The following is a 230,686-nucleotide window of genomic DNA, read 5'->3' as shown; positions in this document are numbered from 1 at the left end:
TTTCCATGCGGCGCGGCAATATGGCCTCGATCGCAACCAGTTCGGGACGCCGCTGGCTGGGCGGCAGCTGTACCAGAAGAAGCTGGCGGACATGGAGACCGAGATCGCGCTGGGGCTGCAGGCGAGCTTGCGCGTCGGGCGGCTGATGGACGAGGGCCGGTTCGCGCCGGAGATGGTCTCGATCGTGAAGCGCAACAATGTCGGCAAGGCGCTCGATATCGCGCGGATGTCTCGCGACATGCACGGTGGCAACGGGATTTCGGGGGAGTATCAGGTGATGCGCCACATGATGAACCTGGAGACGGTGAACACGTATGAGGGTGCGCATGATGTGCATGCGTTGATTCTGGGGCGCGCGATCACGGGTATCGCTGCGTTTTGAAGGCTGCGCGCCGATCGTTGCACCACCCCGGCGAAGGCCGGGGCCCAAGTGGGGGACGCGTATTGGCTGAGGCGGCGCTTCGTCACTCTAACCTTTCCAATTGGGCCCCGGCCTTCGCCGGGGTGGTGCTGTGATCGTGGGGGGCAAACCTTCCCCCCTCACCGGCCTGAAGGTCGTCGAACTTGCGCGGATCCTCGCCGGGCCTTGGGCGGGACAAGTGCTGGCCGATCTTGGCGCCGATGTCGTCAAGGTCGAGAGTCCCGCGGGCGACGACACGCGCACCTGGGGACCGCCGTTCATCGACAACCCTGACGGCACGCGCGATGCTGCGTATTTCCACGCCGCCAACCGGGGCAAGCGGTCAGTCGTCGTCGACTTCACCACGCCCGAAGGACAGGCGACCGTCCGCGACCTGATTGCCGATGCGGACGTCGTGATCGAGAATTTCAAGGTCGGCGGGCTCGCGAAATACGGGCTCAACTATGCGACGCTGTCCGCGATCAACCCACGGCTGGTCTATTGCTCGATCACCGGGTTCGGGCAGGACGGACCCTATGCGCCGCGTGCGGGCTACGACTTTATCGTCCAGGGCATGAGCGGGATCATGGACCTGACCGGCGAACCGGACGGCGCGCCGCAGAAAATCGGCGTCGCGTTCGCCGATATCATGACCGGGCTGTATTCCGTGATCGCGATCCAGGCGGCGTTGGCGATGCGCGAGCACACGGGCAAGGGTCAGCAGATCGACATGGCGCTGCTCGATACGATGACCGGGGTGCTGGCGAACCAGGCGATGAACTGGTTCGCGAGCGGCGTGTCGCCGACGCGGGTCGGGAACGCGCATATGAACGTGTGCCCCTATGCGGTGTTTCCGTGTGCCGATGGGTGGTTCATCCTGGCGGTCGGGAATGACGGGCAGTTCCGGCGGTTCTGCGACGCGATGGCATTGCCCGAGATGCGCGACGATCCCCGGTTCGCGACCAATGCCGGGCGGCTGGCGTTCAAGGATGTGCTGTTCGCGGGGGTCGAGGCGGCGACGTCGCTGGTGCCCAAGCTCGAACTGCTTGCGCGGCTGGAGGCGGTGGGCGTGCCGGCCGGACCGATCAACACGGTGGCGCAGGCGTTCGACGATCCGCAGGTTGTTGCGCGGGGGATGGCGATCGAGGTGGCGCGACCGGATGGGTCGATGGTGCCCGGGCTGCGCACGCCGATCCGGTTTTCCGATGCCGATCTCGCGACCGGGCGGGCGGCGCCGATGCTGCCCCGTCCGTCATCCTGACGAAAGTCAGGATCCAGAGCCACTTGCGTTGACATTCGTGGCTCTGGATCCTGGGTCGAGCCCAGGATGACGGATGGGGCTTAGGCTGGGACCTCCGCCACCGGCTTCCGGGCGTACAGGCCGTATGCGAGGATCAGCGCGTAGCAGATCGCCGGGAGCAGCAGCGCGAAGTGCAGGCTGCCCGACTTGTCCGCCAGCATCCCCGTCAGATACGGGATGATCGCGCCGCCGACGATCGCCGTGGCGATCACGCCCGAGCCTTCCGCCGCACGCTTGCCGAGACCTTCCGAGGCCAACGAGAAGATCGTCGGGAACATCACCGCGTTCATTAGGCCAATCGCCAGCAACGCCCAGCCCGACACTGCGCCCTCGGTATTCGCCGAGATCAGGATCAGCGCAAGAGTACCCGCCGCGACGCCCGCGAGGACCTTGCCCGGCGACACCTTGTTCAGCACGTACGCGCCGATGAAACGCCCGATCAACGCGCCGCCCCAATAGAACGGTACGTGCTGGCCCGCCGCGACGTCGCTCAGGCCCATCACGCTCGGCTGCATCAGGTAATTGACGATCAGCGAGCCGACCGCGACTTCGGCGCCAACGTAAAGGAAGATGCAGGCCGTCCCCATCGCGAAGCGCGGGCGCTTCAGCAACGTGAACGCGTGGAAGATGCTGCCGGTCTGGTCCTGCTCCTCGTTGAGCCGGTTGCGACGGGTCCAGACGACCGCGGCGACGATCAGCAGCGCGATCGCGAGGCCGATATAGGTGTGCACGACGGTCCGCGACGACTCGGTGCGGTACGCGTCGAGCGCGGCGCCGGTGAGCGTCGAGGAATCGACCGTCGCCAGCCCGCCGAGGATCAGCGCGGAGCCGACATACGGGAAGATGGTGGTGCCGAGCGAGTTGAACGCCTGCGCGAAGGTCAGCCGGCTCGAGGCGGACTTGGGATGGCCGAGCGCCGAGATCAGCGGGTTGGCGACGACCTGGACCACGGTGATGCCGGCGCCGAGCACGAACAGCGCGAACAGGAACATGCCGAAGCTCGCCTGGCCTGCGGCGGGGATGAACAACAGGCAGCCTGCGGTCATCGTGACGAGGCCGATCGACGCGGTCCGCATGTAGCCGGCCTTGCGCACGATCGCCGCGGCGGGGATCGAGAACAGCGCATAGGCGAGGAAGAACGCCGACTGGACCAGCATCGCGGTCGCGTGGTCGAGCGTGAAGAGCTCCTTCATCTTGGGGATGATGATGTCGTTCAGCGAGGTGATGCCGCCGAAGATGAAGAACAGCGCGAACACGAACACGCGCAGGTCGGGCGCATCGTAGCCGTGGCTGGCATCGCCGCCTGCCGCTGTTGTGGATTTGGTATCGACGTGCATCGTGTTTGCGCCCTCTCGCGGTATTTCCGCGCGACATAAGCCGGGGCCCCGCTGCGTGGCAATGCTGCGTGACAATGCCGCGGGAAGCAATGCCGCGTGGTGCGAGCCCGTTCGGCGGGCTAGGACGGCGGCCATGAGCCGCTTCACCGTCAACACCGCGCCGATCGAATACAAGCTCGACCCCGATACGCCGTTGCTGTGGGCGCTGCGCGATGCGTCGAACCTGACGGGTACCAAATATGGCTGCGGCACGGGGCATTGCGGCGCGTGCACGGTGGATATCGACGGGCGCGCGGTGCGCAGTTGCCGCGTGCCGATCGGATCGATCGAGGGCGCGTACGTGACCACGATCGAAGGGCTGTCGCGCGAGCGCAACCATCCGGTGCAGTTGGCCTTCATTGCCGCAGCGGTGCCGCAATGCGGGTTCTGCATCCCCGGCATGATCATGGCGGCGGCGGCTTTGCTGAAGCGCAATGCGGACCCGAGCGAGGCGCTAATCCGCGAGCAGATCACGAACCTGTGCCGGTGCGGGGTGTATCCGCGCGTGGTCGAAGCAATCCAGCGCGCGGGTCGCGCGACGCGCGGGGAAGAGGTTATTCCGGCGGGGCCGCGGCCTGGGATCGATCCGGCGGACTCGGCGCGGCTGGTTCCTGCGCTGGTGCCGCCGCCGGCGCGGTAGGCGTTTGTTCGAACCGAAAAGCTGTTCTTCCGCCACCTTGTTCTCCCGCGAAGGCGGGAGTCCAGTCTGGGCTCCCGCCTTCGCGGGAGAACATGGAGTGGCGGAGACGGGCGTGACGGCGAACCCGTTGAGACTGGCATGGCCATTACGCCCGCCATCACCCCCCTTCTTCACCTCCCCGGCGGAGGCCGGGGCCCAGTTGGAACGTCCAGAGTGATGCATCGCGGCACTCAGTTACCGACCGTCCCCAACTGGGCCCCGGCCTTCGCCGGGGTGGCGGTTATTTTCGGCGGGGTGGCGGTTATTGGTGAGGTTAGTCTTCATGCGTCGGGCACGATAACTGGTCGGCAGGACCGATCACCCCCCGCTAAACCTGTCTAATCGCTGACGAACGCATTCAGCCTGCCCACACGCCGCACGGCCTAGACACGACCCATCACAGGAGCCGGCTCGTGCGCCGGCAGTCGAGGACGACGGCGATGACGGGCAGGTTTCTGAAACTCTTGATGGCGGCGTCGGCGTTGATACCGGCGACGACGATGGCGACGGCCGCGACCGCACAGCAGGTCGACCAGAACCGCGGTGACCGCGGTGACCGCGGCAACGACGGACCGCGCCAGGATCGTGGCCAGCGCCCTGATCGCGGCGATCGTGGTCCGCGCGATGGACAGGCCTTCCAGCAACAGCGCCCGGACCGCCCGGCAACGCCGGACCAAGTCCAGCGCCCGCAGCGCGCCGACCTTGGCACGCAGGCGCAGGTCCGTGGCGATCGCGCCGATGGTCGGGCACGTCCTGACTGGAACGTACAGCGTGGCAATGGTCAGGGCTGGAACGGACAGCCGCGTCCGGACCAGCAAGCCGGGCAGATTCGCCCCGACTGGAATCATGGCCAGGGTCGTCTCGGCTTCGATCGCGGCAACCCGCAGGCCGATCGCAGTCAATTCGATCGAGGTCAGTTCGATCGCAACGGGCGCGGCAACGACGGTCGCGGCGATTGGCGCAACGACGGGCGGAACGACTGGCGCGGCGACCGCAACGGTGGCTACCGTCAGCCCAACCGAGCCTATGGCAACGTCCAGGGTTATGACCGCGGCGGTTACAACCAGGGTCGCTTCAATCAGGGCGGCGCGTGGAACCGGGGCTGGCGCAACGACAACCGCTATGCCTGGAGCAACTATCGTGCGTCGAACCGCGGCGCCTACCGCCTGCCGCGCTATTATGCGCCGAGCGGCTGGGGGTCGGGCTATCGTCGCTTCAACGTCGGCTTCTCGCTGAACCGGATCCTCTACAACCAGAATTACTGGATCCAGGACCCGTACACCTATCGCCTGCCCGACGCGTACGGTCCGTATCGCTGGGTGCGCTATTACAACGACGCGTTGCTGGTCGATCTCGACAGCGGCCGCGTGGTCGACACGGTGTACGACATCTTCTGGTAAGCTCCGGCTTGCCGGCACGAGGTAACAGGGGAGAGCCCCGCGGTGATTTTGGTCGCCGCGGGGCTCTTGCGTTTCGGCACCAGTTCGCCAAATCCTCGCGCGTGGGTATCTTTTCAAAAGCCAAGAAGCTCGATCCGGCCATGGCGCTCCGCCAGGTGGCCGGATCGCAGGTCGCCGCGCGCCTGGACGCCAATCCCGCGGTGCAGCGCATCGCGATGGACACGGTGCAATTCTATTACCAGCCCGACTTCCTCGATTCCGCAACCTGCAAGCGGCTGATCGCGATGATCGATTCGAAGCGGCGGCCGTCGACGCTGCTGTCGGATCGACCAAACAGCAATTTCCGGACGAGCGAGAGCTGCGACATGGATCGCTGGTCCCCCGACGTGCAGCCGAACGACGAGGCGATCGCGACGCTGCTCGGGATCGACCTGCTCCACGGCGAGACGATGCAGGGCCAGCGCTACGCCCCCGGCCAGCAATTCCGCGCGCACCATGATTATTTCCACGAGTCCGAGAGCTATTGGGCGAAGATGCAGGAGCAGGGCGGCCAGCGCACCTGGACCGCGATGGTGTTCCTCAACGACGTGCCCGAGGGCGGCGCGACGTGGTTTCCGCAGGCGGGGATCAAGATCGCCCCGAAGCGCGGCATGCTGCTGGCGTGGAACAACATGAACCCGGACGGGACTCCCAACGGGCTGACCTTGCACGAGGGCATGCCGGTGATGGAGGGCGTGAAGTATATCGTGACGAAGTGGTTTCGCGAGCGACCCTGGATCAAGTGAGGGACGCGGCGGGCCTGGGGGGACAAGCCTCGCCGCTCGACAATCCCCCCGCAGCCACTACGTCCGGGCCATGACAGTTCTCGGCGTAACCTCTTCGATCCTCGGCCAGCCCTGGCGCTGGCGTGCCCTCGCCGCGGACGGTCGGGACGGCTTTGGCGTCAGCGGTTCGGGCGACGACCTCGTCACCCAGCTCCTCCTCGCGCGCGGCTGCCCGCGCGATGCGCTCGACGCGCACCGCACGCCGTCGATCCGCGCGTTCATGCCTGATCCGTCGATCTTCCGCGACATGGACCGCGCCGCCGAGCGCCTCGCCGACGCGGTGCAGGCGCAGGAACAGGTCGCGATCTTCGGCGATTACGACGTCGATGGCGCTACCTCCGCCGCGCTGATGGTGCTGGTGCTGCGCGATCTCGGCATCGAAGCGCGACCGTACATCCCCGACCGCCTGCTCGAAGGGTACGGCCCGTCCGGCGAAGCGCTTGTCCGCCTCGCGGGCGAAGGCGCCTCGCTGATCGTCACGGTCGACTGCGGGGCGCAGGCGTTCGACGCGCTCGACGCCGCGCGCGACGCGAAGGTCGACGTGATCGTCATCGACCACCACAAATGCTCGACCGCGCTGCCGCATGCGCTGGCGCTGGTAAACCCCAACCGCCTGGACGAGACCGAGGGCGCCGCGCATGGCCACCTCGCCGCGGTCGGCATGTGCTTCCTTGCCGCCGCCGCGCTCGTCCGAACCTTGCGCACCCGCGGCTTCTTCAAGGACTGCGCCGAGCCGAAACTGATCGACCTGCTCGACATCGTCGCGCTCGGCACCGTCGCCGACGTGGCGCAGCTCCGCGGCCTCAACCGCGCGTTCGTATCGCAGGGCCTGAAGGTGATGGGCGCGCGCAAGAACATCGGCGTCGCGGCGTTGATCGAGGCGTCGCGCCTGACCCGCAACCCGACGTGCACCGACCTGGGCTTCGCGCTGGGCCCGCGGATCAACGCCGGCGGCCGCGTCGGTCGCGCCGATCTCGGCGTCCGCCTGCTCACCACTCGGGACCCCGACGAAGCCCGCGAGATCGCCACCGAACTCGACCGCCTCAACGAGGAACGCCGCGCGATCGAAACGACGGTGCAGGAGGCCGCCGACCTGCTCTCGAGCCGCGACCGCGCGGTCGCCGTCGTCTCGGGCCAGAACTGGCACCCCGGCGTGATCGGCATCGTCGCCGGCCGCCTGAAGGAAAAGCTCGGCCGCCCCGCGATCGTCATCGCGATCGACGAGAACGGTATCGGCAAGGGCTCGGGCCGCTCGATCCCCGGCGTGGACCTCGGCGCGGCGGTGATGGCCGCCCGCGAACACGGCCTGCTCGTGGCAGGCGGCGGCCATGCGATGGCGGCCGGCCTGACGATCGCCGAAGCCGCGATTCCCGCCTTTACCGACTTCCTCGAAGAGCGCTTGGCCGCCGCGGTCGAACGCGCGAACGGCGACCGCGCGCTCCTGCTCGATGCGGTGCTGGCGGCGGGCGGCGTCAACCCCGGCTTGGTCGAATCCATGGAGGCCGGCGGCCCCTACGGAATGGGCTGGCCCGCACCGCGCGTCGCGATGGGCCCGGTCCGCGTGATCAAGGCGGACATCGTCGGCAACGGCCATGTCCGCACGATCGTCGCCGGCGACGACGGTCGCAGCATCAAGGCGATGGCCTTCCGCGCCGCCGAGAGCGCGCTTGGCCAGGCGTTGCTCGGCGCCGCCCCCCACCGCAAACTCTGGCTCGCCGGCCGCGCGAAGATCGACGACTGGTCTTCGCGCCCATCCGCGGAATTACACGTCGAGGACGCGGCCTGGGCGGATTGAGGGGTTGACGCCGTAGCGGCTTCCCCTTAGGCGCCTCCAACCACGCAGGCCCCTTCGTCTAGCGGTTAGGACGCGGCCCTTTCACGGCTGAAGCACGGGTTCGATTCCCGTAGGGGTCACCAACCGCAGAAAACTGCGGTTTGGTGGATGAGTGCTTGAACGTTTTGCCCCCGATAAAATACTCGGTTTGCCCCCCACTCCTGACATACGATGGCGTAACCGATTCCTTATGGTTCTGGTTTAGTAAATTGTCCTGGTCGAGAGGGATCAGTGCGCTATAGGGCAGAAATGCAGAAACCAGCCTTCGTCGATCTGTTTGCAGGGTGTGGCGGCATGTCCTTGGGCATGCAGAAAGCCGGCTGGGAGCTTCGCCTCGCGGTCGAGACACATGCAGATGCATTTTCCACCCTGCGCCACAATTTAATCGATCGAGTAGGCTCGGCCGCCGCTTGGCCGCCTTCTATACCGTGCGCAGCGCATGACATACGCTCTCTTTTAACAAATTACGCCGAACAGCTACGAGATCTTTCGGACAATATCGATCTCGTAGTGGGCGGCCCGCCATGCCAAGGCTTTTCCACGAACGGCAAACGTCAGCCCGACGACCCAAGAAATAGCTTAGTAACGAGCTACATTGCCGCGATCAGCATTTTGAGGCCGAAATTACTATTGATCGAGAATGTCCGTGGCTTCACATCAATGTCCCACAAGGACGGCGGAACATACGCAACGTATGTTACCACTCAATTAGAATCCATCGGATATGATGTTTGGAGTGACGTCGTAACCGCAGCCGAATGGGGCATCCCGCAACGGCGCCCTCGATTCCTGCTTATTGCCGCACGACGAGGATCGCTCGGTACCGCCTCCCCTTTCACGCGACTGAGAACCGCGCGTCGACGATTCCTAATGGAACGCGGCTTGACCGGCGCGGCCACTTCGGCCCGCGAAGCCCTCGGCGATTTAGAAACGGTGCATGACGAGTTAGTGGCGGACACGGAATGCTCAAGAGGTAAATTTGAGCGGATTAACCACCGATACCCCGACAGCCCATCAGCCTACCAACGATTAATGCAGGATGGATATACCGGGGTTCCACAAGACTTGCGCCTTCCACGTCACACCGAAAAAGTTCGCAGCCGCTTCAGCGAGATTCTTGAAACGTGCCCTAAAGGAAGATCGGTTTCCATGTCCGACCGCCTCAGGTTGGGCATGAAGAAGCGTGCCACTACTCCGATGTCGCCAGATCTACCCTCGCCGACCGTCACGACGTTGCCGGACGATATTCTTCACTACTCAGAAGCGAGGATTCTAACGGTTCGCGAGCTCGCGCGACTGCAATCGTTTCCCGACTGGTTCGCATTTAGGGGACCGTACACCAGCGGCGGGGCTGCTCGAAGAGAAGCATGCCCCCGATACACGCAGGTCGGCAACGCAGTCCCCCCTCTCCTTGCGGAAGCGTTAGGCGAGATACTGCTTGGACTGCTAGCCGCGCACGCCGAGAATGGGGCCGATCTCTCGGATTGTCTCCAAATGGGTAGCAAGATTAACGCGTAACTCGGCGAAGTTAGCTTTTGTAATGGGCGGGTTGGCTGCTGAATGAACAGTCCAGCCCTTTTCGTCCCGTCTCTCCGTCGCGTGAGCCAGACGATTACGCGGGTCTAGCACCTCGTCGTTATAATTAGCGATGCGCGCGAGCTGCCCGGCGCAATCCTTGTTATTACCCAAAAAAGATCTGACGAGGGTCCAAAGATGAAAGCTGGTGACCGCGCGGCTTTCCAGCTTCTGATGAAAATTAGTTTTCTTATCATACTGCTTCCGCGCCGCATCCAGGCCATTCTCGACGACTTCATCGAGCTTGCTTTCCATATGCTTCTGCCAGTCCGGTTTCGCCGTCTCGAAAAGGTGCCTGATGATACTGGAAAACTCATCGTCGCACTTGCCAACTACTCCCATAGACAATCCTCTCATCGCCTCAAGACGGGAAAGCCGTTTGACGACCTCGTCTATATGCAATGCCAGCTTCTCGGTTAAATCTGGCCGGTTAAAGCAATAGACGCCGTCAATACCTTTCTTGCAGACAAGGTCACGCAAATCGCCGGGGCGCTTGCCACTATAAAATATTATATCTGTGAACCCGAAGTGTCGCCTCACATGTTCAGCAACCCAATCTCCCTGACGAACATCGTCACCGAGATCATAATCAACGACTACCAGATCAAAGTCGTCAAAGGCCTCCTGTTGCCGCCCGAGAGCTTCCACATTTGACCCATCGATTTCCATATGCACATGGGGTATGAATCCTACCGACTGCAGATACTCCTCAATGTCGTCAATCTGTGTCCGAACATCTTTAGGTTGATTCTCAAACCAGAGGATCTTAAAATCCAACCTCATTTGGACTTACCTTCTTTGGGCAGCCGAATAATAAATGAAGCAGCTCCGGGGTGGCGATCGGGATCCAATCCGATCCCTCCCCCTAACTCCTCCAATACTTGTTTAACATGGTAAAGGCCTAGGCCTGACCCACGCGGGGAGCCGCTATAGCCAACTTCGAATATCTTTGAGATATCAACCCTCGCCTCATCTATCCCTCGACCATTATCGGTCACTACTATCTCGACAGCGCCGCCAGTGGTGCCCTTTCTTGCCACGAAATCCATCTCATACGCATCAGCTTTTCCAGCATTGCTGAAGAGGTTATCAATAACGATTGCAATATCTATGGGGCTAAACCGCGTTTTAAGAGACAATCCTGCCGTGTCAAAATTCGCTCGCCTTATATCCCCATACAATGCGGCAACCTTAGTAACGTACTCCGACATATATTGAATGAGATCGGCATCCACTTTATCTGCTTGTAGTTTGAAGTTGGCCTGTGTCGCCACACGCGCAACTGCCAATATTCGACTGTTCTGCCAGCTTATTTGCTCTAGATCTTGCCGGATAGACTCTATCGGTGGTTTTACTTCCTGAGCCCGACGAAGACTGCGACGGACTAGAGCCTGCACCTCGCTTGCGTAGATGATTACCTGATGATGCAGAAGGGTGAGCTCATCGTCCTCCCGTTCCTGAGCGTGACGAAGCAGCTGAACCTGCTTCTCAACGCGCTCGAGATGGCTTTTCGAAACCTCAGCCTTGAACTCAGCAGCCCTAACCCGGTCTTCGGCCTCGCGTCGCGCTGCTATCTCACGGTCCGCACGAGCCTTGGCCTCGATGGTCGCCTGCTTTTGCTCTTCATAGCGCTGGCGCGAACGTTCTACGCGACGAAGTAATTCCTCATTGCCGGACTCTTGGGCAACTAAGACCAAACCCGCCATTGACTCTTCAAAATCAGACGACCGCTCGTTTACAACGTCGATTAGCTCCTGATCATAGTCGAGCAGCCTAATCGTCTTAGAGCCGGCCATTGCCTGAACGATACGAATGATCCTAGCACGTGCCGTGTCTGATCGAAGGCCGCTGGAGTCTTCAAGTTGCTGATCAAGCGCATCAGCCCAGTTTACTGTCACGACATAACGTTCAAGCCTTTGGACGAGGTGTCGCATGACAAATGTGTTTAACGCTATAGCGGCTCTGGTCTCGATGAGGCCGGCGTCCCGACTCGAAGCTTCGACGTAATCCTCTGGTCGGCCGCTGACGTCGATCTTGCCAAGCACATCTCGCTGACCAAGATACCTATTTGTACCCTGCTGCTTTCTACGGCCAATACCAAATGTGTCGTCGGTAGGCTCGCCTACGGGAAATATCCTAAAACCATTAACAAAGAGAAATATGCTGCCGAATGATACCGGCTGCACCCCCATTCTCGTAGTAAAGGTCTGCTTTGCGCTGCGGTTAAGAAAAAATAGAGAGGCTGACAATCGAGTATTGGCTAGGTCGATAAATTCCTTCGATAGCCGTTCCTCAATCTTATAAATAAGCACCCCACGGTCACTGAGCGAGCTAGTGATGATGTCATCTTTGAGAGAAACTTCTAGCTTCGCGGTTTTTTCATTCAGCAAATCTATAATGTCGTTACCGACTGGCCCATTCAGCGCTGGGTCGTTTAATTCGACCACTTTCGTTGATATTGTGGCCCCTTCTGCAGGCTGAAAAGGATCAATCAGCTTCGCCAAATAAGACCGTAGGGAAGAGATTTTTTGCGCATCCCAAGGCGAGCGAAGTCCCGTGATTCGCAGCATCGTACCATTGACGCGAGGCGCTTTAATTTTAATTGGCTGGGGAAAGAAGTCCACCTCCTCCACCATGACATCAATAGCTTCAAATTGTGCACGCGCATCGTTCTCAAAATCAAGCCAATCAACCGAAAGATGCGTGATCTTTTTACTTATTATGCTTCTGGAATACATTTCGAGTCCGGAACCCAGGCGATCGCAGGAGAAGCGACCAATTCCTTTGTTTCCGGCATAGCCACGCCGAATCGATATTTCGTCCCTGTAATCCCTCGGTAACTTATCGTCTTCTTCGCCAAGCTTTTTTGCTGAATATGCTACGAATAGCCACTTATCCAACATTTCATCTTCGGACATACCCTTGCCATCGTCGACGATCGTTATCATGTTTTCATCGAACTCGATTTGAACATGTTCGGCGTGCGCATCAAATGCGTTCTTTACGAGTTCGAAAATCGCTACTGCGTCATTAGTGATCAAGTCTCGCCCAATGATATCCTTGAGGGCGGAGCTGACTTTAAAATTTTGTGTGGTTGCCATAGGGCCGATACTAGCGGCGCCAACAGCCAAGTCGAGACGCCGTACAGAAAAACGGAGCCGGCGCTCTAACGCGTAGTCAGATGCTGAATTTCAGCTTGTTGCCTACGAACTGACCTGAGTACGGGTGATGATCTTGCCGGTCGTCATACGGCTGGCGGCTCCCCGCGCAACCATCAGCGCTCGTGCTCGCTTGCTGTAGTGACGCACCATCTCAGGCGACATGCCGAGGATCTCCCCAATCTCGCTGTCGTTGATGCCGCACTCGACCAGGTAGCAGCACGCGTTCTTGCGCAGGCCGTGGAACGTGAAGCTGGCATCTTCGAGGATCATCTCGCGCGCAATTAGATCCGCGATCACCTCCTGCACTGCCGGCTCCGACATCAGCTTTCGCAGCCGCTCCTGAATGGCGGCCGTCGTCTTGAACGGCGCTCCCGAGCGCTCGTAGAGCAAGGTCACAGAGCGGCGCGGCAGCTTGGCAAGCTCCTCCAGCCAGAAGGGGTGCATCGGCACGGCAACGTCCTTCGTCACGCCGCCCTTGCGTTTCTTCACCTGAGTAAATTCCATGATGCCGGCGGTGATCCAGCCGTACTGCATCCTGACGCAGTCGCTCACGCGCTGCCCGGAACATAGCCCGGTGACGATCGCGAGGCGCGTCATGGGCGTGGCCTCGGCGAGGCACACCGCCAACAGGTCGGCCGGCCACGGCTCGTGCTCGCCGATCGCGAGGATCGGGATCTTGTCGCATGGATTATCGTCGCGCAGCCCCAGCTTGATCGCGTGGCGCATCAGCGAACCGAACGCGCTCAGCCATACGTTCGCCTTGCCGGGAGTGTCGGCATAGGCGTCACGCATCTTGAACAGGCTGACCGGCCGGACGCCTGCAACGGTCCGGTGGCCGTGCACGGTGGCGATCAGCTGAAGATAGCGGCCTTGGTTCTCGCGCGTCTTTAGGCCCTTCGCCTTCCACTCCGGACTGGCACGATAATCGGCGACCAGCCATCCGAGCGTACCACGCGCAGGGCCTACGACGACTGCTTCGGGCTTCGACAGCCGGGCATACTCTTCGGCGAAGTCGGGACTATCGACGGCCGGCAGGCGGATGTACGTGTCCTTCCCGGCGATCTTGCGCCGGAAGTACAGCAGCCCTTTGCGTTCGGTGACGTTCTTCACCGCAAGTCGTCCCACGAGGTATCTCCGCCAGCGTTGCCGGCAGGCTGGGGGATCGCAAACTGCTTGGCAATGATCCTGTCCAGCTGCACGCGCGCCCACAGGACGTTCGCGCCCTCTTTCACGCCGATCGCGCCGAAGCGCGTGGCGAAGGTCGACTTTGATATGCCCATATAGATCGAAGCGACGTCGGCCGTCATGCGAGCCGGCCAGTCGGGCAGCTTTTCGAGGCGCGCCAGATTCATGCGGCTGCCTTCTCGTGCGGAAAGTATCCCATCTTTCGAAGCTCGATGTTCGCGAAGGTGATCGCGCGGCGGTTGCAGTACGGCGCGCGCTGCTGCCACCAGAGCATGGCCTCCAGAGCGGACGCGTAACTCTCCCAGTGGAGATACGGCAGGACGCGGGCCGTCGTCGTGTCATGCATGTCGACGAGCGCCCATAGCTCCGCCATCGATCGGACAAAGAACCGCTCGCCGTATTCGCTGACGATCGCCTGCCGCGCATGATCGCGCCGCTTCGTCGCGCCGGCCAGCACCGTCGTCAGGTCCGCGATCTTCTCCCCGTCGGTCGCACCCTTAATTGGTGGTAGCTCGATGCGCGCATAGTGCGACCAGTCGACGGCGATCGCCGTCGAGATCCGCAGACGCGTGGCGGCGTCCTCGGCGGATAGCTTGCCGGCTGCGACCAAGGAGGGATCGCCCTCCGCGCGGTTCTTCCGAACGTCCTCGGCGACGATCGCCATCTCGACGTCGGCGTAGAGGAAGCGGGGGCGTTCGGTCATTGCATCCGTCCGAGCCCCGGTCCGTAACCCCACGCCTGACGGGGCTCGTCTAAATCGGTCGCAAGGTCGACACGGGTTGCGAGGTAGTCGACCAAGGCGCGGCCGCAGGCAGGATGGAAACTCATCACCATCTGGGTCGTCCGGACGCTGCTATCCGGCGTCTCGTGAAGGCGCATGCGCGGTGTGCCTGGTGTCAGGCGGGCGTTGCACCATCCGCAGGTTATAGGCCCGCGGTTCATGCCGCCACCGTTTGACGGAGCGGGTAAACAGATCGGATCCCCGAAGCAGGCCTACTATTGTTGTCAGCCGAGGCCGCCGCTAGTTCGAGACACGCGTGCAGACGTTTTCCAGCGTTCAATGAAGGGCGGCATCTATGAAGTTCAATCGTGAAGGCGCAAGTTACATCACTCGATACCCGATGGCCGGTGCATGGCGGGTATCGATCCCCTGGTCTGTTGCGATCGACGCCCTCTACCGTGAGACCCGTCGGATGGAGTCCGGCGAAGCTGAGTTGAAGACGTGGATGTCCGAGCACGAAACGGACTTCACGGGGATCGTATTCGCGCGCGTTGGTATTGGCGGCAGGCCGTCGTGGGATGATCCGCGGATAACGTACGAACAGATCGAGGCCGCTGAACCCGACGATGACGACGAATGACGCCGTACCGTCAGCCCGGTTGACGGCACGACCAAGCGCTCGCTCGATGCCGGTCGACGCGCTGGCATCACCAGCGAAGTTGTCGATGATCAGCGGCGCCATCAGATGACGCCCTTCCACCATGCGCTGAACAACCCTGCGAGAACCATGATCAAGATCATCGCCGGGGTGAGCACGAACAAAACGTTGAACCGTCGGTCGTCGGCAGTTTGGTCGGGATGCGCGCGCAGCGGCAGATCCTCGCGCGCCATATCGATGCCGCGCCACCGCTCGACGCGCTTGGACAGGTCGAACGACGCGGGACGCTCCGCCATCAGGACGGTGCCGAAGTCACCGAACTGTCGCGCGCCGACGTGGGAACGAAGCGTCCGGGGCGTGCCGGCGAACGCTGGGGCTGAATTATTGAGGGCGGAAAGGAAGGTTTCGAACGAGCATGCCGGCTCGGTCGGACGGGGCTTGGTGTCGGCGCGCATTCGCAACTCCCATCGGGCGGCATGCCCTGATGCGAGTAAAACACCATAATGGTGTCACCGAGTCAACACCATTATGGTGCTGGCTCGGTAGCGGTTTATCCGAGGAGATCGCCCAACGTCATGACGCGGTCTACGCGGACGATGTCTGCTGTCTCGATTTTGAATATCAGCGCTGGCGAGAACTGTTGCAACTCGATCCATGTGCCACTTCGGCGAACAAGCCGCTTGACCAGCACGGCGCGCGACCGGAGACCATCATCTTCGTTGTGATCGTCGGGACGCAGATAAACGACGACATCATCGCCGATTCGAGGTGGCCTCTTGGTCTCGGCGACAATGGTCGCGCCTTCGCAGAATACAGGATCCATCGAAGATCCCTGCACGTACAGACCGTAGACGTCGCCACGCCCATTGAGCATCGTCGGACGCTTCAGGTAGCCAACCGTATCGCCGCTATTCAGCATCGTTTGCTCGACGGCGTCTCCATCGAACAACCGCTCGGTCCCGATCGCCGTCCCGTAGATAGGCAAGTTCTCTGCCATCCTCTGGTTCGAGGCGCCCTCGTACTTGAAGGGTGTGGCGTTGGGTGCGCCGGCTACGACGGCGGTTAAATCCGCATCCGCCACCAGTGTTGCAACGTCTGTCTCAAGAGCTGCTGCAGCTCGCTGTAGCCAATCCATCGTCAATCGACGCTGGCCCTTCTCCAGGCGCTCCAACTGCTGTGGGGTGGTCGCCATTCGACGCGCAAGTTCGGGGCGGCTCCAGCCCCGCTGTCCGCGCAATTCAGCTATTCTTTCGCCTGCTTCCATAGCCGGAGACGTGCACCAAATTGGTGGCGCGATACCACCCGCCAAAATGGTGTTGACATCAAACCTCATGCGACACCATTATGGTGTTGCAACCGGAGTTTTCGATGACCCTCAAAGATTGGCTGATCGAGCAGAACGTGGAGCCAAGTGCGTTTGCCGAGCGCATTGGCAGAACCACCGAGGCCGTGCGTCGCTACGTGAACGGCGCCCGCATCCCTGATCGTGCAACCATGCCGCTGATCGTCAGCGAGACGCGCGGAACGGTGACCGCCAACGACTTCTTCGGGATTGATACGGTGCAAAACGCTGATCATGCCGATGATGATACTGGCGCTACCGAGATGACGTCAGCGGGAAAGACCGATCTTTCTTCCCAGGTGCCGGCGTGAGTGTGATTGCATCAGACGCGGTCAAGGGCCGCATGCTGAAGATCAAGTTCGGCGAACTGGTCGGGCGGATCGGCGGCCTTGAGGCCGCGGCGTCGTTCTGTCGCGTCGGCAAGAGCACGCTCGCTCGGTACGCCTCGACCGTCCAGGCCGATGCCGAGTGCTTCGCGCCGATCGACGTGGTCCGCGATCTCGAAGCGCTGGCCGGCGACCCGATCATCACCACGACGCTCTGCGCCATGGCGGATGGCGTGTTCGTCGCGGTCCCGGACGCTCCGGCTGGTAGCGGTGACCTGCTGGCGATGATGGCCATGCTGTCTGGCGAGTTCAACGACACGACCGGCGCGATCTGCACCGGCTTGGCTGACGGCAATTTCTCGGCGCTCGACGCCGAGAGGCTGGAACGCGAACTCGACGACGTGATTCGCGTCGCGGTCGGCATGCGGGCGCTCGCCCGCTCTATTCATGGAGGTGAACGATGAAGACGCTACGCCTGCGCCTCGGCGTCCGTGTGCCGAACGAAGGCGCTCGCCGCCTGGCGCAATGGATCATGCGCGAACCCGTCGGCACGCTGGACAAGCTGCTGCGCAAGATCGGCATGGGTCAGATCGACATGGAGCGGATGATGGCCGGTGAGCTTACGCCCGGCGCGTTCGTCGGCCACCAGATCTTCGCGTTCACGCGCTGCGGAGTGACGATCAACGATTGGTATCGGCCCGCCGCTGCCGGCTGGTTCGAGGTCGTTCCCGCCGAGACCCTGCGGAGGGCTGCATGACCACTTCAGTTTCCAAGTTCACGAGCTGCCGTTCCCCGGCGGTTGCTCGTGCCGGCGAGGCAGCCCCTCTGTCTTCGGACAGCGCCTCGCCGGGTTCGTTCTCCGAAGCCAAGCGCGTCATCGCGTCGATCGACCAGATCGAGACGTGGCTCGCCATCGCGAAGGCGGGCGACCGTTTCCTGTACGCCACGCGGCCGTTCCTGCCGGCCGGATCACAGGGCGCGTTGCGCATGCGGACCCTTGCCGAGCAAGGCGTCGTCTATCTGGTGAAGAAGCGCAGCGACCTGCTGCGCGGCGAATGGTGCTATTATGCCGAGCGGTCGACCAAGTCGGCGCGCGACATCCGGCCTCTACGCGAGCCGCGGCATGACGTGCGTACGACACCGGACGACGTCTCCGCCATTAACGTCCTGCTGCCGATCCTGAAGAAGGCGGCGCGGTTCGGGCGTCCCTGCCCGACCGACGTCCAGCTTGCCGAGCGCGCGAAGCTACCGCGCGAAGTCATCCAACCGACGATCGACGCGATGCGGACGATGAACATCATTCGGGTGCTGCCTGCGAAGGCCCCCACGCTGCGGTTCGTCGAGATCGTCGAGACCGGTCACAAGACGGGATTGATCGCATGAAGATCGAGATCGAACGCGACGCGCTGCTCGGCGCGTTGGAGCAGGTCGCGGGCGTCGTCGAGCGGCGCAACACAATCGCGGTACTGTCGAACCTGCTGCTGGTGGTCGACGACGGCACGTTGTCCGTCACGGCAACGGATCTCGATATCGAGGCAACGGCTTCGGTCGCTGCTTCCGGCGAACTGCGGACGACAGTGCCGAGCGACAAGATCATGGCCGCGGTGAAGTCGTTCAAGGCCGGCAAGCTGACGATCGCGCCGGTCGAAGGCCGGTCGGCGCTCACCGTCAAACAGGGGCGCGGCGTTCGTACGCTGTCGACGCTGCCCGCCGATGACTTCCCCAAGCGGGCGGCGATGGGCAGCGCGGTGTCGTTTTCGATCCCGAGCGACGCGCTGGCCCGGATCTTCTCCAAGTGCGCCGTTGCCCAGTCCAGCGAGGAAACGCGCTACTACCTCTGCGGCGTGTTCCTGCACACGGTCGGCGACAAGCTCCGTGGTGCAGCGACTGACGGTCACCGATTGATCCGTGCCGAGGTCGACCTCCCGCCGGGTGCGAAGGAGATGGCGGACATCATTGTCCCGAAGAAAGCAGTCGCGCAGGTGCTTGGCCTGCTCCGCAATGCGGCTGGCGAGGTCGCGATCGAGACGAACGGCACGGCGATCTCGTTCCGGATCGGTGACGGCAGCATCATCAGCAAGCTGATCGACGGTACATTCCCCGATTACAGCCGCGTAATTCCCGATCCGGCGAAGAACGAAATCAGTGTCGCGCGTGACGTTCTGATCGCAACGGCCGCGGCCGTTTCATCAGTCGTCAATGCCGAGGGCGACAAAACGAAGGTCCGGGCGGTGGCGCTCGATTTCGACACCGGCGACGGTGCTTACGAGATGACGGCCAAGGACCAGATGGGCACCAGCGCGAGCGAGCCGATCGAAGCCAGCTACAAGGGGGCAGCGCTGCGGTTCGGCCTCAACAGTCAGTACCTGCGCGACGTCGCGGGCATATTCGCCGAGGGCGCCGCTCTCACCATCACGCTGCATGATGCCGCAGCGCCCCTTCGCATCGTCTCGGACAAAGATCTCGACCTCGTCGGGGTCGTCATGCCGATGCGCGTTTGAGGAGCACTTACCATGCCACGAAGCTCTTCCGTTCGGTGTCACTTACAGTTGCATGATGCCATCGACGTTCTTCGCGAAAACGGTGTCATCACGTCGTCGATGGCAAACGACTTCTTCGACGCCAACGAAAACCGGACCATCCGTTTCATGGCCGAAGTCGAGGTGGACGACGTTCTCGACGATGCGACTACGCTCGCGCTGCAATCTGAACTCTCGACCCGCGCCGATTACGAGCCGTTCCCCCAATTCGACGTACGCGATCTCGCGGATGGGGTGCGCTACGCCGTTAAGGCAGAGCCGACGCTGGCCGAAGCGATGTTTGCGCGTGCGATGCCGGAGCAGGACATCACGGCGATCTCCGCGGTCCTGCGCGCGTCATGAAGCAGAAGCTCGACACGCAGGTTGCCGCGGCGGTCGGTGCCATGCTCGTCGGGCGCGACGAGATCACTTTGGAAGAGGTCGCAGACCAGTTGCCGGGGCATATCCGTGCAGCTGGCCCGTCGTTGAAGTCGATGACGAAAGCGCTCGCGGGTGCCGGGTGGATTGCCGACCGGCGGGGTGGCGGCAGCGTCGTCTACGTCCCGCCCCGCCCTGAGGGCGAGGAGTCGCCCGACCCGCGCCATAACGGCTTCGAGGGTGGCGCCGTCGCCGCGGACGAAGTCCGGCTTCTGATCGAGCGGGCCGAACGCCTGATCGAAGAGAAGAAGGGCATCGCGGACGACATCAAGGACGTCATGGCAGAGGCCAAGGGCCGTGGTTACGACCCTAGCGCCCTCCAAGACATCATCAAATTGCGGGCGAAGAAGCCCGACGAACAGCACGAGCGACAGGCGATCCTTGAGGTCTACCTCCGCGCATTGGGAATGATGTCATGAGCAGCGTGAACAAGGTTATCCTCGTCGGCCACCTCGGCAAGGAACCGGAAGCGCGCAGCTTCCAGAACGGTGGCGAGATCGTGAACATGAGCCTCGCGACGTCCGAGCGCTGGAAGGACCGCGTGTCTGGTGAGCAGAAGGAACGGACAGAGTGGCATAACATCGTCATTATGAACGAAGGCCTCGTGAAGGTCGCCAAGCAGTATCTGCGCAAGGGCTCGAAGGTCTACATCGAGGGCGCGCTGCGAACCCGCAAATGGCAGGACAATACCGGTAACGACCGCTGGTCGACCGAGATCGTGCTGGGCGCGTTCAACTCGGCGCTGGTGTTGCTCGATCGCCGCGAGGCGGATCCCGGTCGCACCGACTATTCCAGCTATGGCGACACCCGTGGCGGTGCTTCCGGTGGGTCTGCCGGCTCCGGTGCTGGCGGTTCACGTGGCACCTTCACCGACGATCTGGACGACGACGTGCCGTTCTAACGATTGAGCCGTCGCGCCGCTGGCAGACCGGTATGGTCGTCTGCCGCTAATTTTGCCGGGGGCATGATCTGTGAGCGTTTCCACCTCGTTGCCGTCTCAGCTTGAGGCGGCGCTGTCTTTCGCGCGTCGTGGCTGGCCGGTGTTCCCGTGCTCAGTCACGAACAAGCGCCCGCTCGTGCCGCAGGACCGTGACGCGGCAGGCAAGCCGATCAAGGGGTCGGGCGGCGTTTCGAAGGCGACGTGTGACGAGGATCAGATCCTCGCCTGGTGGCGCAAGTGGCCCAAGGCCATGATCGGCGTGTCGGTCGGCAAAGCGAATCTGATCGTGGTCGATTTCGATCCGCGCATCGACCAGTCCACCGGCGAAGAATGGACGCTGGAGCAGCTAAAGGCCGATCTTGAAAAACAGATCGGCTGCGCGCTGCCGACCAGTCTTGCCGTGCGTACGCCCTCGGGCGGCGTGCACGTCTATTTCCAGATGCCCGAAGGCGACCCGATCGGGAACCGCGGCAACCTGCCCGATCATATCGATGTGCGCGGTCTGGGCGGCTACACGATCGTACCGCCCAGCCATTGCGAGGGCGATGCCAAGAACGCCACCGGTACGTATCGCTGGCTGCGTGGCGACGCAGACGCCGAGATCGTCGCGATGCCGGCCGAGCTGGTCGCCGTGCTGCGGTCACCGACCGGCAAGCGCAAGACCGATCAGGCCGATGTCGCCGCATCAGCGTACGTCCCGCGCGACGTCTTCCCGGTCGACGTCGACGCGCGTCATAAGCGGTACGCGCAGATCGCGCTTCAGGAAGAGATGGACGAGCTCGCTGCGACGCCAATGGGCGGTGGCCGATGGGGCGGACGCAACGCCGGCATCTATCACGCGGCGATGAAGATGGGCGGGCTCGTCATGGCGGGCGCGATCGCCGAGGGCTTCGTGCGGGCCGGCCTCGAATCGGTCGTACGCGCTATGCCGCAGAACGACGACCTGGCGGGCGCACTGAAGGCGATCGACAACGGCTTCGCCAACGCAAAGCCCCGCGATCTCGGCGCCGTAGGCGCGCAGACGGCGCGCGGCCGCGATAGCGGCCGGTCCGCCTCCTCTTCGTCGTACGCGCCGGAGGTTCCGCCGCTCGATGCCTATTCCGAGGATGTCGGCCGGTTCGAACCCGCACCCGGCGGAGATGGATTTTCCGAGCCCTTCCAAAACGGAACCATCAGCCCCGCGGCACAGGCTGGGGGGTCAGGGGGGCGCATTGCGCCGGCCAAGGATGAAGCGCTGGATCGCCAATGCGCGGTGTTGGCGACCACGGACCTCGGCAACGCGGAACGTTTCCGGGCGCGGCATGCGTGGCGTTTCCGCTTCTGTAACGAGCTTGGTTGGTTCGTATGGGACGGTCAGCGCTGGGAGTTGCTATCCGAGGAAAAGGACAAAATCCCCGGCAAGGTCAGTCTGGCCGTGTTCGATACCGTGCGGTCGATCCTTCACGAAGCAAACCTCGTCGCGGCAAGCGGCCTGAAAGAGGAACTTCCTGAGGACGCGACGGACGAGCAGCGCGCTTCTACGCTGGACTATATCGACCGATGGAAGGGCAGCGGCGATAACAAGGTGCCGATCTACTACAGCGACGTGCTGCGTGCCCACGCGAAGTCTAGTGAGGGATCGCAACGGCTGGGGTGCATCGCTGGTTTGGTAAAGTCGTTCATCGACGTCTCGATCCGCGCCGATGCGATGGATGCCGACCGGATGGCTGTGAACCTGCTCAACGGTACGCTGCGATTGACGCAGGAAGGCAAGCGGTGGGCGATGGTCGACGGTGTCTTCAAGCCGATCACGATGGGCGATCGGTGGGGCATGCGGCTTGACGCGCACCGGCCCGAGGATCTGATCAGCAAGATCGCCAACGTCGTGTTCGACCCGAAGGCGACCAGCCCGGAATACGACAAGTTTCTAGCGGTCGTGCAGCCGGACGAGAAGATGCGTCGCTTCCTGCACCAGTGGGGTGGCTTGAGCATGACCGGCGACATCAGCGAACAAAAACTGGCGTTCTTCCATGGCAAGGGCCGCAACGGGAAATCGACGCTGGTGGATGCCTGGAGCTACATTGCCGGGGACTATGGCGGATCGGTGGGGATCGAGACGTTCCTCGACCAGGGCCGTGGTCGCAAGGGCGGCGAGGCAACGCCTGATCTTGCCCGCCTGCCCGGTATCCGGTTCCTGCGCACGTCGGAGCCCGAGAAAGGTGCGAAGCTGGCGGAGGCGCTGATCAAGCTGATCACGGGCGGCGAGCTCATCGACGCGCGTCATCTGAACAAGGGCTTCTTCTCGTTCCTGCCATCGTTCAAGGTGACGATCTCGGGCAACCACAAGCCTAAGATCACCGGTCACGACGACGGGATATGGCGGCGTGTCATGCTGGTGCCGTGGGACGTCCAGATCGCCAAGGAGGCGGTCGACAAGGCGCTGCCGGAGAAGCTGAAGAAGGAATCGTCCGGCATCTTCAACCGGCTGATGGAGGGCCTTCTCGACTGGCGGGAGCACGGTCTCGTCGAGCCCGACAGCGTGATCGCGGCGACGGCCAAATACCGCGAGCAGAGCGATCAGCTAGGCCGGTTCCTAGACGAGTGCACCAAGGCGGTCGCTGGGGCGCGATCGAAGTCTTCGGCGCTGTTCGACCTGTTCAAGGCGTGGTCGAAGGCCAGCGGCTCCGCGGAGTGGCAGACGCAGGGTTTCTCGAAGGCGATGGAGGATCGAGGCTTCGAGAAGAAGCCGTCGAACGGCATCCAGTGGCTCGACATCGAGATGACGAAGTCGGTCGCCGACTATGTCGACGCCGATGCTGGCCGCTCCGGATACGGCGGTGATCCCGGACCCTACCCCGATGACGAGCCGCTGTAGGCTGAATTTGGAAGGGGTTTACCTTCCGGCTGGAACCACGATTGGAAGGACGAAAATGGCGGATTTGTGCGGGCTTGGAAGGGGTGGAAGGGCTTTGCTTGGTCCTCCCGCCATGTGCGCGTGTGGGCGCGCATGCGCACACGAAAGACCCTGAATTATCATTCCATCCCTTCCAATCTCTTCGATCGAACAGATCGAAACAAACAGAAACGGCGGAAACCCGCCAATTATGCGAACCCAAAGGACCAATAGAATGGAAGGACTACCCGCCAACGTCTCCTCTCCGATGGAAGGACAGCCCCTTCCACGCGATTTCTGGACGTTTGACATGGTGCAGGAGCGCTTGGTCGAGGCGATGATCACATGCTGGCGCCATCCCGACCGCGAACGCGGGTGGCAGCGGGTGCGGTCGGCGTGGCCCGACATCCTACGCGAGGTGTCGGCTGGCGACTATGATGCCCGCGGTGCTGACCTCGCCAGTTCGGACGTGGAGATCCGCCCGGCCTCGCTGACCCGTATCGAGGTGGGCGAGATGGAAGAGGCATTCGCCTGGACGGACATGCTGGCGTTGGAGGATCGCAAGCTGGTGGGCATGGTGATCACGGAACTGGCTAAGGGGCAGCGCGAGGTGAAGTGGCGGCGTCTGCTGCTTCGTATGGGTCTGCAACGCGGTGCCGAGGGCCTGCGTAAGCGATATGGCCGCGCTATCAATATGATCTGCATCGCCAAGAATGGCGGAAATGCACGGGGTTGATGTGTCAAGTGAGACGATTTGCACGAATGATAATTTTCTATGTCCGCCTATCGGGCGATTTGGGTCTATAAGTGATCACGCTGGGTTGGGCCTTCGGGTTCGACGCATCCTCTTCCCCACCTCGAAGGGCGGCGCGACTTCGGTCTCGCCGCCCTTCGCCGTTTAGGCTCACGCGCATGGGACGACTGAAGAGTCTGCCCTCACGCCTGTCCGCGCCTGCATCCCGGCTCACCTACCTGCCCGGTGATCGTCAGGCGTTCGATCGGGATCGGGATCAGCAGGGCTGGCGCAAATGGTACAAGACGGCACGGTGGCAAAAGCTGCGCATGTCGGTGCTCGTCCGCGACCTGTTCACTTGCCAGATGGCAGGATGCGGCAGGATCGAGGGCGACACGTCGCAGCTGGTCGCCGACCACCGTCGCCCGCACCGCGGCGACGAACGGCTGTTCTGGGACGAGCGCAACCTCCAGTGCCTGTGCAAGCCGTGCCACGACAGCACGAAGCAGCGGCAGGAACGACGCGGCCTCGGGTGACCGGGGGGGGGTCGAAACCTCACAAGGGCGCCGGGCCCTAGACCGCTAACGTTCTCATCGGGAGATTTTTTTTGGCCGTAGCGGAGTTTTCGGGGGTCGACCTGTTCGGCGACCCGGTCACGCCCCGCAAGGAAGGGCGCGGCAGGCCCGAACATTCGTGGTCTATTGAAAACTCAAACAAGGTCCTGTTGGCGTTCGTGCGTGGTCTGACGGTCAAACAGGCGGCAACGGCGATCGGGGTGTCGGTCCCCACGCTGCGGAAGCATTATTCTTCCGAGCTTGCTCAGCGGGAGGCCGCGGGCATTCGGTTCGAGATGGTCCAGTTCAGCCGGCTCAATGAGCTAGCCAAGGCAGGTAGCGTGCCCGCCGAGAAGGAACTGGCACGGCGACTTGAGAAAGCGCGGCTCGACGATCTGTCCGATCGCGTCTCGAACCATGCACGTCCGCCACGACCTGCCCCGCTCGGCAAGAAGGAAGTGGCGCTTCAGGACGCGCAGGACGTCCGCGGGCTGTATGAGACGCCCGGCCCGCCGCCCGGTCTGCTCAATTGAGCATCATGACAGCGCCCGCGCCGGTGTGGACGACCGCGTGTCCCGATTGGGAACGCCGGATCGTCGAGCGGGAATCGTTGGTTCCGTTCGCTCCGCTGTTCCCCGCCGAGGCGGAAGCGGCCTTGGATATCTTCAAGTCGCTTCGCATGGTCGACGTCGCTGGCCAGCCGACATTCGGTGAAGCCTGCGAGCAGTTCGTGTTCGACCTGGTCGGCGCAATCTTCGGCGCATACGACGCCAACGCGGGGCAGCGGCTGATCGAGGAGTATCTCCTCCTCATCAGCAAGAAAAACGGCAAGTCGACGATCGCGGCGGGCATTATGCTTACCGCGCTGATCCGTAACTGGCGGCACGACGCGGCGCTGAGCATCCTTGCTCCGACGCAGAAGGTCGCCGGCAACAGCTTCGGCCCAGCCGCGGCGATGGTGCGGATCGACCCGAAGCTGAAGAAGCTGCTGCACGTCGTCGACAACCAGCGGATGATCAAGCACCGGGTCACCGGGGCCGAACTTCGCGTCATCGCCGCGGACACAGGCACTGTGGGCGGAAGCAAGGCCGGCTTCGTGCTTGTCGACGAGCTATGGATCTTCGGTAAACAGAACAACGCCGAGTCGATGCTTGAGGAAGGCACCGGCGGACTGGCGTCGCGTCCCGAAGGCTTCGTCATCTACCTGACGACGCATAGCGACGAGCGCCCACGCGGCGTGTTCAAGGACAAGCTCGACTATTTCCGCGGGGTCCGCGACGGCACGATCGACGATCCGCGCAGCTTCGGGATGCTCTACGAGTGGCCTGAGGCGATGCGCGACGACGAGGCGTATCTCGACCCCGCCAATTTCTACGTCACCAACCCCAACCTTGGCCGGTCGCAGTCCGTCAGCTTCATCCAGCGCAAGCTGCAACAGGTGAAGGAAGGCAAGGGCGAGGAAGGCGATACGTCGCTCCAGATCGTTCTGGCGAAGTATCTCAACGTCGAGATCGGCCAGAGGCTCGCGCGGGATCGATGGACCGGCGCGTCATTCTGGCCACGATGTGCCATTCCCGTGCTTTCGCTCGATGATCTGATAGCGCGCAGCGAGGTGATCGTCGGCGGTGTCGACGGTGGCGGCCTCGACGATCTTCTAGGCCTCTGCTTGATCGGTCGCGAGAAGGGCAGCAAGCGCTGGCTGATCTGGGCGCATGCCTGGGCGTGGTCGATCGTCTGGAAGCGTCGGCAGGATATCGTGACGCATCTGAACGAGTTCATCGCAGAGGGCACGCTCACGAGGTGTGAGATGCCCGACGACGATGGCGAGTTGGTTGCGATCGGCGAAGGCGACGATGGCGAAGGCGATCAGGAAGACCTGACCGAGGACGTCCTTGGCGTTGTCGACGTGTTCAAGCGCGTTCGGGACGCGGGGAAGCTACCGGCGAAGGATGCCATCGGGCTCGATCCTGCGGGCGTCGCCGCGATCGTCGACGAGCTCGCGCGCGAAGGCTTCGGAGACGAGCAGCTGAGGGCCATCCCGCAAGGCTGGCGCCTAAGCAGCGTCATCAAAGGGCTGGCGCGCAAATGCGCTGCCCGCACGGTCCGCCATGCCGGGACGCTGCTGATGTCGTGGTGCATCGGCAACGTGAAACAGGAGCCGCGCGGCGCAAGCGGCGTGGCGATCACGAAGCAGTCGCCCAGTGCGAAAATCGATCCCGTCGCTGCGATGTTCTCCGCGGCGACATTGATGACTTTGAGCCCAGAGGCCGCTGAAGGCTTCGTCTACGAAGAAAGGGGCATGTTGATACTATGATACCCCTTTTGGACGAGCATGCCTCCGGACTTGTGGGCTCTGATCCTGCCCAAGCTACATGGCTATGGGCTCCGCAACCGGGCGCCCTGCCCCGTCGAACGTGACGGACGGCCGGTTCTTCGGTGATGACACGTGGACGTCGTTGGTCGCGGCCATGCCGATGGAGGCGAACACAGCCGAAACGGCCGCGCGGGTCGCGGCCGTGTTCTTCTGCGTGTCGATCATCGCCGAGGCGGTCGGTAGCCTCGCTCTGGAGTTCAAGGACGACGACGGCATTCGCGACGATTTCCCGCTCGCGAACGTCCTCGCCTACGAGCCAAACCATCTCCAGACAGGTGCCGAGTTCTGGGCGGCAATGGCCTTCACCTGCGTCCTGCGCGGCGAGGCCTTCGCCGAACCAACCGTCGGCGTCGACGGGCTGGAGATCTGGCCGCTGTCGCCGCTGCGCACGACGGCGAACTGGGGCGAGCGCAGCATGTCGGTCGACTATGCGTCCGAGACCGGCATGCGCCAGCTGCTGCCGCAGGAACTGTTCTGGTTCACCGGACTAGCGGACGGTGGTTTGCGGCCGCTCGTGCCGTGGAAGCAGGCCAAGGGCGCGATCGATTTCCAGCTTGCGCTGGAAGTCGGCTCGCGCGCGTTCTTCCGTAACGACCGCCGTCCCTCGGGTATCGTCACGACCGAGCAAAAGCTCACCGACGAGTCCGCCGGACGATTGGCAACGGGCGTCGCTGCCTGGAAGAAGGGCGGCACGCCCGTATTCGAGCAGGGTGTCAAGTATACGGCGGTCGGCAGCAACAATACCGATGCGCAGCTGCACGAGCTGTTCGCGCAACGCACGCTTGAGATGGGTCGGTACTGGCGCATCCCGCGATCGATGATCGGCGATGAGGGCGGGAACGCCGGCAACAACGAGCAGGACACGCGGTCTTTCGTGAACTGGGCGCTTCGCCCGCTCACTCGCCGGATGGAGCAGGCGATCACGGTGAGGATGATCCCGCCGGAACTTCGACTGCAAAAGGTTCGGGCCAAGTTCAACCTCGACAGCATGCTGCGCGGCGACTCCGCGACGCAGTGGAAAAACGCGGTGCTGGCACGAACCGCCGGCATCCTCAGCGTCAACACGATCGGCACGCAGTGGTTCGGCCAGCCCAAGATCAAAGAGGCATGGGCCGACGATCCGCGGGCCGCCCTCAACAGCAACCGGGCTGCCGATACCCTCACGGGCGGCGAGACTTCGCCGCAAGACAAGGTGGAATAGACGATGGATCATCTCATGGCGTCGTCGGCCCTTTGGGCGATGCACCCGACTTTTCTCGCCGCGGCGCTCAAGCAGAGCGGCGTCGAGGCCCTGCTGCCTGACGCGCTGCGGGTGTTCGCCGGATCGCTCAGCGGTCAACAGGCTGCGAAGCCTGCCGATCCGATCCGCGAGGGCTCGACGTTCATCATGCCTATCACCGGCATGCTGGCACCGCGCGGCCTGGGCGGGTCGACCTATTACGACACGATCGCCGACCGCGTGCGCGAGGCTGCCGCAGACAGCAAGATCGGCGCGATCGTCCTCGCGTTCCGATCGCCGGGCGGTTACGTCTGGGGCTGCTCGGAGGCAGGCGACGCGATTTTCGAAGCACGCGATGCCAAGCCCATCATTGCCGTTGCCGATCCGTATTGCTTCTCCGCTGCCTACTGGCTCGCAACACAGTGCAGCGCGTTCCACTGCACGCCTTCAGGCGAGGTCGGCTCTGTCGGCGTGCGGTCGGGCCATGTCGACATGTCCGGGTTCGAAGACAAGATTGGCATGAAGACCACGCTGATCGGCTCGCATCCCGACAAAATCGCGGGTCATAGCCATGCGCCACTCGATGATGACCACCGTGCGGACCTTGAAGCGGGGGTCGAGGAATCGAACGTTGCCTTCGCCGCGGCCATCGCGCGCGGTCGCGGCATGAAGCCAAGCGACGTCGCTGCCGTCCACGGCACCGGCAAGACGTTCTCGGCGCCGCGCGCGCTGGCGAACGGCGCGATCGACGGGATCAGCACGCTTCGCGATGTCGTCGCCAAATACAACACCGGCCGCGCCCGGCTGTCGCTGATGCGACGGCAGGCAGCGGCCATGGATCTCGCGCGAGCGATTTGAAGATCCCCTTTTGGGGTTGAGCAGGGCGGCGCCAATCGGCGTCGCCCGTCGTGGGCGTGCGCGCCCGACACAGGGCCTGCGGGCCAGAGGATGACAGATATGCGGAAGTTCATGCTTCTGGCGGCCGGTTCCACGGTCGCCTCCCTTGGTGCCATGACGGCTACGGAACGCCGTCACGGCCGCTATATGCGAGACCCGAACGGACACCCGACGGGCGGCGGTGCGGTTAACATTGCCGTCCTGCGAACCGAAGCCCAGCGAATCTCCGGCGGCATTCAGACCCGTCTGAGCACGGCTGAAGGCGAGAACCGCGACCTTACCGCCGAAGAGCAGACCGCGCATGACACGGAAATGGCTCAGCTGGCCGGTCTGACGAAGCGTATCGAGCGTGCCCAGACGGCGATCACCGCAGCATCGGCGATCGGCGGTGTCCCGACCGGGAACACCGGGGCGACAGGTGGTGGCGGGCAGCAGGAACAGCGTCAATCGCGCATTACGTTCACGGCCACGCCGGAGAACGCCGGTTTCGCCAATCTCGCTGAATTCGCCCATGCCGTACGCTGCGCCAACCCTGCAGCCGGCCAGAGCTTCCGCATGGATGATCGCTTGGCCGCGCCGGGCAACGTCCACATGGAGCAGGGCGATGCGGCGGGTAGCTACCTCGTGCCGGCGGAGTTCCGTCAGCAGATCGTCAACCTCGTCTTCGACCAGGGTAACGATCCGATCATGGATCTCATCGATCCCGATCCGACCGCCTCGAACCGCGTCGTCGGCCTGGGCGACGAGACGACCCCGTGGGGCAATTCCGGGATTGTCGCGTCGTGGCGCTCCGAAGGCGAGCAGATGCAGCCGAGCCGTATGTCGCTCGTGCCGCGCGAGACGAAGCTCAACGAGCTTTACGCATTCGTGCTGGCGACCGAAGAGTTGCTTGAGGATGCGCCTCGCATCGCCACGCTGCTGACCAACCACGCAGCGGCTGCAATCCGGTGGAAGGCCGCCGACGCCTTCATGTTCGGCGACGGCATTGAAAAGCCGCTCGGCTGGATGAACTCGCCCGCTACGATCGCGGTTGCGAAGGATCAGGGCCAGACCGCGGCCACGATCAGCGCATCGAACGTCGCGCGTATGTGGGCGCGCATGATCATGCCCAGTCAGGCCAGCTGGCTCGTGAACAGCGACGTCATGCCGACGTTGATGGACATGAAGAACAGCGCCGGCCTGCCGCTGTGGTTCGGCAACTATCAGGAAAGCCCCGGCGGTGTCCTGCTTGGCCGTCCCGTCGTGTTCAACGAGCATAGCCGCTCGGTCGGGCAGTATGGCGATATCCAGTTCGTGAACCCGAACGGATACGAGGCCTTCCGCAAGCAGAACGGCGTCAGCTTCGCGGACTCGATCCACCTCTACTTCGATTACAACATCCGCGCATTCCGCTGGGTGTTCCGCATCGGCGGTCAGCCGGTGCTGTCGAAGCCCGTGCAGCCCGCGAACGGCGGCAACAGCAAGTCGCACTTCGTGGCGCTCGCCGAGCGCGCCTGATTCTCGACACCGGACCCGCGCCCGGCGCGGGACCGGTCGGATCGTCCGGCCGGTAGCTTTGGAGACTGAAAATGCAGGGCAACCTGGACCCATCCGCCCGCGTCGCTGTCGCGGGCGTTATCCCCGCGCAGCAGGCCGCGCCGGGCGTCGTCACGTCGAACTTCGTCGACATGCGCAGCTTCTACGCGCTGCTCGCCTCGCTCAACATCGGTGTCATCGGCGCGGCCGGCACGGTGGATGCGAGGATCGAGCAGGCAACCGATGCGAATGGCGCGAACGTCAAAGCCGTTACCGGCCTCGCCATCGTGCAGATCGCCAAGGCGGGCGGTGACAATCGACAGGCGAGCATCAACGTCCGGCAGGAGGACCTCGACAAGAACGGGAGCTTCCGGTTCGTCCGCGTGTCCGTGACGGTCGGCGGTGCCGCGACCTTCCTGTCCGCCTCGCTGACCGGCTTTGACGCGCGCTACGGCGCCGGCAGCGCCAACCAGCTTGGCACCACCGCAACCGCGATCAGCTGAGGAGCGAAACAATGATCGAGTTCATTCAGGACTATGTGACGAAGGCGCTCCCGCCTGAGTCGTTCAAGGACGGCGACAAGGTCGAGCGTTCTACCGAAAGCGAACTGTACTTCGTTCGCCTCGGCGTCGCCGGCTTCGTCCATGACGGTAAAATCGTCGACCAGGACTACCAGCCGATCGAGCGCAAGGCCGTCGTCATCGTCACGACCGACCGCCGCTTCTCCGACACTGGTCGTGGCGGCGAGGTCATTGGTCTCGATGCGCCGCAGCGTGCAACGAGTGGCCCCGGTAACGAGGCGTTGCTCTCCGGTCAGCCGGAAAGCACGACGCTCGGCGGTGTCGAGTTCGAGCAGTTGCGCGGCGATCTCGCGTCGTCGCGCGGTGAGTTTGAAGAATACCGGGCCGGCAGCACAACCGAGATCGAGCGGCTGAAGGGCCTAATCGAGGCTGGAAACGACGCTTTCCATGCGGCGGATACCGCGTTCACCGAGGAGCGGGCCAAGCTCACCGAGGAGCGTGACCAGGCGCTGTCGGATCTGAAGGAAGCGCGTAGCCAGCATGACGGGCTCGTCCTCGAATATCAGGCGACTCGCGAGCAGCTGGACACGGGCGCCGCGCGGATCGTCGAACTGGAGGGCCTGCTCGCGGCCGCTACCAAGCCGGCCGGGGACGGTGCGACGACGACCAAGACGTCGAAGGCCAAGTAAGGAGGCGGGGCGGTGGTCACGATCAAGCCTGCCGCCCCTCTCAATGGGCCGGCGCTTCTCCCGGACGCGCTGGTCGACCAGTACGTCAAGCCGGGTGCCGATCAGATGCTGTTGCTCGCTGCGTTCCGGCTAACGGCATTGGGCTGGGTGGAGGGCCACACAGCCCACTCGCTTATGCGGCGTCGATGGGTAGCGACCTTCGACGGGTTCGAGGACGTCATGCGGCTGCCCCGCGATCCCGTGCGCAGCGTCGTATCGCTGGCCTATTTCGATCAGGCCGACGCTCTCACTAGCGGCGATGGCCTGTGGCGTGTCGTAGGCACGCAGCTGTTGCCCGCGGTCGGGGCGACATGGCCGGTAACGGCTGATCGCGGCAGCGCGGTGCAGGTGACGTTTGAGGCGGGATACGACGACGTCGCGACGGAAGCCCCTGCCCTTCAGATTGCGGCTCTGCTGCTGATGAAGCACTTGTTCGACGGCGGGTCGATCGATGACGTGCCCGCCACCGTAACGCTACTGCTCGACGCGCAGTATCGCACACCGGTGATCGGCTGATGAAGCTCGATGCACGCAAGCTGGATCGCCGAGTATTGATCCAGCGTCCAGTTCCTGACGATTCGTTTGATGGTGCCGGTTCTGGACAATGGGTCGATGTCGCTACGGTCTGGGCGAACGTAGAGGATGCGTTACCAAGCCGCGGCGAGCGATTGGCGGACGGCATCAACGTCGCCTCTCGCCCCTCGCGCGTCCGCATGCGGTATCGTTCCGATGTCACGTCCAGCATGCGTTTCGTCGTTGCGAACCGGATCATGCAGATCGTCGCCGGACCTGCCGAACTAGGCCGTCGTGATGGGCTTGAGTTCATGGTCGAGGAGTACAGTCCCGCCGGTAACGGCGCTTAGATGCCCGTCCTAAAGGGACGTGAAGCCGAGCAGCGGCGTCGCGAGCAGGTGCCGGAAAAGATCAGGAAGATCCTGCGCGGCGCCGCCCGTGCCGGCGCTAACGTGATCGCAACGGACGCCAAGGAGCGGGTCGCATCTGATGCCGTCCGCGAGGGAGTCGTGGTTGGCCGGACCAAGGAGCAGGACGACAGGATCACGGTCCGGATCACGGTCAAGGAAGGTTGGCCGCGTGCTCTGGGCACTTGGCTGGAATACGGCACAAGCGCCCATTTCATCAGCGTCGATCCCAACTTTGCTGAGGGCCGTACCGCTGCCCGCATCAACCGGCTCGATGAAAGCGCTGCGAAGAACGGGCAGTCGGGTCCGGGGAGCACGCTCGTCATCAACGGTAAGCCGGTCGGCACGACCGTTTATCACCCCGGCGCACGCGAACAGCCTTGGTTGCGGCCGGCGCGGGACATCAAGGGTCGCGACGCCATCGCGGCTGCCCAGGACCACATCAATGCTCGCGTGCGTCGCTCCGGGCCAGTCACAGACGGGAATGACGAATGAGCGGAGGCGAGATGCTCGGCAAGTTGCTCCGCGACAACGCCGCGCTGACTAAGGAAGTTGTGCCATCCGCGATCAAGGGCAGCCGTCTAGCCGATGATGAAGCGCTGCCTGTTCTGCTGGTCCGGTCGCTCAGCATCGTCGATCGGCAGTCGCTAGCGCTGGAAGCTATGGTTCGAACAACCGAGCGGATCTCGGTCACGGTGCGGGCCGCCAGTTACCGGGATCGCAAGACGATCATGGCGCTGCTGCGCTCCGCCGGTCGCGCTGGGCTTGTGATCGAAGCCATGGACGATGCGCGCAACATATCCGTGCTGACTGCTGGCGCAGGCCCCGAACTGAATGGCCCCGGCAACAGCTTCGAACGGAACCAAGATTTCTACGTCACTTACGACGCCCCCGCCTGAAGGAGAACGATCATGGCGAACAAGACCGACACTAAGAAGCCCTTCTACGCCACCCGCGATTTTAAGGATGCGGGCACCACCCGTTTCTTCGAGCGTGGCAACGAGATCATTGATGCGACCGATGGCGAGATCGTCAACTACGTCGCTGGCGGCCTTGCCTCGACGGAGAAGCCCGCATCGCCCGCTGAAGCCGAAAAGGCCGCGCTCGACGCGACCCTCGGTTAATCCTCTTTCCTGCCCGCGACAGGACTGACCCGCCGGCAATGCCGGCACGCTGATTGGAGAATACCATCATGAGTTCCACGACTGCGGCGGGTTCGAAACTCGCCATTTCCGCGGGCACCCCCGCCGCCCAGACCACCGCGGCCTTCAAGGCACTGACCTACACGACCGTCGGCGGGATCGAAACGATCGGCGGCTTTGGCGCGGCGACCGAGGTCGTCACGTTCACGCCGCTCGATGGTCCGGTCGAGAAGTATAAGGGTCCGACCAACTACGGTCAGCTGAGCCCGACCATGAAGGTCGATGACGCCGATGCCGGTCAGGCCCTCATCCAGACTTTCTCTGCGCCAAAGAACACCGACCAGTGCGCAGTCCGCGTCACCAAGCCGGACGGCTCCCTACGGTTCTTCCAGGCCCGCGTGTTCGGCTTCCCGGAGACAATCGGCGCTGCCAACTCGATCATCACGGCCGCGCCCGCGATCGAGATCAACACGGAGGTGTTCAAGGAACCCGCGCCGGCCTGATCCACAGTTCCGGCGCCCGCGACGCTGGCTTTCCTACGCACCAACCTGCTCTCGCTGTCGCGGGTGCGGGGTAGGTTGGTGCACCCATCATACCCGCGAGGTAATACACCATGGACATTCTCACGCAGGCAATCGCCGACACCGCACCGCTTCATCTCAAGGATGCAAGTGGCGTTCTCATGTATAGCGGCACCGGTCCTGATAGGCGGCCAGTTCGCGCCATTCTGCACAGCCCTGGCAGCGAGGCCTATGCGCAGATCGAAACCAAGCAAACGCAGCGCGTCCTAAAGCGGCTCGACGACAACGATGGCAAGCGGACCGCGATGACCGCGGAAGAGCGTCTCGCGCAGACGGCGGAAGACCTCGCCGATGCTACCGTCGAGTTCGAAAACCTGACCCTCGGCGACAAGACCGGCCGTGCCCTCTCCCTAGCGGTGTATGGCAACCGGAGCCTCGGGTTCATTGCCAACCAGGTGAGTAAGGCGCTGGCCGACTGGGGAAACTTCAAGGGCGCACCAGCCGCGCCCTAATCCTCTATGCGCAACGGCTGGCGTGGCTGAATGCCACGCCGCGCCCGCCGGCAGACTCCCCGCGCGCGAAGGGCTTTAATCCCGCAACCGCGCTATCACGGCTCGACACGCTGAAGCGGGATCGTGTCCCGACCCAGATGCCGCCACTGCCGTTGCCTCACCTGATAGAGCGCTGGACCGAGATCGGCATGGTCGGCTCGAACGGAATGTCAGCCACTCCCCTTAGTTGGACCGAGATTTCAGCGTGGCAGGCAAATACCTGCATCCGACTATCGCCCTGGGAGGCCCGTGTCATCCGGGCGCTTTCGCAGGCCTATGTCGGTCAGAGCAGGATCAGTGAAGAAGAAACCTGTCCGTCGCCATGGCGTGGGATGGTTACCGAAGCTGAGAAGGCAACTGAAGTCGCGATCCTTGATGCACTGTTGGGTTAGGGTCGTTCCCGACCCCAAATGTCGCGTTTCGGTGCCGGAGGAAGCTGCGAGCCACAGTGTTTGCACTTGGTAGCTTCTGTCCGCACCGTTTCGGCGCAGTACGGGCATCGTCGCATCAGACCTGACTGTAGTCCCGCTCGTGCCGCTTTGCTTTCGTCTCGTGAAAGCACGGCGATAATGATTAGTGCCAATGGGCCGAAGCCGAACCCCAACAGGGTCCAGAGAATAATCGATCGACCTTTGTTGGCGGCGATGACCGCGCACATCACGGCGAACGCGATCAGAAAAAGTATCAGTATTTCCACGCCGTCGCTCCCGCTGAGTGGCCACCGTAGCAAGCCGAAAGGAGGAACGCATCATGGAAGAAGACGACGGTATGCTTTCCGCGGGCTTCGCGATCGACACCCAAGGTGCCTTCAGCGAGCTCACGCGGTTCTACCAGTTCTTCGATGCTGGCACGATCAAGGTGCTGGACGAGATGCGCAAGGTCGAGGTCGCGACTGGCGGCATGATGAAACTGGGTGGCGCCACGCGGGAGGTTGCAGCGTTCAGCGCCGCGGCGAAAGGCGAGCTATCGTCCGTCAAGCAAACGGCGGAAACGGTCGCGTCGGGTGTCGGCGGCCTAGCTGCCGCTATCGGCGTAACCGGTGCTGCAGCCACGCGAGAGGCTCGTGCGCTTGCGCGTGAGAAGACGCTAACCGCTAATGCCGGTGAGGCATTGATCCGGACGCTTGAGCGTGAAGCCATGGCTCTGGGCAAAACCAAGGAAGAAATGCGCGCGGCCAAGATTGAGGCCATTGCACTCGCTGCGAACCAGCAAGGCAATACGGACGTCGCCGATCGTCTGCTCGCCGCTGCCCGCCAACGTAAATTCGCGGCAGACTCGGTTGCTGAAGCTGAAGAAGAGGCCGGCCGCAAGGTGGCCGCGTCGGCAGCGCAGCAGGAACAGGCTCTGCGGTCCGCGACGTTTGCGTATGACCAGTTCGAAGCGGCGGCGCGGCGCGGCACAGCGGCGATGCGTGAGCAGGACGCTGCTGCCGAAAAGGATGCGGCAACGCTCTCCCGCCTTCGTGCAATGATCGACCCGGCCGCAGCCGCGCAAGAGCGGCTGAACCGTGAATTGGCGGAAGCGCGCCGGGTGATGACCGCTGCGGGTGCCTCGGCCGAAGAACTGGCTCGCGCCGAAGGCATGCTCGCCGATCGCGCCGCGGTGACGACCCAGCGCCATGACGGGATGGCCGTGGCTGCACGGAAGAACAGCTTCGCGCTCCAGACAGTCGCGCTCCAGCTGCCCGATATCACCCAAGGCCTGCTCACCGGACAAAAGCCGATGACCGTCTTCATCCAACAGGGCTTCCAGATCGTCCAGGTGGGCATGATGGCCCAAGGTGGGTTGCGCGGTTTCGGTAAGGAGCTCGCAGGTCTCGCTCTTCGCTTCTCGCCGCTGTTGATCGGTCTCGCAGCCATCGGAGCAGGGTTCGCGCTCTTCAACCGGTGGGTCAACGAAGGCGTCAAGAATGAGCAGTTGACCGGCGGTCTAGGCAAGATCACCGGCGGCGCCAACGCTACTAAGGAAGAACTCTACAAGCTCAAGGACGCGACGATCACCTGGGCAGACACGTCCAGTGCGCTGTTCAGCGTCGTTGGCAAGGACATCGCTGCGTCGTTCGTTGGCGATATGAAGGCGATGGGCAAAGACGTCAAAGACGTCCTCGATGACATCACCTCTTACATGAGGATTAGCATGGCAGCGGCCTACGCAGGTGTTGCTGGCACGAAGGCGTATCTTGGGCAGGTTGAAAAGGGCGGCTTGCTCGGTATCGGCAAGATGCTGATCGGTCAGGGTGACCCGAAGCTGCTCGAAAAGACATTCGGCGCGCAATACGACATCGCGGACAAGTATCTGACGAAGCTGGGCGGTCGCGTGCAGACCGAAGCGATCAAGAACGCTCGGGAGCGCAACGCGAAGACGATCGGTTTCAACACTCCCCCCAAGCCCAAAACCGATCAGCACGCTGCATCGCTGGCACGTGAGGCAGAGGCGACCGAAGCGCAGATCCGCAACCTCTACAAGTTGGCGGACGCCTATGGTGTCTCCGGTGCCGCGGCGCTGATCGCCGAAGCGCGCGTAAAAGCGGAAAGCGCAGCGATCCGGAAGCGTGCTGACATCGAAGAGTATGTCGCGCGCCAGATTCGCCTCGCCATTGCCGAACGCGTGAAGACGGCTGCGCAGGGGGCCGCGGCCATGCGGGACGAGGCCATGCTTCAGGAGCAGGTCAACGCTGAGGTTGCGGCTGGCATCATCCCGGCTCAGCAAGCAGCCGACCTGATGCGCGACCGTATGGCCGACCTGCCACTCCTAGCAGCGCTGGAAGCCGCGCAGACGCTCAAGGGCAAGGAAGGCGCCTTCGCAGTCGGGGAGGCTACCAAGGCCCTGGACGGCCAGCGTGCCGCGCGCGAACGACTGACGGACGCACAGCGCAAGGCCCAGCTTCAGACTGCACAGGCGACCAGCAACGATCAGCTTGCATTGCTGCGCGAAGAATTGGGCCTGATCGGTGCCACTGACGCTGCGCGTACCCGCGCGTTGGCTACCAAGCAGGCCGAACAGGAAGCGGGCCGCAGCAACTGGACCGGCCCCGATGCTGCTGCCTGGGTCAAAACGCAGGCCGACATCGCCGATGGGCAGTTTCAGTTGAAGCTGCAAACCGACGCGCTGAACGATAGCCTGACCTATCAGGGCGATCTGCTCGATGTGATCGCTAACAACGTTTCGAACGCTGCGCGCGGAATGGCTGACGCCTTTGGCGAGGTCGGCCGCGCGCTTGGCGACACGGTCTCGTTATACGCATCATTCGCGGCGCAGCAGGAAAGGCTTGGTGCGGCGCACGAACAGACGCTGATCAAGCTGAAACAAAACACGAATGCCGAGCAACGTGACGCGTCCATCAAGCGCGAGAACGGTCTATTCGCTACCAAGAACGCGACCGCGCAGATCGGCCTATATGGCGACATGACCTCCGCTGCGAAGGGGTTCTTCAAGGAGGGGTCGAGCGGCTACAAGGCGCTCGCCACGGCAGAGAAGGTGTTCCGTGCTGTCGAGTTCGCCATGTCGGTGCGCTCGATCGCGCAAGATGCCATTGAGACGATCACCTCGATCACGAACAGCGGCGCGCGCGCGGCGGCTGCTGGCGCCGAAGGTGTCGCCAGCCAGTCGAAGCTCCCCTTCCCTGCCAACATCGCAGCCATGGCCGCCACGGCAGCCGCGTTGATCGGCGCGGGCGTGGCGGTTGCTGGCGGCTTCAGTGGCGGCAAGAACACCTTGCCGAAGGCGAACGAGGGCATGGGCACTGTCCTGGGCGACTCCGAAGCCAAGTCGGAAAGCATCAAGCGCGCGATCGACGATCTGAAGAACGTCGACACGCTCATGCTGACGTCATCGCGCGAGATGGCGGGCCTGCTGCGGTCGATCGACAGCCAGATTGGCGGCGTCGCGTCGCTGATCGTGCGCGCGGGCGACGTGAATGCGTCGGGCGGCGTAGGCGAAGGCTTCAAGACAAATGCGGTCGGGTCCGTGCTGAAGGCCATCGTCCCCGTGTTCGGCGGTGCGCTCGCGTCGCTGTTCGGCACCAAGACGAAGGTCGTCGGGAGTGGCCTGTCGGCCGGTCCGCAGTCGCTCGACTCCATCCTCAACGGTGGCTTCGACGCATCGTACTATTCGGACGTCGAGAAGAAGAAAAAGCTCTTCGGCATCACGACCAGCAAGAAGTATTCCACCCAATATTCGGGCGCGGATGCCGGGCTCGAGAACCAGTTCACGCTGATCCTGAAAAACTTCAACAGCGCCATTGCTGCGGCAGCCGGACCGCTCGGCGAGTCGACCACAGAGATCCAGCGCCGATTGAGCGGCTTCATCGTCGATATCGGCAAGATCGACCTTCAGGGCCTCACCGGCGAGGAGATTCAGGAGAAGCTGTCCGCTGTATTCGGTGCCGCGGCCGACAAGATGGCGCTCGCGGCCTTCCCCGGCTTCGAGCGGTTCCAGAAGGTCGGTGAAGGCGCGTTCGAGACCCTCGTGCGCGTCGCCTCGACGGTCGAGGCGGTAAGCGCCTCGCTCGACCTGCTGGGCGGCTCTGCACGGGGCCTGGGGCTCGATGCCAAGCTTGGACTGGCTGACCAGTTCGACAGCGTCAGCGACTTCAGCAGCGCGGCGGACGCCTATTTCCAGACCTTCTACTCGAAGGAAGAGCAGGCGGCGGCGAAGACGGCTCATTTCGCCGAGGTGTTCGACAGCCTCGGGATGGCGATGCCCGCCACCCTCGCCGGCTTCCGCCAGCTGGTCGAAGCACAGAACCTGACCACCGCGGCCGGACAATCGACCTACGCCACGCTGCTGCAACTCGCGCCCGCCTTCGCCGATCTGAAGACGGCGATGGATGGCGCGAAGAGCGCGGCCGACATTCTCGCCGAGCGGCAGGACCTGGAACGCAAGATGCTCGAACTCAACGGCGACACGGCAGCGATCCGGGCGCTGGACCTCGCGAAGATCGACGTCAGCAATCGCGCGCTTCAGCAACAGGTCTGGGCGATTCAGGATGCGCAGGCAGCGGCCGACGCGGCGAAGCAACTGAGTAATGCGTGGTCGAGCGTTGGCGACAGCCTCGATGCCGAGATCAAGCGTATCCGAGGAATCTCGGACGGCTCGGGCGGCACGAGCTTTGCTATGGCAATGAGCGAGTTCAATGCGGCCACAACCAAGGCGCGCAGCGGTGATCAGGATGCCGCCAAGTTGCTGCCTGGTCTCAGTCAGGCGCTTCTGAAAGTCGCGGGTGACAACGCCACCAGCCGGCAAGAACTTGATCGGGTTCAGACGCAGACGGCAGCAAGCCTTGAACAGACCAGTGCGGTGATTGCCGCGATTGCCAAGGGCAACCCGCTCGCCAGTGGCGGGACCGTCGCTGCAGCGGCAGTGTCGGCGAAGGCGACGGTTCCGGCCCCGACGGCTGCGAACGACGCCAGTGATCCGGTCGCGCAGCTGCGAGCGGAGATCGCCCAACTGCGTGCGGACAACAATGCGGGTCACGCCGCGACGGCAGGAAACACAGCACGCATGGCGAAGAAGCTAGACGACGTCACGTCGCAGAGCGGTGGTGATGCCATCTCTACAGTGGTGGCGGCATGAGGGTAGTTCTCGACAACGGCACATCGGTTGAACTCGGCGAGACCGAGGCGACCCCGACGATCGGCATCACGGACTTCAGCCGACGGGTGACCGACGACTATGGCGTGACGACGGTCGTCGAGCGCGGCTTTTCGCGTCGTCTGTCCGTAAAACTGGCCTTGCCGTTCGACAGCGTCAGCGCGGTCCAGCAACGGCTTGCGGACCTGCGGGCGACGTCGGCGCTGTGGGTGGCGAACGATCGCCTTGCGTGGCTGTCGGTTCGGGGCTTCTACAAGGACTTCGATCTCGACCATGCGGTTCCGCCGCTTAGCTATTGCACGCTGACGATCGAAGGCTTGGCGGAGACGAGCACCGCGGCGGACGACGGAAGCGATCCCGCGCCGATCGGCGCGACGTCGACGCTGCGGCTGGTCACGCCGGTCGACATCGACGACGCAACGTTCATAAACAGCAGCGTGCCCGAGAACGACTACCCGGAGTGGTCGATGGGCACGAATTATGCGGTCGGCGCTCGGGTCATCCAGGCCAGCACGCACCGGGTCTATGAGAGCACCGCTAGCCCGAACCTCGGCAACGATCCGGCGGGCGCGTCCGGGAAGTGGCTTGATGTCGGGGCGACGAACCGATGGGCGATGTTCGATCAAGCTCTTGGTTCGGCTACAACTGCTGCCAATACCATCCTTGCCAAGGTGAACGTGGCGAGCGTGAATGCTGTAGCGCTGCTCGATGTAATGGGTGCCACAGTGCGCGTAGAGGCGCCTGGATACGACCGCACCACCGATGTCACTGCCGGCGCCATCACGTTCCTCGACCTGCCGAACACTACTGGCCGCGTGATAGTCACGATCACCGGCCCTGATCAGGTATCGGTCGGCACGTTGCTCGTAGGCCGGCTACTGGATCTCGGCATCACCGAGGCTTCGCCGACGGCGGGCATCACCGACTATAGCCGCAAGGTGGTCGATGAGTTTGGTGATGTAACGGTTGTCGAACGGGCATGGTCGAAGCGGATGGCAGCCAAGGCGCTGATCCGCACCGATGCTATCGATGTCGTCGCCAACCGCATTGCCGCGGTCCGCGCGCGCCCGTCGTTGTGGATCGGTCAGCGCGGTATCGACAGCCTGACCATCTACGGGTTCTTCAAGGATTTCTCGATCGAGGTCGGCTTGCACGTCAGCAAGTTGTCGCTGTCTATCGAGGGGCTGAGCAAGGCGGTGCCTCTTGCTCCGATCGTGCCGGGTGACGCGGTCGCATGGCCTGACGTCACCGATCCGCTCGGGACCAAGCCGGCGGACAACGCCGACGTCACGGCTGATGCCTACAAGGCAGCCGCAGGGAAATCGATCAAGCAGACGATAGACATGCTTGACGCAATCGTGGCGGGTAACGGTCCGGACCAGGAGGCAGCGCAGGCAGCGCGTGATGCGGCGATCGCCGCGCGCGACGTTGCCAATGTTGCGGCGGAGAACGCGGAAACCGCCCGCGACGATTCACAGGCGGCGCGGGACGCTGCATCCCTCGCGCGCGATGCCGCGCTAGGTGCCTCTACCCAAGCTCAAACGGCGCGGGACCAGGCCGGGGCCGCGGGTGCCGCTGCAGCGGACGCCAGTACGCAGGCCAAGCAGTCTGCCGCGATCGCTGCCCAGCGCGTCAGCGATGCAACGGGCTTTGCGCAAACCGCATCCGGACAGGCGACGATCGCCACCCAGAAGGCAGATGCCGCTGGTAAGTCGGCCAGCACAGCATCGGCACAGGCCACGATCGCGACCACGCAGGCGGGAGACGCCAGCGCGTCAGCAGCGAGCGCCGCAACGAGCAGCAGCGATGCTTTGGGCTCGGCACAGAGTGCTACGACACAGGCTGGAGTGGCGGCGACGAGCGCGAAGGCTTCGGCTTTCAACGCCAACTTGCCGCTGACGTTCGCGCAGAAGGGCGCGCTCTACAGCAGCACTTCGACGTGGGGAACGACTACGCCGCTTCCCGATAGCGCGTTCGCGTCGGCGGCAACGGGCTGGGTCTATCGCAAGACGGGCAACTACTACCTGACGCTCAACCGCGCTGCTCCGTTGAAGGGGCGTCTGTATCGTCTTCAGACCCGCCTTCGCGTGCTTGACGCCAATGCCACATATTCGCTTGATTATGAGTGGAGCAACACGGGCACTAACGCCCTTGGGGGGTCGTACAGTGGGTTCACGACGATCACTCCAGCAATGGGGTGGATTACGCGTGACGATGTTGTTGATGCTACCGGCAGTTCGTTCGTTTATATCAATCCGCAGCTTCGCGGAACTGTAGCCACGGGCGGTACTCTGGAAGTCGACTACTTCCGCCTTCTGGATTTGACCGAAGTTAGCAAGGCCGAGGCCGCAGCAACGGCGTCGGCAAATAGCGCGTCGTCGGCTCAGACGTCGCAGACGGCTTCGGGTACGAGCGCCAGCGCGGCCAAGACCAGCGAGACGAATGCGGCCACTTCGGCGGGCAGCGCCAACACGTATGCGAACAACGCGTCTGCGTCGGCAACGACCGCACAGGGCTCGGCTAACACAGCGACCACGCAGGCTGGTGTCTCGACGCAGGCTAAGACCGACGCACAGACGGCCGCTACGTCGGCTTCTGGTTCGGCTTCGACCGCATCGAGCAAGGCCGACGCCGCGGGCGTGAGCGCCTCGGCAGCACAAGCCTCAGCAACGGCAGCGGGGACCAGTGCGGGGTCGGCCAACACGTCGGCCTCACAAGCTAGCACGTCCGCTCAGAATGCTGCTGGGTCCGCTAGCAGCGCCGTCACTCAGGCAGGGGTCGCGGCGACCTCCGCCAAGACGGCGCTCGACACAGCGATCTCGACGATCCCTTCAGCACTGCGTGACCGGAATATGTTCCGCGTAGCTTGGGCTGGTCTAGATACTCGTCCGCCTGATCTGGACAGCCGCTGGGCCTTCGATGGTGAGCAGCTAACGATCAGCACTAATGGCTCTAACGCCGCTGCCTATGACACATCGCACGCTGGTTCAATACAGCTTGTCGCTGGTCACAAGCATCGTCTGACGGCCATCTGGCGGGTGCCAAATGCGGGTGGCAAAACCAGCGTAGGCGGAACGCTGTTCTTCATCGGCATGGATGCCAACGGTGTTTCGAAAGTTACGCCGGGGCTGCCTATCGCGATCGCCAGCGGAGAACCGGGTTGGGGCACCAATACCGGTTACGAGACGATCGCGATCGATGTCGATAACAGCAGCCTCATGGCGAGCGGTGCGACTCGCCTTCGGGGTCTGATCCGTCTCGTTGCTAACGACGGCAACCCGATTTATCAGGTCAAGACGCTGGCGTTGGATGACATCACGTCAGAGTCCGCAGCCGCGCAGAGTGCGGCGGCAGCATCGACATCTGCGCAGTCGGCAGCGACCAAGGCTGACGCTGCGGGCGTGAGTGCCTCGTCAGCACAGACGAGTGCAACGAATGCCAGCACGTCGGCCGGTAGCGCGCAGGGCTATGCCGGACAGGCGTCGACGTCAGCCAGCGCGGCGAGCACCAGCGCATCGAGTGCCAGCGGCTCGGCGAATACCGCGTCGCAAAACGCTGGTCTCGCCACCCAGGCAAAATCGGACGCGGCCGGGTTCGCCACCGCATCTGCCGGCAGCGCGTCGGCCGCGTCGTCGAAGGCGAACGAAGCCGGGCAGAGCGCAACGGCAGCGAGCCAAGCCAAACTGGATGCCCAGGCGGCGCGCGATACCTCGGTATCTAGCGCCGGGCTCTCCCAGCAGCAGGCGGCACTCGCCACCGACAAGGCCGCGGCCGCGTTGGCGAGTGCGGAGATATCCGCCCGACGTGCAAGCGAAGCCGGCCTCGCCCTCGCCAGCATCAACGACGCGAGCGGAGCATTTGCCACTCAACTGAGCTCAACCTCTCAGCGCGTCACGACGCTGTCGGCGCAAATCCTCGATCGAAAGGGCAATCTGCTTCCGAACGGATCGGGCGAGGGAGGGATCAACAACGGCAAACCCGGATCGTGGCGCGCTGGCGGCGGGGTCTGGGTCTTCACTACTTCGCCGGTTTGGGGTCCTGAACTGGTCGTCTACAACACGACTGCGCCGGTCATCTCGGTCGACAGCCCGATAATCCCATGCAGCGCGGGAGCGTGGTATACCGCCAGCGCAGATCTCCTGATTTTCTCGGATGCGCCGAATCCGTATTGCTACGTCGACATCGCATTTGTCCGGGCGAACGGACAAATCATCTATGGCGGCGGCCGGGTGAGCCAAGGTCAGCGCGACTTCGGGTCGCCAGGCTTTCGAGATGCCACCTGGGCCAAATTGCAAGCGCCTGCTGACGCCGTGAGCATGTTCTTGCGAGGTGTATTCGCCCGGGATGACGGGGGGACGCACCGGGTGCTGGGCATTCGCGAGGCAAAGATCGAGTATGGGCAGGGCCCGTATTCACCGTATTCGCAAGAAGCTACGCAACAAATTAGCGGCGCGCAGCTGACGACGACGCAAGCCGCGGTCGCCGACGTTCAAGGACGCGCTGCGACCTATTGGCGAACTACCGCTGTCGCCGGCAACAATCGCGCGCAGGTTACAATCTACGCAGATGCTAATGGCGGCGCGGGCGTCGATTTTGTTGGCGACGTGTCGATCAGCGGCAACTTGCTCGTCGGTGGGTCGGTCGGCACCGGTGCAATCATGCCTGACGCATTTACCGGCGCGGTATCTGCGACGTTCGGCGATCAATACATCCAGACAAGCGGCGCGTCCGGTACGAGTACGACGTACGACACGGGCGTGCTGAACATCTTCTCGGCAGGCGGCCGCTTGCGGACCGACGTCTATGTGGACGCCTTCGCCGCTGCCGGCGGGCCCGGCAGGCAACTCTATGTCCAGCTGTACCGCCGGTTCAACGGCTACGATCAGCCCATTAGCCGCCTCGTCGGGATAACGACCCTCAACGGGCCGTGCGTGTTGTGGGCGCAGGAATCTCCCGGCGGTGGACTGGTTGGCTACTTCCTCCGCTTCACGCTGTCGATCAGCGGCCAAGGCACGGCCGCCTACACGCTCAGCCAACCCCAGATGCAGGTCATGGAGTTCAAACGGTGAATGAATATTGGATCGTCTACGACGTCGCCACTGGCGATGAACGCTGGCGCGGGTCGGGATCGATCGGCACGTCTCTCCATCAGCAGCTACCCGAGGGCTTCGCCCTCGTTCTCGTGCCAATGGCGGTCGTCGCCAATGCCGTGATCGATCTGGGCACTCTGCGTGCAGCTATGGCACAGCGCATCGATGTCGAAGCTGAGAGGGTTCGCATGAGCGTCCTCACCAGTGGGTCGGGGCAGGCGATGACCTATCAGCGCAAAGAGGCGGAGGCGCGGGCGTGGACGGATGACGCCACGACGCAGACGCCTTTCCTTTCCGCCGAGGCAGACGCGCGGGGCATGGCGATCGCCGACCTGGCAGCCGAGGTTATTCAGAACGCGGATGTGTGGACAACGATAGGCGCCGCGATCGAGGGCTTACGGATGGGCGCCAAGGCGGCCGTCGGCCGCGCGGTCAACCTTGGCGCGATCGTTGCCGCCAGCAAGGCCGACTGGTCTGTCTTAAACGCGTGAGCGCCCGTGGCATGGCCGGTGCCGCCATCATCTACAATCGGGCAGGCAATGCGGGTGCTGCCGGCTTCCTAAACGACCACGACCATTAATTCAGGAGGGGCAAGTGTCCGATATCATCCTCTACGTTTTCGGGGGCGTGGGCGCGTTGCTCTATGCCTTCCCGATGTTCCTTGCGGCGCGGAGGGCTAGCGATGCTGACGCGTTGCCCGTCTTCGTCCTGGCGCTCGCCGTCGGTGCCATCATCGCTGATCCGCTGGTCGCCGTTCTCGGCTCTCACTTCCCATGGATGGTGAAGCCGGATGGCCGCCCCCTCGCTTTCGCGATCGGTTTGCTGGTGAACCCGGTAGCCCAGCCGCTGGTCAAGACGATCGCCCCGCTGGTGGTCGACTATCTCTCCAACCTGTTCCGGGCACTCATCGGAGGTGTGAAATGACAATCTCGAACTCTCTCGTCGCTGGCGTGTGCTTGGTCCTCGCTGGCAACTGTGGACTGGTCCGCCACTTCCTGCTCGAACCGAAGGTGGCGAACTACCCTCAAGCGCCGCGCTGGCTCCTGACGGTGTTCTTTGGCTTCTCGACCGCGCTGATCTTCCTCGGTGCGCGCTTCCTACTCGCGTGGCATCTTGATGAACCGTCCCCGCCCGGCGCGACCGCAGCAGGCGCGTTCCTCGGCGTTGCACTGCTGATCTACAAGGGTGCGCTCCTCGCCAACGTGCTGCGCCAGCGTCTCCCGTCGGACGTCTGGACCCGCCTGAATCGCGTCACGAAGATGGCGCGGTGCGCGCCTCGCCGACGGTAAGATCGACTGACCCCAACCTGCAAGGATCTCTTGCAGGTTCACCCCATCGGAGAATGATAATGGCAGACAGCAAGCCGCCCCTCGCGGGCGCGGCATCGAAGACTCGCGTCACGACCGCAATCGAGGCGGCAGCGCTGGCGATCGTCGACAAGGATCTCGACACGGACGAGGGCGTAATTCCCTACGCCTATCCGGACAGTCTCGGTTTTCTGACGATCGGGCGCGGCATCCTGATCGACAAGCGGAAGGGCGGAAAGCTGCTCCCCGAAGAGATAGCGTTCATCAACCGCAACCGGCTGGGGATGCTGCTCGCGGGCGTAGTCGACGAGCCTTGGTACCCGGCCGTCGCGAACGACCCGGTTCGCCTGGCCGGCATCCTTAACATGCAGTTCCAGCTGGGCAGCGCCAGCGACGAGGCCTTCGTCAACTCGTTCCGCTTCATCGCCATGCGCGATTGGAAGTCGGCAGGATCGAACCTGCGCAAGTCCCTATGGGCGAAGCAGACGCCCGCCCGCGCCGCCCGCGTGATCGCCATGATAGAGACCGGTAAGCACGCCTGAGCTCAATCCAGGACGTCCATGCCGATCTGACGCTTTGCGACGTTCGTCGTGTCCTCGTCGTCGATGCTTGGCTCCGCTGACCAAAAGCACTCACCGCACTGTAATCCGTAAAGGAATATCAAATGATCAGCACCCCGGCACTTGTCGGCGCGCCGTCTGGCACAGCTCTAACCGTTTCGGCGAATATCGCTCGCGCAGCGACTGCCAGCATTGGCAGCAACAATTCTCGACCTGGGCCGACGAAGCCCGCCTACTACATTACCGATTGGGCCGACAGCCGGGGAGCGGCGGACTATCTGGATAGTGCCCAGCTTAACCGCGGTGCGCTCTCACCCTTGAATTGGGCAAACGACCAGTCCGGGGCGAACTATCTTATAGGGCAAAACTTCAGCGTTGCTGGGGATCGCACCGATCAGGGACTTGCCCGCGTTGCAGCCGTTGCCGCGGCGCCTATGGGTACGGTCCGAATTTACTTCGGCGTGAACAACTTCGCCCAGACCGGTGGCGCCTATACCTACATCCACGCCGTTTCGGGGGCGGTCATTGATTCGGGTCAGGTCGTCGCGCAGACGTTCGCGGACGTGAAGCAGGGGACCGAAGCGTTTCTGGCGGGCGGGGCGCAGGTGACGATCGAACTGGAGGTCGGCGCCAACAATTTTGACGCCACGCAGGCGCAGAACGTCCGGCTCTATAACGCTCTGATCGTCGCCTATGCCAACGCCACGCCGAACGTCTATTACCACGACATGCGCTCGATCGTGCTGGTCGACCCGGATGTGGCGTTGCCGCAGTTCAAGCCGAAGTACAGCGAAGACGGCGTGCACCTCAATGCGCGTGGTTCGTACCGACCCGGTAAGAGTCTCAAGACAAAGCTCGCTCAGATCATCCCTGCGCCATATTTCACGGTGCCGGCGCGCGATGCCGTCACTCTTCCGGCCGCGGGCCGGATGCAGCTGGCCAGCAATCCGATCTTCGCTGTTGGCAGCGGCGGTGTCGGGTCCACCGTTTCAGCGCCTGGAACGACCACTACCGCGGGCAGTGCGACGGTCGCGGTCACGCTGGCAGCGGGGCTACCGACCGGTGTGCCCGTCACCGGCGCAGGTATTCCGGCCAACACAACGATTGTATCGCGACCGGCAAACGGTGGGCCGGGCGACTATGTCCTGAGCAATGCTGCAACAGCATCCGCAACGATCACTATGGTCGGTACCACAGTTGCCGCGGGAAGCGTGGTGCCGGCGAACTGTACCGCGGTCACGTCAGGTGGCGCGACCGTAGCGGTCTCGGTCGTGGCGGACGCTACCGGCATCGGCAACAATGTCATTCTGACCCCGAATTTTCTGGCGACGAATGACGTCGTTCGCCTGGTCAGCGACATCGCGATCGGAAACTGGTCGCCGGGCGATATCGTCGAGGCATATGCCGAGATCGAGGTGATGGGGGCCATCAATCTCAAAGCTGTTCAGCTTGAGCTTTCGATCAGCGGCACGAATGCCAGCGGCGTTCAGGTCGGCCAGCCGACGCAAGACATGAACAACGGTTCGTCGACAGTTGGTCCGGATGAAGATTACATCCTGTTCGAGCGGACGCGCGTGATTCAGGTGTCGGCGGCGATGACTACGAAGGCGTTCATGTCAGTGGGACTTCGCGGGATCGCGGCGCAGGCCGCAGCGGCGGGAGCTACCTCGATCAGGATCAGGCGTCTCGTCGTCAACCGCTATACCGCGCTGCCGTACTGAGGTGTCCGGTGTACCGGCGTCTCTCACCAAGGCAGAGATGGCGCCGGTACGGGCAGACCATTAGTTCCGCGCCCGCGTTTTGTCAGCCATAGCTTTTGCCAACGCAGCGGAGAGATCCATGTCTTGCGACACGCCGACCTCTCGACAGATACCCGAAAACTGAGTGCCGGCCCACGTTGATCGGAAGCTTTCCTTGTGGGCCTGACCCCGTCCGATCAGCGTGCGCCATAACTCGTCGAACGGCTCGCGGTTCTTCGTGAGCGTGATCGAATACAGATAGGCCAGTGCCAAGCGCACGCCATGCTCTGGGGATTTCAGTGGCCCGCTGTACTGAAGCCTCCGGATCGCATCTTCGAGCACGACCAAAGCGATGAATGTCGTTCGGTTAGGTTTGGACACGGCGTCACGGCTCCGACTCGTCAGGGCAGCCACCTACAATGTTCTGAGTTTGTTCTCAAACACGTTAGCCGAAGGCCCGTCCAGCGGACGAGCCCCCGACCAGGGGGTGCGAGGATGGTGCAACCCCGTCGGGCCGCTCCACTTTTGTCAGCTCGATGACGACCAAATCTATTCTGGCCTTACGCCGCCGATTGAGCCGCGAGCGCAGCCCTTGCGGCGTCGGCGAGAAAGCGTGACCGATTGGCGGCGACCCTATCGATGCGAGCAAGCAGGCCTTCGTCCATCGAAACCTGCACGCGAACCGCCTTCCCGGGCCGATCGCCGCGCACGAGGATTCGTCCTACCTCGTCGGAGCCGTCCGTCGCAGAAATCATGTCGATGTTGCTAGGATCGGGCAGGCGGTCGCCAAACTCAGCACTGACCGACAGGTGCCCGTTGAGCGCTTCCTCGGCGCCGAGCGCCGCTTCCTGAACCGTGCGTCCTGCTGACACGCAGCCGGGCAGGTCGGGGAAATAGACACCGAAGCTGTCTACGCCTCGTTCGATGATTGCAGGATAATAGATGGTTGCCATGGCTTTTACTCGCTCTGTGGTAGAATGGAGGGGCGCCTAGAGCGGCACCCCTGTCTGCTTGCTGATACTCTTGATGGTCCCGATCGGTAGGTCAGCTTTTGGATGCGGGACCGTCGCCGTTCCGGGCTTGGTAGGATGCCGGAAGTGGCGGTGACTTCCGGTCTGGCGGACTTCGAACCATCCATCTGCCTCAATCCGCTTGATGACTTCCCGGCTTCGCATCGTCTTCTCCCTGTGTGTGTATTATCTACACAACTTTGATAGGGTAGGCAAGCGAAGATACATACTAAATACACAATTATAGCCGCGATGCGGTCACGCTCGGGCAACTGGCATTGAGTTAAAACGACTTAACGGCTCCACCGGCCAAAGCGTTGGATACAAAAGATCGCAGGAGCGAGGATTTTTTGGAAACGATCTGATACGTCACCCGTAACGGAATCTAACGGCATAGCTCGGAAGTGATGTGATGAATAAAAAAGCCTCATCGAGCGGCGACGCCCACTACGTTGATCTCAACAGCGTTGCGGACAAAATCGGAAGTCAAAAAAAGTACAAGAAATTGGTGGGCTGCATTGAGAATTACCATGCAGCATCCTCGGTTCTCATGGAGTTACGCAACGCTCGCGAATATCTTGATATCGGAATCGATTTGATGAGAGCTTGTACGCCGCAGCCGTTCACGGCGGCAGGGACTCAAGATCGCAACGCGGCGGCAATAGCCGGGTCAGTCGTCTCAAGAGCTATGCTCACCTATACCCGTAGCCTACATACGTCGAGCAGAGTGCGGAACCGGACCCCAATAAAGGACCGTTTACCTAACGAATTAAAGAAAGCTCATCAGAGGATTGTCGACATCCGAGATCATGCTGTCGGCCATCATGGCACAGCCAGTTGGGCAGTTCGCAAACCGTGGATAGACGAGAGAACCGTCCTGAAATTTGACGATCAGTTTCAGAGTCTTAGAATGGTCGTAACAACTACAAATTACATGGCGACGCAGGTTCAAGACTTAGACGACTTGATTAATGCAGCGATTCCTATCGCTAACCGATTACTAGACGAAAGAAACAAGGAGTTTTTCGAAGAGTTGGAGAACCATCCGGACGATCAGTTTTTAGGTAGAATCATCGCGGAAAGCCCTTTTAACGCCTACGTTTTTTATGATGGCCAGCAGGCGGCCGATGCGTTCTATTCCGAGACCGAAGGAAAGCTTCCCACCCTTTATGAGCCGGACCCCAATGCACTTGATATTGCCGTTCGTGACGCATGGGAGCGCCCCGATCTCAAAGGCAAGAGCTAGAACCACCAACCTACCTGGTCGCCCTCGATCGGCAGTGCATGGTATCGCGCTGGTATCGCAAACCACCCATACCGCCTCCCGTAAACCGCGTCATTGCTGGCCCCCTGCGCTCGTATTAGCGACAAAGGTACAGCATTGGAGCAATCGCACTGCAAAGCGCAGGGATCGTTTAGGGGGTGCGATGGCGCCGCGCGCGATGCCCCCGACGGTACAAGCCATTGATATCCCTTACACCGATATGCAGCCACATTCGGGCAACCAGCGTTGATAACAAAGGGTTTTACGGGTCCACGGCTGAAGCACGGGTTCGATTCCCGTAGGGGTCACCATTTGTGCGATTTCAAGCACTTAGCGGTGGGCGAGACAAGTTTGTCTCACAGTTTTATCTCACAACGACAACGACGCCAATTTCGGTGGGAAAGCCGACTGACTGCGACCACGATTCGTGCCGGAAGCGGGTTGGCTTCGGACCACCACCCGACTACGCTTACAAGGTAAGATTTGGGGGAGCGTCTATATGGGGTATTCGGTCTTTTCGACCGGTGGCCTCTCACAAGTTGTTAGGGCGGGCGATTCAAGACGGTTCAACATCGATCTTAAAAACGATCGCAATGACATTATTGCAGCGGCCTCCGCCAACGCGCTTGGCGGCGCAGTCCTTTTGGGAGAGTTCAACACCACAACCCTTCGTGGGAAACGATGCGTCTCATACAGCGACTATGACAAGGCGCTCGTCCTTCGATCCATCGCGCGCCACCTGAAAAGACGTCTTCGTGTCCAGATGCCGGACCGCAACAGAGCAGTCAGGGGCGTCATTACTTCCTTATTAGACTCTACGCCAATGTCGGTTGTAAGATGCGATATCAAGTCGTTTTACGAGTCCGTTTTTGTTCAAGACCTTAAGGAACGGCTACTGTACGATACAGCAAGCTCGTCACAGGTTAGAAAGTATTTTGAGAGCTACTTCGATGCTCATTGCCTTGGCAAAAGTCACGGATTGCCTCGGGGAGCGGGATTAAGTGCGGTATTAGCCGAGATTGCCATAATACCTTTTGACGATCACGTACGGTCTCTTCCCGGCGTCTATCGTTATTTTCGATATTCCGATGATATAATTGTCTTACGTTGGGCAATCCCAACACGGTGACGAGTTTGATGCGGGCTGCCCTGCCGAAAGGTATGCAATTTAACCGCGCAAAAACTGCTCCCTGCGATCTTACGGCCCCAAGTGTTGGCGAAAATGACCCCCCCCGCCCGTATAAAGCCTTCGACTATCTCGGATATCAGTTCAGCGTGGAGGACGAGAGCGGAAAAGGAAGGAGTCGGCGCGTTAAAATTTCGATAGCAGACTCAAAGATACGCCGCCTTAAAACAAGAATGCTTTTATCGTTTAAAAGCTATAAAATCGACCATGACAACGAGTTACTCATTGATAGAATAAGGTTCATCGCGAGCAACTACAAGGTCAAGAGGTCTGGACATACACATTCCAAGGGAAGTGCGCACATTAAATCTGGAATTTACTATAATTATGCCCTGTGTGGGAACTATAAGGTTGGAAAGAAGCTTGAGGCATCTCGTAGTTCACCTTCTCTTTCAGCACTAAAGTCGCTAGATGGAATGTTTCGAGGTCTTATGAAAGGCGGTAGCGCCTTTCGAGCCGATATCATGAATAATATGCCGCCCCCGCTTCGAGCGAAATTATCAAGCATCTCGTTCGCAAAGGGATGTGAGGACAAGATGCTCTTCCGGGTCACGCCACAGCGCGTATCGGTTATAAAGCGAGCATGGCGCAATGCTTGATAAAATTGAGCGACGCGCTGCGGCACGCGCACTGTTGACCGAGACGTTGCCTATGAAGTACCCGTCATATTTTCGAATGACAGATTATATTCTTCCCTTGTTTCTTCTGACACGTCACTAAGCCCTGCCGCAAATACTCTCGTTCGCCGTATACAACAAGCGGGAGCGCCCGTAACCAAACCTTAATAGCTATAGCATTGTTAAGGACGGACGCCGTTTTACTACACTTGGCATAATCCATCCCTCAACGCAAATTATCGCTTCTTACTTTTACGAAACCTTTTCGTCTTCCTTACTAGCCAGCTGCGCAAATGGGGAATTTTCGCTACGACGACCAATTAACCATACTCCGCTTTTTTCCGAAGCAGAATTAAACGGCGAAACAACTTTCAGACTCGGAATTCCGCATGTTGATCCTGTTGAAGGGGATTCTGATCTTTCCCACGTTGTTTCGTACTTTTCGTATGGGAAATATAATCTACTAGGCAAGTTCGTTGAGTCAGAGGAGTTCAAACGCTTAGAGAAGCGCTTTAGGTTTCTGAACATGAGCGACATATCGAGATGCTTTGCAAGCATCTACACTCATAGCGTCGCCTGGGCTGTCAAAGGCAAAGAATTTTCAAAGAAACATAAAGGTGCATTCTCATTCGAATCAAAATTCGATGAACTTATGCAATCGTCTAACTATGGTGAGACTAACGGAATAGTTATAGGCCCGGAGGTCTCTCGGATATTTGCAGGAGTTATACTACAGAACGTCGATAGTAAAGTTTCTGAACGCTTAAAGCCGCTATTTAACAATAAGGATTACGCCGTTCGACGCTATGTCGACGATTACTTTATATTTTCAAATTCGATTGATCTATCGGATAATATCTTATCTATTATTGGCGAAGAGCTTGAGGTTTATAAGCTTTTTCCCAATCTCGATAAGCTAAAGGCGTCAACCCGACCTTTCATATCCGGCATTTCACTTGCGAGGTCCGAGGTCGCAGAAGTAATTAATGACCTTTACTGTATTGCCGACGAAATATACGGTTTAACTGATGCAAGTATAATTTCGGGAAAGTCTCGGTCCTTAAAAGCCAAGGCCACCACATTACGGCAGGCCTGTGGGAAACACGGCGTGGAATTGCACGTCGTTAGCGGGTGGCTTCTAACAAATTTGAGAAACATACTTACCAAAATCGTTGCTTTGTCCCGGAACGCACCCGATGAGTTAAGCTCGTCCCTATACCTTTGCCTTGCTGCGATACTTGACTTGATATTCTACGTTTGCGCTGTCGATCTACGTGTTAGGACTACGTACGCGTTATGTCAGTGCCTTCATGTGGTGAACTCCCTCAAAAATGGAACGGCTGGCGATCTTGCCGACAGGGTCGACCACTTCGTATCGGAAGAAATGGGTATCCTAATAAGGAACGCGTTGGCACTTGGCCAAGATGCTGCAATGGGCGTCGAAATGGCAAACCTGTTAATAACCGGCCGTCATTATATTGGCTCCTCATTCCTAAAAACGGATGCTGCGGCGGAGGCGATTGATTTGATGGCTTACGCGCCGGGAATATCGTATTTCCGGTTCATAACAGTGAAGTTTTGTTGTCGGAATGACCCTTCCTTTACGTCTCACTTGGAAACGGTAAACCGAAAGGCTTCTGAATATTTAATTTCGGACAAAACGAAGATAACGGCGGAATCGCAGTCGTATTTAATATTTTGCGACTATCTAAGTTCACCAGACACGACGCTAAAGCAAAAGCGAGCGTTAATCAGAGAGACGATCGGCGGGAACCCACCGGACACTGTGCTGGAAGAGGTAGTCGGCGTCGTCGGCTTTGTCGATTGGGAGGGAACTGCCATCCAGCACACGTTGGAACGTAAAGCCTTGCGCCCCGTCTACACATGGTCGTAACGTTGGGTTGGGGTCACTCTCTTGCCGTAGCTATCGCCCTTCAATTTGAATGGGAATGATTACGCTTCCAAACGCTCCCCATGCATGGGGAGCAACGGTTAGCGGGTTGCCGTGGTCGCAATGACGTAGTCAAAGCATGCGGCAGCACACACAGAATGGTGTGAGTGATCCCACCCCCACGTTGGACGTGCCACACTGTTTGCGGCGGCGTTAGGGTCGCAGCAACGCGATCCCCAGGAAGCTTCGGCTACTTATGATCGAAAACGGTCGGTTTCGAGCCCCCGCTGGGGAACGTATCTAAAGTGCGCTTTACGTTTTTCGATACATCGGCTACTTACGATACACTGATTCGTTACAGGAGCCGTCTGATGCCGCGTACCTTTGCTTATTGCCGTGTCAGCACCGCCGACCAGACGACTGACAATCAGGTGCGCGAGATTGAAGGTGCGGGCTTCCACGTAGAACCCAAGCGTGTCGTAGCAGAAACTGTATCCGGGTCCGTTGCGGCTATGGAGCGTAAGGGCTTCGCTAAGCTGGTTGATCGGTTGGAAACCGGAGACGTCCTGATCGTCACCAAGCTTGATCGCTTAGGCCGCAACGCGATCGACCTTCGCAACACCGTAGATATGCTAGCAGCGCAGGGCATCCGGGTTCATTGTCTCGCGCTCGGGGGCGTTGACCTAACTAGCGCTGCCGGTCGTATGACGATGGGCGTCATCGCTGCTGTAGCGGAGTTTGAGCGCGATTTGCTGATCGAGCGGACACAGGCGGGTCTTAGCCGGGCAAAGGCTGCTGGTAAGGCTCTAGGGCGACCGCAGGCCCTTTCTAACGATCAACAGGAAGCGATACGGAGAGATCGCGCCGACGGGGTCTCGCTCGGTGTATTATCAAAGCAATACGCCGTATCGAGAGCGGCGATACAGCGCGTAGAAAAACGAGCTTTGTAAGTGCAGGGATATAAGTTCGTACAGCACGTCTAGAGGGTGAAGGCTACATTCCCGTATCCACCCGCCTGTCGCTATTGCAGCGTACGTAGCTGGTGCCTTATTTCGTGTTCTCGTCAGCCTTCCAGCCAGCAACCATCTTTGCGGCTTGCGCGTCTCTTGTCGCAACCTCGGCTTCACTGTTTACACAAACTGACGTTTCGTGATCGAACGCTTTGCGATCGTTCGATTCACTGTCGAAAGCATCCGTTCCGACAAGTGATAATGCTAGCTTGCCGTCTGATGTTCGGCCCAACCTCTTTCTGGCATCGTAGTAAAAGTCGACAGCACCGACGTATCCGCCAAACGAGTTTTTCGCGTTGACCTTACCGGTTACGCAGTGGTCATTCGAGTACAGTTCGGTAAATTGCGCTGAATCTGGATCGACAAGGCTATTCTTAATATAGGCAATGCCCGTAGCCTCGACAGTGGGACTGTCCAACCGCATCTGCTCCCCCATCAGGTTCGCCATACCGACTGCTCCCCCAACAACTGCAATCAGCGCCGCTACCCCTGCAACGGCATACCAAGGCTTGAACTGCATAGGAGTGTGCAACGGCTCGGTAGGCTGTTGAACGCTAAAGGTGGGATCGGTGGGGGTGCTGGCGCTGTCTACGCGATAGCCGCAGTGCTTGCAGACTTTCGCTGCTGCTTTGATCGTCTCTGCGCATTGCGGACAGGTCGTCTCGTCGTCGTTCATGCTTCCCCCTACCGGTCGCTGTTTTGATGCTCCGGCAACGTATCTCACACGCTTTCTGTGTTGTTGCCAACCCTTGGCAGGGGTGTCGGATGGCAACGGGTCCGACCTCGACAACCAAAGGATTTCAGGAGCCCCGCTACCGGGCGCTCGTTGGGATGCTTATCGATGCCCGTAAGGCATCAGGGGTAAGTCAGGAGGCGTTCGCAGCTAAGATCAATCGCCATCAACAATTCGTCTCGCGGTATGAAACCGGAGAGCGACGGCTGGACGTTGTTGAGTTCGTAGATATCTCTCGCGCTCTGCAATGCGATCCGGTCGAGTTAATCGAACGGGTGCCGCTCAAAGACAGCGAACGGTAGAGCCTAAGGCAATGCGAACCCCCTTCTGTTAAATACGAAGGGGCTATGTCCGGATTTGAGTAGCAAAGGTTGAAAGGACAGCTTGCAGTTTTTTTCGATGAAAAAATCCGGAATCCTCATACTAGTACGAACTGTATGGAATATTTGTAATATGATGACCTAATTGTATAAATCTTAAAAGCAATATGAATATATCTTCTAGATTCTATATTTAAGTTGTTTAGATATATTTACGCAAGTTTACGTTATGGATATATTATTATGTTTATAATTTACCGTTTTATTTGATTTGATAGATATTTTAACATTTCGGCTTCCCCGAAGGGGATAAGCCTTATATTTCAAGAGAAGAATATCCCCCTGCACCATATTGAGGCCATGATAAGAGTCATGACCCGAACATAGCGCAGGAGATACAACGTTTCCGTCGAAGTGGTGAAGGGTGCTAGCTGACTAAGCAGATCGGCGGAGTCCGTTTACCGATCCATTAAACCCCTTATCCGTCACCTTCCGGTGACACTCGGTTATCCATATTGGAAGCCTCCCGGATTGCTCGTACCATTTACGCCCCGGAAGAGGGAGTTGCTTCAAAGCAGCGCTCCCATCTTTTAGAAGTCCATTTGAGATTCACGCTAATACGTATCTCGGGCGACAACCGGGCGCTTTCGCCAGATCATTCCTTGCGCGCCCACTCGCTCATAGCGCCGGTCTAGAATTCCGGTATCGCCGTTCTTTTTACCAAAGGTGGGTATGATTACGGCAGGTCAGTGCCATTAAAGATAGTATAACTCGATCAACGTTGCATTAAAAGACAGTTATACTGCCATTTATACTCGACTATTCAACATCATCGAAGCAAAAAACATCATCGAGCGGCTTGAAGGGCCTATACGCCATTTCTAGAGAGCAATAGGTCCTAAATATCATATCCGCGAACCTATCGCTTCGTAAACCGCTTTTGTCTTCTGCCAACTCCATCATGAGATCACGAAAGTATTCCTTTACTTCTTCTAACGATTTGATTGCATCTTTTAAATTCATGGTACTCCTCTTTCCCGACGGTCATGCCGTCAAAGGACATTAGCAGACCGCATCCGTGACACAACGCCTTGTGTAAAAGGCATGACTTTACCTTTGTAATTCATATTTATAACTTTGGTATGATCAACCCGTTGTACCGAAGTCCCTTAACCTGCGGATATGTCTCTTCAATGGTTACCTCACCGATGTATCGGGCATCCAATTCACTCTTTGCGTGCCCGACGACCTCATGAACGACGTTTATAGGAAGGTTGTTCGTCGTCCCTATCATTGCCTTGAACGTGCCTCGCAGAGAGTGAAACGTAACCTCGCGCCTTGCGTCTATCGATAGCTTGTCAGCTAACGCCGAAGGGATAACCGTGCGATTGAACGCCCTGATGACTTTCGAATTTGACCACGCTGGAAACGCGTCCACCCCCGCCCCGGCGGGCTTGATCGCTGTCCAGTCGGGAAACAAACGCGTCGCCCCCGACCTGCGAATGCGATCAACGTAAGTGGGAAAACCTAATTCGATCAACGCATCCAAGATCGGCACACACCTGCTACGCCCATTCTTGGTTCCGCGATGTTCATTAGGCCGAATGAGAAAATGCGGCATATCATCTGTTAAGCGGACCTCTGATAAGCAAGACCACCCAACTCCGATGCCCTACAACCGGTCATCAAAGCGACAATTGGAACCCAAAACTCACTGCCCGATAGCCGGTGAGTTCCGGGCGTGTGCGTGTCTGTCGCAGACTTGCATCCTGTAAACCAAGGGTGCGCAAATATCGCGTTAAGCTTACTTATCTGTAAACGCCGCTTATCTGGCATCACCGATCGATCTTTAGGCGCTATGAGATTGTCGATCTTCAAACCAGCTAGGGGGTTATCTCCTACGAATTTATCGATATCGCGGGCGTGATAGATCGCAGAAGCCAAAATTCTCAATCTCTTCTTGATGCTCTGCCGGGATAACGGACGCACAATACTTCCCGGCGTCTTTCCACCAACCTGCACTTTCGCTAGATGCTGAACAAACTGTCGGGCGTCTGATCGGGTAATCGAAGCAAGAGACTTCCGACCGATAACCTCTTCGAACTGCCGCAACGCCAGTCGTGTTTCGGCAATCGTCTTCGGTGCGGGTTTGCGCGCGATCAAATAATCGTCAACCGCATCCGCTAGAGTGCCTCCTAGAGGGGTAGGAGGCACGTTCTGGTGACTCGGCAAAGCCGGAACTGCCGAACCATCAACGAGTGCTGAAATGCGCTTATAACCCCGCTCCATGCCCGCGCGTACAGCACCGATGATGGCAGCAAACTCCTCACTACCGTCGGCTGCCGCATAGCCCGCGTCCCTCGCCACCCAGCGCGCCTCATCGTCAGGCTTTAGGAATGCCGACGGACTATCGCTATGTCGCGTCCGTATAGCCTCTCGCGCCTCTTCCGCGTCACGCTCCAAATCATACACCATCCGGTCTAGCTCGGCCGCGGCATCGCGGTCGACATTGGCACGACGATATTGCCGTTCGAACGACTGCGCCGTCACGTCCGCTTGTCGTGCCGCAATTTCTTCAAGGTCGGTATCCGTTACGATGCGGGCTGGTTGAAGCTCGGCGCGCTTGACCATGCCGACGATCGACTTCGGGTCCGCTATTAGCCGTTCGAACTCGGAATGAGCGGCCGCATACGCAGCAAACATATCAACGGTTCGCTTCGTGCGTAGGGACCTGCGAAACAGCGGGCGCGATCCGAACGCCGCAGCAAACCTAGCTCCGTCCCTCTGTATGTGCGTCGGCACCCGCCGCTCGTACTGAAATACCCCGTCCCGAGTACGGACGAACTGAACAACCCCGGTCAAAATCTGTCTCCATCGCGGGCGTTGTCTCGCACCGCAGTCTCACAGACCGTGACAGATTCCCGTTTCAGCGCAACGGCTTGTCCTATATCAACTACTTACTCGCTCTTAGTTTGTCGTCCCGTAGGGGTCACCATCTCGCTGCCAGGCTGCGGAGATCAGCGGAATACCAGTTAAATCAATAGCTTGTTAGACTAGCTGCCATAGCTTCTTTCCGGCCGGCCGGCGATGTCACGGTTGCGGCCAGGCTTGCAAGGCGGTTGCGACGATCGCCAGCAGGTCCTCGCGCGTCGCGCCGTCGCGGGCCAGCACGGACATGCCCTGGGTGATTGCCATGATGAAGGTGGCAAGGGTGGCGGCATTGGCGGTAGGTTGGATCGCGCCGGTTGCGATGTCGCGCGCTATGCGGTCGCGCAGGTGGCCGACGATCGCCTGGCGGATGTCGGCGATGGCGCGTTGCACGTCGGAGGCCGCCGCCGAACCGCTGGCGGCGGCGCTGGCGAGCAGGCAGCCCCTGGGCGTGGTGTCGCCGGTGTAAGCGGTCGCGGCATCGGTGAGCAGTCGCCGGGCGGCCTCGTAAGAGCTCGGCGCCCCCGCGATGGCCCGCGCCATCGCGTCGGGGTCGCCCGCATAGCGGCGCGCGGCTTCGAGGAACAACTGCTTCTTGTCGCCGAACGCGGTGTAGAGGCTGGGCGCGGTGATCCCCATCGCCGTGGTCAGGTCGATGATCGAGGTCGTCTCATACCCGTGTTGCCAGAACGTCAGCATCGCATGTTCGAGGGCGGTTTCTCGATCGAACGACAGCGGGCGGCCGGTCTTGCGGCGCGATTTCGGGGCGGGGGACGGTTCATTCATAGCGATCACTTCGAAACATGTTGACGCATCCTGGTATGCGATCTATCCGTTTCATAACGGACGCTATGAAAGGCGTAAATATGTCGCTCACGGATTTTCGCACGCTCGGCCGGTCGGGCCTGGTCGTCAGCCCGCTCGCGCTGGGCACCATGACGTTCGGCCCCGGCGAATGGGGTGCGGACGCCGCGACCTCGCGCGCGATCTTCGACGCCTATCGCGCGGCTGGCGGCAATTTCATCGATACCGCCGACATTTACTCGGGTGGCCAAAGCGAGACGCTCGTCGGCACGTTCATCGCCGACAATGGGGCCCGCGACGATATCGTGCTCGCCACGAAGTTCGCGTTCAACGGTTCGACCAGCCCGCTCGCGGCGACTCAGTCCGGTGGCGGCAATCCGAATGCGGGCGGTGCGGGTGCCAAGAACATCCACCGCGCGCTGCATGCGTCGCTCAAGCGACTGCGCACAGACTATATCGATCTCTACTGGATGCATATCTGGGACGGCGTCACGCCGATCGAGGAGATCGTGCAGACGCTCGGCGATCTCGTCCGCGCCGGCAAGATCCGCTATTACGGCCTGTCGGATATGCCGGCGTGGCTGGCGATGAAGGCAGCGACGATCGCCGCGGAGCGGGGCGTTCCCGGACCGATCGCGATGCAACTCGAATACTCGCTGGTCGCGCGCGATGTCGAAAGCGAACATATTCCGGCGGCCCGCGAAGGCGGCATGGGCGTGATGCCGTGGAGCCCGTTGGCCGGCGGCTTCCTAACCGGCAAATATGTGCGGGACGATACCGCCCGCACCGGCCGGCTGAGCGGCGCCAATCCGTTTGGCGACAGCAAATTCACCGACCGCAACTGGGATATCCTCGAGGTGTTGAAGACGATCGCGGCCGAGCTCGACCGGTCGCCCGCGCAGGTCGCGCTGGCCTGGACGCTGGCGCGTCCCGGAATCGCCTCCACGCTGATCGGCGCGAGCAAGGTCTCGCAGCTTGAGGCCAACATCGCGGCGACCGAGATATCGTTGTCGCGCGATCAGATGCAGCGGCTCGACGACGCGAGTGCGCCGACGCCCGGCTTCACCGCGGCGCTGGCCCAACCGTTCATACGGCGCATGATCTTCGGCGGTCACGCGGTTGCGGGTTGGGACGATCGAACGCGGTAGAAGACACCGGCTGTGCGGCCGGGTCAGTCGTTCGCCGCAAAAACGCCGTAGCGTTCGCGCCAGGCGGCGACTTCGCCCCGGAGGTGGATCGGTGCGGGCTCGCCGGAGAGGACGTGGCGGGCGACGTCGTTCTCGGGATGCATCAGCATCTTCCTGTCGCCATCGCTGAACCAGACGGGGACCAAGCGATCGCACACGCTGTCGAGGATCGTGGCGGCAATGCCGTCCTCGATCGCGCGGCTGCCGGCGAGCACCCGGACGTTGATCGAGACCCCTTCGAACAGGTTCTGCGGCTGCTGGACGAAATTGAGCGACACCAGAAGCCCGGATCGGTCCGGTCGGGCTTCGTCGGGCATGCTACCTACCCGTCGCCACGCGCAGAACCATGTCCGGCAGATGCGCGGGCGTACCGCATGGATACCACAACCCGCGGCGGTAAGATGGACGCAGGGCGTGCCCGCGGGCTTCTTGAGTTCCGGCGTATCGACCGTGAGCACGGTGCAGCACGCCGTGCACTCGCCACAGCCGCGATCGGCCAGCACCGGCCCCAGCAGGATGGTTTCCAGGTCGGTATCGGTACGCACGACGGCGGGATTGCCTGCACGGGGTCCTGAAGACAAGAGCGCGGCGGCCGATCCGTATGGTTCAGGGCTAGTGCGGTTGGGTGGCTAACGCGGTTCGCGGCCGATGCGGTACGGCCCGGCGCGCGTGGGAAGCGACTGCCCCTTCCAGCTCAGTTGCACCTGACCCGTTGCCACCATCTGGTCGACGACCGCATGGACGGTGGGCATCAGGCTGCGCCAGTCGACCTCGCCGCCTTCCATGCCGGCGGCGAGTTTGCGGGCCACCTCACTCGGGCATATCGTTGCGTTTCGCAGCGCGGCTTGCCAAAAGGGCCAGCGTGGCGGCGTGCACGTCCACCCTGTTGTCCGTCCCCGCTCAACGCTGCCCGGCTGCGGCCTTTACTTGCCGAACCCGGTCGGCGCCGCCGATACCACGGTCGTCGTGCCGCCGCGGATCTCCTTCACTTCCAGCGCGCGCTCGGCGACGTTGTCGCGGCCGAAGCGGAAGGCGCCGTCGATGCCGGCGAACCCGTCGCCGTCGCGTAGGCGGTTTACCGGGAACGCCGTGCCCGGCTTCCAGTCGCGGGCGATGCGGACCGTCAGCAGGACCGAATCATAGCCGAGGCTCGACAGGCGGTACGGCCCTGCCCCGAAGCGCGCGCGGTATTTGGCGGCGTATTGGCGGTACAGCGTGTCCGAGACGCTGGCATACCACGCGCCGTTGAGCGCCGGCTTGGCCGCGATTCCCGCATCCGAATTCCACAATTCGGTGCCGAGAATCCGGGTCGCCGCGCCGCCGCCGCGCTTGATCAACGCCGCTGCCGAGGCCGCGCCGGCACCGCCGTCGGCGATCAGCACGGCATCATAGGGTGCCTTGGCCGCAAGCCGTGTCACCGCGGCGGCAACGCCGCCGGGGCCGCGGGCGTAGGTCTGCAGCGAGACGACCTGCCCGCCCGCACTTTCGACCGCCCGGAGAAACGCGGTCGACGCGCGCTCGCCGTACAGGCCGTTGGGAACGAGGCCCGCGAAATTGGTGACGCCGCGCTGCTTGGCGAAATCGACGACGCGCGCGACCGACTGGGTCGGCACATAGCCCATCAGATACGCGCCGTTGCCCGCCACGCCGAGATCGTTCGAGAAGCTCAGCACCGGGACGCCGGCCGCCTTGGCGATCGGTGCGACGGCACGGACGTCGTCGGCCAGCAGCGGCCCGAGGATCAGCTGCGCGCCTTCGGCGATCGCGCGCTGGGCGGCGGCGGCGGCACCGGTCGCGGTGTCGTAGTTGGTGATCCGGACGCGCTGGTTCTGCGTGTCGAGCAATGCGAGCATCGTCGCGTTGGCGATCGAGGTGCCGACACCGGCGTTGCTGCCCGACAACGGCACGAGCAGCGCGACGCGGTTACGCTCGGCATCGCGCGGGATGCCGGTCTCGACGCCGACCGCCGGGCGATCGACGGGGCGCGTGGTCGGACGCTGCTGCGACGGCTCGACGGGACCGCGCGGGACGATCGTCTGGCACGCGCCGAGCAGGCACGCCGCGACAAGCGTCGCCCATCGCCCTGCAGTACGTGCGGATTGCCCTATCGTCGTCGCGTCTGCCATGACCGTCCCCATGAACCCTGAAACTCTTCTCGATCCCGGCCTCTACATCGTCGCGACCCCGATCGGCAATCTTGGCGATCTGTCGCCGCGTGCCGCCGACATCCTCCGCCGCGCCGACGTGATCGCGGTAGAGGACAGCCGCGTGACGGCCGGGCTGCTGCGCCATATCGGCACCAAGACGCCGATGGTGCCGTATCACGATCACAGCGCGGAAGGGGTGCGGCCCGCGCTGATCGCGCGGATGGCGACTCAGGCGGTCGCGCTGGTATCGGACGCGGGAACGCCGCTGATTTCCGATCCCGGCTTCAAGCTGGTGCGCGATGCACGCGCGGCGGGGCATCTGGTGGTGACGATCCCGGGGCCATGCGCGGCGGTGGCGGCGCTGACGCTGGCGGGGCTGCCGACCGACCGCTTCCTGTTCGTGGGGTTCCTGCCGTCGAAGATGCACGCGCGAGCCGAGGCGATCGCGGAGGTGGCAACGATCCGCGCCACGCTGGTGATGTACGAATCGGGGCCGCGATTGGGGGCGTGCCTGGCCGCGCTGGCGGAAGGGCTCGGCGACCGCGAGGCGGCGGTGACGCGCGAGATCAGCAAGAAATTTGAGGAGGCGGTGACGGGACCGCTCTCGTCGCTCGCCGCGCGCTATGCGGATGCGCCGCCAAGGGGGGAGATCGTGATCGTCGTTGCACCGCCGGGCGAGGCGCTGCCGGCGAGCGCCGAGGACGGCGATGCGGCGCTGGTCGAGGCGTTGACGCGGTTGTCGACCGGGCAGGCCGCGAGCGAGGTCGCGAAGGCGTTGGGGCTGGACCGCAAGGCGCTGTATGCTCGGGCGCTGGAATTGAAGGCGGAGAAGGGATGACCGCACTTCTTCCGTTGCTGAACGGGAGGGCGACCGATCTTCCCCCCTCCCTGGAAGGGAGGGGCCGGGGGTGGGTCGGCTGCTTGGGATCGGCAGCGCCAGCCAACGGGCCAACCCACCCCCAACCCCTCCCTTTCAGGGATGGGAGCAGGAATGCGTGACCGCCGTTCCGCTGAGCTTGCCGGCCGGCGCGGCGAGCGGCTGGCGGGGTGGTGGCTTCGGCTGAAGGGGTGGAGCATCCTCGACCGCCGCGTGAGGACACCAGCCGGCGAGGTCGATCTCGTCGCACGCAAGGGCAACCTGATCGCGTTCGTCGAGGTAAAGACCCGTGCGACCGCCGCCGAACTCGACTTCGCGATCGACGAACGGCGGCTGTCCCGCGTCGCGGCGGCGGCGGAATATCTGATGCCGCGCTACGCCGGGCCGGGCGACGATATCCGCGTCGACGTCATCCTGCTCGCCCCCGGCACGCGGCCAAGGCATATCGAGAATGCGTGGATCGGGTGATGCCTCGACCATTCGTGGCGAAACCTCGCAAAGCTTTCGTCATCCTTACGAAAGTCAGGATCCAGAGCCATGAAGCGATGCCCTCGATTATCCTGGATCCTGACTTTCGTCAGGATGACGGGGTTGATTGAAGCGATGCCGCCCGGTGACTTCGCGTCCGCCCGCGCCTACATGCGCTCGACCGAACAGAAGGAAGTCGCATGAGCCTCACCGTCGCCGTCCAGATGGACCCGCTCGACAGCATCAACATCGCCGGCGATTCGACCTTCGCGCTGATGCTGTCGGCGCAGGATCGCGGGCACACGCTGTTCCACTACTCGGCCGAGGATTTGAACTACCGCGACGGCCGCGTGTGGGCGAAGGCGCATCCGGTGACGGTGCAGCGGGTCGTCGGCGATCATTTCTCGGTCGGCGAGTCGGTCAATCTCGACCTCGGCGACGACGCCGACGTCGTGTTGATGCGGCAGGATCCGCCGTTCGATCTCGGCTACATCACCGCGACGCATCTGCTCGAGCGGATCGCCGACAAGACGCTCGTCGTCAACGATCCGGCACAGGTGCGAAACGCGCCCGAGAAGGTGTTCGTGCTGGACTATCCGCAGTTCATGCCGCCGACCTTGGTGACGCGCTCGCTCGACGAAGCCCGGAAATTTCTCGCCGAGCACGGCGCGATCGTCATCAAGCCGCTGCACGGCAATGGCGGCAAGGCGATCTTCAAGGTCGAGTCGGACGGCGCGAACCTGTCGGCACTGATGGAGGTCTTCAACATGACGTGGCGTGAGCCGCACATGGTGCAGGCGTTCCTCCCCGACGTGGCGAAGGGCGACAAGCGGATCGTACTGATCGACGGCGAGGTCGCGGGCGCGATCAACCGGTTGCCAGGCGAAGGCGAGATCCGCTCGAACCTGGCGGTCGGCGGGTCGGCGGAGAAGTCGGAACTGACCGACAAGGAGCGCGAGATCTGCGCGGTGCTCGGGCCGGAACTGAAGAAGCGCGGGCTGTTGTTCGTCGGCATCGACGTGATCGGTGGCAAGTGGCTGACGGAGATCAACGTGACGTCGCCGACGGGGATCGTCGCGATCTCGAATTTCGATGGGACCGATCTGGCGGGCATGATCTGGGATGCGATCGAGGCGAAGGTCTCGGCGCGGTAAGCACCAAACACCACCCCGGCGAAGGCCGGGGCCCAATTGGAAAGGTCGCGGTAACGGAGCGCCGTGCTTCGTCATGACCGTCCCCCGATTGGGCCCCTGCCTTCGCCGGGGTGGTATGATGCGGCGGAACCCATCGGCGTCCCGGCAGTATCTCATACCCATGACCGAATTCATCCTCGATCTCATCGCCTGGGGCGGATATTTCGGTATCTTTCTGTTGATGGCGCTCGAGAATATCATCCCGCCGGTGCCGTCCGAAGTCATCATGGGGCTCGGCGGCATGGCGGTCGCGCGCGGCAATATGAGCGTCGTGCCGCTGATCGCATGGGGCACGGCTGGCTCGGTCGTCGGCAATTACTTCTGGTATTATATCGGCCGCAACATCGGCTACGAACGCTTCCGCCCGTTCATCGAGCGCAACGGGCGCTGGCTGACGATGGAATGGTCGGACGTCGAGACGATCCACCGGTTCTTCATGAAGCGCGGCGGCTGGGTGATCTTCGTGTTCCGGTTCATGCCGACCTTCCGCACCGTCATCTCGCTGCCCGCCGGGATGACCAAGATGCCGATCTGGCAGTTCGTCATCTGGACCGCGGCGGGCAGTGCGATCTGGAACACCGTGCTGACCTATGCCGGCATCCTGCTCGGCTCGCATTTCGCCGAACTCGACCGCTATGTTGGGCCGGTCGCGGTGGCGACGCTGGTCGTCATCGTCTTCGGCTATGGCTGGCGCGTCGTGACGTGGAAACCGAAAAGCTGATCACGCGCGCGCCGGTCAAGCACGCCCTAATCAAGCACGGGGATGCGCGTTGCGGTACACGTCCATCAGGTGCGCGGCATCGACCTGCGTGTAGACCTGCGTCGAGCTGAGGCTGGCATGGCCGAGCAGCTCCTGGAGCGCGCGCAGGTCCGCCCCCCGCCCCAGCAGATGGGTCGCGAAACTATGCCGTAGCGCGTGCGGCGTGGTCCGGTCGCCCAGCCCCAGCCGTGCCCGCGCCGCCTGCACCGCGCGCCGGATCATCACCGGCGACAGCGCGCCGCCCTTCGCGCCGCGGAACAGCGGCGTATCGCGCTCGATCGGCCACGGCGTCTGCGCCGCATACGCCTCGATCGCCGCGCGCACCTGCGGCAACAGCGGGACAACCCGGGTCTTCGCGCGCTTGCCGAGCACGCGCACCGTCTCGCCGAGCGGCAGGATGCCACCGGGCAGCGTCAGTGCCTCGCCGATCCGCAGCCCGGCGCCGTACAGTAGCATCAGCACCGCCCAGTCGCGCGCGGCGAGCCACGGCTCGGCGGCATCGTCGGCCACCTCCTCCGCCAGCGCGACCGCCTCGGCCGGCGAGATCGGCCGCGGCAGGGCCCTCTTCACGCGCGGCCCCCGGACCCGCGGTTGCGAGGCCTCCGCATTCGCCCAGGCCAGGAACCCGCGCACCGCCGACAATTCGCGCGCCGCCGACGCGTTGCCGAGGCCGGACTCGCGGCGTTGCGCCAGATACGCGCGCAGGTCCGTCGCCGTCACGCGAGCGAGCGCCGCACGGTCGACCCGTTCCCCCCAATGACCGATCAGGAACGCGGTCAGCCGTTCCGCGGACGCCTGATAGGCGCGCACGGTATGCACCGATCGCCGACGATCCCTGGTGAGATGATCCGCCCACAGCACCGACGGCGCAACCTGTTCGGACGATCCCATTCGCGACCGGTACCGCATTCTAAGCGCAAAGAAAATTAACCTCGACGCGGTATCGAGACAGCATGCCCTCAGCCAAGCTCGCCACGGACATATTTGCGGATGAAACCCGGCGGGTCGCGGCGCTGCACGCGCTGGCGTTGCTCGACACCGAACCCGAACGCGAATTCGACGCGCTGGTCGCGCTGGCCGCCGAAATGCTGGGGTGCCGGATAGCGCTGTTGACGTTCGTCGATAGCGATCGACTGTGGATCAAGGCCGCCGCCGGATGCGAGCGCGGCGAGATCCGTCGCGAGATCGGCATGTGCAACTACACGATCCGGCGCGGGGATCCGCTGGTCATCGACGACCTGATGCTGGATCGACGCTTCGAGCAGAACCCGCTCGTGGCATCCTCGGTCGGTGCGCGCTTCTATGCCGGAACGCCGGTCTATGCCATCGACGAGGACGGCACGCGCCAGGCCGTCGCTTCGCTGTGCGTCATCGATACCGCCCCGCGCACCCTGAACGATGCGGGCCGCGGCGCGCTTGCCCATCTCGCGACGTTGGCCGAGACCATCATCGCGGCACGCGGCGCGGCGAGCACCGCGATCGCGATCGCCACGACCGCGGATCGACAGACCGCGGCGCTGGCCCGGCAGGATCGCATCTTCCGGCAGGCGGAACGGATGGCGGCGATCGGATCGTGGCGGGTCTCGCTCGACGACGAGCAGCTCGAATGGTCCGATGGCGTCTATCGTATCTACGGCCTGCCGGTCGGCGAGATGCCCGACATGGTGTTCGCGATGGAACTGTATCCGGCGCATGCGCGTGAAACCGTCACCGCGGCGCTGGCGCAGACCTCCGAAACCGGCGTTCCGTTCGATATCGAAGTCGATTTCAAGACGATCCAAGGCGTCGCGCGCCGCGTACGCGTGCTCGGCGAGCGCGAAACGATCGACGGCAAACCGGTCGCGTTGGTCGGCGTGTTCCAGGATGTGACCGAGCGCCACGCCCTCGAAACCATCCTGCGACGCTCTGCCGATACCGATTCGCTGACGGGGATCGCCAACCGCGCGGCGTTCGACCGCGCGCTCGACGCGGCGATGACCCGGTCGCATAGCAACGGCACCCCCCTGCTGCTCGCGCTCATCGACCTCGATGGGTTCAAGGCGATCAACGACACGCTCGGCCACACCGCGGGTGACGACGTGTTGCGCGCGGTCGGGGCAGTATTGCAGGCACCATGGCTCAGGCAGAGCTTTGCCGCGCGCCTTGGCGGCGACGAGTTCGGCGTATTGATCGAAGATCCGATCCTGACCGCGACGCCGAGCGACGTCTGCGCCCGCCTGGAGGAAGCGCTGCGCTTTCCGATCGCGCTCAACGGCCTGGCGATGGTCAGCGCCGGGACGGTCGGGGTCATCGCGCTAGAGCCGGATTGCCATTCGATCCGCGACTTCATCCACCGCGGCGATACGATCCTTTACAAGGCCAAGCGCGCGCGGGTCGGTGAGCGGCGGCGTACGGACCGACGCACCGCTGCGTGACCGGTTAGTCGCGACGCTTGCGTAGACGGTTCACGTAAAGACGTTCCGGCCCCATATACGAACACGATGTCGTCCCGCGCCCGTGTCCTGATCCTCAACGCCGCCCTTGGGCCGCTCGACTACCGCGTGCCTGCCGGCATGACCGTCGAGCCGGGCTCGGTCGTCGTGGCGCCACTCGGGCCCAGGCAGTTGCTCGGGGTCGTATGGGAAGCGGAGCGGATGCCGTCGGATGCGGAGGTCGGCGACAACCGGTTGCGCAACCTGCTCGCGGTCGCCGACGTGCCACCGCTCGGAGCGCCGCTACGGCGGCTGGTCGAGTGGACCGCGGATTATTACCTCGCGCCGGCGGCGTCAGTGCTGAGGATGACGCTGGCGTCGACCTCGGCGCTGGAGGGCGCACGTACTGCCGTCGAGTATCGGTCAACCGGGGTCGTGCCCCCTCGCCTGACGCCGCAACGCGAGCAGGCACTGGAGAGGATCGGCGATCGCCAGGGCCTGATCCGCGAACTGGCGACGCTGGCCGAGGTCAGCGATGCGGTGATCCGCGGGCTGGTGAAGGTCGGTGCGATCGAGGCGGTCGAGGTGAGTATCGACAGCCCCTACCCCATGCCCGATCCGCTGCACCACGAGCCGACGCTGTCCGACGATCAGCGGGCGGCGGCCGATGTCCTGGTCGCCGGCGTGGCCGAGCATGCGTTCCACCCGACCCTGCTCGACGGTGTCACCGGGTCGGGCAAGACGGAGGTGTATTTCGAGGCGGTGGCGCAGGCGATCCGCGACGGGCGCCAGACTTTGGTCCTGCTGCCCGAGATCGCGCTGACCGAGCCGTTCCTGAAGCGCTTCCACGACCGGTTCGGCTGCGAGCCGGTCGCGTGGCATTCGGGGCTACGGTCGACGCAACGGCGGCGGGCGTGGCGGGCGATCGCGAGCGGCGAGGCGCTGGTGACGGTGGGGGCGCGGTCGGCGTTGTTCCTGCCGTACCGCGACCTCGGGCTGATCGTCGTCGACGAGGCGCACGAGACCAGTTTCAAGCAGGAAGAGGGCGTGCATTATCATGCGCGCGACGTCGCGGTTATGCGCGGCAAGTTCGAGGGGTGTCCGGTGATCCTCGCCTCCGCGACGCCGGCGATCGAGACGCGGCAACAGGTCGCGACCGGGCGCTATGCCGAACTGAAGCTGCCGGGCCGGTTCGGGGTGGCGGAGATGCCGACGATCGAGCCGATCGACCTGATCAAGGAACCGCCCGAGCGTGGTCGCTGGCTTGCACCGCGCCTCGTGAAGGCGATGCAGGCGACGTTGGAACGCGGCGAGCAGGCGTTGCTGTTCCTCAACCGGCGGGGGTACGCGCCGCTGACTTTATGCCGGACGTGTGGGCATCGGTTCCAATGCCCGAACTGCACCGCGTGGATGGTCGAGCACCGCCTGACGCGGCGGCTGGCGTGCCATCATTGCGGGCATGCCGAGCCGACGCCTCGCGTGTGCCCGGAGTGCAAGGGCGAGGACACGCTGGTTGCTTGCGGACCCGGCGTAGAGCGGATCGCCGACGAGGTGACGGCGCTGTTCCCCGAGGCGAAGACGGCGGTGGTTACGTCGGACACGATCTGGTCGCCGGCCAAGGCGGCGGAGTTCGTCGGGCGGATGGAGGCGGGCGACATCGACATCGTCGTCGGCACGCAGCTGGTGACCAAGGGGTATCATTTCCCCAATCTCACTTTGGTGGGTGTAGTCGATGCGGATTTGGGCCTCGATGGCGGCGACCTCCGCGCGGCCGAGCGGACGTTCCAGCAGATCCGGCAGGTATCAGGGCGCGCGGGGCGCGGCGAGAAGCCCGGGCACGTGTTCATCCAGACGCATAGTCCGGGCGCGCAGGTTATGCAGGCGCTGATCACCGGTGATGCGGATGCGTTCTATGCCGCGGAGACGGACGCGCGGAAGGATGCGGGGGCGCCGCCGTTCGGACGCTATGCGGCGATCGTAGTGTCGTCGGAGGACCAATCCTGCGCGCACGATACGGCCAAGCTGGTGGGGCGGAGCGCGCCCGAGGTCGATGGCATGCACGTGTATGGCCCCGCGCCGGCGCCGCTGGCGATGTTGCGGGGGCGGCATCGGTACCGGCTGCTGGTCCATGCGCGGCGGGCGCTGGATGTGCAGGATGTCATCCGGGCGTGGCTGGGGAAGCTGGACTGGCCGTCCAAGGCGCGCGTGACGGTGGACGTCGACCCGTATAATTTCTTGTAGCGTTGGCCGTTACGCCCCCCACCTTTCCGTCATCCTGACGAAAGTCAGGATTCAGGGTAACCGGGGGTGGCGTTGCTTGGCTCTGGATCCTGACTTTCGTCAGGATGACGGAGACAGCAGATGGCCCGTCTGGGTCCCGCCTTCGCGGGGAAACAGTCTTAGCTCAGTTGGCGAGCTTACTCGCCCGTGTGCTCGGCGAGGATGGTCAGGCCCTTGGCATTGACCTCGGCGAAACCGCCCTTGATCGCGATCACCTCGGGCGTACCGTTCTGCGTGCGGAAGATTTGCACGCCGCCGTCACGGACCGTCGACATGAAGGGCGCATGGCCTTCGAGGACGCCAAAATCGCCTTCGGTGCCCGGGACGACGACCATGTAGACCTCCTCCGAGCGGACGAGCTTTTCTGGCGTGACGAGTTCGAAATGCAGCATGTCTGGGTCTCACTCCCCTCCCGCATGCGGGAGGGGCCGGGGGTGGGCTCGCGCTAACAGCGTCGCGCGACGTGGAGAGCGGGTGCCCACCCCCCAGCCCCCTCCCGCTTGCGGGAGGGGGAGCAGTTAGAAGTTACGCTTCCGCGGCCATCTTCTCGGCCTTGGCGACGGCTTCGTCGATGCCGCCGACCATGTAGAACGCGGCCTCGGGGAGGTGATCATACTCGCCCTCGACCACCGCCTTGAACGACCGGACCGTGTCCTCCAACTGAACGAACTTGCCGCTGATGCCCGTGAAGACCTCGGCGACGTGGAACGGCTGGCTCAGGAACTTCTGGATCTTACGCGCACGCTGGACGGTGAGCTTATCCTCTTCGCTCAGCTCGTCCATGCCGAGAATCGCGATGATGTCCTGCAACGACTTGTACTTCTGCAGCGTCGACTGCACCGCACGCGCCGTATCGTAATGCTCCTGGCCGACGACGCGTGGCTCGAGCAGACGCGAGGTCGAATCCAGCGGATCGACCGCCGGGTAGATGCCCAGTTCCGAGATCGCACGGTTCAGGTTGGTCGTCGCATCGAGATGCGCGAACGACGTCGCCGGCGCCGGATCGGTGAGATCGTCGGCCGGCACGTACACCGCCTGCACCGAGGTGATCGAGCCCTTGTTGGTCGACGTGATGCGCTCCTGCAGCGCGCCCATGTCGGTCGACAGCGTCGGCTGATAGCCCACTGCCGACGGGATACGGCCGAGCAGTGCCGAAACCTCTGCGCCCGCCTGCGTGAAGCGGAAGATGTTGTCGACGAAGAACAGCACGTCCTGGCCTTCGACGTCGCGGAAATATTCGGCGATCGTCAGGCCCGACAGCGCGACGCGGGCACGTGCGCCTGGCGGCTCGTTCATCTGGCCGAACACCAGCGCGACCTTCGAACCCTCCGACTGCGGATTGCCGTCGGCGTCCTTGGCGATGACGCCTGCGTCGAGGAACTCGTGGTACAGATCGTTACCCTCGCGGGTACGCTCGCCGACGCCTGCGAACACCGAAGTGCCGCCATGGCCCTTGGCGATGTTGTTGATCAGCTCCTGGATCAGCACAGTCTTCCCGACGCCGGCGCCGCCGAACAGACCGATCTTGCCGCCCTTCGCGTATGGCGCGAGCAGATCGATGACCTTGATGCCGGTGACCAGGATCGCGCTCTCGGTCGACTGGTCGACGAACAAAGGCGCCGAGGCGTGGATCGGTGCGGTCGTCTCTGCGCCGACCGGGCCACGTTCGTCGATCGGCTCGCCGATGACGTTGAGGATGCGGCCGAGCGTCTTCGGGCCGACCGGCACGCGGATCTGCGAGCCGGTATCGGTGACGGTCTGGCCGCGGGTCAGACCCTCGGTAGCGTCCATCGCGATCGTGCGAACGGTGTTCTCGCCGAGATGCTGCGCGACTTCGAGGACGAGCCGGTTGCCGTTATTGTCGGTTTCCAGCGCCGACAGAATGGCGGGCAAATTGTCGGGGAAATGCACGTCGACGACCGCACCGATGACCTGCGAGATGCGGCCGGTGTTGTTGGTGGCCTTGGGGGCGAGCGTGGTTCCGAGGGTCTCTGGGGCGGTTGCCATTGTCTGCTTCCTTGGACTTACTTGAGCGCTTCGGCGCCCGAGATGATTTCGACCAGCTCGGTCGTGATCGCGGCTTGGCGGGTACGGTTATACTGGATCGAGAGGCGCGTGATCATGTCGCCGGCATTGCGCGTGGCGTTGTCCATCGCGTTCATGCGCGAGCCCTGCTCCGACGCCGCGTTTTCGAGCAGCGCGCGGAAAATCTGGATCGCGACGTTGCGCGGCAGGAGATCGGCGAGGATCGCTTCCTCGTCGGGCTCGTACTCGACGACAGCCTCGGCGGGCGCGTTGGGCTTGGCTTCCGCGCCGGGGATCGTCGACAGCGGGATCGGAACGATCTGGATGCCGGTCGGGATCTGCACCAGTGCCGACACGAACTTCGAATAGAACAGATGCGCAACGTCGAACTGGCCTTCGCCGAAGCGCTTGATCAGGTCCTCGGAGATCTCCTGCGCATCGCTGAACGCGAGCTTCTTGATCTGGCTCATCTCGTGGTCGGCGAGGATGTCGTTCGGGAAGAAGCGCTTGATCACGCGCCCCTTCTTGCCAGCGACGTAGAACTTCACGGTCTTGCCCGCCGCGATCAGCTCCTCGGCCTTGCGACGAGCCGCGCGGACGATGTTGGTGTTGAAGGCACCGGCCAGGCCACGCTCCGACGTCGCGATGACGATCAGGTGGACCTGGTCCTTGCCGGTGCCCGCGAGCAGCGGCGACGCGCCCGGTGCGATGCCGACGCGCCCCGCGAGGCTCGCCATCACCGCTTCGAGACGCTCAGCATACGGACGCCCGGCGACCGCCGCGTCCTGCGCACGGCGCAGCTTCGCAGCGGCGACCATCTTCATCGCCTTAGTGATCTTCTGCGTCGACTTCACCGAGCCGATGCGGATCTTGAGGGCCTTAAGTGATGCCATCTTCTCTTCCTGCTCCCTCGCCCCTCCGGGGAGAGGGTTGGGGTGAGGGGCTGCCACAGGAGCGGCACCTCGCGGTACTACCCCTCACCCCGACCCTCTCCCCAGCGGGGAGAGGGAGTTTTACTTATGCAAACGTCTTCGCGAACGCTTCGAGCGCTGCCTTCAGCTTGTCCTTCGCCTCGTTACCCAAATCGCGGGTATCGCGGATCAGCTTCAGCACGTCGGCGTGGTTCGCGCGCATGTCGGCCAGCAGCGCCTGCTCGTACCGGGTCACGTCGGCGACCGGCACCTTGTCGAGATAGCCGCTGGTGCCAGCGAAGATCGACACGGTCTGCTCCTCGAACGGCAGCGGCGAGAACTGGGCCTGCTTCAGCAGCTCGGTCAGACGCGCGCCGCGGTTGAGCAGCTTCTGCGTCGACGCATCGAGATCCGACCCGAACTGCGCGAACGCCGCCATCTCGCGGTACTGCGCCAGCTCGAGCTTGATCGAGCCCGACACCTTCTTCATCGCCTTGGTCTGTGCCGCCGAACCGACGCGCGACACCGACAGGCCGACGTTGATCGCCGGACGCACGCCCGAGAAGAACAGGTCGGTCTCGAGGAAGATCTGGCCGTCGGTGATCGAGATCACGTTGGTCGGGATGTACGCCGAAACGTCGCCCGCCTGCGTCTCGATGATCGGCAGCGCGGTCAGCGAGCCGCCGCCATTCGCGTCCGACATCTTCGCCGCACGCTCGAGCAGGCGGCTGTGCAGATAGAACACGTCGCCCGGATACGCTTCACGGCCCGGCGGACGACGCAGCAGCAGCGACATCTGGCGATACGCGACCGCCTGCTTCGAAAGATCGTCGTAGCAGATCAGTGCGTGCATGCCGCGATCGCGGAAATACTCGCCCATCGCGACGCCGGTGTAGGGCGCGAGATACTGGAGCGGTGCGGGGTCCGACGCGGTCGCGGCGATGACGATGGTGTATTCCATCGCGCCGTTCTCTTCGAGCGTCTTGACGAGCTGTGCGACGGTCGAGCGCTTCTGGCCGATCGCGACATAGACGCAATACAGCTTCTTCGACTCGTCGTCGCCGGCGTTGGCGATCTTCTGGTTGATGAACGCGTCGATCGCGACGGCGGACTTGCCGGTCTGGCGATCGCCGATGATCAGCTCGCGCTGGCCACGGCCGACGGGGACGAGTGCGTCGATCGCCTTCAGACCGGTCTGGACCGGCTCGCTGACCGACTGGCGCGGGATGATGCCCGGTGCCTTCACTTCGACGCGGCTGCGCTCGGTGGTGTGGATCGGCCCCTTGCCGTCGATCGGGTTGCCGAGGCCGTCGACCACGCGGCCGAGCAGTTCCTTGCCGATCGGCACGTCGACGATCGTGCCGGTGCGCTTGACGATGTCACCTTCCTTGATCTCGGAATCGCTCCCGAAGATCACGACGCCGACGTTATCGGCCTCGAGGTTGAGCGCCATGCCCTGCACGCCGTTCGAGAATTCGACCATCTCGCCGGCCTGGACGTTGTCGAGGCCGAAGATGCGCGCGATGCCGTCGCCGACGCTCAGCACTTGGCCGGTCTCGCTGACCTGGGCCTCGGTGCCGAAATTGACGATCTGATCCTTGATGATCTTCGAGATTTCTGCGGCGCGAATATCCATGGTCAGCCTTTCATCGCCTGCGCGAGCGTGTTCAAACGGGTCTTGATCGAGCTATCGATCATCTGGCTGCCGACGCGGACGACGAGTCCGCCCAGCAGCGATGGGTCGACGCTGAGGTCGACGGAAACGTCACGGCCGACGCGCTGGCGGAGCTGATGCTTCAGCTCGATCACCTGATCGTCGGACAAGGGATGCGCGGAGGTCACTTCGGCAGCGATCTCGCCGCGATGCTGCGCAGCAAGCGTGCGGAATGCCTTGATGATCTTCGGCAACGCGGCCAGCCGGTGGTTCTCGGCGAGGACGCCGAGGAAGCTCTTGGTGGTCGCATCGACGCCGAGTTCGTCGGCGACGGCGGAGACCGCCTTCACGGCCGCGCCACGCGACACCATCGGGCTGGACGTCAGCGTGCGGAAGTCCTCCGACTGCGCGAGCGCGTCGCGCACATGCGACAGGCTCGATTCGACCGCGTCGATCGTCTTCGCGTCACGCGCCAGTTCGAACAGGGCGAGCGCATAGCGCCCACCCAAGCTCGCCTGAATAGCGCCGCCGACGTTACCGGGAATTGTCTCCACGGACCTTTGAATCCTCGCTTGGAACCGAAATTAGTGCCGCCCCATGGGGGAAGAGGGCGCGAAAGCACCTCTCATGGGACGCGGCGCGGGTAGCATCGGGTTCATGTATTGGCAACCCGGCCGGATGGTCGGACGGACGGGTTTGTGACTGTTTTGTCATTGGCCTGAGGCCAAAAGGCTCCGATCCCCCCGTCATCCGCGCGGGAACCCATATCCTCCGGACCCAGCGTTTTCACCGCACGGCCTGCCACTATGGGTTCCCGCCTCCGCGGGAATGACGATAATGGCGGGCACGGGATCTTACGACGAGGATACGAGAATGAGCGGCACGATGGAAACGATGACCATGTCCGACGGCGCGACCGTCGCCGTCTATCACGCGCAACCGACCGGCGAGCGTCGCGGTGGCCTCGTGCTGGTGCAGGAGATCTTCGGCGTTACCGACCATATCCGCGATCTGTGCGACGAGTATGCGGCCGATGGATACGAGGTGCTGGCGCCTGCCCTGTTCGACCGCGAGCATCCCGGCTTCGAAGCGGACTATTCCGGCGACGGCCTTGCGCGCGGTGTCGAACTCGCACGGCAGCTCCACCCGTTCGACCTGTCGTTGAAGGACGTTCAGACCTGCATCGACACGCTGGCCCCCGCCGGGCCGGTGTTCGTGGTCGGCTATTGCTATGGCGGCTCGGTCGCGTGGTTCGCCTCGACCAAGCTCGCCGGCGTCGCGGCGGCGAGCGGCTATTACGGCAGCATGATCCCGGCCGCGGCGGACGAGGAACCCAAGGTGCCGGTGATCCTGCACTTCGGCCGCCACGACCACGGCATCCCGATGGAGGGCGTCGAGCAGGTCATCGCCAAGGATTGGCCGAACGCGACGGTGTATGTCTACGAGGCGGGCCACGGGTTCAATTCGGACCGGCGCAAGGATTACCACGAACCGAGTGCGGATCTGGCGAAGCAGCGCACGCTGGAGTTGTTCCGCGCGAATGGGGGCTGAGCCATCTTCTGCCCACTCCCTGATTTCTGCTCCCCTCCCTGAAAGGGAGGGGTCGGGGGTGGGTCGGGTTCCGCATTTCCGAGCGGTTGCGACCAAAGCCGGCCTACCCACCCCCAGCCCCTCCCTTCCAGGGAGGGGAGCAAGTAGCGCTAACCCCTCCCTAGAAGTAGGGAGCAAGTAGCGTTCACTCCGCGGGAAAATCCGCCCCGAGGCTATCCGCCTTGTGCGCCTCGATCTCCTTCAACCGCGCCGCCATCTTCTCCGCGACCGCATCATACCCCCAGGCCCCGAGCACCAGATGCCGCGGCGGGTTTGCGTTCTCGGTCAACGCGATCATCGCCTCGCCGGCGCGGACCGGATCGCCTGCCTGGGTCCCGCTGATATCCCGCGTGCTATCGAGCCGCTTGCCCGCTGTGTCCGCATACTCGGCGATCTTCACCGGCGTCTGCTTGAGGGAACGCCCGGCCCAGTCGGTCCGGAACGGCCCCGGCTCGACGCACGTCACATTGATCCCGAGCGGCTTGACCTCGGCGAGCAGCGAGTCGGACCAGCCCTCGACCGCATGCTTCGACGCAGCATAATAGCCCGAGCCCGGAAATCCGACCAACCCGGCGACCGACGTGATGTTGATCACATGCCCGCTCCCTTGCGCACGCATGATCGGCAGCACGGCGCGGGTGAGAGCGAACAGCCCGAACACGTTCGCATCGAACTGCGCGCGGATCTCGGCGTCCTCACCCTCCTCGATCGAGGCCTGATAGCCATAGCCAGCGTTGTTCACGAGCACGTCGATCCGCCCGAACTTCGCTTTCGCCTGCGCGACCGCGTCGTCGATCTGCGCCTGATCGGTCACGTCGAGCGACACCGCCAGGGCGCGATCCTCGGCACCGTCCGCCAGGTCCGCGACCCGTTCCGCATCGCGGGCAGTGACGACGGCCCGCCAACCGCGCGCGAGCACCAGCTTGGCGAGTTCGCGACCGAACCCGGTCGAGCAGCCGGAAATGAACCAGACGGGCGTGTCGGAGGCCATGAGACATCTTTCGTTATGGGGTATGCGCAAAGGAACGGCCGGGCCGGCGATTGGCTCCGCTTTGACCGCAAGCCACGGGATGCGCGCCCGCCGCGAGCGGCTATACCGACGCCATGACCACCGCTCCCGACAACGATGCAGCCTGGACCGCGTTCGAGCGCCGCGACCGCGCATTCGACGGGCGATTCGTCGTGGGCGTGAAGACCACCGGCATCTACTGCAAGCCAAGCTGCCCCGCGCGTCACCCCAAGCGCGAGAACGTCACCTTCCACCCAGACCCGCCGAGCGCCCGCGCCGCCGGGTTTCGCGCGTGCCTGCGCTGCACCCCGGATGAAGTCGGCCGCGACCGCATTGCCGTCGCGGCCGCCGTCGCCCTGCTCGAAGCCGCCGAGGACCGCCTGTCGCTGGACGAGGTCGCGGTCAAGGTCGGCTACGCACCCCACCATTTCCACCGGCTGTTCAAGCGCGCCACCGGCGTCACCCCCGCCGCCTATGCCCGCGCGCTCCGCACCGGCCGCGCGGCCAACGCCCTAACGGAGGACTCGACCGTGACCGAAGCGATCTACGGCGCCGGTTATTCCGCCCCCAGCCGCTTTTACGAAGCCGACGCGAAACGGCTCGGCATGGCCCCCAGCGCCTGGGCACGCGGCGGCGCAGGCGTCACGATCCGCTGGACGACCGCCGACACCAGCCTCGGCGTCCTGTTCGTCGCCGCGACCGACAAGGGCCTCTGCCGGGTATCGTTCGACGAGGATTCCGACGAACTCCGCCGCCGCTTCCCCAACGCGACGATCGAACCCGGCGACGAAACGCTCGCCACACTAGCCGCGCAAGTCGTCGCGGCCGTGGAATTCCCCGACCGCGACCAAGACCTCCCGCTCGACGTCCGCGGCACCGCCTTCCAGGAAGCGATCTGGCAAGCGCTGCGGCAAATCCCGATCGGCGAAACCCGAACCTACAGCGAACTCGCGGCCCTAGCCGGCCGCCCCGCCGCGGTCCGCGCCGCCGGCACCGCCTGCGGGCAGAATCCGGTGTCGATCGTCATCCCCTGCCACCGCGCGCAACGGATCGGCGGCACGCTCGGCGGCTATGCGTACGGCCTCGATCGCAAGCGCGCGCTGCTAGCTGCGGAAGCCGATCAGCGCGCCGACTTGCAGGAATAGACCAGCTTCTCGTTCGGCAGCGGCGGCAAGACCGCGCGGACCGCCGCCTGCTGGCCTGCCAGCCGACCCAACGCCGCGTCATCCATGTTGCAAACGTTCGGCACGACGCCCCGCGCGGTCCGCGCCGCGTCCATCCCCGCCGCCGACAACAGATAGCGGGTGTTAGAATAGACGCGCGTCGCCGGATCGAACGACAGCACGGAGACGGTCTGCTCGTCGTCGGGCACCAGCACGCGGTCCCAGCGACCATTCGCGCCGACATATTGCGTCTTGCCGTTCATGCAGCCCTTCGCGCCCCAGTCGATCGGCACGTCCTCGCTGGACGAGATCGTGATCCGGCTCCGCTCGGGGATCAGCGTGCACATCAGCTTGCCGAGCGCCGCATCGGGCGTCGAGATCCGCGTCTTCGCCAGCGCGGACTGCGGCACGTCGACCTCACCCGAGGGGCGCAGCACGAACACGATGATCGCGACGAGCACGCTCAGACCACCGATGCCCAGCGCCCATATCGCCTGCCGCCGCTGGCCCCGCGATTCGAGCAGGCCCGCGCTGCCGATCACCAGCGCCCCCGCGACCAGCAACAGTCCCGCGATCGCCATCACGTTTTCGCGCGCACGCCCCGCCTCGGTGCGCGCCTTCTCAAGCGCGACCTCGCGGGTCATAGCGTCCTGCGTGGCGGCGTCGCGCCTGGCCGACGCCGCATCGGCCGTCGCTCGCGCGTCGGCATCGGCATCCTGTCGCAGGCGATCCTCGATCGACGTACAGCCTGTCCCGATCGATGCATAAGGCTGTTTCGCATTGCGCAGGAAGCCGGCCAGCTCGGTATCCGCAATCGCGAAGCCGAACGTCGAATCTCCCTCCTCGCCGCGGGTGATCGCCGAATTCACGCCGATCACCCGGCCGCAGCGATCGAGCAGCGGCCCGCCCGAATTGCCCCGCGCGATGCTCGCGGTGTGGAGGAGAACCTCGACGCCGCTCAGCACGCGCCGGCCGGACAGCACGCCCTCCGACCGCACCGGCGTCATCGGCCGGATATAATCCGCCGCCGAGCGCGCCGTCGCAAGGTCGACATTGCCCGGAAAGCCGAGCGACACGACCGCATCGCCCTCGCTCATCGGCCCGGTATAGAGCGCGCTCGGCGGCAGATTCGCGCCGGTAAACTCGATCAGCGCCAGATCGCGCTGCGAATCATAGGCGATCACCTTGCCCTGGTACGACTTGCTGCCCTCGGTCGGGACGATGCCAACGACGACGTTGTCGGGATAGCGCTCGGCGAGGTCGACGACGTGGGCGTTGGTGACGATCCGGTTGGGCGCGATCGCGAAACCGCTGCCATGGCCGAAGCCGACCACCTGATCGTCGACCACCGCGATCGTGACGACGCGCACGACGCCGCGGCCGGCGGCGGCGATGTCGTCGGCCGATGCCGAGCTGGCCAGGCCAAAGGTCAGCGCGAGGAGGAGCAGCAGGCGGATCATGCACCAGCCTTCGGGGAGTTCGCAGCGGCGATCAACCCTCGACGCTTGCGGGCGACATCAGCCATTCCGGTTTGGTTAGCGAATTATCAAGCCTTGGCACCTAACCCGGTGGGTAATCATCCGGGGATTTGGGCATGAGCGCATTCGGGCGTCGTAGTGGCATGAGCGGGGGGCAGAACGGGACGCAAGGCGCGCGCCCCGCATTCGGCGTCGCCCGCCCTATGCAAGGGAGCCCCATGCAGGGGGGAACCGCCCTGCCGCGTGCCGAACTCGACGGTGGTACGCAGTTCCCGCCGATCGATTCGATGCCCATGCCCGGCGAAAGCGAAGGCTTCGGCCCCGGCACGATGCCCGGCATGCAGATGGACGCGATGCAGCGCCTGTCGGATCGCCAGAATGCGAGCGGCGAAGCCGGCAACAGCCGCGTCGAGGGGTTCGAACAGTCGATCCACAAGATCAAGGAGCAGGTCCTTCCGCGCCTGCTGGAACGCGTCGATCCGGAGGCGGCGGCGACGCTGAACAAGGACGAGCTGGCGGAGGAATTCCGCCCGATCATCGGCGAAGTGCTGGCCGAACTGAAGCTGACGCTGAACCGCCGCGAACAGTTCGCGCTGGAAAAGGTGCTGGTCGACGAGCTGCTCGGGCTCGGGCCGCTCGAAGAACTGCTGGCCGATCCGAACATCACCGACATCATGGTGAACGGCCCCGAGCAGACCTATGTCGAGCGCAAGGGCAAGCTCGAACTCGCGCCGATCCAGTTCCGCGACGAGGAGCATCTGTTCCAGATCGCGCAACGGATCGTGAACTCGGTCGGCCGCCGCGTCGACCAGACTTCGCCGCTCGCCGATGCGCGTCTGAAGGACGGCTCGCGCGTCAACGTGATCGTGCCGCCGCTGTCCTTGCGCGGCACCGCGATCTCGATCCGTAAGTTTTCCGCGAAGCCGATCACGCTCGATATGATGGCTGGGTTCGGGTCGATGTCGCCGAAGATGGCGACCGCGCTGAAGATCGCCGGTGCCTCGCGGTTCAACGTCGTCATCTCGGGCGGTACCGGTTCGGGCAAGACGACGATGCTCAACGCGCTGTCGAAGATGATCGACCCGGGCGAGCGCGTGCTGACGATCGAGGACGCCGCAGAGCTTCGCCTGCAACAGCCGCACTGGCTGCCGCTCGAAACGCGGCCTGCGAACCTTGAAGGCCAGGGCGAGATCTCCATCCGCGATCTCGTGAAGAACGCGTTGCGTATGCGGCCGGACCGGATCATCCTGGGCGAAATTCGTGGCTCCGAGTGTTTCGACATGCTCGCCGCGATGAACACCGGTCACGACGGCTCGATGTGCACGCTCCACGCCAACTCCCCGCGCGAGGCGCTCGCGCGTATGGAGAACATGGTGATGATGTCCGACATCAAGGTGCCGAAGGAAGCCATCTCGCGTCAAATCGCCGACTCGGTCGAGCTGATCATCCAGGTGAAGCGCCTGCGCGACGGCTCGCGCCGGGTGACCAACATCACCGAGGTGATCGGCATGGAGGGCCCGGTGATCGTCACGCAGGAGCTGTTTAAGTTCGAATACATGGACGAGTCGGCCGACGGTAAGATCCTGGGCGAATACCGCTCGATGGGACTGCGGCCCTATACGCTGGAGAAGGCCAAGCAGTTCGGGTTCGACCAGGCGTATCTGGAGGCGTGCCTGTAGTCCCGGAAGCGTGCCTGTAGACGAACATCGTCCCCCCCTGCCGCCACCCCGGCGAAGGCCGGGGCCCAATTGGAAAGGTGGCAGTAACGACATACTGCCCGCAGTCATCACCGTCCCCCAATTGGGCCCCGGCCTCCGCCGGGGTGGTGCATTTTCCAAGCCACGGCACCTTTGTCGGGCCGTATAGTGGGGAGAGTCGGCCGCCGGGTTTCAGCAAGCCCGCCCGTCTTCTACCGTTCCCTCGCTAAGGCGGGGGGCCAGGGGTCCCAATGCCGCCGCCCGTAACCCTGGGCTCGCGCCTTCGCAGGAGAACGAACTGAGGTGAGCGGGGTATCGAACGCGCCCGCCCCACGCCCCGCTTGTACCCCGCCCCCGAGCCGCTAGGGACGACGTCCCATGCGCCGCGCCCTTTTCGCCCTCGTTCCGCTGCTCGCGGTCGTCTTCGTCTCGGCACGCGAGCCGGCAAAACCCGCCGCCACCGAAACGTCCCCCGCAGCCCGCGACCGCGGCACCTACACGCTAGCCACCGATGCCGAAGCCCGCTGGATCCCGTTCGACCTCACCCCCGGCAACCAGATCCGCTTCGCGATGCGGCTTGACGGCCGCGACGTCACCGCGATCCTAGATACCGGCGTCAGCTACACATTGCTCGCCAAAGCCTCCCCCGCGGTCGACAAGACCAAACTGGTCGCAGGCGGCAGCGCCACCGCGATTGGCGGATCGGTGGCGCTCGGCTGGATGCCGACCCGCACCATGACGCTAGGCGGCCTCACGCGGACCGGCGGCGGCGTGACGGTCGCGGACCTGCCCGCGGTCGCCACCGGCAGCGCATCCGCGGTCGACCTGCTCGTCGGCGCCGACATGCTCGCCGGCTATGCGCTCGACATCGACTATGCCGCGCACCGTTTCCGCCTGCTCCGCTCGGGCCGGCTGCCGTTCAAGGGCGAAACAGCGCCCTTGCGGGTCTCCGCCGAACGCAGCGTCTACGAAAGTGCGATCACGCTCGGCAGCCGGCGACTGGCACCGCTCGTCGTCGATACCGGCGACGGCTCCGCGATCACCGTCACCGCGGCCGGATGGCAGGCCGCGAACCTGAAGGGGCTGCGGACCACCACCGCGATCGCGTTCGGCGTGGCGGGTCCCACGATCAGCGGGCTTGCGATCGTCCCCGACCTGCGCGTCGGCGCCTTGACGGCGTGCGCCACCGAAGTTCGCATCGAACCCGCGGGCGGCTTCTCGCAGGCGATCGGGACCGCCGGTCGGATAGGATCGGGCTTTCTGCAGAAATACCGCGTCCTGCTCGATCCCGGCGCGCGGCGCATGGTGTTGAGCCCCGGCCCGACCGCCGATCGGCCGCCGCTGCGCTCGACCAGCGGCCTGCTCGTCGGCATCGAGCAGGATAGACTGAAAATCCTCCACGTCATGCGCGGCGGTCCCGCCGCCGTCGCCGGCTGGAAGGACGGCGAGACGATCTGCACGATCGATGGCGTATCGGTTCCCCGCGATTACCCGACCAACCCGATCGCCGCCTGGTCGGCCGGCGCGCCCGGCCGCGTCGTCAGGCTCGGGCTATGCGATGGGACGACGCGCGCATTGACGCTCGCGAGCTTCTACTGATGCTGCGCAATCGGTGGGTGCAGGCGCTGATCCTGTTGCTGGTCGCGCTGACGGTCCGCGCCTGGGATTTCGGCAATCCGGTGATCGAGCCCGACCAGCAATATTATCTGCTGGTCGGCGATCGCCTGCTGCACGGCGCGGTGCCCTATATCGACATATGGGATCGCAAGCCGATCGGGCTGTTCCTGCTGTTCGCCGGCCTCCGGACGCTGCCTGGCGACGGCATCCTCGCCTATCAGCTGGTGGCGACCTTGTGCGCCTGGGCGACCGCGGTCGTCGTCGGGCGCGGCGCGAGCACGCTGGGGGCGACCGAACGCGGCGCGCTGGTCGCGGGCATGGCCTATCTGCTGTTCATCGCGCTGGTCGGCGGTGGCGGCGGGCAGGCCCCCGTCTTCTACAATCTGCCGATGGCGTTCGCCGCGCTGTTGACGCTTCGGCTCCCCGCCAGCGCTGCCGCCGGTCGGACCCGCGCGATCGTCGTCAGCGGCCTTGCGGCGTGCCTGCTTGCGGGCATCGCGATCCAGCTCAAATATACGCCGATGTTCGAAGGGGCGGCGTTCGGCCTGGCGCATGCCTGGTACCTGCGACGAGCCGGCGCGAGATGGCTGACCGTCCTGCTGGCGGCGACGGTCTGGGCAGTGTCGGGTCTGGCACCGACCTTGGCCACGATCGGCTGGTATCGCGCGCAGGGCCATATGGCCTTCGATGCGTTCTGGTTCGCCAATTTCACGTCGATCGCGTTGCGCAGGGGCTATGCCGCGAGCGATCTCGCGATGCGTTTGCTGGGCATCGGCGCGCAATTGTCGCCGCTGATCGTGGGTGCCGTCCTGACGTGGCGGGCACGACCGCGCGGCGGCGTGGCGGGCGAAACGATGCTGGTCGGCTATGCCTGGCTCGGCTTTGCGCTTGCCGGGTTCCTCGCGATCGGCACGTTCTTCGACCATTATGCGCTGCCGCTGGTCGCCCCCCTGGCGATCCTCGCGGCGCCGACCTTAGGGCGCTCGGTCCGCATGCTGATCCTCACATTAGGTACGGCGATGGCGATCCTGTTCGCCAAACGCCTGCTCCATCCGAGCGACGCCGCCGGGGCCTACCGGGTCGCGCATGTCGTCGCGGCGAACAGCCGCGGCGGATGCCCGTACGTCTTCGTCGGCGACACCGTCACCTATCATCTCGCCCATGCCTGCCTGCCGACCGCCTATGCCTTCCCCAATCTGCTCGCCTACGACACCGAGCAGGGCGCGACTGGAATCGACGAAGCCGCCGAGGTCCGGCGTATCCTCGCCGGGCGCCCGCCGGTCATCGTCACCTCCGACCGACGCCTGTCGATCTGGAATCGAGGGAGCCTGCGCGCCGTGAAGACCATATTGGCGCGCGATTATCGCCCGGTGTTCACGGTGCCGCGCAACCGCTGGCATACCGTCGTCTATCTCAGGGACGACCGCGCGCTCAGGTCTTGAGAGCCAGCCCCACCGTTACCGCGAGCGCGATCAGCGCCAGCATCTGCACGGTCGGCCAATCGACCCACCCGACCCAGTCCGGATCGCGGCGCCGTCGCCTGCGCCGCTCGCCGAGACCGGCGACGATAGCGAGCGCGGCCAGCCCGCCGCTGGCGCTCCAGAACATCGACGTCACCGATCAGCCGAGCTTCTCGACCTTTTCCTGCAACTTGGCGAGTTCGGTGCGCAGCGCGGCGATCTCGTCATCCTTGCTCGCCGCGGGCGCGGTCGACGGTTCCTGGCCACCGGCGGCACCGGGCTTGAACGCCTGGGCCGCGGCGTCGAACATCTCGAGATTGCGCTTGGCCAGATCGGCGAACGGCGAGTTCGCGAACGCGCCCTCGACCGCGGACTTGAACTGATCGTGGTTGCGACGGAAGCTGTCCATCGACGCCTCGAGATACCCCGGCACCATCGTCTGCATCGAATCGCCGTACATCGAGATCAGCTGACGCAGGAAGTTCACCGGCATCATCGTCTCGCCGCGGCTCTCCTCCTCCATGATGATCTGTGTTAGGACGTTGTGCGTGATGTCCTCGTCCGTCTTGGCGTCGACCACCTTGAAGTCGCGACCTTCACGGGTCATCGTCGCGAGATGATCGAGCGTGATGTACGATGAGGACTCGGTATTATAGAGACGCCGGTTGGCGTATTTCTTGATGATGACGATTCCGTCGGCAGCCCGTTGCTTCTTCATGGATCCCCCGTCTTATGTTTGAAACGGAGGCTACAGTCTTTGATGACGCACCGCAACAAGGTCCGAGGCCCTTACCCTTGTTCCTCGCCATGCTGCGCAGCGAGACTGCGACATCGCCCGAACGGATGGCCCGCGCCCTAGCCGGCTTGCGCGCCTATCAGGCCGCACCACGAGAGCGGCGGCGCGACCCGATGCCCGCGGTCCACCGCGTCGGCCGCGTGTCCCTGCGCGACTATGGCGGCAGTGGACGGCCTGTCGTGTTCGTCCCGTCGCTCATCAATCCCCCCGATATCCTCGACCATTCCGCCGAGACTTCGCTGTTGCGGTGGATCGCCACGCAGGGATTTCGTGTCTGGCTGGTCGACTGGGGATCGCCCGACAGCGCGGACCGCGACCTCGATCTGACCGCGCATGTCGCGCAGTTGTTGGTCCCGCTGCTCGGCGCACTTCCGGAGGCGCCCGTGCTGGTCGGCTATTGCCTCGGCGGCACGCTCGCATTTGGCGCTGCCGCGATCACGCCGGTAGCCGGGGTCGCGACGATCGCCGCACCCTGGCACTTTGCGGGCTACGGCGAAGGCCGTTCCACACTCGCTGCGACCTGGGCTGCGGTCCAGCCCGCCGCGGCGATGCTGGGCTTCCTCCCGATGGAGGTCCTGCAAGCCGGCTTCTGGCAGCTCGACCCGAGCCGTACGATCGCCAAATACGAGGCGTTCGCCGACCTCGCCCCCGACAGCGACGCGGCACATGCGTTCGTCCGGCTCGAGGACTGGGCGAACGCGGGCGCCCCCCTGCCCTACGCCGCCGCCGCGTCGTTGTTCGAGGACTGGATCGCCGACGACCTTCCCGGCAAAGGTCGATGGAGCATTGCCGGCACGGCGGTCGATCCGCTAGCCCTCGCCTGCCCGACCGTCGAGTTCGTCTCGCTGACCGACCGCATCGTCCCCGCCGCCACCGCGATCGGCCTCGCCGACCGCCGCGACCTAGGCGCAGGCCATGTCGGCATGATCGTCGGCCGCCGCGCCCGCGCGCAGCTATGGGAACCGCTCGCCAACTGGATCGCCGCGCTCGCCTGACCTACATGGGATCCAAACATAGAGGATCCCGACATGACCACCCGCCCTACCGCCCCCCGCCCCACCGACGTCGTCATTACCGCCGCCAAGCGCACCCCCGTCGGCAGCTTTCTCGGCGCATTCGCGACCACGCCAGCGCACGAACTCGGCCGCATCGCCATCGAAGCCGCACTCGAACAGGCGGGCGTCGCCGGCGCAGACGTTTCCGAAGTCATCCTCGGCCAGGTCCTCACCGCAGCACAGGGCCAGAACCCCGCGCGCCAGGCTTCGATGGCGGCCGGCGTGCCCAAGGAAGTGCCGGCATGGGGCGTCAACCAGGTCTGCGGCTCGGGCCTCCGCGCGGTAGCCCTCGCGGCACAGGCGATCCAGACCGGCGACGCGACCATCGTCGTCGCCGGCGGTCAGGAATCGATGTCGCTCTCCGCCCACGCGCAGTCGATCCGCGGCGGCCAGAAGATGGGCACCCTCAGCCTCGTCGACACGATGGTCAGCGACGGCCTGACCGACGTCTTCAACGGCTATCACATGGGCATCACCGCCGAAAATCTCGCCGAGCAATACCAGGTCACGCGCGGCGAACAGGACGCCTTCTCCGTCGCCTCACAGAACAAGGCCGAAGCGGCGCGCGGCGCGGGCCGTTTCAAGGACGAGATCGCACCGGTCACGATCAAGGGCCGCAAGGGCGACACCGTGGTCGCCGACGACGAGTACATCCGCGCGGGCGCGACGATCGAGAGCGTCTCCGGCGTGAAACCCGCTTTCAAGAAGGACGGCACGGTCACGGCAGCGAATGCAAGCGGCCTCAACGACGGCGCCGCCGCGCTCGTGATGATGCGCCGCGACGAAGCCGAACGCCGCGGCTCGACCATCCTGGCGACGATCAAGAGCTGGGCGTCGGCTGGCGTCGATCCGTCGGTCATGGGCATCGGCCCCGTCCCCGCCACCAGGCGCGCGCTTGAAAAGGCCGGCTGGACGCTCGCCGACCTCGACCTGATCGAAGCCAACGAAGCCTTCGCCGCACAGGCCCTGTCGGTCGGCAAGGAACTCGGCTGGGACGCGAGCAAGGTCAACGTCAACGGCGGCGCGATCGCGATCGGCCACCCCATCGGCGCGAGCGGCGCCCGCGTCCTGACGACGCTGATCTACGAAATGCAGAAGCGCGATGCGAAGCGCGGGCTGGCGACGCTGTGCATCGGCGGCGGCATGGGCATTGCTATGTGTTTGGAACGGTAAAACACACAAATGGCGTAATTTTGTATCGGTAGCGCTATCGGACGTGGCGCAATGTGACGATTTTGTCACAATGCGTTACAAACGCTTGTCGGTAATCCGCGGACCTGAACGTATGCTTGCCAGCAGCCGTAGTTAACGGCTGTATGACCCCCATACCGGCAAACTGGCCGATAACGGGGGACTGTAATTGTTTAGAGCACGCGACTTTCTATCCGCGACGATCCTAGCAACGGGCGCAGTGATGCTGCCGACATGGGCCTTGGCGCAGACCGCGCCCTCGGCCACGGACGGCGCGGTGATGGAAACCGGCACGCAAGCCGCAGCAGAAGCTGCAGAAGCGCCGGAGAATGACGCGATCGTGGTCACGGGGTCGCGCATTGCCCGCCCGAACCTCGACTCGCCGTCGCCGATCACGTCGCTCAGCATTCAGGAATTGACCCAGACGGGCGAAGTCTCGCTTGGCGATACGCTGAACAAGTTGCCATCGCTGCGGGCGACCTTTAGCGGGTCGAACTCGACGCGCTTCATCGGCACGGCTGGTATCAACGCACTCGATCTGCGCGGCCTGGGCACCAACCGGACGCTCGTCCTGGTCAACGGTCGCCGTCACGTGACCTCAACTCCCGGTGAAAACCGGGTGGACGTCAACACCATTCCGGTCGACCTGACCGAACGCGTCGACGTCGTGACCGGTGGCAACTCGGCAGTTTACGGTTCCGACGCCGTCGCAGGCGCCGTCAACTTCGTCCTCAAGCGCGACTACGAGGGCCTGCGCCTGCGTGGCCAGAGCGGTGTCACGTCGCGCGGCGATCGCCCCTCGTATTTCGGCAGCCTGACCGGCGGCAAGAACTTCGGAGAGGGTCGTGGCAACATTGCTGCATCGGTCGAATACAGTGAATCCGACGCGCTCTATTTTACCGATCGCAGCCGCTACAGCACGACCGGCCGTCGCCAGTTCAACCTGACCGAGAACGTACTCACCGAGCCGGGCGTCGGCAACGGCGTGCCCGACACGGCCTTCCTCACCAACGTCCGCAACATTGCGATCTCCGAAGGTGGAGCGATCACGTCGGCCTGCCCGACCGCAGTGGCCGGCAACGCTGCCGTCACCGCTCGCCGCGCCTTCAACTGCACCGGCGAGAACAGCAACACGGGCGCGGCGCTAGGTCGCGTGTTCGTGTTCGACAATTCGGGCAACCTCGTTCCGAACAACGTCGTGAAGGACTTCCGTCCGTTCGGTTCGGGCAATGCGATCGGTGGCCTCGGGTCCTCGCAGCGCCTGACTGGTCAGCTGCAGCCCGGCATCAAGCGCTATTCGGCGAACCTCCTGGCGCACTACGACGTCTCGGACGCGTTCCGTCCGTTCGTCGAGGCAAAATATGTCCGCGTCGACGCGGTTCAGGAAGGCCAGCCGACGTTCCTGCAGGGCACGCTGCCCGCAATCTACAACGTCAACAATCCATTCCTTAACGACCAGGCGCGCTCGGTACTCGCCCAGACGCTGGCGCCCGGCGCCACCACGTTCCAGGCCCAGCGCATCAACGTCGATTTCGGCGCGCGTGGCGAAAACCATCGTCGCGAGACCTACCGTATCGTTGCCGGCGTCGAGGGCACGTTCAACAGCGATTGGCGCTATGAGGTCGCGTTTAACTACGGCCATCTCGACACGTTCTATGCGACTCAGGGCAACGTAAACATCCAGAAGTTCAAGAACTCGCAGGATGCGGTCCGCAATGCTGGTGGCAACATCGTCTGCGGCATCAACGCCGATGCGAGCACGGCCAATGACGACGCGAGCTGCGTTCCCGTCAACCTGTTCGGCCAGGGTGCACCGAGCGCTTCGGCACTGAACTATTTCGTCGTGAACTCGACTCGCCGCCAGAAGGCCGACCAGTATGACGCAACCGCGTTCGTATCAGGTGACCTTTCGCAGCTGTTCGAACTGCCGGGGGGCCCGATCGCTTTCTCGATCGGTGGCGAATATCGCCGCGAGACGTCCTATTCCGCCTTCGACGAGGTTACGCGGAGCGGTGCGACCTTCCTGAACGCCATTCCGATCTTCGATCCGCCGGCGCAGGTCGTAAAGGAAGCATATGGCGAAATTCGTATTCCGCTGCTGAAGGACGTGCCGTTCTTCCAGGAACTGACAATCGACGGTGCAGGCCGCGTTTCGGACTATAACATCGGCGCGACCGGCACGGTGTATTCGTATAATGCCGGTCTGACGTGGTCGCCGGTCCGCGACATTCGCGTTCGCGGCAGCTATGCCCGCTCGGTCCGTGCTCCGACGCAGGGGGATCTGTTCTCGGCACCTAGCCAGACCTTCCTCAACGGCCTGAGCGATCCGTGCAGCCAGAGCAATATCCGCAACGGCGCGAACCGGGTCGCCAATTGCGCAGCGGCAGGCGTTCCCACGACCCAGACGTTCAACGGGATCACCGAGCCGTTCACCAACGTGCCAACGTCCGGCATCAGCGGCCTGAACGGCAGCAACCCGAACCTACGCGAAGAAACCGCCGACAGCTTCACAGGCGGTGTCATCCTCCAGCCGAGCATGATCCCGGGTCTTATCCTGTCGGTCGACTACTACAACATCAAGATCAACAATGTGATCTTCGCGCTCGCGCCGCAGACGATCATCAATCAGTGCTACGACAGCCCGAGCGGCATCAACAATCAGTATTGCGCGGCACTGACGCGTAATCCGAACGGTACGTTCGCCGGGCAGACCGGCGTCACCAATGGTGGTGCGCAGATCTCGTTCCCGGCAACCGGCCAGTCGTTCCTGTCGGGGCCGTTCAACTTCGCCAAGCAGAAAACGTCCGGCATCGATGCCGACCTGAGCTACAGCCACGACATCGGCGGCGCCAAGGTCACACTTCGTGGGATCGTCAGCTATCTGATCAACCGCGACAACTACACCGACATCAACCTGCCGGATTACATCGACCAGCAGAAGTTCGAGGTCGGCGATCCCGAATGGTCGGGTTCGTTCACTGCGAACTTCGACTTCGGGAAGTTCGACCTGAACTACAACATGCGTTACATCGGCAAGCAGACGGTCGCAGCCGAATATGAGACGCAAAATTCGGTTCAGGGCCGCCCGGCCCGCGATCCAGATGCGTTCCCATTCAGCTTCTACCCGGACGTGACCTATCACAATCTCCGTGTCGGCGCGGACGTCACGGACAAGTTCCGCTTCTATGCCGGCATGGACAACGTGTTCGATCGCCAGCCGCCCTACGACATCACCGGCACGACCGGGGCGCAGGGCATCTACGAGAATGTTGGCCGGTTCATGTACGCTGGCTTCGAAGCCAAGTTCTGATCCGCCGATAAAACTGGAAAGGCCGCTCCTGACGGGGCGGCCTTCTTTTTTTGAACCGATGTCGGTAATGGTAGCCGCCCGCGGCGCCTTACGGCCCGTTCGTCAGTTCCAAACGCGCGAATAGCGTCCGCCAAGACTGGTCAGCAGTTCATATTGCGACATTGCAGATAGCGCAGCGGCTTCGGGCAATGCGAAGTCCAGCGTGAGCCATTCTCCTTCGCCGGCCTCTGGCATCTTAGTCACGTCGATGGCGACCAGATCCATCGACACGCGGCCGATGACGGGCATCGTGATGCCGCCCGCCGACGCGGCACCAACATTCGAGAAGCCCCGGAAATACCCGTCGGCATAGCCGAGATTGAGGATCGCCACTTCGGTGTCGGTTGGCGCGGCCCAGGTCGCATTGTACCCTACTGTCTCGCCCGCGCGGACGCGGCGGCGTTGCAGGATCTGCGCCTCGGGGACGACGACCTGACGGATCGCATCGGCCAGATCGCCACGCGGGACGCCGCCATACAACGCCAGCCCAGGGCGCGTCAGGTCGAACGCGTAGCCTTCGAGCGCGATGCCGGCGGAGTTCGCCAGGCTCATGCGGCGCGCCGATGTCGCGCCTGCGAGCGCCGCAAACCGATCGCGCTGGCGTGCGTTCATCGGCAAGTCCTCGTCGGCGCACGCTAGATGGCTCATCAGCGTCTCGATGTAGAGGCCGTCGAGCAGGCCGCCTGCGATGTCGTCCGCCGACACGCCGAGGCGGTTCATGCCGGTGTCGACCATGACGTCGCAAGCGCCGCCGCCCGCGGCTTTCCAGTGCGCGACCTGGCCCGCGGTATTCAGGACCGGGCGGGCGAACCCGGCCGAGGCGGCCGCCATGTCCTCGTCGCGGATGCCGTGGAGGACGGACACATTCAGCCCGAGCGGTGCGAGGTCGGCTGCTTCCTGCCAGTTGGAGACGAAGAAATCGCGGCAACCAGCCGCAGCGAGGCGGCGTGCGACCTCGATCGCGCCGAGGCCGTATCCATTTGCCTTGATCGCGGCACCGCACGCGGCGCTCCCGCTCATATTGTCGAGCGTGCGCCAGTTCTGGACGAGCGCGTCGCCATCGAGGCGCAGACGGAGCGGGGCAGGAATATCGATCACCCGGCGCGGGATAGTGCGCCGAACCGGGCGCGTCGACCGTCTATGCCGGTTCGATGCGGCCGACCGGCACGAAGAGACGATTGCCCCCGTCGTCGAGCAGCGCGACCCGCACGCCGAAAACCTCCGCGAGCGAGCTAGGCGTGAGCACGTCGGCGACCGGACCGAACGCCACAACACGACCGTCGGCGATCAGGAGGGCGTCGTCAGCGGTGCGCTGGGCCTGGACGAGATCGTGGAGGACGATCGCCACGCCCGCCCCGCCCGCCGCATAGGTACGCAGGCGGGCGAGCAGGTCGATCTGGTGCGACGGATCGAGGCTGGCGAGCGGTTCGTCGGCCAGCAGCCAGCGCGGTTCCCCGGCCAGCACGCGCGCGAGCAGGACGCGGGCGCGCTCGCCGCCGGACAGCTCGGCGATCGGGCGATCCGCCAGATGCGTCGTCTCCGTATCGTGCAGCGCGCGCTCGATCGCCGCGTGATCGGCAAGCGACGCCCCGGCATGCGCGCCCCGGTGCGGCAGCCGGCCGAGCGCCAAGACGTCGCGCGCGACGATGTTCCAGTGCACCGTCGCATCCTGCGGCAGATAGCCGATCGCGCGCGCCCGCACCCTCGGGTCCATCGACCGCACGTCGTGCGTGTCGAGCCTGACGCTGCCCGACGCATACCCGACGAGCGCGGCCGCGGCCTTGACCAGGGTGCTCTTGCCGGCGCCATTAGGGCCGAGGATCGCGGTCACGCGACCGGGGCGCAGATGCGCGGATATGTCGTGCAGCACGGTGCGCTTGCCGAGCCTGACGCTCAGCCGATCGACGATCAGATCCACTCGCGCCCCCGTTCCCTGAACAGCAGCCCGAGGAAGAACGGCGCGCCGATCATCGCCATCGCAACGCCCAGCCGCACTTCGCCTGCCCCTGGCGCAAGCCGCACCAGGCTGTCGGCGGCAAGGACGAGCGCCGCGCCGCCCAGCGCCGACGGCAGCAGCAACGCGCCGGGTCGGTGCCCGAAAATCGGTCGCAGCATGTGCGGTACGACCAGGCCGACGAAACCGATGACGCCGGTCACGGCCACGCCCGCCCCGACGACGAGCCCGGTTCCCAGCACGACGAGCACGCGGATGCGGCCCATCCGCACGCCGAGCGACCGCGCCGCCACCTCGCCGAGCGACAGCGAATCGAGCGATCGGCCGGTCGTCAGCAGCAGGATCGTACCGAGCAGCATCGGCGGCAGCGCGGATTGCACGTCGGTCCAGCCTCGATCGGTCAGTGCGCCCATCAGCCAGTCCATGACCTCCGCCACCGCATAGGGGTTCGGCGCGATCGAGATCAGGAACGCGGTGAGCGCGCCGGCGAGGCTGGTCAGCACGGTCCCGGCGAGGATGAAGGTGATCGCGCTCGGCGATCGCCAGGTCAGTGCGGCGAGCAACGCGACCGCGCCACCCGCCCCCAGCATCGCCGCCACGAAGATGCCGGGTCCGGTACCGACCCCGAAGACGATCGCGGCCACCGCAGCGAGTGCAGCGACCGACGAGACGCCGACCACCGCCGGGTCCGCCAGCGGATTGCGCAGATACCCCTGCAGCACCGCGCCCGACAGACCGAGCGTCGCCCCGAGCGCGAGGCCGAGCACTGCGCGCGGCAGGCGCAGCTCGAGGATGATCCACCAGCGCGGATCGGCGGAGAACCAGGCGGCCGGCGGCACCCACACCTTGCCGCAGCCAAGCGACAGGCCGAACAGCGCGATCACGAGCGCGCCGAGCGCGAGCAGTTTGAGGGGGCGGGTCATTGTGTCTGGTCCGCAGATGGAGGCGCTCCACGCACGGCCGCCACCCCGGCGAAGGCCGGGGCCCAGTTGGGGGACGATCGTAACTGCGAGCAGCGCTCGATTATTCCGGCCTCTCCAACTGGGTCCCGGCCTCCGCCGGGGTGGTGTTTAGGGATAGCATCCCCAATGCGTCGTGCGTGCATCATACCCCCGCCCGGATCGCGGCGAGCCGCTCGAGTGCACGCGGGATGGTGGGGCCGCCGCAGTTGATGAGCACACGCGGAAACACCGCTTGCGGCGTGGTCGGCAAGAGCCGGTGCCGCAGCGCTGCGCCGCGCCCGACACGCTCGGAGGCGATGACAACATCGGGGGGCCGGGTGACGATCGTCTCCGCCGACAGCGTGCCGGTATGCGTCAGGCCGTAGCGCACCGCCGCGTTGCGCAACCCGACGCGGGTCATCATGTCGTTGAGCAACGTGCTGCCGCCGGTCGCCAGATCGCCGGTGATATACAGCAGGGCGCTGGGCGGATCGGCGGCGCGGCGGCTCCATTTGGCGACGGCGCGATCGATGTCGGCATTGATCCGCGCACCACTGGCCGGCGCGCCGACCGCATCGGCGATCTGCGTGACCTGCGCCTGGCTCTCCGCGATCGAGTCGGGGATGCCGAGCAGCAACGTCTTCAGCCCGGCCCGCGCATACGCCGCCTGCGTCGCCGCGGGCGTATAGGTGCTGGCGATGACGAGATCGGGGTGCAGCGCGATCACTTCCTCCGCGGTGCCGGCGGTCGCGCGAAACCGCCGCGCGACGTCGAGCGGGATCGAGGTGCCGCCCGGATCCTGCGAATGATGGCTGATCGCCGCGATCCGCGATGCGGGCACGATCCGCACCAGCACCGCATCGACGCACGGGTTAGTCGAGACGATCCCCCCGCCGCCGCGTCCGCCCGGCGGCACGGAGCAGCCTCCGAGCGTCAACGCGGCGAGCAACGTCAGGAGGATCGCCTCGCGGCTCACTTCAAGCGCAGCCGGACGCCGCCATAGGCCGCTCGACCATAGGTGCCGTAGCCCGCGATCGTCTGGTACGACGCGTCGGTGACGTTATCGACGCGGCCATAGACGGCGAACCGATCGCCGATCGGGAACTCCGCCCGGACGCCGCCGAGCGCATAGCCATCGAGCCGCACCGCATTGGCGGAGTCGTCGAAACTGTCGCCGACCATCGTAACCGTGCCGCCGATCGACAGCCCGAACGGGAACCGGTAATCGGCGTTGACGCTGGCGGTCTGGGTCGGCCGCCGCGCGAGGGTCTTGCCGAAATCGTCGCCGATCGAGCGGTTTTCGGTGCGGATATAGCTGTAGTTCGCGGTCAGCGTCAGCGCATCGACCGGGCGTAGTGCCAACGTGAACTCGGCACCGTCGGCCTCGGCGCGGGCAATGTTCGCATAGACGCCGAACGGGCGATCGACGCAGATCGAGCCGGTCGTCGCCTGCTCCGCGTCGCTGCACGCGCGGAAGTCGATCTGGTTGCGCGTGCGTCGGTTAAAATAGGTGACGCCGACGCGCGCACGGTTGCCGAGAAACGCCTGTTCCGCGCCGACATCGAAATTGCGCGCCGTTTCCGGATCGAGACCGCGGTTCCCGAAATCCGAGAACAGCTGATACAGGGTCGGTGCCTTGAAGCCTTCGCCATAGCTGGCGCGGAACGTCGTGCCGGTGCGCAACGCCAGCGCCGCGTTCGCGCCGAACGTCGTACGGCTGCCGAAATCGTCGTGATCGTCGTTGCGGACGCCGCCGGTCAGCGTGAGGATATCGACCGGCTTGACGATCAACTGGCCGTAGACGCTGGTGATGCCGGTGTCGGCAGACGCGAACCCGTCACTGTAGCGGCTGTTCTCGCGCTCGACGCCCGCGACGACGCGGACTTGGTCGAGTGGCCGGAAGTCGCCCTGATACTCATAGCGTTCGCTGCGGCCGCGCCCGATGAAGCTCGGGTCCGCGCCGAAGGTCGGATCGTAATTGTCGCGGTTGATGTCGGCGATCGTGAACGCCACGCGATTGTTGAACCGGCCGTCGGCGAAGTTGGCATGAAGACCGGCATAGCCATAGAGTTCCTGGGTCTTCGAATATTCGGGGTCGTCGGCGAGGGCAAAATCGGGTGCCGGGAACCCATCGATGTCGACCTTGCTGTCCGCATAATAGCCGCGCAGGTCGAGGCCGATGCCCGGCGCGAATTCGACGCCCAACCGCCCTGCCGCGCCATATTGGCGGTAGCCATCGCGCTCGGTGCCGCTTGCCGCCGACGAGATGCCGTCGGTCCGCAGATAGCCCCCGGTCAGCGAGCCGGATACCGGCCCCTTCGCGCCCGATACGCCTGCACTCGCGAACACGCCGTCGGCATAACCATATTCGGCGTTTGCGCGCGCCTGCACGCCTTCGGTCGGCGCCGCGGTGATGATGTTGACGACGCCACCGATCGCCTGGCTGCCCCACGGTACCGAGTTGGGCCCGCGCAACACCTCGATCCGCTCGACCGAGCTCGACAGGAGGTTGGCGAAGTTGAAGCCGCCACCGGTCGAGGACGGATCGTTGACGCGGACGCCGTCGATCACGACCAGGGTCTGGTCGGCTTCGGCGCCGCGGATCCGCACGCTAGTCAGCGCGCCGATCGAGCCGTTGCGGGTGACGGTGACGCCGGGCGTGGTCGCGAGCAGATCGGACACCACGGTCGTCTGGCGGCGCTCGATCTCGGCGCGGTCGATCACGGTCACCGCCTGGCCGACTTCGCTCGCGGGTTGCGCGACGCGCGCGGCGGTCACGACCAGTTCGGGCGTATCGGCGTCGGGAACGGCCTGTGCATATGCGGGCGATGCGATCGTCGCGGCGGTCAGGAAAAGAAAGAATTTCGTCATGGGCACGTCCTGAACAAGACCGCCTGCGACCATTCGCAGGGCGGCCAGACGTCTCTCGCGCGAGGATGCCCCGTCACGACGGAGCTACTCGTCCGCGCCGGAGCACCCGCCCGCGCAGTGGATCGACCGTGAGAGGCAGGTCTCCTGGCTTCCGGGTCGCCGCGTCCACCCCGCCTTCCCAGGTCTTCACCCAGTGGCGTATCGGGGTGGCCGCTATCCGGTCACAGTTGCGGGTACAGCGTCGGTCTTGCGGATCGGATCATGACGACCCTCCCGCGCACCGACTTCCCTTTTGATCCCGTCGCCGGGAGCCCTTCACGCGCCCGCCATTAGTCGCAGCCCAGACACGGGTCAACGCAAGCCATAGCGGAGCCCGACCCAGATCGTCCGCGGCGTCGCGCGCTCAACGATGTTGCCGCCGCTGATCCCCGCCTCGACCCGTTCGTTCAGCATGTTTTCGGCACGCAGTTCGGCGATCAGCGACCGCATGACGGGGAGTGCAGCATACGCGTCGAGCGTGGTCGCGGGCGCGAGCACCCGGCTGTTCTGGTCGTCGTCGAACTGCCGGCCGACATGCCGCACGGTCAGCGACAGCGCCGCTGCATCGTGCCGCCAGTCGATCGTCCCCGACACAGCGTCGCGCGGCGTCTGCGCAGGGCGCAGACCGTCAAGCGCCGCGGTGATCCCCGAACCTTCGACGGTCGAATTGGTGTGCGACCAGGATGCCTGCACGCCGAACGGGATAGTCCCCGAAGCCGGCCGATACGACGCATCGAGTTCGAACCCATGTGCGCGGATCGCATCGAGATTCTGACGGACGCGGTAGGTCGTCACGCCAGGAAGGACCTGCGCTGGGCTGGTCGTCGTGACGTTGGCGATCGCGTCCGTCACCCGGTTGTAGAAATAGGTCGCGGCAAGACTCACGCCCGATACAGGCGCCAGCGTGACGCCGCCCTCGACCCCGGTTAGCCGTTCGGGCGACAGCGACGCGTTCGCCGCAGTCGCATCGTTGCCGACGCGGAACGGCCGGTACAGTTCGTTGAGCGTCGGCAACCGCCAGCCGCGATACCCCGCGGCGCGCAGCGTGATCGCCTCGACGGGCTGGTAGGCGATACCCGCGCGGCCAGTCGTCTCGCTGCCGTCGCGGTTGGCATAGCGCTGGTCGGTGAGTGCCGCGCCCCCCGCCAGCGGCCGTTCGGACAAATAGCCGTCGTCGATCGTCCACCAGTCCAGCCGCCCGCCAAGGCTGAAGGTCACATCTCCAGCGACCAGGCTGCCATCGGCGAACAAGCCCGTCGTGGTCGTGCCGCCGCCCGCCTCGCGTCGCCGTGTCGGTACCGCCGCGACGAAGGTGTAGAGTTCCTGCGTCTTGCCGCTGACGTCGCGCAGGTCGGCGCCCAGCCGCAGCGTGATGCTCTTGCCCAGCGGCGGCAGGATCTCGATCCGCCCGCCCAGCCCGGTGGCCGGCGTATTATACTGGTCGAGCGACTGGATCGCGGTCGTTCGCGCGGCATTGATGCTGTTGAAGCTGCTCGCGAACGCGCGCGTCTGCAGATAGGCGAGCGCGGAATAGCCCCAGTCGCCGCGGCCGATCAGCCTGACGCTGGCGTCTGCGCCTTCGCTCTTGTTGTCGGTGAACTCGGACCCACGATCACGCCGGTCGGTGAAGGCGCTGGCGTTCACCTGCAACTCCGTCTTCGCGCCGATCCCGACGACGGTCCTGATCGCGCCCGACGCCTGCTCGTACGGCGCGGGCCGATCGACGATCCCGCGACTGTCGGCCACCGTCGGCGTGAAACCGTCGCCGCGCGCATACGCGCCGGACAGCGTCGCGAACCCGCCCTCGCGGACCAGCGCCGCCGAGCCCTGCGCATCGACCGAGTCGCGACTGCCATAGGCGATGCTGCCCTGGAACGGCGTCAGGTCGCCAGGCGTCGCGCTTTCGAGTTCGACCGTCCCGGCCAGCGCCCCCGGCCCCTGATAGCCACTGCCGCCGCCGCGCGTCACGCGGATGCGACCCAGCCGCCCCGTCGCATAGGCGGGAAACGCGACCCACCCGCCGAACGGGTCCGCCTGCGGTACGCCGTCGAGGATCAGCAGCGCGCGGCTCGACGCATTGCCGCCGATCCCGCGCAACGAAATCCCCTGGCTGGTCGGGTTGGCGCTGCGCGAATCCGACCGGCGGAACTGCTGCAAGCCGGCGACATCGGCGAGCACGCTCTCCAGCCGGTTGCTGGCATTGGCGTCGATCCGATCGCGCTCGATCGTGACGATGTCATAAGCGCGGTCACCCGGCGCCGGCGCCAGCCCGCGCCCGGTCACGACGATATCGGGTGCAGGTTCGGGGGTCGATTGCGCGACGGCAGCGCCGGACGACAGGAGGACGCAAACGAGTGCAGAGATCGGAAGGCGAATCATCGCCGGCGCATGGCAGCTTTACCCCGTCTCTGGAAAGCGGGCAGACCGGCCCGATCGTCGTTCAGCTATCGGTGCGCAGACGGTAGCCGACCCCGAGTTCATTGGCGATCACGCTGCCGACCGGATCCGGCGCCTCGAGTTTCTGGCGCAGGTTGCGGATCACGATGCGGAGATATTCGATCCGCGGATCCTCGTCGCCACCCCAGGCCGCGGCGATGATCCGGTCGTGCGTGACGACCCGCCCGCTATGCCGCGCCAGCACCGCGAGCACCTCATGCTCCTTGCGCGTCAGATGCAGTTCCTCGCCATCGCGCGTGACGAGGCGGCGATCGAGGTCGATCGTGACATTGCCGGTGTGAACAAGCTTCGGCGCGGTGTCGGCGGTGGCCTGATGCCGCAGCGCGACGCGCAACCGGGCGAGCAGTTCGTCGCTGTCGAACGGCTTGGTGACGAAATCGTCGGCGCCGAGATCGAGCGCAGCGACTTTCTCGTCGGTCGCGTCGCGCGCGGACACCACCAGGATCACCGCATCGCCGTCGCGCCGCAGCACCGGGATCAAGCTGAGACCATCGCGGTCGGGCAACCCCAGGTCGAGCAGGATCGCGCTGGGGTGTTCGGCCGCCGCGCGGGCGATCGCACTGCGCGCGTCGACCGCTTCGACCACCGCATAGCCGGCGCGTTCCAGCGTGTTGCGGAGCAGGCGACGGATCGAGATTTCGTCGTCGACGACCAGGATCTTCGCGGGCATCAGATCGCGCTTTCGGGTGCGACGTTGCGCACGATGAGAGGGGACGGGAACACCAGCGTGAACGCGGCGCCGGGTTCGTCGACGCGATTGCCGGCTTCGACCATCATTCCCATCGCCTCGGCGAAGGCCTTGACGATGGCAAGCCCCAACCCGGTCCCGACGATCTCGCGGTCCGATCCTTCGAGCCGCCGGAACGTCTCGAACACCTCGGCCTCGCGGCCCGGCGGCAGGCCCGCGCCGTGGTCGAGCACCGCCAGCCTGAGTTCGCCGTAGCGATGCCGCCCCTCGACGACGATCTCGGTACCCGGGTTGCCGTAGCGCCCGGCATTGTCGAGCAGGTTGAGCAAGCAATGATGCAGCAGCTGCGGATCGACCCGGACCAGCGGCAGGTCGGGCGGCACGTCGAGCCGGACCGCATGCCCCTCCAGCGCACGGCGCGCGTCGTGCGCGGCGCCGGCGACCGCATCGCTGAGATCGGTCGCCTCGATGTTGAGCTTGAGCGCCCCCGCCTCGACCCGCGCCATGTCGAGCAGGTTGGCGACGAACCGGTTGAGCCGCGCCGCCTCGGTCTTGATCGTCGCGATCAGGTCGGGGGTGGCACCGTGATCGAGTTCGTTCGCCGCGGCGATCACCGCGGTCAGCGGCGTGCGCAGATCGTGGCTGACCGACGACAGCAGTGCCGCACGCAGCCGATCGCGCGTCCGCACCGCGTCGACATCGCGCATCTCGGTCTCGAGCCGCAGCCGTTCGAGCACCAGCGCGGATTGATCGACCAGACTGGTGAGCAGCGGCAGTTGATCGGCGCGGACCGGATCGCCGCTGTTCTCGCGCGCGATGCCTAGCACCGCGAGCGTCCGCCCGCCCGCCTTGACCGGCTGGAACAGCCATTCGGACGCGGCCAGCGTCGCCGACCCCTTGCCCGCCGCCGCGCCGGCATCGAACGCCCAGTTCGCGGCGGCCAGATCCATCGTGTCGAGCCGGTAATCCGCGGTGCTCGCGGCCTGCACGGTCAACCCGGCGCCGGTCGTCGGGGCGAGCAGGACCGACTGCACGGCGAACACCTGCGCGACGTCGTCGCAGATCATCCGCGCCGCCACCGCGGGATCGTTGATCGCACTCAGTTGCCGCAGGAACCCCGCCAGCGTCGCGTTGGTCTGCGCGCTCGCCGCCGCGAGGTCGGCCTGCGCCCGCACCCGCGAGGTGAGTTGGCTGGTCGCGATCGCGACGCCGAGCAGGACGAAGATCGAGATCAGGTTCTCGGGATTGCTGATGCTCAGCGTGCCGACCGGCGGCAGGAAGAAGAAGTTATAGGCGAGGCTGGACGCGATCCCGGCGAACAGCCCGGTGCGCAACCCGAACAGGCTGGCCGCCACCATCACCGGCAGCAGGTACAGCAGCGCGACGTTGCCGAGATCGAGGATATGGAACAACGCGCTGGCGACCGTCGTGATCGCGGCGACCAGCGCCAGCGTGATGGCATAGCCGGTCGGCGAGCCCCAACCCGCCTTCGACCGCCGCCACGCCAGCGCGGAGGTCCTGGTTTCGGTTTCCATCGGCAGGACGTGGACGGTGACTCCGCTCGTACCGCGGATCAGCCGATCGACGATCGATCCGTGGATGAATTCAAACGCGCGCGAGCGGCGCGACTTGCCGACGACGAGCTGCGTCGCGCGCGCGTGGATCAGGAAGCCCTGGATACCCTCGACCACCGACGCGGCCGGCACCGTCGCGACCGCCGCCCCGAGTTGCGTCGCCAGCGTCATCGCTGCGGCGACGCGCTGATGCTGAACATCGGTGAAGTGCGCGGTGCGCGGCGTTTCGATGAACAGCGCCGTCCACGGGCCGTGCAACCCGTCGGCGACTCGCTTGGCCGCGCGCACCAGGCCGTCGACGCCGGGCAGTTCGTTGATCGCGACGACGATCCGGTCGGTGCCCGCCCATGTCCCGCCGATGCCGATCGCGCGGACATGATCGAGCATCTGCGCGTCGACCGCCTGCGCAGCCCGGCGCAGCGCGAGTTCGCGCAACGCCGACAGGTTGGATTTGGAGAAGAAATGACTGAGCGCGCGGGTCGCCTCGTGCGGCAGATAGACCTTGCCCGCCTTCAGCCGCTCGATCAGCTCGTCGGGCGGGATATCGACGACCTCGATCTCGGCGAGTTCGAGGATGCGGTCGGGAACGGTCTCGCGCACCCGGACACGCGTGAAACTGGCGACGATGTCGTTGAGGCTCTCGACGTGCTGGATGTTGATCGTCGAATAGACGTCGATTCCCGCCGCCAGCAGTTCCTCGACATCCTGATAGCGTTTGGGATGGCGGCTGCCGGGGGCGTTGGTATGCGCGAGTTCGTCGACGAGCGCGAGCCGGGGCGCGCGGGCGAGGATCGCGTCGATGTCCATTTCGGCCAGGACGCGCCCTTCATAGGCGACGTCGCGACGCGGGACGATTTCCTGTCCGCGCGTCAGCCGTTCGGTTTCGACCCGGCCATGCGTCTCGACGATGCCGATGACGACGTCGACACCGTCGCGCCGCCGTGCCGCGCCTTCGGACAGCATCTCGAAGGTCTTGCCGACCCCCGGTGCCGCGCCGAGGAAGATCTTGAGCTTCCCCCTCCCCTCCTGCTCGGCCTGACGCAGGAGGGCATCCGGATCCGGACGATTGTCGCTGTTGCCCGGATCGCTGACCGGCATCAGCGCGGCAGGGCGTCCAGCGCGCGGTTCATCGCCAGCACGTTGACGTGCGGTTCGCCCAGGATCGACGTCTCGGTCGCGGTGGCGACGATCGTCCTCACCCGGTCGACCGGAATGCCGCGGACCCGCGCGATGCGCGGTGCCTGGACGGCGGCGGCGGCCGGCGACAGATCGGGATCGAGCCCCGACCCGCTCGCGGTGACGAGGTCGGCGGGCAGCGGCCCGGTCACCCCTTCGGCGCGGCGCTTGGCGACGTCGGGCGTCACCCGGTCGACCAGCGCGTGCGAAGCCGGGCCGAAATTGGACCCCGACGACGCCAGCCCGTCATAGCCCTTGCCCGCGGCGGACGGGCGGGTCTGGAAATACCGGTCCCCGACGAACGCCTGACCGACCACCGTCGAGCCGACCACCTGACCGTTCTGCGTCACCAGACTGCCGTTCGCCTGCGACGGGAACACGGCCTGGCCGATCCCCGTCATAGCCAGCGGGTACGCCAGCCCGAGAAGTGCCGCGAACAGGATCGTCATGACGATCGCGGGTCGCAGTGCGGAGGTGAAGTCCTTACCCATGATATGTGTCCTTATGCGAGGCCGAGGCCACCGACCACAAGGTCGATGATCTTGATGCCGACGAACGGCGCGATCAGCCCGCCCAGTCCGTAGATTGCGAGGTTGCGCGCGAGCAGCGGGCCCGCCCCCATCGGCGTGTACTTCACGCCGCGAAGCGCGAGCGGCACGAGACAGGGGATGATCACCGCGTTGAAGATGATCGCCGACAGGATCGCGCTTTCGGGCGATCCCAGCCGCATCACGTTGAGCACGCCGAGCCCCGGATACAGCACGACGAACATCGCCGGGATGATGGCGAAGTATTTCGCCACGTCGTTGGCGACCGAGAAGGTCGTCAGCGCGCCGCGCGTCATCAGCAGCTGCTTGCCGAGGCCGACGACCTCGATCAGCTTGGTCGGATCGCTGTCGAGATCGACCATGTTGCCCGCTTCGCGTGCCGCCTGCGTACCGGTGTTCATCGCCACGCCGACATCGGCCTGCGCCAGCGCGGGCGCGTCGTTGGTGCCGTCGCCGCACATCGCGACGAGCTTGCCGCCCTGCTGTTCCTGGCGGATCAGCGCCAGCTTGTCCTCGGGCGAGGCCTGCGCGAGGAAGTCGTCGACCCCCGCCTCGGCCGCGATCGCCGCCGCGGTCAGCGGGTTGTCGCCGGTGATCATCACCGTACGGATGCCCATCGTCCGCAGCTCGCCGAAGCGTTCGCGGATGCCTGCCTTGACGACGTCCTTCAGGAAGATCGCGCCGAGCAGTCGGCCGTTCTTCGCGACCGCCAGCGGCGTGCCGCCGGCGCGCGCGATCTCGTCGGTGATGCGGCGCAGTTCGGTCGCCGCCGCAGTCTGGCCGACGCCGGGATTGGCCTTCAGGATCGAGTCGACCGCGCCCTTCTGGACCAGCATATCCGCGGTCCGCACGCCCGAGATCCGCGTCTGCGCGGTGAACGGGATCACTTCCGCGCCCTCGGGCAACACGCTCGTCGTAACGCCGAACCGCTCGCGCGCCAGCACGACGATCGACCGGCCCTCGGGCGTTTCGTCCGCCAGGCTGGCGATCAGCGCGGCTTCCGCCATCTCGGCATCGCTCGCGCCGCCGACCGCGCGGAACTCGCTCGCCTGGCGATCGCCGATCGTGATCGTGCCGGTCTTGTCGAGCAGCAGGACGTCGATGTCGCCCGCCGCCTCGACCGCACGACCCGACTTGGCGAGCACGTTGAACCGCACCAGACGGTCCATGCCCGCGATGCCGATCGCCGACAGCAGCGCGGCGATCGTCGTCGGGATCAGCGTGATCAGCAACGCCGCGAGCATCGCGACCGGGATCGAGCCACCCGCATAGCTGGTGAAGCCGGGGATCGTGCCGACCGCGATCAGGAAAATGATCGTCAGCCCGACCAGCAGCAGAGTCAGCGCGATCTCGTTCGGCGTCTTCTGCCGCTCGGCGCCCTCGACCAGCGCGATCATGCGGTCGAGAAAGCCCTTGCCCGGTTCGACCGTCACCTTGACGCGGATCTCGTCGGAGATGACGCGCGTCCCCGCGGTCACCGCCGAGCGATCGCCGCCCGCCTCGCGGATCACCGGCGCGCTCTCGCCGGTGATCGCCGCCTCGTTGACCGAGGCGACACCCGACACGACCTCGCCGTCGGATGGGATCAGGTCGTTGGTCTCTACCAGGACCACGTCGCCAACCTTCAGCGCGCTGGCCGGCACGCTCTCATGCTCGCGACCGTCGCCTTTCAGGCGCTTGGCGACGAGGTCCGCCTTGGTGGCGCGCAGCGAGGCGGCCTGCGCCTTGCCGCGCCCTTCGGCCAGCGCTTCGGCGAAGGTGCCGAACAGCACCGTCAGCCACAACCATATGACGAGCTGCAGCTTGAAGCCGATGCTCAGGCTGTCGTGGCCGACGACCAGCAGCACGGTCATCAGCGCGGCGACGACCGCGGTGACGAACATCACCGGGTTGCGGATCAGCTCCTTCGGGTTGAGTTTGACGAACGACGCCGTGATCGCCGGCACCACCAGGTCGGCGGTGAACAGGCTCTTGCTCTGCGAACGGCTTTGCGAATTCTGGGCCATGATGGCGCCCCCGTCAGGACAAAGTGCCGCGGATCATCGCGAGATGATCGGCGATGGGACCGAGCGCGAGGCTCGGCAGGAAGGTCAGGCCGCCCAGGATCAGCACGATGCCGACGAGCAGACCGACCCACAGGCCGCCGGTCGTCGGGAACGAGCCCGCGCTTTCCGGCGTGTATTTCTTCGCGGCCAGGCTGCCGGCGATCGCCAGCATGGGCACGATGATGAAGAACCGGCCGACCCACATCGCAACGCCCAGCAGGCCGTTGTAATAGGGCGTGTTGGCGCTCAGCCCGGCGAACGCCGACCCGTTGTTGCCGACCGCGCTGGTGAAGGCATAGAGGATCTCCGAGAAGCCGTGCGGCCCCTTGTTGAGCGGCCCCGCCAGCCCCTGCGCCAGCACCGACGACAGCGCGGTGAGACCGAGGATCATCAACGGCAACACCGCGATCGCCAGCACCGCGAGTTTGACCTCGCGGGACTCGATCTTCTTGCCGACATATTCGGGCGTGCGACCGACCATCAGCCCGGCGACGAACACCGCCAGGATCGCGAACAGCAGGAAGCCGTAGATGCCGGCGCCGACGCCGCCGATCACGACCTCGCCCAATTGGATGTTGAACAGCGGGATCATCCCGCCCAGCGCGGTGAAGCTGTCGTGCATCGAATTGACCGCGCCGCACGAGGCCGCGGTGGTGACGACCGAGAACAGCGCGGACGCGGCGATCCCGAAGCGGACCTCCTTGCCCTCCATGTTGCCGCCCGCGACGCCGAGATGATGCAGCACGGGGTTGCCGGCGGCTTCCTGCCAATAGGTCACGGTGACGCCGGCGAGGAACAGGATCACCATCGCCGACAGGATCGCCCAGCCCTGCTTGGTGTTGCCGACCGCCTTGCCGAACGTCCAGGTCAGGCCGAACCCGATCAGGAAGATCGACAGCATCTGGATCAGGTTGACCAGCGCGGTCGGGTTCTCGAACGGATGCGCCGAGTTCGCGTTGAAGAAGCCGCCACCATTGGTGCCGAGCATCTTGATCGCTTCCTGGCTGGCGACGGGCCCGATCGCGAGGACCTGCTTGACGCCTTCGAGCGTGGTCACGTTGACCGTCGCGGCCAGCGTCTGCGGCACGCCGCTGGCGATCAGGAACACCGTATAGACGATGCACAACGGCAGCAGCAGGTACAGCGTGATGCGCGTCACGTCGGCCCAGAAATTGCCTATCGCCTTCGACTCGCGTCGCGCGAACCCGCGGAACAGAGCGAATGCGAGCGCGATGCCGGTCGCCGCGCTCAGGAAATTGTGGATCGTCAAGCCGAGCATCTGGCTGAGGTTCGACATCGTCGACTCACCCGAATAGCTCTGCCAGTTGGTGTTGGTGGTGAAGCTGACCGCGGTGTTGAACGCGAGGTTCGGCGACAGCCCGGCGAGCCCCTGCGGGTTACCCGGCAGCACGCCTTGCAGACGCAGCACCGCATAGGTGAACGCCATCAGCGCGACGTTGAACAGCAGCATATGCAGCGCATAGCGCCGCCAGCCCTGCTCGGCCTGCGGATCGACCCCGGCGAGTTTGTAGAAACCGCGCTCGACGGGTCCGAGGACGACGTGCAGCGGGGTGCGGCGGCCTTCGTACAGTGCGAACAGCCTCAGGCCGACCGGTTTGGTCAGCGCGAGCAGGATCGCGACGAAGCCGAGGATCAGGAACCAGCCCTGGAATGTCATGGATCGCCTCCTTCAGAAGCGTTCGGGGCGGATCAGGACCGCCACCAGGTAGATGAGCAGGCCGAGTGCGGTCAGCGCCGCGAGCCAGAGATCGAGAGTCATCGCATCGCCCTCACGCGTTGTCGCACAGGCGGGCATAGGCCAGCGTCGCCGCCACCAGCCCGACCATGACAAGGATCCAGAACAGGTCTTCCATCGGTTGATCCTTGTTAAAAAGCGGCGGTGAGCGAGGCGACGACGGTGCCACCGGCGATCGTGCCGGTGCCGTCCTGCCCCTTGCTGAAGCTGGGCTGCAGATAGGCGGAGCCGCGGCGCGAGATGTCGGTGTCGACGTACGACACGTTGAACGTCAGGCTGCGCCACGTCGTGTCGGCGCCCAGCGACCAGTCCCAATATTTGCCTGTCGGGGAAACTGCGGTCGCGTTGGGGCCAAGGCCGTCCTGCCCCCAGCTATGCCCGATATGCGCCTTGGCGGTGATCGGCGTCCCCGCGATGGCGAACGCGCCGTCGCCCGACAGATAGAGGTTGTCGTCCTTCGCGCCCGGCCGGGTGTAGACGCCGGCCGCCGCATCGGCGCCGGTCGCGTACCATCTGCCGATCGCCTGCTGCTTGGGCGCATAGGCGGCGGCCGCGGTCAGCGTGGCCGGGCCGGCGGTGCCACTCAGCTTGACATAGGGTTCGGCGAAGTCGGTCTTGTCCGCGCCGCCCGGGTACATGTACCAGGTCAGCCCGGTATCGACCGTGGCGGTACTGCTCAGCTTCGCCTTGTAGCCGCCGATCAGGTCCAGCTCCATGTTGGCGCCGCCGAACGTGCCCCATCCGGACAGGTTCGACGCCCAGGTGCCGACATAGAACCCGCTCTCGTGCGCGATGGTGAGACCGCCCTGGATCTCCATCTGCCGATCGGACTGCGACACGCCGCGAAAGCGGTAGTCGGACGCGATCGCGACCGATCCGCTGACCGTGATCGCGGACGGCGGCGCGGCCGGGTCCGCCGCAACTTGGCTCGCCGGTGCCGGGTCAGCCGATGCCGTGCCGACGGGCCCCGATTGCGCCTGCGCCGCTGCCGGGATCGCCAGCAAAATCCCTGCGATCGCCGAATATATACGCTTCATTCCTGCCCCCAACCGAAGTCGCCTCCGCAAGAGATGTGCGGAAGCCGTGGAGCCTGGCGATTAGGCGTATGCAGCGTAGCAATTCGAGAGCGATTACCGCCTTTCGCATATAGCTGGCGTATAGCTGGGTGCCGAAAGCGCGATCAGGTCAGGGGATGCGCGACGGCGGCCGGTACCGGCCGCGGCTGGACAACAAAAAAGCCCTGGCACCTCATCGAGATACCAGGGCTTTCTATGGTGGGCGTGGCAAGGATTGAACTTGCGACCCCTGCGATGTCAACACAGTGCTCTACCACTGAGCTACACGCCCGCCGGACGGCTCCACTAGCCGCGGTTATCGTGGCGTGCAAGCGTTCAATGCATACCCGTCACATTATCCATCTCGAACAGCCGATCGACCTCGGCGACGAGGTCGCGCAGATGGAAGGGCTTGGACAGGACGCGGGCGTTCGGCATCGCCCGACCGGCCTTCAGCGTGACGGCCGCAAAGCCGGTGATGAACATCACGCGCAGGTCGGCACACATCTCCCCCGCTTTCTGCGCAAGCTCGATGCCGTCCATCTCGGGCATGACGATATCGGTCAGCAACAGGTCGAACGTCTCGGTTTCGAGCAGCGGAATCGCCGCGGTGCCGCGATCGACCGCCGTCACGTCATAGCCCGACCGCTCGAGCGCGCGCGTCAGATATTCGCGCATGACCTGATCGTCTTCGGCCAGCAGGATTCGCAGCATCAATCTAAAGTCCCGTTTTCGCACAGCATCTGTCGCCCCGCCCTAGCCGCAAAGCGGTTAAGATTTCCAGATCGATTGCCCGCATCGCTCGGTCGCCCTAGCGTGGATCGATGCCATCCCCCCCTTTCGAACGCCTCGGCGCCATGCCGCCCGTGAGCCCGGTGGTGATCTCCGTGCCACATGCCGGCCGGGAGTATCCGCTGGCGCTGAAAACGGCATTGCGTGTGCCGCTGTCCGGACTGCTGCCGCTGGAGGACCGTCTCGTCGATGCGGTCGCCAAGGCGGCACGGACGAACCAGACCGCGATCGTCCAGACCAGGGCGCGGGCGTGGATCGACCTGAACCGCCGTGAAGACGAACGTGATCCGGCGATCGACGAAGGGGCTGCACCGACCCCGCTCGCGCAGCAATCCGCCAAGCTGCGCAGCGGCCTGGGCCTCGTGCCGCGACGGACATCGGGGGCCGGCGACCTATGGGCGCGACGGTTTACCGATGCCGAGATCATCACGCGGATCGTCGAGGATCATCGCCCGTATCACGATGCGGTCGGTACGGCGCTGAAGGCGGCGCGTGCGAAGTTCGGCGTCGCCATCTTGCTCGACGTCCATTCCATGCCACCGCTCGGCCCGGGCAGCGCGCGCATCGTGATCGGCGACCGGTTCGGTCATGCCGCGGATGGCCGGTTCGTCGATGTCGCCGAAGCAGCCTGCGTCTCGCACGGCTTCTCGACCGCGCGCAACGCGCCGTATGCCGGCGGGCATATCCTCGAACGCCATGCCGAGCCCGGCAACGGCATCCACGGCCTCCAGTTGGAACTCGACCGCACGCTGTATCTTGACCGCAAATACCATGCGCCGGGCGCCGGGTTCGCCCGCGTCGTCGACCTAGTCCGGGCGCTTCTGTCCGCGCTGGCCGAAGAAGCAGGCGTCGCACCGCTGGCGGCCGCAGCGGAATAACCGGGTCAGTCGGCCATCGCGCCCAGCACGTCCGCGATCCTTGCCGCACGGTCGACCGGATCGGCGATGCTCTCGCGGACGATCCACCGCCCGTTCTTTTCGACCAGCTCCTCCAGGGGTTTGGCCGCGCGCCGATCATGCGGGGTCAACGCGATGGCCACCGGCCCAGCATCGATCCGCTGGATACCGCCCTGCCGCGCGAGCATACGGATCCTGGCGACATGCAACAGCCGCTGCGCCAGATCGGGCATCGCGCCGAAACGGTCGTCGAGTTCCGCCTCGAAGCGATCGAGCGTCGCCACGTCGGCGATCCGCGCAAGCCTCCCGTACAGAGCAAGCCGGACCTCCTCCTCGGGGATCCAATCCTCGGGCAGGCTGCCGCCCAGTTCGAGATGCAGCTCGGGCACCCAGTCGTCGATCGGCTCCCCGCCGTCGTGATCGATGCGCGCCTGCTGCAACGCCCGCGCGAACAGATGCTGGTACAGATCGATGCCGATCAGCTTCATGTGGCCGGCCTGCGCCTCGCCGACCAGATCGCCCGCACCGCGCAGATCGAGATCGCGCGCGCTGATCGCGAAGCCCGCCCCCAACCGGTCGAACGCCTGGAGCGTGTTCAGCCGCTTCAACGTCGCCGGCGCGATCGTCGCATCGCCATCGGTCAACAGCATCACCTGACTACGCCGCCCGCCGCGACCGACCCGCCCGCGCAACTGGTGGAGCTGCGACAGGCCGAAACGGTCGGCGTGATGGACGATCATCGTGTTCGCCCGCGGCACGTCGAGCCCCGCCTCGATGATGTTGGTCGCGAGCAGCACGTCGCCATCGCCCGCCGCAAACGCGACCATCGCCTCGTCGATCTCGGTGGCCGCCATCTTGCCGTGCGCCTGGACCAGACCCAGTTCGGGCACGAGCTTCGCCAGCTTGGCGGCGAGTGGCGCCATATCGTCGATCCGGGGGACGACGACGAAGCTCTGCCCGCCGCGCGCGCGTTCGCGGCGCAACGCCGCACGGACGAGGGTGTCATCAAAGTTGGAGATCGCGGTGCGGATCGGCTGGCGACGTGCGGGCGGTGTCGCGATCACCGACATGCCCTGCAGGCCGACCATCGCCGACTGCAACGTGCGCGGGATCGGCGTGGCGCTCAGCGTCAGGACGTGCCCCGCACCGAGCGTCTGGAGCTTTCGCTTGTCGGCAGTCCCGAAACGCTGTTCCTCATCGATCACGACCAAAGCGAGATCGCGGTAGGTCACGCCCTTGCCGGCGATCGCGCCGGTACCGACCACGATACCGATCGACCCATCGGCCAGCCCGGCGCGGACCCGTGCCTTGTCGGCGGTGCTCGACAAGCGGGAGAGGCCGGCGACGACGACACCGGTGCCCTCGAACCGTCGCGTGAAGGTCTCGATATGCTGGCGGACCAGCACCGTCGTTGGCGCGGCGATCGCAACCTGCCGCCCGGCGAGCGCGACAGCCGCGGCCGCGCGCAGGGCGACTTCGGTCTTGCCGTACCCGACATCGCCGATCACCAGCCGGTCCATCGGCCTGCCGCTCGCCAGGTCGGACAGCGTCGTCGCGATCGCGCGCGCCTGGTCCGGCGTCTCGGTAAAGGCGAATCCGGCGGCGAACCGCTCATATGCGACCCGGTCCGGCACGATCGCATCCGTCATCCGCGCATCGCGCTCGGCCGCCAGCTTGGCCAGATCGCGCGCGCTCTCGGCGATCGTCGCGTCGATCGCGCCGCGACGCTTCTGCCACGATGCGCCGTCGAGCGTGTCGAGCGTCACCGCATCCTCGTCGGCACCATAGCGCCAGATCCGGTCGGCTTCCGCAACCGGCACGAGACGCCGCCCGCCCTTGGCATATTCGAGCACGATCGCGTCGCCATCGGTGCCGGGCAGCGGTTGCAGCCCGCGCACGATGCCAATCCCGAACGTCTCGTGGACAATGGCATCGCCGCACCGCAGTTCGCTCGACAAGAGGGATTGCGCGGCGCGGCTGTCGCCGATCTCGCCACTCGCCCGCCCACCGAGCAGATCGGCGGCGGCAACGACGGTCACGCCAGCCACGACGAAGCCGCGATCGATCGGCGCGGCCAGCATCATCGCCCGGCCCGGCTTTGCCGCACGAACATCCGCCCATGCGTCGATCTGATCGAATGCGGTCTTGGCCGCACGCTCCAGCCGGGGGTGCAGAAACCGCAGGTCGCGCGGCGATCCGGCAATCACCAGCTGTCCGTCGGCAAGCACATCCTTGGCGAAGCGCGCAAAGGCGCGGGTCGGATCGCGCCGCTCGACGAATCGCGGCGGCATGTCGTCGGCGATCTCGAACGCAACCGTCTCGCACGCCGCGATCGCTTTGGTCCAAGCGGTGTCGACGACCAGTTCGGCAGCAGCCTTGCGACGCGGAAGACCATCGGCGGCAACGCCAAGAAAGCGTTTGCGGCGGCTTTCGGCGTCGGGATCGAGCGCGATCGCCGCACCGGGCAGATGCGCGAGGATCGTCTCGCCCTGCTCGACGACCGGCTCGGTCGCGCGGCCGATCTCGATCGCCTCCAAAGCGCCCTGGCTCAACTGCGAGACCGGGTCGTAGACGCGGAGCGCGGTGATCCTGCCATCGGCGAACTCCACCCGGACCGGCAGATCGCGATCGACCGGGAATATGTCGATGACACCGCCACGCACCGCGATCTCGCCGGGTTCGTCGACCCGGTCGTCGATGCCATACCCGATCTCGGCAGCGGTCGCGGCGAACGCGTCGAGATCAATCGGATCGCCCGGCACGAGCCTTGGCGGGACGGCGTCGAACATCGCAGGCGCGGGATAGCGGACCGCGGTGGCCTCGGCGGTCGTCACCAGCAGGATCGGCGCGTGCTTGGCTTCGACGCCTGCGCGCAACCGCCGCAATGCAGCCAGGCGCAGACCGACATTGGCCGGCGATGCGGGGGCGTCGTCACCCGGCAGCGCGTCGCTGGAAGGAAGGTGCACCACCAGCGCATTGGGCGAGAGCGCCGCGACGATGGCGGCGATCTCGGTCGCGCGCCGATCATCGGCCGCGACGTAGACGAGGTTACCGTCCGCCAGGCGTTCGACAATCGCGGTTGCCAGCGGCGCCGCAGCGACCGCCTCCGTCGCGATGCCGTATTCCTGCTCGACCTGCGGACTGACCTGAAGCATCGATACGCATCCTTATCCCTGGCCCTTACCGGACCCGCACAAGCACAGAACGTGAGGCCTATCGGCGCGTTCCTGCCCGCTTATCGTCGATCAAGCCGTTTGTATCCTGCGTTACCTGGACGCGTAAAATCGATCCCGCGCGCCGAATTACCAGGCGAATGCGGGAACGATCGTGCGGCGGCCCAGCAGGAACGCATCGGCGACGAGACGCAACGGCGTGACGTCGACCTCGCTCGACCGGCTGCGCACCAATTCGGCGAACTTGCCATACAGCCCTGCATATTCGGCATCAGGCGCTTCGCTGATCTTGCCGTCGACCTCCAGCACCGACCCGCCCATCCGCAACGTCAGTCGACCGCCATCGGTATCAACGACGATGTCCCATTGCTGCGGTCCTTCGTGCAGGAAATCGAACGCAGCGGTGACCGGCACGCGCGCGCCTGCTCCCCCCGCCCCTGCTCCCAGCGCACCGTAGCACGACAGGCGAAGATCGGCGGCAAGCGGCGACATCCGTCCCTCCGGCACGCGCATCTCAGCATCGTCGACCGTCCAGCCGCCGGGCAGGATCTGGGTCGCGATCGACAGCGCATTGATCCCCGGATCGAACACGCCGAACCCGCCGGCCTCCAGGATCCAATCCTGGCCGGGGTGCCAGCGACGAATATCCTCGCGCCAGTCGATCGTGACCCGCTCGACACGTCGCCCTTCGAGCCATGCGCGCGCCGGAGCGACGCCCGCCGCCTCGCGCGAATGCCAGGTCGCAAACAAAGTCCGGCCCGCGGCCACCGCATGCGCCTCGATCAGGGCGATCTCCGACAGCGTGGCGGCGGGCGGCTTTTCCAGCATCACGTCGAGCCCGGCATCGATCGCCGCCATCGCGATTTCGGCACGGCCGACCGGTGGCGTGCACAGCGATACCGCATCGATGGCGTAATCCGCCGCCAGCAGTTCGGCGATATCGTGATAGTTCGCGACCCCGTCGACGACCGCGTTGCGACTGACCGCGGCGACCAGTTCGAACCGCGGGTCCTGCGCGATCGCCGGCAGATGCTGGTCACGGGCGATCTTGCCGACCCCGACGATGGCGAGGCGGATCGGCTTGGGGGGCGACGGGTCAACGGCCATGGGAATCCTCTCTATTTGTCTTACTTTATTCGTAAGGCGCAGGAGGGCGGCGATCAACGGTAACCGGCATCACCCCGCCTTGCGGAACGTCACGCCCAGCGAAACGTCACGCCCGGCGAAACGTCACGCCCGGCGAAACGTCACGCCCGGCGAAACGTCACGCCTGGCGAAACGTCACGCCTGGCCGAACGCTTCCGATACGATCGCGCTATTCCTCGCCGATCAGCACCAGGACGTCGCCGATGATCCGCGTCATCGCCACCCTCGCCGCCGCCGGATCGCGCGCGACGATCGCGTCGGCGACGGCTGCGTGGTCCGGAATATTCGCCGACCGCCCCTTGATCCGGTTGGTGAAGCGGATCGACGTGCGCAGCGCGGTCGACACCACCGACTGGAACTGGGCGTAGAACGGGTTCTTCGAGGCGCGCAGGATCGCGACGTGGAACGCGATATCGGCCTCCAGCGGATCGGTCAGCCCCGCCTCGCCTGCCTCCATCTGTTCCAGCCCGCCGCGGATCGCCCGCAGGTCTGCCGGGTCGCCGAACCGCGCCGCCAACGCCGCCGCCTCGGGTTCGATCGCGATGCGCAACTGGTTGAAATGCCGCAACAGGTCGACCGAGAACTTGCGCTCCAGCGTCCAGCGCAGCACGTCGGTATCGAACAGGTTCCAGGCGCTCGCCGGTTGCACCACGGTGCCCTGGCGTGGTCGCGCGCTGACCAAGCCCTTGGCGGTCAGCATCTTGACCGCCTCGCGCGTGACCGATCGACTGACCCCGTGCGTCTTGGCGATCTCCGCCTCGGTCGGGAACGGCCGCGTCTCGTACCGCCCGGTCACGATCGCCCGCCCCAGCGTGTCGAGCATGCCGTGGGTGAGATTGCGACCCGCGATCACGCTGGACGGAATAGTCTCGCTTTCTGTCATGTCGGTAGCCATTGCCTGTCGTTCTGGCCCAACATTCCCCCGCTGTCACGCCTATCGCGACCATAGTGGACCTGATACTTTGATCGTATAAATACTCGTACGCTCGCAGGACGCAACGCGCGCGTAGGATCGGGCCGATAGAATCGAGATGGTGACCATGACCTCCTTCATCGCAGTCGACTGGGGCACGACCAACCGCCGTGCGTTCCGGATCGAGGACGGCAGCGTGGTGGCGACCGAACGCGACGATCGCGGCGCGGCGAACGTCGCAGCCGGCGAGTATGCGAGCGAGGTCGCGGGCATCCGCGAACGGCTTGGCGATCTGCCGATGCTGCTCGCCGGCATGGTCGGGTCGAACATCGGCTGGCGCAGCGTGCCCTATGTCGCCGCGCCCGCGGCCCTCACGCAGATCGTCGCCGCGCTCGACCGGATCGATGCGCGCACCGCGATCGTGCCTGGCCTGTCGTACCGCGACGGCCTGCATGCCGACGTGATGCGCGGCGAGGAGGTCCAGCTGCTCGGTGCGGTCGCCGCCGGACTGGTGCCGCCCGACGCGCTGCTGTGTCAGCCGGGGACGCACTGCAAATGGGCGACCGTCGAAGCCGGCGCGATCGTCCGTTTTACCACCGCGATGACCGGCGAGCTCTTCGCGTTGCTCCGCGCGCACGGCGTCCTCTCGCGCCAGCTCGGCCACCCGGTCGAGCCGGGCGCGGCGTTCCTCGAAGGCGTCGCGGAAGGCGCCAAACGCGATCTCGCCGCCAGCCTGTTCGCGATCCGCGCGCGCGGCGTGCTGGGCCTTGCCGACGACGCCCATGCCGCCTCGTTCGCGAGCGGACTGCTGATCGGCGCGGATACCGCCGCGCGGATCGAGCACGGCGCGGCCGTCCATATCCTCGCCGATCCCGCCCTCGGCGCGCTGTATGCCAGCGCGATCGAGGCGCTGGGCGGCACAGCCCATCTCGTCGACAGCCAGGCCGCGTTCGTGGCGGGCATCACTCGCATCCAGGACCTTGCCGCATGACCGACCACCGCCAAGCCTTCGACGCCGCCTTCGCCAAATGCCCGCTGATCGCGATCCTGCGCGGCGTGAAGCCGGGCGAGGTCGAGGCGATCGGCGAGGCGCTGGTTGCCGCCGGGTTCACGATCCTCGAAGTGCCGATGAACTCGCCCGATCCTCTCGACAGCATCGCCCGGCTGGCGCGTAAGCTCGAGGGCCGCGCGGTGGTCGGTGCCGGCACCGTCCTGCGCGTGGAGGACGTCGAAGCCGTCGGCGCGGCGGGCGGCACGCTGATCATCGCCCCCAACGCGAACCTGCGCGTGATCGCGGCGGCCGCCGAGCGCGGCTATGTCGCGCTGCCCGGTGTCGCCACGCCGACCGAGGCGTTCGCCGCGCTCGACGCCGGTGCCGCCGCGCTGAAGCTGTTCCCCGCCGAAGCCGCCAGCCCGACCGTCCTGAAGGCGATGCGCGCCGTCCTCCCCAAGGATACGCGCGTGCTACCGGTCGGCGGGATCGTGCCGGAAGGCATGGCGGCGTGGCGTCAGGCGGGCGCGGCCGGATTCGGGCTGGGGTCGGCCTTGTATGCGCCGGGGATGACCGCAGCCGATGTCGGCGCGCGCGCGGCAGGATTTATTGCGGCGTTGAAGGACTGAACGATCCTCCCCCGCCAGGGGAGGTGGCACCGAAGGTGACGGAGGGGGAGGACACGGAGCAGAGGTTTCCCTTCCGCCCCCTCCGTCTGGCAAGAGCCAGCCACCTCCCCCTGGCGGGGGAGGATCGAAGACCTCGCCGATTGCGGTCGAACACGTTGCGCGGGTTACTTCCCTCGCTTCAAATACCGCCGCCCGAGAAAATCGAACGCGGGCAGCGCCTCGTGCTCCTTCAACCCGAACCACGCCGCGTTCTCCCAGTTGGACCCCGTCCCCCAGCGCGTCTTGCACCCGGTCGAGACCCAGCCCGGCTCCCAATACACCACGCCGATCCCGCCCGCATCAACGACCGTCTGCGTCAGGTCGACCAGATAGTCGCGCTGTCCGGTCGGCGTCGCAGGATAGCCCGGCAGCAGCGAATCCGCGCCGAGAAGATCGGAGGACGCATCCTCGCCGACCGGACTGAACGGATAGGCGGTCTCGACGACGATCACATCCGCCTTGTACCGCGCCTTGGCAGCCGCGATCGTCTCGCCGAGTTGCGCCGGCGTCCGCGTCGACCATTTGCGGTAATAGCTGATCCCGATCACGTCGAAATCGCGCACAGCCGATTGCGCGAGGGTGATTTGCGGCGGTCCGCGCATCGCGGGATCGTCTTCGGCCGGCGTTGCGACTAGGGCCGCACGATGATGTTCGCGGACCAGATACGAGACCTGGCAAACCTCGCCGCGGCGGATCGTCGCCGAACGCTAGCCCCCCGGCGCGGCATCGACTTTGCGTCGAACGACTATCTCGGGCTCGCCGGTTGCGACCGGCTGCGCGATACGATGGTCGAGGCGTTGCGGCGCGGTGTCGCGGTGGGCTCGGGCGGATCGCGACTGTTGCGCGGGAATGCACCCGAACACGAGACGCTGGAGGCGGACTCAGCGCGGTTCTTCGGGACCGAGGCGGCGTTGTTCTTCGCGAGCGGCTATGTCGCCAACACCATCCTGTTCGCGACGTTGCCTCAGCGCGGCGACCTGATCGTCCACGATGCGCTGATCCATGCGAGCGCGCACGAAGGCATGCGGCTGACGCGGGCGACCTGTGTCGCCGCCGCGCATAACGACGCCGATGCGGTCGAGGATGCGATCGTCGCGTGGCGCGCGTCGGGTGGCACGGGCCGCGTGTGGATCGCGGTCGAAAGCCTCTACAGCATGGACGGCGACCGGGCACCGCTCGCGGCATTCGCCGAGATCGCCGACCGCCACGACGCCATCCTCCTGATCGACGAGGCGCATGCGACCGGGGTGTTCGGCACCGATGGTCGCGGGCTGGCGGACATGCTCGACGGGCGCGAGAACGTCATCACCCTGCGCACCTGCGGCAAGGCGCTCGGGTGCGAGGGCGCGCTGTTGTGTGGCCCGGCGGTCATGCGCGACTTCATCGTCAATCGCGGGCGCGGGTTCATCTTCTCGACGGCACCATCCCCACTGATGGCGCTCGCGGTAGGCGAGGCGTTGCGGATCGTCGCCGACGAACCGGCGCGGCGCGAACGGCTTCGGGACCTGGTCGCGACAGCGGAGCGGGTACTGGCGCCGCACGGTGTCGCGGCGACCGGGTCGCAGATCCTGCCGCTCGTGCTCGGCGATGCCGCGCGGACGATGCGCGTCGCCGGCGCGATCCAGGCGGCGGGGTTCGACGTACGCGGGATTCGCCCGCCGACCGTCCCCGAGGGCGGATCGCGGCTACGTATATCGCTGACGCTCAACGCGACGGTGGCGGATATCGAGGCGCTGGGCGCGGTCATGGGAGAGGCACTGCAATGACGATCGTCGTTACCGGAACAGACACCGATATCGGCAAGACCGTGTTCGCCGCCGGCCTGACCGCGGCGCTCGGCGCGCGCTACTGGAAGCCGGTGCAGGCGGGGCTGGCCGACGGCAGCGACGCGGCGTCGGTCGTGACGCTGGGCGTCCCCGCGGACCACGTCCTGCGCGAAGCATACCGCCTGACGACCCCGTGCTCACCGCACCTCGCCGCCGAAATCGATGACATAACGATCGACCCCGACCGGCTCGCATTGCCCCAAGTCAACGGCCCGCTGGTGGTCGAGGGTGCAGGCGGCGTGATGGTGCCGGTGACGCGCGACCTGATCTTCGCCGACCTGTTCGCGCGGTGGAACAAGCCGGTCGTGCTAGTCGCGCGCACGGGGCTTGGCACGATCAACCACAGCCTGCTCTCGATCGAAGCGTTGCGCAGCCGCAGCGTACCGATCCTCGGCATCGCCTTCGTCGGCGACGCGGTCGAGGACAGCGAGGCGACGATCGCGACGATCGGCGAGGTCCGCCGGCTGGGCCGCCTGCCCTGCCTCGATCCGCTGAACGCCGCGACCCTGGCGGAGGCGTTCGCCGCGCATTTCGATCTGGAGGCGTTCCGATGAGTGCGGTCTGGCACCCCTTCACGCAACACGGCCTGGGCGAGCCGATCCCGCTCGTCACGCATGCCGATGGCGCCGCGCTGTACACGTCCGACGGTCGGCGGATCGTCGATGCGATCTCGTCCTGGTGGGTGACCACGCACGGCCATGCCAACCCGAAGATCATGGCCGCGATCGCCGAACAGGCGGGCAAGCTCGACCAGATCATCTTCGCCGGCTGGACGCACCAGCCCGCTGAGGAGCTTGCACGTGGCCTGACCGCGATCATGCCGCCCGAGCTGACGCGCGTGTTCTTCTCCGATTCGGGGTCCACCAGCGTCGAGGTCGCACTGAAGATGGCGCTCGGCTATTGGCTGGATCGCGGCGAGGATCGCCACCGCATCCTCGTGCTCGAACACGGCTATCACGGCGACACGATCGGCGCGATGTCGGTGGGCGCGCGCGGCGTCTACAACCGGGCCTATGCGCCGTTGCTGTTCGACGTCGGCACGATCCCGTTCCCCGCCGCCGGGTGCGAACAGGCGACGCTCGACGCGCTGGAGCAAGCGTGCGCGGCGCATCCCGCCGCGTTCATCGTCGAGCCTCTGCTGCTCGGCGCGGGCGGCATGCACGTCTATCCCGCGCACATCCTCGCCGAGATGCGGCGGATCTGCGCGCGCCACGACGTGCTGTTCATCGCGGACGAAGTGATGACCGGCTGGGGCCGCACCGGCACGCTGCTGGCGTGCGAACAGGCGGGGGTGGTGCCCGATATCCTCTGTCTGTCGAAGGGGCTGACCGGTGGCGCGATCCCGCTCGCGGTGACGATGGCGACCGAGGCGATCTATCAGGCGCATTACGGCACCGACCGCGCGCGCATGTTCTTCCACTCGTCGAGCTATACCGCCAACCCGATCGCCTGCGCCGCCGCCAATGCGAACCTGGCGATCTGGCGCGACGAACCGGTCCGCGAGCGGATCGCGGACCTCGCCGCACGCCAAGCCTCGCGGCTGGAGGCCCTCGCCCGGCATCCCCGTATCGCCAACGCACGCCAGATCGGCACCATCACGGCGGTCGAACTCCGCGGCGAGGACGGCTATCTCTCGCAGATCGGACCCCGCCTGCTCGCCTTCTTCCGCGACCGCGACCTGCTGCTCCGCCCGCTCGGCAACACCGTGTACGTGATGCCGCCTTATTGCATCGACGACGCCGATCTCGACCGGGTTTACGCAGCGATTACCGATGCGTGCGAGGAAGTCCGAAATCGAGACTGACGTTCTTGCTGCACTGCAGCAACAAATGATGTAGGTGCTACGTTGACAGAGTATCGCGGCCGAGCAGGTGCGCGACGAAAGGCTCGATTCACGTGAGAAACATCGCCGATACCATCGCCCGCATGGCGCGTGCCGGAGCGCCCACGCCGCGCGATACCACGCCCAGTCGCCTGACGCCGCTGACCGAATTCGGCACAAATCCGGGTGCGCTGCTCGGCTATGTGTACGTGCCCGCGAACTTGCCGTCGGGTGCGCCGCTGGTGGTCGTCCTGCACGGCTGCACCCAGACGGCGGCGGGTTATGATCACGGTTCGGGCTGGTCGCGGCTCGCGGATCGCGCCGGCTTCGCGCTGCTGTTCCCCGAGCAGACTCGCGCGAACAATCCCAATCGCTGCTTCAACTGGTTCGCGTCGGAGGACACCGCACAGGCCGGCGGCGAGGCGGAATCCATAGCGCAGATGACCGAGACGATGATCACGCGTCATGGCCTCGACCGCAGCCGCATCTACGTGACCGGGCTGTCGGCGGGCGGCGCGATGACGATGGCGATGCTCGTGACCCGGCCGGACCTGTTCGCGGGCGGGGCGGTGATCGGCGGGCTCGCCTATGGCACCGCGACCGGCGTGTCGCAGGCGCTCGACCGGATGCGCGGGCATGGCGACACGAGCGATACCGCGCTGGTCGACATGGTCCGCAGCGGCGCTCGTGGCCACGACGGACGCTGGCCGACGCTCGCGATCTGGCACGGCGGCGCGGATGCGACGGTCAGCGTGGCGAACGCGGACACGATCGCGCGGCAATGGCGCGGCATCCACGGCGTCGATGCGAAGGCGGTCCGCGAGGAACGCATCGGCACCGCCGTCCACCGGATCTGGTCGGATGCGGAAGGCCGCGACGTCGTCGAGGACTGGACCGTGCCGGGCATGGGCCACGGCACGCCGATCGATCCGGCGCGCGGGGAACGCCTGGGGGCCGCGGGGCCGTTCATGCTCGACGTCGGCATCTCCAGCACGGCGGTAATCGCCAAGTCCTGGGGTCTGGTCGCTGCCGGGAAGGCCGAGACCGCGGCCAAGCTGGCACCGGTCGAACGCGTCGCCAAGATCGCGATTCCCGTCTCGCCGAAACCTGCGTCGAAGCCACGCGCCGAGTCACCCGCCGGTATTCAGGCCACGATCGAGAACGCCCTCCGCGCTGCCGGATTGATGCGGTAGCGCGGATATCCGCGTGGTTCGGATCACCTGCCCCCTCCCGTCATCCTGACGAAAGTCAGGATCCAGAGCCGCAAGGGACACCGTTCGTTACCCTGGATACTGACGTTCGTCAGGATGACGGCGTTGGTTGGTACGATCCGGTGGCATTATCCCGGCGCCATCGAATCGGATTGCTCGGGCGTACTCCTCCTCTGACGGGAACCAGCCGGTGAGGTCATCGACTTGGCTGTGAACCCGGCTAAAGCCAGCGCATGACGTCCATCCCGCCCCGCCCCTGGCGCACCGAGTTCGCCGCCACGCTGAAACTCGCCTGGCCGCTTGTTGCGACCAACCTTGCGCAGGCGCTGGTCGGCGCGACCGATGTGGCGATGCTCGGCCGGCTCGGGTCGGACACGCTGGCGGCGGCGACGCTGGGGCTGAACCTCTATTTCGTCTTCCTGATCTTCGGCATGGGGCTGACCACTGCCGCAGTGCCGATGATCGCGCGCGAGCGGGGCGCGCGGCCGCATGCGGTGCGCGATATCCGGCGGACCGTGCGCCAGACGATCTGGGTCGCAGCCACGCTCTGCATCCCGTCCTGGATCGTGCTCTGGAATGCCGAACCGATCCTCGTCCACCTGCTCGACCAGGATCCGCTTCTGGCGCACGAGGCGGCGCGGTTCGTGCGCGCAGTCATGTGGGGGATGTTGCCGAGCCTGTGCTTCCTCGTCCTGCGCGCGTTCGTCGCCGCGCTCGAGAAACCTGCCTGGTCGCTGGTGGTGATGCTCGGGCTGCTGATCGTCAACGCCGGGCTCAACTGGCTGCTGATCTTCGGCCATGCCGGCCTGCCCGCGCTCGGCCTGCTCGGCTCGGGGATGGCAAGCAGCATCGCCAACGGCCTCAGCTTCGTCGCGATGGCCACCGTCATCGTCTACGTAAGGCCGTTCCGCCGCTATCGCCTGCTCGGCCGGTTCTGGCGCGCCGACTGGCCACGATACCGCGCGGTGTGGATACTGGGCCTGCCGATCGCGATTACGCTCGGGTTCGAGTCCACCGTGTTCATCGCCGCCGTGTTCCTGATGGGGCTGCTCGGCACCGTGCCGCTCGCCGCGCATGCGATCGCGATCCAGATCGCCAGCGTCACCTTCATGGTCCCGCTCGGCATCGCCCAGGCTGCCACCATCCGGGTCGGGCTCGCCTCGGGTCGGGGCGACCGCGCCGGCATCGGCCGCGCCGGCTGGACCGCGTTCGCGATCGGCGAGGGCTTCATGGTGCTGACGGCGGCGTTGCTCGTGCTCGCGCCGCAACTCCTGATCGGCATCATCCTCGATGTCGAGGCGCCTGCCAACGCGCCTGTCGTGGCGCTCGCCATCTCGCTGCTCGCGGTCGCCGCGGTATTCCAGGTGGTTGACGGCGCGCAGGTGATCGGCGCGGGCATGTTGCGGGGGCTGGGGGATACCACGGTACCGATGGTCTTCGCGGCGATCGGCTATTGGGGAATCGGCATCGGCGTCGGCACTTGGCTGGCGTTCGGTCGCGGCTGGGGCGGCGTCGGCATCTGGACCGGGCTGGCGACCGGATTGGCGGTGGTATCGGTGCTGATGATGACCCGGTGGCAGGCGCGCGAACGACTTGGCCTCGGCTAAGGCTCGCTTCGCCTCTTTGTCCGACAATAGCGATACAGGAGCGCCGGCAACGTGTTAACGTGCGTTACACCATAGGAGCCTGACATATGCCTGATCAAGACCGCATCGTCGCGATCGGGTTGCTCACGCAGCGCGACGTATTCGCGCTCGGCCATGACCTGTCGCGCGTCTATCCGATCAACGAGATGCCGTGCTTCGGCGCTCTGCTCGGCAAGATCGACGATGCTGACCGCGCCTTTCACCGTGCCAGCGATGCGCGTCAGACGGTCGTTCCTCTCCAATGCAGCGCAACTTCGCTGGCATAGCCGCGTTCGAGACCCGCTGCCCCGCGGAGATCGATGATGACGTTGCCTACCGAATTGTTGCTGCTTGGCTGGTCGACGGTCCTGCTGTTCGCCTATGTGATGATCCAGGGACAGACCGCCACGCGCGACCGTGGGCTCGACTGGAATGCCGGCTCGCGCGATGGCGAACAGAAGCCGCTCGGCGAGATGGCCGGCCGCGCCGAACGCGCACTGAAGAACTTCCAGGAAACCTACCCGGTGTTCGTTGCGCTCGCACTCGGGCTGGCCGTGGCCGATCGCACCGGCGGTATCGGTGCGATCGGAGCCTGGCTCTGGTTCGGCGCGCGGATCGCCTACATCCCGCTCTACCTGTTCGGCATCAAATATGTCCGCAGCCTGTGCTGGCTGGTGTCGATGCTCGGCCTGCTGCTGATGCTGATCCGGTTCCTCTAAGGCTCAGTCGCGCGCCCGCTTGTCTCAAAGCGTGCGGATGATCGCCGAGAAGTCGAGCCCACCCTGCCCGGCCTCGGCGAACGCCTCGTAGCGCTCCGCGGCTTTGGCCCCCATCGGCGTATCCGCGCCAGTATCCTTCGCCGCCGCCATCGCGAGCCGCAGGTCCTTCAGCATCAGCGCCGCCGCGAAGCCGCCCTGATAGTCGTGATCGGCAGGCGTATCCGGGCCGATGCCAGGCAGCGGCGCATACGTCGTCATCGACCAGCTCTGTCCCGAAGAGACGCTGGCGATGTCGTAGAACGCCTGCGCATCGAGCCCGAGTTTCTCCGCCAGCACGAACGCCTCGCAGGTCGCGATCATCGTCGCGCCGAGGATCATGTTGTTGCAGATCTTCGCCGCCTGCCCCGCACCGTTCGCGCCGGCGTGGATGACCGCCTTGCCCATGTCGGCGAGGATGACGCGCGCCCGATCGAACGCCTCGGCCGAGCCGCCGACCATGAAGGTCAGCGTGCCCGCATTGGCCGCACCGATCCCGCCGGACACAGGCGCATCGACCGCAACGAGCCCCTTGGCCTGCGCGGCTTCGGCGACCTGCCGGGCGGTGGCGACGTCGATCGTCGAACAGTCGATCAGGATCGCGGACGGCGACGCGACGGCGAACAGAGCGTCATACACCTCGGCGACATGCTTGCCGGCGGGGAGCATCGTCACGATCGCCTCGGCACCGTCGGCGGCTTCGGCAGCGGACGCGACCGGCAGGCAGCCGGCAGCCTTCGCCTTGTCCAGCGCGTCGGCGCTCAGATCGAACGCGCGGACGTCATGCCCCTTCTTGGCAAGGTTCGCGGCCATGCCGCCGCCCATGTTGCCGAGCCCGATGAAACCGATCCGTGCCATGTTCTCTCTCCTACTTCTGCCGCCGCGACTGTGTCGCTCGCGATACGAAACTCGCCCCGTCATCCTGACGAAAGTCAGGATCCAGAGCCAAACAGCACCTCCGCCCGTAACCCTGGATCCTGACTTTGGTCAGGATGACGGGCGGCGGCAGGCGCGTTACTTCCCCGACCAGGTCCCGGCGCGCTTCTCGACGAAAGCCGCCATGCCTTCGCTCTGGTCAGCCGTCCCGAACAATCCGTGGAACAGCCGCCGCTCGAACTGCACGCCCATCGCGAGCCCCGTCTCGAACGCCGCGTTGACCATTTCCTTGTTTGCCAGCACCGCCAGCGGCGCCATCGCCGCGATCGTCGCGGCGGTCTTCACCGCCTCCTCGACCAGATCCGCGGCGGGGACGATCCGCGAAACCAGTCCCGCACGCTCGGCTTCTTCGGCGTCCATCATCCGCCCGGTCAGGCACATCTCCATCGCCTTGGCCTTGCCGACCGCACGCGTGAGCCGCTGCGATCCGCCCATGCCCGGCGACACCGCCAGCTTGATCTCCGGCTGCCCGAACTTGGCGGTATCGGCGGCGAGGATGAAGTCGCACATCATCGCCAGCTCGCACCCGCCGCCGAGCGCATAGCCCGCTACCGCCGCGATCACCGGTTTCCGCGTCCGCGTGAAATTTTCCCACCCGGCGAAGAAGTCGCTCGCGTACATTTCCGCGAACCCCTGCGACTGCATTTCCTTGATATCCGCCCCCGCCGCGAACGCCTTGGCCGAGCCGGTCAGCACCGCGCAGCCCTGAGACGCATCCGCATCGAACGCGGCAAACGCAGCGATCAGGTCGGCGAGCACCTGCGAATTGAGCGCATTCAGCGCCTGCGGCCGGTTCAGCGTGACGAGCGTGACGCCACCGCGCTGCTCGACGAGGATCGTTTCGTAGTCAGCCATAATCATCTCCAATTTCTCGTCATCCTAGACTCGATCCAGGATCCAGAGCCACGAACGTCGTAGCTTGTAACTCTGGATCCTGACGTTCGTCAGGATGACGGTTTTAGCCCGGCGTTCAGACTTTCGTCAGGGTGACGGATCAGCCCGGCGTCCACGCCTCGTTCTCCGGCAACGACGCGAAAATCTGGTCGATCACATGATCGGTCACATCCTCAGGCGTCGCCGGATCCCAGCGTGGTGCATTGTCCTTGTCGACGATCACCGCGCGCACGCCTTCGATGAAGTCGTGCCGCTGCACGACATGCGCGCCGATCGCATATTCCTGCCGCATCTCGTCCGCGAAACTCGCCATCCCCGCACCTTCGTGGAGCAGGCGGAGCGACACCTTCATCGTCTGCGGCGACTTGGTCTTCAGAGTCGCGAGCGTATGCGTTGCCCACTCCCCACCATCGGCGGCGAGCGCGGCGTAGATCTCCTCCAGCACGTCCGACGCGAACAGCCGGTCGATATCGCTCTTCCGGGCGAGGATCTTCGCGTCGGGAGCAGCGGTCGCCAGCGCATCGAGCACGTCCGCGATATCCTGCGGAGTCTCGGCGATCCGTGCCTTGGCGGTGTCGAGCGCATCGCTCGCCAGATACTGCGTCGCCAACCCCAGCGCGAGACACTCGGCACCATCAAGCCGGTGCCCCGTCAGCGCCAAATACTGCCCGATCCGCCCCGGCAACCGCGACAGATACCAGCCGCCGCCAACGTCCGGGAACAGCCCGATCCCCGTCTCCGGCATCGCGAACTTGGTATTCTCGGTCGCGACCCGATACCGGCACGGCAGAGCAAGACCGACACCGCCGCCCATCGTGATCCCGTCCATAAAGGCGACGATCGGCTTGGCATAGGTGAACAGCCGGTGGTTCATCCGATACTCGGCATGAAAGAACGCCCGCGCCTCGACGCCATCGGTAGCGCCGGAAGCGGCAAGCATGCGGATGTCGCCGCCAGCACAGAACCCACGCCCTTCGGCATGATCGACCACGATCGCCTCGACCGAAGGATCGCCGCGCCACGCTTCGATCGCCTCCAGAACACCTTCGCACATCGCGAGGTTCAGCGCGTGCAACGCCTTAGGTCGGTTCAACCGAATACGGCCGACAGGCCCTTCACTCTCGACGATCAGATCATCGGTCACCCGTTCACCTCCAAAGCACCATCTCCGCGTCTCCGCGCCTCCGCGTGCAAAAATTTTTGATTCACGCGGAGACGCGGAGCCGCGGAGCAGAAGGAATGAGCAAAGCTGCGCGAACTCACTGCCGCGTCAGCTCGCGACCGACGATCATCCGCATCACCTGGTTCGTCCCCTCAAGGATCGAATGCACGCGCAGATCGCGCCAGAAGCGCTCGATCGGATAGTCCTGCAGATACCCATAGCCGCCATGCAGCTGCAACGCGCGGTCGACCACCGACGAGCCGGTGTCGGTCGCCAATCGCTTCGCCATAGCCGCGAACTTGGTCTTGTCGGGCGCATTCGCCGTCACCTTCGCCGCCGCGATATACAGCAGCGCGCGCGCCGCCTCCAATTCGGTCGCCATGTCCGCCAGCATGAACTGCGTGTTCTGGAAGTCCGCGATCGCCTTCCCGAACTGCTTGCGGTCCTTCGTATAGGCGATCGCCTCGTCGAGACACCGCTGCGCGCCGCCGAGCGAGCACGCGCCAATGTTCAACCGCCCGCCGTCGAGCCCCATCATCGCGATCCGAAAGCCCTCGCCCTCGCCGCCCACCATGTTCGCCGCCGGCACACGGACGCCGTCGAAGATCACCTGCCGCGTCGGCTGCGAATGCCAGCCGAGCTTCTTCTCGTTAGCGCCAAACGACACGCCCAACATGTCCTTCTCGATTACCAGGCACGAGATGCCCTTCGGCCCATCCTCACCGGTACGGACCATGGTGACGTACACCTCGTTCTCGCCCGCGCCCGAGATGAACTGCTTCGAGCCCGTCACGATCCAGTCGTCGCCATCGCGCACCGCCCGCGTCTTCAGCGCAGCCGCGTCAGAGCCCGAGCCCGGCTCGGTCAGGCAATAGCTCGCCAGCCGGTCCATCGTCACGAGATCGGGCAGGTACTTGTCCTTCACCGCGGCCGATCCGAACCGGTCGATCATCCACGCCGCCATGTTATGAATGCTGATAAAAGCGGACGTCGAAGGGCACCCGTACGACATAGCCTCCATGATCAGCGCCGCTTCGAGCCGCCCGAGCGCGATCCCGCCGCTCTCCTCACTGACATAGATCGCCGCGAAGCCGAGTTCGGCCGCGGCCTTGATCGTCTCGCGCGGGAAGATGTGCTTCTCGTCCCACTCGGCCGCATGCGGCGTGATCCGGTCGGCGGTGAAACGGCGCGCCAACTCCTGGATCTCGCGCTGGTCGTCGGTGAGGTCGAATTGGTTGGAGGTGAACTGGTTCATCGTGGTCCTATCTCCGTCATGCCGGGCTTGACCCGGCACCCAGAGCCACGGACGCCGGTGTTCGTGGCTCTGGGTCCTGACGTGCGTCAGGATGACGATTGGGGGAAATGACGTGGATCGGCAACCGGCTGTCTACATCCTCGCAAGCTGGCGCAACGGAACGTTGTATATTGGCGTGACGTCCAACCTCATGGCGCGGATCGTTCAGCACCGTGCCGGGTCTTTTGGCGGGTTTACCCGAATGTACGGCGTTAAACGGCTTGTCTGGTTCGAGATGGCCGACACGATGGAAGGCGCTATCGGACGCGAGAAGCAATTGAAGAACTGGCACCGCGCCTGGAAGATCGAATTGATCGAAGCCGGCAACCCGACATGGCACGATCTGGCCGAGGACTTGGGACTCGGACCGCTCCCCCAACCGTCATCCCGGGCTTGACCCGGGACCCAGAGCCACGAGCCCCTACGCTTGCCGCTCTGGGTCCTGACGTCCGTCAGGATGACGGGAGAAGGAGCGCCCACCCCCCTCACCCCATCGTCGGAATAACAAACGCGTCGGTATTCCGCGCAGGCCCACCATCCTCGGCCATCGCCGGCAACGCCGACCCGTCTGGCCAGCGCTGCGTGATCGTCTTGACCTTGGTCCAGAACTTCACGCCCTCCATGCCGTGCTGGTTGGTGTCCCCAAACGCCGAGCGCTTCCACCCGCCGAAGGTGTGATACGCGACCGGCACGGGAATCGGCACGTTGATGCCCACCATCCCGACGTTCACCCGCGCCGCAAATTCGCGTGCCGCGTGGCCGTTACGCGTGAAGATCGCGACGCCGTTGCCGTATTGGTGCTCGCTCGGCAGCCGCACCGCCTCTTCGAAATCGGCGGCGCGGACGATCTGGAGCACCGGCCCGAAGATCTCCTCCTTGTACGCCGACATTTCCGTCGTCACGTGATCGAACAGCGACGGCCCGATGAAGAAGCCCTTCTCATGCCCCTGCAACACGAACCCGCGCCCATCGACGACCAGTTCCGCGCCCTCGTCCACGCCGGTCTGGATCCAGTTTTCGATCCGGGTGCGATGCGCCGCATTCACCACCGGCCCGTAATGCGCGTCGTTGTCCGTCGACACGCCCACGCGCAGCGCAGCGATCGCCGGGATCAGCTTCTCGCGCAAAGCGATTGCGGTCTTCTCGCCGACCGGCACCACCACTGGCAACGCCATGCAGCGCTCGCCGGCACTCCCGAACGCCGCGCCCGACAGGTCGGCGACGACCTGGTCGAGGTCCGCGTCGGGCATGACGATACCGTGGTTCTTCGCGCCGCCCATCGCCTGGACGCGCTTCCCCGCCTCGACACCGCGACGGTACACGTAATGCGCGATGTCGGACGATCCGACGAAGCTCACCGCCGAGATCGCGGGATGATCGAGGATCGCGTCGACCATTTCCTTGTCGCCGTGGACGACCTGGAAGATGCCCTCGGGTAGCCCCGCCTCGACGAACAGCTCGCCGAGCCGCACCGGCACCGACGGATCACGCTCGCTGGGCTTCAGGATGAACGCGTTACCCGTAGCGATCGCGACTCCGCTCATCCACAACGGGATCATCGCCGGGAAATTGAACGGCGTGATTCCCGCGCCGATGCCGAGCGGCTGACGCATAGAATAGACGTCGATTCCCGGCCCCGCGCCCTGCGTATATTCGCCCTTGATGATTTGCGGTATGCCGCAGCAGAACTCGATCACCTCCAGCCCGCGCTGGATGTCGCCCTTAGAATCCGCGATCACCTTGCCATGCTCGGACGACAGCAGCCGCGCCAGCTCGTCCATGTTCGCTTCGACAAGCCGCTTGAACTCGAACATCACGCGAGCACGCCGCTGCGGATTGGTGGCGGCCCAGCCAGGCTGAGCCTTTTTCGCGGCCGCAACCGCAGCATCCAGATCGACCGCGCCCGACAGCCGTACCCGCGCCTGCACCTCGCCCGAATTCGGGTCGAACACCTCGCCGAAGCGCTCGGCCGTGCTGGCCGCACCGCTCACGAAATTCTCGATCGTCCGCATGGGCATCCTCTTCTAGTTGGGCGCATCGTCGGCCATAAGTGTTTCGCAGCCAAGTACGGCTGTTTGCAGATTCGCTCTGCAGATATGCAGCTTAGGGTGAGGCGGTCATGGATTGGGACGACGTCCGGTATTTCCTCGCTCTGGCGCGCACGCACCGGCTCGGACCAGCCGCGAAACTGCTCGGGCAAGACGCGACAACGGTCTCGCGACGACTCCAACGTCTGGAGCGGCGACTCCAGACGACGTTGTTCGAACAGACCGTCGCCGGCTACGCATTGACCGAACGCGGCGCGGCACTGCTCGACCATGCCGAGACGATGGAGGCCTCCGCGCTCGGCATCCAGGAGGTCGTCGGTACCGACGCAGGCGTGCTGGCCGGGCCGATCCGGTTGAGCGTCTCGGAAGGCTTTGGCAGCCGCATCCTTGCACCCCGCCTCGCATCGTTCACCAACCAGCATCCGCGGATCGCGATCGACCTGATCGCCTCGACCGGGTTCCTCAATCCCTCACGGCGAGAGGCAGATATCGCGGTGATGCTCGCGCGTCCGAAGAGTGGACCGCTGGTAGCGCGAAAGCTGACGGACTATCACCTCGGTCTCTACGCGCATCCGGATCACCTCGCGCGGACGGGGCCGATCGCGACAACCGCGGACCTGATGCGCCACCGCCTGATCGGCTATGTCCCCGACATGATCTATGCGCCCGAACTCCGTTATCTGGCGGAAATCGACGGGCGGCTCGATGCGTCGATCCGCAGTTCGAGCATCGTCGCGCAGGCCGAACTGATCGCGGCCGGCGCCGGGTGCGGGATCCTGCCCTGCTTCATCGGCGACGGCGTGCCGGGCCTGGTGCGCCTGTTGCCCGGCGCGATCGATATCCAGCGCTCGTTCTGGCTCGTCGTCCACCGCGACGTCCGCCGGATCGCGCGGATCGACCGGTTCATCGCCTGGCTGGACGCGACGATCGGCAAGTTGAAGCCGCTGATGCTGGGCGACACGTTTCAGTCCGCTGCTGCCCAGTCCACCGCTGCCCAGCCGTTTGCCGCGCCGGAGTGAGCGCCGTATGACGCGCATCGCGGCGGCGTTCCGCCCGTCCGGAGTAACAGCGTGACCCCGACCTTCTACCACAAGATGATCGACTGGATCGGCGACGGCACCGGATTGCCCGATACGATCCTCCACATTCACGCCGGCATGGCGCTGCTGATGCTCGCGCGGCTGGTCACGCGGCGTTCGTTCGGGACGTTCATCCCGTGGTGGGTCGTCGTCGCGGGCGAAGCGTTCAACGAGATCATGGACCGGCTGAACTTCGGCTCGTGGCGGTGGGAGGATACCTCGCTGGATATCCTCAATACGCTGTTGTGGCCGACGGTGATCTGCCTCGGCGTGCGGCTGCGCCCGATGATCGGGAAGCGTCGGCGATAGGACGGGGCGGGATTTGGCCGAAACCTAGCCCGTAACCTGACATGCCCCCCTCCCTGAAAGGGAGGGGTTGGGGGTGGGTTGGCCGATTGGCGACTACTCGGAATCCCAAGCAGCCTACCCACCCCTAGCCCCTCCCTTCCAGGGAGGGGAACGCGTTGTGATCGAGACTTAACTCAGCCCAGCGCGATGTAGCGTTGGAGGTGGTGGTCCTCGTCGCCCAGCTGGTGGTCGATCATCACCAGGCGCTTGGCGTAGTGCGACACCGCATATTCCCACGTCATGCCGATGCCGCCGTGAAGCTGGATCGACTCTTCTGCGACCAGCGCGCCAGTCCGCCCGATCGTGTATTTCGCCGCTGCGAGAGCACGTTCGCGCGCCTTGTCATCGTCGCCATCGAACACCGATGCTGCGTTGATCACTGCCGATTGCGCCTGTTCGATCTCGAGTAGCACCGTCGCCATGCGGTGCTGGAGCGCCTGGAACTTGCCGATCGGCACGCCGAACTGCTTCCGGTCGCGGAGGTAGCCGAGCGTCGCCTCCTTCACGAACGCCATCGCCCCGAGCGCTTCCGCCGACAGCGCGAGCAGGCCTGCGCCAACCGCCGCATCAACGATTGCCTGCCCCTGCCCCTCGCCGCCGAGCCGCGCCTCGGCGCCGAGCGTCACACCGTCAAACGTCACGTCCCCTGCGCCACCGCCCTCAACGACGTTGTAGCTGCGGACCGACACCCCGGCCGTGTCCGCCGGCACGAGCAGCACGAGTGGATCACCATCCTGCTCGACCGTGACGACGAACACCGACGCCGCACCAGCCTGCGATACGACCGCCTTCGTCCCGGCGAGTGTCCAACCTTCGCCGCTCTTCATCGCAGTAACAGGGGGCTCGCCATCCTCATGCGCGAATGCGGCGATCGTCTCGCCGGAGACGATCCCGGCCAGCGTCTCGTCATGCCCGCCAGCCTTCGCCAGCGCACGCCCGGCCATCAGCGCGCCGAGGAATGGCTCGACCACCAGCGCCTGACCGAGCGCCTCGAACACCACCATGATGTCGAACCCACTGCCGCCGAAACCGCCAGCCGTTTCGTCGAACAGCGCGGACACGATGCCGAGCTCGGTCAACTGCCTCCAGACCGCCGAGTCGTACCCCGCATCGCTATAGGCCCCAGCATTGCGCGTATCGATCGCATACCCGTCCCGCAGCGCGCGAACGAGTGTGTCGGCCAGCATGCGGCGGTCGTCGGTGTGTTCGAAGTTCATGTGATCACAGACCCAGGATGGCTTTGGAGATGATGTTCTTCTGGATCTCGTTCGACCCGCCGAAGATCGACAGCTTGCGGTTGTTAAAATAGCTCGGCGCCGCCATCGCTGCGTCCTCCGGCCCGACATCCTCGCCGTTCCAACCGGCTTCCAGAGCCTCGGGTATGTAGGGCGCCGCATACGATCCATAGGCGCGGCGGGTCAGCGAGGTGATCTCCTGGCGGATCTCGGTGCCCTTGATCTTGAGCATCGAGCTTTCCGCCCCCGGCGCACCGCCGCCCGCGACCGCCGCGAGCACGCGCAGATTGGTCGTCTGCATATTGGCCAGATCGATCTCGACGCGCGCCATCCGCGCTGCGAACAGCGGATCGTCGGCCAGTGCACGGCCGCCCTTCTTCTGCGTCTGTGCAACCTCCTTCAGTCGCTCGAACGAGGCGATCGAGAAGCCGACGCCGGCGATGTTGGTGCGCTCATAGGTCAGCAGGTACTTGGCATAGGTCCAGCCGAGGTTTTCCTCGCCGACGAGGTTGGCGATAGGCACCTCGACGTCGGTGAAGAAGACTTCGTTCACCTCCTGCTCGCCGTCGATCAGCGTGATCGGGCGGACTTCGATGCCGGGCGACTTCATGTCGATCAGCAGGAACGAGATGCCCTCCTGCTTCTTCGCGGTCGCATCGGTGCGGACGAGACAGAAGATCATGTCGGCATGCTGGCCGAGCGTCGTCCAGGTCTTCTGGCCGTTGACGACATAGACGTCGCCCTTCCGCACCGCGGTGGTCTTTAGTCCGGCGAGATCGGAGCCCGCGCCCGGCTCGGAATAGCCCTGGCACCACCAGTCGGAACCGTCGAGGATACGCGGCAACCACTGCTTCTTCTGCTCTTCCGAGCCGTATTTGATCAGCACCGGCCCGAGCATGTTCACCCCGAACGGCACCACGCGGGGCGCGTGGGCGAGCGCGGATTCATTGTCGAAGATGAAACGCTGGATAACGCTCCAGCCCGGACCGCCCCACTCCTCGGGCCAGTGGTTCGCCAGCCAGCCGCGCTCGTTGAGGATGGCGTGCCATTCCTCCATGTCCGATTTGCGCAGCCGCTTGCCTTCGCGGACCAGCGTGGAGAGGCGAGCGGAAAGTTTGTCGCGGAAGAAGGCGCGAACCTCGTCGCGGAACGATTCTTCCTCGGGCGTGAAGCTGAGATCCATGGCCATGTGACTCCTGATGATGGAGCCCATGTGCCACAGTCGATTACGAAATTGAAGGACCGGTATGGTCGAAATCGGAGAAAACGCTGGCCGGAGCGACGCAGGTTAATCCAGCCGGTATCGCAGTACGTCCCGTCATCCTGACGAAAGTCAGGACCCAGAGCCAAGAACGTTAGCGCCTGTGACTCTGGGTCCTGACTTTCGTCAGGATGACGGAGGGGGAGGGCAGCCCACGCCTATCAGAACCGGTAGCTGATCCAGCCCGCCAGGAAGTCGGAGTTCTTATACCCCGCATTCGTCAGCGCCGGCCCCGCGATCAGATGCTCGTACCGCCCGGTGAAGGACAGCCGCGAGCTGATCGGGTACACTGCCTGGAACCGGATCGTGTCGGCGATCTTCTTGCCCCCGAAATTCTGCGTCCCCGCGAACGCGGACCCGTTCGCGCGGTACACCGCGTCGCTCGTCGTATCGCGCCATGACAACTGGTATTCCGCCGTCAGCCGCAGCTTGCCGAGCGTGGTGAAGCTGAAGTTCGGCGCCACCGCGATCAAATTGGTCGGCGTCGCGAACAGCTGATAGCTGTAATAGATGTTGTTGCCGAACGGCGCGAGCGAGTTGCGCAGCGTCCCCGTGCCGTACGCGCCACCACCGCTGGCATAATCCGCATGCACGCCGACGCGCGGTGCGCTCTTGCCCGCGCCCAGCTTGTAGGTCTGCGCCAGGAGTATCAGCCACGCCTTGATCGAGCGGTTGTCGTACGAACCGCCCTGATAGTTGATCGTCCAGTCGAGGTTGACCGGCCCCGCATCGCCCCAGACGTGCAACCCGTAGAAGTTACGCACTTCGCGCGCCGTATCGGTGCCCCATACCGCCGAGCGGTTGCGCAGCCGCCAGAGGAACGGATCGACGTACAGCTTCGACCCGCCGAACAGCGTTTCCGGTACGACGATGCCCGTCGAGATGCCCGAAAACCGCCGTGCGCTCTCGGCATTGTCGTCCTGTGTTCCCCCATTGCCATAGGATGTAGGCTTGAAATCGAACACGTCGGCGCGGACGCCGGCCGTGCGCGCCCAGGCGCGGAAGCCGTTGAACCCGAAATACAGCGTGTTGTTGTCGCGCGGCACGACCAGCAGGTTCGGTCCGTCCGCAAACGTCTGGCGACCATAGCGCACGCCCAGATCGACATCGGCGACCGTCCCGGTCACGTCGACGAACGCCTGCTGCACCGCCAGCCGGTTGCGCAGATTGGGCAACGCGGTGCCGAGATTCTGCCCCTCCAGCGTGCCGTGCGCCACCTCGCCATAGAAGCGAAGGTGCTTGCCGACGTGCAGATCGGCACCACCGAACAGGCGGAGAATGTCCTGACGTTGGGCTTCGGCATCGCGCAGATTGGGGTTGGTCGTCTCGTTGACGCGCAACCGTGCCTCGCCCGACAGCGTCAGGTACACGTCGCCGTCACCGGCGATCGAGATGAACTTCAGCTGGTCGACGATGTCCTTGCGCTTCTTGGGATCGCGCAGCTTCGACCAATCCTCCGCCCAGCGCGACTGGTTGTAGCCGCCCGCCGTCGTACCGTCGCCGATCGCGGCGTTGGGATAGCTTTCTGCGATCGGCGAGGCCTCGGCGGTGCTCGACGATTCCTTTGCCAGCCGTCCGGTCGGGTTGGGGGCGGCGGTCTGCGCCATCGCGGTGGTCGATACGGCGAGCATCGAAAGCGTAAACGCGGTCATGCCGGCCGCATATGCCATGCGGCGCATCATCATCGTGGTCATATCGAATATCCGGTACAGGACGCGGGGCCGGACGTACCGACCCCGTACGCGTCAGTGGGCAGGAGCCGCGATCGGTGCGGTCGTAACGGCAGGTGTCAGTTCGGGCAGCTTGCCCGACAGCGCCGCGTCGAGCTTGTCGCGGTCGAGTGCACCCTCCCAGCGGGCGACCACGATCGTCGCGACCGCGTTGCCGATGAAGTTGGTGAGACTCCGGCACTCGCTCATGAAGCGATCGACGCCAAGGATCAGCGCCATGCCGGCGATCGGCACCGTCGGCACGATCGACAGCGTGGCCGCCAGCGTGATGAAGCCCGCGCCGGTAACACCCGCCGCACCCTTCGACGAGATCATCGCGACGACCAGCAGCAGGAGTTCCTGACCGAGCGTCAAATGCGTGTTGGTGGCCTGCGCGATGAATAGCGCCGCCAGCGTCATGTAGATGTTGGTGCCGTCGAGGTTGAACGAATAGCCGGTCGGCACGACCAGCCCGACGACCGACTTCTCGCAACCGGCCGCTTCCATCTTCTGGATCAGGTTCGGCAGTGCTGCTTCCGACGACGACGTGCCGAGGACCAGCAGGAGTTCAGCCTTCAAATACTTGATCAGCTTGAAGATCGAAAAGCCGGTAAGCCGAGCGACCGTGCCGAGGATGACGATCACGAACAATGCAGCCGTCAGATAGAAGGTCGCGACCAGCGCGCCGAGATTGGCGAGGCTGCCGATCCCGTATTTGCCGATCGTGAACGCGATCGCGCCGAACGCGCCGAGCGGTGCCGCACGCATCAGGATGCCGACTAGCTTGAAGACGATCAGGCTGAGCCGCTCGAGGAAGTTCAGCACCGGCTTGGCAGGCTCGCCGACCAGGCTCAGCGAGATGCCGAACAGGATCGCGATCAGCAGGATTTGGAGGATGTTACCGTCGGTGAACGCGCTGACCATCGTGTCCGGGATGATGCTCATCAGGAACCCGGTGATCGTCGTCTCGTGCGCCTTGACGGTGTAATCCGCGATGCCCTTGGTATCGAGCGAGGCAGCGTCGATGTTCATCCCCGCGCCTGGCTGGACGACGTTGGCGACGATCAGGCCGACAATCAGCGCCAGCGTCGAGAAGAACAAGAAGTACGCGAACGCCTTGCCTGCGACGCGACCGACCGAACCCAGTTCCTTCATGCCCGCGATGCCGGTCACGAGCGTCAGGAAGATTACCGGTGCGATGATCATCTTCACCAGCTTGATGAAGGCATCGCCGAGTGGCTTCAGCGCCGCGCCGTAGGTCGGGTAGAAATGCCCGAGCGCCGCGCCGAGCGCGATCGCGATCAGCACCTGGATATAGAGCTGGCCGCTCCAGCGCTTGCGCGCGGGCGTCTCCGCGACGCCATATGTCTGGGTGGGTAGGGTCAACATCGCCTCCTGCAAATCCTCGTCCACTCACACGGGACGTTATGTGGGACGGTAATGCCGGGCCGAACCCGGGACTACAAGGGCCGAGCGAATGGACCGTAAAACGTTGGTTTTTAGCCATTTACCGACATACCCGTTTTTCGGACGTGCGAAGAATGCCACTTTTCGCGGATAGCGCGACCATCATGTGTGTGATAATCCGCACACCATGGCCCGACTTCGATCCCCCCTTTTCATCGCCGCGCTGACGGTGCTGCTCGCGTTTGCGGCACTGGGCGTGATCGTCGCAGGGGTCGCCTCGATCTATGGCCAGCGCGCTGCGGACGACGCGCGCGCGAGCGTCCGGATGCGCGCGGTGCAGCAGACGCGGAGCAACCTTCGTCTGCTCGAAGCGGAGTTGCAAACGTATCGCCTGCTACCGATCATGCTCGGCGAATATCCCGATGTCCGTGCCGCGCTGGCATCGGGCAAAGTCGACCCCGCGCTCAACGCCAAGCTCGCGCTGCTGGCCGAGCGCACCGGCGCCCCGGTGATCTACGCGCTCGATACGCAGGGCATGACGATTGCCGCCTCCAACGCCGCGCGTCCCGACAGCTTTCTCGGCCACGACTACCGGTTTCGCGACTATTTCACCAAGGCGATGGCCTCTGGTGCGACCGAGTTCTTCGCACTCGGCAGCGTCAGCGGGCGCCCGGGACTCTATCTATCGCGACGGATCGACCGCGCCGGCCGGCCGCTCGGCGTCGTGGTCGTCAAGGTCGAGTTCGAAAAGATCGCGCGCGCGTGGATTCAGGACCGGATGGCGACCTTCGTCACCGATCCCGACGGCATAATCCTGATCTCCAGCGATCCGAAGCTGGAGTTCCGTACCACCCGCCCGCTTTCGCCTTCGCGTCGCGCTGCGCTGGTAGGGACGCGGCAGTTCGGCACGTCGCCGCTGACCCCCGCCCCGCTGACGCTCGCCGAAGGAGTGTCACGGCTGCCCGACGGGTCGCCTGCGATCACGGTGTCGCTGCCGGTACCGATCTCTGGCTGGCGGCTGGTGCATATGGAGCCGCTCGATGCCGCCCTGCGTACCGCTGCGGCGCGCACGCGCTGGGCGACCGCGATCGCCGCGTTGCTGACGATCGCCGCGATGCTCGGCGCATGGTGGCTGTACGAGCGGCGCAAGCGCCACGTCGGCGCTCGCGCAGAGCTAGAGGCCGAGGTCGCACGCCGCACCGCCGAGCTTAGAGCTACCGCCGATCGCCTCCAGATCGAAGTCGAACAGCGCGAGGCGTCCGACCAGCGCTTTCGCCAGGCGCGCGAGGAACTGGCACACGCTAACCGCGTCGGCTCGATCGGCACGATCACCGCCAGCGTCGCGCACGAGATCAACCAGCCGGTCGCTGCGATCCGCACCTTCGCCGACAACGCCGCCGCCTTTCTGGACCGCGGCGAACCAGCGCGCGCGGCAACCAATCTCCAGTCGATCGTCGACCTCACCAGCCGGATCGGCACGATCACCGCTGGGCTCAGGCGCTACGCCCGGCGCGGCGCAGGATCGATCGGCCCAGTCGCGCTCGACGAGGCAATCGACGGCGTCCGCCTGCTGATAGGCGACCGCTTCCGCGCCAAGGGTGTGACGCTCGACCTGCCGAACGGTCCCGAAGCGCGACTGACGGTGATCGCCGGCCGCGTCCGCCTCGAACAGGTCCTGGTCAATCTCCTCCAGAACGCGCTGGATGCGGTCGCCGATCGACGCGACGCTCGGGTCAGCGTCACGGTCGGACGGAAAGGCCGCGACGTCGTGCTGACCGTCGCCGACAACGGCCCCGGCATCGACGCGGCGATCGTCGACCACCTCTTCACCCCGTTCGCGACGAGTAAGAAGGACGGCCTCGGGCTCGGTCTCGGCATCGCGCGCGACATCATGACCGAGTTCGGCGGCACGCTCGACCTCGTCCCCGCTCCAGAAGGCGCCATCTTCCGTATGATCCTGGTGAAGGCATGAGCGAGCAAGCCGTTTTGCTCGTCGACGACGATGACGTTCTCCGCGGTGCGCTGGAGCAATCGTTCGAACTCGCCGGCATCGCGGTGATCGCCGAGCGCGACCCGACCGTCGCGCTCGCCCGCGTGACCGCCGGGTTCGAAGGCGCGGTCGTGTCCGACATCCGCATGCCGAAGATGGATGGCCTCGAACTCTTCCGCCGGATCGCCGCGATCGACCACGAGATCCCGGTGCTGCTGATGACCGGCCACGGCGATGTCGCGATGGCGGTCGCCGCGCTCAAGAATGGCGCGTTCGACTTCATCCCCAAGCCGTTCGCGACCGACCACCTGATCGCCGCCGCGCGGCGTGCGCTGGAAATGCGCAGGCTCGTCCTCGACAACCGCCGTCTCCGCGCCGCCGCCGAGGAAACGATCGGCGCCGAACCGCTGATCGGCGAGACCCCGGTGATGGTCCGCCTCCGCGAAACCATGCGGCAGATCGCGCAGGCCGATATCGACGTGTTGATTGAGGGGGAGACCGGCACCGGCAAGGAACTCGTCGCCGTCCTGCTCCACCGCTGGAGCAACCGCCGTTCCCGCCCGTTCGTCGCGGTCAATTGCGCCGCGCTGCCCGAGGCGGTCGCGGAGATCGAGCTGTTCGGCCACGACGGCGATTCCCGCCTGCCGCGCATCGGCCGGATCGAGGCGTCGAACCGCGGCACGCTGTTCCTCGACGAGATCGAGAGCACGCTGCCGGCGTTCCAGGCGAAGCTGCTCCGGGTCTTGGAGGAGCGCGAGGTGATGCCGGTCGGCGGCGACCTCCCCCGCGCGCTGGACCTCCGGGTGATCGCCGCTGCCAAACCCGGTCTCGATCACGCGGTCGAAGAAGGGAGGTTCCGCTCCGACCTCCTCTTCCGGCTTGACGCAGTACGGCTGCGACTCCCGCCCCTGCGGGAACGTCGCGACGACATTCCGCTGCTGTTCGGTCACCTGCTCCACCAGGCGGCGGAGCGGTTCGGCCGCGAGGTCCCGACGATCGACACCGCGACGCTGGCGTATCTCGGCCAGCACGACTGGCCCGGCAACGTCCGCGAACTGGACAACATGGCCAAGCGGCTGGTGCTCCGCGTCGAGGCCGAAGACCCCGCCGACGAAGACAGCGACATCCCCCTCCCCGCCCGCGTCGACAAGTTCGAGGAAGCCACCATCCGCGCCGTGCTCCAGCAGGTGAGTGGCGACGTGCGGTCTGCGCTGGCGGCGCTCGGCATCCCGCGCAAGACGTTCTACGATAAGCTGAAGCGCCACGACATCGACGTCGAGGCGTATCGCCCGACCAAAGGCTGACGCCCCGCTGCTGGTGGAACCGGGGTTCGATGCCCCACCCGTTCGCCCCAAGGGAGGTCGCACCCCCCACAACCGTTCGTGCTGAGCGAAGTCGAAGCAACTGCGCGCGGTACCCACCCTTCGACTTCGCTCAGGGCGAACGGAGTTGGGGTTAGGGTTGGGGTTGGGCTGCCTAGAATAGACCTACGTCGGAATGACCGGCGGCGGCACCCCGCCCTGCCGCGTCGCCACGAACTTCGCGAGCGGCGGCCCGATCAGCAACACCCCCAGAAACCGCATCACCTGCAACGCCATCACGAACGGCACATCGACCGGGCTCGACGCGGCAATGATCGCGACCGAGTCCATCCCCCCGGGGCTCGTCGCGAGGTACGCGGTGACCGGATCGATCCCCCACCAGCGCGCCAACGCCGCCGCGATCCCGCCGCAGAACGCGATCAGCAGCGCCACCGACAGCAGGATCCGCGGCATCGCCTTGCCCGCGACCCGCAGCGTATCGCGCGTAAACGACAGTCCGATCCGCCACCCGACCACCGCATAGCTGATCGCGAGCAGCCATTGCGGCAACACCGGTTGCGCGACACCGGTGACGTTCAGCGCCGCGCCCGCCACCAGCGACCCGAGCAGCGCCCCCGCCGGCAGCTTCAACGCGACACCGACACCCGCACCGACGCCGGCGATCGCGATCGTCCTCAGCACCGCAATCGGGTCGACCGACGCGAACCATGTCGCGGTAACGTGGTGCCCGGTCCCGCCGCCGACCATCACCGCCGCCAGCACCGACGCGACCACCGCGACGCTCACGACCCGCGTGTAGGTCATCACCGCGACCAACCGCGAGTCCGCGCCGTAAGCCTGCGCCATCAACACCATCGCGCTGGCCGCACCCGGCGTCGATCCCCAGACCGCGACGGTACCCGGCAACACCTGCCACCGGCTCAAAAGATATCCGAGCACGCTGCTCGCCGCGAGTGTGACGACATTGACCATCAGGAACACCGGCCAGTGATCCGCCACCGTCGCGACGATCCCGGTAGTGATCGATCCCGCGATCAGCGTACCCACCGCCGCCTGCGCCGCACGAAACGCAGAAATAGGCACGGTCAGCGACCATCCCCGCACCGCCAGCACGACCGCCGCGACCATCGGCCCGAGCAGCAATCCCGCCGGCAGCCCGACCAGTTCCAGCGCCCCCGCGACCAGCGCCGACAGCGCGATCAACACGGTCCAGCGAACCATCATGCCTTGGTAGCGAACCAGATGATGTGGCGCGCGCCGCCTTTTCGCGTGGCGCGCGCGATCACTTCGTCGACGGCGAAGCCGGCTTCCGCGAGCCGCGTAGCGAACGGCTTGCTCGGCGCGGACGACCATACCGCAAGCACGCCGCCGGATCGCAACGCCGTGCGCGCCAGCGACAGACCCCGCGCGCCATAGAGCCGATCATTGCCAGGCCTGGAAATCCCGTCGGGACCATTGTCGACGTCGAGCAGGATTGCGTCCCAGTCGCCCTCGGCGATCGCCGCGGCGACGTCGCCCTCGACGATCCGGGTCCGCGGATCGGTCAGGCTGTCGCCGTGCAGCGCCGCCATCGGCCCGCGCGCCCATTCGACCACCGCCGGCACGATCTCCGCGACCGCCACCTCCGCGTCAGGACCGAGCCGCGCCAGCGCCGCGCGGAGTGTAAAGCCCATGCCTAGCCCCCCAATCAGCATCCGCACGCCGGGCCGGGCACCGATCCGGTCGCACGCCTGCTCGGCCAGCGCCTCTTCCGACCCGCTCAGCCGGCTGTTCATCAACTCGTTCGCGCCCAGCATAATCGAGAACTCGGTGCCACGCTGGAGCAGCCGCAACTCGCCGCCACCCGGCACCTGCGCCGTCCCGAGAAGAACCCGCGGGACCATCAGGCCGACCACGCTGCGATATCGTCCTGCTCGCCGATCAGCGCGAGTCCGTGTGCTATCGAGGTCAGTTCGCCGCCGCTCATGATCGCCGCTTCGCCGAACCGCTCGACGAAGATTCGGCGGATGCGCGGGATCAGCGACGACCCGCCGGTCAGGAACACGCGGTCGATCTCGCCGCCGCTGACGTTGGCGACCTCCAGTGCGCGGTCGACCGCCGCCTCGATCCGCACGACGTCGTCCGCGATCCAGCCCTCGAACTGCGCCCGCGTCACGTCCGCCTCGATCTCCAGCCCCGCGCCCGCAAAGTGGAAATGCGCATCTTCACCGCTCGACAGCGCGCGCTTGAGCGACCCGACCGCATCGTACAGCGGATAGCCCAGTTCGTTCTCGATCACCGCGATCATCCGCCCGATCGCATCCGGATCCACGGCGGTCTTCTGCAACCGCTCCAGCTCGGTCATCGTCTTGCGGTTGCGCATCAGCGCCAGCCGCGACCAGTCCGCAAAATCGGCGAAATACGCGCGCGGAATTTCCAGCTCCTTGCCGAAAGACTTGTACGCGCCGCCCTTCCCCAGCATCGGCAGCACCAGCCGGTCGAGGATGCGGTAATCGAACCGATCGCCCGCGATCCCCACGCCCGCATGCCCAAGCGGCGTACACCGTCGCGTTGCCCCCGGCTCGGCCACGCGGACCACAGAGAAGTCGCTCGTGCCGCCGCCGAAATCGGCCACCAGGATCGTCGCGGGCTCGGTTAGTCGCGTGGCGTAACTATAGGCGGCACCGAGCGGTTCGTAGACGTAATGGATTTCCGCGCCGAAGCCCTTGAACATCGCGTCGTAGCGCGTGCGCGCGAGCGCTTCGTCGGGCCGCGCGCCGGCATATTCGACCGGCCGCCCCACCACGATCCGGTGCGGCCGCGTGTCCAGTTTACCGCCGGCGTGCGAAATCAGTTTCTGGAGGAACAGCTGGCCCATTTCCTCGAACCGATAGCGTTTGTCGAAGACCGAGGCCTGTTCGAACGTCTTCATCGCCGCGACCGACTTGAACGACTGGATGAACCGGCTGTCGAGCGGATATTCCATATATTCGGCGATCGCCCACGGCCCCGCATCCGACGCCAGCCCCTTGCCGTCGTCGTCCTGCCAGAAGCACAGCGCCGAGCGGAACACCGGGCTCGTCTCGGCGGGGGCGGCGAACGTCACCAGTTCCGGGGTGCCACCATGCGTTCCCAGCGCCACGACGCTGTTGGTCGTGCCGAAATCCAGCCCCAGGGCGGGGCCGCCAGCGTCCGTCTGCATCGGCTCGTCCCTCAGTGAACGCGCGCCTATGCCGATGCGGAGGGCAGGATGGCAACCGGTAAAGTCGGTTTTCGCCCCGCCTTACCTCTCCAAAGCACCTCCCCGGCGAAGGTCGGAGCCCGGTTGGAAAATTGGCAGCAACGCCGCGCGGGCCTTCGTCAGCGACGTCTCCACTTGGACCCCGGCCTTCGCCGGGGAGGTAAACCCTATGGAAGCGCTGCCCTTTATCCGCCGATCATTGCCCGGATCCGGTTCGCCAGCACGTCGAGCGCGAACGGCTTGGTGATCATGTCCATCCCCGGGTCCAGAAAATCGCCGCGCACCGCCGCCTTCTCCGCATAGCCGGTGACGAACAGCACTTTCAGCCCCGGGCGATGCGCGCGCGCGATCTCGGCGACCTGCCGCCCGTTGATGCCCGGCAGGCCGACGTCGCTGACGAGCAGGTCGATCCGCTGGTCGCTTTCCAGGAACGGCACCGCGGCACGCCCGTCCGCCGCCTCCAGCACGCCGTACCCGAGGCCCTGCAACACATCGACGATCAGCATCCGTACCGCAGGATCGTCCTCGACCACGAGCACCCGCTCGCCGTCCGCGCGGGGCAGGTCGGCGTCGGCAGTATCCGCCGTCGCCTCCACCGCGCCGCGAAACCGGGGCAGGTACAGCTTGACGGTCGTCCCGCGCCCCTCCTCCGAATAGATCCGCACATGCCCGCCCGATTGCCGCGCGAAACCGTAGATCATCGACAGGCCCAGTCCCGTGCCCTGTCCGATCGGCTTGGTCGTGAAGAACGGATCGAACGCCTTGGCGATCACCGCTGCGTTCATGCCCGTACCCGTATCCGACACACCGATCACGACGAAATCGCCCGGCTCGAGATCGTCGATCGTCTCGGTATAATGCACGTCGAGATGCGCGTTCTCGGTCTCGATCGTGAGCAGCCCGCCCTCGGGCATCGCATCGCGCGCGTTGATCGCCAGGTTGAGCAACGCGCTTTCGAGCTGGTTCGCATCGGTATGCGCCGGCCAGATTCCCGGTCTGCGCCGGACCTCCAGCCCGGCATTCTCGCCGAGCGTCCGCCGGAGCAGATCCTCCATCCCGTCGACCAGATCGCCGACGTCCACCGCCTTCACGTCAAGCGACTGGCGACGCGAAAACGCGAGCAGCCGCTGCGTCAGACCCGCCGCACGGTTCGCAGACACCGTTGCCGCCTCGATATACCGGTCCACCCGTTCATGGCGCACGGCGGGCAGATTGCGCCGAACCATGTCCAGTCCGCCGATGATGCCGGTCAGCATGTTGTTGAAATCGTGTGCGATGCCGCCGGTGAGCTGGCCGACCGCCTCCATCTTCTGGGCCTGACGCAGCGCATCCTCCGCGCGCGCGAGCCGCGCTTCCCGATCCTTGTCGGCGGTGATGTCGCGCCCGACCGCGTTGATCATGCCGTCGCCCGGCTGTGCAGCCCAGTTGATCCACCGATAGCTGCCGTCCTTGCAGCGGTAGCGGTTGTCGATCCGCGTGATCACTTCGCCGCGCTCAAGGTCGGCCACTGCCCGACCGGTTTGACGGATATCGTCGGGGTGCAGCAGATCGAACAAGGGCTGCCCGATGATCTCCTCGATCGTCCAGCCGAGCACCACGGCCCACGCCGGATTCACCGCGACGATGGTACCGTCATATTTCGCCCGCAGCATGATGTCGGTCGACAGGTCCCATAACCGGTCGCGGTCGGCGGTGGAGGCGACGACGGCTTCCTCCAGCCCCTCATTGGCCTCGCGCAGCTGTCGCTCGACGGCCTTGCGCGCGGACTGATCGAGCAGCGCGCCGATCATGCGGACCGGCGCGCCATCGTCGTCGCGGATGAGATAGCCGCGATCGAGCACGTCGGCGTAACTGCCATCGGCCCGCACGAACCGGTATTCCTCGCTCCAGTCGCTGCCGCCGCCGTCGATCACGGCGTGGATGCTCGTTTCGATCCGGTCACGGTCGTCCGGATGGATGTGCGCGATCCACCAGTCGCCCGTCGGATCTACCGTCGAAAGCTCATGGCCATAGGCGGCCGTCAGCGCCTCGTTCCACAGCACATGGTTGCGGCGCAGATCCCAGTCCCAGATCGCATCGTTGGTCGCGCGGGCAGCCAGCCGCAGCCGCTCGCTCGTTTCGCGCAACACCGCCTGCGCCCGGCGATCCTCGGTCACGTCGACGACGGTACCGACCATCCGGATGATCTCGCGACCGTCGAAGAACGTCATACCGTTGGCGACCAGATGCCGTTCGAGACCGTCGTCGTGGCCGATCGTCCGATGCTCGATATCGAACCGGCGCGGACCGTCCGGATCGAACGCCACGCGGATCGCCGCTTCGACGCGGGCGAGGTCGTCGGGATGAACCGCTGCGCAGAAGATCGCGTGGTCGATCTGCGCCCCGGGAGGCAGCCCGAACAATTCGAGCGCGCGGTCGTCCCACGCGTACCGGCCCGTCCGCGCCCGGTAGTCGAACCTTCCGAGCCGCGCCACGCGGGTCGCAAGTTCGAATTCCCGACGGCTTTCGGCAAGCTCGAGGTCCTTGTGACGGCGTTCGCTGATGTCGTTGAACAGCACCGCGACCCGATTGGTACCGGGGGCATCCACGCGGTAGGCATGGACGTCGTACCAGCGCCCGTCGAAGGCGGTAGCCTGATCCTCGAACCGCGTTGATTCGCCGGTCGTCGCGACGCGCGCGTAGATCTCGTACCAGCGCTCTTCGAGATCGGGCACGAGATCGCGCATCCATTTGCCGACGACGTCGCTCAGCCCGGTCTCGCGTTCGAATGCCGCATTGGTCTCGATGAACCGGTAATCGATCGGACGATCGTCACCGAAGGCCAGTTCGATCAGACAGAATCCGGCATCGAGCGAATTGAACAACGAGCGGAATCGTTCTTCGCTCGCCTTGAGCGCGACATCGGCGCGACTCCGCTCGACCGCATCCGCCGTCCGCAGCGCAACGTCCTCGACGAGCGCGATATCGGCCGGCGTCCATAGCCGCGGCTCCGGCTCATGGACGTACAGGATCGCCGTCAGAACGTCATGCCGCACCAGCGGAAACACGATCAGCGCGCAGGCCCCGATGCTGGTCCACGCCGCGCCGTAATCGGGGTCGCTCGATCGCGGATCGGTATGGCAATCGTCGACGATCACGGTTTTTCCCGCACGAAGGTCGTCGAGCAGCCCCGTACCGAACGCACTCAGCAGCCGTGTCTCGCCCGCCAGGCTGCGCAGCGCGCCGCTCGTCCAGTCGCCGGCAATATGCAGCGCGGTGCCGTCCGGCACCACTTCGCCATATCCGCACCGCGCCACGCCGAGGTGAGACCCCAATGTCGCCGCCGATGCGGCCATGATCAGGTCTGGACGATCGAGCCCCCGCAACATATCGACCAGCGCCAGCTGAAACGCTTGTCGCGCCAGCAATTCGTCACGATCGAGGAGATGCGATTGCATCGCCGATCCCTGCCCAAACCCCGCCGATAAGTCGAGCGATATGCAGGATAAACGGCGCTTCGAAACGGGGGCTGGCTCAGCCTCGCTTCAGGCGCACCAGGGCTGCATCCAGCGCGGACAGGAACGCGGAGCGGTCGGTCTTGGAGAACGGCGCCGGCCCGCCGACGATGTCGCCGCCCGCGCGCAGATCCGCCATGATCGCGCGCGTCGCGATCGCGCCACCGATCGAGCTGGTGGTGAAGGGTTTGCCGGTGTTGGCGAGCACGGTCGCGCCCGCCTTCACGCAGCGGTCGGCAAGCAGGATGTCGGCCGTGATCACCACCGACTTCGCATCGGCCTGTTCGGCGATCCAGTCGTCGGCGGCATCGAACCCGTCGCTGACCACGACGCGGTTGATCAGCGGATGTACGGGGATGCGGAAATGGCTGTTCGCGACGATCGTCACGGGCACCTCGTGGCGCCACGCGACCTTGTAGATCTCGTCCTTCACCGGACACGCGTCGGCGTCGACGAGGATGCGGATCGCGGGTGCAGGCAAGTTCGTCATCGACATCTCACGAACCGCCCTACCCGCCCCGTCATCCTGACGAAAGTCAGGACCCAGGATCAAGCAAGGCGGGGCTCCTTACTCTGGATCCTGACTTTCGTCAGGATGACGGAACTGGAGGGGGCCAGCGCCCTCGTTCGCCCTGAGCGGAGTCGAAGGGTGCGCCCCAAACCGGGATGCTTCGACTTCGCTCAGCACGAACGGGGGATGGCAGGTCGCTCAGCTCCGCTCGCGATTGCCGCGATACGGCGGCTTGCGCGCCGGTGCCGGACCGCCACGCGGTGCCGCACGGTGCAGCGTCGAGCGCGGGCCGCTCGCATTGCTGCGACCGCCACCGCCGCCGTCATGCCGAGCGCCGCTCTCGGGCGCGCCCTGCATCGCCTCGATCGCTACGCCGCTTTCTTCCTCGCCGGCCTGCGCCGTGCGCTGGATCGCCGCCGAGAAGCGGGCGGCAACAGTACGAGGAATCTCGAACGCGGTCTCGTTCGGGCCAATGCGGATCGCACCGATCTCGGACTTGGTGATGTGCCCGCGACGGCAGATCAGCGGCAGAATCCAGCGCGGATCGGCGTTCTGGCGACGGCCGATGTCCATCCGGAACCAGACGGTGTCCTCGAACCCGGCGCGCGGCCCCTGCGAACGATCGTCCTGCGTCGGCTGCTTGCTCTGGTCGATCAGATCCTCGGCCTGCGGCATCGTCGCGCGGTGCATGTGCACCAGCGCGGCGGCGATATCCTCAGGGGTCTTCTCGGCCATCAGGCGGACGGCGAGCGCGCGATCCTCCTCCTCGACCTCGACCGGCTGCAACAGCATGCCGATCAGGCGCTCGTGGTCGTTCTTGCGGATGTCCTCGGCGGTCGGGGCGTTGACCCACTCCGCGTTGATCTTGGCCCCACGGAGCATCATCTCGACGCGACGGCGACGCGGGAACGGCACGATCAGGACGGCGGTGCCCTTCTTGCCCGCACGACCGGTACGACCCGAGCGATGCTGGAGCGTTTCGGCATCGCGCGGCAGTTCGACATGCACGACGAGGCTGAGCGTCGGCAGATCGATGCCGCGCGCAGCGACGTCGGTGGCGACGCAAACCCGCGCGCGACGGTCACGCAGTGCCTGAAGCGCCGCGTTACGCTCATTCTGCGAATGCTCGCCCGACAGCGCGACGGCGGCAAAGCCACGCTCGACCAGGCTCGCATGCAGGTGACGCACGTTGTCACGAGTGGCGCAGAACAGCATCGCCGTCTCCGCCTCGTGGAAGCGCAGCAGGTTGATCACCGCATGCTCGATCTCGGACGGCGAGACCGTGACGGCCTGGTACGAGATGTCGCCATGACCGCGATCCTCGCCGACGGTCGAAATCCGCAGCGCGTCCTTCTGGTAGCGCTTGGCGAGCGCGACGATCGGCCGCGGCATCGTTGCCGAGAACAACAGCGTGCGGCGTGCTTCGGGCGACGCATCGAGGATCTGCTCGAGGTCTTCGCGGAAGCCCATGTCGAGCATCTCGTCGGCCTCGTCGAGCACAGCGACCTTCAGGGCCGACAGGTCGAGCGCGCCACGCTCGAGGTGATCGCGCAGACGGCCCGGCGTGCCGACGACGATATGCGCGCCGTGCGCGAGCGAACGACGCTCCTTCGAGGCGTCCATCCCGCCGACGCAGGTCGAAATGCGCGCACCGGCCTTGGCATAGAGCCACATCAGCTCGCGGCTGACCTGGAGCGCGAGCTCGCGAGTCGGCGCGATGCACAGGACGAGCGGCTTGTGCGGCGCGGGCAGGCGCTGGACGCCGTCCTCACCCGCTTCACCGAGCAGTTCGCCGGCCATCGCCAGGCCGAACGCGACGGTCTTGCCCGAGCCGGTCTGCGCCGACACGACGAGGTCGCGACCGATCGCATTGTCCTCGATCACATGAGCCTGGACGGGGGTGAGCGCGGTATAGCCACGCGCTTCGAGCGCCTCGGAAAGAAGCGACGGAATATTTGTAAAAGGCATGTACGTCCTAATTGGTGGCCGGCTTACGCAACGGCAAGGCACTGGCGTGGTGGTCCCTACAGGACTTGACCCGCGGCCCACCCGCTCGCCCATGCCCATTGGAAGTTGTAGCCGCCGAGCCACCCTGTGACATCGACCGCTTCGCCGACTGCATACAGCATTGGTACGCGTTTGGCTTGCATTGTTTGCGATGACAGTTCCGCGGTGCTGATTCCGCCCGCCGTGACCTCGGCCTTGGCATAGCCTTCGGAGCCATTCGGCATGAATTGCCAATGGCTTAGCGCGCGTTCGGCGTCCTGGAGTTTCCGGTCGGTGAGCGTGGAAATCTCGTTCGTCATGCCCAAACGCTCGCTCAAAGTCTCCGCGAGTCGGTCCGGAAGCGTGTTTCCGAGCAGTTTCCGGAGAGTCGCGCGCGGAGTGGTACGCTTGGCGGTGGGAAGCCAGCCGGACGCGCGGTCGGGGAGGAAATCGATGCCGACGGGCTGGCCGTGGCGCCAATAGGACGACACTTGCAGGATCGCCGGGCCGGACAGACCGCGATGCGTGAACAGCGCGGCCTCGCGAAACGCGGTCTTGCCGGCGGTGGCGACGACCTCGGCGGCGACTCCGGACAATTCGCGGAACAACGTCTCGTCCCCGCCGAGCGTCAGCGGGACGAGTGCGGGGCGTGGCTCGACCACCTTCAACCCGAACTGCCGCGCGAGGTCATAGGCGAACCCGGTTGCGCCCATCTTCGGGATCGACGGGCCACCGGTGGCGATGACGAGCGCAGGGGCGGTGACGGTGCGGTCGTCGAGCGACACGCGGTATCGGCCGTCTGCGTGTTCGACATTGGTTATTGGGCGACCGAGCAACAGGTCGACACGGCCCTTGTCGCATTCGTCGAGCAGCATCTCGACGATCTGTTTCGCGGAGCCATCGCAGAAGAGTTGCCCGAGCGTCTTCTCGTGCCACGCGATGCCGTAGGATTCGACGAGCGCGAGGAAATCCTGCGCGGTGTAGCGGCCGAGCGCGGACTTGGCGAAATGCGGGTTGGCGGAGAGGTAGCGGTCGGCGGCGGTGTGGACGTTGGTGAAATTACACCGTCCGCCGCCGGAGATCAGGATCTTCTTGCCGGCTTGGTCCGCGTGATCGACGAGCAGGACCTTCCGCCCGCGCTGGCCTGCGACGGCGGCGCACATGAGGCCGGCCGCACCTGCACCGAGGATGATCGCGTCGTAGTCGGACAAGTATCGCTCCGTGCGGCTCGGGTCAGCAGCCGCCAATCAAGAATGTTTCCCCGCGAAGGCGGGGACCCAGACTGGGCTCCCGCCTTCGCGGGAGAACAAGGGGTGGCCCCTGTAGCGCGTTCGGGATCGGCCACATAGGTGGTGCCCTACGGTTGGGTCTATCAACCCGACAACCCCGAATGGCACCACCCCGGCGAAGGCCGGGGCCCAATTGGGGGACAGCAATGATGCAGGTTACGCTCCGTTACAGCGACCTCTCCAATTGGGCCCCGGCCTCCGCCGGGGTGGTATATGGAATAGCGACGGTCTCAGACGGTCTCAGACGGTCCAGTGGAGCATGTGGGGGCGCGCACCTTCTGCTCCCTCTCCCCTCCGGGGAGAGGGTCGGGGTGAGGGGCAGCCAAGCAGTGCATCGCCCGGAACAGCCCCTCACCCAACCCTCTCCCCGGAGGGGAGAGGGCTAAGGATCCATAAACTACCGCAACTTGGCGATATTCAACGAATCTTCCTTCGCCCGCACCTTCACCGACTCCTCGCTCCGGGTCAGCGCCTTGGCGATCGCCTTCAGCGCCATACCCTTCTTGGCTAGCGTATGCAGCTTCTGGATCTCGTCCTGCGTCCATGCCTGGCGATGCCGTTCGAATTTCGCTTCAGCCATCAGCCGTCATCCCTGTCGATCGCCAGAACCTCGATCGCATCCGCCTTGTCCGCAAACGCGACCGACTCGCCGACCGCAGCCCCCATCAGCGCACGCGCCAACGGGGCCGAGAACGCCAGCCGGTCCTCACCAGGCTCGGCCTCGTCGCCACCGACGATGGTGATGACCCGGTCCGCCCCGTTCATCCGCACCCGCACGCGCGAGCCGATTCCCACCTCGTCCGCCTCGGGCTCGGGCGCGATCTCGGCGGTCGTCTGGCGCGTATGCCAATAGCGCAGGTCGCGCAGCAACGGCTTGCGCGCTTCCTCGTCCGTCTCGGCCGCGACCGCCGCCTCAATCTCGGTCACCCGCTCGCCAATCAACCGCAACCCCCGCGCCGTGACCAGATTGGGCCCCGGCGCGATCGGCTGTTCGAACTTCGGTTCGAGATGTTCCTCGTCACTCTCGCGACGGAACGCGACGCTCACGCTCTTGCTACAAGAAGAAGGCTCACTTCAGGCATGCGACGATCCCGGCGATCGCCGCCAGCGTGCCGTCGACATTCTTGACCTTCACGACGTCGAGCCCGAGCTGCTCCGCCGGATAATCGTTGCCGCCCGGGAAGATCGCGTCGCCGATGAACATCATCTTGTCGAGCGCGATGCCGCTGGCTTCGTTGAGCTTCTTCAGCCCGTACGCCTTGTCGACACCCTCACGCGTGATGTCGATCGAGGTCGCGCCGCCCATGTTGATCGACAGCCCTGGCAGGCGCTTACGCAGATCGGCCTGGATGACCTTGCGCTTGGCGAAGTCCGGATCCCAGCTGTGCTTGGCGTCGATCGGCGCTTCCTGGCCGAGTGCCGAGAACGTGATCTGGCTGCCACGATCCTCGATCCGCTCGCCCCAGGTCTGCTCGGGCACGAAGCCAGTAGCCTCCAACGACTCGTCGAACGCCTTCAGGATCTTCTGCTTCTCGTCGTCCTCGAACAGCTCGGCATAGACCGCGCGCCATTCGTCGTCGAACCGGTACAGCTTGGTACCCGTCGTCGGCATCAGCCACAACTTGGTACGGTCCGCGCGCTCGGGCAGGCGGCTCGCGACCTGCTTTTCGAACTGCGGCCAGTCGCCGCCCGAGATCACCGCGACATGCGCGACGTCGAGCAGGTTCGCCAGCGCCTCGCCCATCGGCTCCTGCAAGGGCTGCTTGCTCTCGGCCAGCGTTCCATCGAGGTCGAAGGCAACCAGGTCTTTCATGCGGAAACTCCAGTAAGTATGAACGTATCGATCGCGTGTGCGACGCCGTCGGCATCGTTAGCGGTGGTGATCTCGTGCGCCACATCGCGAACGGCCTGCGGCGCGTTGCCCATGGCGATAGCCAAACCGGCCCGCTTCAGCATCGCGATATCGTTGGCCTGATCGCCGATCGCGGCGGTCTGCGTCAAGCTGATGCCGAACGCATCCGCCAGTTCCTCGACCCCGCTGCCCTTGTTGCCGGCGACCGGCGTGATGTCGAGATAATAGGTCTGCGACTGGACGATCGTCGCTTGGCGGTCGAATTTCGCCGCGACCTTCGCATGCAGATCGCGCAACAGGTCTTCGTCGTCACTGACGAACGTCACCTTGTCGGCCTTGGCGAGCAGGTCGGTGAAGTCGGAAACGATCACCGGGTCCTGCGCGGATGCCTTGCGCTCGCTGCCGACATGACCGCCCTGATCGGTGCTGGCGTACCAAACGTCACCGGCGAAGAACCACGTATCGACCGGCGCATCGCCGATGATCTCCATCGCGCCGCGCACGACATCGACGTCGATCATGTGGTGTTCGATCACGGTGCCGTCGCGCTTGAACACGATCCCGCCGTTGAACGCACCCATCGGCTCGTCGATGCCGAGCAGGTCCGCGATCGGCATCATCCCCGAGCGCGGCCGGGCGCTGATGATGGTGAAGCCGAGGCCCGCCGCCTTCAGCCGCTCGACGGCGTCGACGGTGGCGGGCGTGACCTTCTTCTGCTTGTCGACGAGCGTGCCGTCGACATCGGAGACCAGCAGCTTGATCTCACCGCTTAATGCAACGCTCACTGCGGCATCTCCACATGACCGCCAAAGCCATAGCGCATCGCCGACAGCAACTTGTCGCCGAACGTGTGATCCACGCGGCTGCGATAGCGCGCATACAGCGCGGCGCTCAGCACGTTGGCCGGTACCTTCTCCTCCATCGCCGCGTCGATCGTCCACTGGCCCTCGCCCGAGTCCGCGACGCTGCCGCTGAACCCTTCGAGCGTGCCGTCCTTCGCCAGCGCGATCGCCGACAGGTCGAGCAGCCACGACGAGATCACGCTGCCGCGACGCCAGACTTCGGCGACGTCGGTCAGGTTGATGTCGAACCTTTGGTCCTCCGCGACATGCTCGCCGGACTTGCCCTTGAGGATGTCGAAGCCCTCGGCATAGGCCTGCATCAGCCCGTACTCGATGCCGTTATGGACCATCTTGACGAAGTGGCCGGCGCCCGGAGGGCCGGCATGGATATAGCCCTTCTCGGCGCGCGGATCGGCTTGACCTTCAACGCGGCCCGGCGTGCGGACGATAGTGCCGATGCCCGGCGCAAGCGTCTCGAAGATCGGATCGAGCAGGTCGACCGTGTCCTTCTCGCCGCCGATCATCATGCAATAGCCGCGTTCGAGACCCCAGACGCCGCCGGACGTGCCGACATCGACGTAGCGGATGCCCTTCTCGGCGAGTTCCTTCGCGCGACGGACGTCGTCCTTGTAGAAGCTGTTGCCGCCGTCGATGATGATGTCGCCCGCGGACGCCTTGGCGGCGATCGCCTGGACGGTCTGCTCGGTCGGCTCGCCCGCCGGCACCATGACCCACCAGATCGCCGGGGTGTCGAGCTTGGCGTGCATGTCGTCGAGCGAGTCCGCGCCGATCGCGCCGTCGGCGGCGAGCTTCTTCACGGCTTCGGCGTCGCGGTCGAAGGCGACGACTTCGTGGCCGTTCTTCATCAACCGGCGCGCGATATTGCCGCCCATCCGGCCGAGGCCGATCAGTCCGATCTTCATGGATATCATTCCTTACTTGCCCCCTCTCCCCTCCGGGGAGAGGGTTGGGGTGAGGGGTAGTTGGGGAGGGTAGCGCTCGCGGCGCCCCTCACCCCGACCCTCTCCCCAACGGGGAGAGGGAGCAGAAGGTTACGCCGTCGCGGGCTGCTTCTTCGCGATCGAGCCAAGCAGGTCGTCGAACGCCTTCACGAACGACGCGACGCCCTCTTCGACCAGCTTGCCGGTCACGCCGTTGAGGTCGAGCCCCAGCCGCTCGGCTTCCGCCAGCACATGCTTGGCCGCATCCACGTCCTGCGTGATCGTCTCCGCCGCCGTGCCGTGGTCGCGGAACGCATCCATCGTCTTCGGCGGCATCGTGTTGACCGTGTCCTTGCCGATCAGCGTGTCGATGTAGAGCGTGTCGGGATAGCTAGGATCCTTAACGCCGGTCGACGCCCACAGCAGACGCTGCGGCTGCGCACCCTTGGCAGCGAGCGCCTGCCAGCGATCCGACTTCAGGAAGTCGAGATACCATTGATACGCCATCTTCGCGTTGGCGATCGCCACCTTGCCGCGGATCGCCTTCAGCGCCTCGGCCTCGGGATCGCCCTTCTCGACGCGCGCATCGATCTCCTTGTCGATCGACGCATCGATACGGCTCACGAAGAAGCTGGCGACGCTGGCGATCTTATCTATCGGCTGGCCCTGGCGAACCCGCTCCTCGAGCCCCATCGCATAGGCCTCGGCGACGCGGATATAGGCGTCGAGCGCGAACAGCAGCGTGACGTTGACGTTGATCCCGCTCGCGATCGTCGACGCGATCGCCGGTCCGCCCGCGAGCGTACCCGGAATCTTGATCATCAGGTTCGGCCGGTCGACCGCAGCCCACAGCTTCTTCGCCTCGGCGATCGTCGCATCGGTGTCGTCCGAGATATACGGCGACACTTCCAGGCTGACATAGCCATCCTTCGCGTCGAGCTTGTCGTAGACCGGCTTCAACGTCTCCGCCGCCGCCTTGATGTCCTGGATCGCGAGATGCTCGTAGCGATCGATCGTCGCCGCGCCAGCATGCTCCTTGTCGTACTTCGCCAGCGTCGAGTCATAGGCGTCGCCATGACCCATCGCCTTTTCGAAGATCGACGGGTTCGACGTGACGCCGGTCAGGCCGTCCTCGTCGACCAGCTTCTGTAGGCCACCGGCCTCCAGGAACTTCCGGTCGACGAAATCGAGCCATACCGCCTGGCCGAAGCCTTCGAGATCGTTGAGCGCACCCATCACTTGGTCTCCATCACTTGGCGGGCGACCTTGACGACATTGTCGACGGTGAACCCGAACTTGTCCTGCAGCTTGGCGAGCGGTGCCGAAGCCCCGAAGGTCGACATCGTCACGGTCGCGCCGTCGAGCCCGACATAGCGGTCCCAACCGATCGACCCGGCCATCTCGACCGCAACGCGCGCGCGCACTTCGCGCGGCAACACGCTTTCCTTGTACGCGGCGTCCTGCAATTCGTAGCGATACCAGCTCGGCATCGACACGACCCGGCTCTTCACGCCGTCCGCCTTGAGCTTCTCGTGCGCCTCGACGACCAGCGACACTTCACTGCCGGTCGCGATCAGGATCACGTCGGGCGTGCCCCCGTCTTCACTGGCACTGTCCGCAAGGACATAGCCGCCCTTCTCGAGCCCATCGGCGCTTGCGTACTTGGTCCGGTCGAGCGTCGGCAAAGCCTGGCGCGACATGATCAGCGCAGCCGGCGTGCTGGCATCCTTCAGGACAGCCTTCCACGCCGCGACGACTTCGTTCGCGTCGCTCGGACGGATCATGTCGAGGCCGGGGATCGCGCGCAGTGTCGACAGATGCTCGATCGGCTGATGCGTCGGGCCGTCCTCGCCGACCCCGATCGAGTCGTGCGTGAACACCCAGATCGCGCCGACCTCCATGATCGCCGACAAGCGCACCGGCGCGCGCATGTAATCGGCGAACACCAGGAAGGTCGAGCCGTAGGAGCGCAGATGCGACAGCGCCATGCCGTTGACGATCGCGCCCATGCCATGTTCGCGGATACCGAAATGGAAGTTTCGGCCGGCGTAATTGTCGGCCTCGAACGAGGGCTGACCCTTGATGTCGGTCTTGGTCGACGGCGCGAGATCGGCCGAACCACCGATCAGCCATGGCACCTTCGCCGCGATCGCGTTGAGCACCTTGCCGCCGGAGTCACGGCTGGCGACGCCCTTGGCATCCGCCTCGAACGTCGGGATGTCGGCATCCCAGCCCTCGGGCAGCTCGTCCTTGAGCAGCAGGTCGAGCTCGGCAGACAGCTCAGGGTAGGCGCCCCGGTACTTGTCGGTCAGCGCGACCCACTCGTCGCGCAGCTTGGCGCCACGCCCGGCGATCGCACCGTTGAAATGCTCGATCACGCCATCCGGCACGTAGAACGACTTGTCCTCGGGCCAACCGTAAGCCTGCTTGGTGAGGCGGATATTTTCCTCGCCGAGCGGCTCGCCGTGCGCCTTCTCGCTGCCCGCCTTGGGGCTGCCGTAACCGATCACCGAATGCACGACGATGAAGGTCGGCTTGTCGTTGGTGGCCTTGAACGTCTCGATGGCGCGGCTCAGCGCCTCGGTATCGTTCGCGTCGTCAACATGGATGACGTTCCAGCCATAGGCGTCGAAGCGCAGGCCGACATCCTCGTTGAACGCCAGATCAGTCGCGCCCTCGATCGAGATGTGGTTGCTGTCGTAGATCCAGCACAGATTGCTGAGCTTCAGATGCCCGGCCATGCTCGCCGCCTCGGCCGAGACGCCCTCCATCATGTCGCCGTCGCCACAGATCGTGTAGACGTCATGATCGAACAGCGTGAAGCCGTCCTTGTTGTAGCGCGCCGCGAGCCATCGCTCGGCGATCGCCATGCCGACCGAATTACCGCAACCCTGCCCCAGCGGACCCGTGGTGGTCTCGACGCCGGTGGTATGGCGATATTCGGGATGGCCGGGGGTCTTGGACGAAAGCTGGCGGAACTGCTCGATATCCTCGAGGCTCACGGCTTCCTTGCCGGTCTTGTTGCCCTCGGCGTCGATCTCTTCGATCTTGGCGAGGTGGATCAGCGAATAGAGCAGCATCGACGCATGGCCGACCGACAGCACGAAACGGTCGCGGTTGGGCCAGTCGGCGTGCTTGGGATCATAGCGCAGAAACTTCGACCAGAGCGTGTAACCGACCGGTGCCAGCGCCATCGGCGTGCCGGGATGCCCCGAATTGGCCTTCTGGACCGCGTCCATCGACAACGTGCGGATGGTATCGATCGCCAGACGCTCGGGGGAGCCGTCCTCGTGCAGCATGGGGTCCGCCTTGGGGACGGCGGTTGCGGTATCGGTCATGGAAGAAGCCTCGCTCTAGACGGTGACCGAACGCCGCGCATCCGATCTGGTTGCCAACATAGGATACCTTTAGTCGGATGCACCCGTCCGTTCCAGTCGCGTAACGACGCCGTTCCTTGCAATGTACGCGGCGTCGACCTCGTCGAGGAACAGCCCGTGGCCGAGAATGCCGGGGATCGCGGCAAGCGTGGCGGCGGTCGCGTGGGGGTCCTCGAGGCCGGCGAAATGGCAGTCGACGACGAGATTGCCTTGGTCCGTCCGGTAGTTGCCGCGCACAACCGGTGCTGCGCCCATGTCGGTCAGGACACGCATCACATAGGCTTCGGCGAACGGCAGCACCTCGACCGGCAGCTTGGCGGCACCGATCCGGTCGACGCGTTTCGAGCCGTCCGCGATCACGACCATCCGTGCCGAGCTTGCGGCGACGATCTTTTCCCGCAACATCGCCCCGCCTGCGCCCTTGATCGCGAAGCAGCGCGAGTCGATCTCGTCCGCGCCGTCGATCGTGAGGTCGACATGGGCGATGTCGGCGAAATCGAGGACGTCGATGCCGACCTCCCGCGCAAGTTTGTCGCTGGCGTCGGACGTGACGACCGCGCGGATCGCCAAGCCCTCCGCCACGCGCTCGCCCAGCGCCAGGATCGCAAACACCGCGGTCGAGCCGGTCCCGAGCCCGACGAGCATCCCGTCGCGAACTTCAGCCACGGCAGCAACGGCCGCCGCCTTCTTGTCGTCGTCGATCATTGCAGCAGCCTCAAAAATGCCCGTCCTGACGAACCACTCGTCGTCCTGACGGACCACTCGTCAACCTGACGAAAGTCAGGACCCACAGCCACAAACGATCCCCTCCCGGCTCTGGATCCTGACTTTCGTCAGGATGACGGGTGCGCGGCGTCGGTGCGCCTCACCGCCACCACCGCCTCTCCGCCACCCCGGCGAAGGCCGGGGCCCAATTGAGGGACATCGCTAAGGGAGCGCAGTCCATCGTCACCACGACCTTTCAAATTGGGCCCCGGCCTCCGCCGGGGAGGCGCAGAAGGACGCTAAGGCATGGAAACGCTGCAAGCCCTTGTTCTCCCGCGAAGGCGGGAGCCTAGTCTGGATCCCCGCCTTCGCGGGGAGACAATTCTTCGGGCGTTGGCGGCCCTCGCCCCCCTCAAAAACCCCCCATCCAATCAAACAGGTTACTCTTTCTTCCCTATTTCTCACCCCCGCTTCTCAACTGACATACTTCTGGTACATCCTCGTGGTTTAGCCCGACCAACAGCTGCCACCACCGATCGCGAGCGGATACCACACTTGATAGCCACACGATTCTCAGCACGGCGGTGCGCCATCCTGCTGGTGCCAGCCCTGGCGCTCGCTGCCTGTTCCGGCGGCGACGACAAGGCGCAGGGCAAGGCCGGCCGCGGCGGCCAGCCGGGCCAAGGCACGCCGACCGTCGGCTATGTCGTCGTCCAGCCGACCAGCGTCGCGATGACCACCGAACTCAGCGGCCGCACCACCGCGTTCGAAAGCTCTGACGTTCGCCCGCAGGTCACCGGCATCATCCGCCGGCGGTTCTTCACCGAGGGGACGCTCGTCAAAAAGGGCCAGCCACTCTACGAGATCGACCAGCGCCTCTATCGCGCCGCCGCCAACGAAGCGCAGGCGAACCTCCAGAGCGCCCGCGCCAACCAGCAGGCGCAGAATATTCTCGCGCAACGCTACAAGCCGCTCGCCGAGATGGAGGCGATCAGCAAGCAGGACTATACCAACGCGGTCGCCACCTCGCGCCAGGCCACCGCCTCGGTCGCGCAGACCCGCGCCGCGCTGGAGACCGCGCAGATCAACCTTAAATTCACCACCGTCCCCGCGCCGATCACCGGGCGCATCGGCCGGTCGCTGTTCACCGTCGGTGCGCTCGTCTCCGCCACGCAGACCGATCCGCTCGCACAGATTCAGCGGCTCGATCCGATGTTCGTCGATATCCAGCAATCGTCCGGCGACCTTCTCGCGCTCAGGCGTTCGCTCGGCCAGAACGGCATCATCCCGACCCGCGCCGAAGTCCGCCTCACGCTCGAGGACAGCAGTGAATATGGCGCCACGGGCACGGTCGAGTTCGCCGAAGCCTTGGTCAACACCGAGACCGGCACCGTGACGCTGCGTGCCCGCTTCCCCAATCCGCAAGGACTGCTGCTGCCCGGCATGTTCGTCCAGGCCAAGTTCGCGCAGGCGATCAACCAGCGCGCATTCCTCGTGCCACAGGCGGGCGTGTCGCGCGATGCGAAGGGCAATGCGACGGTCTATGTCGTCGATGCGAACAACAAGGCGGTGCAGAAGAACATCAAGGCAGACCGCACGCAGGGCGCGTTCTGGGTCGTCACCAGCGGGCTCAACCCCGGCGACCGGATCATCACGCAAGGACTGTCGAAGATCGCCCCGAACCAGGGCGTGAAACCGGTGCCGGAAAACACTGCGCAGAAGATCGAAGCGCCCAAGGACGACTCCTCGGGCAACCAGTCCAGCCAGAAGAAGGCCGGCTAAGCTCTTATGTTGTCCCGTGTCTTCATCGATCGCCCGATCTTCGCCTGGGTGCTCGCGATCATCGTGATGCTTGGCGGCATCGGCGCGATCATGAGCCTGCCGATCGCGCAATATCCCGACGTGGCGCCGCCGCAGGTGACCGTCCGCGCGACCTTCCCGGGCGCCAACGCGCAGACCATCCAGAACAGCGTCACGCAGGTCGTCGAGCAATCGCTGACCGGGATCGACGGGCTGATCTATTTCAGCTCGTCATCGTCGTCGCGCGGCTCCGTGACGATCACCGTGACGTTCGAGAAGGGCACCGACCCCGACATCGCGCAGGTCCAGGTCCAGAACCAGGTCCAGCAGACGCTGTCCCGCCTCCCCTCGCAGGTCCAGCAGCAGGGCCTCGTGGTCCGCAAATCGAACCCGGACAACCTCCTGATCGTCGGCGTCTATGACGAGACCGACAAGCTGACCAACCAGGACGTCTCCGACTATCTCGTCTCGAACCTGCAGGACCCGCTCGGCCGGATTCCCGGCATCGGCGACAGCAACGTGTTCGGCGCACAGTACGCGATGCGGATCTGGCTGAACCCGAGCAAACTGGCCAGCTATCAGCTGATTCCGAGCGACGTGACGACCGCGATCCAGGCGCAGAACACCGAAGTCGCCGCCGGCGAACTCGGCGGCCAGCCGCAACCCGACACGCAGATGCTGAACGCGACCGTCACCGCACAGTCGCGCCTCCAGACGCCCGAGCAGTTCGCCAACATCATCCTGAAGACCACCAACGACAGCGCGGTGGTCAAGCTGCGCGACGTCGCCCGGATCGAGCTGGGCGCGGAGAACTACAACGCCCGCAGCCGCGTCAACGCGCATCCCGGTGCCGGCATCGCGGTGCTGCTCGCGCCGGGCGCCGACGCGCTCAAGACCGCCGAGCTGGTCAAGGCGTTCGTCGAGAAATCCGCCAAGAGCTTCCCGCCCGGCCTGAAATTCGCCTACGCCAACGACACCACGGACTTCATCAAGCTGTCGATCGACGAGGTCGTGAAGACGCTGATCGAGGCGGTCATCCTCGTCGTCATCGTCATGTTCGTGTTCCTGCAAAGCTGGCGCGCGACGCTCATTCCGACGATCGCGGTGCCGGTCGTGCTGCTCGGCACGTTCGGCGTGTTCTATCTCGCCGGCTTTTCGATCAATACGTTGACGCTGTTCGGGCTGGTGCTCGCGATCGGCCTGCTGGTGGATGACGCGATCGTCGTCGTGGAAAACGTCGAGCGCTTGATGGAGGAAAATCCCGAGATGACGCCTCGGGAGGCGACGATCGAGTCGATGAACGAGATCACCGTCGCACTGGTCGCGATCGCACTCGTGCTGTCGGCGGTGTTCCTGCCGATGGCGTTCTTCGGCGGCTCGACCGGCGTGATCTATCGCCAGTTCTCGCTAACCATGGTGTCGGCGATGGTGCTGTCGGTGCTTGTCGCGCTGATCCTGTCGCCGGCGCTGACCGCGACGTTGCTGAAGCAGAAGAAGACGGACGCCGACGGCAACGTCGAGAAGAGCTGGGGCCAGCGCAAATTCCCGAAGGTCGCGCATGTCTTCACCCGCGCCGGCGACAAGTTCAACGACGGGTTCGAGAAGGGGACGCGCAAATACACCAGCGCGGTGCAGTCGGTGATCGACCGCAAGTGGATTTTCCTGATCGTCTACGCGGTCATCGTCGCCTTGCTCGCGGTCCTGTTCCTTCGGCTCCCGACGGGCTTCCTGCCGACCGAGGACCAAGGCTCTGGCATCGTCCAGTTCCAGCTTCCCGCCGGCGCCACGCAAGGCCGCACCTTCGCGCTGCAAAAGCAGATCGAGCAATATTACTACACCAACGAAAAGGCGAACGTCCGCACGATGTTCACCGTTAGCGGTGGCGGCGGTGGCGGCGCGAGCGGCCAGAACACGGGGCAAGGCTTTATCGCGTTCGCACCGTGGGATCAGCGCGAGGGCAAGGAAAATACCGCCGAGGCGATCACCGGTCGCGCCTCGAAGGCGTTCGCCGGCTTCCGCGATGCGCAGGTGTATTCGCTAGTGCCGCCCGCGGTGCGCGGTCTGGGCTCGTCGAACGGCTTCACGATGGAGTTGCAGAACGCCGGCGGGCTTAGCCAGACCGAGTTCAACGCCGCGCGCGACAAGCTGCTCGCACTCGCCCGCGCCGACTCGTCGCTGACCGCGATCCGCCTCACCGAACTGCCCGACGTCGCCACGCTGCGCGTCGATGCCGACCAGCAGAAACTGTCCACGCTCGGTCTCACGCAGGCGAACGTCAACTCGACGCTGTCGACCGCCTGGGGCGGGCAGTACGTCAACGACTTTATCGACCGCGGCCGCGTGAAGCGCGTCTATGTCCAGGGTGACGCGCAGTTCCGCGCGCAGCCCTCCGACCTCAGCCAGTGGTTCGTCCGCGGGTCGAACGGCCAGATGGCGCCGTTCTCGTCGTTCGCGAAGACCAGCTGGGGCCAGGCGCCGACGACGCTGTCGCGGTTCAACGGCATCGCCTCGTACGAGATCCAGGGCTCGGGCGCGCCGGGCGTCAGCTCGGGCGACGCGATGAACCGGATCGCCGAACTTGCCGGCCAGATCCCCGGCACCACGGTCGCATGGTCGGGGCTGTCGTATCAGGAACGCCTGTCGTCGGGCCAGGCGCCGATCCTCTACGGGCTGTCGCTGCTTGTCGTGTTCCTGTGCCTAGCCGCGCTGTACGAGAGCTGGTCGATCCCGATCGCGGTGCTGCTCGTGATCCCGCTCGGCCTCGTCGGCGCGATCCTCGCGGTGACGCTGCGCGGCCTGATCAACGACGTGTATCTTCAGATCGGCCTGCTGACGACGATGGGGCTGGCGGCGAAGAACGCGATCCTGATGATCGAGTTCGCCGAGCAGGAGGAGCGCAAGGGCAAGCGCGTCATCGAGGCGGCGCTGTCCGCGGCGAAGATCCGGTTGCGGCCGATCCTGATGACGTCGTTCGCCTTCATCCTCGGCGTGCTTCCGCTCGCTCTCTCGACCGGCGCCGGCGCGAACAGCCGCATCGCGATCGGGACCGCGGTGGTCGGCGGCATGCTAACCGCGACGGTCCTCGCGTTGTTCTACATCCCGCTGTTCTTCGTCCTCGTCCGCCGCGGCGCGCGAGACGGCATCGCCAAGCTGCGTGGCCGGCCTACCGGCTTCCACGGTGGCGAGCATGACGGAAACGATGGCGATCACAAGCAACCGCTGGGTCCGCCCGAACCACAGGGCCCTCACCGGCCGGAGCCCGCCTGATGCGCTCGCTTGTCCTGATCCTCGCCGCCTCGACTGCGCTCGCGGGCTGCTCGCTCGCCCCGAAATATGCGCGCACCGAACTCCCGGTGCCGCCGTCGCTCCCGGTCGGCGACGCGTATCTGCGCCAGTCCGAGGCGACGCTGCCCGCCTTCACCTACCGCGACGTGTTCCAGGACCCACGGCTCCAGCAGATCATCGTCCAGGCGCTCGCCAACAACCGCGATCTGCGGGTCGCCGCCGCCAACATCGCCTCGACCCGCGCGCAATACCGCATCCAGCGCGCCGACCTGTTGCCGCAGGTCGATGCGAGCGGCCGCTACACCTATTCGGGCGGCGGCAACGGCACGCGCAACACCGTCAGCAGCGGCACCGGTAACACGGGCACAGGAACCGGAACGGGCACGGGCAACACGGGAACGGGTACCGGTAATACCGACACGGGGACGGGGACCGGCTCTGGCTCCGTCGTCAGTTCGTCCAGCTCGAACAGCGCCTTTTCGGTCGACCTCGGCACGACGGCGTTCGAACTCGACCTGTTCGGCCGCATCCGCTCGCTCACCAGCGCCGCGCTCGATCGCTATTTCGCGACGGAAGCCGCCGCGCGCGCCACCCGCCTGACGCTTGTCGGCGACATCGCCGATGCCTGGCTCACCTACGCGTCGGACCAGAGCCTGCTCAAGATCGCACAGGACACCGCCGCCAGCGCGGAGCGCAGCGTCACGCTGACCAACGCGCGGTTGCGCGGCGGCGTCGCCCCGCGGACCGATCTTCGCCAGGCACAACAGGTCCTGTTCACCGCACAGTCCGATCTCGCCGAACAGCGCACCGCGCTCGCGCAGGACGTCAACGCGCTGCAACTGCTCGTCGGCGCGCCGGTCGACGCCAGCCTGTTGCCCGCCTCGATCGAACAGGCGCTGCCGACCGTCGCCACGCTGCCCGCCGGGCTCGACAGCAGCATCCTCCTGCGCCGCCCCGACGTCGTCGAGTCCGAATACCAGCTCCGCGCCACCAACGCCGAGATCGGCGCGGCGCGGGCGGAATTGTTTCCGAAGATCTCGCTGACCGGCATCCTGGGGTTCGCCAGCACGTCGCTGACCTCGCTGTTCAGCGGCGGCGCGTTCAACTATTCGGTAGCCCCCTCGGTCAGCTACCCGATCTTCCGCGCGGGTGCGGGGATCGCCGGGGTCGCCTATTCTAAGGCGCAACGCGACGCAGCCCTCGCCACCTATGACAAGACGATCCAGACCGCGTTCCAGGAAACCGCCGACGCGCTGGCCCGCCAGGGCACGATCGCCGACCAGTTGAAGGCGAACCAGAACTTCTCGGAAGCGGCGCTGGACACATACCGCCTCGCCGAAGCGCGGTATCGCGGCGGGATCGACACGTTCCTCAGCTCGCTCGACGCGCAGCGCTCGCTCTACACCGCGCAGCGCAACCTGGTCGCGACGCAGCTCGTCGGCGCCAGCAACCGCGTGACGCTGTACCGCGTGCTCGGCGGAGACTCGACGCTGGAAGCCACGGCGGGCGGCCCGCAACCGGTGACGATGAGCGGCGCACCACGAGCGGAAACGAACTGACCCCAGTGTTGTGACGGACGCAAAGTGAGTTTGCGTCCAGTCCTCCGCCCTCCCCGTCATCCTGACGAAAGTCAGGATCCAGAGCCGCTAACAAGGCGCCTGTAACCCTGGATCCTGACTTTCGTCAGGATGACGGGAGTGGGTGACGTGGGGGTCCAAAACAGCCGATCGCGGATGATACGCGTAGGCGAAGGCTAACGACATAGTGGGTTCGGCGACAGATGGCGTCCGTAACCTTGAGCAGCCAACACCCGCTTGTTCTCTCGCGAAGGCGGGAGCCCAGTCTGGGTCCCCGCCTCCGCGGGGAAACACGGCTAGGTCGACCTCGCAGCCAAGCCAGGCGATGCCGCCCACACCCCAGCCCGCAACGCAGCCTCAGCCTTCACCTCAAGCCACTGCTCCCGCTCCTCGACCGCATCGGCCAGCGCCCGGTGATCCGGCACCCGTCCATTCCGCCGCTGCGACACCGCACCGACCACCTCCCGCGCCAGCGCCTCCCGCACCGCCGCCGGCTCCACACCCGCAAGGCACACCCGCGCCGCCTCCAGCCGCGCCTCGTCGCTGCGGCGCAACCGCAACACCCGCCGCGGCTGACCGCCCGCACGCAACAGCGCACTGAGCCATTTGCCATCCCAGGACGGCGCACTCGCCAGCAGATCATGCCCCGCCAGCGCCTCCACCATCCGCGCCGCTACAACGGCGTGATCCTCGCCCGCCTCCTCCAGTTCCCGACGCTCGATCCCGTGGATCGCCTGTGCCGCCGGATCCCAGTCGGTCCAGTCCGGCGCAGGCCGGATCAGGTGGCTCTCCGACGTGCCGTCCTCGAACACCCATGCCACCTCGATCGGATAGCTCGCCTTCCCCAGCGACGACGCTTCGAAATCGAGGAAGGCGAGCATTGTGCGGATCAACCGGTCGGGCTGGCGGCGTTGACGAGCTCGGGCACCTTGATCGGCGACAAGGTCTGCTCCTGGTCCGCCGAGATCCGACGCGAGCGCACGAACGGTGGCAACGTCACGCGCCCGCCGGTCTTGAGCGCGTCCAGCACACCCTCGATCACGCGCAGATCGGCAAGCCCTTCCTCGGCATCGGGTTCCGGATCGCGATCCTCGAGGATGCAGTCGGAGAAATAGCGCATCTCGCCGCCGAACTGGTCGGTCGGCTTGAAGCTCTCATGGCTCTTGTCCTCGCCGATCGTGACGCGCTGCTCCATCGCGTCGCCAAAGCCATAGGCGGGGTCCATGAGGATACTGCCCTTGGTGCCCGTGATCGTCAGGCTGTCGACGTTGTTCGCATAATAGGAGACGGTGAACTGCGCGAACCGGTCGCCGGGAAAGCGCAACGTCACCGCGAACGTGTCGTCGAGATCGGGAAAGCCGGAATCGGCATGACGCGTCGCGATCGCCGAGACGACCTCGACCGGCTCCGCCCCGAACAGATAGCGCGTCGCGTTGATCGGATACGGTGCCATGTCGAACAGCGGCCCGGCGGTGACGCCGTTCTTCACGCGGTGGTTGGCCGGATCGACCTTCTGCGTGAAGCACGAGGTGAACGCGATCAGCTCACCCAGTTCGCCCGCCCGGATGCGGCGGATCGCATCGAGCGTCGACGGCTCGAAATGCAGCCGGTACGCCGTCATCAGCTTGGCCGAAGAGGCGCGCTCGGCGTCGCGGATCGCTTCGGCCTTCTCGACCGAAATCTCCAGCGGCTTCTCCGACAGCACATGGATGCCGGCCTTCAGCGCAGGGATCGCGAACTCGGCATGACGCCAGTTCGGCGTCCCGAGATAGACCGCGTCGATCAGCCCCGAGGCAAGCAGTTCGTCGAACTGGTCGTAGCGATAGGTCGCATCGACGCCGTACATCTTGCCCAGCTCCCGCGCCTTCTCCGCATCGTCCGTGACGAGCGCGGCGATCTCCGAATTGCCGGTGTGGGCGACGCCCGGCATCATCGACGCCTGCGAGATATCGCCGAGCCCGACGATCGCATAGCGGACCTTCTTCTTGCCCAGCCCGAGGGCGGACGTGATGGTGGAAACTGCGCTCATGGGGATACCTCGTGATCTGGAATCACCCCCTCAACGCGGCAGCGTCGATAGCTATCCCGTGACGTCGCGACAACTCGACGCCCGTGGCGACCGGTTCGTGCGGGCGCGACGGGCTTTTCGCGTTAACCTCGATTCCTGATCATCTTGGCAAGGTATCGACGCCATAGTTTGGCTTATGTACGCGCCCCTCCCCGTTGCCGATCGCCGCGCCCGCGATCGATCGCCCGCCACCGCCTTGTTCGGTCTGGCGGAGGATCCGCGGGAACAGATCGCCGCGTTGCAGGATCGCAGGATCAGTCAGATCGCCGCGGTATGGCCGTTTACGGTCGCGACTCAGGTCGTCATGTGCGCGATCCTGATCGCCACGGGGCTTTTCGCGCCGGCAAGTTCTGGCCTTGGCGCGTCCGTATGGCTGCTCGCCATCCACGCAGCGACGCTTGCCGTCGTGTCGGGGGCTATATTCTGCGTCCTGCGCGTCCCCGCGCTGCGTCAGTCGCGGCCTTTCCAGCGCAACTGGATGATCACGCTCGGTGTCGTCGCGATATCGGCCCTGCTGGTGTCGATGCTCTGGACGGTCGGACGGATGCCGGCGGGCCCGCTGCAGTTCGGGTGTTTCACCGCGGTCGCCGGTACGATCGTCGTCACCGCCGTCAGCGTCCACGCGGTACGAGCGGCAACCCTCGGGATAGGCATCGGCGCCGTACTCACGCTCGCCGCACTGGCGGGCGTCGGCTTTGCGCTCGCCACGGCGCTGCTGTGCCTTGCCAGCCTTGCGGTCGTCACCCGGAAACTGGCGCAGGTCGACCTCGATCGGGAGCTCGATCGGGCCGAACAGGCCGGCACGGGCGATCTTGCGGTCCGCATGATCGCGGAGTTCGAGGGTCAAGGGACAGGCTGGTTCTGGGAGGCGGATCGCCAGGGCAAGATCACCTATCTGTCCGCCAAGGTGGTCGACGATCTGGGGCTTGCCGACGGTGCGATCGGCCAGCCGCTCACCGCCTTGTTCAAGATGGACAGCGACGCGCCCGGCACCGAGCGCACGCTCGCGTTCCATATCTCGTCGCGGACCTCGTTCTCGGACTATTCGGTGTGCGCGACGACGTCGGACTGCGAGCAATGGTGGTCGATTTCCGGTCGCCCGGTGGTCGACGAACTCGGTCGCTTCCAGGGCTTCATCGGTTCGGGCAGCGACCTGACGGAGAAGCGCAAGTCGGAGGCCGAGATCACGCGGCTGGCGCTGTTCGACGGGCTGACCGGGCTCGCCAATCGCCAGCGGATGCGGCTGTCGCTCGACAAGACGCTGGCGCAGCTGGCCGGGCCCTATCGCTCGACATCGCTGTTTCTGATGGATCTGGACCGGTTCAAGGCGGTCAACGACACGCTCGGTCATCAGGCCGGCGACGCGCTGCTCAAGCTGGTCGCGCAACGCCTGCAACGCGGGGTCGGCGACGCCGGTCTGGTCGGGCGCCTGGGCGGTGACGAGTTCGAGGTCGTGTTGCCCAGCATGGACAATCGCGACAAACTGGCGGCGCTCGCCCGCGACCTTATCGCATCCTTGTCGCAGCCATATTCGGTTGCAGGTACTGCCGTCACGATCGGGTGCTCGATCGGCATCGCGATTGCCCCCGGCGACGGCGACACGTCGGAAACGCTCGTCCGCAACGCCGATCTGGCCTTGTATGCGGCCAAGGCCGACGGCCGCGGCGTCCACCGTTTCTATTCGGACGACATGCTGGTCGGCGCCAAGACGCGCAAACTGCTCGAAGACGATCTGCGCGCCGCGGTTGCGACGGGCGCGTTCCATTTGTGCTACCAGCCCGTCGTCAGCATGAAGACGACCCAGGTCGTCGGCTACGAAGCCCTGATCCGCTGGAACCATCCGACTCGCGGGCTGGTCTCGCCAGCCGATTTCATTCCGGTCGCCGAAGAATGCGGGCTGATCGAGGCGATCGGCGAATGGGTCCTGCGAACCGCCTGTATCGAGGCCGCGCGCTGGCCCGACCGGATCCGCGTCGCGGTCAACGTGTCGCCCATCCAGTTCGCCAACCCGGTGCTGCCCGCACTCGTCACCAGTGCGCTCGCACAATCGGGGATTGCCGCCAACCGCCTCGAACTCGAGATCACCGAGGGCGTGTTCCTCGACGAAACCACCTCGTCCGAGCAGATGTTCAAGTCGCTGAAAGGGGTCGGCGTCCGCCTCGCGCTCGACGATTTCGGCACGGGATATTCGTCGCTCGGCTATCTGCGCAACGCGCCGTTCGACAAGATCAAGATCGACCAGTCCTTCGTCAGGGGTGCCGCCGAACCCGGCAATCGTAACGCCGCGATCATCAAGGCGATCGTCACGCTGGCCGACACGCTCGGGATGGAGACCACCGCGGAAGGCGTGGAGATCCAGGACGAGATCGACCTGATCCGCGAACTCGGGTGCAGCCATATCCAGGGCTATGTCTATGGCCGCCCGGTCAGCGCCGAGGACGCGTTGCGCCAGTTGACGGCGCAAAACGGAGTCGCCACCCCAAGCGGCTTCAAGGTCAGTCGCGCGCCAAGGACGAAGATGCTGCGCTCGGCCGGCATCCTCATCGACGGGGTGCGCGGCGATGTCCGCATCCGCGATATCTCGACGTCCGGCGCGATGATCGATGGCATTTCGGTCGACGGCAATCCCGACGGTCTAGAGATGCTGATCGAACTGCTCGAGCATCAGATGGTCCCGGCGCGTATCCGCTGGGCGCGTAACGGGAAGGCTGGAATCGAGTTTCACGAGGCCTTCAATCTCGCAAAGCTGAACCAGGCCCCGGGATCGCGTCTGCGCAGGACGGGATAAGCGCGCTCCCGCCCATCTGCCACCCGCCCCCAAATCAAGCGACGGAACCGTCAGGATTCCCCGTCGTATCCCTAGCGGGAGACTGCACATGGCGATCAAAGCTTTGGCCTTCGACGTTTTCGGCACGGTGGTCGATTGGCGCTCCGGCATCGCGCGAGACGCAGCGCCCGTGCTGGCCGGTCTCGGCCGGTCCGACATCGACCCGCATCGCTTCGCGGACGGCTGGCGGCGGCGCTATCAGCCGGCGCTGGAACAGGTGCGCAGCGGACGGCGGCCGTTCGTCATCCTCGATATTCTCCACCGCGAGGCGCTCGAGGATCTGTTGCGCGAATATGCGATCGATCCGGCGACGGTCGACGAGGGGACGCTGGTTGATCTGACGCACGCCTGGCACCGGCTCGACCCTTGGCCCGATGCGGTCGACGGCCTGACTCGCCTCAAGGCGCGGTTTCCGATCGTCACGCTCAGCAACGGCAACATCGCGCTGATGGTCGAGATGGCGCGGCGTGCGAAGCTTCCCTGGGATGCCATCCTCGGCGCAGAGGTCAGCAAGGTCTACAAGCCGCTGCCCGAGGCCTATCTCGCCACCGCGCGCCTGCTGGGTCTCGATCCGGGTGAACTCTGCCTCGTCGCCGCGCATCACAGCGATCTGGCCGCGGCGCGGGCCTGCGGACTGGCGACCGCCTATATTGACCGGCCGATGGAATATGGCGGCCGCCCCGCGCCCGATGCGGACCAGGCGCAGGCGTGGGATCATGCCGTCACCAGCATTTCCGCGCTCGCCGACCGCCTCGCTTCGACCTAGAGTCCCCGACGTCGCGGTCGGGGTTGCGCAAGCAACATTTGCCACCTTTGCGCGCTAAATAATTTTTCGTTCCCGCTTCGTCCCCTTGCACTTCGCGAACCCCGCAGAAGTCCACGCGTCGCGAATATGCTGGTCGATAAAGATCAGGGCGAACACGACGAACCGAGCCGCCGACGCCCCCCGCACCCCCTTGCGTCTCTCCGCGCTTTGGCACAATCTCTTGGGGTTGCGTTCGGGGGCGGACCCAATCGCTGGTAGAACAACCCTTGCATAGCTCTATGCGATATGACCGTAAGCGCGCCTTCCACCGCCGCGATGGTCACTTTTTGTTCTCCCGCTCGGGACCGTCCGATGGTAGCATGGCGACAGGTTACCGATTCGAACGAATACAGAACACTAGGAGCAGTTTCGATGGATTTCAGAAACAGCAGCCGGGATAGCGACATGACCACAGACACGATCGAACAGACCATCGCAGCGCCTGAAGCCGAGGCACCCAAGGCGCCGCGCCAGGCACAGGACAGCCACTCCGTGCGCGCGCAGATCTACCCGGTCGAGGTCGATCACAGCCGCGACGCGCTCCTGACCGAGTTCGGCAAGGACACGCTCAAGGATCGCTATTTGCTCCCGGGCGAGAGCTACCAGGACCTGTTCGTCCGTGTCGCGTCGGCCTACGCCGATGACGCCGGCCACGCGCAGCGGCTGTACGATGCGATCTCGAAGCTCTGGTTCATGCCCGCCACCCCCGTTCTGTCGAACGGCGGCACCGGTCGCGGCCTGCCGATCTCGTGCTACCTCAATTCGGTTCCCGACAGCCTCGGCGGGATCGTCGACACTTGGAACGAGAATGTCTGGCTCGCCTCGCGCGGCGGCGGCATCGGCACCTATTGGGGCAACGTCCGCGGCATCGGTGAGCCGGTCGGCCTCAACGGTAAGACCAGCGGCATCATCCCGTTCGTCCGCGTCATGGATTCGCTGACGCTCGCGATCAGCCAGGGCTCGCTCCGCCGCGGCTCGGCCGCGGTCTATCTCGACGTCTCGCACCCCGAGATCGAGGAATTCCTCGAAATCCGCAAACCCTCGGGCGATTTCAACCGCAAGGCTTTGAACCTCCACCACGGCGTGCTGATCACCGACGACTTCATGGAAGCGGTGCGCAACGGCGAGGAATGGCACCTCCGCTCGCCGAAGGACCAGGCGATCCGCGCCACCGTCGACGCGCGCTCGCTGTTCCAGAAGCTCGTCGAGACCCGCCTCCAGACCGGCGAGCCGTACATCGTCTTTGCCGATCACGTGAACAAGGCGATGCCTAAGCATCACCGCGAGCTCGGCCTCAAGGTCTCGACCTCGAACCTGTGCTCGGAGATCACGCTGCCGACCGGCAAGGATCACCTCGGCAACGAGCGTACCGCGGTCTGCTGCCTGTCGTCGCTGAACCTCGAAACCTGGGATCAGTGGAAGGACGAGAAGGGCCTGATCGAGGACGTCATGCGCTTCCTCGACAACGTCCTGCAGGATTACATCGACCGCCACGAACCCGGCATGGAACGCGCCGCCTACTCGGCAGGTCGCGAGCGCTCGGTCGGGCTCGGCGTGATGGGCTTCCACAGCTTCCTCCAGGCACGCGGCATCCCGTTCGAGGGTGCGATGGCGAAGTCGTGGAATCTCCGCATGTTCAAGCACATCAGCAGCCAGGCGAACGAAGCCTCGATGCAGCTCGCGATCGAGCGTGGCCCCTGCCCCGACGCCGCCGACGTCGGCGCGATGGAGCGGTTCAGCTGCAAGATGGCGATCGCGCCCACGGCTTCGATCTCGATCATCTGCGGAGGCACGTCGGCGTGCATCGAGCCGATCCCGGCGAACATCTACACGCACAAGACGCTGTCGGGCAGCTTCTCGATCAAGAACCCGTATCTCGAAAAGATGCTGAGCGAGAAGTCGAAGAACTCGGACGCGGTGTGGAACTCGATCCTCGAGCAGGGCGGTTCGGTCCAGCATCTCGACTTCCTCTCGGTCGAGGAAAAGGACTGCTACAAGACGTCGTTCGAGATCGACCAGCGCTGGCTGCTAGAACTGGCGGCGGATCGCACGCCCTACATCGACCAGGCGCAGTCGCTGAACCTGTTCATCCCGGCGGACGTCGAGAAGTGGGACCTGCTGATGCTCCACTTCCGCGCGTGGGAGCTCGGCATCAAGTCGCTCTATTACCTGCGTTCGAAGTCGGTCCAGCGCGCGGGCTTCGCCGGCGGCGTCGAGGCGGACAACACCATCGACCTGCGCCAGATCGACGTCGAGTCGAAGGATTACGATGAGTGCCTTGCCTGCCAGTAAGGCGCCTCGACTGCCAAGCGTCACTCCGGCCCGTGAACCACGGACCGGGGTGCGCCTGACGCAAAAAACCCCGGCCCGCACGAAGCGGACCGGGGTTCGGGCAGGCTCGACGGCACGCGTTGAGCGCACCGCCAGCGCGTCAGGCCTCTTCTTCGAACGTCACTGCCACGTCGGCATTGGCGGAAAGCCGGACCTTGCCGTCCTCGATATCCGCGACCAGCCCGAGCGAGATGAAGTGATGATGCCCTTCATGGCGGCCCTTGCCCTCGACGACCTGCGCGCCCGAGTCCTTCTTGGTCAGCTTGATGCGGTTGCCTTCGACCTTGTCGACGGTGCCGACATGGACGCCGTCCGCGCCGATGACTTCGGCATGTTCCTGGATCTGGGTTGCATCGACCATGGTCGTTCTCCTGTTGTGGGTTCCCCGATACGGGGCTCGGCATCTCAACGCATGTCATGCGAGTTCGCCGCATGACATATGGTTCAGCTATCATGTTCGTGGTCGCGGGCGTGCTCGGAATCATCGGCACCGCGATGCTGCTCCGTTTGCGCTCGCCGAGCATCACCGAGCAACAGACCTACGCGTTCCGCATGATCGGCATCATGCTCACCTCGGGCGCGATCGTCCTCGCCATGTCCGCCGCCGCGATGTGGCAGTGGAGCACGGAAACATGACGCAGCCCTCCTGATCCCACCAGTTTCCCGATATAAAACCAATTCCCCGAAAGGCTTACCCCATGTCCCTCCTTCACGCCTCCAAGCAGTACAAGCCGTTCGAATACCCCTGGGCGTTCGAGTTCTGGAAGCGCCAGCAGCAGCTCCACTGGCTCCCCGAGGAAGTGCCCTTGGGCGAGGATTGCCGCGATTGGGCGCAGAAGCTCAGCGATCACGAGCGCAACCTGCTCACGCAAATCTTCCGCTTCTTCACGCAGGCCGATGTCGAGGTGCAGGATTGCTACCACGAGAAATACGGCCGCGTGTTCAAGCCGACCGAGATCAAGATGATGCTGACCTCGTTCAGCAACATGGAGACGGTCCACATCGCCGCCTACAGCCATCTGCTCGACACCATCGGCATGCCCGAGAGTGAGTACGGCGCCTTCCTCGAATATGCCGAGATGAAGGAAAAGCATGATTACATGCAGCAGTTCACCGTCGACAACGACGAGGACATCGCCCGCACGCTCGCCATGTTCGGCGGCTTCACCGAGGGCGTCCAGCTGTTCGCGTCGTTCGCGATGCTGATGAACTTCCCGCGCTTCAACAAGATGAAGGGCATGGGCCAGATCGTCACCTGGTCGATCCGCGACGAAAGCCTCCACTGCGAGGGTATCATCAAGATGTTCCACACCTTCTGTCAGGAGCGCCAGTGCCTGACCAAGGCGGTGAAAGACGACATCGCCGACGTCTGCCAGACGACGATCCGCCTCGAGGACAATTTCATCGATCTCGCCTTCGAGATGGGCCCGGTCAACGGCATGACCCCCAAGGAGATCAAGAAGTACATCCGCTTCATCGCCGACTGGCGCATGACGCAGCTCGGCCTGAAGCCGATCTACATGATCGACGAGCACCCGTTGCCCTGGCTCGCCCCGATGCTCAACGGCGTCGAGCACGCCAACTTCTTCGAACAGCGCGCCACCGAATATTCGAAGGCCGCGACCAAGGGCCAGTGGAACGACGTCTGGGACTCGTTCGACAAGCGCCAGACCGCGAAGAAGGGGCCGGCTGCTAATGAGGATACTGGACAGCAAAGTGTCGATATGTTCTCTATAGCAGGCGTAGCAGCTGAATAGAGGGACACAAGGGTGGCGCTTCCGAAATCATACTTAACTAGTACGAAAAATCTGGGCGCCATTTTTGAATCAATCCAACAAGCAAAAGCTCCCGAGAGATTTACCACTAGGTTTCTAGAGTCGTTGGAGTTCAAAAGCGCTGCGGACCGCTTAATAATTGGCGTGCTAAAATCACTTGGGTTTTTAGACGATCAAGGCAGGCCGACGCAGCGCTATTTTAGCTTTTTGGATCAAACACAATCTGCGTCAATATTAGCCGACGCAGTTAGAGAATCATATACGGATATCTTTTCCGTAAACATTAATGCCCAGAATCTTTCAAAAAGCGAATTAGTTAATAAGTTTAAGACTCTTTCTCAAGGAAGCTTTAGTGAGTCTGTCTTGGATAAGATGGCAACGACCTTTCAGGCTTTGGTAAAGCTGTCTGATTTTTCGTCGCTGCCGCACGTTCAAGACGTTGTCGACAACGAACACACTGAAAGCGATCGCTCTACTCATTACGATGAAGAGCCTATCGAATTGCGTCAGCGAGCGAAGCCAAGAAACGATCGCAGCAGTCACCAGCTTGGACGAAACTTGGGCGGCCTTCATTATAATATCCAAATAATATTACCCGAGACGCGCGACCCACAGGTGTATGACGCTCTATTTCGCAGCCTCAGCGAGCACCTTTTTGGATGAATGAAGGCGAACCTTACAGCTTCGTATTTCGAGGGCAGCTGACAGAGGCCGCCCTTGATCGGGCGGGTCGCCGAACGCGATATGATCTATCCGCGTCCGCTGAGGACCTGCGGCAAACGCTTGGTATAAATGTGCTTGACGTAGACTACGTTGCCAGTGCGGAAAAAATGTCATTTGTCTACATTGCGGTCGCAGCATTCGAAAATTCAGTTCGCGAATTAATTTCAAGAGTTTTAGCAGAAGCAGCGGGTGAAGGTTGGTGGGAGAACTGTGTTTCCGATCGAGTGAGAACGGCAGCAAAAAATCGGCAGGAAGCGGAGGAAAAAGTTCGATGGCACGTTCAACGTGGTGACGATCCGATAAAATTTACAATGCTTCCTAACCTTGCGGCGATTATCGAAAATAACTTTGAAAATTTCGAACCATACCTCCACAATGTTCCGTGGGTAAAAAGTGTATTTGAAGTGGTTGAGAGGTCACGCAACGTGATCATGCATAGCGGCTCGCTTTCCGACCGGGATATGGCTCGTTTGGGCTCTCTGATTCGGGATTGGAACTCTCAAGTATCAATATAGCTTTCTGCTGTTCGACCAGAATGGAGCTTGTCTCATCCGATGCCCGTAATTTCGCTCTTCTTCGGCATCGTGATCCGGATGTATTTCGACGATCATCCGCCGCCGCATTTCCACGCCAGCTATCAGGGCTTCGAGGCGTTCGTGCGGATCATGGACGGCAAGATCATCCGCGGAAGCCTGCCCCGCAAGGCGGAACGGATCGTGCAGCAATGGGCTCTCGACCATACCCCCGAACTCATGGCAAACTGGCAGCGCGGCGTTGACCTCTTGCCGCTGGAGATGATCGCCGGTGCAGACCTCGATGATTAAACTCGTCCGCCTCACCGTTACAGGTGATGATACCCTCGAACTGATATTCTCGGACGGGGCTGCGGCGCATTGGTCGTCGGCTAGCCTTATCGCCCGTGATACCGTGATGACGCGACCCCTAAGCGATCCGGCGTATTTCGCCCGGGCCTTCATCGAAGGCGGCGCACTCGCCTGGCCAAACGGATTCGAGCTTTCGGCAGACGCATTGCACCAGAAGTTGAACAACGGCGGCGAACTGATCCGCCACGCTGCATGAAGCAGCCATCCCAAAGGTTCGGTTAAGCCCTACCCCATCCACACCAAGGCGAGCGCTTGCCGCCGCCATAACGCCGCGCGAGTCCGTGGCGGACCAGCACCGCGCCCAGCGACTCCCCGTCGCGCTCGACGATGCGCAGTTTGCGGCCGTAGCGGTCGACGTCGCGCTTGATTGGGGTCAGCGTGAAGGGCCCAGCGTTGAGCAGCGCCTGCATCTTGACCGTCGCCGCCTCCCCCAGGCGACCCTCGCGCGCGCAGCGGGGCGGGTGGGTTTCGGGCGTGTCGATGTCGGCGATGCGGATCTTGGTGCCCGCCATCCAGAACGTGTCGCCGTCGACCATGCAGTCGATCCGCTTGGCGTGGCCGCAGATCGTGAAGCGCGCCGATACGGGCGTGTTGCCCGACAGCGCGGCAGTCAGGGCGCCGGCGGCAGTCGTGGCGACCCCGGCGACGGCGGTCGAGGACGACGCCGCCGACGTGATCGTGTCCTTGGCCTTGCCCCAGCCGCCCGGCACGCGCAGATGCCCGGCGGGCCAGGCGATGCCGAACCCGCTGGGCCATTCGACCTTCAGTCCGGGCGGCACCAGCGCCGACCAGTCGATCTGGCGGATCATCGGCACCATCAGCCCGAGCAGCACGCCGTAGAATACCAGGCGGAGCTGCAGCAGGACTCCCGGCGCGGGACGGCGGGCCGAGCCGCCACGGCGCGTGGCGCCCGCGCGATCGCCACTGAGCAACCGCATGAAATCAAACACATACTCCATCGCCCCCCGCGCGTACGCGCGCGCGCGAAGATGTCACCCTCGCCAGCGGGTGCATTGCGGCAGGCGGAGTCGGAAACGAGTCGAACGCATCGTGAACATCGGTCCGCGGCACGTCGCGTGCAAATTGGCGGCCCACAGATCACGCGATAACCGCGTGGCGCAGACTCCCGACCGTCGCGTTCTGCATCCGCCGCCAGTCAAACGATCGAGACGACAGTAGAAGCTTAGCTGCCGGCATGACCCCCGAACACGCAACGACGTGTTCGCAAAAGGCCGCGCCCTCTCTCCGTCAAGCATCCCCCCAAGCGTCCGATCGAGCGCGGAACCCCGCGAAGCCGCTGTCCTACGTCGTCATCCCGTGATCAGGTGCGGCATGGTCCAGACATCCATCCGCAACCCACGCGACGAGCCTGCGGCATGCCATGTGCAGACCCGTCCCAGCGCCTGCACTTTGTGAACTTCACTCGCCGCACACCCCCGCAACGCCGGCGGGCCGGCCCCCGAAAACACTACGGTCGAGCACAGACGCACGAAGGCCGGGATTTGGCTGGTGACGCCCCGCCCCTGTCACGTCCAGCAAATGCTCTGTGCGTGCACATGCAACGGCGTGTTCGCGAGAGGCCGCGCCGTCTCTCCATCAAGCATCCCCCCACACGTCCGATCAGGCGCGGAATCCCGCGAAGCCGCTGTCCTACGTCGTCGTGCCGTGATCAGGTACGGCATGGTCCAGACATCATGCCGCAACCCGCACGACGAGCCTGTATCATGCCATGTGCAGACCCTTCCCAGCGTGTGCACTTTGTGAACTTCACTCGCCGCACACCCCCGAAACACGGCGATCGGGCCCGGACGCACGAAGGGCGGGACGTGACCGATGTCACGCCCCGCCCCTGTCACGTCCAGCTTATGCCCTGTGCGGGCAAAAGCTTAGAAGTGGGTGATGATGCCGAGCATCGGACGGAAGCTCTGTGCTGCGCCGAAGGTGTTGACCTCGGCACGGATGCGGAAGCCTGCGTTGCCGGTGATGCCCTTGAGGCCGATGCTCTGCGGACCGACTTCTGCGCCGATGCCGTAGGTGATCGCGTTATAGTCACGGTTGGTGTTGCCACCATTGGTCGCAAACTGCGAGAAATGGTCGAAGTTGACCCACTGGTAGCCGACCTTGCCGTACAGGATGCCGCTGTCGCCGGCGCGGAAGCCGAAGCGGCCTGCTGCGCCATATTCCCAATCGATGTTGCCATCGACGCCCTTGATGACGTTGCCTTCGACGCCGACGAAGACGGGGCCGAGCGGCACGTTGACGCCGAGGACGCCCTGCACGAGCGCGCCGTCTGCGCGGTAGTTGTTACGGACCGAGCCGTCCGAGTTGAGCGCGCGCGGGATGCCGTGGTTGCCCTGGTTGTCGAACTGCTCCCAACCGCCCATCACGCCGAAATACGGCTCGATGCCGAACGCCTTGGAGCCGTCGGGTGCAGCCGCTTCGCCGGGGGCTGCGCTGTTGTCGACAGGCGCTGCGCTGGTGTCGACGGGCGCAGGCGCCGATGCCGACATGTCCTGCGCGAAGGCAGGGGCTGCGAATGCGGTGGCAGCGAGGACGAGGGCCAGGGAAAGCGTACGCATGGAAAATTAGACCTTCTATCGTTTATTTCGTGGCCCCCGGCCGCACGATGCAGCGGCTTGGTCCAGGCTAGCGAAACCGGCGGGCGTCCACTTTGTTGCAACAAAAAGTCGGGACGCTCGGAACCCTCCCCATGTGTTGCAATGCAGCAACGCTTCCTGTCGCTCCGATGAACGAACGGCGGCAAACCAAAGGCAATCGTGGCAAAAATGCAGCAACGATCGGCGTAGCGTGGCTCTTAACCGCGTCCGTCAAAGTGTTGGAAACGACCCGACCGATAGGCGCAAACCATGGGTTTCAAACGCCTCTTCCGCAGCCGGTGGGCCGCGCTGTTATGGTCTCTGGGCGTTCTGTGGACCGCATACGACGTTGCAGGAACCGCGCCCTCGGCAACAGTCGACACGGCCTCGTTGAACACGGTCTCGGATGATGCCGCGGACGCCCGGCACGAAGATGGCGATGCGACCGGCGCAGCGTTCGATCTCCACGATCTTCAGATTCTCGCCAACGCCGGCTGACGGGACCCGGGCACTCACCCAGGTCCGCCAGCCCGCGCTATATTCAGGGCTTCAGTGCGACGTCGTCGGCGTCCTTCAGGTCTTCGTCGTCGTCGATGCTGCCGTCGTCGAGTTCGTCCTGAACGTCGTCTTCGTCCATGTCGGCCTCGTCCATCGTGACGGTGGAGTCCGTCTCGCCGACCTCTTCGGAGTCCATCTTGGCGTCGTCGATCGACTCGTCGTCGGTGTCGTCCTCGCCCAGATCGGGATCGAGGTCGGTCAGGATGACGCCGTCGCTTGGCCCGTTGCGCGTGGCCTCGAGGATCTCGGCGCGCTGGCTCTCGTCATAACCCTCTTCGTCATAGCCGTCGTCGCCCGAACCGGCACTCGGCACCTGATGTCCGCCCATGGTCTCACTCCCTCGTTCCAGGATGCCCGCATGATGCAGGCCTACCCGATGCGAACGGTGGACGTGCGCGGTGGTTCCGTCAGGCGTGCGCCGGTGCGGTGGACGCCGGCCGGAACAACCGCCCCCGCTCGGTCACCAGGATCGCGATCAGCGCAGCGACCCCGGCGAGCAGGAACCCCGCGACTAGCGGCACGGTGGTGCCGTCGAACGCCTGCCCGATCGCCGCGCCGATCACTGCCCCCGCCGTGACGCTCAAGAACCCCTGTACGCTCGACGCGGTACCGGCGATGCGCCCCATATTCTCCATCGCCATCGCCGAGAAATTGGACGTCGCCAGCCCGAAACAGCCGAGCGTCAGCGCCTGGAAGATGGCGAAGCTCACCAACGTCTCGAACCCGATCTCGATCGCGAACAGGTGGACCAGCGACACCAGGATCAACACCGACAACGCGCCGTGGCTGATCAACCGCGTCCCCAGCCGCATCACGATCCGCGAATTGAGCAGGTTGCACGCCGCCATCGTCACCGACGTCGTCGCGAAGATCAGCGCGAGCAACGTCGGCTTGTGAAACACGTCCGCCATGATCTGCTGGATCGAATTGAGATACCCGTACAACGCGCCCAACAGTGCGGTCGAGGCGAGCGTGTAGCCAAGCGAATTGCGATCGCCCAGCGTCTGGCGCCAGTCGCTCAGGATCCGCCTCGGCGTGATCGGCAGGACATTCTCGGGCGCCAGCGTTTCGGGCATCCGCAGGTAGAACCAGACGAGCACGCCCAACGTCAGTGCGGCGACCGTCCAGAAGATCGCACGCCAGTCGCCGAACTGCAGCACCGCCCAGCCGAACGTCGGTGCCAGGATCGGCACGATCATGAACACCATGAACGCGATCGACATCACCCGCGCCATCGCCCGCCCGTGATAGCAGTCACGGACCAGCGCGATCGTCGCGACCCGCGCCGCCGCGATCACCGCGCCGCCGAACACGCGCGCCACCAGCAGCCACGCGAAACTCCCCGCGGTCGCGCAGGCGACGTTGGCGATGACGTACAAAACGAGCGACCACAGCAGCACCGTCCGCCGCCCGAACCGATCCGCGAGCGGCCCGTGGATCAGCTGCGCGACGCCGAACCCGATCACGAACGCCGTCACCACGAACTGCCGGCCGTTATCGGACGCGACCCCCAGCGAGTCGCCGATCGCCGGCAGCGCGGGCAGCATCGAATCGATACCGAGTGCGGTCAGCGACATGAGCGAGGCGACGAGCGCGACGAACTCGACGAAGCCGATCGGCGCGCCGCGCATCGCCGGCGCGTCGGATTGGGGATCCTTGGTCTGCATGATGCGTGCGCCCTTACAGGGTCCGCTCATCGCGCGAAACCCGCCAACCGACGCAACGCGGCCGCGATTGCGCGAAACGGAGTCCCGCCCTATCTGTATTGTGAGACCAACACACTCGGGAGTCAGCCATGATCCGTCCGCTATCGCTCGCCACCGTCGGCCTTGCCGGCATGCTGGCTCTGGCCGCATGCGATCGCTCGAACGAAGGCGCGTCGGTGTCGATCAACGCCGACGGCGGCAACATGCTCGGCGCGATCAACGGCGAGACCGGCGAGATGAAGATCGACGTCCCCGGCTTCCAGGGCACGGTGAAGCTGCCGAAGATCAAGATCGACACCGGCAATTTCGATCTCAACGGCGTGCGGCTGTATCCGGGATCGTCGATCAAGACGCTGAACATCGTCGGCGACGACAAGAGCGGTGGGCTGCGTGTCGCCTTCGCCAGCCCGGCGACGCCCGCGATCGTCCGCGACTGGTTCGCGCAACGTTTGGGCAAAGTGGGGTATCAGGTGCATCCGGAGGGCGCGAACCTGATCGGCACCACCGACGAGAACAAATCCTTCCGCCTAGAACTCGCTCCCGACGGCGCGGACAAGGCGACCGGCACGATCGTGATCAGCGGCTAACGCTCCCCCTTCCGTCATGCCGGGCTTGTTCCGGCATCCACCGTTCCGCAAATCCGAGATACTCGATGGCGCGGAACCGTGGCCCCCGGAACAAGTCCGGGGTGACGGAGCGGCGTACTGCAATCCTCCCCCGCCAGGGGGGGGGATCCTTGGGCATTCGAAATCTCACCACCCTAACCCAGGCATTTGGCACCGCACCCCCGATCCCCTATATCGAGCGTCCCCCAATCCGGACACGCACCCCATGCTCGACACCCCCGCCGCCCAGGTCCCGACTCTCAGCCTCGCCACGCAGGACACCGACCCCGACGGCTTCGCCGCCGCGTTCGGTGAATCGTTCGAGCGGTACGGTTTCGCGATCGTCGCCGATCACGGCATCCCCGCCGACCTGATCGAGCGCGCTTGGGCCGAAACCAAGCTCCTGTTCGACCTCCCCGAGGACGAGAAGCGCGGTTATCACATCGCCGGCGGCGGCGGTGCGCGCGGCTATACGCCGTTCAAGACCGAGATCGCCAAGGACGCCAAGGTCGTCGATCTCAAGGAGTTCTGGCACGTCGGCCGCGAACTGCCCGAGGGTCATCGCTACGCGGACACGATGGCGCCGAACGTCTGGCCGACGCGCCCCGAGGGCTTCAAGCCGGTCTTTCTCGAACTGTTCGCCGCCTTCGACCGCGCCGGCGACAAGCTCCTGTCTGCGATCGCGCGCTATCTGAAGCTCAAGCCCGACTGGTTCGATCCGGCAGTGAAGGACGGCAACAGCATCCTTCGCCTCCTGCATTACCCGCCGATCCCCGCCGATGCCGAAGGCGTCCGCGCCGGTGCGCACGAGGACATCAACCTGATCACGCTGCTGCTCGGCGCCGAGGAAGCCGGCCTCGAACTGCTCGACCGCGCCAACGGTCGCTGGCTGTCGATCAAGCCGCCCGAGGGCGCGATGGTCGTCAACGTCGGCGACATGCTGCAACGCCTGACCAACAACGTCCTCCCCTCGACCACGCACCGCGTCGTCAACCCGCCCCCCGAGCGCCGTGGCCACTCGCGCTACTCGATGCCGTTCTTCCTGCACCCCGCGCCGGACTTTCTGATCGAGACGCTGCCGGGGACGATCACGCCGGACAACGCGAACCGCTACCCGGCGCCGATCACCGCGCATGATTACCTGTACGAGCGGCTGGTCGAGATCGGGCTGATCAAGAAGTAAAGGCAGCATGTTTCCTCGCGAGGGCGGGGATCCAGACTGGGCTCCCGCCTTCGCGGGAGAACAAATTGGCGGGAGTTTGGTGGGTGAGGTCTATTCACCACCAATTCTCCACCCCGGCGAAGGCCGGAGCCCAATTGGGGGACGGCAGTAACGAAGCGCCGCGCGCCGTTACGACCACCTTTCCAATTGGGCCCCGGCCTTCGCCGGGGTGGTGCATCTCTCGGGACAGTGACTCGCCCCAAACACCCCACCGCTTTTCCCCGCACCTGATACCCAACAACCACGCTTCGCCCATTGGTCCCCGCGCGCGCATCCGCTAGACCGCGCGCGATGCCCCATCTCTATCTCGTCGACGGCTCCGGCTATATCTTCCGCGCCTATCATCGGCTGCCGCCGCTCACCAACAAGCATGGCGAGCCGGTCGGTGCGGTGTACGGCTACACGACGATGCTGTGGAAGCTCGCCGACGAAGTTCATGCCGCCGACGGCCCGACCCACATGGCGGTCATCCTCGACAAATCGTCGAAGACCTTCCGCAACGATCTCTACGACAAGTACAAGGCGCAGCGTCCGCCGCCGCCCGAGGATCTCGTCCCCCAATTCCCGATGATTCGCGACGCCACGCGCGCCTTCTCGCTGCCGTGCATCGAGACCGAGGGACTCGAGGCCGACGACATCATCGCCTGCTACTCGAAGGCCGCGCTAGCGCAGGGCTGGGAAGTCACGATCGTCAGTTCCGACAAGGACCTGATGCAGCTGATCGAGCCCGGGCTCGACATGTACGACACGATGAACAACCGCCGGCTCGGCGCGGAGCATGTCGCGGAGAAGTTCTTCGGCATCACGCCTGCGCAGCTTGGCGATGTGCTCGCGCTGATGGGCGATAGCGTCGACAATGTGCCGGGCGTGCCGGGCGTCGGCCCCAAGACCGCGGCGAAGCTGATCCTCGAACATGGCGATCTCGAATCCGTGCTGGCCGCTGCCGACGGCATGAAGAAAAGCAAGCTGCGCGACAATCTGATCGAGCATGCCGAGATGGCGCGGCTGTCGAAGGTGCTCGTCTCGCTGAAATGCGATGTCGCGTTGCCCGAACCGTTGGAGGATCTCGAACTCAAGGGCATTCCCGACGCGCCGCTACGCGCGTTCCTGGAACATCACGGCTTCAAGTCGCTGATCGCCAAGCTGTCCGCGGTTGCCGAGGCCCCCGTCGCCGAGTCGCCCGTCGTGGCGGACATGGACGACGACGAGCCCTGCAAGCACGACGACTACGAGACCGTCGTCGACGAGGCCGCGCTCGATCGCTGGGTGACGATCGCCAAGCATCAGGGCTGGATCGCGATCGATACCGAGACCACCGGGATCGACGCGACGCGCGCCGATCTGGTCGGCGTGAGCATGGCGCTGCATCCGAACCTCGCCTGCTACGTACCTATCGCACATGGCGGAACGGATTTGCTCGCGGAAAACCCGGTCCAGCTCGACCGTGCGCTCGTGCTCGCGAAGTTGAAGCCGTTGCTGGAGGATCCGAGCGTCCTGAAGATCGGCCACAACCTCAAATACGACATGATCGTACTCGGCCGCGCCTATGCATCCACCGGCGGAGTCCAGATCGCGCCGTTCGACGACACGATCGTCATGAGCTTCGATCTCGACGCCGGGCTTCACGGCCACGGCATGGACGAACTCGCGGCCACGCACCTCTCGCATACCTGCATCGCGTTCAAGGACGTCGTCGGCACCGGCAAGACGCAGCGCACCTTCAACGAAATCGACCTGAAGGCCGCTACCCGTTACGCCGCCGAAGACGCAGACGTGACGCTCCGCCTCTGGCGCCGGTTCAAGCGCCGGCTGCCCGCAGAGGGCTCTACCCGCGTCTACGAGATGGTCGACCGCCCGCTCGTCCCGATCATCGCGCAGATGGAAATGCACGGGATCAAGGTCGATGCCGCGAAACTGTCGAAGCTCTCGACCGAGTTCGCCGGCCAGATGGCGAGCTTGGAGACCGAAATCCACGCGCTGGCCGGCGCGCCCTTCACGATCGGCAGCCCCAAGCAATTGGGCGACGTGCTGTTCGAGAAGATGGGCATCAAGGGTGGCCGCAAAGGCAAGTCCGGCGTCTATTCAACCGACGTCACCGAACTCGAGCGGATCGCGGCGGACAAGGATTCGCCCGGCGCGGTTATCGCGCGAAAAGTGCTCGACTGGCGCCAGTTGTCGAAGCTGAAATCGACCTACACCGACGCGTTGCAGGCGCAGATCAACCCGGCGACGGGCCGCGTCCACACGTCCTACTCGCTGACCGGGGCACAGACCGGCCGTCTGTCGTCGACCGATCCCAACCTGCAGAACATCCCGATCCGTACCGAGATCGGCCGCCAGATCCGCGACGCGTTCGTGGCCGAGCCCGGCAACGTCATCCTCGCCGCCGATTACTCGCAGATCGAGCTGCGGCTGGCCGCGCACATGGCCAACGTCCCCGCGCTGAAGGCCGCGTTCGCGAACGGCGACGACATCCACAGCCTTACCGCGCAGGAACTGTTCGGCGAGGTCAACCGCGACACCCGTGGCCGCGCCAAGACGATCAACTTCGCGATCCTCTATGGCATCTCGCGCTGGGGGCTCGCCGGCCGCCTCGACGTATCGGCGGACGAAGCACAGGCGATGATCGACCGCTATTTCGACCGCTTCCCCGGCATCTCCAACTACATCGTCGAAACGACCGAAAGCGTTCGCGCGAGCGGCTACACGACGACCTTGTTCGGCCGAAAGACCCACTTCCCGCGCATCCGCTCGAAGATCCAGCACGAACGCCAGGGCGCCGAACGCGCCGCGATCAACGCGCCGATCCAGGGCACGAGCGCCGACATCATCAAGCGCGCGATGGTGCGGATGGGGCCGGCGTTGCTCGAAGCTGGCCTGCCCAACGTCCGCATGCTCCTCCAGGTCCACGACGAACTCGTGTTCGAACTCCCCGAAGGCGATGTCGAGGCAGCCAAGCCCGTGATCGAACGCGTCATGGCGAATGCCGCCCTGCCCGCGGTGACGCTCGACGTGCCACTTGGCATCGAGATCGGCACCGGCCTCAGCTGGGGCGCAGCGCATTGAGCCAGCTGGTGTCCGAAAACCTTCCCCCCTCCCTGGAAGGGAGGGGCCGGGGGTGGGTCGGCTCGAGGCAGGCGCAACCGAACCTCACGGGCCAACCCACCCCCTACCCCTCCCTTCCAGAGAGGGGGGAAGCGTGACAGAGGCCACGCAGGATATCGACACGCTCGCCAAGGGCGGTCGGACCAATATCGCCGGCTTCGTCCTGCGCCTCGCCGCGCGCATCCCGTTCCTGTTCATCGCCGGCCGCATCTACGGCCCTGACCTCGTCGGCCGCTTCGCGATCGCGGTCGTGGTGGTCGAACTCGCCGCGCTGCTCGCCACGCTCGGCCTGAAACGCGGGCTCGCCCAGGCGCTCAGCAGCAGCGACCGCCCGCATGCGAACGTCGTGTGGGACGCGATGGCGGTGGCGTTCGTCGCCTCGATCATCGCCAGCGCCGTGCTCTGCACCTTCCCGCAGATCATGTACCCCAACAGCGAGATCACCGGGCTCGACCGGTTCCTGCCGCTGATCATCGTCGCGATCGCCTGGTCCGACGTCAGCCTCGCCGCGCTCGCCTATCGCCTCAACGTCAAGGCCGCGGTGACGGCGCGCGCGGTGGTCGAGCCGTGGACGATCTCGATCGCCGCCTGGGCGTTCTCCTATTTCACGATCCGCGACGGCCTCGTCCTCAGCTACGTTGCCTCGATGACCGCAGCGCTGATCGCCAGCCTCGTGCCGTTCCTGCGCAGCTACGGCGTGCCTCGTGGCTGGTCGCCGCACCTCCGCCCGCTCTATGCCCTCGCCCGCGCCAACGTGCCGCTGGCCGGCGCCGATATCCTCGAATGGGGCAGCCGCAACGTCGATCGCTTCATCCTCGGCGTGATGTTCGAGCCCAAGGTCGTCGGCATTTATTACATGGCGCAACAGGTCGCGAGCCTGCCGCAGAAGCTCAAGACCAGCTTCGACCCGATCCTCGGCCCCGTCATCACCCACAGCCTCGCGATCAACGACCGCGCGGCGATCGCCAACCAGGTCCGTCAGGTCGCGTTCTGGATCATGGCCGCGCAAGGGGGCCTCGCGCTCATGGGCTCAATCCCCGGCGAGGCGGTGATGGGCGTAGTCGGCCCGCAGTTCGTCGCCGGCACCGCTGCGCTCGCGTTCCTGCTCACCGCCGAAGTGCTCGCATCGACCGGCGCCGTCAGCGAATCCGCGCTCGTCTATATCGCCCGCCACCGCAATCTGATGATCTCGGCCGCGATGCTCGCGTTCCAGGTCGGCCTTAGCTTCGCGTTGATCTTCACCATTCGCGCACTCGGTTATCCGGTGAATTACCAGGCAGCCGGCCCGGCGATCGCGCTGATGCTGTCGGTCGCAGTGACGTCGGTCATCAAGTCGAAGCTGCTCGGCCACCTGCTCGGCGTCAACGTATCGCCGTGGCGCTGGCCCCTGGTCTGGGCCGCACTCGCCGCGATCGTCGTCGGGGCTGGGTTCACCGCGCTGCCAAAGCGCTACGAGTGGGTCGAACTCGCGGTCGGCGAACCCGCGATCGCCGCTACCTATCTCTACATCCTGTGGAAATACGCGTTCGGCCCTGCGGACCGGGCGCTGTTCCGCAAGAAGCGGCCTGCGAACGGCGCGACGCTGCCCAATGCCGGCTCGCCGATCTCCTAGAGCATACCGTACAGCAGCGTGGCGTTCAGCCCGACGATCACGGCGGCAATTCCCCAGGCGAGGATCTTCAGCCACACCGGGCTGACCAGATCGCCCATGATCGTGCGGTCGCCGGTGAACTTGACGAGCGGCACGACCGCGAACGGCAGTTGCAGGCTGAGCACGACCTGGCTCAGCACCAGCAGCCTGGTCGCACCCGCATCGCCGGTCGCGCCGACGACGAGCACCGCGGGCACGATCGCCAACGCCCGCGTGACCAGCCGCCGCGCCCACACCGGCATGCGCAGGTTGAGGAACCCCTCCATCACGATCTGACCGGCCAGCGTCCCCGTCACCGTGGAGTTTTGCCCCGACGCGAGCAGCGCAACCGCGAACAGCACGCTCGCCGCGCCCATGCCGAGCATCGGGGCCAGCAGCTTGTACGCCTCGTCGATCTCCGCGACGTCGGTGCGACCGGCGACATGGAAGGTCGCCGCCGCCAGGATCAGGATCGCCGCGTTGATAAAGAACGCGAGCCCCAGCGCCACCGTGCCGTCGATCGTCGCCATCGTGATCGCATCGCGCTTGCCGGCCGCATCCTTCGCGAACGCGCGAGTCTGGACGATCGACGAGTGGAGATACAGATTGTGCGGCATCACGGTCGCGCCGAGGATGCCGATCGCGATGTAGAGCATCGCCGGGTTGGTCACGATCTGCGTCGTCGGGACGAGCCCGCCGAGCACGCCCGCCCATTCGGGCCGCGCGAGGAACAGTTCGAAGATGAAGCAGCCGGCGATGATCATCAGCAGCGCGACGACGAACGCTTCCAGCTTGCGGAACCCAAAGCGCTGCAGCGCCAGGATCAGGAACACGTCGAGCGCGGTCAGCACGACCCCGTAGACGAGCGGCAGGCCGAACAGCAGCTTCAGCGCGATCGCCGTGCCGAGCACTTCGGCGAGGTCGCAGGCGATGATCGCGATCTCGCACAGCAACCAGAGAACGACCGAAACCGGCTTCGAATAATGCGCGCGGCAGGCCTGGGCGAGGTCGAGCCCGGCGACGATGCCGAGCCGTGCGGACAAGGCCTGGAGGACCATCGCCATCAGGTTCGAGAACAGCACGACCGACAGCAACGTGTACCCGAACGCCGATCCGCCGGCGATGTCGGTCGCCCAGTTGCCCGGGTCCATATACCCGACCGCGACGAGATACCCCGGCCCCATGAACGCGAACAATCGCCGCCAGAACGACGCGCCGTGCGGGACGGCGACGGTCCGGTGGCTCTCGGAGAGCGAATTGGCGAAGTCCGACGCGGGGAGATTGGGGGCTGACATCGGGGGCTGCTTTGCCGGAAGGGGCGGACAGGAACAAGCGCTGCGTCTGAACCCGCGGCCAATGCCCCCCTTCCGTCACCCCGACGAAATCTGGGTATCCGGCTGGCGCGTGTCGCGACCCAACGGGGATATCCAAGCTTTCGCTGGGATGACGAGTGGGGGGACGAAAGGGAGATAACCGAAACTGCTCCCCTCCCTGGAAGGGAGGGGCTGGGGGTGGGTCGGTCCGCTTTAGCCACCATCGTTCGGACGTGGGGACACCAACCCACCCCCGCCCCTCCCTTCCAGGGAGAGGAGAAGGAGGTCAGATGACCTTCATGTCCGCCTGGTAATGATGCCACGCGAAGATCGCCGCAGCCCCGCGGTGCGGGCGCCAAGCCTCCGCCACTTCGCGCGTCAATTTCTCGCTCGGCCGCGTCTCGTGACCCAGAATGCGCCCGACCTCGATCTGGATCGCAAGGTCCCCCGCCGGCCAGATGTCGGTCCGCCCTTCCGCGAACAACAGGTAGATCTCCGCCGACCAGCGACCGATCCCCTTCACGCGCACCAGCGCGGCGATCGCCTCCTCGTCGTCCTCCGGCAAATTGGTCAGATCGAGCCGACCGCTCGTCACCTCGTCGGCAAGGCTGCGCGCATACCCCAGTTTCTGCCGCGACAGTCCGGCACTGCGCAACGTCTCGTCGCTGGCGGCGGCGATCTTCGACGGATCGCCAGCACCGCCGACCACCGCGTCGAGCTTGTTCCACACCGCCGCTGCCGATGCGACGCTCACCTGTTGCCCGACGATCGTCCGCAACAACGTCGCGAAGCCGCGCTCGCTGATCCGCGGCGCGGGGTGACCTGCGTTTCCGACCGCGACCGCGAAGGCGGGCTCGATCGCGCACAACGCCGCCATCGCGGTTTCGAGTTGCTCTGCGCTCAGGCCCATGATGCTTGATCCTGGACGCGCGCAACGGCATGAACGCACGAAGATTTTTCGGAGAATGACATGCCAAAGCTTATCGTCGTGACGCGAGAAGGGGAAGAACGCGAGATCATCGGCGAGGCGGGCCTTTCGGTGATGGAAGTCATTCGCGACGCCGGCATCGACGAGATCCTGGCGCTGTGCGGTGGCTGTTGCTCGTGCGCCACCTGTCACGTCCATGTCGACCCGGAGTTTGCGGCCAAACTGAAGCCGATGGGGCCGGACGAGGACGACCTGCTCGATTCGACGAGTGATCGCGATGCAGGCTCGCGCCTGTCGTGCCAGATCGAGCTGACCGATGCGCTCGATGGGTTAAAGGTAAGAATCGCCGCCGAGGACTGATTTTCCCTGTCCCTCGTCCCTCCGGGGAGAGGGAGGGAGGCGCGCTTGCGCCGAAAGGGAGAAGGAGCGTTGGGATCCAAGTCCCGAGCCCCACGCCCCTCTCCCTTCCCACCGCAAGGGCGGCGGGCTCCTTCCCTCTCCCCGAAGGGGCGAGGGAGTTGAGGTCACCGCGTGGTGATGGCGTACAGCGCGATCGCCGCGGCGTTCGACACGTTCAAACTCTCCACCTTTTCCGAGATCGGCAGCTTCGCCAGCTCGTCGCAATGCTGCTCGGTATTCTGCCGCATGCCCTCGCCCTCGGCACCGAGCACGATCGCGATCCGCTGGGTACCCATCGCTTCGGACAGCGTCTGCGTCGCGTGGCCCGTCAGCCCGATCCGCCAGAAGCCGGCCGCCGCAATCTCTTCCAGAGCGCGCGCCAAGTTCACGACCCGAATCCAAGGCACGCTCTCAAGCGCACCGGAAGCAGCCCGAGCGATCGTCCCCGACTCCGGCGGCGCATTGCGATCCGGCGTGATGATCCCCAGCGCATCGAACGCCGCCGCCGATCGCATGATCGCGCCGACGTTATGGGGATCGGTCACCCCGTCGAGGATCACCAGCGGGCGATTGTCGTCCTTGCCGTGCTCCAGCAGGTCGGCCAGCCACATGTCCTCGAGCGGCTCGACCTCGATCACCACGCCCTGGTGCGGCGCGTCGCCCGGCACCAGCCGCGCCAGATCCATCGCCTCGGCATAGGTCACCGGCACGTCGGCCGGCAGGTCGAACCCGGCCAGCGCCTCACGCGTGCCGAGGATTTTGCGCACCGTGCGCTCCGGGTTGGCGAGCGCAGCGCCCACCGCGTGCTTGCCCCAGAAGCGGGGGCGGCCTGCCGGTGCCTTGCTCGGCCTATGTCCCTTGCGTGCCATATTCGCTCTCTATCGTGTCTATGTATGCGGCGTCCTTGTCGGCATTCCGCTCCCGCGGCAACTATGAACCACGAAACTTCGCAAAACCCGCGTTGACAGGCGGGGCGCGCTTCGCCATTGAGCCGCCTCGCTTGAAAGAGCGGCGCTTGCAAAAGCGGCCTGGACAGGTGGCCGAGTGGTTAAAGGCAGCAGACTGTAAATCTGCCGGAGTTTCTCCTACGTAGGTTCGAACCCTACCCTGTCCACCACCGCCAAAGCGCGGTGATGTACACGATCCAAAAGCATCAGCAGAGCAAGTTCTTCCGACCACGGAAGGAAGTCCGCGTGACATCGGCTCGCGGACGGTTAGGATCGCGGCGACCGTAACGACCTCGGAAACCGCGTGACTTCAGACACCGCCGTACAGCAGCCCGCCCAAGATCTCGCCGACTCGATACTCGACACGCTCGTCCACCGCATCGGCAAGGATGCGCAGGCCGCCCGCCCCCACGATTGGCTCGCCGCGACGATCCTGACCGTCCGCAACGACATCGTCGAACGCTGGATGGCCTCGACCAAGGCGGCGCACGCGGCGGGGGCCAAGCGCGTCTATTATCTCAGCCTCGAATTCCTGATCGGCCGGCTGCTGCGCGACGCGGTGACCAACCTCCAGCGCAACGACGAAGTCACGCGCGCCCTCGCGCTGCACGGCGTCGACCTCGCCGAACTGGAAGAGATCGAGCCCGACGCAGCGCTCGGTAACGGCGGCCTCGGCCGGCTCGCCGCCTGCTTCATGGAGAGCATGGCGAGCCTCGCGCTGCCGGCCTACGGCTACGGCATCCGCTACGTGAACGGCATGTTCCGCCAGCGGATCGACGATGGCTGGCAGGTCGAGATGCCCGAGAACTGGCTCGCCCACGGCAACCCCTGGGAATTCGAACGCCGCGAGAGCGCCTATTTCATCGGCTTTGGTGGCGAAGTGACGGCGAACGAAGGCGGCCAAATCCACTGGAGCCCATCCGAAGCGGTCGAAGCGATGGCGGTCGATACGCCGGTCGTCGGCTGGCGTGGCAAGCACGTCAACACGCTCCGCCTCTGGACCGCCCGCGCGTTCGATCCGATCAAGCTCGACCGCTTCAACGCCGGCGATTTCACCGGCGCACTTGCAGACCAGATGCGCGCCGAGACTCTCACGCGGGTGCTGTACCCCAACGATTCCACCGCCGCCGGCCAGGAACTCCGCCTGCGCCAGGAGTATTTCTTCTCGTCCGCGTCGATCCAGGACATCGTCCGGCGCCACATCCAGTATTTCGGCAACATCCGCACGCTGCCCGACAAGGCCGCGATCCAGCTCAACGACACGCATCCCGCAGTGTCGGTCGCCGAACTTATGCGGCTGCTGATCGACCATCACGAATTCGCGTTCGACGCGGCGTGGACGATCACGCGCGCGACCTTCGGCTACACCAATCACACACTGCTGCCCGAGGCGTTGGAGAGCTGGCCCCTGCCGCTGTTCGAACGGCTGCTCCCCCGCCACATGCAGATCGTCTACGCGATAAACGCCAAGCTGCTGCGCGAGGCTCGCGGCGCTGAGGGCATAGATGATCGCGCCATTTCCGCGATCAGCCTAATCGACGAGGGCGGCGAGCGGCGCGTGCGGATGGCGAACCTTGCCTTTGCCGGCTCGCACAGCGTCAACGGCGTCGCCGCGCTCCACACGCAGCTGATGAAGAAGACGGTCTTCGCCGATCTGCACACGCTGTATCCGACACGGATCAACAACAAGACCAACGGCATCACGCCGCGACGCTGGCTACAGCAGTGCAACCCCGGCCTCACCGCGCTGATCCGCGATGCGATCGGCGATGGCTTCCTAGACGATGCCGAAAAGCTCGTCGATCTGGATGTTTTTGCCGACGATTCCGGTTTCAGGGAGCGGTTTGCGGCGGTGAAGCGTTCGAACAAGGTGGCATTGGCTAATCATATCAAGGACAGCATGGGGCTCCGCGTCGACCCGGACGCGCTGTTCGACGTCCAGATCAAGCGCATCCACGAGTATAAGCGCCAGCTGCTCAACATCATCGAGACGGTCGCGCTCTACGACCAGATCCGCAGCCACCCGGAACACAACTGGACGCCTCGTGTAAAGCTGTTCGCGGGGAAGGCGGCGTCGAGCTATCACAACGCGAAACTCGTCATCAAGCTGGCGAACGACGTCGCGCGCCGGATCAACGCTGACCCTTCCGTCGGAGGCCTGCTCAAGGTCGCGTTCCTGCCCAACTACAACGTGTCGCTGGCGGAGAAGATCATCCCCGCCGCCGACCTCAGCGAGCAGATCTCGACCGCCGGCCTCGAAGCCTCGGGTACCGGCAACATGAAGTTCGCGATGAACGGCGCGCTCACGATCGGCACGCTCGACGGCGCCAACATCGAGATCAAGGACCGCGTCGGCGACGACAACATCTTCATCTTCGGCATGACCGCGGACGAGGTCGATGCGAAGCGCGCCAACGGTTACGATCCGCGCGCGGTGATCGATGGCTCGAACGAACTGCGCCAGGCGGTGTCGGCGATCGCGTCCGGCGTGTTCTCGCCCGATGACAAGACGCGCTACGCCGGGTTGATGGGCGGGCTGTACGAGGGCGACTGGTTCATGCTCGCCGCCGATTTCGACAGCTATGCCACCGCCCAGCGCGCGGTCGACACGCGCTGGAACGACCGCGATGCGTGGGTCGCCTCGACCGTGCGCAACGTTGCGGGCGTCGGCTGGTTCTCGTCCGACCGCACGATCCGCGAGTACGCCCGCGAGATCTGGACGGTAATGTGAAGCCACCCGAAGGCGCCATCGTTGCCCTGCTGGAAGGGCGTCACGACGATCCGTTCTCGCTGCTCGGCGTCCACAGCGGCCCGACCGGCGTGTTCGCGCGCGTCTGGCTGCCCGGCGCGGACACCGCGGAGGCGCATGCACTCGACGGCACCGCGCTCGGCACGCTCCCCCGGATCGACGATCGCGGCCTGTTCGAGGGCCCGATCAACGGCACGCAACAGCCGGTGAAATACCATGCGGAGGCCGGCGACACGTCGTGGTGGGTTACCGACCCCTATAGCTTCGGCCCCGTGCTTGGCCCCCTAGACGACCTGCTCATGGCCGAGGGCACGCACCGCCGTCTCCACGACAAGATGGGCGCGCACCTGATCGAGCACGAAGGCGCACACGGCGTCCACTTCGCGCTCTGGGCCCCCAATGCGCAGCGCGTCTCGGTGGTCGGCGACTTCAACGACTGGGACGGCCGCCGCCACGCGATGCGCAAGCGGGGCGACGTCGGCGTGTGGGAGATATTCATCCCCGACATCGCCGAATACCGCGCCTACAAGTTCGAGATCGTCGGCCCCGGTGGCCAGATTCAACCGCTCAAGGCCGACCCGTTCGCCTTCGCCAGCGAACTCCGCCCCGCCAACGCCTCGATCACGCGGAAGCTCGCGCACGACTGGGCCGACACCGATCACCGCAAGCATTGGGCCTCGATCGATCCGCGCCGCGTGCCGATCAGCATCTACGAGGTCCACGCAGGGTCCTGGGACCGGGACGCCGACGGCTGGTTCCTGACCTGGGACGCACTCGCGGATCGCCTGATACCGTACGTGGTCGAGATGGGCTTCACGCACATCGAGTTCCTGCCGATCAGCGAACACCCGTACGATCCGAGCTGGGGCTACCAGACCACTGGCCTCTATGCGCCGTCCGCCCGCTTCGGCGACGTCGATGGCTTCGCGCGGTTCGTCGACGGCGCGCATCTCGCCGGGATCGGCGTGCTGCTCGACTGGGTGCCGGCACATTTCCCGACCGACGCATTCGGACTGGCGAAGTTCGACGGCACCGCGCTGTACGAACACGAGGACCCGCGGCTCGGCTTCCACCCCGACTGGAACACCGCAATCTATAATTTCGGCCGGCGCGAAGTCGCATCGTTCCTGGTCAACAACGCGCTGTTCTGGGCCGAGCGTTATCATATCGACGGCCTGCGCGTGGATGCGGTCGCGTCGATGCTGTACCGCGATTATTCGCGCAAGGCAGACGAGTGGATCCCCAACGCGGAAGGCGGCCGCGAGAACTGGGAGGCGGTTGCGTTCCTCCGCGACATGAACCGCGCGGTCTACGGCCAGCACCCCGGCGTCTTTACGATCGCCGAGGAATCGACCTCATGGCCGGGTGTCTCCGCGCCCGTGGGCGACGACGGCAAGAGCGGCGGGCTGGGGTTCGGGTTCAAGTGGAACATGGGCTTCATGCACGACACGCTCCAGTACATGGCGCGCGATCCGCTGCACCGGAAGCATCATCACGGCGAGATCAATTTCGGCCTCGTCTATGCGTTCAGCGAAAATTTCGTCCTGCCGCTCAGCCACGACGAGGTCGTCCACGGCAAGGGCTCGCTGCTGACCAAGATGCCCGGCGACGACTGGCAGCAATTCGCAAACTTGCGTGCCTATTACGCGTTCATGTGGGGCTATCCGGGCAAGAAACTGCTCTTCATGGGGCAGGAATTCGCGCAGCGTCGCGAATGGTCGGAAGCGCGTGCGCTCGACTGGGACCTGCGCAACGCGCGCAGCCACGAAGGCATCCGCAACCTCGTCCGCGACCTCAACACCGTCTATCGCGAGAAGCCGGCGCTGCACGCGCGCGACTGCGAGGCGGAGGGCTTCGAATGGCTGATCGCCGACGATGCCGCCAATTCGGTATTCGCGTGGTTGCGCAAGGCCCCCGGCGCGAAGCCCGTCGCGATCGTCGCCAATATGACGCCGATCGCCCGCGCGCCCTACCGCATCCCGCTGCCGCACGACGGCCGCTGGTGCGAGATCATCAACAGCGACGCGCATGAATATTGGGGCAGCGGCCTCGGCAATCTGGGCGGCGTGGTCGCGAAGGACGGCGCGGCCTGGGTTACCTTGCCCCCGCTTGCGACGATCATGCTGGAATTCGAAGAGTAACCTGGCCTCATCCACCCGTCATGCCGGGCTCGTTCCGGCATCCACCGTTCCGCACGATCAACGGCTTGAGAGCATGCGGACCGGTGGCCCCCGGAACAAGTCCGGGGTGACGGGGAGTTATAGCACCTGACAGAAATATTATCGGAGAGACGACATGGTGGAACGGCGAGGACAGCCATTGGCGCGCGATGCGATGGCATATGTGCTGGCTGGTGGCCGCGGCAGTCGCCTGATGGAGCTGACCGATGCGCGCGCCAAACCGGCGGTGTATTTCGGTGGCAAGGCGCGGATCATCGATTTCGCGCTGTCCAACGCGATCAATTCGGGCATCCGCCGGATCGGCGTCGCGACGCAGTACAAGGCGCATTCGCTGATCCGCCATCTCCAGAGCGGCTGGAACTTCCTCCGCTCGGAACGCAACGAGAGCTTCGACATTCTGCCCGCCTCGCAGCGCATCAGCGAGTTCCAGTGGTACGAGGGCACCGCCGACGCGGTCTACCAGAACATCGATATCATCGAGAGCCACGCGCCCGAATACATGGTCATCCTGGCCGGCGATCACATCTACAAGATGGATTACGAGCTGATCCTGCAACAGCATTGCGAGACCGGCGCGGACGTGACCATCGCCTGCCTCGAAGTGCCGCGCATGGAGGCGGTCGCGTTCGGCGTGATGGCGGTCGACGAGCACGACAACGTCACCGATTTCGTCGAGAAGCCGGCCGATCCACCCGCCGTACCCGGCAATCCGGACATCGCACTGGCGTCGATGGGGATCTACGTCTTCACGACTAAATTGCTGTTCGACGAACTGCGCCGCGATGCCGAGACGCCCGGTTCGTCGCGCGATTTCGGCAAGGACATCATCCCGTACCTCGTCAAGCACGGCAAGGCGGTCGCGCACCGCTTCTCCGACAGCTGTGTCCGCTCGGGCCTCGAGGTCGAGGCCTATTGGCGCGACGTCGGCACGGTGGACGCCTATTGGGAGGCCAATATCGACCTCACCGATGTCGTCCCGAAGCTAGACCTGTACGACCGTAGCTGGCCGCTCTGGACCTATTCGGAAGTCACGCCGCCGGCGAAGTTCGTCCACGCCGACGACGGGCGTCGCGGCGAGGCGGTATCGTCGCTGGTCTCGGGCGACTGCATCATCTCCGGCTCGTCGATCCACCGCAGCCTGATCTTCACAGGCACGCGTGCGCACAGCTATTCGATGCTGGATCAGGCGGTGATCCTTCCGCACTGCGTGATCGGCCGCGGCGCGCGCCTATCGAAAGTGGTGGTAGATCGCGGCGTAGAAATCCCCGACGGCCTCGTCGTAGGCGAGGACGCGGAGTCCGACGCCCAACGCTTCCGCCGCACAGACAACGGCGTGGTGCTGGTAACCAAATCCATGATCGACCGGCTGACGGCGTGATGCGCTTGGCGACACCTGCCCCCCTCCCTGGAAGGGAGGGGTTGGGGGTGGGTCGGCCCGTTGGCGACCGGTCCGCGCTCCCCATACCGACCCACCCCCGGCTCCTCCCTGCCAGGGAGGGGAGCAGTAAGGGACTAACCGCGAGCTTGGTATCATGATGCGCGTCCTCTCCGTCGCCTCGGAGGCCTACCCCCTCGTCAAAACCGGCGGTCTCGCAGATGTCGTCGGCGCGTTGCCGGCTGCGCTTGCCCCGCATGACGTAGCCCTCACCACCTTCCTCCCAGGCTACCCAGCCCTCGCCGCCGTCACCAAGCGCGCGAAAGTCGTCCACCGCTACACCGACCTGCTCGGCACCGAAGCCCGCATCCTGAAAGCCAAGATCGGCGACCACCCCCTCCTCGTCCTCGACGCCCCCGCGCTGTTCGCGCGAGGCGGCGGTCCTTACGGCGACGCGACCGGCGCAGACTGGTCCGACAACTGGTGCCGCTTCGCCGCGTTCAGCCGCGCCGCCGCCGATCTCGCCTCGGGCGCGGTCCCCGGCTACGCGTTCGACATCCTCCACGCGCACGACTGGCAGGCGGCGATGGCCCCCGCCTATCTCCGCTACGCCCCCGGCCCATGCGCAGCTGCGAAGACGGTCGTCACGATCCACAACATCGCGTTCCAGGGTCGCTACGATTACGAGATCTTTCCCGACCTTGGCCTCCCCGACATCGCCTTCGCGCTCGACGGCGTCGAATATTATGGCGGCGTCGGCTATCTCAAGGCCGGGCTCGAAGCCGCCGACGCGATCACCACCGTCAGCCCGACCTACGCCGCCGAAATCCGCCGGGCCGAATTTGGCATGGGCCTCGAAGGGCTGATCAACGACCGCGCCAACCGCGTGACAGGCATCGTCAACGGCATCGACCCCGCCGTCTGGAACCCCGATACCGACGCGTCGCTCCCCGCCCGCTACACCGCGCGCACCCTCGCCCGCCGCCGCACCAACAAACGCGCGGTCGAAACCCTGTTCGGCCTCGACGCCGGCGACGGCCCGCTCTTCACCGTCATCAGCCGCCTCACCGGGCAAAAGGGCATGGACGTGCTCGCAGGCGCGCTGGACGAGCTTGTCGCACTCGGCGGACGGCTAGCGTTGCTGGGTTCAGGCGACACCGCCCTCGAACGCGCGTTCCTCTACGCCGCCGAACGTCACCCCGGCCGGATCGGCGTCCGCATCGGCTACGACGAACCCGTCTCGCACCTGCTGCAAGGCGGCGCCGATGCGATCCTGATCCCGTCGCGGTTCGAACCCTGCGGCCTGACGCAGCTCTATGGCCTCGCCTACGGATGCATCCCCGTCGTCGCACGCACCGGCGGGCTTGCCGACACCGTGATCGACGCCAACGAAGCCGCGATCGCCGCGGGAGTCGCCACCGGCATCCAGCACGACGGCGTCACGCCGGAAGCGCTCAGCCACGCGCTACGCCGAACGCTGGCCCTCTATGCACGCCCCGATCGCTGGGCCATGTTGCAGCGCAACGCGATGCGCGCGGACTTCTCCTGGGACGGGAGCGGCCGCCGCTACGCAAACCTTTACGCAAGCCTTACGGGGACCGCATGATACGCACCGTACCGACCACGCCTTACACCGACCAGAAGCCCGGCACGTCGGGCCTGCGCAAGAAGGTGAAGGTCTTCCAGCAGCCCAATTACGCCGAGAATTTCGTCCAGTCGGTGTTCGACGTGGTGGCGGATAAGGCCGGCGCGACCCTGGTCATCGGTGGCGACGGCCGCTTCCTCAACCGCGAAGTCGTCCAGGTCGCGATCCGCATGGCGGCGGCGAACGGTTTCGGCCGCGTGATCGTCGGCCGCGGCGGCATCCTGTCGACCCCCGCCGCCAGCCACATGATCCGCAAGCGTCGCGCGATCGGCGGCCTCGTCCTCTCGGCAAGCCACAACCCCGGCGGCCCCGACGAGGATTTCGGGATCAAGTACAACATCGCCAACGGCGGCCCCGCACCCGAATCCGTCACCGACGCGATCAACGCGCGGACGCTCGAGATCGACCGCTGGCTGACCGTCGACGCCGACGACATCGATCTCGACACCGACGACGAGGTCATGGTCGGCGATATGCCCGTCGAGGTCGTCGACCCGGTTGAGGATTACGCCGCGCTCATGGAGACGCTGTTCGATTTCGACGCGATCCGCACCGCCAAGCTGACGATGGCGTTCGACGCGATGAGCGCCGTCACCGGGCCGTACGCGACCGAGATCCTCGAACGTCGCCTCGGCTTCGCGCCCGGCACCGTCCGCAATGGCGAACCCCTCCCCGATTTTGGCGGCCACCACCCCGATCCCAATCTCGTCCATGCGCACGAACTCTACGAGACGATGATGGCCCCCGACGCGCCCGATTTCGGCGCAGCGTCGGACGGCGACGGCGACCGTAATCTGATCATCGGCAAGCACCGCTTCGTCACCCCCTCGGACAGCCTCGCGATGCTGGCCGCCAACGCGCACCTCGCGCCGGGCTATGCAGGCGGTCTCAAGGGCATCGCCCGCTCGATGCCGACCAGCGCCGCCGCCGACCGCGTGGCTGAGTCGCTCGGCATCCCCGCCTACGAGACGCCGACCGGCTGGAAGTTCTTCGGCAACCTGCTCGACGCCGGCATGGCGACGATCTGCGGCGAGGAAAGTGCTGGCACGGGCTCCGACCATGTCCGCGAGAAGGACGGCCTGTGGGCGGTCCTCCTGTGGCTCAACATCCTCGCCGTCCGCGGTGAAAGCGTCGACGTGATCGCCCGCGATCACTGGGCGAAGTTCGGTCGCAACTATTACGCCCGCCACGATTACGAAGGCGTCGAGACACCCCGTGCCGACGCATTGATGGCCGCCTTGCGCACGAGCCTCGCCACCCTCCCCAGCCAGCAGTTCGGCGACCTCACCGTCGAGACCGCCGACGAGTTCGCCTATACCGACCCGACCGACGGCTCGATCAGCCGCAACCAGGGCGCCCGCATCCTGTTCGCGGGCGGCAGCCGCGTGGTGTTCCGCCTGTCGGGCACCGGCACCACCGGTGCGACGCTGCGCGTCTACCTCGAACGCTACGAGCCCGTCGGCGGCGACCTCGACCGCGACACCGGCGAGATGCTCGCCAGCATCGTTACCGCGGCGGAGTCGATTGCCGGCATCGAGCAGCACACCGGCCGCACCGCACCGGACGTCGTTACCTGATGCGCCGCCTCGGCCTGCTCGCGCTATCGACCCTGCTGGTCGCGGCATCGCCCGCGCCGCAGTCGCCGGCGCAACTGTTTGGGCCGCTCTACAAGGCGGTACAGATGCGGGCGTTGTTCCCGGATTCGAAGACTTTCGCCGACGCGGTTCCCAGGCGGCCGGCGAAGGCGATCCTGACCGACTACGCGAAATGCCGCTGCGATGCCGAACCGGCGCTGCGCCGATTCGTCGAGGCAAACTTCACGATCCCGGCGACGCCCGCCGCGCCGCCATCGGCTGAACGCCTCACCCTCAAGGCGCATATCGACGCACTCTGGCCGCAACTCACGCGAACCCAAACGACCGTCCCCGCAGGCTCGTCAGCGCTGACCCTGCCGAAGCGCTACGTCGTCCCCGGCGGCCGCTTTCGCGAGATGTATTACTGGGATAGCTATTTCACGCTGCTCGGCGTCCAGCGCTCGGGGCGGCAGGATCTGGTCGAGGACATGGTCGTCGATTTCGGCAGCCTGATTGACCGCTACGGCCATATCCCCAACGGCACGCGCACCTATTATCTCAGCCGCTCGCAACCGCCGTTCTTCTACCTGATCGCCGGCCTGTCGCGCGATCCCAAGACGCTCGCCGCCCGCACCCGCCAGCTCCGCGCCGAACACGCGTTCTGGATGGCCGGCGCCGACGCGCTCAAGCCAAGCCAGCAATCGCGCCGCGCGGTCCGCCTGCCCGATGGCGCGCTGCTCAACCGCTATTGGGACGACCGCGCCGATCCCCGCGACGAGAGTTATCGCGAGGACGCGGAGCTCGCCGACCGCACCCCGTCGCGCAACCGCGGCGAACTCTTCCGCGACCTGCGCGCGGCGGCGGAAAGCGGCTGGGACTTTTCGTCGCGCTGGCTCGCCGACGGCCGCACGCTCGCCACCATCCGCACGACGCGGTTCGCACCGGTCGATCTCAACAGCCTGATGGTCGGCATGGAGCAGGCGATCGCCACGAACTGCCGGACGCTCGGCGACACCGCCTGCGCGACGTCTTACACCGCCCAAGCGACCGCTCGCGCCGCCGCGATCCGCAAGCATCTGTGGAACGGCCGGTTCTTCGCGGATTACGACCTCGATACCAACCGCGCGAACGACTTCGCCAGCGCCGCGATGGCCTTCCCGCTGTTCGCCAAGGTCGCCACCCCCGATCAGGCGAAGGCGACCGCCACCGCCCTACGCCCATTCGTCGGCGAAGGCGGGCTCCGCACCACCCTGATCGGCAGCGGCCAGCAATGGGACGACCCCAATGGCTGGGCCCCGCTCCAGTGGATCGCGATCGAAGGCCTGCGGGGCTACAGCCAAACCGGGCTGGCCGAGCAGATCACCAAGGCCTGGCTCGCGTCGGTCGACCGCGAATATCGGGCGAGCGGCAAGCTTCTCGAGAAATACGACGTGGTCGAGCGCAAGCCGGGTGGCGGCGGCGAATATCCCAACCAGGACGGCTTCGGCTGGACCAACGGCGTCACTCGCGCGCTGATGGCCGACCGGCCATGACTCTCCGGCGACGGCGCAGCGCGCTCTACATGCCCGCGTCGAATGCGCGCGCGATCGCCAAAGCGCGGACGCTCGACTGCGACGTCGTCATCCTCGACCTGGAAGACGCCGTGGCACCAGACGAGAAAGCCGCCGCGCGCGACCGGGTCGTCAGAGCAGTACGCGAAGGCGGGTTCGGCGCGCGCGAACTCGTGGTGCGCATCAATGGGATCGGCACCCCCTGGTACGCCGACGACATCGCCGCAGTCCATGCGAGCGGCATCGATGCGGTGCTCGTTCCCAAAGTCTCGTCGGTCGCCAACTTGATCGCAGTTCGCGCAGCGCTCGGCGAAGACGGCCCACCGATCTGGGCGATGATTGAGACCTGCGCGGCGATCCTCGCGCTCCCCTCGCTCTCCGCAGCAGCAGCCGAAACGCGCCTCACCGCGCTGATTGCCGGCACCAACGACCTCGCCAAGGAGATACGCTGCCGGCTGGGAGCCGATCGCATGCCGCTGATCCCGGCGCTCACAGCAACGATCATGGCCGCCCGTGCTGCCGGCATCGTCGCGCTCGACGGCGTCTGCAACGCGCTGGACGACCCCGCGCGGTTCGCGGCCGAGTGTACGCAAGGGGCGATGCTGGGGTTCGACGGCAAGACGTTGATCCACCCGTCCCAGATCGATGCGGCCAACGCCGGTTTTGGGCCGAGCGAGGAGGAGTTGGCATGGGCGCGAGCGATTGTCGCCGCGTTCGCGAAACCGGAGAATGCCGACATGGGCGCCATCCGCCTCGATGGCCAGATGGTAGAGCGCCTGCATCTTGCGGAGGCTAAAGCGACACTAGCCCGCTGAAGCACTGACCAACATGGCCCACAAATACCGTCCGCCATCCTGACGAAAGTCAGGATCCAGAGCCAAGCAACGCAGCGTTCGTAACCCTGGATCCTGACTTTCGTCAGGATGACGACACCTTATCTGGCAACGACGAGTGTCGACTTTACCCCGCGTTCTTCCGCCGGGTCTCCCAACCCTTCTTCGCCGCAGCAGACTTCGCCGCATCGCTACGCCCAGCCGCCTGCTTCCCGCCCGCATGCGACGAGACATGCGTATCGGGCTTCCCTCGGCCCGAGCCGGACAGATTACCCCCACCCGAATCCTTGTTCACCGCCGCCCAGGCTCGCGCCTCCGCCTCCTTCTCGGGAACACCGCGCTCCTCATAGCCGTCCGTGATATGCGCAGCCTTACGCTTCTGCTTGTCGGTGTATGCGCTCTTGTCGCCCCGTGGCATCGCCGCTCTCCTGATCAGAGAGCATCAACGCCCAGAGCGACGCGGCGTTACCGGCCGATCCAGTCCGCCACTTCGGTCGCGACTTGGTTGGCGGCCTGGTTGATCCCAGCTGCAGCAGACGCGGCATCGATCGTCGACACCGGCACGCGCGCCTCGAAGCGGTGCTTCTCGACCGTCGCCTTGCCCGCGCGCGTCAGCGACGCATCGAACGTGACGACAGCCTGCCGCGCCGTCGCATCGAGGCCGAAATTGCGCAGTTCGCCGCCCAAAGACCCACCCGGATCGCCGATCGACTGTGCCGTCGACAGCACGACCATCCCGGTCCGCGCTGCGACGGTGTCGGAAACCAGCCGCGCGAACAGCCGCGCCGGGGGCTCCGCCCACTGCGCGTCGGTCACATACGCGATCGACGTCGGCGTGGCCTGTACCGGCACGCGCGCGGTCGCCAGCGACTGCGGTACCACCGGCGTCAGGATCGTGATCGACTTCGCGGTCGCCGAATCCTGGTTCTGGCCGACCGGCACCGACGATGCACTCGTCAGCGTCAGCAGCGTGGGGGGCGGTTTCGCGCCGAAGCTGATGCAACCGGCGAGGGGGAGCATCGCGATCAGGATGAGCGGTGTCTTCATGGCGTGCCTCACTTACCCTTGTAATCCGGGAGCTTCTGCTGCCCGATCAACGAACTCGCACCCTGCTGGTCGACCTTCTCGGCGACCGACGACAGCGCCGCGGCGGTCGTCCGCAGGTCGTGGACCAGACGGTTGGCCTCGGGGATCGTCGTCTTGGAGAAGGCCTGCAACCCCGGCCGCGCATCGCCGATCGCCGAGTTCAGCGTGTCGGCGCTCTGCTGCGCGGAGATGATCGCCTTGTTCAGGTTCGCCATCGCCGGCTTCACGTCATCGGACAGGACGCCGTTGGTGGTCTTGGCCAGCACGCCGAACTGCTGCGCGGCATCGCCCGCCTGCTGGATCGCAATGCGGGTCTGCGCCAGCGTCGCGGCGATCTCGGGTCCGCGATCGGCAAGCGCATCGGTCAGCCGGTTGGTATTCGCCAGAATACCCGCGATCGATGCCTGGTTCTTGTCGGTCAGCAAGCCCGTCAAACGCTCGGTCAGCGTCGACAGCCGCTCGAGCAACTGCGGCGCGGAGTTGAGGATCGCACCGAGACCGCCGAGTTTGGTCGGAATAACCGGCACGCCATACGGGCATTCGGTCGGCGTCTTGACGTCGGGGCAGCCGATCGCCGGCGCACCCTTGCGGGCGCCGTCGAGCGAGATCTGGCTGACACCGGTAAATCCGACGCCCGAAATTGACGCCGTCGTGCCCTGCAAGACCGGCGTCGCTTCGTCGACGCTGATACGGACGCGGACGAACTGCGGATCGTTCTTCCAGAGCGAAATCGTCTTCACCTGGCCCGACGGCACGCCCGAGAAGGTCACGGCGGAACCGCGCGCGAGCCCGTCGACCGACTGGCGGAAGAAGATGTCGTATTCCTTCTCTTCCTTGCCGCCCAGCCGCGCGATCCACACCGTGAACAGCGCCAGCAGGGCCAGCAGGATCAGCACGACGGCGCCGACTAGGACGTGGTTCGAACGGGTTTCCATCAGCGCGTCCTTGCTTCTTTCTCGGCGTATGTCGCGTCGGCGTCGTCCGGCGCGGACTGCTTGGACTGGACTTCAGTAGGATGTTGGGCAGCTTGCTCGTCGGCGCGGTCATGCGCCTCCTGCGTCGCGACCGCGGCACGTCCGCGGGGCCCCTTGAAATATTCCTCGATCCACGGATGATCGAGCGCGATCAATTCGTCGATCGTCCCGACCGCGATCACCTTCTTGTCGGCCAGCACGGCGACCCGGTCGCAGATCGCATACAGCGTATCGAGATCATGCGTGATCAGGAACACCGTCAGCCCCAGCGTCTTCTGCAGCGACTGCGTCAGCCCGTCGAAGGCGGCCGCGCCGATCGGATCGAGCCCGGCGGTCGGCTCGTCGAGGAACAGCAATTCGGGATCGAGCGCCAGCGCGCGTGCGAGGCCGGCGCGCTTCTTCATGCCCCCCGACAGCTCGGCCGGAAACTTGTTCGCGGCATCGGCCGGCAAGCCGGTCATCACCACCTTGTACGACGCGATTTCCGCAAGCAGCGCCGGTGGAAGGTCGGGATAAAATTCACGCAACGGCACTTCGACGTTCTCAGCGACGGTCAGCGTCGAGAACAGCGCACCGCCCTGGAACAACACGCCCCAACGCTTGCGGATCTCGGTAGCCTCGGTCTCCTCGCGCCCGATATTCGGCTCACCGAAGACCGTGATCTCGCCTGCGACCGGCGTTTGCAGGCCGATGATCGAGCGCATCAGCACCGACTTGCCGGTGCCCGATCCGCCGACCACGCCGAGGATCTCGCCGCGTCGCACGTCGAGGTCGAGCCCCTCGTGCACCACCGAATCGCCGAACGCGTTCTTCAGCCCCTTCACGGAGATAATGAAGTCGTCGGTCTTGTTGTCTGTCTTGCGGGCCATCAGTCCCAACCCAGCCAGGTGAAGAACACCGCGAAGAACGCGTCGAGCACGATCACCAGGAAGATGCCCTGGACCACCGCTGAGGTGGTGCGCAGGCCGACCTGTTCGGCGTCCGATTCGACCTGCATCCCCTGGAAGCAACCGGCGATCGCGATGATCGCGCCGAACACCGGCGCCTTGATCAGCGATATATACAGGTCGGTGATCGGCACGACTTCGCGGATGCGGGCGATGAACGTCACCGGCGGAATGCCCAGCGTCACCCAGCAGAGCAGCCCGCCACCGATGATCGCGATCACCGACGCGTAGAAGCCGAGCAGCGGCATCATCACGATCGCCGCCAGGACGCGGGGCAGCACCAGCGCCTCCATCGGCGAGACGCCGATCGTCCGCATCGCGTCGATCTCCTCGGTCAGCTTCATCGTGCCGAGTTGCGCCGCGAACGCCGAACCGGAACGGCCCGCGACCATGATTGCGGTCATCAGCAAACCGAGTTCGCGGATCGTCAGGCGGCCGACGAGGTTGATCGTGAACACTTCGGCGCCGAACTGGCGCAGCTGGACCGCGCCCTGCTGCGCGATGACCATGCCGATCAGGAAGCTCATCAGCCCGACGATGCCAAGCGCCGCGACGCCGACGACCTCGAACCGCTGCACGACGGCGTTGAACCGGAAACGGCGCGGATGCCGGATGACGCTGCCGAACGCGATCGTGGTCGCGCCGAGAAAGCCGAGCAGGCCAAGCATGGTCTTGCCCGACAGGACGACCGCATCGCCGATCTCGCCCAGCACGCGATTGAACGCGTTGACCTTCGCGGGTCGCGTCGTCAGCGGCTTGTCGGACGCGACGACCTGATCGAAAAGAGCCTGGTCGTTTTCGTCGAGGCCATCGATCGTCACGTCGTTGCGTGCCGCGAACCGGTGGACGACCCAGGCGCCGATCGTATCGATCCGGTCGACGCCACTGAGATCGACATGCTTGACGGTGGAGGCATCGACCGCCTCGAGTCGGTCGGGCAAATTGCCGATGTTTGCCAAAGACAAATCGCCGGTAAAGCGAAGCGTGCCGGTATCGGCACTGTCCTGCTGGAAATCGGCCATCGCGCTCATCGAGGGCACCTTTGCGGCAAAGTGACTGGATCGGCAAGACGAATGCGGCGTAAGCGACACGGATGATCGAAATGCCGTCAAATCCCCCCTCTGGCCCCGCTGCCGTACGTCTAGCCATCTACGATATGGACAAGACCATCACGCATATGCCGACCTGGACACCGTTCCTGCTCCACACCGCGCGCAGCAGCGGCGCACCATGGCGTCTGGCGCTGGTGCCGTTCGCCGGGGTAGCGGCGCTGGGCTATGTCGGGCGGCTGATCAGCCGGGGGCGACTGAAATACGTGATGCAGCGGATGATGCTGGGCAAGCGCATGACGCCCGCCGAAGAACGCCGAGCGGCCGAAGCCTTCGCCGACCGGGTGATGCGCGACGGCGTCTTCGCCAGCGCCCGCGCGCAGATTGAGGCCGACCGCACCGCCGGCTACCGGCTGGTGATGGCAACCGCGTCGTACCGATTCTACGTCGAGGCGATCGCGCGACGATTGGGCTTCGACGCAGTGATCGGCACCGAGAGCCTGCGCGACAAGGACGGCGTACTGCTCGCCGGCATCGAAGGCGAGAATTGCTACGGCCCGGCCAAACTGCGGATGATCCAGACCTGGATGAACCGCGAAGGCATCGCGAGAGACGACGCCCATATCCGCTTCTATTCCGACCATGTCTCCGACGCACCGACCTTCGAGTGGGCCGATGAACCCTTCGCGGTGAATGCGCATGGGCCGTTGCGGCTGCTGGCGAAGGCTAAGGGCTGGGCAATGCCTGATTGGGAACGGTAGGTTTCTCGAAGAGGCGATTGCCCAGTTCAAAAACTTGGTCGGCAGCTATCGCCCCCAATCGGACGCCACGGTGGGAAACTCCCGGTCCCGAAAGCGGACATCCGTTTAGCAAAAGCTCCTCCGATTTTTCAGGTCAAAAGTTAGATTATCGAGAAAGCGGCAAACTCGACGTCCGTCAGCCCCATCGGCCGATACCGCTATCCCCCTCGGCATTTTTGATACACAATCGCACCCTGATTGATTTTTCTCAATATTTTAGGTTACGCAAAGTTAAGTGTATGCCCCCAGCAAGCCTTTAAAATAACGCTAGCATTTTAGGTGTGATTTATGGACATTCTAAAAGACGTTGTCGAATATGCCCCTATGATAAAAATGCTTCCAAAAGGAATCATTTCGTCAATGGCAAGTTCGCTAGGCACCGGAGTCGACAATATCCGTGCTCGTTTTACGATAAGCTTGAGTGATCACGTTAATGCAACGAAGCGTAGATGTGCATATGTTAGAACTCTAACAAACCCAGACATTCCAACAGATCTAAATGATATTTACGTTAATCTTTACGTGCATATCAATGGCGTTCAATTTCGAGACGAAGATTTAATCCTATCGAAGAACGCTCGCAGCAGACTTCTTATAGTTGGTACCGGTGGTGCCGGTAAATCGATGATTATGAAGAAAATGGCTTTGCTTTCTCTGACCGATGCCATTGACAAGGTTCCCCTCTTTGTTGAGCTTAGAGACTTCAAAAATCCTGCCGAAACTACGTTCTTCGACAACCTGTGGAACCTTGTCACATCCGAAGCGGGCAGGAAGGACCGAGCCATATTCGACGAGGCTTTCAAGCTCGGAAGCTTTATAATCTTCCTAGATGGCCTGGATGAGGTCGATCCAAATTTGCGGGAAGAGGTTAAGCGACAAATAGACGATATAATCCAGCGCTTTCCAGATCAAAAGATTATAATCGCTTCACGGCCAGAGGTTGATTTCGCCGGATGGCATCATTTTGACATCGCGCATTTATCCGCTTTAAACACTCAACAAACTAGACAAATTATTGTAAAGTGTCCGTTCGATGACGAACTTAAACAGTCATTTTTAGAGAAGCTTGACTCCGGTTCTTTCGCAAAACACCAAAGCTTTTTGCAAGTTCCTTTGACCGTAGTTGTCCTTCTAGTTGTGTATGGTGAATTTCTTGACTTAGATGAGCATCTAACATCATTCTATGATCAAGCCTATGAAGTTTTGTACAGGCGACACGACCGAATAAAAGGTCTAAAGCGAAGTCACTTTTCTAAGTTGCCACCAGTCGATTTTCGTAAGCTGTTGCGAGCCTTTTGTTATAAGTCATTAGTAAATTCCGAAACCGCTTTCACGGAGGATACTCTTTCAAACTATATAGCTCGCGCAAGCATCATTTCTGGAGTGGTGGTAGATAGTGCTGCATATGCCCAAGACTTAATAAATAGTGTTTCCTTACTTCACCGGGACGGATCAAAGCTTTACTTTATACATAGGAGCTTTCAAGAGTACTTCGCGGCAGAATTTATTGCACGGTATAAAGGCACCGAGTCCTTCAAAGTCTATGATTCTCTTGTACCGAACCTGATCGCAACGAACATATCCCCCATGCTAAAAATAATGGATTTTGATGCGCTTGAGAGAGAGTGGACGGTACCGGCTCTAGACTTCGTTATTAAAAAAGCCGAATCGCTCGATGAAAACTTTGCAAAAGTAGCTAATTTGATTTTTTCAACCGTTGGATTGATAATGAATTCAACTGGTAAGGTAACAATTGGGGGTTTTGGGTGGTCGGATATCACACCTACACTGCACGCTTTAGATATAATATACGATAACGCAGATCTTAACATGGCCCAAATTGAATTTGGAAGTGCAAGTAAAGTTATTGATGCTATTGACGACTCTATACTGTTAGTGGACAAGCAGACTCTGCGAGGTTACGAAGGGCGACACGATCAGCCTGTGCAGCTCGCTCAAATACATGCGCCATTTGAGGCGCACAATTGGCTTTGTGAAACTGAATTCCCTGATAGTATAGCAAAATTTGTAGCAAAAATTAGGGCACATAGGGACGAAGTTAACCGTAGGGTCATTCAAAAAAGTACGCGGTCCGTTTTTGACTAAGCCGCAGTTTTAACCTTCGATGTTTGACTCGCTGCATCGGACGTTTACAAACGCCTTATGGCGGTGGTTGGCGGAGCAGGAGGTAGGCGTTTAATAAAACGGTCAATCTCCCAGTGTCCTCTATTGCCCCGCCTCCCCGAAAGCCACCGTTCCGCTTTCCGTCCCTACCCAGACATTCGATGTCGGCACGCCGTTCCATCTCGATCTGTTTCTAGAACCAGCCTCCCCAGCTCTTACTTCACCCAGACGGCCACACGTTACCGGGCGGTAATGCTGCTATCCCGCGAGCGATCTAAACCACGCGCCGCCCCCATCACAGCAGCACATCGACGCTGTGGATCACCAGGCCGACCAATCCGCCGACGATCGTTCCGTTCACCCGGATATACTGCAGATCGCGCCCGACCGCGTTCTCGAGGCGGCTCGTGATCGTGTCTGCATCCCAGCTTCGAACGGTGTCCGACACCAGCTTGACGATCCCGTCGCCGTAATCCGCCGCCGCGCCGACCGCCGCGCGCCGAACGAACCGATTGATCGTCCGCGACATGCGCGGATCGTGCTGCAACGTCTCGCCGAGTTGCCGCAGCAGGTCGCCCAGCTTGCCCGCCATCGCGCGCTCCGGATCGCGTGCGATCGCCAGCAGCGCACCTCGCGCCTGTTCCCATAGTCCGTCGAGCCAGCGCTGCATCGCCGGATTGTCGAGCAGATCGTTCTTCATCGTCTCGACACGGTCGCGCATCCGGCGATCATATTGCAGATCCCAGGCAAGCCGCTCGAGGCCTTCCTCAGCCTTCAGGCGCAACGGATGCTCGGGGTCCTCCGCCATCTCGGCAAGCAGCCGGTCGAAGCCGTTGATCAGCTTGTCCGCAACCGTGGTATCGAGCCCGGTCCAGCGCAGGATCGAACCGGCCTTGTCGTGGACCATCGCGCGCACGAGGTGATCGTTCGCCGCCAGCGTCGTCGCCGCCCAGCGGATCGCACTTTCGAGCAAGGGCGCGTGGCGCCGTTCGGCGATCGCAGCCTTCAGCAACTGGCCGAGGATGGGTGAGACCTCGGTAGCGCGCAAGCGGGCGCCGATCCCGGCCTTCACCATGCCGCCGAGCCGCGCGGGATCGAGGCCTTCGAGGACCTGTGCGACCAGCTTCGAGGCGCCTTGCCGGAAACGCCCCCCGGCCCCCTCGGGCGGATCGGTCAGCCAGTGGGCGATCGCACCCGCCACATCGAGCCGCCGGGTCCGCCGCGCGATCACGACGGGGATCAGGAAATTCGCGCGGAGGAATTGCGCGAGCGTGTCGCCGATCCGGTCCTTGTTGCGCGGCACGATCGCCGTGTGGGGGATCGGCAGCCCCAGCGGATGACGGAACAGCGCAGTGACCGCGAACCAGTCCGCCAGCCCGCCGACCATCGCCGCCTCGGCGAACGCGCGGACGAACGCGAAGGCCGGGTGTATGGGGACCAGCGCCCGGCTGACGAGGAACGTCGCGGCCATAAGCACGAGCAGGCCGGTGGCGACGATCCGCATGCGGACGAGAGCGACCGGCGGTGCTTCGCCGATCGGGCGCGTTCGGGTGAAAGACGTCATACCCGAAACAATCCCTCAGCACGGGGATAGTTCACGTCGATTTCTCCGTTCGGACGTCGGTCTGCCACGATCGCTTCATAACAGCGCGGTGAAACTCCGGCCATGGGGGGACGAGGTCGACGGCCCCTATGTCGGACTGCCCGATCTCACCCCTCACCGGCGTGGAGGGCGTGTCACTCCGCCGGCTGCGTGCCGTCACCCAGCTTCGGCGCCGCCGGTCCGAGCCGAGGCCCCGCCGGATGGGGATCGGCAAGTCCGATAACCTCGCTGCCGTCGTCGCCGGGGCGATAGGTGAGCAGGCTGCGACCGAGGCGCGGGCCGATATACCGCTCGATCCCTACTGCCAGGCTGAACGCCGCGGGAACGATTAGCAGGGTGAGGATCGTCGAGAGGACGAGCCCGCCGATCACGACGATGCCCATCGGCGCACGCCACGATCCATCGCTGCCGATCGACAGCGCTGTCGGCACCATCCCCGCCACCATCGCCACCGTGGTCATCACGATCGGCTGCGCGCGCTTGTGCCCGGCATCCACCACCGCGGTCCAGACGTCGACGCCCTTGCTCATCTCCTCCAGTGCGAAGTCGATCAGCAAGATCGAGTTCTTCGCGACGATCCCGAGCAACATGAGGATACCGATGAATACCGGCATCGACACCGGATTACCCGTCGCCCACAGCGCCAGCAGACCACCCAGCGGCGCCAGCAGCAGCGAGCCCATGTTGACGAACGGCGGCAGCGCGCGGCGATACAGCAGCACCAGCACCGCAAACACAAGGAAGGTGCCCGCGATCACCGCGAGGATGAAGTTGTTGATCATCTCCGCCTGGAACTTCGACTGGCCGAGCACGAGTTTGTTCACGCCGGTCGGCAGGTTCATCATCGTCGGCAGGGCGTCGATCTGTTTCTGTGCGACGCCGGACACCACGCCGGGTGCGAGATCGGCGCCGATCGTCAGCTGGCGCTGCTGATTGACGCGGTCGATCTTGGTCGGGCCTGAACCGAGCGTGATCTCCGCCACCAGATTGAGCGGCACCGAGCCCCCGGACGCGGTCGACACTGGCAGGTTCTGGATCGTCGACAGCTCGCTGCGCGCACCCTGATCGAGCGCCACGCGGATCGGAATCTGACGATCCGACAGCGAGAACCGCGCCGAGTTCTGGTCGATGTCGCCAAGCGTCGCGATGCGGATCGCGGACGAGAGCGCCTGCGTTGTCACGCCGAGATTGGCGGCGAGATCGAAACGCGGTTTGATCACGATTTCCGGTCGCTGCAAATTGCCGGCGACGCGCGGCGCGACCAGCGTCGGCAGGCGCGACATCTCGGTCACGATCTTCTGCGCGGTCTCGTCGAGCAGCTTGGGATCGTCGCCGCCGAGCGTGACGCTCATGTCGCGCGTGCTGCCGCCCCAGCCGTTCTGCGAACGGAACGAGACGCGAGCATCGGGAATCGCCGCGAGCTGAGGCGCCAAACTGCGCTCGAACTCCTGGCTCTTCATCTTGCGATCGTCCTTCAGCGTCGCGGTGACGCGACCGGCGTTGACCGAGCCGTTGGCACCGCTGCGTGCGTAGACCGACTGCACGTCGGGCTGCGATCCGATCAGTGTGGCGACCTTCGTCACCACGGCTTCGGTCTGCGCAAGCGTGGTACCCGGGACCATGTCGATCACCGCCATCGAGGTGTCGCTGTCCTGCGCCGGCTGGAACGTCATCGGCAGGACACCGAACATGACGATGGTCAGCAGGAATGCAAATGCACCGAGGCCGAGCACCCAGAAACGGTGGTCGAAGAAGCGGCTGGTGACGCGGCGGAAACCGCCACGGGCGGCGGACGCCTTTGCCCTGCCCGTCTCCAACGTCCACCTGAGCGTGGCCATGTAGCCGTCCATCAACACGCCCTCGCCATGCGTGGCGGGACCGGCGGACTTGAGGAAATAGGCGGCGAGCATCGGCGTTACGAGTCGTGCGACCGCGAGGCTCATCAGCACCGACGCGACGACCGTGAGGCCGAAATTCTTGAAGAACTGCCCCGAGATGCCCGGCATCAGCCCGACCGGCAGGAACACCGCGACGATCGCCATCGTCGTTGCAAGAACCGCCAGACCGATCTCGTCGGCTGCATCGATCGACGCCTGATAGGCGGACTTGCCCATCCGCATATGCCGAACGATGTTCTCGATCTCGACGATCGCGTCGTCGACCAGCACGCCCGCGACCAGGCTGAGCGCAAGCAACGTCATCTGGTTCAGGTTGAAGCCGAGCAGGTCCATGAACCAGAAGGCGGGGATCGCCGACAGCGGGATCGCCAGCGACGAGATCACCGTCGCGCGCCAGTCGCGCAGGAACAGGAACACCACGATCACCGCGAGCACGGCGCCCTCGATCATCGCGTGGATCGCGCTTTCATATTGGTCTTCGGTGTATTTCACGGTGTTCGACCGCAGCACGAAATGCACGTTCGGATTGCGCTTTTCCATTGCCGCGAGTTTCTTCACCGCCTCGTTGAAGACGGTGACGTCGGACGATCCCTTGGAGCGCTGAAAATCGAAGCTGATCGTCTGGCGGCCATCGATCGCGGCGCGGCTGCGCTGCTCGGCGTAGAGATCGCGAACCTGTGCGATGTCGGCGAGACGGACCGTGCGGCCGTTGCCGACGTTGATCTGCGTCTGGGCGAGCGCGACCGCATCCTTGGCATTCCCGAGCACGCGGACCGATTGTTCGGACCCGGCGATCTCCGCGCGGCCGCCGGCCGCATTCAGGTTGACCTGACGGAGCTGTGCATTGACCTGGCTTGCGGTCAGGCCCTGGCTTTGCAACTTGAGCGGATCGAGGATGACGCGAATCTCGCGACTGACGCCGCCGTTGCGGTTGACCGCGGCCATGCCGGGCACCGACAGCAGTTCCTTCGCGACGTTGTTGTCGATGTACCAGCTGAGCTGTTCGACCGTCATGTCCTTGGCGATCACCGAATAGCTCGCGAGATCGTTGTCGGTGGTGTTCGCGCGGAACACCTGCGGCTCGAGAATACCTTCGGGCAGGTCGCTGCGGATCTGGGCGATCGCATCGCGTACGTCGGTGACGGCGCGGTCGATCGGCGTGCCGATGCTAAGCTGAACGACGGTCTGCGACTGCCCCTCGGTCACGGTCGACGTGATCTCGTCGATCCCCTGGATCGATCGCACTGCGGCCTCGACACGCTGCGTGACCTGCGTCTCGAGTTCGGTCGGCGCGGCACCCGGCTGGCTGATGACGACGATCGCGATTGGGAAATCGATGTCCGGATCGTTGTTCACGTCCATCCGCATGAAGCTGACGATCCCGGCCAACGTCAGCGCGATGAACAGCACGATCGGCGGCACCGGATTGCGGATCGCCCAGGCCGAGATGTTGCGGAAGTTCATGACCTCAGCTCGCTTTCTTCGTGACCGGCTTCACCTTCTGTCCGGGGGCGAGGAACCCGCCGGCGGACAATACGACGCGTTCGGACCCGTCAAGCCCGCTAAGAATCGTCACGCCCTCGTCATAGACCTGGCCGATCTTGATCGCTCGGCGCACGGCCTTGTCGTCGGCGCCGATGATGTACACGAAGCTGCCCTTCTCGTCGCTCTGCAACGCCGAATCGGGGAGCAGCGGAGCCTGGGTAGATCCGCCGACGATCGTCGCCGCGGCGAAACCACCCGGCCGCAACGCGGGATCGTACCCGACCGCGATGCGCGCGATGCCCTGACGGCTCTGCGGGTCGATCACCGGCGACACCTGCCAGACCTGGCCGGGAAAGCCCTGCGTCGTGCCGACCGGGACGACCGTCGCGCGCGCACCGGCATGCAGGCCGGCGAGATCGGCTTCGCTCAACTGCGCGCGCATCTCCATCTGGCCGGCCGCCGCCATGCGGAACAGCACGCCCGTGCCTGCGCCGACGATCTGCCCCGATTCGACGCCGCGGGTGAGAACAAGCCCTGCCGCGGGCGCCCGAATATCGAGGCGACCGTTGCGTGCGCGCGCTTCGCCCAGCGACGCCTGCGCCACTTTCACGCGAGCGGCAGCGGCATCGCGGGTCGCAGCCTTGCGCTGGAGATCCGCCTTCGAGATGAAGCCGCGGTCGACAAGCTGCCTGGCGCGATCGAGTTCGGCCTGCGCGATCATTTCGTCGGAGCGGGCGACGTTGACTGACGCGGACAACGACGCCGCGGTTTCGGTCTGGACCGAACGATCGACCGTCGCCAGCACCTGGCCGGCCGCGACCCACTGGCCGGGTTCGACCAGCACGCGCGTGATCATGCCGCCCTCGCCCGCGACGCCGACCGGCATCTCGCGACGCGCCGCGATCGTACCGGTGGCGGAAATCGTCCGGTCGACGATCTTGCGACCGGGTACGACCACCGAAACGGTCGGCACCTGTTCGACGGCGGGGGGGGCAACGGCCTCCTTCTTGCCGGACTTGAACGCGACCACCGCGGCGACGATCGCCAGCACGACCAGGACAGCGATGACGATGTTACGACGGCGATGCGATGGCGCGGTGTAGTCCGGCAGGACCAGCTGCTCTTCGCTACCGCTGGCGCCGACGTGACCGGCCATCTTCGTCTCGTAGTTCATGCGCGTCACAATCCCAAAATCGACCGGTCTTGTTTTGACCCGCTTCGCCGTTCACACGCTGTGTTATCTGAATAAGTCACCATGCTCAAGCCCTTCGACGAGCACGGATACACGACATGCTTCGAATCCGATCTATTCGCAATGTGGCGCAAAGAGTTCGGGGACGTTCAGCTTGTGTTGACCTGGTTGGCGCAACACGCGGATACACCGTTATCCGGGAGAGATATCCATGAAGACCGCCTCGTTCTTGACCACGCTTGCCGCAGTCGTCCTGCCAGCTGCCGCTACATTCGCACAGGCGGCACCGACTACGGTCGAGCCGATGGTGCCCGCGGCGGGTACAGTGCTCGATGTGACCGCTGAAGGGCGGACGACCCGCGTGCCCGATCTCGCGACGATCCGCGCAGGCGTGGTTTCGCAGTCGCCGACGGCCGCCGCCGCGCTGTCGGACAATGCGCAACGGATGACGAAGGTCCTTGCCGCGCTGAAGCGGGCGGGCGTTGCACCGCGCGATATCGCGACCTCGACGGTGGGGCTGTCACCGCAATATCGCTATGCCGACAACCAGCCGCCGGTCATAACCGGGTATCAGGCGACCAACACCGTCTCCGTCCGGTTCCGTGATGTCGCCAAGTCGGGGGCGATCCTCGATGCGCTGGTCGCCGAGGGCGCGAACCAGATCGACGGTCCCAACCTGTCGATCGACAAGCCCGACGCGGCTCTGGACGAAGCACGGACCGATGCGATCGCGCAGGCCCGGCGTCGCGCGGATCTCTATGCGAAGGCGGCCGGACTGCGCGTGTCGCGGATCATCTCGATCGCCGAGTCGGGACAGGATACGGGCGGCTCGCCACAGCCGATGATGATGGTCCGCGCCTCGTTGACCAAGGACAGCACGCAGATCGTATCCGGCGAGAAGGACGTGACGGTCACGCTGTCCGTGCGATTCCTGCTGAACTGACGCAATGTTACTCCCTCCGTCGAGGGGGGATCCCCCCCTTCGTCGAAGGGAGGGAGTAACCTCGCCTGATCGGCACTTTGTCCGAGCCACACCGACAACGAAAAAGGGCCGCCCGGTTGCCCGGACGGCCCTTATTTTCGCGTGACGAGAGCGAAGCTTAGCGAACGCTTCCGCGACGCACGAGGTTCACGATCGCGAGCAGGATGATGGCACCCAGCAGCGACACGATGAACGAGGTGATGTTCAGCGGTGCGTTATTGATAGATCCGCCCGAGATGATCAGGCCGCCGATGAACGCACCGACGATGCCGACGATGATGTTCAGGAAAATGCCCTGCTGCGCATCCGTGCGCATGATCATGCTGGCAATCCAGCCAATCACGCCACCGACAATCAGCCAAATGATCAGGTTAATCATAACGTCCCTCCGTTGAACCCGTATTCGGGCGATGGCGGAAAGACGAGCGAGCGGTGTTTTTTGTTCCGCTCGCGTTTTGAGTTTTCCGATCAGTACTTTTGCTGGCGTTCGTACAAGGATTTGTAGTGCTGGATGCGCGTCACCCGCAGGCCCGGCATACCCGATCGATCGATCGCGCGCTGCCAGCTGGCAAATTCCTCGACGGTCAAGTTGTAGCGTGCACAGACGTCATCGACGCTCAGCAAGCCACCGTTCACCGCAGCGACCACTTCGGCCTTGCGGCGGACCACCCACCGGGTGGTGCTGGGTGGCGGCAGCGTGTCCAGGGTCAACTGCTCGCCGAGCGGACCGATGACCTTGCCGGGACGGATTTTCTGGTTCTCGATCATTTGAAACCTCTGATCGGGGCGGGGGGCCCCCTCTCGATACGCACCAACGACAGATAGTCGCAGGATTTGAAGATCGGCTGAAACGCGACGGTAAACGGCATCTTCATTCGTCTTTCCACCGGATTAAGGCCATCGCCATGGGGCCGTTGAAGGCCCCGTGGAGTGGCGCGAACAGTGTCGGGTCGACCGTCGTCCGTACGAACCCCGCCTGCACAGCCGCAGTCGGGCTCGCCGCCTGACGTGCGGCGATGCCGACGATCAGGACAGCGAGATCACCGGGAAGAACGGTGAGCTCGGCATCGCGATCGAAACGGGGAAAACTCAGGTCCAACGGGGTACTCGCGACAACAACTGGGAAGCCCGGTTTAGCGCAAGGGGGTGAATGGACCGTAAAACGTCGTGAAAGACTTCGTGAACCTGTCGCTTTTTTCCAATCGCTGGTCGCGTTTTTCCGGCGATCCACCCCGTCGACCGTTAATCGGCGCATCTTTTTGCAACCCTTCCCCGTCGCGCCTATGTGGCGACGATGGAACAGAGTGATTTTCAGCTCGGGCCCGAAATGGATGGAAAGCGCATCGTCGTGGCGATGTCCGGCGGCGTCGACAGCTCGGTGGTCGCAGCCCTTGCGCATGCCACCGGCGCCGAGACGATCGGCGTCACCTTGCAGCTCTACGATCACGGCGAAGCGGTGGGCCGTGCCGGCTCGTGCTGCGCCGGCCGCGATATCCGCGACGCGCGCGCGGTGTGCGACCGGCTCGGCATCGCGCATTACGTGTTCGATCACGAGACGAGCTTCCGCGAGCAGGTGGTCGACAAGTTCGCCGACGAATATCTCGCCGGCCGGACGCCGATCCCGTGCGTCCAGTGCAATATGGGGCCGAAGTTCACCGACCTGCTGAAGCTGGCGCGCGATCTCGGTGCGGATTGCCTGGCGACCGGCCATTATGTCCGCCGCGTCGAGGGGATGGATGGTGCCGAACTACACCGCGGCGCCGATCCGGCGCGCGACCAGAGCTATTTCCTGTTCGCGACCACGCAGAGCCAGCTCGACTATCTGCGCTTTCCGCTCGGTGGCCTGCCCAAGGCACGCGTGCGCGAGATCGCGGCGGAACTGGGGCTCGGCGTTGCGGGCAAGCCCGACAGCCAGGATATCTGCTTCGTACCTGATGGCGATTATGCGGGGCTGGTAAAGAAGCTGCGGCCCGAGGCGGCGGAGACGGCGGGCGACATCGTCGATCTCGGCGGCGCCAAGCTCGGCGAGCATCGCGGCCTGATCCACTTCACCGTCGGCCAGCGGCGCGGGCTGGAGATCGGCGGCAGCCCCGAACCGCTGTATGTCGTGCGAGTCGAGCCGGAGACCAAGCGAGTCGTCGTCGGCCCGCGTCGTGCGCTGGCGGTCGCGGCGGCGCGGATGACCGATATCAACTGGCTCGGCGGCGACTTCACCGGGCCGTTGACCGTCAAAGTGCGGTCGATGGCGAAGCCTGTCCCCGCCCGCCTGCTCGGCGACCGCGTGGTGTTCGACGCGCCCGAATACGGCGTCGCACCGGGCCAGGCGGCGGTGCTGTATGCAGGCGAACGCGTGCTAGGCGGCGGCTGGATTGCGGAAACGGAGGCGGCACTCGTGGCCGCCTGACGCGTTCAGGGCGGATGGATATCCAAGACCTCCGCCGCCAGATGGAAACCGCCGCCGCCGCGATGGACTTCGAAACCGCGGGCAGACTGCGCGATCAGATCAGCGTGTTGCGCGGTGGCGGCGAGGTGGCGGATACCGCCGGCCTCACGCGGCAGCAGCCCGGCGCGATGGGGCTCGGCACCAGCCAGCAGCGCATGACGCCGCCGCCGGGCTGGGTGAAACCGAAGAAACCAGACCCGATGACCAAAGGGCGGAAGCGGTAGGGCTTCTTGCCCCCCTCCCTGGAAGGAAGGGGTTGGGGGTGGGTCGCGCACCGGACCAGCGCCGCGCCCGCCAAGCAGCCGACCCACCCCCGGCCCCTCCCTTTCAGGGAGGGGTGAAGGGAGTGCCGGATCGGCTTGGTCAGCGTCTCCGCTTGCTGTCAGCCCTTGCCATTCAAGGCAGTAGGAATGTGCCTTCGATCGTCGTCACGCACGATCCGCCCAGCACAACGCGGTTGCCTTCAAGGCGGCACGTCAGTTTCCCGCCGCGCGCGCTCGCCTGAAACGCGGTGAAGCTGTTTCCCAAGGTGGAAGCCCAATACGGCACCATGACCGCATGCGCCGCGCCCGTCACGGGATCCTCGTCGATCGCGTAATAAGGCGTGAACACGCGACTGACAATGTCGGTAGCTTCTCCGCGCGCGGCGACGATCGCGACGATCGGGAACTTGGCCAGCGCTGCGAAATCCGGCTTCAGGTTGCGCACCGCGGCCTCGTTCTCGACGATCACGAGCGCATAGCCCTTCTCGTGCCACAAGGTCTCGATCGGCGACGTGATGTTCAACGCGGCGACGATCTCGGGAATCGCCTTCGGGCTCGGTCCCCACGCCGGCAGTTCGAGCGTGTACCCGGTGTCGACTCGCACGACCTCCAGCATACCGGCCTGCCGGGTCCGGAACCGCACCCGGTTGCGCGCGGTGTCCGACGACAACACGAAATGCCCGCTGGCAAGCGTCGCGTGGCCGCACAGCGCGACCTCTGCTCCCGGCGTGAACCAGCGAAGATCGAAATCGACGCCATCTTCGTCTGAGGCGACGATGAACGCGGTCTCGCTCACGTTGTTTTCCTGCGCGATGTTCAGCAGGACGTCGTCGTCGAGCCATGCCGACAACGGCATCACCGCCGCCTGGTTGCCCCCGAACGGCGTGTCGGAAAACGCATCGATCTGCGCGAACGGTATTCTCATGATTGAAGACCCTTAAACACGCGTGTCCAACCCCCGCGGGTCAGACCCGCTTACCGAACCAATGCGGCGTCACGTCCGCCTCGACCAGCGGATTGTCGGTATCGACATGGCCCTCCGGATCGAGATGGATCAACACCTCGACCTTGGGGAAAGCCGTGCGCAGATTGCGCTCGACCGCCTCGACGATGTCGTGCGCGTTGGCGACGGTCAGGTCGCGGGCGACCTCCATATGGAACTGCGCGAAGTCGTGGCTACCGGAGCGGCGCGTGCGGAAATCGTGGATGCCGCGGATGCCGGGCTGGCGTGCGGCGACGTCGAGGAATTGCGCACGGAAATCTTCGGGCCATTCCTTGTCCATCAACTGGTCGATCGCGTTCGACGACGCCTGGAACGCGCCCCAGGCGAGCCACAGCGCGATGACGATGCCGAAGATCGGATCGGCACCGCTCCACCCGACATATTGATCGAGGACCAGCGCGACGATCACCGATCCGTTGAGCAGCACGTCCGACTGGTAATGGACGTTGTCGGCCAGGATCGCGACCGAGCCGGTCTGGCGGATGATCTTGCGCTGATAGGCGAGCAGGAACACCGTGGCCGCGATCGCGATCACCGACACGCCGATGCCGAATTCCGCGCCGGTGGTCGGCTGCGGATCGCCGAACGCGAGGATCGCGCGCCATGCGATGCCGGCCGCCGAGGCGGTGATCAGCATGACCTGAAACAACGCCGCCAGCGCTTCGGCCTTGCCGTGGCCGAAGCGGTGATCGTGGTCCGCCGGGGTCGCGGCCAGACGCACCCCGTACAGAGTGACCAGCGACGCGAGCAGGTCGAGCGCGGTATCGGCCAGCGAACCGAGCATCGCCACCGAGCCCGTCGACCATGCGGCAAAGCCCTTCAGCAGCAGCAGGAAACACGCCATCGCAACGCTGGCGAGCGCCGCGCGCGTCGCCAGCGGGATGACCTTGCGGCGTTCGTCCTGCGTCATGGGAACAGCAGCCCCTCACTCCAGTCGCCGTCTTCGCGCGTGAACAACCGGCGCTCATGAAGGCGGTGCGCGCGGTCCTGCCAGAACTCGATTTTGGTCGGCACGATCCGGTAGCCACCCCAATGCGGCGGCCGCGGTACGTCCTGGCCCTCGAACTTCGCGGTAATCTCCGCGACACGCTGCTCAAACGTCTCGCGACTGTCGAGCGGGCGCGACTGCTCCGACGCCCAGGCCCCCAGCCGCGAATCGCGCCCGCGCGACGCGAAATACGCATCCGATTCAGCGTCGGTCGCAAGGGTCACCGGACCCTCGATGCGGACCTGGCGGCGCAGCGACTTCCAGTGGAACAGCAGCGCACCGTGCGGATTGATCGCGAGATCGCCGGCCTTGCGGCTCTCGCGGTTGGTGTAGATCACGAACCCGTCGGGCCCATGCCCCTTCAGCAACACCATCCGCACCGATGGCCTACCCTGTTCGTCGGCCGTGGCGAGCGCCACCGCATTCGGATCGTTCGGTTCGGACGTCTTGGCTTCGGCGTACCAGGTCTCGAACAGCGTGAAGGGATCGTCTGACATGCCCGCGCCATAGCGAGAAACACGGCGAAACGAAACTTGGGAACGACTCTACCTTGCCGATGATTGATCCGTGTAATCGAATCGTTTCCGCAACGAAGGGACGCCACGTGGCAGCACGCGCATATTGGCAGGGGCAGATCCGGCTCGCGCTGGTCTCGATCCCGGTCGAGATTTTTTCCGCGACGAAATCGGGCGCGGCGGTGTCGTTCAAGCAGATCCACGAACCGTCGGGCCAGCCGATCCATTACGACAAGGTCGTCACCGGCGTGGGACCCGTCGATGCTGACGAGATCATGAAGGGCTATGAGGTCTCGAAGGGGGAATATGTCCTGTTGGAGCAGGACGAGATCGACGCGGTGAAGCTCGAATCGAAGAAGACGCTGGAGCTCACCCAGTTCGTCGACGCGAGCGAGATCGACGTACTCTATTACGAAAAGCCGTATTTCGTGGTGCCGGCGGACGATCTGGCAGAGGAGGCGTTCATCGTCCTGCGCGAGGCGTTGAAGCGGACGAAGAAGGTCGGCCTCGGCCAGCTTGCGATGCGCGGCCGCGAATATGTCGTCAGCCTGAAGCCGTGCGGGCGCGGGATGGTGCTGGAGACGCTTCGCTACGCCGACGAGGTGCACAAGGCGCAGGGGTATTTCCGGGATATTCCCGACGACAAGCCCGCCGAGGAGCTGCTCGAACTGGCCGAGGCGCTGATCGGCAAGCGCAGCGGCGACTTCCACCCGCAGGAGTTCCACGATCGCTATGTCGACGCGTTGAAGGACCTGATCGAACGCAAGCGCAAGGCGAACGGGAAGAAGATCATCGAGGACAAGGATACGGGCGCGAAAACCGGGTCCAACGTGGTCGACCTGATGGCGGCGTTGAAGAAGTCGATGGAGAAGTCGGGCGGGACGGCGGCGGCGGCGGAGAAGGCGCCGGCCAAGAAAGCGCCCGCAAAACGCGCACCGGCCAAGACGGCGGCCAAAGCCCCGGCGAAAAAGCGTGCCTAAACTCCCCTCCCTGGAAGGGAGGGGCTGGGGGTGGGTCGCCCACCGGACCAGCGCCACACTCGCCAAGCAGCCAACCCGCCCCCGGCCCCTCCCTTCCAGGGAGGGGTGAAAGATGGTCGACGATCCCCTCGCCCTCTACAATTCGAAGCGGAACTTCGCGAAGACCGCCGAACCCGCCGGCACGCTCGCGCCCGGCAACGGCAACAGCTTCATGGTCCAGAAGCACGACGCCACCCGCCTGCACTGGGACCTCCGCCTGGAGGTCGACGGCGTCCTGAAAAGCTGGGCGGTGACGCGCGGCCCCAGCCTCGACCCGAACGAGAAACGCCTGGCGGTCCGCACCGAGGATCACCCGCTCAGCTACGCCACGTTCGAAGGGACTATCCCCGCCGCCGAATATGGCGGCGGCACGGTAATGCTGTGGGATCGCGGCACATGGTCGCCGATCAAGGGCAAGTCGGCCAAGGATCTCGACAAGGGCCACCTCCACTTCGTGCTCGATGGCGAGCGGATGAAGGGCGAATGGCTACTGATCCGCCTGAAGCCCCGCGCAAAGGAGAAGCGTGAAAACTGGCTCCTGCGGAAAATCGACGACGCGGAGGCTGGCGGCACCGACGCACTGGTGGACGAAGCCCTGACAAGCGTCTCAACCGGCCGCACGATGGTCGAGATCGAGGAGGGCAAATCCTCCCCGGCACGGGGAGGGGGACCAGCGAAGCTGGTGGAGGGGGCGGCCCGCAAGCGTACCGCCAGCCGTAAAGGTGTCGCCAGCGGCAAGCCCCCCTCCACCACCGCGAAAGCTCGCGGCAATCTCCCTCCCCGTGCCGGGGAGGAATTTCAGGACCTGCAACTCTGCACGCTCGTCGACGCTGTCCCCACCGGCTCCGCCTGGCTCCACGAAGTCAAGTATGACGGCTACCGCGCGCTGATCTCCGTCGCGAACGGCAAGGCCAAGGTCTTCACCCGCACCGGCCTCGACTGGACCGACAAGTTCGCCGCGATCGCCGACGCCGCCGCGAAACTCCCGGTAAAATCCGCACTGATCGACGGCGAGATCGTCGCGTTCAAGGACGGCCATCCCGATTTCTCGACGCTGAAGGACGCGATCTCCGCGGGCGGCGACATGACGTTGTTCGCGTTCGACCTGCTCGCGCTCGACGGGGAAGACCTGACCGGCTTCTCCAACCTCGATCGCAAAGCGCGGCTGCAACCGCTCATCCCCGAGGACGAGGACCGCCTGCGCTATTCCGACCACGTCATCGGTGCGGGCGAGCAATTGTTCGAGACGATGTGTCGCGAAGGCCTGGAGGGCATCGTCTCGAAACGGGCCGACGCGCCATATGCCGGCAAGCGGACCAAGGCGTGGCTCAAGGTCAAATGCACGCACCGCCAGGAGTTCGTCATCGTCGGCTGGCTGCCGTCCGACAAGAAACGCGGGTTCAAGTCGCTGTTGCTCGGCGTCCGCGAGGGCAAGAGCTATCGATACGCGGGCAAGGTCGGGACCGGGTTCGATCAGGCGTTGATGGACGAGATCCGCGACAAGCTCGACGCGCTCGACCGCAAGACGCCGACGGTCGAGGCGCCCAAGGCGGCGGTCCGCGGCGCGAAATGGGTAACGCCGAAACTGGTCGCCGAAGTCGCCTACGCCGAGGTCACCCCGGACGGCGTACTGCGCCATTCGAGCTTCATCGGCCTGCGCGAGGACAAGGCGGCGAAGGACGTCGTCGCCGAGACGCCCGCACCGCTGCCCGATGTGGCGGAGAGCGCCGCGCCCGCGAGGAGCATCAAGGTCAGTAGCCGCGACCGCGTGATCTTCGACAAGTCGGACGTCACCAAGGGTGACCTTGCCGACTATTATGTCGCGGTCTCGGGCATTATGCTCCCGGTCGCCGCCAACCGCCCGATCAGCCTCGTGCGCTGCCCCCAGGGGCGGTCGCGCGCGTGCTTCTTCCAGAAACACGACGCGGGCAGCTTCGGCGACGCGGTCCACCAGGTGCCGATCCGCGAGAAGGACGGCTCGACCGAGGACTATCTGTATGTCGACGATGCGGACGGACTGGTAGCCTGCGTGCAGATGGGGACGATCGAGTTCCACGGCTGGGGGTCGTCGAACGCGACGCTGGAGAAGCCCGACCGGCTGGTGTTCGATCTCGACCCCGACGAAGGGCTCGACTTCAGCGATACCAAGAAGGCTGCCGAGTATCTGAAGAACCAGCTCGCGGAGCTGGGGCTGGTCAGTTTCCCGATGCTGTCGGGCGGCAAGGGCGTGCATGTCGTCGTACCGCTGACGCCGGAGGCGGAGTGGCCGGCGGTGAAGGACTTCGCCGACCGCTTCGCGCGAGCGATGGCGGGTTCCGATCCGGAGCGCTTCGTCGCGACGATGGCGAAGGCCAAGCGCAAGGGGCGGATCTTCATCGACTGGCTGCGTAACCAGCGCGGCGCGACGGCGGTGATGCCGTATTCGGCGCGGGCGCGGGCAGGCGCGCCGGTTGCGGCCCCGGTGTCGTGGACGGAATTGCGCGATATCGAGACTGCTGCCCGCTGGGGTGTGAAGGATGGGGCGGAGTTGATCGAGCGGGCCGGGTCGCGGGCGTTGGCGGGCTGGGGTGTGGCGGATCAGGTCCTGCCGGATTTGTGAGCGGCTCCCTCCACCAGCACCACCCCGGCGGAGGCCGGGCCCAATTGGAAAGGTGGTCGTAACCGCGCGATGCCCTTCATTATCACCATCCCCCAATTGGGCCCCGGCCTCCGCCGGGGTGGTTGAGCGCGTGGGCAAATTGCTGGCTCACCACCTCACCGTTCCCCCGCGAACGCGGGGGTCCAGGGTAACTGCACGCAGCGTCTGTGTTTCCTAGACCCCCGCGCTCGCGAGGGAACAGCAGTAAGGCATGGCCCCCGCGACAATTTATGTTGCACCGCCGCGCCGAAAGGTGAAACACCGCCGCCAGTATTCAGGGGCTCGAAACATTGGAAACCGCGACGCAATCGGCGATCCCCACCGATACGGCGTTCGACGCGACGGTCCACGCCGAGCGCTGGATCGCCGAGTATTGCGCACGTAGCACCGGCGCCGACGTGCTGTGCCCAGCCGATGACGGGAGCGCCGCCCCGGCCTGGGCGGCGATGTTCGCCGAGCTCGCGATGGTCGCCTCCGACGATCTCGGCCACGCGCGCGAACGCGTCCAGCGGCATGCGGTCGACATCGGCACCGGCTTCCGCATCGCCGACGAACCCGACGAGCGCCCTTGGCCCGTCTCGCCGGTCCCGCTGTTGATCGAAGCCGGCGAATGGGCGGGGATCGAGCGCGGCGTGATCCAGCGCGCGACGTTGATGGAGACGGTGGTCGCCGACCTGTACGGCGAGGGGAAGCTGGTCGCCGATGGTCACATCCCCGCCGCGCTCGTCACGGGCAGCCCGTTCTTCCTGCGGCCGATGGTCGGGCTCGCTGCGCCCGGCGGCCACCACCTCGATTTCATCGCGATCGACCTCGGCCGCGGACCGACCGGCGAGTGGCGCGTGCTCGCCGATCACCTGCGCGCGCCCGCCGGTGCGGGCTATGCGCTGGAGAACCGCATTGCCGTCGGCCGTACGCTCGGCGGATTGCAGGATCGGCTGAACGTCCAGCGCCACGCGCCGTTCTTCGCCGCGTTCCGCGCGGGAATCGCGGCGATGTGCAAGCGGAGCGACCCGCGGATCGGGCTGCTCACGCCCGGCCGGTTCAACCCGAGCTATCCCGAACAGGCGCATCTCGCGCGCTATCTCGGGCTGCTACTGGTCGAGGGCGCTGATCTCGCCGCGCTCGAGGACAAGGTGTATGTCCGCACCATCGGCGGGCTCAAGCGGATCGATGCACTGTGGCGGCGGCTCGACCCGCGGCTGCTCGATCCGCTGGCGTTCGACACGCATTCGCAGATCGGCGTGCCCGGCCTGATCGATGCCTATGCG

General features: G+C 64.7%; 203 protein-coding genes, 3 tRNA genes, 1 pseudogene and 1 riboswitch (2 of these 208 only partly in view). Of the genes and pseudogenes, 111 read left to right on the top strand and 96 right to left on the bottom strand.

Translation table 11 applies throughout. The annotated features are described in order from the left end of the window. Both U1707_RS14470 and U1707_RS14465 read left to right on the top strand, forming a co-directional pair. A protein-coding gene (locus U1707_RS14470; RefSeq protein WP_332800770.1) for an acyl-CoA dehydrogenase crosses the window boundary here: on the top strand, positions 1-382 show its 3' portion. Its footprint begins 803 nt before the window's first position; only the last 382 of its 1,185 coding nucleotides appear in the window; the start codon falls outside the window, past its left edge; the stop codon is at positions 380-382. Between the two features lie 136 nt (positions 383-518). Further along, positions 519-1,661, top strand: coding sequence for a CaiB/BaiF CoA transferase family protein (locus U1707_RS14465; RefSeq protein ID WP_332800848.1), 1,143 nt, complete (start codon positions 519-521; stop codon positions 1,659-1,661). 80 nt (positions 1,662-1,741) lie between these two features. Here the strand turns inward: U1707_RS14465 and U1707_RS14460 are convergent, their stop codons facing one another. Beyond that, a complete protein-coding gene (locus tag U1707_RS14460; RefSeq protein WP_332800769.1) occupies positions 1,742-3,037 on the bottom strand; it encodes a sugar MFS transporter in 1,296 nt (431 codons plus the stop codon). 133 nt (positions 3,038-3,170) lie between these two features. Between U1707_RS14460 and U1707_RS14455 the strand changes: the two genes are divergently transcribed. From U1707_RS14455 to U1707_RS14430, 6 genes are all read left to right on the top strand, one after another. Continuing rightward, positions 3,171-3,716, top strand: coding sequence for a (2Fe-2S)-binding protein (locus tag U1707_RS14455; protein ID WP_332800768.1), 546 nt, complete (start codon positions 3,171-3,173; stop codon positions 3,714-3,716). Between the two features lie 479 nt (positions 3,717-4,195). Beyond that, positions 4,196-5,155, top strand: a complete 960-nt coding sequence (locus tag U1707_RS14450; protein ID WP_332800767.1) for an RcnB family protein — start codon at positions 4,196-4,198, stop codon at positions 5,153-5,155. Positions 5,156-5,256: 101 nt separating this feature from the next. Next, positions 5,257-5,940, top strand: coding sequence for a prolyl hydroxylase family protein (locus U1707_RS14445; protein ID WP_443025704.1), 684 nt, complete (start codon positions 5,257-5,259; stop codon positions 5,938-5,940). Between the two features lie 70 nt (positions 5,941-6,010). Continuing rightward, on the top strand, positions 6,011-7,774 hold the full coding sequence (gene recJ / locus U1707_RS14440) for a single-stranded-DNA-specific exonuclease RecJ (protein WP_332800766.1): 1,764 nt from the start codon (positions 6,011-6,013) through the stop codon (positions 7,772-7,774). 47 nt (positions 7,775-7,821) lie between these two features. Next, positions 7,822-7,896: transfer RNA gene (locus U1707_RS14435), tRNA-Glu, on the top strand. Between the two features lie 166 nt (positions 7,897-8,062). Then, complete coding sequence (locus tag U1707_RS14430; protein ID WP_332800765.1) at positions 8,063-9,331, top strand: DNA cytosine methyltransferase; 1,269 nt, start codon at positions 8,063-8,065, stop codon at positions 9,329-9,331. Here U1707_RS14430 and U1707_RS14425 read toward each other — a convergent pair. The 5 genes from U1707_RS14425 to U1707_RS14405 form a co-directional block, all read right to left on the bottom strand. Next, entirely contained in the window at positions 9,260-10,171 is a 912-nt protein-coding gene (locus tag U1707_RS14425; protein ID WP_332800764.1) for a response regulator, read from the bottom strand. The genes U1707_RS14430 and U1707_RS14425 overlap by 72 nt on opposite strands. Then, on the bottom strand, positions 10,168-12,489 hold the full coding sequence (locus tag U1707_RS14420) for an ATP-binding protein (protein WP_332800763.1): 2,322 nt from the start codon (positions 12,487-12,489) through the stop codon (positions 10,168-10,170). The genes U1707_RS14425 and U1707_RS14420 overlap by 4 nt, the downstream gene beginning before the upstream one ends. 102 nt (positions 12,490-12,591) lie before the next feature. Continuing rightward, a complete protein-coding gene (locus U1707_RS14415; protein WP_332800762.1) occupies positions 12,592-13,659 on the bottom strand; it encodes a tyrosine-type recombinase/integrase in 1,068 nt (355 codons plus the stop codon). Beyond that, positions 13,656-13,901, bottom strand: a complete 246-nt coding sequence (locus U1707_RS14410) for a hypothetical protein (RefSeq protein ID WP_332800761.1) — start codon at positions 13,899-13,901, stop codon at positions 13,656-13,658. The genes U1707_RS14415 and U1707_RS14410 overlap by 4 nt, the downstream gene beginning before the upstream one ends. After that, positions 13,898-14,437 carry a hypothetical protein gene (locus U1707_RS14405; protein WP_332800760.1) on the bottom strand — a complete coding sequence of 180 codons (540 nt, stop codon included), beginning with the start codon at positions 14,435-14,437 and terminating at the stop codon, positions 13,898-13,900. The genes U1707_RS14410 and U1707_RS14405 overlap by 4 nt, the downstream gene beginning before the upstream one ends. A 373-nt stretch (positions 14,438-14,810) precedes the next feature. Here U1707_RS14405 and U1707_RS14400 point away from each other — a divergent pair, with 373 nt between their 5' ends. Continuing rightward, the gene (locus U1707_RS14400; protein ID WP_332800759.1) at positions 14,811-15,095 is read left to right on the top strand and encodes a hypothetical protein; all 285 of its coding nucleotides are present in this window, start codon (positions 14,811-14,813) and stop codon (positions 15,093-15,095) included. Positions 15,096-15,196: 101 nt separating this feature from the next. On the opposite strand, the gene U1707_RS14395 is transcribed toward U1707_RS14400, so the two are convergent. Beyond that, positions 15,197-15,568 (bottom strand): hypothetical protein, encoded by a 372-nt coding sequence (locus U1707_RS14395; protein ID WP_332800758.1) that lies wholly within the window; start codon positions 15,566-15,568, stop codon positions 15,197-15,199. Positions 15,569-15,663: 95 nt separating this feature from the next. After that, positions 15,664-16,446 carry a helix-turn-helix domain-containing protein gene (locus U1707_RS14390; protein WP_332800757.1) on the bottom strand — a complete coding sequence of 261 codons (783 nt, stop codon included), beginning with the start codon at positions 16,444-16,446 and terminating at the stop codon, positions 15,664-15,666. Between the two features lie 35 nt (positions 16,447-16,481). On the opposite strand from U1707_RS14390, the gene U1707_RS14385 reads away from it, so the two are divergent. The 26 genes and pseudogenes from U1707_RS14385 (at position 16,482) to U1707_RS19045 (ending at position 35,617) form a co-directional block, all read left to right on the top strand. Further along, positions 16,482-16,766 (top strand): helix-turn-helix domain-containing protein, encoded by a 285-nt coding sequence (locus U1707_RS14385; protein WP_332800756.1) that lies wholly within the window; start codon positions 16,482-16,484, stop codon positions 16,764-16,766. Beyond that, positions 16,763-17,245 carry a hypothetical protein gene (locus U1707_RS14380; protein WP_332800755.1) on the top strand — a complete coding sequence of 161 codons (483 nt, stop codon included), beginning with the start codon at positions 16,763-16,765 and terminating at the stop codon, positions 17,243-17,245. The genes U1707_RS14385 and U1707_RS14380 overlap by 4 nt, the downstream gene beginning before the upstream one ends. Next, positions 17,242-17,538: a hypothetical protein gene (locus tag U1707_RS14375; RefSeq protein ID WP_332800754.1), complete on the top strand. Its 297-nt coding sequence runs from the start codon at positions 17,242-17,244 to the stop codon at positions 17,536-17,538. The genes U1707_RS14380 and U1707_RS14375 overlap by 4 nt, the downstream gene beginning before the upstream one ends. Beyond that, on the top strand, positions 17,535-18,164 hold the full coding sequence (locus tag U1707_RS14370) for a hypothetical protein (RefSeq protein WP_332800753.1): 630 nt from the start codon (positions 17,535-17,537) through the stop codon (positions 18,162-18,164). The genes U1707_RS14375 and U1707_RS14370 overlap by 4 nt, the downstream gene beginning before the upstream one ends. Further along, entirely contained in the window at positions 18,161-19,282 is a 1,122-nt protein-coding gene (gene dnaN, locus U1707_RS14365; RefSeq protein ID WP_332800752.1) for a DNA polymerase III subunit beta, read from the top strand. The genes U1707_RS14370 and dnaN overlap by 4 nt, the downstream gene beginning before the upstream one ends. A 99-nt stretch (positions 19,283-19,381) precedes the next feature. Then, positions 19,382-19,663, top strand: a complete 282-nt coding sequence (locus tag U1707_RS14360; RefSeq protein WP_332800751.1) for a hypothetical protein — start codon at positions 19,382-19,384, stop codon at positions 19,661-19,663. Between the two features lie 257 nt (positions 19,664-19,920). Beyond that, a pseudogene (locus U1707_RS14355) lies at positions 19,921-20,157 on the top strand (DUF2312 domain-containing protein); the annotation flags it as partial. After that, positions 20,154-20,639, top strand: a complete 486-nt coding sequence (ssb, locus tag U1707_RS14350; RefSeq protein ID WP_332800750.1) for a single-stranded DNA-binding protein — start codon at positions 20,154-20,156, stop codon at positions 20,637-20,639. The pseudogene U1707_RS14355 and the gene ssb, both read left to right, overlap by 4 nt. A 70-nt stretch (positions 20,640-20,709) precedes the next feature. After that, positions 20,710-23,532 (top strand): phage/plasmid primase, P4 family, encoded by a 2,823-nt coding sequence (locus tag U1707_RS14345; protein ID WP_332800749.1) that lies wholly within the window; start codon positions 20,710-20,712, stop codon positions 23,530-23,532. Between the two features lie 253 nt (positions 23,533-23,785). Further along, positions 23,786-24,286, top strand: coding sequence for a hypothetical protein (locus U1707_RS14340; protein ID WP_332800748.1), 501 nt, complete (start codon positions 23,786-23,788; stop codon positions 24,284-24,286). 176 nt (positions 24,287-24,462) lie between these two features. Continuing rightward, positions 24,463-24,819: an HNH endonuclease gene (locus U1707_RS14335; RefSeq protein ID WP_332800747.1), complete on the top strand. Its 357-nt coding sequence runs from the start codon at positions 24,463-24,465 to the stop codon at positions 24,817-24,819. A gap of 71 nt (positions 24,820-24,890) precedes the next feature. Further along, positions 24,891-25,370: a hypothetical protein gene (locus tag U1707_RS14330; protein ID WP_332800746.1), complete on the top strand. Its 480-nt coding sequence runs from the start codon at positions 24,891-24,893 to the stop codon at positions 25,368-25,370. 5 nt (positions 25,371-25,375) lie between these two features. Beyond that, the gene (locus U1707_RS14325; protein WP_332800745.1) at positions 25,376-27,151 is read left to right on the top strand and encodes a terminase large subunit; all 1,776 of its coding nucleotides are present in this window, start codon (positions 25,376-25,378) and stop codon (positions 27,149-27,151) included. A 64-nt stretch (positions 27,152-27,215) separates the two neighbouring features. Beyond that, a complete protein-coding gene (locus tag U1707_RS14320; protein ID WP_332800744.1) occupies positions 27,216-28,412 on the top strand; it encodes a phage portal protein in 1,197 nt (398 codons plus the stop codon). A gap of 3 nt (positions 28,413-28,415) precedes the next feature. Then, positions 28,416-29,288 carry a S49 family peptidase gene (locus tag U1707_RS14315; RefSeq protein WP_332800743.1) on the top strand — a complete coding sequence of 291 codons (873 nt, stop codon included), beginning with the start codon at positions 28,416-28,418 and terminating at the stop codon, positions 29,286-29,288. 99 nt (positions 29,289-29,387) lie between these two features. Next, positions 29,388-30,824 (top strand): phage major capsid protein, encoded by a 1,437-nt coding sequence (locus U1707_RS14310; protein WP_332800742.1) that lies wholly within the window; start codon positions 29,388-29,390, stop codon positions 30,822-30,824. A gap of 71 nt (positions 30,825-30,895) precedes the next feature. Beyond that, positions 30,896-31,345 (top strand): hypothetical protein, encoded by a 450-nt coding sequence (locus tag U1707_RS14305; RefSeq protein WP_332800741.1) that lies wholly within the window; start codon positions 30,896-30,898, stop codon positions 31,343-31,345. Positions 31,346-31,356: 11 nt separating this feature from the next. Further along, positions 31,357-32,052: a hypothetical protein gene (locus U1707_RS14300; protein WP_332800740.1), complete on the top strand. Its 696-nt coding sequence runs from the start codon at positions 31,357-31,359 to the stop codon at positions 32,050-32,052. Between the two features lie 12 nt (positions 32,053-32,064). Further along, positions 32,065-32,607 carry a hypothetical protein gene (locus U1707_RS14295; protein WP_332800739.1) on the top strand — a complete coding sequence of 181 codons (543 nt, stop codon included), beginning with the start codon at positions 32,065-32,067 and terminating at the stop codon, positions 32,605-32,607. Then, positions 32,607-32,954 carry a phage head closure protein gene (locus U1707_RS14290; protein ID WP_332800738.1) on the top strand — a complete coding sequence of 116 codons (348 nt, stop codon included), beginning with the start codon at positions 32,607-32,609 and terminating at the stop codon, positions 32,952-32,954. The genes U1707_RS14295 and U1707_RS14290 overlap by 1 nt, the downstream gene beginning before the upstream one ends. After that, positions 32,955-33,506 (top strand): HK97 gp10 family phage protein, encoded by a 552-nt coding sequence (locus U1707_RS14285; protein WP_332800737.1) that lies wholly within the window; start codon positions 32,955-32,957, stop codon positions 33,504-33,506. Beyond that, on the top strand, positions 33,503-33,910 hold the full coding sequence (locus U1707_RS14280; protein ID WP_332800736.1) for a hypothetical protein: 408 nt from the start codon (positions 33,503-33,505) through the stop codon (positions 33,908-33,910). Before U1707_RS14285 ends, U1707_RS14280 begins: the two co-directional genes overlap by 4 nt. A gap of 12 nt (positions 33,911-33,922) precedes the next feature. Next, positions 33,923-34,135, top strand: a complete 213-nt coding sequence (locus U1707_RS14275) for a hypothetical protein (RefSeq protein ID WP_332800735.1) — start codon at positions 33,923-33,925, stop codon at positions 34,133-34,135. A 68-nt stretch (positions 34,136-34,203) separates the two neighbouring features. Next, positions 34,204-34,656 (top strand): hypothetical protein, encoded by a 453-nt coding sequence (locus U1707_RS14270; RefSeq protein WP_332800734.1) that lies wholly within the window; start codon positions 34,204-34,206, stop codon positions 34,654-34,656. A gap of 110 nt (positions 34,657-34,766) precedes the next feature. Further along, positions 34,767-35,186 (top strand): hypothetical protein, encoded by a 420-nt coding sequence (locus U1707_RS14265; protein ID WP_332800733.1) that lies wholly within the window; start codon positions 34,767-34,769, stop codon positions 35,184-35,186. Positions 35,187-35,323: 137 nt separating this feature from the next. Then, complete coding sequence (locus tag U1707_RS19045; protein WP_443025703.1) at positions 35,324-35,617, top strand: phage tail assembly chaperone; 294 nt, start codon at positions 35,324-35,326, stop codon at positions 35,615-35,617. Here the strand turns inward: U1707_RS19045 and U1707_RS19040 are convergent. Then, positions 35,614-35,733 carry a zinc ribbon domain-containing protein gene (locus tag U1707_RS19040; RefSeq protein ID WP_443025711.1) on the bottom strand — a complete coding sequence of 40 codons (120 nt, stop codon included), beginning with the start codon at positions 35,731-35,733 and terminating at the stop codon, positions 35,614-35,616. The genes U1707_RS19045 and U1707_RS19040 overlap by 4 nt on opposite strands. A 206-nt stretch (positions 35,734-35,939) precedes the next feature. Here U1707_RS19040 and U1707_RS14260 point away from each other — a divergent pair, with 206 nt between their 5' ends. After that, a complete protein-coding gene (locus tag U1707_RS14260) occupies positions 35,940-40,799 on the top strand; it encodes a hypothetical protein (RefSeq protein WP_332800732.1) in 4,860 nt (1,619 codons plus the stop codon). A 310-nt stretch (positions 40,800-41,109) separates the two neighbouring features. Here U1707_RS14260 and U1707_RS14255 read toward each other — a convergent pair whose 3' ends face one another. Then, on the bottom strand, positions 41,110-41,244 hold the full coding sequence (locus U1707_RS14255; RefSeq protein WP_332800731.1) for a hypothetical protein: 135 nt from the start codon (positions 41,242-41,244) through the stop codon (positions 41,110-41,112). A 10-nt stretch (positions 41,245-41,254) separates the two neighbouring features. On the opposite strand from U1707_RS14255, the gene U1707_RS14250 reads away from it, so the two are divergent. The 6 genes from U1707_RS14250 (at position 41,255) to U1707_RS14225 (ending at position 49,495) form a co-directional block, all read left to right on the top strand. Further along, positions 41,255-45,886 carry a hypothetical protein gene (locus U1707_RS14250; RefSeq protein WP_332800730.1) on the top strand — a complete coding sequence of 1,544 codons (4,632 nt, stop codon included), beginning with the start codon at positions 41,255-41,257 and terminating at the stop codon, positions 45,884-45,886. Beyond that, the gene (locus U1707_RS14245) at positions 45,883-46,398 is read left to right on the top strand and encodes a hypothetical protein (RefSeq protein WP_332800729.1); all 516 of its coding nucleotides are present in this window, start codon (positions 45,883-45,885) and stop codon (positions 46,396-46,398) included. The genes U1707_RS14250 and U1707_RS14245 overlap by 4 nt, the downstream gene beginning before the upstream one ends. Positions 46,399-46,501: 103 nt before the next feature. Continuing rightward, positions 46,502-46,831: a hypothetical protein gene (locus U1707_RS14240; RefSeq protein WP_332800728.1), complete on the top strand. Its 330-nt coding sequence runs from the start codon at positions 46,502-46,504 to the stop codon at positions 46,829-46,831. Next, a complete protein-coding gene (locus U1707_RS14235; protein WP_332800727.1) occupies positions 46,828-47,196 on the top strand; it encodes a hypothetical protein in 369 nt (122 codons plus the stop codon). The genes U1707_RS14240 and U1707_RS14235 overlap by 4 nt, the downstream gene beginning before the upstream one ends. A 59-nt stretch (positions 47,197-47,255) precedes the next feature. Continuing rightward, complete coding sequence (locus tag U1707_RS14230) at positions 47,256-47,756, top strand: lysozyme family protein (RefSeq protein WP_332800726.1); 501 nt, start codon at positions 47,256-47,258, stop codon at positions 47,754-47,756. A gap of 122 nt (positions 47,757-47,878) precedes the next feature. Beyond that, positions 47,879-49,495, top strand: coding sequence for a hypothetical protein (locus U1707_RS14225; RefSeq protein ID WP_332800725.1), 1,617 nt, complete (start codon positions 47,879-47,881; stop codon positions 49,493-49,495). A 60-nt stretch (positions 49,496-49,555) separates the two neighbouring features. Here U1707_RS14225 and U1707_RS14220 read toward each other — a convergent pair whose 3' ends face one another. From U1707_RS14220 to U1707_RS14210, 3 genes are all read right to left on the bottom strand, one after another. Next, on the bottom strand, positions 49,556-49,927 hold the full coding sequence (locus tag U1707_RS14220; protein ID WP_332800724.1) for a hypothetical protein: 372 nt from the start codon (positions 49,925-49,927) through the stop codon (positions 49,556-49,558). A gap of 146 nt (positions 49,928-50,073) precedes the next feature. After that, a complete protein-coding gene (locus U1707_RS14215) occupies positions 50,074-50,466 on the bottom strand; it encodes a type II toxin-antitoxin system HicB family antitoxin (protein ID WP_332800723.1) in 393 nt (130 codons plus the stop codon). Between the two features lie 36 nt (positions 50,467-50,502). Continuing rightward, the gene (locus tag U1707_RS14210; RefSeq protein WP_332800722.1) at positions 50,503-50,688 is read right to left on the bottom strand and encodes a type II toxin-antitoxin system HicA family toxin; all 186 of its coding nucleotides are present in this window, start codon (positions 50,686-50,688) and stop codon (positions 50,503-50,505) included. Between the two features lie 247 nt (positions 50,689-50,935). Here U1707_RS14210 and U1707_RS14205 point away from each other — a divergent pair, with 247 nt between their 5' ends. From U1707_RS14205 to U1707_RS14190, 4 genes are all read left to right on the top strand, one after another. After that, positions 50,936-51,769, top strand: a complete 834-nt coding sequence (locus U1707_RS14205; RefSeq protein ID WP_332800721.1) for a hypothetical protein — start codon at positions 50,936-50,938, stop codon at positions 51,767-51,769. 1,155 nt (positions 51,770-52,924) lie between these two features. After that, positions 52,925-53,572 carry a hypothetical protein gene (locus U1707_RS14200; protein ID WP_332800720.1) on the top strand — a complete coding sequence of 216 codons (648 nt, stop codon included), beginning with the start codon at positions 52,925-52,927 and terminating at the stop codon, positions 53,570-53,572. A gap of 196 nt (positions 53,573-53,768) precedes the next feature. Continuing rightward, a complete protein-coding gene (gene drt3b / locus U1707_RS14195; protein WP_332800846.1) occupies positions 53,769-55,484 on the top strand; it encodes an antiviral reverse transcriptase Drt3b in 1,716 nt (571 codons plus the stop codon). A 368-nt stretch (positions 55,485-55,852) separates the two neighbouring features. Beyond that, complete coding sequence (locus U1707_RS14190; protein ID WP_332800719.1) at positions 55,853-56,431, top strand: recombinase family protein; 579 nt, start codon at positions 55,853-55,855, stop codon at positions 56,429-56,431. Positions 56,432-56,528: 97 nt separating this feature from the next. Here U1707_RS14190 and U1707_RS14185 read toward each other — a convergent pair whose 3' ends face one another. Then, on the bottom strand, positions 56,529-57,167 hold the full coding sequence (locus U1707_RS14185) for a zinc ribbon domain-containing protein (RefSeq protein ID WP_332800718.1): 639 nt from the start codon (positions 57,165-57,167) through the stop codon (positions 56,529-56,531). An 89-nt stretch (positions 57,168-57,256) separates the two neighbouring features. Here U1707_RS14185 and U1707_RS14180 point away from each other — a divergent pair, with 89 nt between their 5' ends. Continuing rightward, entirely contained in the window at positions 57,257-57,526 is a 270-nt protein-coding gene (locus U1707_RS14180) for a helix-turn-helix domain-containing protein (protein WP_332800717.1), read from the top strand. Between the two features lie 1,647 nt (positions 57,527-59,173). On the opposite strand, the gene U1707_RS14175 is transcribed toward U1707_RS14180, so the two are convergent. Next, a complete protein-coding gene (locus U1707_RS14175; protein WP_332800716.1) occupies positions 59,174-60,247 on the bottom strand; it encodes a site-specific integrase in 1,074 nt (357 codons plus the stop codon). A 387-nt stretch (positions 60,248-60,634) separates the two neighbouring features. Continuing rightward, entirely contained in the window at positions 60,635-61,258 is a 624-nt protein-coding gene (locus U1707_RS14170; protein WP_332800715.1) for a TetR/AcrR family transcriptional regulator, read from the bottom strand. 80 nt (positions 61,259-61,338) lie between these two features. Here U1707_RS14170 and U1707_RS14165 point away from each other — a divergent pair, with 80 nt between their 5' ends. Beyond that, complete coding sequence (locus tag U1707_RS14165) at positions 61,339-62,424, top strand: aldo/keto reductase (protein WP_332800714.1); 1,086 nt, start codon at positions 61,339-61,341, stop codon at positions 62,422-62,424. Positions 62,425-62,447: 23 nt separating this feature from the next. On the opposite strand, the gene U1707_RS14160 is transcribed toward U1707_RS14165, so the two are convergent. The 3 genes from U1707_RS14160 to U1707_RS14150 all read right to left on the bottom strand — a co-directional run bounded on the left by U1707_RS14160 (position 62,448) and on the right by U1707_RS14150 (position 64,589). Continuing rightward, positions 62,448-63,008, bottom strand: a complete 561-nt coding sequence (locus U1707_RS14160) for a YkgJ family cysteine cluster protein (RefSeq protein ID WP_332800713.1) — start codon at positions 63,006-63,008, stop codon at positions 62,448-62,450. Positions 63,009-63,092: 84 nt separating this feature from the next. Further along, a complete protein-coding gene (locus tag U1707_RS14155; protein ID WP_332800712.1) occupies positions 63,093-63,272 on the bottom strand; it encodes a DUF3253 domain-containing protein in 180 nt (59 codons plus the stop codon). A 114-nt stretch (positions 63,273-63,386) separates the two neighbouring features. Then, positions 63,387-64,589, bottom strand: coding sequence for a penicillin-binding protein activator (locus U1707_RS14150; protein WP_332800711.1), 1,203 nt, complete (start codon positions 64,587-64,589; stop codon positions 63,387-63,389). 10 nt (positions 64,590-64,599) lie between these two features. Between U1707_RS14150 and rsmI the strand changes: the two genes are divergently transcribed. The 4 genes from rsmI to U1707_RS14130 all read left to right on the top strand — a co-directional run bounded on the left by rsmI (position 64,600) and on the right by U1707_RS14130 (position 67,869). Beyond that, complete coding sequence (rsmI, locus tag U1707_RS14145; RefSeq protein ID WP_443025710.1) at positions 64,600-65,448, top strand: 16S rRNA (cytidine(1402)-2'-O)-methyltransferase; 849 nt, start codon at positions 64,600-64,602, stop codon at positions 65,446-65,448. A 153-nt stretch (positions 65,449-65,601) separates the two neighbouring features. After that, the gene (locus U1707_RS14140) at positions 65,602-65,955 is read left to right on the top strand and encodes a YraN family protein (protein WP_131587636.1); all 354 of its coding nucleotides are present in this window, start codon (positions 65,602-65,604) and stop codon (positions 65,953-65,955) included. 200 nt (positions 65,956-66,155) lie between these two features. Next, positions 66,156-67,109: a glutathione synthase gene (gshB, locus tag U1707_RS14135; protein ID WP_332800709.1), complete on the top strand. Its 954-nt coding sequence runs from the start codon at positions 66,156-66,158 to the stop codon at positions 67,107-67,109. Positions 67,110-67,269: 160 nt separating this feature from the next. Continuing rightward, complete coding sequence (locus tag U1707_RS14130) at positions 67,270-67,869, top strand: DedA family protein (RefSeq protein WP_332800708.1); 600 nt, start codon at positions 67,270-67,272, stop codon at positions 67,867-67,869. A 30-nt stretch (positions 67,870-67,899) separates the two neighbouring features. Here U1707_RS14130 and U1707_RS14125 read toward each other — a convergent pair whose 3' ends face one another. After that, positions 67,900-68,817, bottom strand: coding sequence for a tyrosine recombinase XerC (locus U1707_RS14125; protein ID WP_443025702.1), 918 nt, complete (start codon positions 68,815-68,817; stop codon positions 67,900-67,902). Positions 68,818-68,861: 44 nt separating this feature from the next. Here U1707_RS14125 and U1707_RS14120 point away from each other — a divergent pair, with 44 nt between their 5' ends. Both U1707_RS14120 and U1707_RS14115 read left to right on the top strand, forming a co-directional pair. Continuing rightward, complete coding sequence (locus U1707_RS14120) at positions 68,862-70,322, top strand: diguanylate cyclase domain-containing protein (protein WP_332800707.1); 1,461 nt, start codon at positions 68,862-68,864, stop codon at positions 70,320-70,322. A 66-nt stretch (positions 70,323-70,388) separates the two neighbouring features. Continuing rightward, complete coding sequence (locus U1707_RS14115; protein ID WP_332800706.1) at positions 70,389-72,560, top strand: primosomal protein N'; 2,172 nt, start codon at positions 70,389-70,391, stop codon at positions 72,558-72,560. Between the two features lie 176 nt (positions 72,561-72,736). On the opposite strand, the gene U1707_RS14110 is transcribed toward U1707_RS14115, so the two are convergent. From U1707_RS14110 to U1707_RS14090, 5 genes are all read right to left on the bottom strand, one after another. Beyond that, the gene (locus U1707_RS14110) at positions 72,737-72,991 is read right to left on the bottom strand and encodes an ATP synthase F1 subunit epsilon (protein ID WP_332800705.1); all 255 of its coding nucleotides are present in this window, start codon (positions 72,989-72,991) and stop codon (positions 72,737-72,739) included. Between the two features lie 133 nt (positions 72,992-73,124). After that, entirely contained in the window at positions 73,125-74,606 is a 1,482-nt protein-coding gene (atpD, locus tag U1707_RS14105) for a F0F1 ATP synthase subunit beta (protein ID WP_056065176.1), read from the bottom strand. Positions 74,607-74,623: 17 nt separating this feature from the next. Next, positions 74,624-75,517 carry a F0F1 ATP synthase subunit gamma gene (locus U1707_RS14100; RefSeq protein WP_332800704.1) on the bottom strand — a complete coding sequence of 298 codons (894 nt, stop codon included), beginning with the start codon at positions 75,515-75,517 and terminating at the stop codon, positions 74,624-74,626. A 124-nt stretch (positions 75,518-75,641) separates the two neighbouring features. Then, a complete protein-coding gene (atpA, locus tag U1707_RS14095; protein ID WP_332800703.1) occupies positions 75,642-77,171 on the bottom strand; it encodes a F0F1 ATP synthase subunit alpha in 1,530 nt (509 codons plus the stop codon). A 2-nt stretch (positions 77,172-77,173) separates the two neighbouring features. Further along, positions 77,174-77,734: a F0F1 ATP synthase subunit delta gene (locus U1707_RS14090; RefSeq protein ID WP_332800844.1), complete on the bottom strand. Its 561-nt coding sequence runs from the start codon at positions 77,732-77,734 to the stop codon at positions 77,174-77,176. A gap of 328 nt (positions 77,735-78,062) precedes the next feature. Here U1707_RS14090 and U1707_RS14085 point away from each other — a divergent pair, with 328 nt between their 5' ends. Then, positions 78,063-78,740, top strand: coding sequence for a dienelactone hydrolase family protein (locus U1707_RS14085; protein ID WP_332800702.1), 678 nt, complete (start codon positions 78,063-78,065; stop codon positions 78,738-78,740). Between the two features lie 184 nt (positions 78,741-78,924). On the opposite strand, the gene U1707_RS14080 is transcribed toward U1707_RS14085, so the two are convergent. After that, on the bottom strand, positions 78,925-79,770 hold the full coding sequence (locus tag U1707_RS14080; protein ID WP_332800701.1) for an oxidoreductase: 846 nt from the start codon (positions 79,768-79,770) through the stop codon (positions 78,925-78,927). A gap of 113 nt (positions 79,771-79,883) precedes the next feature. Between U1707_RS14080 and U1707_RS14075 the strand changes: the two genes are divergently transcribed. Then, entirely contained in the window at positions 79,884-80,933 is a 1,050-nt protein-coding gene (locus U1707_RS14075; protein WP_332800700.1) for a bifunctional transcriptional activator/DNA repair enzyme AdaA, read from the top strand. Here the strand turns inward: U1707_RS14075 and U1707_RS14070 are convergent. Continuing rightward, positions 80,909-82,411 carry a S1C family serine protease gene (locus U1707_RS14070; protein WP_332800699.1) on the bottom strand — a complete coding sequence of 501 codons (1,503 nt, stop codon included), beginning with the start codon at positions 82,409-82,411 and terminating at the stop codon, positions 80,909-80,911. The two genes, U1707_RS14075 and U1707_RS14070, sit on opposite strands and share 25 nt — an antisense overlap. Positions 82,412-82,545: 134 nt before the next feature. Between U1707_RS14070 and U1707_RS14065 the strand changes: the two genes are divergently transcribed. The 3 genes from U1707_RS14065 (at position 82,546) to U1707_RS14055 (ending at position 87,185) form a co-directional block, all read left to right on the top strand. After that, entirely contained in the window at positions 82,546-84,108 is a 1,563-nt protein-coding gene (locus U1707_RS14065; RefSeq protein ID WP_332800698.1) for a TadA family conjugal transfer-associated ATPase, read from the top strand. 396 nt (positions 84,109-84,504) lie between these two features. Next, entirely contained in the window at positions 84,505-85,725 is a 1,221-nt protein-coding gene (locus tag U1707_RS14060) for a hypothetical protein (protein WP_332800697.1), read from the top strand. Continuing rightward, positions 85,725-87,185: a glycosyltransferase family protein gene (locus U1707_RS14055; protein ID WP_332800696.1), complete on the top strand. Its 1,461-nt coding sequence runs from the start codon at positions 85,725-85,727 to the stop codon at positions 87,183-87,185. The genes U1707_RS14060 and U1707_RS14055 overlap by 1 nt, the downstream gene beginning before the upstream one ends. On the opposite strand, the gene U1707_RS14050 is transcribed toward U1707_RS14055, so the two are convergent. Beyond that, positions 87,175-87,360, bottom strand: coding sequence for a hypothetical protein (locus tag U1707_RS14050; RefSeq protein ID WP_332800856.1), 186 nt, complete (start codon positions 87,358-87,360; stop codon positions 87,175-87,177). The genes U1707_RS14055 and U1707_RS14050 overlap by 11 nt on opposite strands. A gap of 3 nt (positions 87,361-87,363) precedes the next feature. Beyond that, positions 87,364-87,921: a polyhydroxyalkanoate synthesis repressor PhaR gene (gene phaR, locus U1707_RS14045; protein WP_332800695.1), complete on the bottom strand. Its 558-nt coding sequence runs from the start codon at positions 87,919-87,921 to the stop codon at positions 87,364-87,366. Positions 87,922-87,998: 77 nt separating this feature from the next. Between phaR and U1707_RS14040 the strand changes: the two genes are divergently transcribed. From U1707_RS14040 to U1707_RS14030, 3 genes are all read left to right on the top strand, one after another. Then, positions 87,999-88,994, top strand: coding sequence for a polyhydroxyalkanoate synthase family protein (locus tag U1707_RS14040; protein ID WP_332800694.1), 996 nt, complete (start codon positions 87,999-88,001; stop codon positions 88,992-88,994). A gap of 33 nt (positions 88,995-89,027) precedes the next feature. Beyond that, a complete protein-coding gene (locus U1707_RS14035; protein WP_332800693.1) occupies positions 89,028-90,227 on the top strand; it encodes an acetyl-CoA C-acetyltransferase in 1,200 nt (399 codons plus the stop codon). A 241-nt stretch (positions 90,228-90,468) separates the two neighbouring features. Next, positions 90,469-93,555 (top strand): TonB-dependent receptor domain-containing protein, encoded by a 3,087-nt coding sequence (locus U1707_RS14030; RefSeq protein WP_332800692.1) that lies wholly within the window; start codon positions 90,469-90,471, stop codon positions 93,553-93,555. A 102-nt stretch (positions 93,556-93,657) separates the two neighbouring features. Here the strand turns inward: U1707_RS14030 and alr are convergent, their stop codons facing one another. From alr to cpdR, 15 genes are all read right to left on the bottom strand, one after another. After that, positions 93,658-94,683 (bottom strand): alanine racemase, encoded by a 1,026-nt coding sequence (alr, locus tag U1707_RS14025; RefSeq protein ID WP_332800843.1) that lies wholly within the window; start codon positions 94,681-94,683, stop codon positions 93,658-93,660. A gap of 49 nt (positions 94,684-94,732) precedes the next feature. Beyond that, positions 94,733-95,512, bottom strand: coding sequence for an ABC transporter ATP-binding protein (locus U1707_RS14020; RefSeq protein WP_332800691.1), 780 nt, complete (start codon positions 95,510-95,512; stop codon positions 94,733-94,735). Further along, a complete protein-coding gene (locus U1707_RS14015) occupies positions 95,503-96,471 on the bottom strand; it encodes a FecCD family ABC transporter permease (RefSeq protein ID WP_332800690.1) in 969 nt (322 codons plus the stop codon). Before U1707_RS14015 ends, U1707_RS14020 begins: the two co-directional genes overlap by 10 nt. A 181-nt stretch (positions 96,472-96,652) precedes the next feature. Continuing rightward, positions 96,653-97,465 (bottom strand): ABC transporter substrate-binding protein, encoded by an 813-nt coding sequence (locus tag U1707_RS14010; RefSeq protein ID WP_332800689.1) that lies wholly within the window; start codon positions 97,463-97,465, stop codon positions 96,653-96,655. Beyond that, the gene (locus U1707_RS14005; RefSeq protein ID WP_332800688.1) at positions 97,462-99,360 is read right to left on the bottom strand and encodes a TonB-dependent receptor plug domain-containing protein; all 1,899 of its coding nucleotides are present in this window, start codon (positions 99,358-99,360) and stop codon (positions 97,462-97,464) included. Before U1707_RS14005 ends, U1707_RS14010 begins: the two co-directional genes overlap by 4 nt. A 117-nt stretch (positions 99,361-99,477) precedes the next feature. Then, positions 99,478-99,691, bottom strand: a riboswitch (cobalamin riboswitch). A gap of 20 nt (positions 99,692-99,711) precedes the next feature. Next, entirely contained in the window at positions 99,712-101,778 is a 2,067-nt protein-coding gene (locus U1707_RS14000; protein ID WP_332800687.1) for a TonB-dependent receptor, read from the bottom strand. A 61-nt stretch (positions 101,779-101,839) separates the two neighbouring features. Beyond that, the gene (locus U1707_RS13995) at positions 101,840-102,526 is read right to left on the bottom strand and encodes a response regulator (RefSeq protein ID WP_332800686.1); all 687 of its coding nucleotides are present in this window, start codon (positions 102,524-102,526) and stop codon (positions 101,840-101,842) included. Further along, positions 102,526-105,216: a DUF4118 domain-containing protein gene (locus U1707_RS13990; protein ID WP_332800685.1), complete on the bottom strand. Its 2,691-nt coding sequence runs from the start codon at positions 105,214-105,216 to the stop codon at positions 102,526-102,528. Before U1707_RS13990 ends, U1707_RS13995 begins: the two co-directional genes overlap by 1 nt. Next, a complete protein-coding gene (kdpC, locus tag U1707_RS13985) occupies positions 105,216-105,785 on the bottom strand; it encodes a potassium-transporting ATPase subunit KdpC (protein ID WP_332800684.1) in 570 nt (189 codons plus the stop codon). The genes U1707_RS13990 and kdpC overlap by 1 nt, the downstream gene beginning before the upstream one ends. An 11-nt stretch (positions 105,786-105,796) precedes the next feature. Further along, positions 105,797-107,848 carry a potassium-transporting ATPase subunit KdpB gene (kdpB, locus tag U1707_RS13980; RefSeq protein WP_332800683.1) on the bottom strand — a complete coding sequence of 684 codons (2,052 nt, stop codon included), beginning with the start codon at positions 107,846-107,848 and terminating at the stop codon, positions 105,797-105,799. A gap of 13 nt (positions 107,849-107,861) precedes the next feature. Next, positions 107,862-109,565, bottom strand: coding sequence for a potassium-transporting ATPase subunit KdpA (kdpA, locus tag U1707_RS13975; RefSeq protein ID WP_332800682.1), 1,704 nt, complete (start codon positions 109,563-109,565; stop codon positions 107,862-107,864). A gap of 12 nt (positions 109,566-109,577) precedes the next feature. Continuing rightward, positions 109,578-109,667, bottom strand: a complete 90-nt coding sequence (kdpF, locus tag U1707_RS13970) for a K(+)-transporting ATPase subunit F (RefSeq protein ID WP_022685962.1) — start codon at positions 109,665-109,667, stop codon at positions 109,578-109,580. A gap of 107 nt (positions 109,668-109,774) precedes the next feature. Next, positions 109,775-110,680, bottom strand: coding sequence for a TorF family putative porin (locus U1707_RS13965; protein WP_332800681.1), 906 nt, complete (start codon positions 110,678-110,680; stop codon positions 109,775-109,777). Between the two features lie 235 nt (positions 110,681-110,915). Continuing rightward, positions 110,916-110,990 (bottom strand) — tRNA-Val (locus U1707_RS13960). Positions 110,991-111,034: 44 nt separating this feature from the next. Beyond that, on the bottom strand, positions 111,035-111,412 hold the full coding sequence (gene cpdR, locus U1707_RS13955) for a cell cycle two-component system response regulator CpdR (RefSeq protein ID WP_131587604.1): 378 nt from the start codon (positions 111,410-111,412) through the stop codon (positions 111,035-111,037). Positions 111,413-111,522: 110 nt separating this feature from the next. Between cpdR and U1707_RS13950 the strand changes: the two genes are divergently transcribed. Beyond that, on the top strand, positions 111,523-112,368 hold the full coding sequence (locus U1707_RS13950) for an N-formylglutamate amidohydrolase (RefSeq protein WP_332800680.1): 846 nt from the start codon (positions 111,523-111,525) through the stop codon (positions 112,366-112,368). Between the two features lie 5 nt (positions 112,369-112,373). Here U1707_RS13950 and U1707_RS13945 read toward each other — a convergent pair whose 3' ends face one another. The 3 genes from U1707_RS13945 to U1707_RS13935 form a co-directional block, all read right to left on the bottom strand. Next, complete coding sequence (locus tag U1707_RS13945) at positions 112,374-115,541, bottom strand: TRCF domain-containing protein (RefSeq protein WP_332800679.1); 3,168 nt, start codon at positions 115,539-115,541, stop codon at positions 112,374-112,376. 147 nt (positions 115,542-115,688) lie between these two features. Further along, positions 115,689-116,666 (bottom strand): Gfo/Idh/MocA family protein, encoded by a 978-nt coding sequence (locus tag U1707_RS13940; RefSeq protein ID WP_332800678.1) that lies wholly within the window; start codon positions 116,664-116,666, stop codon positions 115,689-115,691. A gap of 208 nt (positions 116,667-116,874) precedes the next feature. Further along, positions 116,875-117,600, bottom strand: a complete 726-nt coding sequence (locus U1707_RS13935) for a FadR/GntR family transcriptional regulator (RefSeq protein WP_332800677.1) — start codon at positions 117,598-117,600, stop codon at positions 116,875-116,877. Positions 117,601-117,745: 145 nt separating this feature from the next. Between U1707_RS13935 and U1707_RS13930 the strand changes: the two genes are divergently transcribed. Together U1707_RS13930 and U1707_RS13925 are read left to right on the top strand one after the other, a co-directional pair. Further along, positions 117,746-118,609: a 2-dehydro-3-deoxygalactonokinase gene (locus U1707_RS13930; protein ID WP_443025701.1), complete on the top strand. Its 864-nt coding sequence runs from the start codon at positions 117,746-117,748 to the stop codon at positions 118,607-118,609. Next, positions 118,606-119,238: a 2-dehydro-3-deoxy-6-phosphogalactonate aldolase gene (locus U1707_RS13925; protein WP_332800675.1), complete on the top strand. Its 633-nt coding sequence runs from the start codon at positions 118,606-118,608 to the stop codon at positions 119,236-119,238. Before U1707_RS13930 ends, U1707_RS13925 begins: the two co-directional genes overlap by 4 nt. Positions 119,239-119,402: 164 nt before the next feature. Here U1707_RS13925 and U1707_RS13920 read toward each other — a convergent pair whose 3' ends face one another. Beyond that, positions 119,403-119,879, bottom strand: coding sequence for a glycosyl hydrolase 53 family protein (locus tag U1707_RS13920; RefSeq protein WP_332800674.1), 477 nt, complete (start codon positions 119,877-119,879; stop codon positions 119,403-119,405). Between the two features lie 42 nt (positions 119,880-119,921). Between U1707_RS13920 and U1707_RS13915 the strand changes: the two genes are divergently transcribed. The 7 genes from U1707_RS13915 to U1707_RS13885 all read left to right on the top strand — a co-directional run bounded on the left by U1707_RS13915 (position 119,922) and on the right by U1707_RS13885 (position 126,480). Then, positions 119,922-121,043 (top strand): 8-amino-7-oxononanoate synthase, encoded by a 1,122-nt coding sequence (locus U1707_RS13915; RefSeq protein ID WP_332800673.1) that lies wholly within the window; start codon positions 119,922-119,924, stop codon positions 121,041-121,043. Next, a complete protein-coding gene (bioD, locus tag U1707_RS13910; protein WP_332800672.1) occupies positions 121,040-121,657 on the top strand; it encodes a dethiobiotin synthase in 618 nt (205 codons plus the stop codon). The genes U1707_RS13915 and bioD overlap by 4 nt, the downstream gene beginning before the upstream one ends. Continuing rightward, positions 121,654-122,907, top strand: coding sequence for an adenosylmethionine--8-amino-7-oxononanoate transaminase (locus tag U1707_RS13905; RefSeq protein WP_332800671.1), 1,254 nt, complete (start codon positions 121,654-121,656; stop codon positions 122,905-122,907). Before bioD ends, U1707_RS13905 begins: the two co-directional genes overlap by 4 nt. A gap of 92 nt (positions 122,908-122,999) precedes the next feature. Next, entirely contained in the window at positions 123,000-124,118 is a 1,119-nt protein-coding gene (locus U1707_RS13900) for an extracellular catalytic domain type 1 short-chain-length polyhydroxyalkanoate depolymerase (RefSeq protein ID WP_332800670.1), read from the top strand. Between the two features lie 251 nt (positions 124,119-124,369). Then, positions 124,370-125,743: an MATE family efflux transporter gene (locus tag U1707_RS13895; RefSeq protein ID WP_332800669.1), complete on the top strand. Its 1,374-nt coding sequence runs from the start codon at positions 124,370-124,372 to the stop codon at positions 125,741-125,743. A gap of 86 nt (positions 125,744-125,829) precedes the next feature. Then, positions 125,830-126,048 (top strand): hypothetical protein, encoded by a 219-nt coding sequence (locus tag U1707_RS13890; protein WP_332800668.1) that lies wholly within the window; start codon positions 125,830-125,832, stop codon positions 126,046-126,048. A gap of 36 nt (positions 126,049-126,084) precedes the next feature. Beyond that, the gene (locus U1707_RS13885; RefSeq protein ID WP_332800667.1) at positions 126,085-126,480 is read left to right on the top strand and encodes an MAPEG family protein; all 396 of its coding nucleotides are present in this window, start codon (positions 126,085-126,087) and stop codon (positions 126,478-126,480) included. A 24-nt stretch (positions 126,481-126,504) separates the two neighbouring features. Here the strand turns inward: U1707_RS13885 and mmsB are convergent, their stop codons facing one another. The 4 genes from mmsB to U1707_RS13865 all read right to left on the bottom strand — a co-directional run bounded on the left by mmsB (position 126,505) and on the right by U1707_RS13865 (position 130,763). Beyond that, positions 126,505-127,437 (bottom strand): 3-hydroxyisobutyrate dehydrogenase, encoded by a 933-nt coding sequence (gene mmsB, locus U1707_RS13880; protein WP_503676859.1) that lies wholly within the window; start codon positions 127,435-127,437, stop codon positions 126,505-126,507. 93 nt (positions 127,438-127,530) lie between these two features. Continuing rightward, entirely contained in the window at positions 127,531-128,307 is a 777-nt protein-coding gene (locus tag U1707_RS13875) for an enoyl-CoA hydratase (RefSeq protein WP_332800665.1), read from the bottom strand. Positions 128,308-128,446: 139 nt separating this feature from the next. Next, entirely contained in the window at positions 128,447-129,490 is a 1,044-nt protein-coding gene (locus tag U1707_RS13870) for an enoyl-CoA hydratase/isomerase family protein (RefSeq protein WP_332800664.1), read from the bottom strand. 115 nt (positions 129,491-129,605) lie between these two features. After that, on the bottom strand, positions 129,606-130,763 hold the full coding sequence (locus U1707_RS13865; RefSeq protein ID WP_332800663.1) for an acyl-CoA dehydrogenase family protein: 1,158 nt from the start codon (positions 130,761-130,763) through the stop codon (positions 129,606-129,608). A gap of 91 nt (positions 130,764-130,854) precedes the next feature. On the opposite strand from U1707_RS13865, the gene U1707_RS13860 reads away from it, so the two are divergent. Next, positions 130,855-131,199, top strand: a complete 345-nt coding sequence (locus tag U1707_RS13860; protein WP_443025700.1) for a GIY-YIG nuclease family protein — start codon at positions 130,855-130,857, stop codon at positions 131,197-131,199. A gap of 88 nt (positions 131,200-131,287) precedes the next feature. Here the strand turns inward: U1707_RS13860 and U1707_RS13855 are convergent, their stop codons facing one another. Next, positions 131,288-132,814 (bottom strand): CoA-acylating methylmalonate-semialdehyde dehydrogenase, encoded by a 1,527-nt coding sequence (locus tag U1707_RS13855; protein WP_332800661.1) that lies wholly within the window; start codon positions 132,812-132,814, stop codon positions 131,288-131,290. A gap of 107 nt (positions 132,815-132,921) precedes the next feature. On the opposite strand from U1707_RS13855, the gene U1707_RS13850 reads away from it, so the two are divergent. Both U1707_RS13850 and U1707_RS13845 read left to right on the top strand, forming a co-directional pair. Continuing rightward, a complete protein-coding gene (locus U1707_RS13850) occupies positions 132,922-133,869 on the top strand; it encodes a LysR family transcriptional regulator (protein WP_332800660.1) in 948 nt (315 codons plus the stop codon). A gap of 51 nt (positions 133,870-133,920) precedes the next feature. Continuing rightward, complete coding sequence (locus U1707_RS13845) at positions 133,921-134,238, top strand: hypothetical protein (protein ID WP_332800659.1); 318 nt, start codon at positions 133,921-133,923, stop codon at positions 134,236-134,238. Between the two features lie 173 nt (positions 134,239-134,411). On the opposite strand, the gene U1707_RS13840 is transcribed toward U1707_RS13845, so the two are convergent. The 4 genes from U1707_RS13840 to U1707_RS13825 form a co-directional block, all read right to left on the bottom strand. Next, positions 134,412-135,494, bottom strand: a complete 1,083-nt coding sequence (locus tag U1707_RS13840; RefSeq protein ID WP_332800658.1) for an acyl-CoA dehydrogenase family protein — start codon at positions 135,492-135,494, stop codon at positions 134,412-134,414. Positions 135,495-135,498: 4 nt separating this feature from the next. Beyond that, positions 135,499-136,695 (bottom strand): acyl-CoA dehydrogenase family protein, encoded by a 1,197-nt coding sequence (locus tag U1707_RS13835; RefSeq protein WP_332800842.1) that lies wholly within the window; start codon positions 136,693-136,695, stop codon positions 135,499-135,501. A 239-nt stretch (positions 136,696-136,934) separates the two neighbouring features. Then, positions 136,935-138,467, bottom strand: a complete 1,533-nt coding sequence (locus U1707_RS13830) for an alginate export family protein (RefSeq protein ID WP_332800657.1) — start codon at positions 138,465-138,467, stop codon at positions 136,935-136,937. A gap of 51 nt (positions 138,468-138,518) precedes the next feature. Beyond that, the gene (locus tag U1707_RS13825) at positions 138,519-139,868 is read right to left on the bottom strand and encodes a dicarboxylate/amino acid:cation symporter (protein WP_332800656.1); all 1,350 of its coding nucleotides are present in this window, start codon (positions 139,866-139,868) and stop codon (positions 138,519-138,521) included. Between the two features lie 208 nt (positions 139,869-140,076). On the opposite strand from U1707_RS13825, the gene U1707_RS13820 reads away from it, so the two are divergent. Together U1707_RS13820 and U1707_RS13815 are read left to right on the top strand one after the other, a co-directional pair. Next, positions 140,077-141,861, top strand: coding sequence for a sensor histidine kinase (locus U1707_RS13820; protein WP_332800655.1), 1,785 nt, complete (start codon positions 140,077-140,079; stop codon positions 141,859-141,861). Further along, complete coding sequence (locus U1707_RS13815) at positions 141,858-143,183, top strand: sigma-54-dependent transcriptional regulator (RefSeq protein ID WP_332800654.1); 1,326 nt, start codon at positions 141,858-141,860, stop codon at positions 143,181-143,183. Before U1707_RS13820 ends, U1707_RS13815 begins: the two co-directional genes overlap by 4 nt. Positions 143,184-143,366: 183 nt before the next feature. Here U1707_RS13815 and U1707_RS13810 read toward each other — a convergent pair whose 3' ends face one another. From U1707_RS13810 to rpiA, 15 genes are all read right to left on the bottom strand, one after another. After that, entirely contained in the window at positions 143,367-144,425 is a 1,059-nt protein-coding gene (locus tag U1707_RS13810; protein ID WP_332800653.1) for an AbrB family transcriptional regulator, read from the bottom strand. Further along, positions 144,422-145,084, bottom strand: a complete 663-nt coding sequence (locus tag U1707_RS13805) for a spermidine synthase (RefSeq protein WP_332800841.1) — start codon at positions 145,082-145,084, stop codon at positions 144,422-144,424. The genes U1707_RS13810 and U1707_RS13805 overlap by 4 nt, the downstream gene beginning before the upstream one ends. Continuing rightward, on the bottom strand, positions 145,084-146,382 hold the full coding sequence (locus U1707_RS13800) for an Hsp70 family protein (protein ID WP_332800652.1): 1,299 nt from the start codon (positions 146,380-146,382) through the stop codon (positions 145,084-145,086). Before U1707_RS13800 ends, U1707_RS13805 begins: the two co-directional genes overlap by 1 nt. 224 nt (positions 146,383-146,606) lie before the next feature. Beyond that, the gene (locus U1707_RS13795; RefSeq protein WP_332800651.1) at positions 146,607-149,858 is read right to left on the bottom strand and encodes a PAS domain-containing protein; all 3,252 of its coding nucleotides are present in this window, start codon (positions 149,856-149,858) and stop codon (positions 146,607-146,609) included. Between the two features lie 76 nt (positions 149,859-149,934). Next, on the bottom strand, positions 149,935-150,405 hold the full coding sequence (locus U1707_RS13790; protein WP_332800650.1) for a YaiI/YqxD family protein: 471 nt from the start codon (positions 150,403-150,405) through the stop codon (positions 149,935-149,937). A gap of 219 nt (positions 150,406-150,624) precedes the next feature. Then, positions 150,625-152,394: a DEAD/DEAH box helicase gene (locus tag U1707_RS13785; RefSeq protein WP_332800649.1), complete on the bottom strand. Its 1,770-nt coding sequence runs from the start codon at positions 152,392-152,394 to the stop codon at positions 150,625-150,627. A 56-nt stretch (positions 152,395-152,450) separates the two neighbouring features. Beyond that, the gene (locus U1707_RS13780; protein ID WP_332800648.1) at positions 152,451-153,623 is read right to left on the bottom strand and encodes a BaiN/RdsA family NAD(P)/FAD-dependent oxidoreductase; all 1,173 of its coding nucleotides are present in this window, start codon (positions 153,621-153,623) and stop codon (positions 152,451-152,453) included. Between the two features lie 475 nt (positions 153,624-154,098). Then, positions 154,099-154,281 carry a hypothetical protein gene (locus U1707_RS13775; protein WP_055881387.1) on the bottom strand — a complete coding sequence of 61 codons (183 nt, stop codon included), beginning with the start codon at positions 154,279-154,281 and terminating at the stop codon, positions 154,099-154,101. Beyond that, entirely contained in the window at positions 154,281-154,748 is a 468-nt protein-coding gene (locus U1707_RS13770) for a GreA/GreB family elongation factor (RefSeq protein ID WP_332800647.1), read from the bottom strand. The genes U1707_RS13775 and U1707_RS13770 overlap by 1 nt, the downstream gene beginning before the upstream one ends. Positions 154,749-154,770: 22 nt before the next feature. Then, positions 154,771-155,514, bottom strand: a complete 744-nt coding sequence (locus tag U1707_RS13765) for an HAD-IIB family hydrolase (RefSeq protein ID WP_332800646.1) — start codon at positions 155,512-155,514, stop codon at positions 154,771-154,773. Further along, positions 155,511-156,338: a Cof-type HAD-IIB family hydrolase gene (locus tag U1707_RS13760; protein WP_332800645.1), complete on the bottom strand. Its 828-nt coding sequence runs from the start codon at positions 156,336-156,338 to the stop codon at positions 155,511-155,513. Before U1707_RS13760 ends, U1707_RS13765 begins: the two co-directional genes overlap by 4 nt. Further along, positions 156,335-157,318, bottom strand: coding sequence for a phosphogluconate dehydrogenase (NAD(+)-dependent, decarboxylating) (gnd, locus tag U1707_RS13755; protein WP_332800644.1), 984 nt, complete (start codon positions 157,316-157,318; stop codon positions 156,335-156,337). The genes U1707_RS13760 and gnd overlap by 4 nt, the downstream gene beginning before the upstream one ends. Before the next feature lie 129 nt (positions 157,319-157,447). Continuing rightward, positions 157,448-158,572 carry a transaldolase gene (gene tal, locus U1707_RS13750; RefSeq protein ID WP_332800643.1) on the bottom strand — a complete coding sequence of 375 codons (1,125 nt, stop codon included), beginning with the start codon at positions 158,570-158,572 and terminating at the stop codon, positions 157,448-157,450. Then, on the bottom strand, positions 158,572-160,674 hold the full coding sequence (gene tkt / locus U1707_RS13745; RefSeq protein WP_332800642.1) for a transketolase: 2,103 nt from the start codon (positions 160,672-160,674) through the stop codon (positions 158,572-158,574). Before tkt ends, tal begins: the two co-directional genes overlap by 1 nt. Before the next feature lie 69 nt (positions 160,675-160,743). Continuing rightward, positions 160,744-161,418, bottom strand: coding sequence for a ribose-5-phosphate isomerase RpiA (gene rpiA / locus U1707_RS13740; protein ID WP_332800641.1), 675 nt, complete (start codon positions 161,416-161,418; stop codon positions 160,744-160,746). A 558-nt stretch (positions 161,419-161,976) separates the two neighbouring features. Between rpiA and U1707_RS13735 the strand changes: the two genes are divergently transcribed. From U1707_RS13735 to U1707_RS13725, 3 genes are read left to right on the top strand one after another with little or no spacing between them, the layout of a single operon-like run. Beyond that, on the top strand, positions 161,977-163,200 hold the full coding sequence (locus tag U1707_RS13735; RefSeq protein ID WP_443025709.1) for an efflux RND transporter periplasmic adaptor subunit: 1,224 nt from the start codon (positions 161,977-161,979) through the stop codon (positions 163,198-163,200). Positions 163,201-163,206: 6 nt separating this feature from the next. Next, entirely contained in the window at positions 163,207-166,485 is a 3,279-nt protein-coding gene (locus U1707_RS13730; RefSeq protein WP_332800639.1) for a multidrug efflux RND transporter permease subunit, read from the top strand. Continuing rightward, the gene (locus U1707_RS13725) at positions 166,485-168,062 is read left to right on the top strand and encodes an efflux transporter outer membrane subunit (RefSeq protein ID WP_332800638.1); all 1,578 of its coding nucleotides are present in this window, start codon (positions 166,485-166,487) and stop codon (positions 168,060-168,062) included. The genes U1707_RS13730 and U1707_RS13725 overlap by 1 nt, the downstream gene beginning before the upstream one ends. Positions 168,063-168,376: 314 nt before the next feature. On the opposite strand, the gene U1707_RS13720 is transcribed toward U1707_RS13725, so the two are convergent. Continuing rightward, positions 168,377-168,961, bottom strand: a complete 585-nt coding sequence (locus U1707_RS13720) for a 3'-5' exonuclease (RefSeq protein ID WP_332800637.1) — start codon at positions 168,959-168,961, stop codon at positions 168,377-168,379. An 8-nt stretch (positions 168,962-168,969) separates the two neighbouring features. Beyond that, the gene (locus U1707_RS13715) at positions 168,970-170,109 is read right to left on the bottom strand and encodes a Gfo/Idh/MocA family protein (RefSeq protein ID WP_332800636.1); all 1,140 of its coding nucleotides are present in this window, start codon (positions 170,107-170,109) and stop codon (positions 168,970-168,972) included. Positions 170,110-170,284: 175 nt separating this feature from the next. Between U1707_RS13715 and U1707_RS13710 the strand changes: the two genes are divergently transcribed. The 3 genes from U1707_RS13710 to U1707_RS13700 all read left to right on the top strand — a co-directional run bounded on the left by U1707_RS13710 (position 170,285) and on the right by U1707_RS13700 (position 176,072). Further along, positions 170,285-172,936, top strand: coding sequence for an EAL domain-containing protein (locus U1707_RS13710; RefSeq protein WP_332800635.1), 2,652 nt, complete (start codon positions 170,285-170,287; stop codon positions 172,934-172,936). Between the two features lie 88 nt (positions 172,937-173,024). Continuing rightward, the gene (locus U1707_RS13705) at positions 173,025-173,741 is read left to right on the top strand and encodes a haloacid dehalogenase type II (RefSeq protein WP_332800634.1); all 717 of its coding nucleotides are present in this window, start codon (positions 173,025-173,027) and stop codon (positions 173,739-173,741) included. 411 nt (positions 173,742-174,152) lie between these two features. Beyond that, the gene (locus tag U1707_RS13700) at positions 174,153-176,072 is read left to right on the top strand and encodes a ribonucleoside-diphosphate reductase subunit alpha (RefSeq protein ID WP_332800633.1); all 1,920 of its coding nucleotides are present in this window, start codon (positions 174,153-174,155) and stop codon (positions 176,070-176,072) included. Positions 176,073-176,211: 139 nt separating this feature from the next. Here U1707_RS13700 and U1707_RS13695 read toward each other — a convergent pair whose 3' ends face one another. After that, entirely contained in the window at positions 176,212-176,472 is a 261-nt protein-coding gene (locus tag U1707_RS13695) for a DUF2171 domain-containing protein (RefSeq protein ID WP_187502156.1), read from the bottom strand. A 71-nt stretch (positions 176,473-176,543) separates the two neighbouring features. Between U1707_RS13695 and U1707_RS13690 the strand changes: the two genes are divergently transcribed. From U1707_RS13690 to U1707_RS13665, 6 genes are all read left to right on the top strand, one after another. After that, positions 176,544-176,747, top strand: coding sequence for a hypothetical protein (locus tag U1707_RS13690; protein ID WP_131587558.1), 204 nt, complete (start codon positions 176,544-176,546; stop codon positions 176,745-176,747). Between the two features lie 62 nt (positions 176,748-176,809). Further along, complete coding sequence (locus tag U1707_RS13685; RefSeq protein WP_332800632.1) at positions 176,810-177,868, top strand: ribonucleotide-diphosphate reductase subunit beta; 1,059 nt, start codon at positions 176,810-176,812, stop codon at positions 177,866-177,868. Between the two features lie 12 nt (positions 177,869-177,880). Further along, complete coding sequence (locus tag U1707_RS13680; protein WP_332800631.1) at positions 177,881-178,549, top strand: DUF5343 domain-containing protein; 669 nt, start codon at positions 177,881-177,883, stop codon at positions 178,547-178,549. Beyond that, positions 178,546-179,124: a Swt1 family HEPN domain-containing protein gene (locus U1707_RS13675; protein WP_332800630.1), complete on the top strand. Its 579-nt coding sequence runs from the start codon at positions 178,546-178,548 to the stop codon at positions 179,122-179,124. Before U1707_RS13680 ends, U1707_RS13675 begins: the two co-directional genes overlap by 4 nt. 39 nt (positions 179,125-179,163) lie before the next feature. Then, positions 179,164-179,433 carry a DUF4160 domain-containing protein gene (locus U1707_RS13670; protein WP_332754843.1) on the top strand — a complete coding sequence of 90 codons (270 nt, stop codon included), beginning with the start codon at positions 179,164-179,166 and terminating at the stop codon, positions 179,431-179,433. Next, the gene (locus U1707_RS13665) at positions 179,426-179,689 is read left to right on the top strand and encodes a DUF2442 domain-containing protein (RefSeq protein WP_332800629.1); all 264 of its coding nucleotides are present in this window, start codon (positions 179,426-179,428) and stop codon (positions 179,687-179,689) included. Before U1707_RS13670 ends, U1707_RS13665 begins: the two co-directional genes overlap by 8 nt. A 22-nt stretch (positions 179,690-179,711) precedes the next feature. Here the strand turns inward: U1707_RS13665 and U1707_RS13660 are convergent, their stop codons facing one another. Beyond that, a complete protein-coding gene (locus tag U1707_RS13660) occupies positions 179,712-180,443 on the bottom strand; it encodes a thermonuclease family protein (protein WP_332800628.1) in 732 nt (243 codons plus the stop codon). A gap of 936 nt (positions 180,444-181,379) precedes the next feature. Beyond that, positions 181,380-182,072, bottom strand: coding sequence for an opacity protein (locus tag U1707_RS13655; protein ID WP_332800627.1), 693 nt, complete (start codon positions 182,070-182,072; stop codon positions 181,380-181,382). Between the two features lie 288 nt (positions 182,073-182,360). On the opposite strand from U1707_RS13655, the gene U1707_RS13650 reads away from it, so the two are divergent. Beyond that, positions 182,361-182,588 carry a hypothetical protein gene (locus tag U1707_RS13650; RefSeq protein WP_332800626.1) on the top strand — a complete coding sequence of 76 codons (228 nt, stop codon included), beginning with the start codon at positions 182,361-182,363 and terminating at the stop codon, positions 182,586-182,588. A 43-nt stretch (positions 182,589-182,631) separates the two neighbouring features. On the opposite strand, the gene U1707_RS13645 is transcribed toward U1707_RS13650, so the two are convergent. Both U1707_RS13645 and U1707_RS13640 read right to left on the bottom strand, forming a co-directional pair. After that, on the bottom strand, positions 182,632-182,976 hold the full coding sequence (locus U1707_RS13645; protein WP_332800625.1) for a DNA primase: 345 nt from the start codon (positions 182,974-182,976) through the stop codon (positions 182,632-182,634). 79 nt (positions 182,977-183,055) lie between these two features. Further along, entirely contained in the window at positions 183,056-184,345 is a 1,290-nt protein-coding gene (locus U1707_RS13640) for a multidrug effflux MFS transporter (protein ID WP_332800624.1), read from the bottom strand. Positions 184,346-184,443: 98 nt separating this feature from the next. Between U1707_RS13640 and U1707_RS13635 the strand changes: the two genes are divergently transcribed. The 4 genes from U1707_RS13635 (at position 184,444) to U1707_RS13620 (ending at position 190,898) form a co-directional block, all read left to right on the top strand. Beyond that, positions 184,444-184,941 (top strand): hypothetical protein, encoded by a 498-nt coding sequence (locus U1707_RS13635; RefSeq protein WP_332800623.1) that lies wholly within the window; start codon positions 184,444-184,446, stop codon positions 184,939-184,941. A 244-nt stretch (positions 184,942-185,185) separates the two neighbouring features. Next, positions 185,186-186,142 (top strand): isopenicillin N synthase family dioxygenase, encoded by a 957-nt coding sequence (locus tag U1707_RS13630; protein ID WP_332800622.1) that lies wholly within the window; start codon positions 185,186-185,188, stop codon positions 186,140-186,142. 330 nt (positions 186,143-186,472) lie between these two features. Further along, positions 186,473-189,247, top strand: a complete 2,775-nt coding sequence (gene polA, locus U1707_RS13625; RefSeq protein WP_332800621.1) for a DNA polymerase I — start codon at positions 186,473-186,475, stop codon at positions 189,245-189,247. A gap of 133 nt (positions 189,248-189,380) precedes the next feature. Then, complete coding sequence (locus tag U1707_RS13620) at positions 189,381-190,898, top strand: lipopolysaccharide biosynthesis protein (RefSeq protein ID WP_332800620.1); 1,518 nt, start codon at positions 189,381-189,383, stop codon at positions 190,896-190,898. Here U1707_RS13620 and U1707_RS13615 read toward each other — a convergent pair. Both U1707_RS13615 and U1707_RS13610 read right to left on the bottom strand, forming a co-directional pair. Continuing rightward, positions 190,895-192,211, bottom strand: coding sequence for an Nramp family divalent metal transporter (locus U1707_RS13615; RefSeq protein ID WP_332800619.1), 1,317 nt, complete (start codon positions 192,209-192,211; stop codon positions 190,895-190,897). The genes U1707_RS13620 and U1707_RS13615 overlap by 4 nt on opposite strands. Before the next feature lie 304 nt (positions 192,212-192,515). Then, the gene (locus U1707_RS13610; RefSeq protein WP_332800618.1) at positions 192,516-193,139 is read right to left on the bottom strand and encodes a DNA-3-methyladenine glycosylase family protein; all 624 of its coding nucleotides are present in this window, start codon (positions 193,137-193,139) and stop codon (positions 192,516-192,518) included. Positions 193,140-193,199: 60 nt separating this feature from the next. On the opposite strand from U1707_RS13610, the gene U1707_RS13605 reads away from it, so the two are divergent. Continuing rightward, complete coding sequence (locus U1707_RS13605; protein WP_176500130.1) at positions 193,200-193,517, top strand: 2Fe-2S iron-sulfur cluster-binding protein; 318 nt, start codon at positions 193,200-193,202, stop codon at positions 193,515-193,517. Between the two features lie 164 nt (positions 193,518-193,681). Here the strand turns inward: U1707_RS13605 and rlmB are convergent, their stop codons facing one another. Then, a complete protein-coding gene (gene rlmB / locus U1707_RS13600; RefSeq protein WP_332800617.1) occupies positions 193,682-194,425 on the bottom strand; it encodes a 23S rRNA (guanosine(2251)-2'-O)-methyltransferase RlmB in 744 nt (247 codons plus the stop codon). 161 nt (positions 194,426-194,586) lie between these two features. Between rlmB and U1707_RS13595 the strand changes: the two genes are divergently transcribed. The 8 genes from U1707_RS13595 to U1707_RS13560 all read left to right on the top strand — a co-directional run bounded on the left by U1707_RS13595 (position 194,587) and on the right by U1707_RS13560 (position 206,391). Then, positions 194,587-194,673, top strand: a tRNA-Tyr gene (locus tag U1707_RS13595). A 134-nt stretch (positions 194,674-194,807) separates the two neighbouring features. Next, on the top strand, positions 194,808-197,234 hold the full coding sequence (locus U1707_RS13590; protein ID WP_332800616.1) for a glycogen/starch/alpha-glucan phosphorylase: 2,427 nt from the start codon (positions 194,808-194,810) through the stop codon (positions 197,232-197,234). After that, on the top strand, positions 197,231-199,393 hold the full coding sequence (glgB, locus tag U1707_RS13585) for a 1,4-alpha-glucan branching protein GlgB (protein WP_332800615.1): 2,163 nt from the start codon (positions 197,231-197,233) through the stop codon (positions 199,391-199,393). Before U1707_RS13590 ends, glgB begins: the two co-directional genes overlap by 4 nt. 157 nt (positions 199,394-199,550) lie before the next feature. Further along, positions 199,551-200,810, top strand: a complete 1,260-nt coding sequence (gene glgC, locus U1707_RS13580; RefSeq protein ID WP_503676860.1) for a glucose-1-phosphate adenylyltransferase — start codon at positions 199,551-199,553, stop codon at positions 200,808-200,810. A gap of 151 nt (positions 200,811-200,961) precedes the next feature. After that, positions 200,962-202,413 carry a glycogen synthase GlgA gene (gene glgA / locus U1707_RS13575; protein WP_332800840.1) on the top strand — a complete coding sequence of 484 codons (1,452 nt, stop codon included), beginning with the start codon at positions 200,962-200,964 and terminating at the stop codon, positions 202,411-202,413. Beyond that, complete coding sequence (locus U1707_RS13570; RefSeq protein WP_332800613.1) at positions 202,410-204,029, top strand: alpha-D-glucose phosphate-specific phosphoglucomutase; 1,620 nt, start codon at positions 202,410-202,412, stop codon at positions 204,027-204,029. Before glgA ends, U1707_RS13570 begins: the two co-directional genes overlap by 4 nt. Next, positions 204,029-205,558: an alpha,alpha-trehalase TreA gene (gene treA, locus U1707_RS13565; RefSeq protein WP_332800612.1), complete on the top strand. Its 1,530-nt coding sequence runs from the start codon at positions 204,029-204,031 to the stop codon at positions 205,556-205,558. Before U1707_RS13570 ends, treA begins: the two co-directional genes overlap by 1 nt. Further along, positions 205,555-206,391, top strand: coding sequence for an HpcH/HpaI aldolase/citrate lyase family protein (locus U1707_RS13560; RefSeq protein WP_332800611.1), 837 nt, complete (start codon positions 205,555-205,557; stop codon positions 206,389-206,391). The genes treA and U1707_RS13560 overlap by 4 nt, the downstream gene beginning before the upstream one ends. Positions 206,392-206,536: 145 nt before the next feature. Here the strand turns inward: U1707_RS13560 and U1707_RS13555 are convergent, their stop codons facing one another. Genes U1707_RS13555 through U1707_RS13535 form a run of 5 tightly spaced genes read right to left on the bottom strand, consistent with a single transcriptional unit; the run spans position 206,537 to position 210,447 of the window. Next, entirely contained in the window at positions 206,537-206,827 is a 291-nt protein-coding gene (locus U1707_RS13555; protein ID WP_332800610.1) for a plasmid stabilization protein, read from the bottom strand. A gap of 47 nt (positions 206,828-206,874) precedes the next feature. Then, entirely contained in the window at positions 206,875-207,456 is a 582-nt protein-coding gene (locus U1707_RS13550; protein ID WP_332800609.1) for an ABC-type transport auxiliary lipoprotein family protein, read from the bottom strand. An 8-nt stretch (positions 207,457-207,464) separates the two neighbouring features. Then, complete coding sequence (locus U1707_RS13545; RefSeq protein ID WP_332800608.1) at positions 207,465-208,430, bottom strand: MlaD family protein; 966 nt, start codon at positions 208,428-208,430, stop codon at positions 207,465-207,467. Continuing rightward, positions 208,430-209,338, bottom strand: a complete 909-nt coding sequence (locus U1707_RS13540; protein WP_332800607.1) for an ABC transporter ATP-binding protein — start codon at positions 209,336-209,338, stop codon at positions 208,430-208,432. Before U1707_RS13540 ends, U1707_RS13545 begins: the two co-directional genes overlap by 1 nt. Further along, positions 209,338-210,447 (bottom strand): ABC transporter permease, encoded by a 1,110-nt coding sequence (locus U1707_RS13535; RefSeq protein WP_332800606.1) that lies wholly within the window; start codon positions 210,445-210,447, stop codon positions 209,338-209,340. Before U1707_RS13535 ends, U1707_RS13540 begins: the two co-directional genes overlap by 1 nt. 62 nt (positions 210,448-210,509) lie before the next feature. On the opposite strand from U1707_RS13535, the gene U1707_RS13530 reads away from it, so the two are divergent. Together U1707_RS13530 and U1707_RS13525 are read left to right on the top strand one after the other, a co-directional pair. Continuing rightward, on the top strand, positions 210,510-211,226 hold the full coding sequence (locus tag U1707_RS13530; protein ID WP_332800605.1) for an HAD family hydrolase: 717 nt from the start codon (positions 210,510-210,512) through the stop codon (positions 211,224-211,226). 327 nt (positions 211,227-211,553) lie between these two features. Beyond that, the gene (locus U1707_RS13525; RefSeq protein ID WP_332800604.1) at positions 211,554-213,371 is read left to right on the top strand and encodes an NACHT domain-containing protein; all 1,818 of its coding nucleotides are present in this window, start codon (positions 211,554-211,556) and stop codon (positions 213,369-213,371) included. Between the two features lie 313 nt (positions 213,372-213,684). On the opposite strand, the gene U1707_RS13520 is transcribed toward U1707_RS13525, so the two are convergent. The 3 genes from U1707_RS13520 to U1707_RS13510 all read right to left on the bottom strand — a co-directional run bounded on the left by U1707_RS13520 (position 213,685) and on the right by U1707_RS13510 (position 219,549). Then, positions 213,685-214,893, bottom strand: coding sequence for a DUF445 domain-containing protein (locus tag U1707_RS13520; RefSeq protein WP_332800839.1), 1,209 nt, complete (start codon positions 214,891-214,893; stop codon positions 213,685-213,687). Positions 214,894-215,126: 233 nt separating this feature from the next. Further along, positions 215,127-218,354, bottom strand: coding sequence for an efflux RND transporter permease subunit (locus U1707_RS13515; RefSeq protein WP_332800603.1), 3,228 nt, complete (start codon positions 218,352-218,354; stop codon positions 215,127-215,129). Between the two features lie 4 nt (positions 218,355-218,358). After that, positions 218,359-219,549 carry an efflux RND transporter periplasmic adaptor subunit gene (locus U1707_RS13510; RefSeq protein WP_332800602.1) on the bottom strand — a complete coding sequence of 397 codons (1,191 nt, stop codon included), beginning with the start codon at positions 219,547-219,549 and terminating at the stop codon, positions 218,359-218,361. A 229-nt stretch (positions 219,550-219,778) separates the two neighbouring features. On the opposite strand from U1707_RS13510, the gene U1707_RS13505 reads away from it, so the two are divergent. Beyond that, positions 219,779-220,510 carry an SIMPL domain-containing protein gene (locus tag U1707_RS13505; RefSeq protein ID WP_332800601.1) on the top strand — a complete coding sequence of 244 codons (732 nt, stop codon included), beginning with the start codon at positions 219,779-219,781 and terminating at the stop codon, positions 220,508-220,510. 157 nt (positions 220,511-220,667) lie between these two features. Here the strand turns inward: U1707_RS13505 and U1707_RS13500 are convergent, their stop codons facing one another. The 3 genes from U1707_RS13500 to U1707_RS13490 form a co-directional block, all read right to left on the bottom strand. Next, positions 220,668-220,925: a GlsB/YeaQ/YmgE family stress response membrane protein gene (locus tag U1707_RS13500; RefSeq protein WP_176501817.1), complete on the bottom strand. Its 258-nt coding sequence runs from the start codon at positions 220,923-220,925 to the stop codon at positions 220,668-220,670. Between the two features lie 92 nt (positions 220,926-221,017). Continuing rightward, complete coding sequence (gene sciP, locus U1707_RS13495; protein WP_131587528.1) at positions 221,018-221,317, bottom strand: CtrA inhibitor SciP; 300 nt, start codon at positions 221,315-221,317, stop codon at positions 221,018-221,020. Positions 221,318-221,420: 103 nt separating this feature from the next. Beyond that, positions 221,421-221,648: a hypothetical protein gene (locus U1707_RS13490; RefSeq protein ID WP_131587527.1), complete on the bottom strand. Its 228-nt coding sequence runs from the start codon at positions 221,646-221,648 to the stop codon at positions 221,421-221,423. Positions 221,649-221,843: 195 nt separating this feature from the next. Here U1707_RS13490 and mnmA point away from each other — a divergent pair, with 195 nt between their 5' ends. Both mnmA and U1707_RS13480 read left to right on the top strand, forming a co-directional pair. After that, positions 221,844-222,953 carry a tRNA 2-thiouridine(34) synthase MnmA gene (gene mnmA / locus U1707_RS13485; RefSeq protein WP_332800600.1) on the top strand — a complete coding sequence of 370 codons (1,110 nt, stop codon included), beginning with the start codon at positions 221,844-221,846 and terminating at the stop codon, positions 222,951-222,953. A gap of 14 nt (positions 222,954-222,967) precedes the next feature. Then, positions 222,968-223,216, top strand: a complete 249-nt coding sequence (locus U1707_RS13480; RefSeq protein WP_332800599.1) for a UvrB/UvrC motif-containing protein — start codon at positions 222,968-222,970, stop codon at positions 223,214-223,216. A 172-nt stretch (positions 223,217-223,388) separates the two neighbouring features. Here U1707_RS13480 and U1707_RS13475 read toward each other — a convergent pair whose 3' ends face one another. From U1707_RS13475 to pdxH, 3 genes are read right to left on the bottom strand one after another with little or no spacing between them, the layout of a single operon-like run. Continuing rightward, positions 223,389-224,180: a PhzF family phenazine biosynthesis protein gene (locus tag U1707_RS13475; RefSeq protein ID WP_332800598.1), complete on the bottom strand. Its 792-nt coding sequence runs from the start codon at positions 224,178-224,180 to the stop codon at positions 223,389-223,391. Positions 224,181-224,220: 40 nt separating this feature from the next. Beyond that, a complete protein-coding gene (locus U1707_RS13470) occupies positions 224,221-225,168 on the bottom strand; it encodes a cation diffusion facilitator family transporter (protein WP_332800597.1) in 948 nt (315 codons plus the stop codon). Continuing rightward, the gene (gene pdxH / locus U1707_RS13465; RefSeq protein ID WP_332800596.1) at positions 225,165-225,743 is read right to left on the bottom strand and encodes a pyridoxamine 5'-phosphate oxidase; all 579 of its coding nucleotides are present in this window, start codon (positions 225,741-225,743) and stop codon (positions 225,165-225,167) included. The genes U1707_RS13470 and pdxH overlap by 4 nt, the downstream gene beginning before the upstream one ends. Before the next feature lie 107 nt (positions 225,744-225,850). Here pdxH and ku point away from each other — a divergent pair, with 107 nt between their 5' ends. The 3 genes from ku to U1707_RS13450 form a co-directional block, all read left to right on the top strand. Next, complete coding sequence (gene ku, locus U1707_RS13460; protein WP_332800595.1) at positions 225,851-226,741, top strand: non-homologous end joining protein Ku; 891 nt, start codon at positions 225,851-225,853, stop codon at positions 226,739-226,741. A 112-nt stretch (positions 226,742-226,853) separates the two neighbouring features. Next, positions 226,854-229,379 carry a DNA ligase D gene (gene ligD, locus U1707_RS13455; RefSeq protein ID WP_332800594.1) on the top strand — a complete coding sequence of 842 codons (2,526 nt, stop codon included), beginning with the start codon at positions 226,854-226,856 and terminating at the stop codon, positions 229,377-229,379. Positions 229,380-229,708: 329 nt separating this feature from the next. Beyond that, positions 229,709-230,686, top strand: partial view of a circularly permuted type 2 ATP-grasp protein gene (locus tag U1707_RS13450; RefSeq protein ID WP_332800593.1) — the 5' portion only. It continues 1,524 nt past the right edge of the window; only the first 978 of its 2,502 coding nucleotides appear in the window; the start codon lies at positions 229,709-229,711; its stop codon lies beyond the right edge, outside the window.

The sequence above is a fragment of the Sphingomonas sandaracina genome, from assembly GCF_036663695.1.
Classification (GTDB): Bacteria; Pseudomonadota; Alphaproteobacteria; order Sphingomonadales; family Sphingomonadaceae; genus Sphingomonas.
Note: the sequence above shows the minus strand (reverse complement) of the source record. Positions and strands in the feature narration are given on the sequence as shown.

What these genes read in the sequence shown, in the direction of transcription:
- U1707_RS14460 (WP_332800769.1), bottom strand. Translation starts at nt 3,037, where the DNA reads ATGCACGTCGATACCAAATCCACAACAGCGGCAGGCGGCGATGCCAGC.
- U1707_RS14455 (WP_332800768.1), top strand. Translation starts at nt 3,171, where the DNA reads ATGAGCCGCTTCACCGTCAACACCGCGCCGATCGAATACAAGCTCGAC.
- U1707_RS14450 (WP_332800767.1), top strand. Translation starts at nt 4,196, where the DNA reads ATGACGGGCAGGTTTCTGAAACTCTTGATGGCGGCGTCGGCGTTGATA.
- recJ (WP_332800766.1), top strand. Translation starts at nt 6,011, where the DNA reads ATGACAGTTCTCGGCGTAACCTCTTCGATCCTCGGCCAGCCCTGGCGC.
- U1707_RS14430 (WP_332800765.1), top strand. Translation starts at nt 8,063, where the DNA reads ATGCAGAAACCAGCCTTCGTCGATCTGTTTGCAGGGTGTGGCGGCATG.
- U1707_RS14425 (WP_332800764.1), bottom strand. Translation starts at nt 10,171, where the DNA reads ATGAGGTTGGATTTTAAGATCCTCTGGTTTGAGAATCAACCTAAAGAT.
- U1707_RS14420 (WP_332800763.1), bottom strand. Translation starts at nt 12,489, where the DNA reads ATGGCAACCACACAAAATTTTAAAGTCAGCTCCGCCCTCAAGGATATC.
- U1707_RS14410 (WP_332800761.1), bottom strand. Translation starts at nt 13,901, where the DNA reads ATGAATCTGGCGCGCCTCGAAAAGCTGCCCGACTGGCCGGCTCGCATG.
- U1707_RS14405 (WP_332800760.1), bottom strand. Translation starts at nt 14,437, where the DNA reads ATGACCGAACGCCCCCGCTTCCTCTACGCCGACGTCGAGATGGCGATC.
- U1707_RS14400 (WP_332800759.1), top strand. Translation starts at nt 14,811, where the DNA reads ATGAAGTTCAATCGTGAAGGCGCAAGTTACATCACTCGATACCCGATG.
- U1707_RS14395 (WP_332800758.1), bottom strand. Translation starts at nt 15,568, where the DNA reads ATGCGCGCCGACACCAAGCCCCGTCCGACCGAGCCGGCATGCTCGTTC.
- U1707_RS14390 (WP_332800757.1), bottom strand. Translation starts at nt 16,446, where the DNA reads ATGAGGTTTGATGTCAACACCATTTTGGCGGGTGGTATCGCGCCACCA.
- U1707_RS14385 (WP_332800756.1), top strand. Translation starts at nt 16,482, where the DNA reads ATGACCCTCAAAGATTGGCTGATCGAGCAGAACGTGGAGCCAAGTGCG.
- U1707_RS14375 (WP_332800754.1), top strand. Translation starts at nt 17,242, where the DNA reads ATGAAGACGCTACGCCTGCGCCTCGGCGTCCGTGTGCCGAACGAAGGC.
- U1707_RS14370 (WP_332800753.1), top strand. Translation starts at nt 17,535, where the DNA reads ATGACCACTTCAGTTTCCAAGTTCACGAGCTGCCGTTCCCCGGCGGTT.
- dnaN (WP_332800752.1), top strand. Translation starts at nt 18,161, where the DNA reads ATGAAGATCGAGATCGAACGCGACGCGCTGCTCGGCGCGTTGGAGCAG.
- U1707_RS14360 (WP_332800751.1), top strand. Translation starts at nt 19,382, where the DNA reads ATGGCAAACGACTTCTTCGACGCCAACGAAAACCGGACCATCCGTTTC.
- ssb (WP_332800750.1), top strand. Translation starts at nt 20,154, where the DNA reads ATGAGCAGCGTGAACAAGGTTATCCTCGTCGGCCACCTCGGCAAGGAA.
- U1707_RS14340 (WP_332800748.1), top strand. Translation starts at nt 23,786, where the DNA reads ATGGAAGGACTACCCGCCAACGTCTCCTCTCCGATGGAAGGACAGCCC.
- U1707_RS14335 (WP_332800747.1), top strand. Translation starts at nt 24,463, where the DNA reads ATGGGACGACTGAAGAGTCTGCCCTCACGCCTGTCCGCGCCTGCATCC.
- U1707_RS14325 (WP_332800745.1), top strand. Translation starts at nt 25,376, where the DNA reads ATGACAGCGCCCGCGCCGGTGTGGACGACCGCGTGTCCCGATTGGGAA.
- U1707_RS14320 (WP_332800744.1), top strand. Translation starts at nt 27,216, where the DNA reads ATGGGCTCCGCAACCGGGCGCCCTGCCCCGTCGAACGTGACGGACGGC.
- U1707_RS14315 (WP_332800743.1), top strand. Translation starts at nt 28,416, where the DNA reads ATGGATCATCTCATGGCGTCGTCGGCCCTTTGGGCGATGCACCCGACT.
- U1707_RS14310 (WP_332800742.1), top strand. Translation starts at nt 29,388, where the DNA reads ATGCGGAAGTTCATGCTTCTGGCGGCCGGTTCCACGGTCGCCTCCCTT.
- U1707_RS14305 (WP_332800741.1), top strand. Translation starts at nt 30,896, where the DNA reads ATGCAGGGCAACCTGGACCCATCCGCCCGCGTCGCTGTCGCGGGCGTT.
- U1707_RS14300 (WP_332800740.1), top strand. Translation starts at nt 31,357, where the DNA reads ATGATCGAGTTCATTCAGGACTATGTGACGAAGGCGCTCCCGCCTGAG.
- U1707_RS14290 (WP_332800738.1), top strand. Translation starts at nt 32,607, where the DNA reads ATGAAGCTCGATGCACGCAAGCTGGATCGCCGAGTATTGATCCAGCGT.
- U1707_RS14285 (WP_332800737.1), top strand. Translation starts at nt 32,955, where the DNA reads ATGCCCGTCCTAAAGGGACGTGAAGCCGAGCAGCGGCGTCGCGAGCAG.
- U1707_RS14280 (WP_332800736.1), top strand. Translation starts at nt 33,503, where the DNA reads ATGAGCGGAGGCGAGATGCTCGGCAAGTTGCTCCGCGACAACGCCGCG.
- U1707_RS14275 (WP_332800735.1), top strand. Translation starts at nt 33,923, where the DNA reads ATGGCGAACAAGACCGACACTAAGAAGCCCTTCTACGCCACCCGCGAT.
- U1707_RS14270 (WP_332800734.1), top strand. Translation starts at nt 34,204, where the DNA reads ATGAGTTCCACGACTGCGGCGGGTTCGAAACTCGCCATTTCCGCGGGC.
- U1707_RS14265 (WP_332800733.1), top strand. Translation starts at nt 34,767, where the DNA reads ATGGACATTCTCACGCAGGCAATCGCCGACACCGCACCGCTTCATCTC.
- U1707_RS19045 (WP_443025703.1), top strand. Translation starts at nt 35,324, where the DNA reads ATGCCGCCACTGCCGTTGCCTCACCTGATAGAGCGCTGGACCGAGATC.
- U1707_RS19040 (WP_443025711.1), bottom strand. Translation starts at nt 35,733, where the DNA reads ATGCGACGATGCCCGTACTGCGCCGAAACGGTGCGGACAGAAGCTACC.
- U1707_RS14255 (WP_332800731.1), bottom strand. Translation starts at nt 41,244, where the DNA reads ATGAACGTTGCGTCGTCGATGTCGACCGGCGTGACCAGCCGCAGCGTC.
- U1707_RS14235 (WP_332800727.1), top strand. Translation starts at nt 46,828, where the DNA reads ATGACAATCTCGAACTCTCTCGTCGCTGGCGTGTGCTTGGTCCTCGCT.
- U1707_RS14230 (WP_332800726.1), top strand. Translation starts at nt 47,256, where the DNA reads ATGGCAGACAGCAAGCCGCCCCTCGCGGGCGCGGCATCGAAGACTCGC.
- U1707_RS14225 (WP_332800725.1), top strand. Translation starts at nt 47,879, where the DNA reads ATGATCAGCACCCCGGCACTTGTCGGCGCGCCGTCTGGCACAGCTCTA.
- U1707_RS14215 (WP_332800723.1), bottom strand. Translation starts at nt 50,466, where the DNA reads ATGGCAACCATCTATTATCCTGCAATCATCGAACGAGGCGTAGACAGC.
- U1707_RS14210 (WP_332800722.1), bottom strand. Translation starts at nt 50,688, where the DNA reads ATGCGAAGCCGGGAAGTCATCAAGCGGATTGAGGCAGATGGATGGTTC.
- U1707_RS14205 (WP_332800721.1), top strand. Translation starts at nt 50,936, where the DNA reads ATGAATAAAAAAGCCTCATCGAGCGGCGACGCCCACTACGTTGATCTC.
- U1707_RS14200 (WP_332800720.1), top strand. Translation starts at nt 52,925, where the DNA reads ATGCGGGCTGCCCTGCCGAAAGGTATGCAATTTAACCGCGCAAAAACT.
- U1707_RS14190 (WP_332800719.1), top strand. Translation starts at nt 55,853, where the DNA reads ATGCCGCGTACCTTTGCTTATTGCCGTGTCAGCACCGCCGACCAGACG.
- U1707_RS14185 (WP_332800718.1), bottom strand. Translation starts at nt 57,167, where the DNA reads ATGAACGACGACGAGACGACCTGTCCGCAATGCGCAGAGACGATCAAA.
- U1707_RS14180 (WP_332800717.1), top strand. Translation starts at nt 57,257, where the DNA reads ATGGCAACGGGTCCGACCTCGACAACCAAAGGATTTCAGGAGCCCCGC.
- U1707_RS14175 (WP_332800716.1), bottom strand. Translation starts at nt 60,247, where the DNA reads ATGTTTGCTGCGTATGCGGCCGCTCATTCCGAGTTCGAACGGCTAATA.
- U1707_RS14170 (WP_332800715.1), bottom strand. Translation starts at nt 61,258, where the DNA reads ATGAATGAACCGTCCCCCGCCCCGAAATCGCGCCGCAAGACCGGCCGC.
- U1707_RS14165 (WP_332800714.1), top strand. Translation starts at nt 61,339, where the DNA reads ATGTCGCTCACGGATTTTCGCACGCTCGGCCGGTCGGGCCTGGTCGTC.
- U1707_RS14150 (WP_332800711.1), bottom strand. Translation starts at nt 64,589, where the DNA reads ATGGCAGACGCGACGACGATAGGGCAATCCGCACGTACTGCAGGGCGA.
- rsmI (WP_443025710.1), top strand. Translation starts at nt 64,600, where the DNA reads ATGAACCCTGAAACTCTTCTCGATCCCGGCCTCTACATCGTCGCGACC.
- U1707_RS14140 (WP_131587636.1), top strand. Translation starts at nt 65,602, where the DNA reads ATGCGTGACCGCCGTTCCGCTGAGCTTGCCGGCCGGCGCGGCGAGCGG.
- gshB (WP_332800709.1), top strand. Translation starts at nt 66,156, where the DNA reads ATGAGCCTCACCGTCGCCGTCCAGATGGACCCGCTCGACAGCATCAAC.
- U1707_RS14130 (WP_332800708.1), top strand. Translation starts at nt 67,270, where the DNA reads ATGACCGAATTCATCCTCGATCTCATCGCCTGGGGCGGATATTTCGGT.
- U1707_RS14125 (WP_443025702.1), bottom strand. Translation starts at nt 68,817, where the DNA reads ATGCGGTACCGGTCGCGAATGGGATCGTCCGAACAGGTTGCGCCGTCG.
- U1707_RS14120 (WP_332800707.1), top strand. Translation starts at nt 68,862, where the DNA reads ATGCCCTCAGCCAAGCTCGCCACGGACATATTTGCGGATGAAACCCGG.
- U1707_RS14115 (WP_332800706.1), top strand. Translation starts at nt 70,389, where the DNA reads ATGTCGTCCCGCGCCCGTGTCCTGATCCTCAACGCCGCCCTTGGGCCG.
- U1707_RS14110 (WP_332800705.1), bottom strand. Translation starts at nt 72,991, where the DNA reads ATGCTGCATTTCGAACTCGTCACGCCAGAAAAGCTCGTCCGCTCGGAG.
- atpD (WP_056065176.1), bottom strand. Translation starts at nt 74,606, where the DNA reads ATGGCAACCGCCCCAGAGACCCTCGGAACCACGCTCGCCCCCAAGGCC.
- U1707_RS14100 (WP_332800704.1), bottom strand. Translation starts at nt 75,517, where the DNA reads ATGGCATCACTTAAGGCCCTCAAGATCCGCATCGGCTCGGTGAAGTCG.
- atpA (WP_332800703.1), bottom strand. Translation starts at nt 77,171, where the DNA reads ATGGATATTCGCGCCGCAGAAATCTCGAAGATCATCAAGGATCAGATC.
- U1707_RS14085 (WP_332800702.1), top strand. Translation starts at nt 78,063, where the DNA reads ATGAGCGGCACGATGGAAACGATGACCATGTCCGACGGCGCGACCGTC.
- U1707_RS14080 (WP_332800701.1), bottom strand. Translation starts at nt 79,770, where the DNA reads ATGGCCTCCGACACGCCCGTCTGGTTCATTTCCGGCTGCTCGACCGGG.
- U1707_RS14075 (WP_332800700.1), top strand. Translation starts at nt 79,884, where the DNA reads ATGACCACCGCTCCCGACAACGATGCAGCCTGGACCGCGTTCGAGCGC.
- U1707_RS14070 (WP_332800699.1), bottom strand. Translation starts at nt 82,411, where the DNA reads ATGATCCGCCTGCTGCTCCTCCTCGCGCTGACCTTTGGCCTGGCCAGC.
- U1707_RS14065 (WP_332800698.1), top strand. Translation starts at nt 82,546, where the DNA reads ATGAGCGCATTCGGGCGTCGTAGTGGCATGAGCGGGGGGCAGAACGGG.
- U1707_RS14060 (WP_332800697.1), top strand. Translation starts at nt 84,505, where the DNA reads ATGCGCCGCGCCCTTTTCGCCCTCGTTCCGCTGCTCGCGGTCGTCTTC.
- U1707_RS14055 (WP_332800696.1), top strand. Translation starts at nt 85,725, where the DNA reads ATGCTGCGCAATCGGTGGGTGCAGGCGCTGATCCTGTTGCTGGTCGCG.
- phaR (WP_332800695.1), bottom strand. Translation starts at nt 87,921, where the DNA reads ATGAAGAAGCAACGGGCTGCCGACGGAATCGTCATCATCAAGAAATAC.
- U1707_RS14035 (WP_332800693.1), top strand. Translation starts at nt 89,028, where the DNA reads ATGACCACCCGCCCTACCGCCCCCCGCCCCACCGACGTCGTCATTACC.
- U1707_RS14030 (WP_332800692.1), top strand. Translation starts at nt 90,469, where the DNA reads ATGCTGCCGACATGGGCCTTGGCGCAGACCGCGCCCTCGGCCACGGAC.
- U1707_RS14015 (WP_332800690.1), bottom strand. Translation starts at nt 96,471, where the DNA reads ATGACCCGCCCCCTCAAACTGCTCGCGCTCGGCGCGCTCGTGATCGCG.
- U1707_RS14005 (WP_332800688.1), bottom strand. Translation starts at nt 99,360, where the DNA reads ATGACGAAATTCTTTCTTTTCCTGACCGCCGCGACGATCGCATCGCCC.
- U1707_RS14000 (WP_332800687.1), bottom strand. Translation starts at nt 101,778, where the DNA reads ATGATTCGCCTTCCGATCTCTGCACTCGTTTGCGTCCTCCTGTCGTCC.
- U1707_RS13995 (WP_332800686.1), bottom strand. Translation starts at nt 102,526, where the DNA reads ATGCCCGCGAAGATCCTGGTCGTCGACGACGAAATCTCGATCCGTCGC.
- U1707_RS13990 (WP_332800685.1), bottom strand. Translation starts at nt 105,216, where the DNA reads ATGCCGGTCAGCGATCCGGGCAACAGCGACAATCGTCCGGATCCGGAT.
- kdpC (WP_332800684.1), bottom strand. Translation starts at nt 105,785, where the DNA reads ATGGGTAAGGACTTCACCTCCGCACTGCGACCCGCGATCGTCATGACG.
- kdpB (WP_332800683.1), bottom strand. Translation starts at nt 107,848, where the DNA reads ATGGCCCAGAATTCGCAAAGCCGTTCGCAGAGCAAGAGCCTGTTCACC.
- kdpA (WP_332800682.1), bottom strand. Translation starts at nt 109,565, where the DNA reads ATGACATTCCAGGGCTGGTTCCTGATCCTCGGCTTCGTCGCGATCCTG.
- kdpF (WP_022685962.1), bottom strand. Translation starts at nt 109,667, where the DNA reads ATGACTCTCGATCTCTGGCTCGCGGCGCTGACCGCACTCGGCCTGCTC.
- U1707_RS13965 (WP_332800681.1), bottom strand. Translation starts at nt 110,680, where the DNA reads ATGAAGCGTATATATTCGGCGATCGCAGGGATTTTGCTGGCGATCCCG.
- cpdR (WP_131587604.1), bottom strand. Translation starts at nt 111,412, where the DNA reads ATGCTGCGAATCCTGCTGGCCGAAGACGATCAGGTCATGCGCGAATAT.
- U1707_RS13950 (WP_332800680.1), top strand. Translation starts at nt 111,523, where the DNA reads ATGCCATCCCCCCCTTTCGAACGCCTCGGCGCCATGCCGCCCGTGAGC.
- U1707_RS13945 (WP_332800679.1), bottom strand. Translation starts at nt 115,541, where the DNA reads ATGCTTCAGGTCAGTCCGCAGGTCGAGCAGGAATACGGCATCGCGACG.
- U1707_RS13940 (WP_332800678.1), bottom strand. Translation starts at nt 116,666, where the DNA reads ATGGCCGTTGACCCGTCGCCCCCCAAGCCGATCCGCCTCGCCATCGTC.
- U1707_RS13935 (WP_332800677.1), bottom strand. Translation starts at nt 117,600, where the DNA reads ATGGCTACCGACATGACAGAAAGCGAGACTATTCCGTCCAGCGTGATC.
- U1707_RS13930 (WP_443025701.1), top strand. Translation starts at nt 117,746, where the DNA reads ATGACCTCCTTCATCGCAGTCGACTGGGGCACGACCAACCGCCGTGCG.
- U1707_RS13925 (WP_332800675.1), top strand. Translation starts at nt 118,606, where the DNA reads ATGACCGACCACCGCCAAGCCTTCGACGCCGCCTTCGCCAAATGCCCG.
- U1707_RS13920 (WP_332800674.1), bottom strand. Translation starts at nt 119,879, where the DNA reads ATGCGCGGACCGCCGCAAATCACCCTCGCGCAATCGGCTGTGCGCGAT.
- U1707_RS13915 (WP_332800673.1), top strand. Translation starts at nt 119,922, where the DNA reads ATGATGTTCGCGGACCAGATACGAGACCTGGCAAACCTCGCCGCGGCG.
- bioD (WP_332800672.1), top strand. Translation starts at nt 121,040, where the DNA reads ATGACGATCGTCGTTACCGGAACAGACACCGATATCGGCAAGACCGTG.
- U1707_RS13905 (WP_332800671.1), top strand. Translation starts at nt 121,654, where the DNA reads ATGAGTGCGGTCTGGCACCCCTTCACGCAACACGGCCTGGGCGAGCCG.
- U1707_RS13895 (WP_332800669.1), top strand. Translation starts at nt 124,370, where the DNA reads ATGACGTCCATCCCGCCCCGCCCCTGGCGCACCGAGTTCGCCGCCACG.
- U1707_RS13890 (WP_332800668.1), top strand. Translation starts at nt 125,830, where the DNA reads ATGCCTGATCAAGACCGCATCGTCGCGATCGGGTTGCTCACGCAGCGC.
- U1707_RS13885 (WP_332800667.1), top strand. Translation starts at nt 126,085, where the DNA reads ATGACGTTGCCTACCGAATTGTTGCTGCTTGGCTGGTCGACGGTCCTG.
- mmsB (WP_503676859.1), bottom strand. Translation starts at nt 127,437, where the DNA reads ATGACGGGGCGAGTTTCGTATCGCGAGCGACACAGTCGCGGCGGCAGA.
- U1707_RS13875 (WP_332800665.1), bottom strand. Translation starts at nt 128,307, where the DNA reads ATGGCTGACTACGAAACGATCCTCGTCGAGCAGCGCGGTGGCGTCACG.
- U1707_RS13865 (WP_332800663.1), bottom strand. Translation starts at nt 130,763, where the DNA reads ATGAACCAGTTCACCTCCAACCAATTCGACCTCACCGACGACCAGCGC.
- U1707_RS13860 (WP_443025700.1), top strand. Translation starts at nt 130,855, where the DNA reads ATGACGATTGGGGGAAATGACGTGGATCGGCAACCGGCTGTCTACATC.
- U1707_RS13855 (WP_332800661.1), bottom strand. Translation starts at nt 132,814, where the DNA reads ATGCGGACGATCGAGAATTTCGTGAGCGGTGCGGCCAGCACGGCCGAG.
- U1707_RS13850 (WP_332800660.1), top strand. Translation starts at nt 132,922, where the DNA reads ATGGATTGGGACGACGTCCGGTATTTCCTCGCTCTGGCGCGCACGCAC.
- U1707_RS13840 (WP_332800658.1), bottom strand. Translation starts at nt 135,494, where the DNA reads ATGAACTTCGAACACACCGACGACCGCCGCATGCTGGCCGACACACTC.
- U1707_RS13835 (WP_332800842.1), bottom strand. Translation starts at nt 136,695, where the DNA reads ATGGATCTCAGCTTCACGCCCGAGGAAGAATCGTTCCGCGACGAGGTT.
- U1707_RS13830 (WP_332800657.1), bottom strand. Translation starts at nt 138,467, where the DNA reads ATGACCACGATGATGATGCGCCGCATGGCATATGCGGCCGGCATGACC.
- U1707_RS13820 (WP_332800655.1), top strand. Translation starts at nt 140,077, where the DNA reads ATGGCCCGACTTCGATCCCCCCTTTTCATCGCCGCGCTGACGGTGCTG.
- U1707_RS13815 (WP_332800654.1), top strand. Translation starts at nt 141,858, where the DNA reads ATGAGCGAGCAAGCCGTTTTGCTCGTCGACGACGATGACGTTCTCCGC.
- U1707_RS13810 (WP_332800653.1), bottom strand. Translation starts at nt 144,425, where the DNA reads ATGATGGTTCGCTGGACCGTGTTGATCGCGCTGTCGGCGCTGGTCGCG.
- U1707_RS13805 (WP_332800841.1), bottom strand. Translation starts at nt 145,084, where the DNA reads ATGGTCCCGCGGGTTCTTCTCGGGACGGCGCAGGTGCCGGGTGGCGGC.
- U1707_RS13800 (WP_332800652.1), bottom strand. Translation starts at nt 146,382, where the DNA reads ATGCAGACGGACGCTGGCGGCCCCGCCCTGGGGCTGGATTTCGGCACG.
- U1707_RS13795 (WP_332800651.1), bottom strand. Translation starts at nt 149,858, where the DNA reads ATGCAATCGCATCTCCTCGATCGTGACGAATTGCTGGCGCGACAAGCG.
- U1707_RS13790 (WP_332800650.1), bottom strand. Translation starts at nt 150,405, where the DNA reads ATGACGAACTTGCCTGCACCCGCGATCCGCATCCTCGTCGACGCCGAC.
- U1707_RS13785 (WP_332800649.1), bottom strand. Translation starts at nt 152,394, where the DNA reads ATGCCTTTTACAAATATTCCGTCGCTTCTTTCCGAGGCGCTCGAAGCG.
- U1707_RS13775 (WP_055881387.1), bottom strand. Translation starts at nt 154,281, where the DNA reads ATGGCTGAAGCGAAATTCGAACGGCATCGCCAGGCATGGACGCAGGAC.
- U1707_RS13765 (WP_332800646.1), bottom strand. Translation starts at nt 155,514, where the DNA reads ATGAAAGACCTGGTTGCCTTCGACCTCGATGGAACGCTGGCCGAGAGC.
- gnd (WP_332800644.1), bottom strand. Translation starts at nt 157,318, where the DNA reads ATGAAGATCGGACTGATCGGCCTCGGCCGGATGGGCGGCAATATCGCG.
- tal (WP_332800643.1), bottom strand. Translation starts at nt 158,572, where the DNA reads ATGGGTGCGCTCAACGATCTCGAAGGCTTCGGCCAGGCGGTATGGCTC.
- tkt (WP_332800642.1), bottom strand. Translation starts at nt 160,674, where the DNA reads ATGACCGATACCGCAACCGCCGTCCCCAAGGCGGACCCCATGCTGCAC.
- rpiA (WP_332800641.1), bottom strand. Translation starts at nt 161,418, where the DNA reads ATGATCGACGACGACAAGAAGGCGGCGGCCGTTGCTGCCGTGGCTGAA.
- U1707_RS13730 (WP_332800639.1), top strand. Translation starts at nt 163,207, where the DNA reads ATGTTGTCCCGTGTCTTCATCGATCGCCCGATCTTCGCCTGGGTGCTC.
- U1707_RS13725 (WP_332800638.1), top strand. Translation starts at nt 166,485, where the DNA reads ATGCGCTCGCTTGTCCTGATCCTCGCCGCCTCGACTGCGCTCGCGGGC.
- U1707_RS13720 (WP_332800637.1), bottom strand. Translation starts at nt 168,961, where the DNA reads ATGCTCGCCTTCCTCGATTTCGAAGCGTCGTCGCTGGGGAAGGCGAGC.
- U1707_RS13715 (WP_332800636.1), bottom strand. Translation starts at nt 170,109, where the DNA reads ATGAGCGCAGTTTCCACCATCACGTCCGCCCTCGGGCTGGGCAAGAAG.
- U1707_RS13710 (WP_332800635.1), top strand. Translation starts at nt 170,285, where the DNA reads ATGTACGCGCCCCTCCCCGTTGCCGATCGCCGCGCCCGCGATCGATCG.
- U1707_RS13705 (WP_332800634.1), top strand. Translation starts at nt 173,025, where the DNA reads ATGGCGATCAAAGCTTTGGCCTTCGACGTTTTCGGCACGGTGGTCGAT.
- U1707_RS13700 (WP_332800633.1), top strand. Translation starts at nt 174,153, where the DNA reads ATGGATTTCAGAAACAGCAGCCGGGATAGCGACATGACCACAGACACG.
- U1707_RS13695 (WP_187502156.1), bottom strand. Translation starts at nt 176,472, where the DNA reads ATGGTCGATGCAACCCAGATCCAGGAACATGCCGAAGTCATCGGCGCG.
- U1707_RS13690 (WP_131587558.1), top strand. Translation starts at nt 176,544, where the DNA reads ATGACATATGGTTCAGCTATCATGTTCGTGGTCGCGGGCGTGCTCGGA.
- U1707_RS13685 (WP_332800632.1), top strand. Translation starts at nt 176,810, where the DNA reads ATGTCCCTCCTTCACGCCTCCAAGCAGTACAAGCCGTTCGAATACCCC.
- U1707_RS13675 (WP_332800630.1), top strand. Translation starts at nt 178,546, where the DNA reads ATGAATGAAGGCGAACCTTACAGCTTCGTATTTCGAGGGCAGCTGACA.
- U1707_RS13670 (WP_332754843.1), top strand. Translation starts at nt 179,164, where the DNA reads ATGCCCGTAATTTCGCTCTTCTTCGGCATCGTGATCCGGATGTATTTC.
- U1707_RS13665 (WP_332800629.1), top strand. Translation starts at nt 179,426, where the DNA reads ATGATTAAACTCGTCCGCCTCACCGTTACAGGTGATGATACCCTCGAA.
- U1707_RS13655 (WP_332800627.1), bottom strand. Translation starts at nt 182,072, where the DNA reads ATGCGTACGCTTTCCCTGGCCCTCGTCCTCGCTGCCACCGCATTCGCA.
- U1707_RS13650 (WP_332800626.1), top strand. Translation starts at nt 182,361, where the DNA reads ATGGGTTTCAAACGCCTCTTCCGCAGCCGGTGGGCCGCGCTGTTATGG.
- U1707_RS13645 (WP_332800625.1), bottom strand. Translation starts at nt 182,976, where the DNA reads ATGGGCGGACATCAGGTGCCGAGTGCCGGTTCGGGCGACGACGGCTAT.
- U1707_RS13640 (WP_332800624.1), bottom strand. Translation starts at nt 184,345, where the DNA reads ATGAGCGGACCCTGTAAGGGCGCACGCATCATGCAGACCAAGGATCCC.
- U1707_RS13635 (WP_332800623.1), top strand. Translation starts at nt 184,444, where the DNA reads ATGATCCGTCCGCTATCGCTCGCCACCGTCGGCCTTGCCGGCATGCTG.
- U1707_RS13630 (WP_332800622.1), top strand. Translation starts at nt 185,186, where the DNA reads ATGCTCGACACCCCCGCCGCCCAGGTCCCGACTCTCAGCCTCGCCACG.
- polA (WP_332800621.1), top strand. Translation starts at nt 186,473, where the DNA reads ATGCCCCATCTCTATCTCGTCGACGGCTCCGGCTATATCTTCCGCGCC.
- U1707_RS13615 (WP_332800619.1), bottom strand. Translation starts at nt 192,211, where the DNA reads ATGTCAGCCCCCAATCTCCCCGCGTCGGACTTCGCCAATTCGCTCTCC.
- U1707_RS13610 (WP_332800618.1), bottom strand. Translation starts at nt 193,139, where the DNA reads ATGGGCCTGAGCGCAGAGCAACTCGAAACCGCGATGGCGGCGTTGTGC.
- U1707_RS13605 (WP_176500130.1), top strand. Translation starts at nt 193,200, where the DNA reads ATGCCAAAGCTTATCGTCGTGACGCGAGAAGGGGAAGAACGCGAGATC.
- rlmB (WP_332800617.1), bottom strand. Translation starts at nt 194,425, where the DNA reads ATGGCACGCAAGGGACATAGGCCGAGCAAGGCACCGGCAGGCCGCCCC.
- U1707_RS13570 (WP_332800613.1), top strand. Translation starts at nt 202,410, where the DNA reads ATGATACGCACCGTACCGACCACGCCTTACACCGACCAGAAGCCCGGC.
- treA (WP_332800612.1), top strand. Translation starts at nt 204,029, where the DNA reads ATGCGCCGCCTCGGCCTGCTCGCGCTATCGACCCTGCTGGTCGCGGCA.
- U1707_RS13560 (WP_332800611.1), top strand. Translation starts at nt 205,555, where the DNA reads ATGACTCTCCGGCGACGGCGCAGCGCGCTCTACATGCCCGCGTCGAAT.
- U1707_RS13555 (WP_332800610.1), bottom strand. Translation starts at nt 206,827, where the DNA reads ATGCCACGGGGCGACAAGAGCGCATACACCGACAAGCAGAAGCGTAAG.
- U1707_RS13550 (WP_332800609.1), bottom strand. Translation starts at nt 207,456, where the DNA reads ATGAAGACACCGCTCATCCTGATCGCGATGCTCCCCCTCGCCGGTTGC.
- U1707_RS13545 (WP_332800608.1), bottom strand. Translation starts at nt 208,430, where the DNA reads ATGGAAACCCGTTCGAACCACGTCCTAGTCGGCGCCGTCGTGCTGATC.
- U1707_RS13540 (WP_332800607.1), bottom strand. Translation starts at nt 209,338, where the DNA reads ATGGCCCGCAAGACAGACAACAAGACCGACGACTTCATTATCTCCGTG.
- U1707_RS13535 (WP_332800606.1), bottom strand. Translation starts at nt 210,447, where the DNA reads ATGAGCGCGATGGCCGATTTCCAGCAGGACAGTGCCGATACCGGCACG.
- U1707_RS13530 (WP_332800605.1), top strand. Translation starts at nt 210,510, where the DNA reads ATGATCGAAATGCCGTCAAATCCCCCCTCTGGCCCCGCTGCCGTACGT.
- U1707_RS13525 (WP_332800604.1), top strand. Translation starts at nt 211,554, where the DNA reads ATGGACATTCTAAAAGACGTTGTCGAATATGCCCCTATGATAAAAATG.
- U1707_RS13520 (WP_332800839.1), bottom strand. Translation starts at nt 214,893, where the DNA reads ATGCGGATCGTCGCCACCGGCCTGCTCGTGCTTATGGCCGCGACGTTC.
- U1707_RS13515 (WP_332800603.1), bottom strand. Translation starts at nt 218,354, where the DNA reads ATGAACTTCCGCAACATCTCGGCCTGGGCGATCCGCAATCCGGTGCCG.
- U1707_RS13510 (WP_332800602.1), bottom strand. Translation starts at nt 219,549, where the DNA reads ATGAACTACGAGACGAAGATGGCCGGTCACGTCGGCGCCAGCGGTAGC.
- U1707_RS13505 (WP_332800601.1), top strand. Translation starts at nt 219,779, where the DNA reads ATGAAGACCGCCTCGTTCTTGACCACGCTTGCCGCAGTCGTCCTGCCA.
- sciP (WP_131587528.1), bottom strand. Translation starts at nt 221,317, where the DNA reads ATGATCGAGAACCAGAAAATCCGTCCCGGCAAGGTCATCGGTCCGCTC.
- mnmA (WP_332800600.1), top strand. Translation starts at nt 221,844, where the DNA reads ATGGAACAGAGTGATTTTCAGCTCGGGCCCGAAATGGATGGAAAGCGC.
- U1707_RS13480 (WP_332800599.1), top strand. Translation starts at nt 222,968, where the DNA reads ATGGATATCCAAGACCTCCGCCGCCAGATGGAAACCGCCGCCGCCGCG.
- U1707_RS13475 (WP_332800598.1), bottom strand. Translation starts at nt 224,180, where the DNA reads ATGAGAATACCGTTCGCGCAGATCGATGCGTTTTCCGACACGCCGTTC.
- U1707_RS13470 (WP_332800597.1), bottom strand. Translation starts at nt 225,168, where the DNA reads ATGACGCAGGACGAACGCCGCAAGGTCATCCCGCTGGCGACGCGCGCG.
- pdxH (WP_332800596.1), bottom strand. Translation starts at nt 225,743, where the DNA reads ATGTCAGACGATCCCTTCACGCTGTTCGAGACCTGGTACGCCGAAGCC.
- ligD (WP_332800594.1), top strand. Translation starts at nt 226,854, where the DNA reads ATGGTCGACGATCCCCTCGCCCTCTACAATTCGAAGCGGAACTTCGCG.